Raw genomic sequence first — 220,192 nt, 5'->3', positions numbered from 1 at the left:
CGTCATTCCGTCGAATCGAAATCCTCCTCGGTCGCGCTCAGCATTCCCGCCAGGGTCCGCAGGCCGAGGTCGAGTTGCTCCATCGGCGGCGCGGCAAGCGCGAGCCGCACCGCATTGGGCGCGTGTCCCGGCGTGGCGGCGAAGGTGGTCGACGGCGTCAGTGCGATGTCGCGGCGGGCCGCGGCCGCGACCAGGGTCTGCGAGCGCCAGTGCGGCGGCAAGGTCAGCCACAGATGATAGGATTTCGGGTTGGTCTGGATCTCGAAATCGGCCAGATGCTTGGCCGCGATCTGCTGGCGGCGGCCGGCGTCGATCCGCTTCAGCCGTGACAGTTCGGCGGCGGTGCCGTCGGCCATCAGCCGCTGTCCGGCGGCGAAGGCGTAACCCGATGCCGTCCAGCCGCCCGAGCGCACCGCGGCCATGATGCTTTCGCGCAGCCGCGGCGGCGGGACGATGAAGCCGAGCGCAAGGCCGGGCGCGACCTTCTTCGACAGGCTGTCGAGCACGATGCAGCTGTCCGGCGCGAGCGCGGCCAGCGGCACCTCATCGTCGAGGAATCCGTAGACGCCATCCTCGATGACGACGAGGCCGAGCTTCTCCACCACGCGCAACAGCTCGGCGCGGCGCTCGGCCGGCATCGTGATGCTGAGCGGGTTCTGGATCGTAGGCTGGATATAGATCGCGGACAGATGCGCCTCGCGGTGCGCCTTCTGCACCGCGTCGGGGCGTACGCCGTGCTCGTCCATCGCAAGCGGCACCAGCGCGATGCCGAGCCGCGCGGCAATGCCCTTCACGAACGGATAGGTCAGCGCCTCGACGCCGCAGCGGCCGCCGGGCGGTACGACTGCGGCAAGCGCGGAGGCGATGCATTGCCGGCCATTGGCGGTGAACACGATCTGGTCGGGATTCGGCGCCCAGCTCTTGCGCGCCAGGAATTCCGCGGAGATCGTGCGCGCCGCCCGCGTGCCGAAACTGGTCGCCGGCCGCAGCGCACCCTCGAGCACCTCGGGCCGCTCCAGCCCTTCGAGGCTCTTGGCGATCATCGTCGCCTGATGCGGCAGCAGCGGATAGTTGAATTCGAGATCGATGCGGGCGCCGCGCGGCTCGGTCGGAGCGGCGATGCCGCGGCGCGCCTCGCCGGACACGAAGGTGCCGCGGCCGACTTCACCGACCACCAGCCCGCGCCGCAACAGCTCGGTGTAGACCCGGCTCGCCGTCGAGACCGCGATGTTGCGGTCATAGGCGAAATGGCGCTGCGGCGGCAGACGGTCGCCCGCCTTCAGCGCGCCGCTGGCGATCTCGGCGGCCACCGCATCCGCCAGCTTCAGATACTCGAACCTCGACATTATTGCACCGAGAGCAATGTTTTACTTGCTCCGAGCAATGTACCGGATCATTTAAGAGGGAACAAGCCCATGATTGCACCGAGGAGCGCGCAAGCGATCCGAGGTTACGACGGCGCAGGTGTCGAAACGGCATTCGCGTCAACGGCATAGCTTTGCCGTTCGGGCATCGAAGGAGATGACAATGACGACGATATACTCAGCTGCGGCATCGCCCGTGCGGTCCAGCATGATGGGCGGATTGCTCCGATTGCTCCGAGTGTGGGGCGATGCACTCGCGACCTATTGGGTGCGCCGCGAGGCGATCAAGACGCTGCGGCAGCTCGATGACCGGACGCTGCGCGACATCGGAATCTCGCGCTGCCAGATCGAACCCGCCGTCGCCGGCGATTTCGATATCGAGCTGGTGCAAATCCGTTGAGCAGCGGCGTGGTGTGACGGCTTCCCGTGATCGGAGCGGTCGCATCGCAAGCGTCGCGATGGTTCGCTGCGCGGCTCTAGGCAACCAGTGTTTGAGCCTGGCGAAGAACTGTTTGGATTAGATCGCGTCCGGACACCTCGCTCCGGTTGCAGAATTCACGGAAACTACACCAAAGAAGCGGAAGAACCCCGGTTTGTCACCGCCGTCGCTCCAAGGTTGTGACGCTCCATGCTAGCGTATTGGTTGCATGCGCTAGCGTTGTAGTTGGGGACCGATGGCCGCTCGCAAATTGTCGCAAGGGCAGGCCCCGACCCGGGAAGCGCGCCGCCGCTGGCATGAGGAGCGGTCGCTGCGGTGCGCCATCAGATTGGCCCGCATGGGCTACTGGGAGTCGCAGAGCGCCGCCGCGACCGATCTCTGGATATCGCCCGAGCTCGCAGCGTTCTACGAATTCGAGACGGTCGACGGCTACATCCCGATCGCGACGGTGCGTGAGCGCTATCTGCCTGAAAGCCGGAAGGTTCTGGAGGCGCATTACGCGGCCTGCTGGGCGGAGGGGCGGCCCTATGCGGTGCGGACGCGGCTCCGCAGTCCCGACGGCAGCCTGCTCGACTGCGTGGTGCATGGCGAGCCGGAATTCGACGCGCGCGGTCAGGTCCGACGCGTGTCCGGCATTGTCCGCGACGTCACGGAGGAGACCTCCGCGCTGCGGCGCCTGACGGAGAGCGAGCAACGGCTGGCCGATTTTGTCTCGACAGCCTCGGACTGGTGCTGGGAGAGCGACGCTGCCCACCGGCTGCTGCCCTATCCCAAGTCGCTGGCCGGCAATGCGGCCTTCCAGACCGTTGCGTCTGGCGGCAAGGCGCGCTGGGAGCTGGCTTATGCCCCCGAGGACGGCGAGGCCATGGCGCGGCACCGGGCCGACATGGAGGCCCATCGCCCTTTTCGCGACTTCATCTATACGCTGATCGGCCAGGACGGGTCGCGCGTCAGTATCTGCACCAGCGGCAAGCCCATCTACGCCGATGATGGCAGCTTTCTCGGCTATCGCGGCACATCCAGCGACATCACCCAGCTCAGGGCGGCCAAGGCCTTGCTCGACCAGCGCACGCGGGCGCTGGAGGAAGCTCACCGGCTCGGCAAGATCGGCACCTGGAGCTACCGCCTGGACACCGGCCGCACGACCTGGGCGCCCGAACTCTACCAGCTTCTCGGCTTCGACCCCGACACGTTCGAGCCGACCGACGAGAGCATGCGGCCCTATTTCCTGGACGGCGACGCCGACCGCTTCAAGGATCTGCAGAGGAGGGTCGTCCGCACCCGAAGGACCGAGGCCACCGACCTGCGCATCCTGCACGCGGACGGCACGGCCCACGATCTGGCGGTCATCTGCAAGGCGGAGGTCGCCCACGACAAGGTCGTCGGCATCATCGGCACCGTGCAGGACGTCACCGAGCGCAAGGAGGCTGAGCGCCAACTCGAGCAGCTCGCCTATACCGACCCTTTGACCGGCCTCGCCAATCGTGCGCTGTTCACGCGCCAGCTCGCCGCCCTGATCGAGGGCTGCACGCGGCAAGACCGACGCGCCGCGCTGCTGCTCATCGATCTCGATCGCTTCAAGGAGGTCAATGATTCCCTCGGCCATGCCGCCGGCGACAAATTGCTGATCCAGGTGGCGGCTGCGCTGCGGCAGGAGCTGGGGCCGCGCGCTTTCATCGCCCGGCTCGGCGGCGACGAATTCGCCGTGCTGGCGGAGGGATGCGGCATGTCCGACGCCGCGCTGACCAGGCTTGCCGATCGGCTCATCGGCAAGCTGTCGGTCCCCGTCGATCTTGCCGAGGGCGAGGCCTTCGTCGGCGCCACCATCGGCATCGCCCGCCTGCCGGAGCACGGGGCGACGGCGGAGACCGCCGTGCGCAATGCGGACCTCGCGCTCTATATGGCCAAGGAGGCCGGGCGCGGCCGCGCGCAACTGTTCGAGCCGGTCTATGCCCAGGCCGTCGATCAACGGCTCGATCTCGGCCGGCATCTGCGCCACGCGGTGGAGGCCGGCACCCTCGAGGCCCATTACCAGCCGCAAGTGGACCTGAGGACCGGCCGCGTCACCAGCTTCGAGGCGCTGCTGCGCTGGACCCATCCCGAGCGCGGGCCGATCTCGCCGGCAGAGTTCATTCCGATCGCCGAAAGCTCCGGGCTCATCGTCGATCTAGGCCTGTGGGTGCTGCGCGAGGCCTGCCGGCAGGGCCGCGCCTGGCTCGATGCCGGGTTGCTGCCGCGCTCCGTCTCGGTCAACGTCTCGCCGGCGCAGATCTGGAACGTGGATTTCGATGCGGCCGTCGCGGCCGTGCTGGCGGAGACCGGCTTTCCGGCGAAGCTGCTCTGCCTGGAGCTGACCGAAAGCCTGTTCGTGGATCATACCGAGCAGCGCATCAGTCGCACGCTGACGGCGCTCTCCGGTCTCGGAGTCCGACTGGCGCTCGACGATTTCGGTTCGGGCTATTCCTCGCTCGGCTATCTGACGCGCCTGCCGTTCCACTGGCTGAAGGTCGACCGCGCCTTCGTGGATGGCATTTCCACCGCGCCGGAGAAGCGCAAGCTGCTCGGCGGCATCATCGCCCTGTCGCATGGGCTCGGCATGACGGTCGTGGCGGAGGGAGCCGAATTGGCGGCCGAGGTGGACGTGCTCGGCGGGCTCGATTGCGACCTCGTGCAAGGCTTCGTGTTTTCTCCGCCCGTCACCGCCGACAAGGCGCCGCTGGTGGCGGCCAGCATCGAGCGCGAGGCGTGCCGGATCCAGCCAAAACGGAATCGCCTCTAGGCGAACGCCTGCGAAGCCAAGGGCAAGATCACGGAAGACAACTGAGGCGGCCTATCTATTGTCGTTCAGGTTGAAGCCTCTGCGCTGACGAAAACATCGAACACCTCGTAAGCCTGCTGCGGCGTCTTTCCTTCCTTGAATGCGCTTGCGAAACTGAAGATCGCGTCCGCCAAAAGGAATTCTTCCGGGACAGGAAACAGGGTGCGAAGTTCGGCGAGCCAGCTCGCGTAGGAGGGTGGGTTGAACTTACCCAAGGTGTAGTTATCGCTGAATGAGGTGCGCATTTAGGTCGGAGCCTTCAGGCCGGGCGAGGCAAGCCACTCGGTCATGTGCGAGGCGGTCTCAATCTGCCGTGCTCTCCGGATCAACCTCTCACGCTCAATACCTGGCGGAGTGCCCCTCGCTAGCTTGCGAAGTCGCTCTGCCTCATCGGCAAGGCGGTTGTATAGAGGTTCGCCTTGTGGCTGGTAACGGCGTCGCTGCATGTCGCTGCTCCTCTGTTGGAGAAGGCGGGAGCGCGTGATGGCGTTCTCATCACCGTGGGGCCAATAAGGCGGTGCGGTGATCGGGGTAATCTGGCATGTCCGGTAGCCGACATACTGGTCAATATTGACCACATCGACAGAAGTTAACGGCGCACATGAAATAGGACGCCATAACGATAGCCGGTTGCGTCTCGATCGCACTTACCTTGCTGATCCTAATCCTCGTCTTCGCCAGTATGGATGAACAAAAATAGGGCCGTTCGTGACCGGGACGGACCGAACGGCCCCAGCCAGCCCACAGTACTAAAATGGGAAGAATGGGCTGACACCCAAGTTACGGGGCAACCAGGTAATCGGTTGCGCGAGCCAATGGCGGAACTAACTCAAATTGAGTTGGTTTTTCATTATTGGTGTCAGTTCGGAAGTCCGGTTATGTGTAACAAGTGCTCGGAGTTGGACGAGAAGATCGCGCACTACCGTTCGCTCAGGATCCGGATCACGGATCAACTGACCCTAAGCGGCCTCTCGCTCTTGATCGAGCAGTACGAAGCCGAGAAGCGCGAGCTCCATCCCGAACCGAAAAAGTAAGGCCGAGCGGCGAATGCGAAGAGGTTTCATCTGCGGCGCTTTCTCGACCGCTCGACCAACAGCTGCCAGCTGGCAAGCGGTACAACGGTGCGGCTTACGGTTCCGCGCTCGCACGCCTCAAGGCCGCCGGTTCAATTCGGCGGGTTTTTCTGTCGGTTTTGGGGGAAACGGCGAGGGGCTGATCCGGCTTTTTAGATTGATGCCTTTCGGGCCGGCCCGCTTCCACTGGCCGCGCAAATCTGGCGGCCCACCGCCGTTCGAACTTTCTTTGAATATCGCGAGGAACGTCGCTCATAACCCACCTTCAGGTCCACCCCTCGATAGAGCCTCAACGCGCAAGGCGCTCTAAAGGATCCTCATTCGCGTGACGCGGTCCTTTTTCTTTTCAGGCGAACAGGTCGTTTCTGGCCGGGAGAATCTTCACGTACGTCCTCCCGCTCTTACAATTCGCGCTTGATCTCGGGCTTGTCGTACAAGACCGCGTTCAGCAATGAACTGTTGACCTCGATTTTTCCGTTGTAGCTGATGAAGCCGAGCTTGCGGAATCTGTTCATGAAGAAGCTGACGCGGGATCGCGTCGTTCCAATCATTTCGGCCAATGTCTCCTGGCTGATATTTGGACTGATCGGTTGAGGGCTGCCCTCCTTGCCGAAATTCGCCAGCAGGAGCAGCAGGCGCGCCAACCGTTTTTCACTGGAGTTGAAGAGCTGGTCGATCAGGTCCTCTTCAATCCGGCTGTTGCGTGTCAGCAGATAGGCCATGAACAGCTCGGAAAATTTGGGTTCATCGTGCAATGCCGCGACCATGGCGGTCTTCGTTATCGCGGTCACCAGGCATTCCTCCATCGCTGTCGTCGTCGCGATACGCAGCGAATGGCCGTTCATGCAGCCTTCGCCAAAGAACTGGCCGGGCTCCAAAATGCCGACCACGGCTTCCTTGCCTTGCTCGGATATGACAACAACCTTGACCCGGCCTTTCTGGATATAGAAAACCGTATCTGCCACGTCGCCCTGCGCAAAGACGATCTCATCCTTGCGAAACGCGAGAATGCTCTTCCCTTCGCCTACCTTGGCGAGAAACTCCTTGGGATCAAATATGGCGTGGTTGGCATTTTCTGGCATGTCCCGTTTCGTCCCCGCGCGGTGGGACGCCTAGCTTATCATTCAGCCGCCGGCTTTTCGAAGTAAAAGTGCCGCACAGTGGAAGCGCAGCCGGAATGGGAGCACCGGGCTGCCGACAAGCTGATGGAGCGGTCAGCAGGCGAAGTCCGAGCCGGACCCCAGATCGCAAACACCGACTAGAGTGGCGGCTAGATCGCAGCTGCAAAACTTCCAGTCGTCTTGCATTCCGGGCACTGGAAGGTGCGGACTTCATGACCCGGTTGAGCAGGTTCAATGCAAGCCAACCGCATAGGCTTGCCACACCTGGAGCACGGAAGAATTCCGATCTCCGCGCGACTGTATAGCGGATTTGGGTGGACAGATGACATCATGCTTTCCCCTGTATTGGGCGGGAGCATTATCTCCGTCGCCGGTAACTGCCTATTCGGACGGCGATGAAGCCGGTCTAGCCCAATGCGCCAATGCGGGGCTGGTCAATATTGCTCACATCGGAAAAGTTAAACGAAGGCGCACGAAATCAACTCCAACCCGCACATGAAATAAATCCATTGTCGCAGGAACCTCTTATCGACTGACTCTATTTGCGCCCTGCGAGGCAGCCGGGTGGCGCAGGACACCGCGCCCGGCACACGGATGCCGCCGCGCTGCATGCCGATGCCCCGGCCGAGGAACGTGACCCCGCCGAAGCCGACTAGAGCACAAGTCGATCTCGATCACCGAGCCTAGCGCGCTTCCGGGGAAATGCGATAGGCCTGATGGCAGGCAACGCAATTCCTCATCGTATCGGCAAGGGTCTTGTTGATCTTCGCCGCCGGCGCGCGCGCAGCCGCCTGCTCGGCGATCTGGTCAAAGCCGCTACGGACCGAGCCGATCATCGCCTTCCAGGCGTCGCTTTCCTTGGCCGCCAGGGTGGGAGGCCGGACCAGCGCGGCATTGGCCTTGCGGCCGCGTGCCGCTGCTTCGCGTGCGACCAGATCCAGATCGCCCGAGCCAAGCCCTTCCTCGACTTCCACGACGGTGGCCAGGAACAGTCGCATCTGCTCCAGCACGAAGGCTTTCTCCGCGTCCGTTCGTTGCACCGGCTCTCGTGTATCGGTCGGTTGCTCAGCCCCTGCCGGACACGCAATTGCGCCAAGCAATGCAAGAACGGCGATGACGATCGGAGCGATCCGGTAACGCATGCTGCTAGTCCTTCGATTAACGCCGCGCATGATAGAGCCGATAAGAGGCGATGGACCGTTCGCCGCGGTGAACATCGTCTGGTGCCGGATCATTTCCGCTCCACCAGAAGGGCTCGACAGTCCGATTCGCCAGCATTTTCAGCCGTATGCGAGGAAGTCACAGGGCCCGCGCTGGCCACTCCGGCCTTGTTCTTCAGTTCGCGCGTCGTGCCGTCCGGATTGTGGACCCGCACGGTGCAGTCATCGAGCGCGTAGACCACGAAAGGAAGAGGGTGCGAGTGCGCCTTGTCCGTCGCACCTTTCTTCCAGGTGGCCGCGATCACACGAAAGTTCTGATCTTCGAAGATGACCTTATAGACCGTCGGGTCGGCCTGGTAGGAGGGAGGAGCGTTCTGCGCCGCGGCCGAACCGATCCAGATAGCCGCAACACTTAGTCCGAACATCGAACGTCTGATCATAGCCAAATCCTTTTCGGGAGAAATATCGAGAAGCGCTAGAGCAGACCTTGGGCGGCGGCATTGTCGCGATCGACCTGCCGTTGCCCGACGGTCGACAGCTCTCTGCTGCACGCAGCGAACGTGTCCGTGCCCAGTCCGAACATTTTACAGAACCGGCGATCCTCCTCGGCAACCATCCGCACAACGTCATCATGTGCGGCGGCGCGCATGGCGGGACCTGAGATAAAGGCGGCGTAGAGGCCAAAAGCGGCCAATATCGCAATGAACGCGCCGCATACCAGCGGACGGAGCGGCACGGCAGTTGAGCCGCGCGCGCCGCTATCAATCCCGGTCATCAAAATCGTCCTCAAAAAGAATGGAAACTGAAAATATGGCCATTGGGCAAGGTTGGCCGCGGATTGAGTCTAGCCGTTCCAAGCAAAGTGCAGTCGGAAAACTTTGCGCCTATCGAATGCGCAAAGAAAAGTCGCCGGCAGGATCAGTCCGCGATCAAAAGCTGGTCGGCGGAGCTGCGCCGAGCCTCCGTCCAGTTGCGCATCGCCACGAGATTGACCGCATCATGCAGGTACATTCCAACTGCAAGGCCATGATCGTAGCTCACCCAGTGGCGCGGCGTGATTTCGATGCTCCTCCCACCGCGTCCCATGATCCTGACAAGACCGGCCGCCTGCGCGGCGTTCATCAGGTTGCGGATATGAGTTCGTGAAACGCCGAAGCGATCCGCCACATCCATGTAGGGGATCGCCGCGGTCGGGTCGCCTGCATCCATGGCGGCCCTCAGGACCGCATTCTGAATCAGCGGCCCCGCGGCATGGGAAAAAAACAGCATCGTGTCGGGCAGCGTCATCATGAGGCGAACTGAGACCGGAAAGAATGCGAGGCCCACGCGGCAATGGGTCACGTTGAAGGCCTGATCTCGCGACAGCACCGGGCCGTAATCATGATCGGGATACAGCTTTGCAAGCGGCACGAAATGCGTCGCAAGCCATTCGGCGTGATGCGAGCGCAGCTTGTCGGTGGTCGCCAGGAGCCGCACGCGTCGGTCGGACGGCGCGCGGCTCTGCTCGATAAAGCCGACCTCGCACAGCCGTGCCAGGAGATGATCGACCTGGCGGTCGCTCACCTGTCCGTGCATATTGAGTTGCCGCTTCAGGGCCGAGACCGTGAACCATGTTTCGCGTCGCGCCGGATCCTGCGCGGCTTCGAGCACCGCTGCGCTCAGGAAGACGAGGAATCGGCCGGCCTGTAGCAGCAGGCGAACCAAGAACGGATCACCCTCGTACAAATCACAGAAAGCCGCGACATAGGCGCGTCGCGCTTCCGGGAGGCCGGGATGGCTCACAATCTCCTCGAAGCTCAGCCGCAACTTGCGGCCCGCCAGGCGCTCGAGTTCGTCCTTTTCCAAGGCTGCCCCCAGTCTTGAAGTTGCGAGAGTACAAGGCCACCCCGAGGCTAGCAATGTCTCTCCTGCAATTTTGGCCTCCAAGCTCGTAACGGTCAGAAGCTGAACTCGACGTGAGCACAAGGGGCCGCTGTGGAGTGCGTGGCGACCGGTCACCGTCGGTGACCGCCTTGTTGAGGCTGAGCGCCGGTGAGGCTCTGGCGCTTGACGTCCTTTGCCTGATAGTGACGAGAAAGGCAGCCTCCCGCCGCAGGTCAAGAAGGTCTGCCGGGGAGGCGACGGCGGTAAGGGCCGTGCCGTCCGAGGGCATCGGCCGTCGCATCAGAACAGTCTCGTCCGCATCGGATCGCACGGCCGCGAAACCGGTTCGATGCTTGAAATCGACTGCGGCGCTGCGGCTGGCGGCTCGATGTGCCGATCGGAACTGGCGGGTTCGGGCCGGTCACCCAGCAACAGTAGCCCCGCCACCAGCATCAGGGCTGCGCAGAGAATGGTGAAACCGGCGGCAACCAAGTCTCGGTAATCGTCCATCCTGTTTCTTGCTGTCTCAGTTCACGCTCAGGATTCGTGCATCTCGGATTCCGGTCAGCCGCCGAACACCGGCGCAGTGTCGACCGGCCCGCTGGCCACAAAAGAGCGTGGCGAAGGTCGTTACGGCAAAACCGGCGATTGGCACCGGCTGAATCTGACTGGGCGGCCTGAAGCCTCAACCGTTCAGAGCGACGATCGTTCAAAGTGAACCGACGCACCGGCTGGAAGGTCGCAAAAAATTTTGCCCGAGCCCTTGAACGGCGTTTTTTCGATTCCCAAGTCGGTTGCCGCCGGGAGGCCGTGGAGGTCAAAACCCGACACAGCGGCGCCGGCGATGGACTTCCGATGAGGCCATCACGACGATGGCCGGCTCACGCTCGAAGGAGAAAGGAGAGACATACCAGGAGACCCAAGATGAGCAGACGCATGCAAACTCGATCGCGCAAAAGCGGGACGGCTGTACTGCATTGGCTCATGTTCGTCCTCAGCTTTCTGACGATCGGATGGATCAGCTTCGTACCGACAGGAGGATGAGATGGCCAGGAATCAAAAACCCGTCTCCGCCACGCTCGAGACTTTCAGCCGTAGCCGGAGATTTATCGCCGGCACCTTCGCATTGGCGATGTTGTCGCCGACCGGCGCCATTGCCATGGACAGCACGCCCAAAGCTATGTCCGATCGAGCCGGCCATGTATTGCCGCTCCCACCCGTCCGCTATCTCGATTCGATGCGCTGGATGGATTGGAAGCCCGGCGCGCCGCTGTTCAAGGTCGACACCCTGCTGCTGCCGGACAGCAGCCACCCCGGCATGTTCCGCCTTCCCTGGGATGACGAGCGGGACCTGCCCCGTGTCAGCTGAAGCCGACGAGGCCGAAGATGTCCAAGCCTGCATCCTGGCCGCCCGTATCGCAGGGCGGGCGGCCGCTTCCGCAGAACGTGCGCGCTTTTCTCGTCGACAGCGAACGTCGCGTCGTGTCGCACTGCCAAAAGCTGCTGGCGCAGCATGACCTGCCGGGTGAACTCCGGCAGAGGTTGCTCCGCCTGGCCGCGGCAGCCGAGGACCAGATGCAACGCCTTGCAGGCGCGCACGAGATCAAAGCAGCTTAAAAATCAAAGGAGGCGCTTGAAAGAACCGCAGATCTTGACCGCAGCCACAGTATCGGGACGCCGGGTGTGGGCACGTGCGCCCGCACCGCCCCGTATCAACAGGAGAACAAACCCGTATCAGCAGGAGAAGAAACATGGCTATTCGTGATCTCATTCCCTGGACAAAGAACCAGGAGCTTGCGCCCGTGCGCGATACCTACGATCCCTTCATGACGTTGCATCGGGAGATGAATCGTCTGTTTGACGATGTGTTTCGCGGCTTCGGCGGCACCGGTCCGCTCATGGAGGGCCGCTTCGGCTGGCCAAGGCTCGAGCTGAACGATGGCGACAAGAACCTGACCATCTCGGCGGAGCTGCCCGGCATGACGGAGAAGGACGTCCAGGTCGAAATTGCCAATGGCGTCCTGACCATCCGCGGTGAGAAGAAAGCCGAGCGCAACGGCGAGGGCAAATACTTCACCGAGCGCTATTACGGCTCTTTCGAGCGCCAGATCCCGCTCGAGGGCGTGCACGAGGACAGGGCGGAGGCATCGTTCAAGAACGGCGTCCTGACGATCTCCTTGCCGAAATCCGACAAACCGCGAGAAGGCGTCAAGCGCATTGCTATCAACACCCATTAGCGGGCGACGAGATCGTGCTGGATCGCCATCGCGCTTTGGCTTCTTGTCTGAACATGGACATCTTCGGAAAACCGCATCCCGCTTTTCCGGATCGTACTCCAGGCCAAATCATGCGGGCAGCGCTGAAGGCGCCGCCCGCATTGCTGCGCCCTTGGTGAACGGGCGTTTCCCTGGCCAATGCACCGGGCCGCAGTCTTCATCGGCGCAACCGGGGCCGACGGAGCTCCCTCGGTGTCTGTTAACGAAAGCCGGAGGCGCCGGGCCGCCGCTGACGGTCTCCAGAAAATTTTCTGCCCCCCTCTTGAAACCAAAAGCGACCTTGCTAATTTTTTTGTCGCCACCAAGCGGTGGCGTCTGGGCGCCGCAAGGGCCCGGGCACTGAGGCGGGCACCGGTAGTGTCCGGTGTCGCTCGTATCCATCTTGCTCTTAGGAGGATTTGGCTATGCGCACTTACGACTTCTCTCCCTTGTGGCGCTCGACCGTTGGCTTCGACCGCCTGTTCGACCTCGCGGAAATGGCCCAGCGGGCCGGCGAGGACAACTATCCCCCCTACAATATCGAACGGCTGGCGGAGGACCGCTATCAGATTTCGCTGGCGGTTGCCGGTTTTGCGCCCGGCGATATCACGATCACGGCCGAGCAGAACGTGGTCACGATCGAAGGCAGCAAGTCCGACAAGGCCGAGCGGGACTTCCTCTATCGCGGAATCTCGACCCGCAACTTCAAGCGCCAGTTCAATCTGGCGGACTATGTCCAGGTCAAGAGCGCCGCGTTCGACAATGGCCTGCTCAAGATCGAGTTGGTCCGGGAAATCCCGGAAGCCATGAAGCCGCGCCGGATCGCGATCAACGGCGCACCGGCCGACAACGTCCAGAAGCTTGAAGCCAAAGCAGCCTAGTCAAGGCTCCGGTTGGCAGCCGCGCGACGCGTTGCGCGGCCGCCGCTCATCGTCAATGAAAAGGAGGACACCATGCGGCCGACGACCGCCGACGACAATGTTTTCGACTTCAACGCGCTGCTTCATCCCGGCACCGTCTTCGAGCACCCGAAGGATGTGGTGAATCACCCGGTCCTCACAGTCGCCGAGAAGCGAGCAATTCTGGCATCCTGGGCGTCGGATGCCTCTGCAATCGCATCCTGCCCTTCGATGCGTTCGCCTGCCGGACTGAAGAAGCCGGTTTCGATCGACGAGATACTGGAAGCGCTGTGCGAGCTCGATGGCGGTCCCCGGAATTCTCCCGGAGGCAAGCCCTGCCGATTGCGCTCTACCGAACGTGCCATCGCTGCCTGAGGCCGGGGGTGGATCATGCTCGAAGCGAACCTGCAACGGCTGCGCGCGCACCGAAGGAATATCGACCGCTATCGCAGGCTGCTCGCAACGCGTCTTTCGGACCTTGAACGCCGCTATATCGAGCGCCGATTGAGCGAAGAGCAGGCCTCTGCGACAGGACTTCTGCGAGACGCGTTCCCCGACCGCCTCTGCGCGCTGCTGCCGAGGATCGAGGGACGCACGACAACGCTTGAAATGGCCGCGCTGCTGGACCCGGCCGGTGCATTCGCTCATCCGATGGACGTCGTCGACGACTGCGATCTGACGCCGTACGAGAAGCGGGCAATCCTGTCATCCTGGGCCGCAAACGGTTGCGCGGTTGCGGGACCAAGCCAGCCCTCTCAGGATAATGCCGTCAGCTTCGACGACATCGTTGATGCCCTGCACCTTGTAGAGCCGGAGCCGGAGGCCGCCACCGATCACGGTAACGGATCTGGACGTCAGCAGGGGCGCGATGGTCCGGACACTGTTTCCATTGACGTCTAGGAAGCTCTTGCGAGGGGCAAATGCATCAAACCGTCTCTCAACTGCAGCCATCCATCGGCAGCGGGCTAACGCACTATCTCGGCCAAATTCGCAAGTTTCCGATCCTGACTCAGGAGGAGGAGACCCGCTTCGCACGGCGCTGGCGTCAGCACGGCGACCGCGATGCAGCCTATCGCCTCGTCACCAGCCATCTGCGTCTCGTCGCGAAGATCGCGATGCGCTACCGGGGCTACGGCTTGCCAATCGCGGACATCGTTTCCGAGGGAAATGTTGGCTTGATGCAGGCGGTGCGGCGCTTTGATCCAGAGCGCGGGATTCGGCTTTCGACCTATGCGATGTGGTGGATAAAGGCGACAATCCAGGAATATGTCCTTCGGTCGTGGTCGCTGGTGAAGATTTCGGCGAGTTCTGCACAGAAGAAGCTGTTCTTCAAACTGAGGCGAACCAGGAGCGCGATTTCGGCTCTCGATGACGGGGATCTGCGACCGGATCAAGCCAAGACAATCTCTGAACGCCTCAAAGTATCTGAACGTGACGTCGTGGATATGGATCGTCGCTTGCGCGGCGACGTCTCCTTGAATTCCCGGCTCAACGACGCGCCGCAGGCGGGTGATGCACTCGAACGACTGGTCGATCCTTCACCTTGCCATGACATCAAGTTCGCTGAAGACGAAGAACTGGCGCAACGTCGCGCAGCCTTGAAAGCTGCCATTCAAACTCTCAGTCCGCGCGAAAGACATATCTTCACGGTGCGCCAACTCACCGAGGCTCCTCCCAAACTCGACGCGCTCGCGATCGAGTATGGCATCTCGCGCGAGCGCGTCCGCCAAATAGAGTCGCGGGCATTCCAGAAAGTCAAATCCGCGATGCAGCAAGGAGAAACCTGCCGGACGCAGCGCTCAGCCAAATCAACCGACACGCAGTTCGCTCGCCAGTCTGACTCGCTAGGTCTGAGACGCACATGTTAACGCCTGTCGTTCTCTCCCTGCTGATTGCAAATGCCATGGCCGCAACTGGAGTTGCCTTTGCGGCAGGGCTAATCTGCGCCCTTGAGGACCCGTGCAGGCCAATTCCACCATGACCGCAGGCGCAATTCCACCACGGCCGTAGGCGAGTGAGTCCGCGTCCTGGTCGGATCAAGGCAGGATGAGATCAGGTCGCGGCCGCAAATAGTGCGCGTTTCCTCTCCCGCCTGCGACGCGCGGGGTGTTCGAGCGCAATTTCGGATTATTAGAAGAATATCCTTGAGTTGCCCGACGTGTCAAGCCGCGTTGTCGCCTCGCCGCGCCGGCCGGCTACTGTGCATGGGGTTGTTTTCGATATTTTGGCAGCGCCGCCTGCGACGGCCCCATAACTTATCCCGCTAGTGCCGCACCACGAGCACCGAGCATTTGGCGTAGCGCACGACGTGCCCGGCATTGGAGCCGAGGAAGTAGGTGCGCATCGCCGGGCGGTGCGAGGTCATCACGATCAGGTCGGCCTTCATGGTCGCGGCCTCCTCGAGGATCTCGTGATAGATGCCGCCCTGGCGGACCACGCCGGAGATGCGCCCGGGAGCGATGCCGGATTCGCGCGCGACGATCGCAAGCGCTTCCTCCGATGTTTCACGCTGCTGGCTGTCGAAATCCGCCGGGACATATTCGGCGAGCATCACCGGCGTCATCGGCAATACGTTGAGCAGACGCACCGCCCCGTTCCAGGTTTGCGACAGCGTCGCAGCGGTTGCGATCGCCGGCTTCGCCAGATCGGTATCGGCGAGGTCGATCGGCACGAGAATTGACTTGTACATCTGCGCCTCCTGTCCGCGATTGGTCTGGAGCCGTTTGGTCCCTGTGCCGGGACGCGCGCCTTCTTTTTCTTCGGTAGCTCGTCGTGTCGCCGCGAACCGGTCCCCCTGTCGCGCCGGCATCAACATAGCATGGCAGAGCTGCGTTGTCCGCTTGCGTCAGCCGCGCGAGGCCTGCTTCAACAGTTTAGGGCTAACGAACAGCACGAGCTTGCCGCGCCGGAAGGAGACCTCGTTCCAGTCGTCGGTCGCGAAGTCGAAGACGGCGAGCCCTGAGGTCGGCAAATTGTCGCCGAGCGCGCGCTTGGCGGCCTCGTCGCCGCTGCCGGTCAGCGTCAGCGCGAGCTCGTGCATGCCGGGATTATGGCCGATCAGCATCAGCCGCTTCGGGTCGGTGACGGAGGCCATCCGGATCGCGGTCAGCAACTGCGCCGGATCGGCGCCGTAGAGTTCCGGCACGAATTCGACTTTCGGCGCAGGTCCGGCGCCCTTCAGCGCTTCGCGCACGATCTCCCAGGTCTGCGTGGTGCGGACCGCCGGCGACACCAGCGCCAGATTGGGCAGGGGCGGATGGCGGGCGATCCAGCCGCCGATTTCCGCCGCATCGCGGTGGCCGCGGTCGTCGAGACGACGGTCCTGGTCCTGCCCCGAAGGCGCGTCGGTTTCGGTCTTGGCGTGACGCAGCAGCAGCAAACGGCGCATGGACTTCCATCTCGATTCGGTCTGGTCGAATTAATTCTACAGGCGGATGCCCTGGACAAGGTGACAAGCGCCGCAGCGGTTCGTAAGAAACGACATGAGCGAGACTTCCACAAGTGCGGCGGACGGCCCCGACGAGGCGGCCTCGCCGTCCCGCGACCGCCTGGCGTTCGACCTCGACGTCGACATTTGCGTGGTCGGGGCGGGGCTGGCCGGCCTGACCGTGGCCCGCGAGGCGGCGCGGCTTGGCGCCAGCGTCGCCGTGCTCGAGGGTCGCCAGGTCGGCTGGAACGCCTCCGGCCACCATCTCGGCACCGTGATGCCGGGTTTCGGCCTGCCGATATCGGATGTGATCGAGCGCGTCGGCCTCGACGATGCCCGCGAGTTATGGGCGCTGTCGAAGGAGGGCGCCGATTACGTTCGCGCCACCGCCACCGAGGATCTTATCCCGGGCATCAGGGCGAGCGACGGCGCGCTGGAAGTCTCCAATGTCGATGTCGGCGAAGCGCTGATCAGCCGCCTGCAGACGCTGGGCGAGGAATTCGCCACCGAAGTCGAAGGCTGGCAGGTCGATCGGGTGCGCAGCGTGCTCAGGACCGGGCGCTATTTCCACGGCATCTATTATCCGAAGGCGTTCCAGATCGACGGCCGCAAATATGTGCACGGTCTCGCCGCGCTGGCGATGCGGGCGGGTGTGCGGATCTTCGAGGAGACGCCGGTCGTCAGCATCGATTTTTCCGGCATTCGCAAGCGCATCGTGACGCCGACGGCGCGGTTGCGTGCCAACCATATCGTCCTCGCCGGCAATATCCATCTCGGTGCGCCGCTCAAGCGTTTGTCGGATACACTGCTGCCGGTGTGGCGCTATGCGGCGTTGACCGAACCGCTCGGGGAACGACTGGCGGAGGCGATCGCCTTTTCCGGCTCGGTCGTCGACAGCGACGGCATCGACCACTTCCGTGTCGTCGATGGCGATCGCCTGTTGTGGGCCAGTCCCGAAACCACCTGGGACGCGCGACCGAAGCGGCTCGGTGCGGCGGTACAGCGTCGCATCGCCACGGTGTTTCCTCAGCTCGGCAAGGTTCCGATCGCCGACACGTTCGGTGGCGCAGTCGGCGTCACCGTGCATGGCATGCCGCAGATCGGCCAGTTGCGCAGGGGCCTGTGGGTGGCGAGCGGCTTCGGCCGGCAGGGGCTCAACACCTCGGCGCTCGCCGGGCAGTTGATCGCGCGCAGCATCCTGTGGGGCGACGACCGCTGGCGGCTGTTTTCTCCGTTCGAGCTGGTCTGGGCCGGCGGCACCACCGGCCGGGTCGCCGGTCATTTCATCAGCCTGTGGGCGAGGGGCGCCGCGTCCGCGGCGGGCGTGCTGGCGCGTTACCGCGAGGGTGCACGTGCGAAGGAGCGCCGCCGCGAGGCGCGGCTGGCCGAGGCCAATCTCAAGGCGGGAACCCGGGGACCGGCGCCCCGCCGTCCGCCGCCGTCCGCGGTGCGGCCGGTGCGACCCGCGCCCCGCCAGGTTGAGGACGGCGAGCAGCCGTCTGCTCATCCCTCGCAAGAAAGTGAGCGGATCTCCGACGGGCGGATGTAACGTCTGGCGGCGGGGTTCGTATTTGGTGGCAAGCCAGTCTTGTTCGCCAGCTTTGGCCGCCCGCATCGGAGATGATTGATGATCGATCGCCGCATCCTGCTTGCTTCCGTCGCCAGCCTGTTCGGCCTTGCCGCCTTCCGCTGGCTGCGCGCCTCGCCGGCGCAGGCCGCCGAGAAATTCGAGATCGAGAAGACCGACGCCGAATGGCGCGCGCAACTCACGCCGCAGCAATACGAGATCCTGCGCAAGGAGGGCACCGAGCGGCCGGGATCGAGCCCGCTGCTGAAGGAGCACCGCAAGGGCACCTTCGCCTGCGCCGGCTGCGACCTGCCGTTGTTCTCGTCCGAGACCAAGTATGAGAGCGGCACCGGCTGGCCAAGCTTCTGGAAGCCGCTGGACAATGCGATCGGCACCACGTCGGACCGCACCTTCGGCATGCTGCGCACCGAGGTGCATTGCCGCCGCTGCGGCGGCCATCTCGGCCATGTCTTTGACGACGGCCCGAAGCCGACCGGGCTGCGCTACTGCATGGACGGCTTTGCGCTGGTGTTCCACCCGGCCGCACCCTCGGCGACCTGACGCCCACAGCGTTTGCGAGTGAAGTGGGTACCGGCTCGCGTCAAGAAAGCGCGTCCGACCAAGACGAATGAGCGCGGCCAGGCCTGCGCTCTGTCCCGGCAATTGTTGCCTGCCCGGCAATTGTGCCCCGGTTAAACGGCCGGGGCTTTTTTTTCAAGCGCATGATTTTGTTACGTTTCGTTTCGTGGCACGACCTTTGCGACATGCTCCGCCGATGCGGCCATTCCTGTGATTGCCAGCCGCCGGGAATCGAATTGGAGAACATGTCATGGGTATCTTCGGCGCTCTTACGACGGCGGTCGGTGGCTTGCGCGCAGGGTCGTACGCGCTCGAAAACATCTCCGGCAACATCGCCAACTCCCAGACTACGGCCTTCAAGCGCATCGATACCTCGTTTCTCGACCTCGTTCCGCAGACCGCGCTGACCGCGCAGCTCGCCGGCGGCGTCACGGCGCAGTCGCGTTCAACCAACTCGGTGCAGGGCGACGTGCAGTCGGCGTCGGTCGCGACCTTCATGGCGATCAACGGCAACGGCTTTTTCGCGGTGCAAAAGCCGGGCGGCTTCACCGACGGCTCGCCGGTGTTCGACGGCGTCGACCGCTACACCCGCCGCGGCGATTTCCAGCTCAACAAGGACGGCTACCTCGTCAACGGCGCCGGCTATTATCTCGAGGGCGTCCCGATCGATCCGACCACCGGCAACCCCTCGGGCTCTTCGCCGCAAACGCTGCGGTTCAAAAACGACTTCCTGCCGGCGCAGCAGACCACCAAGATCGACTATCGCGCCAACCTCGCGTCCTATCCCTTGACCACCGCGCACGACACCTCGGTTCCGGGCTCCGAGCTGATCCGGCCGGGCGCATTCAGCGCCGGACATAACCCGCTGGTGCTGGGCACGCCGGCCGCGCCGTACACCGATTCCTCCGTCACCGGTACCGCGCAAAACAACAAGGCGACGCCGTCGGTCGCCAATACCGCCGCGACCCTGCTTTCGGGCGCTGCGGGCAGCGATTCGATCAATGCCAGCTTCAGCGCCGGCTCCGCCGGCCCGCCGGTGGTGCCCGCCGATACGATCACGGTCAACGGCACCGTCATCACCTTCGTGGCCTCGGGCGCGACCGGCAACCAGCTCAACGTCACCGACAGCATCGGAACGATGCTCGCCAAGATCGACGCGATTACCGGCACCGCGACGCCATCGACCATCAGCGGCGGCAAGATCACCCTGCACTCGGGTACGTCGGCCGACCTCAATGTGACCAGCTCGAACACGACCGCGCTCGCGGCGCTCGGCTTCACCGGCTCGGCGGTTGCGACCCGCGGCGGCGGCGGCACGGTCGGCACCGGTCAGGTGGTCGGCAACGACAACTCGACCTTCCTGAACCAATCCGTCTCGGGCGGCGCCGTCACGGCTTACGACGTGTCGGGTGCGCCGGTGAACCTGCAATTCCGCTGGGCCAAGACCGACAGCTCCTCGTTGGGCTCCGGACATACCGATAGCTGGAACCTGTTCTATCAGGTCAATCCCAATGCAACCGGAACGCAGGTCTCCTGGCAGAACGCCAACATCAACTTCACTTTCGGGGCGAACGGCCAGATGTCGCCGGCGATCTCCTCGGTCGCGCTCAACAATGCCGTCGTCAACGGCGTGTCGCTCGGCAGCCCCGTGATCAATTTCGGCTCCGGCGGCGTGACCCAGTTCGCGGACGCCAACGGCAACGTCCAGGTCAACCAGATCCAGCAGGACGGCTTCCCAGCCGGCCAGCTGCAGTCGGTCAGCGTTTCCACCAACGGCCGCATCGTCGGCAACTACACCAACGGCCGCAACATCGACCTCGCCGAGATCTCGGTGGCGACCTTCAACGGCACCAACTTCCTCAAGCGCATCGACGGTGGTGCGTTCGAGGCGACCGACGAATCCGGCGGCGCGCTGTTCGGCAAGGGCGGTAGCACCATCGTCGGTTCATCGCTCGAGAGCTCGAACACCGATATCGCCGACGAGTTCACCAAGCTGATCGTGACCCAGCAAGCCTATTCGGCCAACACCAAGGTGATCACGACAACCAATTCGATGGTGCAGGACCTCCTGAACGTCGTGCGCTGATCGCATCAGACATGCGCGTGTGAAGCAGTAAAGGCGAGTACACATCATGGGTTTGAGCCAAGCCCTTTCCACCGCGATGTCGGGCCTGCGCGCCACGCAGGCCTCGCTCTCGCTCGTGTCGTCGAACGTCGCCAACGCGGAGACGCCGGGCTACGTCAGGAAGACGCTGAACCAGGATACCGGCACCACCGGCCAGTTCGGGTCGAGCGTTCTCATCACCGGCGTCAACCGCCAGCTCGACGAATTCCTGCAGACCCAGCTTCGCACCGAGACGTCGGGCGCGTCCTACGCCGACGTCCGCTCGAGCTTCCTTGCCAATCTGCAGGGCGTCTACGGCAATCCCGACTCCACCGGCACGATCGAGGACGCCTACAACAAGTTCCTGACCGCGGTGCAGGGCTTGTCGACCAGCCCGGACTCGCAGTCAGCCCGGATCGGCGTCGTCAACGCCGCGCAGTCCATGGCGCAGCAGCTCAACGCGACCTCGCAGGGCATCCAGACGCTGCGCGCCAACGCCGAGGCCGGCATCAGCGATTCCGTCAATACCGCCAACAATGCGATGCAGCAGATCGCGCGCCTCAATGTGCAGCTGCAGGCCAACGGCGGCACAGCCGATGCGTCGACCGCGGCATTGCTCGATCAGCGCGATCGTTACGTCACTCAGCTTTCGCAGCTGATGGACATCCGCACCGTCACCAACAGCCAGAACCAGGTGACCGTGTTCACCAACTCCGGCGTGCAGCTGGTCGGCACCGAAGCGGCGACGCTCAGCTTCAATGCCCAGGGCACGATGACGCCCAACACGCAGTACAACACCGACCCGACCAAGAGCACTGTCGGTACCATCACCATCAATTTCCCGCATGGCGGCACCTATGACATGGTGTCGACCAACTCGATCCGGTCAGGCAAGATCGCCGCCTATCTCGAGCTGCGCGACAACACGCTGGCGCAGGCCCAGACGCAGATCGACCAGTTCGCCGCCGCGATGTCGAGCGCGCTGTCGGACAAGACGACCGCGGGCACCGCGGCGACGGCGGGGGCGCAGACCGGCTTCGACCTCGATCTCTCGGGGCTGCAGAGCGGCAACACCATCCACGTCTCCTACAAGGACAACACCACTGGCGTCACGCACAATCTGTCGCTCGTCCGCGTCGACGATCCGAGCGTGCTGCCGCTTAGCAACACCGCAACCGTCAATCCGAACGACGAGGTGCTGGGCGTGGATTTCTCCGGCGGCATGAGCTCGGTGCTGTCGCAGCTCAACGGTGCGCTCGGCGGAACCGGCCTGCAATTCTCCAATCCGTCCGGGTCGACCCTGCGCGTGCTCGACGACGGCGCCGCCAACAAGGCCGATGTGACCGCGGCCTCGGTCACGTCGACCGTTTCGTCGCTGACGTCGGGCGATCCGCAGCTTCCGCTGTTCACCGACAATGGCGGGCTCTACACCGGCGCGATCACCGCGAACGGCTCGCAGTCGACCGGCCTTGCCGCGCGCATCAGTGTCAACACCGCCCTGGTCGGCGATCCCTCGCGCATGGTCGTGTACTCGACCAATCCGCAGACACCGGCCGGCGACACCACGCGCGCGAACCTCATTCTGAACCAGCTGTCGAACGCGTCGTACAGTTATTCGCCGAAGACCGGCCTTGGCACATCAGGCGCGCCGTTCACCGGTACGCTGTTGAACTTTGCCAAGCAGTTCATCAGCCAGCAGGGTGAATCGGCGACGGCGGCCAAGCAATTGGCCGACGGTCAGGACGTCGTGCTGAATACGTTGCAGACCAAGATGGACTCGACCTCCGGCGTCAACATGGACGAGGAGATGGCGCATCTGCTGTCGCTGCAGAATGCCTATTCCGCCAACGCGCGCGTGATGTCGTCGATCAAGCAGATGTACGACGCGCTGCTGCAGCTCACGTGAGGGTAACATGTCGATCGACGGCGTAAGCGGCAGAACTTCCTATATCGGCACCACGATCCTCAACCTGCGCAGTCAGCTCAATGACCTGACGACGCAGCTTGCGACCGGCAAGGTATCGACGACCTATGCGGGGCAGGGGCTCGATCGCGGCTTCGCGCTCAGCCTGCGCGCCCAGATCAGCGGCATCAACGCGTTCTCGGATACTGCGACCAACCTCAACACGCGGCTGGGTGTCGCCAACCTCACACTGCAGGGGCTGTCCGACGTCGGGAGCCAGGTGAAGAACGCCGCGACGACCGCGACGCTGACGCTCAACAACAGCGGGCAGACGTCGGGCCAGATCACGGCGCAGGCCGCGTTCTCCAATGCGGTTGCGATGCTGAACAGCCAGTCGGGCGACCGCTATCTGTTCTCCGGCCGCGCCATGGATACGCCGGCCACGGTGTCCGCCGACACCATGTTGAAGGGCACCGCAACCCAGGCCGGCCTCACCCAGCTCATCAACGAGCGCAAGCAGGCCGATCAGGGCACCAGCCTGATGGGACGCCTGAGCGTCTCGTCGCCGCCGGCGACCACGACAGTGACCAGCGTCGCCGAGGACGGCTCGCCGTTCGGCCTCAAGCTGCTGTCGGTGCAATCGTCACTGACGGGCGCCACCGTGACCCAGCCGGCCGGTACGCCGAAGTCCACCTCGGTCGATCTCGGCGCCGTCAATCCGAAGGATGGCGACAAGATCAAGTTCAACTTCACGCTGCCCGACGGCACCACCGATGCGATCGAGCTCACGGCGACGACCACGAACCCGCCGCCGGCCGGCTCGTTCCTGATCGGTGCCGACACCACGGCGACGACGGCCAACCTTCAATCGACGCTGACGTCGTCCATCAAGACGCTGAGCGACACGTCGCTGGTCGCGGCGTCCGCGGTCGCGGCGTCCAACAACTTCTTCAATCCGGTCGCGACCGTCGCGGGCGCCGCCGTCAACAACCAGAACGCGCCGCCGGCGCCGATCAGCGGTGCCACGGCCCTTTCGGGCGCGGCGGGCACCAACTCGCTGTCGACGAGCTTCGCGGCCGGCGACACCATCACGGTCAACGGCGCCCCGATCACCTTCGTTGCCTCGGGCGCCACCGGCAACCAGCTCAACATCACCGACAGCGTGCAGACGCTGATGGCGAAGATCGACCAGGTCAGCGGCACCAAGAACCCGTCGACCATCAGCAATGGTGCGATCACCTTGCATGGCGCCGACGGCGCGAGCCTCTCGATCTCGAGCTCGAATGCGGCCGCACTCGGCGCGCTCGGCATCGCCAACAACACGACCGCAACCCCGGCGCCGCTCAGGGTAGGGGGACCGCCGTTCGATACCGCGACCAACCTGGTCGCTGGCACGCCTGACAACACCGTGTACTGGTACACCGGCGAGAACGGCCCGGGATCGGCGCGCGGCACCGCCGTCGCGCAGGTCGATCAGTCGATCACCGTGCAGTATGGCGCGCGCGCCAACGAGCAGGCCTTCCGCTACCTGCTGCAGAACGTCGCGGTGTATGCGGCGGTGACCACCAACGCCAGCAACCCGAATGCAAGCGCGCAGGTGACGGCGCTCGCGCAGCGCGTCAGCGGGAATCTTGCGCCGCAGAACGGCCAGCAGCAGATCCAGGACGTGCAGGCCGAGTTCGCCGGCGCGCAGACGGCGACCAAGGCGGCCACCGATCGTCAGACCCAGCTCAAGGCCATGGCGGAAACGATGCTCGACTCGGTCGAGGGCGTCAATCAGGACGAGGTCGCGACCAAGATCCTGGCGCTGCAGACCAGCCTGCAGGCGTCGTACCAGACCACGTCGATGCTGTATCAGACCACGCTGTTGAAATATCTGCCGATCGCCTGATCGCTTGCCCCTCATCTCCAGCTAGCAAAAAGGCCTCCCTCGGGGAGGCCTTTTTCGTTCAGGCGAGGGCTAGAGCGTTTTCAAGCGAAGTGGATGCCGGTTCGCGTGAGGAAGACGCGTCAAGACAGGAAGCGCTACGCGCTCTTGCGGGTATCGTCCTGATTGCCGTTTCGCTGACCGCGCGCGGTTTCCAGCAGCTTCTCCTCGTGCGCGATCAGCTTCTTGGATTCCTTCAGCGCGTGATAGAGATCGCCGTTGAGGATGAGGTTGTTGACGCTCTCGATGAACGGCCAGGCGCTGGGCATCGCGGTGATGATGTCGCGCACCAGGCTGAAATAGGTCGGGTGGTGCGCCATCGGGTCTGGCGACAGATACATCAGCTGCACCGCGAGATAGATCAGCTTCGCCGGCGTGTCCGCGGTCTCCGGCGTCAGGATATCCTTCTCGCGCAGGATCGGGATGCGGTCGCCGTCGATCAACAGGCGGGCGCGCTGATCGGTGTTGGTGATCACGCAATTGCCGACGATGATGCGCTCGTTCGGTTTGAGTTCAACCTTCAGGGCCATGACCGTTCTCCTTTGCCGGCAGTCGTGCGATGTCGCCGCTAGCGGAACATGTTCGGCGCTGCTTAGCAGCCGCCGTTGCGGCCCGGGGCCGATGCGACAGCGATCCTTTCCCATGATGGTTAACGCTTGGTGAACGGCGGGGCCGCGCGAGTAATAGCCCTCGGCCGAAATCGGCAATCGTCTCAGTAGTTTTCGCGGCGAACTTCGCCCAATGGCGACAATTTTATTCTTCGGCATTTGCCTTAAATGCCGCGTTGGAGATTTCTTTTTCCTTCGAGGCTTGACCGGCAGGATCGGCCATCCGCCCGATCAGAAAGGATTGGCGCGGTTTTTTCCTCAGTTTCACACCAGAAAGGTATGAAAATGTCCGGTATCATTCTCTCCTCCTCCGTTCGTCAGAACCTCCTCTCCCTCCAGTCCACCGCCGATCTGCTCTCCACCACGCAGAACCGCCTTGCCACCGGCAAGAAGGTCAACACGGCGCTCGACAACCCGACCAACTTCTTCACCGCACAGTCGCTCGACAACCGCGCCAGCGACATCAACAACCTGCTCGATGGCATCGGCAATGGTGTGCAGGTGCTGCAGGCTGCCAACACCGGCATCACCTCGCTGCAGAAGCTGGTCGATACCGCAAAGTCGATCGCCAACCAGGTGCTGCAGAGCCCGACCGGCTACACCACGAGGTCGCAGGTCACCTCCACCGCGGCGCTCGGCGGCACGTCCGCCAACCTCGTCGACGGCACCACGATCAAGAGCGGCGACGTGCTGGCGATCGCGGCCTCGGCCGGTCAGCCCGCCTTCAGCTTCACCTTCGGGGCCAGCAGCTCGCTGACGCAGCTGAATGCGTCGCTCGCGGCCAGCAACCTGACTGCGAGCCTCGACAGCTCCAACAAGCTCGTGATCACCACGACCAACGACGCGGCGTCCTCGACGATCGGTGCGGTGACCTTCACCAACACCGGCGGCGGCACTGCGACGTTCAGCGCAGCCGGGACGGCTCCGGTTGCCGATCCGGCCTCGCAGTCGGCGCGCGCCGCCTTGGTGACGCAGTACAACAACACCATCGCGCAGATCACGACCACGGCGCAGGACGCCTCGTTCAACGGTATCAACCTGTTGAACGGCGACAACCTGAAGCTGACCTTCAACGAGACCGGCAAGTCGACGCTCGCGATCAGCGGCGTCACCTTCAATGCCACCGGCCTCGGCCTGAAATCGCTGGCCGCCGGCACCGACTTCCTCGACAACAACTCGGCGAACAGCGTCATTGCGTCGCTGAGCTCGGCGAGTTCCTCGTTGCGCAGCGAAGCCTCGACGCTGGGTTCGAACCTGTCGATCGTGCAGATCCGCCAGGACTTCTCGAAGAACCTGATCAACGTGCTGCAGACCGGTTCGTCGAACCTGACGCTGGCCGACACCAACGAGGAAGCGGCCAACAGCCAGGCGCTGTCGACCCGCCAGTCGATCGCGGTGTCCGCGCTTGCTCTGGCCAACCAGTCGCAGCAGAGCGTGCTGCAGCTGCTCCGCTAAACGCGCCGACAAGCACTTCGACAACGGCGGGGGAAACCCCGCCGTTTTTCTTTGTCTCCGGGATATTACGGTATCTTTCCCTGCCGTCAGAACGGCGCATTTCGTAACGCCTGCTAACCATATTTAAAGGCGCCGGATGCATAAATATGGAGCGCTAGAATTGCGTCTCCGCGGCCCGAGAAATCCGCATCCCATCGAGGTCATTAATGTCGAATGCAGCCCAGGCCTACGCCCGTACGTCAACGACGACGGCCTCCCCCCGTGAAATCGAAGCGCAGGCGCTGTTGAAGGCCGCGCGGCAGCTGCAGGAAGTCCAGGCAAACTGGAATGGCCTCGACAAGGCGCTCGATCATGCATTGCTGTTCAATCGCCGCCTGTGGTCGATCTTCCTCAGCGCCGCAGAGGGCGCCGACAATCCGCAACCGCTCGAGGTGCGTCAGAAGATCGCGAACATCAGCGTGTTCGTGATGAAGCAGACCATCGACATCCAGATGAATCCGGACCCGGCGAAGCTGAAGTCGCTGATCGACATCAACTGCAATATCGCCGCTGGCCTCTCGGGCCGCGCCTGATCGACCGGTTCACGACGGAGCCCCCGGCATGGCGGACGTATTGAGCATCTTGTCGGCCAACTACAAGGCCGCCGGCCTGACGGTTCCGTCGAAGACGCCCTATGTGGCCGTCGATCCGAAGCTCTATGAGGGCAGCTGGAGCGGCAAATACGCCAACAACAAGTCGTTCAACATCTCGGTGTCGAACGTCGATGGCTTCCGCGCCAAGGTCCACTATCAGAGCGACGGCACCAGCAAATATCAGGACGTGCTGATCAAGGACAGCTCGTTCCGGGTCGGCGATACCAAGTTTTCGCTGGTGCAGCAGGGGACGGCATTGATCGCCAATGTCGTGACCGATCCGGCCACCGGATCGACCTATCTCGACAAGGCCTACGCCACACAGAAGTGAGGGTCCGATCGCTTGCGTTACGCGCGGCGGTCGGTTGCGCGCGCCCGCGTCGGCGCGTCCTTGCTGAGATCGAGCGCGTGGAAATAGGCGCGGCGGCGCAATACGGCTTCTTCCGGAAACTGTCTCACCACCAAATTCGTGCGATTGTCGACCACCTGGTAGACCACGGCGCGCGCGTCGCGGTCGATGATGACCTGGTCGGTGACCGATGGCGCCTGATTTGAGAGCGACGCATTGACGGAGTTGGGGTCGATCGTGACGCGCACGCTCGGCTCCGGAGCGGTGACGCTCTGGCTCGCGGGCAATTCGGTCTTCACCGCCTTCTGCGCCGTATCGCTCACGGGAGTGATCATCGGCGCTGCAACCGGTGCCCCCACCGGCTTGATGTTGAAATCTGTACTCATGGCAGCCTCGTAGTGCACAGGCACTAGTTTGCTTGAGTCAAATCCCAACCCCTCACGATCCGCAACTCTACGGGGAACCTCTCAACAGCCTGTTAGGGAACACGCTGAATGCCGCGCTGCCGGGAGCGCGCCGAATTGAGCTAAATTGTCGGCGTGCGTGCGTCAGAGCGTGCGGCTGACGGCGATCGGCGTCATGTTGCGCGGGCCCGGCGTGGCGCGCTGTCCGTTCGCGGTATAGGTGTTCGGGATGTTGCGGCGCTGCACCTCGGCATTGACGCCGCGCACGATGCCTTCGGAAACCGCGTGTGCGGTCGCAAGCACCGTCAGGTTGACCTGCAGCATCGCGCGGAACGTCTCGTGATGACGCCGCAGCGTGGCGAGCAGTTCGGGTTCGGTCTGCGACAGCATCTTCTGCATCGATTTGAGGTGCTCCACCGCGAGCATGTAGCGTCGCGACAGGTCCGACTTCTGCGCCTCGAGCCGCATGGCCTCGCGGATCTTGCCGGCGCGGACGAACTCGGTCTCCTGCTCGACGACGGTGAGCAGCGCGCTCATCACTTCGGTCAGCTCGTTGGCGAGACGTGCGACATCGGGGGGCGTCGTCGTCGCGGGCCGCACCACGGGGGCGGCTGGCCGATGCTGCTGTGGACGCTGATTCATCGCGCTGCTCCTTGAGAACCGAATTAGCTCTTGTTCGCCTGCTGCAGGATCAGCGAGCGGAACACTTCGTTGGAAATGCCGACGCCGCCGGCCTTGGCGAAGTTCTTCGAATATTCGTCGGTCAGCATCGACCGCCACGCGCCAGTGCCGACCGTGTCGCCGTAGGGGCCTTCACCCTTCAGGCCGGTGGTCATCTGCGAGAACATCGTATTGAGGAACATCGATTCGAAGTCGGTCGCGGTCGCCTTCGCCTTGGTGAGTTGCTGCGGCGAGACCTTCTTCATCGCGTCCTGCAGCACGGGATCGGGGCGGCCGTTGAACATCGGCATCAGCGCCTTGTTCGGCATGCTGCCGGTGGTGCTGTTGATCAGGCTTCCCATCACATCACCTCGATGTCGGCTTCGATCGCGCCGGCGGCCTTGATCGCCTGCAGGATGCTGATCAGATCGCGCGGTCCGATGCCGAGGCCGTTGAGGCCGTCGACGAGCTGTTGCAGCGAGACGCCGTCCTTGACGACCGCGAACTTCTTGCCGTCCTCGGTGACCTGCACATTGCTGCGCGGCGTCACCACGGTGCGGCCGCGCGACAGCGGATTGGGCTGGCTGACCTGCGGGCTCTCGGAGATCGTGACGGTGAGGTTGCCTTGCGCCACCGCGACGGTGGCGACGCGAACGTCGCGGCCCATCACGATGATGCCGGAGCGCTCGTCGATCACGATCCTCGCGGCGAGGTCGGGATCGACCTGCAACTGCTCGATCTCGGTCAGGAAGGCGACGACGTTGCCCTTGAACTCCGGCGGGATCGAGAGCTGCACGGTGGAGGGATCGAGCGGTTCGGCGGTCTTGACGCCGAGATAGTCGTTGACCGCGGCGGCGATGCGCTTGGCGGTGGTGAAGTCGGCGTTGCGCAGCGCGAGGCGGACATTGGGCAGGCGATTGAGCGCGAACTCGATCTCGCGTTCGATGATGGCGCCGTTGGCGATGCGGCCGACCGTCGGCACGCCGCGCACCACCTTGGCGGCCTCGCCCTCGGCGTTGAAGCCGGAGATCGCCAGCGTGCCCTGCGCGACCGCGTAGACGTTGCCGTCGGCGCCGAGCAGGGGAGTGACGAGCAGGGTGCCGCCGCGCAGATCCTTGGCGTCGCCGAGCGCGGAGACGGTGACGTCCATCCGGGTGCCCTGGGTGCCGAATGCCGGCAGATTGCCGGTGACCATCACGGCGGCGACATTGCCGGTGCGGATGGTGGCGCCGCGGATGTTGACGCCCATGCGCTCGAGCATCGCCTGCAGCGATTGCTTGGTGAAGGGGATGTTGTTCAGCGTGTCGCCGGTGCCGTTGAGGCCGACCACCAGGCCGTAGCCGATCAACTGGTTCTGGCGCACGCCCTCGATGTTGGCGAGATCCTTGATCCGCGACGTCGCGGCAGCGGGCATGACGGAGGCCGCCAGCATCAGCAGCGCGGCGCAGGCCAACCCGAATATGCTTACGATGCGGATGCCGGGCATCCAGTGCTCCCCTCGAACTTCAACTCGCGGATCACGCGACACTCCCATGACGGCGATCCGCCGTTAACCATGCGAGCCGCGTGCCACTTCGTTTCAATGGGGTAATGTATTGATATATTTATCGAAATTATCGGGCCGCCGTTCGGTTCCGGTTCGCCAGGGAGCGCGAAACTGCCGTGCGGCGGCAGAAATTGCCGGGTCGTTTACGCACCGTTAACCATAAAACGGCGATGCTCGCGGCATTCAGGCCTGCGGGATCATGACGATGCGCATCTACGGACCGAACGGCACCACGCTTGGCACGTCGACCAGCTCGACGCGGCGCACCTCGTCGAGCGGCTTCTCGCTGCCGGATGCGACCAGCGCGCAGGAGGAGGTTCGCTCCACCGCCGCGCCGAAGGCCGCCACGAGCCTCGATGCGCTGCTCGCGCTGCAGGGCGTCGAAGACCCGACCGAACGCCGCAAGCGCTCGGTGGCCCGCGGCAAGGGCGCACTCGACGTGCTCGACGCGCTCAAGCTCGGACTGCTGTCCGGCAATTTCGATTCCTCCACCGTGAACCGGCTGCGCGATGCTGCGGCGAGCCTGAAGGAATCCTCCGGTGACCCCGGCCTCGATGCCGTGCTGGGCGAGATCGAGCTGCGCGTCGAAGTCGAGCTCGCCAAGGCCGGGCAATACTAGGCTCCTCTCGATCACCTGACCTATCTCACGCGGGCAGGCAGTGACTCAGGCCGCTAATGCTTTGCGCTGCGTGTCGTAGCGGCGTTGTGCGGCCAGCACTTCCTTCAGATTCTGCTCGGCCCAGTCGCGCAGCGGATCGACCGCTTCGGCGAGCGTCGATCCGAGCGGCGTGATCGAATACTCCACGGTGACCGGAACGGTTGCGATCGCACGGCGGCGCAGCAGCCCGTCGCGCTCCAGGCTCTTCAACACCTGCGACAGCATCTTCTGCGAGATGCCTTCGATGGCGCGGCGAAGCTGGTTGAAGCGCATCGGCTCGCTGCGCAGCAGCAGCAGGATCAGCACCGCCCATTTGTCGCCGACCCGGTCGAGGATCTGGCGCGTCGGGCAATTGGCGGCATAGGCGTCCGGCTTCAGGCTGGCGGCTTTCATCGGGTTACTCCGGCGTAATCAGGTGAGACAAGAGTGCCTTCTTCACACTTACATCCATTTCGCTATCTAGTCACCATTGGAAACTACCAATCGGAGACTTTGATGAAGATCGCCATCGCCGGCGCGTCCGGCCAGGCCGGCTCGCGCCTCACCGCGGAACTCGCTCGCCGCGGCCATGCCGTCACCGCCATCGCCCGCAACCCGGAGAAGATCGCAACCCTGCCTGGTGTCACCGCCGTGAAGGGGGATGTGAACGACCAAGCCGCCCTGACTGCGCTGTGGGCCGGGCACGATGCCGCGATCAGTTCCGTCCATTTCACCGTCAGCGACCCGGTCAAGCTGATCGGGGCGGCCAGGGCGTCCGGCGTCGGGCGCTATCTCGTGGTCGGCGGTGCCGGCAGCCTCGAGGTGGCCCCGGGCGTCCGCCTGGTGACCACGCCGAACTTCCCGGCCCAGTACAAGGCCGAGGCCTCGAAGGGGGCCGAGTTCCTCGACCTGCTGCGCCAGGAAAAGGACCTGAACTGGACCTTTTTGTCGCCCTCGGCGCTGTTCGTGGCAGGCGAGCGGACCGGCAAGTTCCGGCTCGGGACCGACCAGCTTTTGACCGCGGCCGACGGGAAAAGCTCGATCTCGTTCGAGGACTTCGCAGTTGCACTCGCCGACGAAATCGAGCGCCCGGCCCATATCCGCCAGCGCTTCACGGTCGGCTACTGACGGGCCAGGAGAGGGGAAAAGCCGGCCCCGGGGCAGCACGGATAAGTTTGCCTGTGCAAGGCCTTGGGGGCAGGCCGCCTTTCGCGGTGGCAGATATTGTCTGTCACATGACGTGGCTATATAAGGCGCCGCGCGGAGGGCTCTTGTTCCCTCCGCCTGACAGGGACATGGCTGCCTTTGGAAAAGCTGAAGAACTACCGGCCGACTGAAAAAGAGCCTTTCATGAATGAGCGGCAGCGCGACTATTTCCGCGCCAAGCTGCTGGCCTGGAAGGATGAGATCCTCCGCGAATCGAAGGTCACGCTGCAGACGTTGCAGGAAGAGAACGTCAATCACCCCGACCTCGCGGACCGAGCTTCCTCGGAAACCGACCGCGCGATCGAACTTCGAGCCCGCGATCGTCAGCGCAAGCTGATTTCCAAGATCGACGCGGCGCTCCAGCGCATCGAAGACAACACCTACGGCTATTGCGAAGAGACCGGTGACCCGATCTCGCTGAAGCGGCTCGAAGCCCGCCCGATCGCGACGCTGTCGGTGGAGGCGCAGGAACGCCACGAGAAGCGCGAGAAGGTCTATCGCGACGAATAGTGGCGGTGGACCGCTACAGATTGATTCCGGCGCGCACCGGTCATACGTTCGCGCCGCCATGATGACACGTACTCTCAACGTCGCATCGGTTTTCTTCCTGGGCTGATCTCGTTTCCGCCAGGAAACACGCTTCCACGCGGAAGCGCTGATCGTCCCCGCGCGCCTGGGCTCGCGGGATTCCAGTGAGCCGAATGAGCCGGCCAAACTCCGCGCCTCGCGGAGCATCGACGGCTGGCGACGATTTGAGAGACAATCATGACCGATCGAGACGACACGCGTGCGCTCAGCGACGCGCAAATCGAGCAATTCATCGAACAGGGCTTTGTCCGGATCGACAACGCCTTTCCCCGCGAACTCGCCGATGCGGGACGTGCCATCATGTGGCGCAACCTGCCGTGCAGCGAGCATGATCCCTCGACATGGACGCGCCCGGTGGTGCGGCTGCCCGGCTATGGCGAGGAACCGTTCCGGCAGGCGATCAACTCGGAGCTGCTGTATCGGGCGTTCGATCAGATCGCAGGCCCCGGCCGCTGGTCTCCACGCCACAACATCGGGACCTTCCCGGTGCGGTTCCCGCATCCGGACGATCCCGGCGATGCCGGCTGGCATGTCGATGCCGGCTTTCCCGGCGACGATTGCGATCCGAACGAACGGAGCGACTTCTCGGCATGGCGAGTGAACGTCAACTCGCGCGGCCGGGCGCTGCTGATGCTGTTCCTGTTCTCCGATGTCGGCGAGGACGATGCGCCGACCCGGTTCGCACTTTCCGATGGCGCGTTATCTGGCGCCGGCGGGCGAGGCCGGACGCGTGCGGATGAACCTCGCGCAAATGGGCGCCGAGTGCGAGCTTGCGCTGGCGACGGGTGAAGCAGGCACGGTCTATCTGTGCTATCCGTTCCTGGTGCATGCCGCGCAGAAGCATCGGGGCACCAGGCCGCGCTTCATGGCGCAACCGTCGCTCAGTCCTGCCGAGCCGTACCGGCTCGAGCGCGACGAGGGCGTTTACTCGCCGGTCGAGATCGCGATCCGGCGCGCGCTCGGCATGGGTTGATCGCGTGCCGACCTGAAGGCGAGACGACATTCAGGCCAGTCCGGCCCCGAGTGTCGTCTCGCTTGCCTCCTCGTGACGGCGCGGTCCGTGGATTTTCGACCACGCCAGCAATTCGCGGAAGGCCGGCATGAGGCCCCAGGCCGAATCCGTCAGCTCGTATTCGACCTGCAGCGGCCTTTCGGCGAGCACCTTGCGTGCCACCAGCCCATCGTGCTCGAGCTCGCGCAGTTGCGCGGTCAGCATATGCTGGGTGACCGGCGCCAGCGCGCGGCGCAGCGCGCCGAACCGCACGCCGCCGTTCATCAGCGTGAACAGGATCTCGAGCTTCCATTTGCCGCCGAGTGCGTGGATCGCGTGCTTGAACTCGATCAGCAGATTGGGGTCGGTCGGGCAGCTCTCGCATTCACCGCCGTCACATAGCTCGCTGGTATTGTTTTCCATACCGGTCTCGAATTTCATTCTACTTGTCTGACATCAGATAGTGACCAGATGCGGCCTGTGCAGGGTGGGCGGTGCAATGTGTGCCCCATCTGCCGAACCATGAAGAGGCTAGGAACATGAGCACGGTTTTGGTCACGGGCGGATCGGGTTTCATCGGCGTGCATACCATCCTGCAGCTGCTCGCCGACGGGCATACGGTGCGAACCACGCTGCGCAATCCGGATCGCAGCAAGGACGTGATCGCGATGCTGCGCGAGGGGGGTGCGCTCGCGGCCGACCAGGTCGGCTTTGCCACCGCCGACCTGCTGCGCGATGCCGGCTGGCGCGAGGCGGTCACGGGATGCGACTACGTGCTGCATGTCGCATCGCCGCTCGGCGCGCATGTGCCGGAGGACGAGAACGAGCTGATCGTTCCGGCGCGCGAAGGCACGCTGCGGGTGTTGCGCGCGGCGCGCGACGCCGGCGTCAAGCGCGTCGTCGTGACGTCGTCGTTTGCGGCGATCGGCTATGGCCATCCGCCGCAAGCCAAGCCGTTCGATGAGACCACCTGGTCGAACCTCGATGGCCCCGATGTGCAAGCCTATCCGAAATCCAAGACACTGGCCGAGCGCGCCGCCTGGGATTTCGTCGCGCGCGAAGGCAATGGCCTCGAGCTTGCCGTGGTCAATCCGACCGCGGTGTTCGGCCCGGCGCTCGGCGCCGACTTCTCCGAGTCGATCGGCATCATCAAGGCGCTGCTCGACGGCGCGATGCCGGTGGTACCCCGGATCCATTTCGGCCTCGTCGACGTGCGCGATGTCGCCGACCTGCATCTGCGCGCCATGACCTCGCCCAAGGCCGGGGGCGAGCGGTTCCTCGCGGTCGCCGGCGAGACCATATCGATCCTGCAGGTGTCCCGGCTGCTGCGCAGGAAACTCGGCAGCAAGGCGCGGCGCGTGCCCCGGTTCCAGGCGCCGGACTGGATGATCCGGCTCGCCGCGCGGCGAAACCCGTTGGCCCGCGCCACCCTGCCGCTGCTCGGCAAGGTGCGCCGCTCGACCAGCGTCAAGGCGCAGAACCTGCTCGGCTGGCGTCCGCGCGGCAATGAGGAGATGATCGTCGCGACCGCCGAGAGCCTGATCAGGCTCGGCCTGGTCAAGGCCTGACGGCCTCTCCCGTCCGGCGTGCTTGCCAGACGGGTCGGCGAGTGCTGAATTGCTGTGAGCAGACGGAGGCGCCACCGCGCCGCCGGAGAATTTCAGGGAGGCTGCGCAGATGGAACGGATCCTCGCGGCCGCAAAGGCGATTGCCAGCGCGCGCCGCAGCCGCGCGCCGCTCAAGGCGCTCGCCAAAGACATCGTGCCGCGCGACGAGGCCGAAGGCTATCAGGTGCAATACGCGCTGCACGATCTGCTGCAGCCACACATCGGCAGCCTCGTCGGCTACAAGATCGGCTGCACCAGCGCGGTGATGCAGGAATACATCAACATCCCGCACCCCTGCGGCGGCGGCGTGTTCGAGAAGGTCGTGCATGACAGCGGCGTGCGGCTGCCGGCGGCCGATTTCGTCCATGTCGGCGTCGAATGCGAGATCGCGGTGCGGCTGGCGCGCAGCCTCGCGCCCGGCGAAGCGCCGTTCACCGCCGAATGGGTCGCGGAGGCGATCGAGGCCTACCATCCGGCGATCGAGATCGTCGACGACCGCTACGTCAAATGGGAGACACTCGGCGCGCCGACGCTGATCGCCGACGACTTCTTCGCCGCCGGCTGCGTGCTCGGCGAAGCCGTGTCGCGCATCACCGTGCCCGATCTGCGCAAGGTCACCGGACGCGCGCTCGTCAACGGCAAGGAGGAGGGGCGCGGCACCGGCGCCGACGTGCTCGGCCATCCGCACAACGCGCTCGCCTGGCTCGCCAATCATCTCGCCGCCGAAGGCCGTGGCCTGCATGCCGGCCAGATCGTGCTGACCGGCAGCCTGGTCAAGACGGTGTGGCTGAAGGCGGGCGACATGGTCGTGATGGAGCTCGATGGGCTCGGCAACGTGGAAGCGACGTTCACGTGACTTTGCGTGCTTTCTGCGCCGCGACGTCACTGTTTCCTACGGTTGATTGCTCGTGCACATCAGAACCTTGCCGTCCCACAGGCTCCTGATCGCGTCGAACGGCACGGCGAGCCTTGCATATTTCCGCTTGAACCAGACGCCGACCTCGAAGCCGTCATCCCTCATCACGAGGCGATCGAATTCGTGCTGCAGGATGATCGTGATCTCCTCGGGATATTGCTCGATCACGGCGGCGGGCAGCTTCACGCCATCGGCCCGGGTTGCGAAGGTGATGTTGACCGGGCGGTCCTCCGCGGCATGGCGGAGCAACGCGGTCATTTCGATCCGCTTCTGCGCCGTGTTGCAGGGCTCGACGCCGGCGCGCGCCGGCAACGAGGCAACGGCCAGAAGCAGCACTCCAGCAATCCACCCGCGCCGGCGCCCCATCCGCCTTCTCCATGTCGCTCACGCGATGTCGTTCTTGGCTTCAGTGGTCGCAGGCCGCGCCGAGGTTCAAGTCGCCGGTCGCCGGGCGTCCGTGACGAGCTCGACCTTGCCGTCGGTCAGCCGATAGACCGCGCCGACGATCCTGAGCTTGCCCTGATCGACCGCGGCGCTGAGGATCGGCGTCGCCGTCTTGAGCTTCGCGACGTTGTCGATGACGTTTTGCCTGATGGCGTTGGCGAGCCGGTCGCCCGGCTTGCCCTCGGTCGCCTTCACCGCAGGCGCGATCGCGGTGACCAGCGAGGGCAGATGGCCGGGCAGGGTGGTGTTGTCCTTCAGCGAGTTGATCGCAGCGTCGACCGCCCCGCAACTGTCATGACCGAGCACCATGAACAGCGGCACGCCGAGCACGGACTGCGCATATTCGAGGCTTGCGATCATCTCGTCGCTGGCGAAATTGCCGGCGACGCGGCAGACGAACAGATCGCCGCGGCCGGTATCGAACGCGTATTCCGGTGCGATGCGGGAGTCCGCGCAACTCAGGATGCCGGCGAACGGGTTCTGTCCGCCGGACAGCGCCTCGCGCTCGTGCTTGAAATCATGCCGCCGCGAAACGCCTTCGACATAACGGAGGTTGCCCTTCACCAGCCGGTCGAGCGCGGCGTCCGGCGGCAGCACGTTCTGCGGCTTCGGCGGCGGTTTTGTCTCTTTGGCCGTCACAGCCGGCGCAAGGGCGAGGCTGGCCGCGGTGCACGCCACGCCAGCGAGGAAGACACGCCGGGAGGTTCGGCTGGGAGGCGTGATTTCGCAGAGCTGGCACATCAAGGTTCTCCGTGAACAGGGACCGCATCCGCGCGATATGTGTAGGTCATGCGCAGCGCCGTCGCAACGAGGCGCATGCGTAGGCTGGTGGGCGCCACATTCGTCACTGTCGTCCTGGCGAAAGCCAGGACCCATAACCACCGAATTCAGTGATGAACGGGATCGCGGCCCCAGCGTCGCGCAACAATTGAAATTTCGGGTAATGGGTCCTGGCTTTCGCCAGGACGACACCGAGTGTGTTGCGCGGGCTATGAGTCATGCTTCCGCATTCTCGCGACCTAATCCGTTTGAGCTTTGCATCTCGTTTCGTCCCGACGGGCAAATCAACGGCAAACATATAACCAGTTGGATATGGGTTTATCGAGATGGCCGACCTTGCATCAAGCCGTCTAAAGCGGCGAGCCAGAGCGTCAGTGTGCTTTCCTCAACTTTCACTTGACCAATCCATAGCTGCTCAGTTATACGTTGATCCATAGCCAACGGGTTATTGATCGCAAAATGCCGGACGCTCACGACGTGCTGTTTCGAACCCTCGCAGACCCGACCCGCCGGGCGATATTCGAGCGCCTGTGCCGCGAGGGCGAGCAGACCGTCGGTGCGCTGACCGCGCGGGCAAAGATCTCGCAGCCGGCGGTGTCAAAGCATCTCGGCGTGCTGAAGCAGGCCGGGCTGGTGCGCGACCGCCATGAAGGAAGGCAGACGCATTACAGCGCGCAACTCGGCGCACTGGCGCCGTTGATCGACTGGACCAGCCAGATGGCGGGCTTCTGGCAGAACCGGTTCGACCACCTCGAAGATCTTCTCAAAAGGATGGACCAATGAACAAGACCACCGCTGAAACGCGCTCCGCAATCGTGGAGCGCGAGTTTCCCCATCCGCCGGAAAAGCTCTGGCGCGCGCTGACGCAACCGCATCTGATGGAGGAGTGGCTGATGAAGAACGACTTCAAGCCCGAAGTCGGGCACAGCTTCAATCTGCGCGGCGAGTGGGGCGGCGTGCTGGACTGCAAGGTGCTCACTGTGGAGCCGCACAAGACGCTGTCCTACACCTGGAATTTCGCGCATGCGGATGCCGCCTATAATCTCGAGAGCGTGGTGGTCTTCACGCTGACGCCGACAGCGAAGGGCACCCATCTGCGCGTCGAGCAGTCCGGCTTCCGGCCGCATCAGAAGCAGGCCTATGGCGGCGCCCATGCCGGGTGGAAGCAGTTCCTGGAGAATCTCGATCAGCTGCTGGTGCGGCCGGAGTGAGAATTGCTACCGCTCCATCCCCGTCATTGCGAGCCAACGGGTCGGCGCGTAGCGCCGTCCGATGACAGGCTCCCGCGAAGCAATCCAGCGTGCAGCGCGCGCGGATGAATGGATTGCTTCGTCGCTTCGCTCCTCGCAATGACGGTCTAACGACACCATCACACCCAACAGGAGGTCACATGAACTGGAACAACTGGATCAGGCAATTTCACCGCTGGCTTTCGATCGCCTTTACGGTTGCCGTCATCATCAACATCGTCGCGATGGTTCTGCAGCAGCAAGCCGTCTGGATCGGCCTGCTGGCGCTGTTCCCGCTGATCTTGATGCTGTTGAGCGGCCTGTATCTGTTCGCGTTGCCCTATCTGGCGCCGCGGATGCAGGGAGGATCGACCTCCGCATCACAAATGTGATTGCATGGGACAGGCTGGGACCACGAGGCAGCAATGACGGCATCGGAACGTATCGACCAGATGATCGAGGATCTCACCGACTGGCGCGGCAAGACGCTCGCCGGCCTGCGCAAGAGCATCCTCGCCGCCGACTCGGAAATCATCGAGGAATGGAAGTGGATGGGCAGCCCGGTGTGGTCGCGCGACGGCATCATCGCGGTCGGCAACGCCCACAAGGGCAAGGTGAAGCTGACCTTCATGTATGGCGCCCAGCTTCCGGATCCCGACAAGCTGTTCAACACCGGCTTCGAGGGCAATGTGCGGCGCGCGATCGATCTGTTCGAGGGCGACAAGATCAACGACCGCGCGCTGAAGGCCCTGATCCGTGCTGCGATCGAGCTCAACCAGGCCAAATCCAGCAAAACTGCGAAGAAGCCGGCGAAGAAGGCCGCCGCGGGCGCTCGCGCAACCGCGAAGAAGGCATGAGCTGCGCCGGCATGCGGCCTGCCGATCCGGTCCGTCCGAGATGATCGAGACCAGGCTCGCCACATCGTCGGATGCGGAAGCGATCTCAGCGCTGCTGACGGCCAACGCCGGCGACCGCGGCGGCATGCTGCTCGGGCAATGGCCGCGCGAGGTGATTGAGACGCGCATTGCACGCGGGCAATCGATCGTCATCGCGATCGGCGATGAGGGCAGGCTGCTCGGTGCGCTCCTGACGTCGGAGAAAGGATTCGGCGAGGCCCCGCCGGTGCAGGCCATGCTGAAGGCCTGGCCAGGCGGCCCCGGTGCGTATGTGTATGGCCCCGTGTGCGTCGCCCCGGACGCGCGCGGCCGCGGCATCCTCGACGCGCTCTACGCCAGGCTTCAGGCAACGTTTCCCGGCCGCGAAGCGATCCTGTTCATCAGGGAAGACAATCCGCGCTCGCTCAAGGCGCATCTGCGGCTCGGCATGCGCGCGGTCGCGCGATACGACTTCGGCGGCAAGGTTTTCGTGGTCCTGAGCGACAGGCCCGACTCCGAATAGCCTGGATCGCGCCGGGAACCTGAGTTCTGCGCACGGGAACTCCAGTCCCGTTGTCAGCAATATCGGGAAATAAATCGTTCACCATCGGATGCGAATGACCGGCGACCTGCCACAGGTTGTATTGGCTTACCAACGCAATTGGAGGCGTGGCGGCTAAACCTGTGGCTGTGGAATGAGCGGGTCTCGTGTCGAGGCGCCCGCTGGAATGGCAGTCGCAATGTTCAGTCAGTTGGTTGGTCCGTCACGGGCCGCGTCGTCGGCCGACACCGATGTCGCACAGCAGGCCTCCCCGAGAACAGCAGCCACGAGCGAGGAAACTCGCATCCCGCAACCCCATCAGCGGGTCGAGCGTGGCGCATGGTTGATTGGCATCACCGCGAGCGGTTTCGCCGGCTTCCTGCTCTGGAGATTCGAGATCGCAGTCGAGCCCGAAAGCCTGGCGCTGTTTTCGGGCCTGATGGGGTTTCTCCTTGCCGTCCATATCGTCTATGGCAGATGGCGGTCCGCGCCGGTTCTGTCCAACCTGGCAGGAGCGGTTGCCGTCTTCTTCTGGTCGGCCGCGGCGGCAGCAACAATCAGCCTCGTTGGCCTGAGATACAAGTTCCCCCTGATCGATGGCAGTCTCGCCGATGCCGATCGCTTCATCGGGATCGATTTGCCGTCCATCATCCTGTGGTTTGCAAACCATCCCTGGCTGATCGAGCTGCTCGCCGCCGCCTATTGCAGCTCATTCGTCCAGGTGGCCGTGCTGTTCGTGCTCTTGGCGGCGACAAAGCGCTTCGACAAGCTTTGGCAACTTGCATTCGTGTTCGCCTTGACGATCGTTGCATCGACGATGTTTTCGGTGTTCTGGCCCGCCAAGGGGGCCTTTGTCTATTTCGATCATCCCGTCGCGATCCTCGATGCGCTGCCCGAGCACGCGGGGATCTATCATCTCGCGAAGTTCGAGTACTTCCGCAACGGCGTATCTCCGGAATTGTCGTTGAGCAATTTGCAGGGCGTCGTGACCTTTCCGTCGTTCCACACCTGTCTTGCCTTGATGACGGTCTTCGCAACGATCGGCACACGGTGGCTGTTCGGCATCACGCTGATCTGGAATCTCCTCGTCCTCGTCTCGACGCTTCCGATCGGCGGCCATTACGTCATCGACCTGACCTGCGGTGCGCTGCTGTGGCTGGCGGCGATGAGGATCGAGGCGATGCTCGGCAGTTCGTTCATGACCTTGCGCGGAATGCCGATGCCGGAAGCCGTGTCCGCCTAGCGATCGAGGCGAGGCGGCAAGGCCTGCTGAGATCAAGGCCTGCCGAGATCAAAGTATCGTCCGCAGCTCCACTGTATCGGCAAGGCGTTTCGCGTCGCGGACAAGCGGGTAGATTCCGATGCACGTCAGCACGCCGAACACGATTGCGCCGAATGTCCGCGTGAAGTCTGCCGACTGCAAGATCACGGCCATCACCGCGATGCCAAAACCCGACGAGAGCATGGCGAAGAAAAGATAAGACCAGAGGAATTGAGTTGCCTGCTGATTGGCCATATCGCCGGCAGCGAGCCGGCGAACCTCGCGGCGCGTCCAGAACCAGTCGGAGATGACGGGGACCGCGAGTAGAATCGTGACGGCGAGCGAGAGGCCATCGAAGCGCTTGATCGTGCTTGCGAGGCACAAGCCGAACACAAAGGCGCCGACGGCGCCGCAGGAAGCATGCGCGACGAGCTTCATGACCGTGGTCGGCCTGGTGCCCATTGCGGTCGTGTCCGTGCTCGTTCCGCTCATGTGGCGTTCGCGGCATCCTACCGCGAACCCCGGCGATTGTCGCATGGATCGGGAGCTTTCGTCCGGACGCCTGTAACCCCAGAGCTATCGCATCTGGCATCAACCGGGCTTTTCGCACCGTCATGGCCGGGCTTGTCCCGGCCATCCACGTCCTTCTTCGCAAGGAGACGAAGACGTAGATGCCCCGGACAAGCTCGGGCATGACGAACTCATCACGCCTTGGTGTGCACGATCACCGGACCGGCAATTGCGGTGACTTGCCCGATCAGCAATGGGCCGAGATTGTCATCGATCCAGGCCAGTGCGCGGCGGTTGGCTTCCTCGGCGCCGGCATGGTTGTTGAAGACGCTGATCGCGGTGACCGTGTCGTCGCCGGCATAGACCACGTAATAGGCCATGAAGCCTTCGACATCGCTGATGATCGGAATTGCGCCTTCCTTGATCCGGCGCGCGAGTTCTTCGGCGCTACCAGTCTTCGCCTTGGCGTGACGGATGGCGGCATACATGCGTTCCTCCTTCCGGCTGTATCGATCGGGCTGCGCTTCGCGCATGCGCGATGCTACGCCTGAAGGGGCGGAGATGCCATCGGGATTGCGGACGGATCAGCTGAAACGCCGGGTCACGACGGTCGTACGGCGGTCGGGGAGCTTCGGCAGCCTCGTCACATCCGCGCGCGTTGCCGTGGTTTTTGGACCGGGGGCGGGCGCCTGCTCCTGTTGCTGCAGAAACAGCGTGGCTTCGAACAACACGCCGGGGGCCTGCTTGGCGGTGCCCGAGCACACCGCGCGATTGCCGCTGAAGGTACCGGTCAGCTGCGCCTCGACCTCGTCGCATCCGAATACGGTGGTAAACGGGCCGTCGGCATATCTGTGCGTCGTCAGGACCGCCGTGAAGCGGTCCTCATCGAGCTGATAGGAGCCGCCATAGGTGAACATGGCGTCGCCGCCTGTGATCCTGCCGTTTGCGAGCTGGACTATTCCGGTGCCTTCGCCGCGCGGTGTGCGAAACCACGCCGCATATTGACCGTCTCTTTGCATGACCGTCACGAACTGCAAACCCTGCGTTGTCGTCTAGCTACGTTGCAAGCGGAGGGACTGCTACTTAACCTTCGCCCAACGGTTAACGAACCGAGAAGCCGATCGCGCGACTTGCACGAAGCGGTATCGGACTGGTGCGCGACGATTGTGCGAGAGCCCGTTCCGATGGAATCGGAACGGGCTCTCGATTATTGTCTTGACGCGTTTTCTTCACGCGAACCGGTGTCCGCTTCGCTCGAAAACACGCTAGTGCATTCGACCGGTCACAAGAATGCCACGGCCCTCGCCAGGGGAGCTAGCGAGGGCCGTGTTGGTACACCGCGCCGCGCCTAGGTTCGCGACGAGATGTGGGAGCTCGAAAAAATCCTACTCAGGCATGATCGTTATCCGAAAATCGGTTTCCACTTTTCGGGATCATGCCGGTTAGAAGGGCAAGAGCACGTCGAGAACCTGCTGGCCGTAGCGCGGCTGTTGCACGTCGGTGATCTGGCCGCGGCCGCCATACGCGATGCGGGCCTGGGCGATCTTCGAGGAGTCGATGGTGTTGTCGCTCTGGATGTCTTCCGGGCGCACGATGCCGGCCACGATCAGCTCGCGGATTTCGTAGTTGACGCGGATCTCCTGCTTGCCTTCGACGACAAGGTTTCCGTTCGGGAGAATCTGGGTGACGACGGCGGCGACGCTGGTCTGCAGCGCTTCCTGGCGATTGACCGAGCCCTTGCCGTCGCTCGAGGCCGTGGATTCGGCGGTCAGGATCTTGCCGGGCAGAATCTTGTTGGCTTGCGTGATGGTCTGCGATCCCAGGAAGTTGGTCACCCCGGAATCTTCGGAATTGCTGCGGCTGCGCTGGGTTTCGTTGGCGATCGCGGCCTTGTCGGTGAAGTTCACCGTGACCGTCAGGATGTCGCCGACGCGCGCGGCGCGCTGGTCCTTGAAGAAGGCGCGCGAGCCGCTGCGCCACAGCGAGTTGGGGCTGTAGGAGGCGACCTCGGGCTTCGGCATCGGCATCTGCACCGGCTTGTAGCCGGGCTGCGCCGTCGGGTTCTCGATCTCCGTCAGCTTCGGCTTTTCGCCGATCTGGGAGAGACGGTCGATCGACGAGCAACCGCTGGCGATCGTTCCGAGTGCGAGCAGCGCACCGGTCAGGATGAGGCGGTTGAGGCGGTACTGGGACATGAACTTTACTCGGCGTTTGGTGCGACTGAACTCAGCTTGACGGGAGCGGAATCTGACGAGGCGGCGTCGGCGGCCGGCGCTGCGCGCGGGGTTGCGACCGAGATCGAAACCTCGCCGCGGCCGGTGACGACGCCGGAGACGGCGCGCTTGGACTGCAAATTCATCACGTTGACGACGTCGCCCTCGGCGCCGCCATCCATCGCCTTGCCGCGGATCGTGAGGTAGAGACCGGAGGTGCGGTAGACCAGCGTGACGTTCTGGTCGCGGGTCACGAGATCGGGTTTTGCCATGTCGGCCGTGCGCAGCGCCTGGCCGGCGCGGATCTGGCGGCGCATCTGCATGCCGACGGCGCCGTCGCGCACCGCCGCGTCGTTGCCGATTTCGGCTTTCGGACGGCGCTCGACCACCACGTCGGAGGCTTTCAGCACGTCGCCGCGTTCGACATTGCGCGTCAGCACGGCGGCCTCGATGGTCTCGATCGCGGTGCCGGTGAGGCGCAGCTTGTACGGAGCCGTGCCGGCTTCGTTGCTGACCTCGAAGGTGACGTCGAAGCGCGTCGAGCGCTGGTCGTAGCGCACGGCGACGGGCTGCATCGCGCCGGTGCTGGTTGCCTCGAGGCGGATATCGCCGGGATCGCGGTCGAAGGTCAGCGCGATGCTGCCGGCCCTGCCGAGCCCGTGGCGGCCCTCCAGCGCGCGCGATACCTGCTGCTCGATCTCCTTGCTGTCGATGATGCGCGCGGGCCGGGTGACGGTGATCTCCTTCAGCTCGCGGGTGTCGACGCCGATCACCTGGTGGGTGCGCAGCACGTTCAGCACCTGCGCGACCGGCAGCGTGCCTGTGGTGCCGAGGTCGGGCGCGCGGTAGATCGCGATGCTGCCGGCGCTGCCGGCGTTGTCGATGAGGTCGCCGACCCGCACGATGTCGTCCGCGACCGTGACGCTGGCGCGCAGTGTCGGCACTGCGATGCTCTCGCCGCGGCTTTGCGCGGCGGCTGGCAGCGCGGTCACCGCGAGCAGCGCGGCTGCGATCAGGAATGAGCGGGCGATCATCGACATCATCCTCAGCGGAACAGGTTGGAGGTCGACTGCATCATCTGGTCGGCCGCGGAGACCACCTTCGAGTTCATCTCATAGGCGCGCTGCGCGGCGATCAGGTCGGAGATTTCCGAGACCACTTCGACGTTGGCCTGTTCGAGGTTGCTCTGCTGCATGTCGCCATAGCCGTCGGTGTTGGCGATGCCGTCCTGCGGCTGGCCGGAGGCCGGCGTTTCCTGGAACAGGTTGTCGCCGATCGGCATCAGGCCGGCCTTGTTGATGAAGCGGGTCAGGCCGACCTGGCCGATGTTGGTCGATGCGGTCTGGCCCGGCAGCGTCACCGAGACCTGGCCCTGCGCATTGATGGTGAGGCCGGAGGCGTTCTGCGGGATCGTGATCGTCGGCTGCAGCAAATTGCCCTGCGCGTTGACGATGCGGCCCTGGTTGTCCATCTGGAACGAGCCGTCGCGGGTGTAGGTGAAGGTGCCGTCCGGCATCAGGATCTTGAAGAAGCCTTCGCCGCGGATCGCGATGTCGAGATCGTTGCCGGTCGGCGACAGCGTGCCCTGGGTCATCATCCGCGGCGTGCCGACGGTCTTGACGCCGCCGCCGAGGTCGATGCCCATCGGCATGATGGTGTTCTGGTCCGACGCCTGCGCGCCGACCCGGCGCACATGGTCGTAGATCAGGTCCTGGAACGCGGCGCGCTGCTTCTTGTAGCCGGTGGTACGCAGGTTCGCGATGTTGTTGGAGATCACCTGAACGCTGAGTTCCTGTGCCGCCATTCCGGTCGCCGCGGTATAAAGTGCGCGCATCGTTCAATCCCCCGGATCAGTTCGGCACGTCGGCGAGCTTCTCGATCGCCGATTTGTGCAGGTCGCTCTGCTGCTGGAGCAGCGAGGCGATTTGGGTGTAGGTCCGCGTGATCTCGATCATGCGGCTCATCTCGACGACGGAATTGACGTTCGACTTCTCGATGAAGCCCTGGCGGATCTGCGCCTTGGTGTCCGGCTGCGGCACCGCGCCTTCGCCCGGCACATAGAGGTTGGAGCCTTCCTTCAGCAGGCGCTGGGCCTGCGCGAATGAGACTAGGCGCAGTTTGCCGCGGATCGAGTCGAGGCGGGACGTGCCCTCGAGCACGCTGACGTTGCCGTCGGGGGCGATGTTGACGTCGTGATCGGTCTGCTGGAACGTGATCGGGCCGGCGGTGCCGAGCACTTGGTAGCCCGAGGCGGTGACGAGCTGGCCGCGATTGTTGATCTGAAGGTTGCCGTCGCGGGTGTAGCGCTCGCCGCCCGGCGTCTGCACCACCAGGAAGGCGTTGCCGTCGATCGCGACATCGAGCGGGTTCTTGGTCTCTTCGGTCGGGCCCTGCGAGAAGTCGTGGAAGGTCGCGCGGTCCTGCACGAAGGAGACGCGGCGGTCGGAGGACGCGAAATTGTCTTCATGCGCGTTCGAGGACAGATATTCCTGGAACAGCGACCGGTCGGCCTTGTAGCCGTTGGTATTCATGTTCGCGATGTTGTTGGAAACGACATCCATCTGCCGTTCCAGCACCATCTGCTTCGATAGTCCGACCAGAAGCGTATTCTGCATCGGTGGTTCTCCCCTGTGAGGTGATCCGATGCGAAAGGTTCTCCCAAACCTTCACGCCGGACCGTCGGTAACCATTGGGTTCTCCCAAACCCGCCGGTCACGTCGTCCTCTCAGCGAAACCTGTGCCAACTTGGAATAATCAGATATTTGAATGGGTTAGGTGTTTTGCAGGGCGCCGTGCCGGGCGGCAGAAAGGTCTTGTTGACCATGTTTGCCCGGCAGTTTTTTCCTAGTTGAAGGTAAATCCTAATCTTCCGTTAACCATTATGACCCCAGTGTTGCCGGCATTGGGGCGCGTATGCGCCGGCGGCCTTTGTATCGCGTCTTCAAGCCAAAGCTGGGGCAAATCGCGTTCGCATCCTTCAGGTTGAAGCGAGCGGACGATGGCGGACGAGGAAAAGACGGATAGCGGCGAGGGCGCGGCCGCTCCGAAGAAGGGCAAGCTCAAGCTGATCATCGCCGTCGTCGGCTTCCTCGTCGTGCTCGGCGCGGGGGCGGGCGGATGGTTCTTCTTCATGCGCGGTCACGGCGAGGAGCAGCACGCCGAAGCGCCGCCGCCGAAGCCGCCGAGCTTTGTCGACGTGCCCGACATGCTGGTCAATCTGGTCGGCGCGCCCGGCGAGCGGGTGCAATATCTCAAGCTGAAGCTCGTGCTCGAGATCAAGGAAGAGAAGCAGGTCGAGGCGATCAAGCCGGCGCTGCCGCGCGTCACCGACCTGTTCCAGACCTACATGCGCGAACTGCGCCCGAGCGATCTCAACGGCTCGGCCGGCCTGTTCCGTCTCAAGGAAGAGCTGACCAAGCGCGTCAACCTCGCGCTGGCGCCCAACCAGGTCAACGCGGTGCTGTTCAAGGAAGTCGTGATCCAGTGACGGGGCGGATGTAAGGCCATGGCCGGCAACGACCAGATGGACCAGGACGCCATTGCGGCCCAATGGGAAGCCTCGCTCGATTCCGAGGATCCCGCGGCGGCCGCGGCGGAAGCTGCCAAGAACGAGCTGACCGAGAACATGGCGCTGCAATGGGCCGCCATGGTCGAGGACGGCAGCCGCGACTTCGGCGGCAAGAACACCAATGGCGAGCGCGTGCTGTCGCAGGAGGAGATCGACAATCTCCTCGGCTTCACGGTCGGCGACGTCAGCCTCGACGATCATTCCGGCATCCGCGCTATCATCGATTCCGCGATGGTGTCCTACGAGCGTCTGCCGATGCTCGAAATCGTGTTCGACCGCCTGGTGCGGTTGATGACGACCAGCTTGCGCAATTTCACCTCCGACAACGTCGAGGTCTCGCTCGACCGCATCACCTCGGTGCGCTTCGGCGACTACATGAACTCGATCCCGCTGCCGGCGGTGCTCTCGGTGTTCAAGGCGGAGGAGTGGGAGAATTTCGGCCTCGCCATGGTCGACTCCAACCTGATCTATTCGATGATCGACGTGCTGCTCGGCGGCCGCCGCGGCCAGACCCAGCTCAAGATCGAGGGCCGGCCCTACACCACGATCGAGACCAACCTCGTGAAGCGGCTGGTCGAGGTGGTGCTGTCGGATGCCGAGCAGGCGTTCCGGCCGCTGTCGCCGGTGACCTTCACGATCGACCGGCTCGAGACCAATCCGCGCTTTGCCGCGATCAGCCGCCCGGCCAATGCCGCGATCCTGGTGCGCCTGCGCATCGACATGGAAGACCGCGGCGGCAATGTCGAATTGCTGCTGCCCTACGCCACCATCGAGCCGATCCGCAACGTGCTGTTGCAGATGTTCATGGGCGAAAAGTTCGGCCGCGATCCGATCTGGGAAGGCCATTTCGCCACCGAAGTGGCGCAGGCCGAGATTGCGGTCGATGCGGTGCTGTACGAGGCCGACATCCCGCTCAAGGAGCTGATGAAGCTCAAGGTCGGCGACACGCTGCCGCTGGATATCCGTTCCGACGCGCTGGTCTCGGTCCGTTGCGGCAATGTCACCCTGACGGAGGGCCGCATGGGCCGCGTCGGCGACCGCGTCGCGATCCGCGTCACCAAGAATTTGCGTAAACCCCAAACCACCTTCGCGATGTTCGAGAAGGCGGACGAGCGGACCAAGATGATGGAGGCACCATGAGTCATGTGCTTGGACTAGCAATCGAGAGTCTGGTAGCCGTGCTGCTGATGCTGACGATCGGCTATTGCTGGCTGCTCAACAAGCGGCTGCAACGGCTGAAGGCGGACGAGCATTCGCTGAAGGCGACGATCGCCGAATTGATCACCGCGACCGAGATCGCCGAGCGGGCGATTGGCGGATTGAAGCACGCGGTGCGCGACGTCAACGAGAACCTCGGCAACCAGCTCGACGCGGCGGTGCAGATGTCGGCGCAGTTGAAGAACCAGCTGGCGGAAGGCGACCACGTGGTGCGCCGCCTGTCCAAGATCGCGATGGCCGCGCGGCCGCCGGAGCCCGCGCATGCGCCGGCACCCGCCGCGCCGGTGGCGCAGGCGCCCAGGGTTTCGGCCGCGCGCGCGGTTGCCGCGGCGGCTGAAGCCTTCACCGAGCGCAGGAGGGCCGGCGGCCTCGCTGCATGAAGTTGCTTCGTGACATCAGAGTGATGCCCGTGGTGCTGGTTGCGATCTTCGGCCTGATGGTGCTGAAGGTCGCGGGCCTCGTGCTCGATGGCGGTTACGTGTTTGCCGACGACGCGCCGCCGGCCGGTCCATCTTGGGCGCAGCAGAATTTCAACTTCCCCGGCGCTCCCAAGACGGTTGCCGACGGCAAGTTCAAGGCCGATCCCGGCGACATCACGGGATCGGTCGAGGGCAAGGACGCGAAGAAGGACGAGGCACCGAAACCGGCCGCACCGGCCGCGGAGGCGCCCAAGCCCGACGGCGTGGTGGTCAATCTGGATGCGCCGCCGCCGGTGTCGGCCTCCGAACGCGCGATCCTGGAACGGCTGCAGTCGCGCCGCCAGGAGCTCGAGACGCGTGCCCGCGAGGTCGAGATTCGCGAAAGCCTCCTGAAGGCCGCGGAGAAGCGCATCGAGGCCAAGGTCGAGGAGGCCAAGGCCAATGACGCGAAGACGAATGCCGATGCGGCGGCAAAGGCAGAAGCCGACGCCGCCCGTTTCAAGGGCATCGTCACCATGTACGAGAACATGAAGCCGAAGGACGCCGCAAAAGTGTTCGATCGGCTGGAGATGACCGTGCTCTACCAGATCGCCTCGCAGATCCAGCCTCGCAAGATGTCCGACATCCTCGGCCTGATGCAGCCCGAGGCCGCCGAACGGCTCACGGTCGAACTCGCCCGCCGCGCCGGCGGCGACAAGTCGGTATCAACAGACGATCTTCCCAAGATCGAAGGCAAGATGCTCACGCCGAAGACGAATTGACGGACCGCGTGAGCTTCAGAGGCTGACTTTCGGCGGGTTTGCGCCCGCAAGCCAGGCGCCGCGCCTTCGCGACGTCGGCGATAGCCGTAGCGACGAAAGATGGATCGTCTTCATCCAGCGCCGCTGCAATACAAGCGGTTTGCTGCTCAACTGCTTTCAGATGATTCTGGATGTCGAATCTCGCCGTATTGAGCGGTAGCTTGAACCACCCATTTCCGCGAGCCGTTCCAATGTGATGGCAAGTATTCTTTAACCATACCACAAACGCGTTCGACTGACAGATTACCGCAGGGGCGAAGCCGCCTCCGAAACCCGCTTCAAAGACACCTTCCTGGTCCCCTCGTAGCGTCCTCTGAAACAATCCATTGACGTTAACAGCTCCTTAACGCCGCCCGATCCAAGATCGGGACGCGTGGGCGAGGGCGCTTCGCGCTGGTATGGCAGAGGTCCGAGAAGACGTTTCGAGATGGCGCGAACGGCTGCCGCTGAAACATGGTCGCTAGGCCGCGCCTGGGCGCGGACTGCCCGTCTGTGCCTGCTCGCCACTGGCCTTGCCCTCACAAACCTCACATATCCAGCCACAGTGCGGGCCCAAGACCTGCCGCCCGTGCCGGGCGAGGCGACATTCTCGGCCGCGAACGGCTATGCCCGGCTGGTGCTGAAGCTGAAGGAGGATGTCGAGTCGGAGGTCACGACCGCCGGCTCGATCATCGTGATCCGCTTCAAGCGTCCAGTCGATATCCCCGTCGAGAAACTCTCGGATGCGGTGCCCGATTATGTCGGCGCCGCGCGCCGCGATCCCGACGGTTCGGCGATCCGCCTGTCGCTGGCGCGGCGCGTCACCATCAACACCATGACCGCCGGCGAGCGCATCTTCGTCGACTTTCTCCCCGACGGCTGGACCGGCCCGCCGCCGTCGCTGCCGCAGGAAGTGATCCGCGAACTGGCGGAGCGCGCCCGTGCCGCCGAGCGTCTGTTGCGCATCCAGCGCGCCGCCGATGCCGCCAAGAAGAAGCCGCCGATCCGGGTTCGCGCACTGGTGCAGCCCACCTTCGTCCGTTTCGTGTTCGAGGTTCCCGACGGGGTCAGCGTCTCCTCGGTGCTGAACGAGCAGAAGCTGACGCTGTCCTTCAACTCGGTCCTGAGCTTCGACCTAGCCGATGCCAAGGTTGCCGCTCCCCCGAACGTCGCGTCGATCAGCTCGCGCGCCGACACGGATACCTCGGCGGTCGACGTGACGCTGATTGGCGATGTCGACGTGCATTCGTTCCGCGACGAAAAGAACTACATTGTCGATGTCGCCTTCCAGCAGAGCGAGCAGCAGCCGGCGGCGAAGCCCTCGCTGAGCTCGTTGTTGCCGACGCCGCGCGGCAAACCGAAGGGTGCGGCTGCAATCGCGCCGGTGACGTCGGAAAGCATCGCGCAGCAGGCCAAGATCGAGATCAAGTCCGAGCAACCCAAATCTGAGCAATCCAAGTCCGAGCAATCCAAGGCAGAGCAACCCAAGGCGGAGCCGGCCAAGTCGGAACAGGTAAAGTCCGAGCCGGTAAAGTCCGAACAGGTGCAGTCGGAGCCGGTCAAGCCCGAACAGGCCACGACCGAACAACCGGCGCCCGCGCCCGTCAAATCGGAACAGCCGAGATCCGAGCTGCCTAATTCGGAGCTGCCGAAGATCGCCGCGGCGCCGGCGGCTGACGTCGAGAAAGCCGCTGCACCGGCCGCGCCGCGCGAGGGCAGCGCTGCGACGGCACAGAGCGACGCGCCAAAGCCTGCGCTTGCTGTCGCGGCCGCGCCGGCCATGGAGGCGCCGAAGCCAGCGGCGGCGCCATCGCCGCCTGCCGAAGCCCGCGCCAACGCCAAGTCTGCTGCCAGTTCCGCGGTCGAAGCCCAGCGCGACAGCGACGGGTTGCGGGTGACGTTCTCATTCCCCGGCGTGACGCCGGCGGCGCTGTTCCGTCGCGCCGACACGGTGTGGATGGTGTTCGACACGCCTGAGGCGATCGACGTCGATCCGATCCGCGCCAAGGCCGGCTCGCTGATATCAGACGTCAGCCGGATCGCGCTGGAGAAAGGGCAGGCGGTGCGCTTCCGCCTCAACAGGCCGCAGATGCCGTCACTCGAGAGCGACGATCGCTCGCGCGGCGTGAGCTGGACGCTGACCTTCGCCGACCGGGTGCAGAAGCCGCCGCTGCCGCTCAGCGTGGTGCGCAACATCAGCGAGCCCTCGCTCGCCAATGTCAGCGTGCCGCTCGCCAATCCCGGCCAGCTCCACAGACTGATCGATCCCGACGCGGGCGATACGCTCTGGGTCGTGACCGCGCCGCCGCCGACCCGCGGCATCATCAAGCGGCAGGATTTCGTCGAGCTCTCATTGCTGGAATCGATCCACGGCGTCGTGGTTCATCCGAACGCCGACGACGTCAAGGCGGAGGTCGGCGCCGACAAGGTGACGCTGGGCCGGCCCGGCGGCCTGACGCTGTCGTCGGCCGACGTCGCCGCCGAGCGCGCGACCGCGGCGGTGAAGCCGCTGTTCGATCCGGACGAGTGGCGCAAGAACCAGTCGGAGAATTTCCTCAAGCAGCTCGACGGCCTGATCGCGGCGGCTTCGACGGCCAATGCCGAGCAGCTGCCGCAGGCGCGGCTCGATCTCGCCGATTTCTACATGGCACGCGCCATGTACCAGGAAGCCCATGGTGTCGCCAATCTGATACTGTCCGAAAGCAAGCGCGGCAGCGAGGCGGCCTCCGTGGTGATGGTGCACGCGGTTGCCAGCATCCTGATCGGGCACCCGGCGCAGGGCCTCAAGGACCTCGCCAATCCCGTGATCGGCAACGGTTACGATTCTCAATTGTGGAAGGGGCTCGCCTTCGCCCGCGAGGGCAAATGGCCCGAGGCGCGCGAAAAGTTCAAGAACGCCGAATTCGCGGTCGCGACGCTGCCGCCCGATCTGCAGCGCATCGTCACGATCGACTCGATGAAGGCCTCGCTCGAGGTCAAGGACTATGCCGGCGCCGCGCGGCGCAAGAGCGATCTCGACGTGGTCGGCATTCCCGACGCGCTCAAGCCCGCGGTTGCGGTGCTGCGCGGCCGGCTCGCCGAAGCGCTCGGCCAGGAGAAGGATGCGCTCGACGCCTATCGCTTCGCCGCCGGTTCGCCCGACCGGCAGGCCGCCGCCGAAGGCAGACTGCTGGAGACGCTGCTGCGGCAGAAGCGCGGCGAGATCGGCCGCGACGATGTGCTGAAGGAGCTCGAACTCTTGTCGATGCTGTGGCGCGGCGACAATATCGAGCTGAAGACGTTGTATGTGCTGTCGCAGATCTATGCCGAGACCGCGCGCTATGCCGATGCCTTCGCGGTGACCCGTGCGGCGACCCGGCTGCAGCCGAACGCGCCGGAATCGCGCCAGGCGCAGGATGCCGCCTCGGCGTTGTTCGTGCAGCTCTATCTCGGCCCGAAGGGCGACGAGATGGCGCCAATCGATGCGCTCGGCACCTTCTACGATTATCGCGAGCTGACGCCGATCGGCCGCCGCGGCGACGAGATGATCCGCCGTCTCGCCGACCGTCTCGTCGGCGTCGATCTGCTCGACCAGGCCGCCGACCTCCTGCAGTACCAGGTCGACAAGCGGCTCGAAGGCGCGGCGCGCGCCCAGGTCGCCGCGCGGCTTGCGATGGTCTATCTGATGAACCGCAAGCCCGACCGCGCCATCGGCGCGCTGCGCTCGACCCGGATCGCGGATCTCTCCGGCGAACTGCGCCAGCAGCGGCTGCTGCTCGAGGCGCGCGCGCAGAGCGACGTCGGCCGGCACGACCTCGCGCTCGACATCATCTCGAACATCACCGGCCGCGAGGCGATCCGGCTGCGTTCGGACATCTATTGGGCGTCGCGGCACTGGCGCGAGGCGTCCGAGCAGATCGAGCTCTATTACGGCGACCGCTGGCGCGATTTCACGCCGCTCAACCCGAGCGAGAAGGCCGACATCATCCGCGCCGTGGTCGGCTACGCGCTCGCCGAGGACGCCATCGGGCTGTCCCGGTTCCGCGAGAAATACGCGCCGCTGATGTCCGGCGATGCCGACAGACTGGCGTTCGACGCGGCCAGCAAGCCGGTAGCGACCTCGAGCGCCGAATTCGCCCAGATCGCGCGGATGGCCGCCAGCGTCGACACGCTCGACGGCTTCATCCGCGAGATGAAGACCCGCTTTCCCGACGCCACCGCCCGCGCGCCGCTGCCCGATCCGGTCACGACCGGATCGCTGGCCGACGGGCCAAGGGCCGCGCCGGTCAGCACGCTCCCGGTCATCAAGGGCGAGCGCCGCGCCGGCGCGACGCCGTAGCGGCACGGGCTGTTACGGGCCGGGTGTCACCCACGCGGTTGAAATGATGCCCTTGTCGTCGAGCGCGATGCGCCAGTGCGCGGCGCCGTTCGCCTGTCTGACGCTATAGACGTCTTCACCTTGCTCGCCGACACCAAGAAAGCGGATCGCCTGGATCGTCCCGAGGTCCGCAAGGGGCTGAAGCCACGTCATCTGCTTGCGGGTCGCCGCCGCCAGCGCCGGGCTCATCTCATTGTAGTTGGGATTCCCCGAGGCGATCCCATCGATCAGGCGGTGCAGCGCAGCCTCGGTTCCAGGACTGGCCGACTGGTTCTTGACGCGCTCCGCCGTCTGATCGGCGATCTTGCCTGCCGCCGCGGCATCGATACGCGCCATCGCAATATCGCTGCCGTTCTGATGCAGAATCAGCGAGGTGGCTCGTCCGTCCGGTCCGACGACGAAGCTGACCTGGGCGTCGACAATCCTGGCGAAGAATTCGGTCACGCTCTCCGCAAAGAACCGCACCGAGCGCTGCCCGGTCAGTTGCATCACCAGATGATGTTCGTCGGGTGTCACCGTGAACACGGCGCGGTCGCTGAGCTTGTAGAAGCCGGCATAATTGTCGAGCACGGCGGAATCCACCGCGATTTCCTGCCGCGCGGCGATCGGCGGTGATTCTGCAGTGGAGTCTGCAGCCTGTGCCGGCGTGCTTGGCGGTCCGGCGGCCTGTATCCGCGCCGCCAGCGTGTTCCAGTCGCGCTGACCGAACAATCTGGCGACCAGCTCCAGGCTGTCGCTGTGGGTGAGGGGGATCGATTTGGCGGCGAGCGCTTCGCGCAGCGTCTGCGCCATGGCCTTGGCATCACGAAAGTCGCGCATGGGATCAACCTTTGCATCGACGAACGGAAAGCGTCAGGGGCTTGCGTTGCTGACCCGTTCGTGCGGGCAAAGGAAGCCTGAAACCTGGCTTGATACGTTCACCGTCCCCGGGCGGGGTGCAAGCGGCGGGTAGTATCGACCCGATCCGATGTTCGCCGGGGACCTGCAATTTGTCAATTGCAACAGCCCGTGATCGGGTGCGTCCTCTCGACATTTCGCTGCCAAATCGGCAACCATGGCTGATGTCGCCAGCCGGGAGGACGCCGTCACATGAGCAAGCCGATCAAGACTGAAGCCGAACTCATCGCGATGGCGCGGGCCGAGTTGAAAGTTCATGCCGACTGCCCCGACGGTATCGACATCTCCGTGCTGCACGACGGCGACAGCTGGGAATTCCGCGCCAGCGCCAACGAAGCCACGGTGGCGCGGCCCGGCTACCCCGAATGCGTCGCGATGCTGGTGCAGATCGGCGATCACCTCAGCAAGCAGTATGACGTAGAGGGCTAGCGGCTGCAGCGAGCCCGGGGAGAGCGATGGACCGCATCGACGCCATGAAGGTCTTCGTCGCGGCGGTCGACGAGGGCAGCCTTGCCGGTGCGGGGCGGAAGCTGCGGCGCTCGCCGGCGGCGGTCAGCCGGGCGATCGCGTTCCTCGAACATCATGTCGGCGCCGAGCTGCTTCATCGCACCACGCGGTCGCTGAAGCTGAGCGAGGCCGGCCAGGGTTACGCGGCGGCGTGCCGCCGCATCCTCAGCGAGCTCGAGGAGGCCGACATCTCGGCCGGCGGCGAACGGTCGGCGCCGCGCGGCACGCTGACCATCACCGCACCCGTCGTCGTCGGCGAGGACGTGCTGCGGCCGCTGCTCGACGCCTTCATGACCGAATATCCGGCGGTGACGGTGCGGCTCGTGATGCTCGATCGCACCGTCAATCTGATCGACGAGGGCATCGACGTCGCGCTGCGCATCGCGCAGCTCGCCGATTCCAATTTTGTCGCGATCAAGCTCGGTGAGGTGCGCCGGGTGGTCGCGGCGTCGCCCGGCTATCTTGCGCAGCACCCTGATATCAGCGAGCCGGCTGATCTCGCAAAACACCAGATCATTGCGATGACGCATTTCGGGCTCGACTCCTGGAGCTTTCCGCCGGCCGCGAAGTCGAAGGTGGCGCGCGCGGTCCAGTTCGCGCCGCGCCTGGTCGTCAACACGGTGCGGGCGGCGGTCGCCTCGGCCAGCGAGGGGCACGGCGTCACTCGGCTGTTCTCGTATCACATTGCCGAGGAAATCCGTGACGGGCGATTGCAGATCCTGCTTGCCAAGGACGAGCATCCGGCCTTGCCGGTGCATCTGTTGGCGCCGCAGGGTCGCTTCGACGTGCCGAAGGTGCGCGCCTTCGTCGATTTCGCGGCGCCGCGGCTGAAGCGCTATTTCGAGCGGCTGTCGCGCGAGGCCAGCCAGGCCAGTCGTTCGCGCCGCGGAAGAGTGTCTGCCGAATAGCGGGCATTCGCACGAAATGCGGATGTATCTAGGTTGCTCTCCATCGAGGCGGTGCTGATGCCGCTTCAGCAACAGATGGAGAGATATCATGGGTGCAGAGCAAAAGGTTGCCATCATCACCGGTGCGTCGCAGGGGATCGGCGAGGCACTGGTCAGGGGCTACCGCGATCGCAACTACCGCGTCGTCGCCAATTCCCGCAGCATCAAGCCGTCGACCGATGCTGATGTGCTGGCGGTCCCGGGCGATATCGGCGATCCCGAGGTCGCCGATCGCATCGTCAAGCAGGCCCTCGCGCGCTTCGGTCGCGTCGACACGCTGGTGAACAATGCCGGCATCTTCGTCGCCAAGCCGTTCACCGATCACACCGACCAGGACTACGCGTCGGTGCTCGCAACCAACCTCAACGGCTTCTTCTACATCACCCGCCGCGTGGCGAAGGAGATGGTGAAGCAGGGGTCCGGGCATATCGTGCAGATCACGACGAGCCTCGTCGACCACGCCAACAGCAACGTGCCCTCGGTGCTGGCGTCCCTGACCAAGGGCGGGCTGAGCGCGGCGACCAAGTCGCTCGCGATCGAATATGCCGCCAACGGCATCCGCGTGAACGCAGTTGCGCCCGGCGTGATCAAGACGCCGATGCACGCCCCCGAGACCCACGACTTCCTCGCCAAGCTGCATCCGGTGGGCCGCATGGGCGAGATGAAGGACATCGTCGACGCCGTGCTGTTCCTGGAAGGCGCGGGCTTCGTCACCGGCGAGATCCTGCATGTCGACGGCGGCCAGAGCGCCGGTCACTGACGAGCACGATCGGGAGCGTGTGATGCCTGTTGTCACCATCCAGGTCACGCGTGAGGGGACGACGCCGGGTGTGTCGTCCACCACGCCTGAGCAGAAGGCGGCGCTGATCAAGGGCACCAGCGAATTGCTGCGCGACGTGCTCGGCAAGCCGATGGAATCGACCTTCGTCATCATCGAGGAAGTCGATACCGATAATTGGGGCTGGGGCGGGCTGCCCGCGCTGGACTATCGCAAGAAACTCGCTGCCGCTACGGCGTTGAAATCTTCCCGCTGACGGCCCCTGCCACGTCGAACTGGGCACCTCTCCCGATCGGGAGAGGTGAGCTGTGATCGCTGCGAGCGATTGCTGCGATCGCAACTAATCATTTTTCACGAACGGTCGGAGGGCCTACTGCGATGTCCATGTCAGCCAATGTCGATCATGACAGGCGCCATCACGCCGAGCCGCATCGCGATGCAGGCCGGCCGCTGTGGCTGTCCGCGGCCGCGGGACTGTGCGCCTCGCTGGTCGGGCTTGGGCTGGCGCGCTTTGCCTACACGCCGTTGATTCCGGCGCTGATCGCAGCGAAATGGCTCACGCCGGCGGAAGCGGTGTATCTCGGTGCCGCCAACCTTGCCGGCTATCTCGCCGGCGCGCTGATCGCTCGCGATCTCGGCGCGCGCATCGGCTCGGTGTGGGCGCTGCGCGGCATGATGGTGCTCGCTGCCGCCACCTGCTTTGCCTGCGCGGTGCCGATCTCCTTCGTCTGGTTCTTCGGACTTCGCTTCCTCGCCGGCGTCAGCGGCGGCGTGATCATGGTGCTGGCGGCGACCGCGATCCTGCCCCACACCGCGCCAAGCAAGCGCGGTTTGATCGGCGGCGTGATCTTCGCCGGTGTCGGACTGGGTGTCGCAGCGTCAGGGACGCTGGTGCCGCTGTTGCTGCAGCAGGGCATCAAGCAGGCCTGGTACGGCCTTGGCGTGCTGTCGGCGGTGCTGACATTGATCAGCTGGAAGGCGTGGCCCGCAGAAGTGCCTGCCGCACATGCTGCGGCCGAGCAGCCTGTTGCTGCGCATGGTGTGCGCTCGCCGCTGATGATCGCGCTATGCGTGGAGTACGGGCTCAATGCGCTGGCGCTGGTGCCGCACATGGTGTTCCTGGTCGATTATGTCGCCCGCGGCCTCGGGCAGGGGATCGCGGCAGGATCGTATTACTGGGTGCTGTACGGCATCGGCGCCGTGGTCGGCCCGCTGCTGACAGGGCATCTCGCCGATCGCGCCGGCTTCGCTGCGGCGCTGCGCGCTGCGTTCCTGATCGAGGCGGTTGCGGTCGCGCTGCCCGCCGTGACGAACTCGCCCGCCGCGCTGATCGTGTCGAGCCTCATCGTCGGCGGCTTCACGCCAGGCATCGTGCCGCTGGTGATCGGCCGCATCCACGAGCTGATTCCGCACTCCGCCGCGAGCCAGCGCTCGGCCTGGGCGCAGGCCACCACGACGTTCGCGCTGTTCCAGGCGGCAGGCGCCTACGGCCTGTCCTACCTGTTCGCGCAGAGCGGCGGCGATTATGCGCTGCTGTTCGTGATCGGTGCGGCCGGAGTGGCTGTCGCGCTGGCGATTGAATTGTTCAGCGTCGTCGCGCTGGGACGCAAGCGAAGTTAACCGCGCAGCGCTTTGGTCAAGACGGCGATGAGGCGGTCGACATCGGCCTCGTCGTTGAAGACGTGTGGAGATATCCGCATCCGGCCGAGCCGCAGCGCGACATGGATGTCCTCCGCGGCGAGCCGCGCGATCAGCTCCTTTGGAATTCCGCCGGCCATGCCGAGGCTCAGGATATGCGGCGTGCGCATGCTGCGCGCCAGCACGTTGAGTCCGAGATCGCGCACACCGTCGGCGATCCGCTCGGTGAGCATCGCGAGCCGCGCACTGACGGCGGCAGCGCCCCATTCCGCCATCATCTCCATGCCGATCGACGCCATCTCGAGGGTGATGAAATGATCGCGCTCGCCCATGTCATAGCGCCGGGCGTTGTCGACATAGGCGAGATCGCCGAAATAGACCGGCTTCTCGGAATTGACGTCACGGCGGCCGGCGGAGGTCTGCTCCAGCGGCACGCCGTTCTGGTGGCGTTTTGCAACGTAGAGAAAGGCGCGGCCGTAGGGGCCGATCAGCCATTTGTAGGTCGGGAAGATCACGGCGTCGGGGTCGAGCTTGGTCACATCCATCGCCACGACACCCGCGCTCTGCGTCGCGTCGATCACGAACATCGCGCCATGCCGCCGCAGTGCGGCTTGCACTTTGTCGACGTCGATGATGCCGCCGTCCGACCAGTGCACCGACGAGATTGAGGCGAGGGCGACGGGCGGCGCGCCCGAGCGGTCGATCGTTGCAAGCACCGCCGACGTCCAGTCGCCGTCGGCGGGCTGGCGCACGGTGTTGACGACAAAACCCTGCGCCTCGGCGCGGGCGTGCCATTCCAGCACCGGCGAGGAGTGATCGTTCTCCAGCACGATAACGCGCGTGCCGCGCGGAATGGTCAGCGCCTTCGCCACGGTCGCGATGCCGTAGCTGATCGCCGGGATCAGCGCGACGTCATCAGGATCGGCATTGATCAGGCGCGCCGCCGCGGTGCGCGCGCGTTCATGCTGGCGGCCGGCGAAACCGGCGTCGATCGTCCAGGGCTGGCCCTTGCGTCCGACCGCCGCGCGGCCGGCGTCGAGCGTTTTCAGCGGCAGTGGGCTGTAGGACGCGGAGTTCAGGTAGCAGACCTCACGTGGGATCTCGAACAGATGGCGCTGGGAGGGAAGCATGTCGTCTCGTGGCTGGGAGTGCTGATGATGTCGCGATGCGGGCGAGCGCGCTCATCCGTCATACTGGTCCGGCGCCATCGCCCATGGCGCCTGGTCGTAGCCGTTGGCGAAGGAGCGGTTGGTCTGCGCCGGATTGCGGTTGACCAGCGGCCGCAGATACATCGGATGGGTGGCGCTGCGCACCTCATGCTCGACGGTGAACAGGTGCCGGCCATTGGCGGGATCGACGATGTCGCAGAAGCGGTACTGATACTGATTGTCCTCGCGGGACACCAGGTTGCGCTCGCGCAGCCGCTTGTAGGGGCCGGAGAAGTCCGTGATGTAGATCTGGACGTGATGGCCGTCGAACTCGCCCTGCGCCTGGTCGGTCTCGCGGAATTGCAGATACTGGTCCTTGCCGACCTTGGCGCGCGCGACGACACCGTCGCCGTTCACGACGCCGGCGGGGATGCCCATGATTTCGGGATAGAACCGGCTGATCGCCTCGGCCGTGCCGTGCGGCACTTCAAATTCAACATAGGGTAGGCCGAGCGCGATGCGCCCGAACCGCGCGGCGTCCGGTTCAAAGCAGCGCAGCCGGTTGCCCCAGGGGCAGGTGGCCTCGACGTGATCGTTGCGCTCGCGATAGCCGAACGCGGTGCCTTCGAGCTTGGGCGCGACCGCGGCGAGCCGCTGTAGCAGGGCCTGCCGTCCGGCGATCACGATCGCCGTGTGGCCGCGCAGCACCTGCGGCCGTCCGCTCGGCAGATGAAACTGGCTGCGGCCGGCATTCACCCACATGTTGCTGTCGGAGACCATCAAATAGGGATCGCGGGTCAGTCCGATGCCGGCGACGTAGAACAGCGTGGCGAGGCGCTGGTCGGGCACCTGCACGTTGACATGCTCGAGATGGATGGCGTTGCCGAGGTCTTCTGCGGCGCGGTCGAATGGCTGCTGCACGGCGCGGCTCCCTGGATGCGGTGCCGCGCATGATAGTGCAACGGCGCGGCCGATCCAGCTGACAGGCCATGAATGTTTCGCAGGGCGCTACCCCCCGTAACTCTGCACCAGGCTGCCGGCGACCAGCGCCCAGCCGTCGACCAGCACGAAGAAGATTAGCTTGAACGGCAGCGAGACCACCACCGGCGGCAGCATCATCATGCCCATCGACATCAAGACCGAGGCGACCACGAGGTCGATGATCAGGAACGGCAGGAACAGGAGGAAGCCGATCTCGAATGCGCGCTTCAGCTCGGAGATCATGAAGGCCGGCACCAGGATGCGCAGCGACATCTCCTCCGGCGTCGCCGGCGGCGGCTCGCCGGAAAGGTCCATGAACAGCTTCAGATCCTTCTCGCGGACGTTCTTCTGCATGAAGCCGCGCAAGGGGACCGAAGCGCGCTGCAGCGCTTCCTCGACGCCGATCTGGTTGGCGACCAGCGGCTTGATGCCGTCGTCGTAGGATTTTTGCAGCACCGGCCCCATCACGAAGGCGGTGAGGAACATCGCAAGCGCGATCATCACCGAGTTCGGCGGCGCGGTCGCGGTGCCGAGCGCGGTGCGCAGCAGCGACAGCACGACCACGATGCGCGTGAACGACGTCATCATGACGAGGATCGACGGCGCGATCGACAGCACCGTGAGCAGCGCGATCAGCTGGATCGCGCGCTCGGTCACGCCGCCATTACCGCCGCCGAGATTGATGCTGATATCCTGCGCCATCGCCGGATCGGCGAAGGATCCGGCGGCGATCAGGACAGCGATGAAAAAAACTCTACGCGGGACTGCGCCTGATCTCACGAAGGATTCTTCGGTCGGCCGAGCAGCGATGCCATCTCGTCCTCGAGATTCTCGAAGCCGCTCTTCTGTCCGCCGGCGGGCGGGGCAGGCGGCTCACTACGCGGCGCGCGAACCGGCGGCGCTTCGGGCGCAACCGGCGGTGCGGCGGTCTCGTTGGCGCCGGTCGGGCGGCGCAGCGCAGCCTCGAGCCGCTGCGCCATCTCGGCCAAATTTGCATCGGCGTTCGATGCCGGCGGCACCGGCGGAGGCGCCTGGGTTGCGACCGGCGGCGGAGCAGGGGGAGGCGGCGGCGTGACGGCGCGCTCGGGCGCCCGCGGCGGCGCCTTCGGCGGCTCGGCAGCGCGCGGCGGACGCGGGATGACGGGTTCGGAGCGCGGCGGCAGGCGCGGCGGCATCGGATCGGGCCGCGGTTCGCTGCGCTCGGCCGTAAAGCCCGTCAGCGGATCGTTGCGACGCTCGGCGATCGGCGGCGGGGGCCGGCGCAGCTCGTCGGCGAAGGAGGGCCGCGCTTGTCGCGGCGGCAGCTCCGGCTCGGGAAGGTCGAAATTGTCGGATCGGGCGGCTTCGCTCTCGTTCCAGGCGGCATCCGGAAGCGGCGCCACGCGCGGCGGCGCGGCATCGGCTGCGACCGCGGGGCGGGTCGACATCTGATCGCGCCCCGGCATCGCCCGGACGATGTTCGGCTCGACGACGATGTCGGTGGGACCACCGATCATCAGGAGATGCTCGATGTTGTCGCGGCGGACCAGCACCAGCCGGCGGCGGCCATCGACGGCCGCGGCGTCGATCACGGCCAGTCGCGGCATCCGTCCGCGGTTGGCGTTGGCCCCGAGGCGGTTCCCGGCGAAGCGGCGGACGAGCCATGCGGTGACGCCGATCAGCGCCAGCACGACAACGAATGCCAAGACGAATGTAATGACCTGCATATTGGAGTCCCCGGCCATCGTGGCCTTCCTCAGCTTCCGCCATCAACGAGCGCGGATTGATAGGTGCGGTTTTGCGCAGCGAATCGCGCCCGAGATTCGCCTTATTTCTTAATTCCCAGCGGCTTGCAGCCGACTGTTCTATTAATAAACCAAGAATCGCTTGTCCCAAAACGACTTCTCAGCGCCCCATGCTGTCTTGGTTTGTGCTGGTTAACGCAGCATTCGTGGCGAAAATGCGCTCGCCGGCCGCAGTTGCGGCGTTCTCCACGGCTCCGTCCGACATTTTAACCACCCGTTAACCATACACCGGGCAAATTCTGCCTACCTCGGAAGGCCCAAGAGGCGCCCAAGAGGTTAACGGAGCCGCGGCGATGTCCATGAACGATCTGCCGATCCTGTCGGCGTTGCGCAGCAAGATGCAGTGGCACCAGGAGCGCCAGCGGGTGCTCGCCGAGAACATTTCCAATTCCGACACGCCGAACTTCCGGCCGCGCGACCTGGTCGAGCCGAAGTTCGACCGGGCCGGCACCACGGTCGGCGGCGGCATGGGGACGCTGCCGATGATGCAGACCAGCGCGACCCACATGGCGGCGTCCGGTGCGCCGGACACATTCGACAATGATCGCGGCAAGAGCGGGTTCCAGACCCGCCCGGCCGGCAATGCGGTCAATCTCGAGGACCAGATGCTGAAAGTGTCGGCCAACCAGATGGACTACGCGGCCGTCACCTCCCTCTACAGCAAGAGCCTGCATCTGCTGAAAACCGCGATCGGCAAGGGTTAGGGCATGATCCGGAAAAGTGTGATGCGGTTTTCCCTCGCGACAAACGCGGAACGCGTTTGCGCGGAGATCATGCCCAAACCAGCAAAAGCCTGACGGCGGCGGGAGGATCCCATGGCAGATGGAACAAGCGATTTCACCCGCTCGATGAGCATCGCGACCTCGGGCCTGCGCGCGCAGGCGGGGCGGATGCGGGTGATCTCGGAAAATATCGCCAACGCCGATTCGACGGCGCAGACCGCGGGCGGCGATCCCTACCGCCGCAAGGTGCCGACCTTCTCCTCCGCGCTCGATCGTTCGCTCGACGCCCAGGTCGTGACGCTCGGCCGGATCCGCCCCGACCAGTCGTCATTCCGCATCAAGCACGAGCCGGGCAATCCGGCGGCCGACGCCTCCGGCAACGTCAAATATCCGAACGTCAATTCGATGGTCGAAATGACCGACATGCGCGACGCCCAGCGCTCCTACGAGGCGAACCTCAACATCATCAGCGCAACGCGGCGGATGATCCAGCGCACGCTCGACATCCTCAAGTCCTGACGCAACGAGAACAGGGAACGCAAATCATGGCTACACCGACAGTCGCCGCCAACGCCTACGCCAACCTCGCGAAATTGATGGAGCGCGGCGGTGTCGAGAAGGCCGGGCAGGCCGTCGCCGGCCCGTCCTTCAGCGCGCTGCTGAAGGACTCCGTCGGCAGCGTGCTGGAAGCCGGCAAGAAGTCCGACGCGCAGACCATGGCGATGGCCTCCGGCAAGGCGAATGTGATGGATGTGGTGACGGCGGTCGCCGACACCGACGTTGCGGTGTCGACGTTGGTCTCGGTGCGCGACCGTGTGATCCAGGCCTATGAAGACATCATGAAGATGCCGATCTAGCCGTCATTCCGGGATGGTCCGAAGGACCAGGCCCGGAATCCATAACCACGATCGGGAGTATGGATTCTCAAATGTGCAATTGCACATCCTGGCTCTCGCGTCGCGATCCCCGGAATGACGAGAACAAACAACTGAAGGCGAGAACAACAATGACCGGCCCTGAAACTCTCGACGTGGCACGCGACGCGATCTGGACCATCGTGCTGGTATCGTCGCCTTTGATGGTGGTCGGCCTCGTGGTCGGCGTCGTGGTGTCGTTGTTCCAGGCGCTGACCCAGATCCAGGAGCAGACGCTGGTCTTCGTGCCGAAGATTCTCGCGATCTTCGTCACATTGCTGCTGGCGCTGCCCTTCATGGCGGACGCGCTCAGTAGCCACATGATGCGGATTTCGTCGCGAATCATCGGCGGTTGATGCACTAATGCCGCGGTCATGCGCATCGATGTCTCCCTGCTTCCGGCGCTGGCCGCAATCTTCGTGCTGGTCTTCGCGCGCGTGGGCGCGATGGTGATGCTGCTGCCCGGTTTCGGCGAGAGCAACATCCCGGCACGGGTCAAGCTGTCGATCGCGCTGCTGCTGACGCTGATCATCCTTCCCCTGCATCGCAACGCCTATCATGTCGACCTGACGTCGATCTCCTCGCTCGGCGTCCTGATGGTGCATGAGCTGATCATCGGCATCGTGCTCGGCGCGACCGCGCGGGTGACGCTGTCGGCGCTCAACGTCGCGGGCTCCGTGATTGCGCAGCAGCTCGGGCTCGGCTTCGTCACCGCGGTCGACCCGACCCAGGGGCAGCAGGGCCAGATCGTCGGCAACTTCCTCACCATCCTCGGCCTGACGCTGCTGTTCGCCACCGACAGCCATTATCTCGTCATCGCGGCGCTGAGCGAAAGCTACCGCATCTTCTCGCCGGGCGAGATCATGCCGACCGGCGACGTCGCCGCGCTTGCGACCTCCGCGTTCTCCGCCGCCTTCAAGATCGGCCTGCAGCTGTCGGCGCCGTTCCTGGTGTTCGGCCTCGTCTTCAACATCGGGCTCGGCGTGCTGGCGCGGCTGATGCCGCAGATGCAGGTCTACTTCGTCGGCGTGCCGCTCTCGATCGTGGTCGGCTTCCTGATCTTCGGCGTCGTGCTGGCGGCGATGATGAATACCTATTTCGACTACTTCAACGGCGTCATGCGCCAACTCGCTCCAATGAATTGATGAGTGAGCGTTTTCGAGCGAAGTGGGAACCGGTTCGCGTGAAGAAAACGCGTCAAAGATAGGGGCCGCAGAACATGATGCGATCAAGTCGCATCATGTTCTAGGGAGAAGAGATGGCCGACGATACCGAAGACAAAACAGAAGACCCTACGCAAAAACGTCTCGATGACGCCCTTGAGAAAGGCGACGTCGTCAAAAGCCAGGAGGTCAACACCTGGTTCATCATCGCCGGCGCCACGTTGGTGCTGTCGACCTTCTCCGGCTCGATCGGCGGCGGCATCTTGGTGCCGCTGCGCAATCTGATCGCCAATTCATGGATGATACGCACCGACGGTGCCGGCCTGCTTCAGCTGACCCAGACGCTCGGCTACGCCGTGGTCGCCGCGATCGGCGTGCCGTTCCTGATGTTGGCGCTGGCCGCGATCGCGGGCAACATGATCCAGCATCAGCTGGTCTGGTCGGGCGAGCAGCTCAAGCCGAAATTCTCCAAGATCTCGCCGGCGGCCGGCTTCAAGCGGCTGTTCGGCAAGCAGGCGGTGGCGAACTTCCTGAAAGGCCTGTTCAAGGTGATCGCGCTCGGCGTCGTGATGGTCATGGTGCTGTGGCCCGATCGGCTGCGGATGGAATCGTTCCTGCGGGTCGATCCGGCCGAGCTGCTGCCCGCCATCACCGGCATGACGGTGCACCTGCTGGCGGCGGTGGTCGCCCTCCTCGCCGTGGTTGCGATCGCCGACTACTTCTTCCAGTACCGGACCTGGTACGAGCGTCACAAGATGTCGCTGCAGGAGATGAAGGAGGAGTTCAAGCAGTCGGAAGGCGACCCGCACGTCAAGGGCAGGATCAAGCAGTTGCGGGTCCAGCGCGCCAAGAAGCGCATGATGGCCCAGGTTCCGAAGGCCTCGGTGATCATCACCAACCCGACCCACTATTCGGTGGCGCTGGCCTACGACCGCAGCATGTCGGCGCCGATCTGCGTCGCCAAGGGCGTCGACAACCTCGCCTTCAAGATCCGGGAGATCGCCAAGGAGCACGACATTCCGATCGTGGAGAACGTGCCGCTGGCCCGGGCGCTCTATGCGACCGTCGAAATCGACAAGGAAATCCCGGTCGAACACTACCATGCGGTTGCCGAAATCATCGGCTACGTGATGCGGCTGAGGCGCGGCCTGTCCGGCCTGCGCCAGTAAGGGGCGGAAAACCGCTTGAAATGCGCGTAACTTGCGAAATTGCCGCCTGATGGACTTGCGTTTTCGGGTCCGATTCAGGCACTCAGGGGCGAGGTGGCCGGCCGGTCGCCTTCGTGATGCAGACGAGCCATGTCTCTCCAGATGACCGCCGATAGCAACGATCCTCCCGCGACCGAGCCGTTCGTGGCTCACGGGCCAGCGCGGCGGAGCGGCAGTATCCTGCTGGTGCTCCTGATCGCCACCGGCATCGTCGCGGTGGCGGTCTGGCTCATGACCATCGGCCGGACCCAGGCGCAGCCCTATATCCTGTTTGTGCTGGCGCTGCTCGCCACCGTGGGGCTGTTCAACCTGTTCGCCCTTGCCGCCGGCATCATCCGCTTCTCCGACCGCACGAGCGACGACCCGGTGATGGGCCGGATCGCCGACCACGCCCATGAAGGGCTCGTCGTCACCGACTCCCGCGGCCACGTGGTCTATTCCAACGCCGCCTATCTCACGCTGACCGGCGCGGCAGGCCCGCAGGACGTCCGTCCCGTCGAACGCGTCTTTATCGGCAACCCCGACGTCTCCGAGGCGGTGTTCCGCCTGTTGAAGGCGGCGCGCGAGGGCAAGCGGCAGCAGGAGGAGGTCCGCGTCGCCGGCCACGAGGCCGGGCAAGGTGGCGGACAAGGCCGCTGGCTGCGCCTGCGGGTACGCCCGCTCGGCGAGGGCAAGCGCGACGCGAAATATGCGGTGTGGTCGATCGCCGACGTCACCCGCGACCGCGAGCGCCAGGAAGACGTGTTCCAGGAACTGCGGCACGCGATCGAATATCTCGATCATGCGCCGTGCGGCTTCTTCTCGGTCAATCCGGCCGGGGAGATCGCCTATATCAACGCCACGCTGGCCAACTGGCTGGACTACGATCTCGCCGAGATCGGCTCGGGCGGCCTGAAGCTGACCGACATCGTCTCGGGCGACGGCGCGGCGCTGCTGACCTCGATCGCGGCGGTGCCCGGCGAGGTCAAGACCGAGGTGTTCGACATCGACCTGCGGATGCGCGGCGGCAAGACCGTGCCGGTGCGGCTCTATCACAAGCTCGCCTTCGGCGCCGACGGCGCGGCGGGCGCCTCGCGCACGCTGGTGATCAGCCGCGCCCGCGACGAGCATTCCGATCCGGAGCGTGCCGCCGAGGTGCGCTTCATGCGCTTCTTCGACCATACGCCGATGGCGATCGCGACCGTCGATCGCGGCGGCAATGTGGTCGGCGCCAATGCCCGCTATGCCAAGCTGGCGCAGGGGTTGAACGGCGACGGCGGCGCGGCCAAGTCGATCTTCCGCGCGGTCAATCCGCGCGACCGGGGCCTGCTGATCGCCGCGATCAACCAGGCTGCCGAGGGCCAGGGCGACATTGCGCCGGTCGAGGTGATGCTCGACGGGCCTAAGGAGCGCTCCGCCCAGTTCTTCGTCACCACCGTCGAGAAGGACGAGCGCGACGCCGAGACCGCGATCGTCTACATGCTCGAGACCACCGAGCGGCGCGCGCTGGAAAACCAGATCAACCAGTCGCAGAAGATGGAGATGGTCGGCCAGCTCGCCGGCGGCATCGCGCACGACTTCAACAACGTGCTGTCGGCCATCATGATGGCGAACGACTTCCTGCTGAACGCGCACAAGCCGACCGATCCGTCGTTCCAGGACATCATGCAGATCAAGCAGAACGCCACCCGCGCCGCGACGCTGGTGCGGCAGCTGCTTGCGTTCTCGCGCCGCCAGACGCTGCGGCCGCAGGTGCTCGATCTCGGCGATGCGCTCTCCGACCTCACCATGCTGCTGCGCCGGCTGATCGGCGAGAAGGTCAAGCTCGACCTTGTGCATGGCCGCGACCTGTGGCCGGTCAAGGTCGACGTCTCGCAATTCGAGCAGGTGGTGGTCAATCTCGCGGTGAACGCGCGCGACGCGATGCCCGACGGCGGCAAGCTGATCATCCGCACCACCAACGTGCCGACCGAGGAAGCCGCGCAGCTCGCCAACAAGGGCATGCCGGCGGCCGATTATGTGAAGATCGAGATTTCGGACACCGGCACCGGCATTCCGCACGAGATCATCGACAAGATTTTCGAGCCGTTCTTCTCGACCAAGGAAGTCGGCAAGGGCACCGGCCTCGGCCTGTCCACGGTCTACGGCATCGTCAAGCAGACCGGCGGCTTCGTCTATGTCGATTCCGTGCCGGGCGGCGGCACCACGTTCCGGATCTATCTACCGAGGCATCACCAGGAGCAAGAGGTTGCACCGGAGGCGCATGCCGGCAACAGCGCGGCGAAGGAAACCGCCGCCGCGGATGCCACCAAGCCGAAGCCTGATCTCACCGGGCAGGGCACCATCCTGCTGGTCGAGGACGAGGACGGCCTGCGCTCGCTGAATGCGCGTGGCCTGCGTTCGCGCGGCTACAGCGTGATCGAGGCGGCGAACGGCGTCGAGGCGCTGGAGGCGTTCGAGGAGAACAACGGCAAGGTCGACCTCGTGGTGTCCGACGTCGTGATGCCGGAGATGGACGGGCCGACGCTGCTGAAGGAAATGCGCAGCCGCAATGCGGAGCTGAAGATCATCTTCGTCTCGGGCTATGCCGAGGACGCGTTCGAGAAGAGCCTGCCGGAGAACCAGCAGTTCGCGTTCCTGCCGAAGCCGTTCACGCTGACGCAGCTGGTTGCCGCGGTGAAGGAAACCATGACGGCGAACTAGGCCCGGGTGACGAGCCATGATACCCCTTCGCTTCCTGCAGGGCAGGGGCAATGTTGCAATGCGGTCTCGCGGTTGAACCTGAGCCCCATCTCGCGCTAGGACGCGCTGTCGCATCCACAAGGACCATTGTGTCACATCGCCGCGACCGAGGGCCGCAGCCGCGGTTCCCGTTTCCCGCTTCACTTTTATCGGGCCCTGCCCATGTTAGGGGTGTTTCCCCATGCCGGGGAATCCTTTGAGGAAACCAACATGAATTTCTCGCAACGCACGCGTGGAATTGTCCGGGCGATCGCCGTCGCGATGGCGCTGGCGCTGCCCGTGATGATGACCGTTTCGGCGGCCGACGCCCGCGTTGGCGGCGGCGGCTCGCGCGGCTCGCGGACATTCTCCGCGCCGCCCTCGACCAGCACCGCGCCGGGCTCGGTTGCTCCGATGAACCGTACCTTCAGCCAGCCTGGTAGCCCCAGCATGGGCTCGCCGGCGGCGGCGAATTCCGGCGGCCTGTTCGGCCGCGGCGGAATGGGTCGCGGCCTGCTCGGCGGCCTGGCCGCGGGCTTCCTTGGCGCCGGCCTGTTCGGCATGCTGTTCGGCGGCGGCCTGTTCTCGGGCCTCGGCGGGTTGTCGTCGATGTTCGGCCTGCTGCTGCAGATCGGTCTGATCGTGCTGGTGGTTCGGCTCGCGATGTCGTGGTGGCAGCGGCGCAATGCGCCGGCCGCCGCCTACGCGGGGGGCCCCGACGTCGGCCCTGGTCCGCAGGCGAACGCCCGTTCGGGCTTCGGCTTTGGCCTCGGCGGCGGATCGAATGCGCCGGTCGAGATCACACCTGGTGACTACGAGACGTTCGAGCGGTTGCTCGGCGACATCCAGGCCGCGTGGTCGAACGAGGACATTGCGAAGCTGCACACGCTCGCGACGCCGGAAATGGTGTCGTACTTCTCGAAGGATCTCGAGGAGAACAAGGCGCGCAACGTCACCAACAAGACCTCCAATGTGAAGCTCTTGCAGGGCGATCTGGCGGAAGCCTGGCGCGAAGGCGACAGCGAATATGCGACGGTCGCGATGCGCTACTCGCTCGTAGACACCATGCTGGAGCGCGGCACCGGCCGTCAGGTCAGCGGCGGGCAGCCGGAGGAGATCACCGAGGTCTGGACCTTCGTGCGCCAGCGCGGCGGCAACTGGGAGCTTTCGGCGATCCAGCAGACCAACTGATCGACAGCCGGTCACGACAAGTACAAGGCGCCGCGGCATCAACCGCGGCGCTTTTGTTTTGTGGGCTTCATTCGCGTGTCGTGGCGCCGGAATATCCGGACTACCTGCGGGTTGATGTCAGCGGGCTAAAGCAACCATCGGGAGAACGAGATGAAGTTCACTGCGCATATCGCGGTTCCTGCCTGTCTTGCGTTCGTCGTCATGGCCGCGCCGCCGGCAACGGCGCAGACCGCCGACACCAGCTTCTTCGTCACCAGCAACGGCATCGGCAATGGCGGCAATCTCGGCGGGCTCGCCGGCGCCGACAATCATTGCCAGACCCTGGCGCAGGCTGCGGGCTTCGGTGCGCCGAAGACATGGCGCGCCTATCTCTCGACCCAGGCGGCCGACGGGAAGCCCGCGGTGAACGCGCGCGATCGCATCGGCAAGGGCCCGTGGAAGAATGTGAAGGGCGTCGTGGTCGCCAAGGACGTCGCCGACCTGCACAGCGCCGGCAACAATCTCACCAAGCAGACCGCGCTCTCCGAGAAGGGCGAAGTCATCAACGGTGCCGGCGACACGCCGAACCGCCACGACGTGCTGACGGGATCGCAGGCCGACGGTACGGCGTTTGCGGCCGGTGAGGACCGCACCTGCAAGAACTGGACAAGCAGCACGCAAGGCGCCGCCATGGTCGGGCATTTCGACCGCAAGGGTCTGCGCGATGACGAGCCGTCAAAATCCTGGAATACGTCGCATCCTTCGCGCGGTCCTGACGGCGGCTGCTCGCAAGCCGATCTGAAGAGCACTGGCGGCGACGGCCTGCTGTACTGCTTCGCCGCGAATTAACGGGAGAGGTGGGCGGCGTGTGACAAACGGTCGTCATTGCGAGGCGCGATAGCGACGAAGCAATCCATCTTTCCGCGCATGCGGCGCGATGGATTGCTTCGCTTCGCTCGCAATGACGAGGAGAGAGCGGCGTGCCCTCGACCGCTCAGCTCTCCTTGCGCTTGCCGGCCTTCTTGGCGGTCTTCTTCGCAGTCTTCTTTTTCTTTGCGGTTTTCTTCTTGTTCGCGAAATGGGCCTCGACCTTCTTTGAGGAATGTCCGACCTCGGCCACCGCGGCCTTGAGGCGGGCAGGGGTCACCTTGAACTTCTTCGACCAGTAGCGGACCTCGTAGGGCTCGCTGATCGCGATCCGCGCGCGGTCGGCGGCCATGTGCCGTTGCTCCTTGAAGTGGGCTTCCACCTTCTTGGCGGAATGCCCGACCTTCTTGACGGCCGCCTTGAGCTTTGCCGGTGTGACCTTGAACTTCTTGGACCAGTACGCAACTTCGTAGGACTCGCTCAACGCGATCAGAGCGCGATCTTGTGCGCCCCGCTTCTTCTTGTTGTCCGCCATAAGTTGATCCTTCATCGAAGATTCGACGCTGGAACCTTAGCAGTCTCCGCGCAATTCGGACAGACGCGCGGTGGACGGTGGACGATCTGACCGCACCACGGCTACGATCACCGTGAAGCAAAGCGATGCGGCGAAGTTTGTGGAGGTAAGTGCATGCACTATCAGCTTTACTACTGGCCGATGATCCAGGGCCGCGGCGAATATGTCCGCCTCGCGCTCGAGGATGCGGGCGCTGAATATACCGACGTCGCGCGCGGCAAGGGCGGCACCGGCGCCATGATGAAGATGATGGGCGCGCGCAAGGGCACGCCGCCCTTTGCACCACCGTTCCTCAAGGCCGGCCAACTCGTGATCGGGCAGACCGCCAACATCCTGCTCTATCTTGGCGCGCGCCATGGCCTCGCGCCGAAGGCGGAGGCGGGAAAGCTCTGGGTGCACGAGTTGCAGCTGACGATTGCGGACTTCGTGCTGGAGATCCACGATACCCATCACCCGCTCGGCCCGTCGCTGTATTACGAGGATCAGAAGGCGCCGGCGAAGAAGCGCACGGAAGAGTTCTGGAAATCGCGGGTGCCGAAATATCTCGGCTATTTCGAGGATCTTGTGCAGGCCAATGGCGGCGCCTTCGTCACCGGACGCCGGCTGACTTACGCCGACCTGTCGCTGTTCCAGATCGTGGAAGGCCTGCGCTACGCCTTTCCGAAGCGGATGGCCGCGTTCGAGAAGAAGGTCCCGCGCCTGATTGCGGTGCGCGACCGCGTCGCCGAGCGGCCGAACATCAAGACGTATCTGGCAAGCGAGCGGCGGATTCCGTTCAACGAGGAGGGGATCTTCCGGCGCTACAAGGCGCTGGATTTGTGATCGCCTGTGCGCAGTCCTGCTGTTCTCGTCATGGCCGGGCAGAAGCGAAGCGCGTCTTCGCGCTAGATGATCCGGCCATCCACGTCTTTGTCTCCAGATGATGGATGCCCGGGTCAAGCCCGGGCATGACGGATGTGGCGGTGAATTCTATCGATTCCTTCCGTCCACCGGCGTCATCGCGATCTTCGACAGGTCGATGCCGTCGATGCAGTTGACATTGAGCGCGATGATGTCGGCGCCATCGGGCTTCTTGCCGCGCGCGAACACGTCGACGCCGCAATCGACGCAGAGCTGGTGGCGGATCGCATGGCGGTTGAACAGATATTCCTTCAGGTTCTCGGCGCCCGCGCGAAGCTGGAAGCTCGATGGCGGCATGAATACGAAGTGCAGGCCCTTCTTGGTGCAGATCGAGCAGTTGCAGGCGGTCACCATGGCCATGTCAGTGGTGCATTCGAAGCGCACCTGGCCGCAATGGCAGCCGCCGGTGTAGGTCTTGCTCTCTGCCATGATGGTCCCTCACCACAGTCCGGGCACGAGGCGATAGCGCACTCGTGCCACGTAATCGGCATAGCCTGACAACCCCGCCATCAGCGTGCGCTCCTCGATCCCGGTGCGGAACGCGAACATCGCGAAGAACACCGGCGCGAAGGCAAGGCCCCACCAGGAGCCGAGCGTCAGCGGCACGCCGATGAAGAACAGCATCACGCTCGCATACATTGGATGGCGGACCAGCGCGTAGGGCCCGGTCGAGATCACGTGATGGTGGCGCTCGGTCTGCACCTTCACGACCGGCGCGGCGAACGAATTGGTGCGGAAAACCCACAGGATCAGCGCGGTCGAGGCCAGATACAGCACCAGGCCGAGCACGATCAGCAGCACGCCGGCATTGGCGCCGCCAAACCGGCGATCGAGCCCCATCGCGACGAACCACAGCACGGCAATGACCAGGAACACCAGCATGAAGCGCTTGTCCTCGGCGGGCTGGCCTTCGCGCGCGGTGAGCCGCATGCGCTCGGCCAGCAGGCCGGGATCGACCTTGGCAAGCCATAGTCCGCAGGCCGGGCCGATCAGCGCCGAGGCGATCAGGTAAGCCCACGCGCCGGGCCAGTGCAGCGTGCCGGCGAAGCCAAACAGCAGCGCGGCCATGGCGAGGACGAACAAGGTGTTCTGCAGGAGGAGCTTTGCGATCATGGGCGGGCTCCGTGATTCCAGCCGCGATTATCGCACCCTTTTTCCGGCAAACATGCGACCGCATTCATCAACTTTCGGAGCACGCCAGTGTTCCTGCGCCGCGACTGCATCGTCTCTGCATTGACATTCGTATAAGCAATCGCTTATATATTTTTATGACCGCCGCCATGCAGCTGACCAATGTGCTCAAGACCCTCGCGGACCCGACGCGGCGGGCGGTGTTCGAGCGGATCATCCGGGAAGGGGAGATCGCCGCGACCGGGCTGGTGCAGGGCTCCAAGGTGTCGCAACCGGCGGTGTCGCAGCATCTGCGCGCGCTGCGCGATGCCGGCCTCGTCGCCGAGCGGCGCGAGGGCAGGCACATCCATTATCGCGTCGCGCCGAAGGGGCTCAGCCCGCTGATCGACTGGCTCGGCCATTACGAGACGTTCTGGGCCGAGCGCTTCGCAAATCTGGAACGCCTGTTGAAGGAGAGTGAGTGATGGGTGAGACACACGCGATCACGGTCGAGAAGGTGCTGCCTTATGCCGCCGACAGGATCTGGCGCACGCTGACCACGAGCGAATTGCTGATGAAATGGCTGATGCCGAACGATTTTCACCCGAGCGTCGGGCACAAGTTCACTTTCCGCACCAAGCCGATCGGCGATTGGGACGGCGTCGTGCATTGCGAGGTGCTGGATTGCGATCCGCCGCGCCTGCTGCGCTACTCCTGGAAAGGCGGCGCCGACACCAATCCGGAATTCGGCTCGAAGCTCGACTCGGTCGTCACCTGGACGCTGACGCCGGTCGAGGGCGGCACGCAGGTCCGCATGGTGCATGACGGCTTCGTCTTCCCCGGCAACCGCTATGCCTTCGACATGATGAGCCCGGGCTGGGGCAAGATCGTCGATGCGATCGGACGGGTCACCGCGGAAGCCTGACGGATCACTCGTTCTTGCCGCGACGGACCGTGATCGAGGCGTCGGTCCGGTTGCGCGTACACTCGAGGTTGAGACGGCGGTAGCGCATCGTGATGGTGTTGCCGCGCAGGATGCCCATGCGCTTCAGGCAGCGCGAGGTGCCGGTGGCGGCGTCGTCCTTCGGCACGGTGAAGACCAGCGCGGTGGCGGAGCCGACCAGGTTGAAGAACTCGGGCTTCATCTTGCGATCGGTCTTGGCAAAGAGCTCGATCGAATAGTCCTTGCCGCGGCAGCCAAGCGACAATTCCTTCGCCGCCGGATGTGTGAGGTATGTGATGTTGGCGGCGCTGAAATTGACCTTCAGCCCGTCGATCTGGCCGGCGAGCTGCTTGGCGATGTCCTCGCAGGGATCGGCATGTGCCGGCGCGGCAGTGAAGGCTGTCGCTAGCGCGATCAGCGCGGCCGGCATGAAAGAGCGGATGCTCAAGGGAAAGCGTCGGCGCAACGGTGCTGTCACGAAATACCCCCGCGGTATGAAAATACGCGAAGCTACATGCAGGCTCCCGCGCAGCGCGTCAATATGGCCGGTCCGTCAGGATGCGCACTTGCCGTCCTGCGCCTTGGAGGCTCCGGCGGCGCGGCGTTCGCAATCGTTGCCGTAGGTCTTGCCGTCGCAGCCGCACACCGGCTTGAAGATCTTGTTGCAGATCGTCGGCCGGAACGCGCAGGTGCCGGTCTGGTCGGCCCGGCCGCATTGTCCCGGCTTGAACTGGCAGAACTGGCCGCTACGGCTGCATTGAATGCCGGCAAGGCCGCCGCACGACTTGCCGAGGCGGGCAGCATCGGCGCCGGTCGGGACCGCGATCAACAAGGCCAGCGCCGCGAACCAGATCAAAAGCGCTGTCTTCATGATGGTCTCCTGATGGCTTCCTGGCCGTTTCGCGGATTGCTGAAGCGTTGTGGCAACCAGAGATTACGGAGGGATGAAACATAGCACGCGGATTGCCGGTCCTGCGCATGGCTGGAAGGCGGCCGGCTTCCCTTTCCTTTGGCCGAAAAAGGCTTAGAACGGCTCTACATTCCGGCGGCCGCACGGCCGGACCGGCCTCACGAACCCGACCTGCAAGCCCAAAGAGCAGCTCATGAACGCCCCCTCAGCCTTCCCCGACCAGAAGCCCGTTCCGCCCTACAAGCACACCCCGCTGTTCCCGCTGGGTGCCGACACCACGCCCTACAAGAAGGTGACGAGCGAGGGCGTCCGGGTCGAGAAGGTGTTGGGCAAGGACATGCTGGTGGTGTCGCGCGAGGCGCTGCGGGCGCTGTCCGAGGCCGCCTTCGGCGACATCAACCACTATCTGCGGCCGGGCCATCTGAAGCAGCTGCGCTCGATCCTCGAGGACAAGGAAGCCAGCGACAACGACAAGTTCGTCGCCTTCGACTTCCTGAAGAACGCCAACATCGCCGCCGGCGGCGTGCTGCCGATGTGCCAGGACACCGGTACCGCGATCATCATGGGCAAGAAGGGCTGCAACGTCATCACCGACGGCGACGACGAGGCCGCGCTCTCCGAAGGCGCGCGCGACGCCTATCTGCGCCGCAACCTGCGCTATTCGCAGGTCGCGCCGCTGTCGATGTACGAGGAGAAGAACACCGCCAACAACATGCCGGCGCAGTGCGAGATCTATGCCGAGGGCGACGACGCCTACAAGTTCATGTTCATGGCCAAGGGCGGCGGCTCGGCCAACAAGAGTTTTCTGTTCCAGGCGACGCCCTCGGTCCTGACCAAAGATCGGCTGCTCGCCTTCCTGAAGGAGAAGGTGCTGACGCTCGGCACCGCGGCCTGTCCGCCGTACCACCTCGCGATCGTGATCGGCGGCACTTCGGCCGAGCTCTGCATGAAGACCGTGAAGCTTGCTTCCGCGCGCTATCTCGATGCGCTGCCGACCCACGGCTCGGCTGACGGCAACGCGTTCCGCGATCTCGAGATGGAGCAGGAAATCCTCAAGATGACGCAAAGCCTGGGGGTAGGCGCGCAGTTCGGCGGCAAGTATTTCTGCCACGACGTGCGCGTGATCCGCATGCCGCGCCACGGCGCCTCGCTGCCGATCGGGCTCGGCGTCTCGTGCTCGGCGGACCGCCAGGTGCTCGGCAAGATCACCAAAGACGGCGTCTATCTCGAGGAGCTCGAGCATAACCCGGCGCAGTATCTGCCCGCGGTCGAGCAGTCGCTCGGCGGCGATGTCGTCAAGATCGCCCTCAACCAGCCGATGAAGGATATCCTCGCGACGCTGTCGCAATATCCGATCAAGACCCGCGTCTCGATGACCGGCACCATGATTGTGGCGCGCGACTCCGCCCACGCCAAGCTGCGCGAGCGGCTGGAGAAGGGCGAGCCGCTGCCGGATTATTTCAAGAACCATCCGGTCTACTATGCCGGCCCGGCCAAGACGCCCGACGGCTACGCCTCCGGCGCGTTCGGCCCGACCACCGCCGGCCGCATGGATTCCTTCGTCGACCAGTTCCAGGCCGCGGGCGGCTCGATGGTGATGGTCGCCAAGGGCAACCGCGCGGTCGCGGTGCGCGAGGCCTGCAAGAAGCACGGCGGCTTCTATCTCGGCTCGATCGGCGGCGCGGCGGCGAACCTTGCCGAGCACTGCATCAAGAAGGTCGAGGTGGTCGAGTATCCCGAGCTCGGCATGGAAGCGATCTGGCGCATCGAAGTGGTCGACTTCCCGGCCTTCATCATCATCGATGACAAGGGCAACGACTTCTTCAAGGAATTGAATCTGGGTTGAGGAGCCGGGTTGAGGGCGGTCGGCCTCGACGGATTCTCCAAAGGCTGGGTCGCCGTCACCATCGACGGCGACCAGCGCACGATTTCCTTTCACGGCGACATTGCTGACGCGCTGACGGGTCCGTTTGATCGTGCCGGGATCGATATCCCGATCGGCATGACCGATGACGGCAAGCGCGATTGCGACCTGCTTGCCCGCGCGCGGCTGCGTCCGCACACCTCACGCGTCTTCACCGGCGCACGGCGCTGGCTGTGGCAGGAGTTTGGCGATCCTGACGCGGCGAACCGTGAAGCGCTGCGCCGCGGTCAGACCCGCGTCTCGCGCCAGCTCTGGCATCTCGGCAACAAGATCATGGAGGTCGACGCGTTCGTTCGCGCGACCCCCGCACGCGACATCTGCGAGGTGCATCCCGAACTGGTGTTCCTGCGGCTGAACGGCGGCACGCCATTGCCGCGCAAGAAGTCGGAGGAGGGCGACGCCCTTCGCCGCAAGCTCTTGACGCGCGCCGGCTTCAGCGAGATCGATCGCTGGCTGACCGAAGCGCGGATCGGCACCGGCGCGAAGCGTGACGATGTGCTGGATGCCTGCGCGGTGGCTTTGGCTGCTCATCAACCAAGCGGCTGCGTTCCTGGGGGACCGCAGCCGCTGGATGCGTATGATCTGCCGATGCAGATCTGGTTCTAGACGGGGACGGTTACGCCCGCGTGCCGGTGAAGGGGAAGCTGCCCATCGGGCCGATGCCCATCTCGCCGGAGATGCCATCGCCTGCGACCGTGCCGGAGAATTCGAGCGTCAGCGGCATCGGATTGGTGATGGAGACCTTCCAGGCGACGCTGTCGCCGTTCACGGTGCCGTCGAAGATTTCGGTGGAGTTGCCCTCGGCACCCTGCGTACCGGTGAGCGTGCCGCCCGAGCTCGCCAGCGACAAGGTCGCCTTGCGCTCGCCCATCGGCGTCGTCATCGTGAGATTCCAGTTTCCGTCCACCGCCATTGATGTCTCCCCTCCGGTAAAAAAGCGTGCGCGGGTATAGCCTATCTTGGCGCGCGCGCCTAGTTCGCGGCTGCGGCGATCAGGCGCGGGCGGCGGCGCGCAGCCGGTTGCCGACCAGGAAGCGGAAAGCGACGTACTGGATCGCGAACGCGGCGATCTTGGCGCCGACCAGCACCACCGACACGTAGAACGCCCACAGCTTGATGTCGCCGGTCGCCGCGATCGCGATGGTGCCGGCGGCGAGGATGAACATCAGCCCGGCCCAGGCGTAGCCGGCGAGGGTGGCGTATTCCGGAATGGTCTCGGTCACGATCGGCGGCAGATAGCGCAGCATCCAGCCGCGCTTGAGCATGATCGCGCCGATCGCGATGTGGCCGATCGCGGGCTTCGCCAGCACGAAGCGCGGATCGTTGGTGAGCAGCGTCGCGCCGCCCAGTACGATCACCAGTCCAAGGCTCGCCCAGGTCATGTAGCCGAGCGCCTGTCCCTTGACGCGCGCATAGACCACTTGCGCAATCGCACCCACGATCGCAACAGCGGTGGCGATCAGGACATTATCGGTGGCGAGATAGACCACCAGGAAAACGATGGTGGAGAGGAAGTCGCTCGCGAGCCTGGCAAATACGCTCTTCATCGTCGTGGTTTCCGTTTCCTCGGGCAGGATGATCGTTGTGATCGTTGATGTTCAGCGTGACGGCAGCGCGCCGGCCGGCGGCGACCCGTACTTGGCCGCGCGATATTGTGGATACCAGCGCGTGAAGCACACCGCGGCGTTGCGCGCGGCGAAGGCGATCAAGAGGCCGGTCCACAGCGGCAGCGCCGGCACATAGAGCACCGCAATGTTGCCGATCAACATCAACAGCGTCGCAGCGGTCCAGGCTCCGGTGATCAGGTAGTTGGCAGTTAGGAAGCCCGGCTGCTTCGCGATCTCGGCATCGACCTGCTCGAGCGCATATTGCCGCGTGAAGGGATGGCCGATCAGGATCGAGGCGAACGACACCAGCAGGATGCCGGCGTCGACGGCGATCTTCACCGCGATGGTGCTTGGCGTCGCATCGACGAAGGTGAGGTAGCTGCCGACCGCGGTGAACACGATCACCGAACCGACGCCGAGGATCTTGATGCTGCGGCCGCGCGCAATATCGAACGCGATGACGCCAAGGCAGATCAGCGCGGCAGCGAGCAAGCTCACCGTGGCCGAGGTCACCAGCATGAGCGTGGCGTAGGCGCCGTAAGGGGCGAGGATCAAGAAGATCGTCATGGGGAGCCTCGAAGGCTAATCTTTACACCGTAAAGATACCCTAAAGGCGAGTAGAGCGAGCGTCAAGCGAAATCTTTACAGTGTCAAAATCGTGATGTGGTCTCGAGAAAGTGAGTGAATTCAGATTGATACTTAAGCGACCGTGGGTCGCTTCTTATACCGCCAGCCGTCATGCCCGGGACAAGCCCGGGCATGACGAGTGGAAGGACCGGGTATTCTCACGCCTGGAGTGACGTGCGGCTACTCCGCCCCCACCCAATTGCCGTGGAATCCATCCGGCACGCGGTGGCCGAGATGAACCAGCGCGGTCGGGCCAGCCTCGACGTCGGTGGCGTTGAAGACGGCGAGGTCGCTGCGGTTTTCGCGGGCACGCCAGACCACCGCGAGCAGCCATCCGTCGCCTTCGGCCGCGTCAGCGCTACGCTCGACGAACACCGGCTCGGAGATGGTGTCGCCGGCGGGCAGGAGGTAGTGGCCGAGCCGCTTGCCACGGCCGTCGACATGCACGATGCCCGACAGCGCGCCGAACATCGGCAGGTCGGGGTTGGCGCAGGCGTACCAGCCGTGATTGCTCGCAAATCCCGCGCGGCGATCGTCGACGCGAGGGAATTCGCCGGTGAGATCGTCGAGATAGGTCTGCGTGAAGCGGTCGGTATTGCCGGAAAGGTCGAAAGTCCAGCGGCAATAGCGCGCGCGGTTCTTTTTCGGGTCGGTCTGCGAGCCGTCGGGATGGTTGAACAGCGGCGCTTCCTCGAATTGCATCACATCGGCGATGATGCGGTTGCCGTCCTCCCACGCGTTCATGACATGGAAGACGTAGCAGGTCTCGGCGCGGAACCAGACGATGTCCTTCGAGGCGCCGCTGCGCTTCATCACGCCGACATAGGCGCCTTTCTCGGGCTCCCAGGCGTAGGGCGCCTGTCCGCGCATCGCGCGCTGCATGCTGCCGGTGATCGGCAGGATCGGAAACAGCACATGGTTCTCGGTGACGATGAAGTCGTGCACCATGCTGGCGTAGGGCGCCTCGAAGCGCTCGAAGCGCGTAACCACGCCGGATGAGCTTACAGATCCGTACGACAGCGCCGGCGTCAGCGGACCCGTGGCGTTATAGCCGAAGAACACCATCTCGCCGGTGACCGGATCGATCTTGGGATGCGCGGTGAAGGGGCCTGAGATCGCGCCCTTGTAGTCGCAATAGCCGAGGCGATTGAGCGTGCCGGGCTCGATCTCGGTCGGCAGATGGCTCTCGACGAGCGCGAGCAGCTTGCCGCCGTGGAAGATGATGTTGGTGTTGGCGACGCAGCCGTCCGTCGTGATGTCGGCGGGGGCGTCCGGCAGCTTGCGGCCGAAGCCGCCGAACAGCGCGCGGCCGGCGTCATGCTCGGCCTGCCATTTCGCGGTGCGGACCCAGCGGTTGCGATAGCTGGCACGGCCGTTCTCGAGATGGAAGGCGTGCAGCATGCCGTCGCCGACGAACCAGTGCGCGCCCGGCGCCTCGAACTGCGGATTGGGACCGTTGCGGTACAGCGTGCCGTTCAGCTCGCGCGGCAATTCGCCTGTGATCTTGAGGAACGGCGCATCGGCTTCAAACGGGATCGGCGCCAGATTAGTCCGCGCCGTGTTGGATGTGACCTGGTCGAGCATTCCGCATCTCCCTGCATTATTATCTTTACACCGTAAAGATATCAGTAGGGATGACGCCATCGATCGTCAAGCAAAATCTTTACAGTGTAAAAATTGCGACCTATAAGGGCCGCATGGCAAGATTATCCAAAGAAAACAAGGCGACTCGTCCAACACGTGCTCCGACCCGCCGGGTTGCGCGGGTGGCCGATCGCTCGGCCCCGCGGCGCCGGACCAATGACGCGCCGTATCATCATGGCGATCTGCATGAAGCGCTATTGAAGGCCGCGGAGCGCGTGCTCGAGCGTGAGGGACTGGCCGGACTGACACTGCGCGCGGTGGCGCGCGACGCCGGCGTGTCGCATGCCGCTCCCACGCATCATTTCGGCGATCTCACCGGATTGCTCAGTGAGCTCGCGGCGATCGGCTTCCGGCAATTCGGCCAGGCGATGGCAGCGGCGGACGCTTCAGCGGCGACACCGCCCGAAAAGGGAGCGGCGAGCGCCAAGGCTTATGTCGCCTATGCGCAGGCGCATCCCGGCATGTATGGGCTGATGTTCCGCAGCGAGCGGCTCGATCATGCGCGGCCGTCGCTGCACGAGGCGTCCGAGGCGTCGTTCGCCGGGCTGACCCGCGGTGTCGCCGCCAGCCGACATGAGCAGATTTCTAAGGAGCAGCTCACGTTGGACCAGGCGGCTGCGATCGCGTCCGCCTGGTCGCTGGTGCATGGCTTTACCATGCTGCTGCTCGACGGCCGCCTCAAGACGATTCTGGATCGGTCGCCCGAGGGCACATCAGTGGAAGCGTTGTTGACCGCGATGCTGCGTTTGTCTGCGGGCCGCTCAGCGCGGCCGTAACCGATATTGCGCCTGCGGCGGCGCTCTAGCGTTTCGTCAGCAACGTCGAGCGGCCGCTCTGCCCGATCGTCTTCACCTGATCCGCGCCGCATGTGAAATCGCGGGCGAAATCGTCGGCGGCCTGCCGCGCCAGCTCATTGGCGTTGGGGTTGGCGGCGACGTCGACATAGGCGACATGGCAGACTTCGCCCGGCGGCAGCCGCGTCACGGCGAGCATCGCCCGTGAGACCGGGCTGCCTTTCTTGTCCTGCTCGCTGCTGTCGGCGATCTGCCAGCGCTGGATGATCGCGAAGGGCTTGCTGCCGGCGGCACGCCATTCGACCGTATCGCCGGTCGAGCTGAACGGGCCGAACCAGGCCTGGGCCGCCGGTTCCCTGGCTGCTGCCGCGCGGTTTCGGCCGACCGAGACCACTTCGCGCAGATCGCCCTCGTTGATCAGCACCACAAGGCCGGATTTTCCCGGGCAGACCCGCGTGGCGCTGCCGTCCTCCTCGTTGGGCTTGCCAATCACCCGGCAGGCCTTCGGCGCGGTCGACGTATAGAAGCTGCTGATCGTCTCGGAGGCAGCCTGACCAGGATTTGCGCAGGCAAGCGCCATCACGGCTGTTGCAAAGGCAAGGTATTTCATCGGGGGAAACCTGCGATCCGGACGTTACTTTGTGTCTGACATATGCAATCTGGGGAAGGTTCAACGGACACGCGGGAAACACCTGACAGGCGCGCGGAATCGTCCTAGAAGGGCGGCTTCGCAACTTCTGTCGCGTGCACCTTGCGTGCCTTAGCCTCGATCGTCATGCCCGCATCATCATCGCAAAAGCCCTATCGTGTCGGCCGTTCCCGTACTGGCCTTGGCCTTTTCGCCACCAAGCCGATCAAGAAAGGGACCAAGATCATCCGTTATTTCGGGCCGTTGCTCGACTCGAAGAAGAAGGATGAGGACGCGATCGAGAACAAATATCTGTTCGAGCTTACGAACCGATGGACCATCGACGGCTCGATCCGCGAGAACGTCGCCCGCTACATCAACCATGCCTGCCGGCCGAACGCGGAATCCGACGTCAAGCCGCGCAAGCGCAAGGTCTTCATCCGCGCCATCAAGGACATCGAGCCGGGCGACGAGATCAACTACGATTACGGAACCGACTATTTCAAAGCCTATCTGAAGCCGATCGGCTGCAAGTGCGATGCTTGCGAGAAGAAGCGCAAGAAGAAGCGCGCGGAGGCGAGGGCGGAGCGGCTGCGGCTGAAGGAAAAGGCCGAGCGGAAAGCCAAGCGTGAGGCCGAGAAGCTCGCTGAAATGCGGGCGAGGCAGAGGAAGGCCAGCGCGAAGAAAGCTGCCAAAGCCAACGGCAAGCTCGGCAACGGCAAGATGCTGAATGGCGCGGCTCTGAATGGCAACGCCCTGAACGGCAAGGCTCTGAATAGCAAGGCCTTGAACGGCAAGCACCTCAACGGCCACAGCCTGACGGCCGCGGCCGGCAAGCGGGCGGTCCCTTCAAAGCGCGGCGCCGCGCGCGTGCTGCAGGCCTGAATTCCGAAACCCATCCGGTTCGACGATCGTCATGACGCGCGCGCCGGATGGCGCGTGGGACGCGGCAGATAGGCGCATTCGGCGAGCGTGGTTCCGTCGAGTTCGCGCATGAAGGCCTCGCGGGCCGCCGCGAGCCTCGCCTTCAAGCGGCAGCGTGGCAGCAGCACGCAATCGCCGCCATCATCCCTGAAACATTCGACCAGCGCGCTGCCGCCTTCGAGCGCGCGCACCACTTCGCCGAGCGTGATCGCCTGCGGTGCGCGCGCCAGCGAAAACCCGCCGCCGGCACCGCGCTGGGTCGCGATGAAGCCGGCCTCGCCGAGGTCGCGCACCACCTTGGCGAGGTGATTGCGGGAAATGCCGAACTCGGCCGCGATCTCGCTGGTCGCGAATGAGCGGTCCGGCTCACCGGCCAGCCGCATCAGCGCGCGCAGCGCAAAATCCGTGAATGATGTCAGGCGCATGGAAGCCCTTCGAAATCAGCACTTGGCGGATCCGCTATAGCAATCTAAATAGGCATTTGAAATACCTATTTAGGATGTGAGGCATGACAGGAGCAGAGCGCCGCGAGCAGATCACCGCCGAGATCGTCGCGCGGACCGGGATCACCGAGGCCATGATCGAGCAGCTGGTGCACGGCTTCTACGCCAAGGTCCGCAAGGACCCGATGATCGGGCCGGTGTTCGAGGCCAGGATCACCAATTGGGAGCCGCATCTGGCCCAGATGTGCGCGTTCTGGTCGTCGGTCGCGCTGATGACCGGCCGCTATCACGGCACGCCGATGGTCAAGCACATGAAGCTGCCGGTCGATGCCGCGCATTTCGACCGCTGGCTCGAACTGTTCGAGGCGACGGCGCATGAACTGTGCCCGCCGGTCGCAGCGCTTCATTTCATCGAGCGCGCGCGGCGCATCGCGGCGAGCCTCGAGTTGGGCGTCGCCAGCGGGCAGGGCGTGATGCTTGGGGTTGGGGAACGTTACAGGCGAAGCGAAGCAGGAGCGGTGCAATGAGGAACAGGGCGAAAGCGATCGCGCGTGCAATCGACAGTGCGTGGTTTCAACAGGATCAAGCCGATCCGTTTTCCGGTAGCAGCCTCGTGCCGATGCTGATCATCGGCCTCGCGCTGACCTTCGCGGGCATGATTGTCGCGATGGCTCTGAGCTGACCGAAGGGAACGGCCGCCACGCTTGCCGCGACGGCCGCTCATCGCGTGCTGTACTCGCCTTACGCTGCGACCGTTTCGCCGCTGCGGCGCAAGCCCATATATTGCAGCTCGGCGAACACGCCGGTGGCGATCGCCTGAGCGAGGATCACGATGGTGCCGAAGAGGTTCGGCGACACCGCGCCCGAGAGCAGCAGCGCGATGCTGGCAAGCGTCCAGGCCGCATTGCCGGCGACCACGAGGATCACGGGTCCTTTCGGCAGCGAGGTTCGCGCGGCGAGCCAACCGACCAGCGCGGTGTAGGCGATCAGGAACAGCCCGGTCTCGCACAGCAGCGCTTCCGGCAGGCCGAGCAGCGAGGCCAGGGCTCCGGCGTCGAGCACCATCGCGATGGCGGATACGCCGCTGAAGACCGCATCGGCAAGCAAGGCGCGTCGCAGCAGCTGGGACGAATGGATCATGGCAGTGTCTCCTCGGGTTGGGATGGGTTTTCAGCGCATCAGGGATTGCAGCTGGCGCCACAGCCGGAGCGGACACAGCGCCTTGCCGACCCTCATCTCCACCGCATAGACCTGCGCGAACACGAACATGCTGGTCGCGTGCACGATCGGCTGGGGCATGTTGAGCGATCGCGCGACCAGCCAGGTGGCCAGATGGACCAGCCACGGAATCAGGACGGCGAGGGCGCGGATAATGGACAGCATCAGCATGGTCATCTCCTGTGCCGTGGAAGATGAGCCGGCCCGCGCGCCAATTCGATTACCTCAGGCGTAATGGAACGGGCGAATTTCGCATGGTAGGTTTTGCACCATGAACGCACATGCATCCCTGGCGCGGGCCGAGCCCGCAAAACCCGTCCTGATCGGCGAGCACCTGCGCGAATGGCGGCAGCGCCGCCACCTCAGCCAGCTCGACCTCGCCGTCGATGCCGAGATCTCGGCGCGGCATTTGAGCTTCGTCGAGACCGGCCGCTCGGCGCCGTCGCGCGACATGGTCCTCAAACTGGCGGAGCGCCTCGACGTGCCCCTACGCGAACGCAACGTGCTGCTGGTCGCCGCGGGTTTCGCACCCGCATTCCCGCAACGCTCGCTGGAGGATCCCGCGCTGAAATCGGCGCGCGAGGCGATCAATTTGGTGCTGAAGGCGCATGAGCCCAATCCGGCGCTGGCCTATGACCGGCACTGGAATCTGGTCTCGGCCAATCGCATGGTGGCGCCGCTGCTCGAGGGCGTGCCGCAGCGGCTGCTCGGCCAGCCCTTCAACATCCTGCGGCTGGCTTTCCACCCGGAGGGCCTCGCGCCGCGCACCGTGAACCTGGCGGAATGGGCCGCGCATCTCCTGGAGCGGCTGCATCGGCAGTGCGAGGCAACGGCTGATCCGGAGCTGCTCAAGCTCTATCAGGACCTGAAGTCCTATCCGATCCCGGCGCGGTCGGCCCCGATCACCCCCGACAACAACGTCGCGCTTCCCTTCAAGCTCCGCCTCAATGGCGAGATCCTGAGCTTCATCTCGACCACCATGGTGTTCGGCACCCCGGTCGACATCACGTTGCAGGAACTGGCGCTGGAGACGTTCTTCCCGGCCGACGAGCTGACCGCCGAGCGGATGCGGCAGATGGCAGCCAGTATGAAATAGCGGCTTGTCTCGGGGCGCTTTCGGCCTACTTTTGGGGTTCCAATTCCGCCGGGAACCCTGCCATGAGCGATCTGAAGCCGCTTCGCCTCGATATCGTCTCCGACGTCGTTTGCCCCTGGTGCTACATCGGCAAGCATCGCATCGAGGATGCGCTCAAGCTGGTGCCCGACGTGCCCGTCGAGGTGCACTGGCGGCCGTTCTTCCTCAACAATTGGGTGCCGCGCGAGGGCATCAGCCGCGACGAATATCTCACGGCAAAATTCGGCTCGGTCGACGCCTACAAGGGCATCGCCGGCCGTGTGGTCGCGGCCGCCAATGAGGAGGGGCTGACCTACCATCCCGAGCTCGTCAAGCGGCAGCCCAACACGATTGACTGCCACCGCCTGATCCACTGGGCCGAGGCCAAGGGCAAGGCGGCCGAGATGAAGCAGCGGCTGATGGAGCTGTATTTCCGCGACGGCGGCGATCTCACCGACACCAACGTGCTGGTGCAGGCGGCCGCCGATGTCGGGCTCGACGCCGACGACGTGCGCAAGCGTCTTGCCACCGACCAGGACGTGGCGCTGGTCTCCGCGCAGGCCCAGGAAGCCTCCGAGAAGGGCATCTCCGGCGTGCCGACCTTCGTGTTCGCGCAGAAATATGCGGTGTCCGGCGCCCAGCCGGCCGAGCAGCTCGCCCGCGCCATCCGCGAGGTCTCGGCCGAGATCAACGCGCAGGCGGCCGAGTAGTCCGAAGTCCTTCACGAAAGCCCGGCACATGCCGGGCTTTTTCGTTTGCCCACACGATCCATCGGAAACAACCAGGGAGACAACCATGATCTATGAGCTGCGCACCTACACGGTACGTCCAGGGACCGTCGGCGAGATGGTCAAGGCGGCGAGCACGATCTCGCGCGACATCCGTGCCGACAATTTCGGCAAGCTGGAAGGTTACTGGATCACCGAGATCGGGCCGCTCAATCAGGTCATGCACATGTGGAGCTACGCCGATCTCAACGAGCGGGCCCGGCTGCGCGCCGAGCTTGCCAAGAATCCGCGCTGGACCGGCGAGTACATTCCGGCGATCCGTCCGCTCCTGGTGCGCCAGGAGGTGCGGCTGCTGAATGCGATCATTCCGCCGGTGGCGCCTGCCACCAAGGGCAACATCTACGAATTCCGCAACTATCGCGCCAAGCCGCTCGGCGGCGTCAAGCAATGGCTCGACCTGATCACAGGCGTGCTGCCGGAGCGCGAGAAATATTCCAAGATCGTCGGCCTCTGGCACACCGATTCCGGGCAGCCCAACGAGGTCTGCCACATCTGGGCCTATCCCGATCTCAACGCCCGCGCCGCGGCGCGCGGTGGTGCGATGAAGGATCCGGCCTGGCTGGAATTCCTCGGCAAGGGCACGCAGCTGCTCGAGGAGATGCACTCGACCATCATGCTGCCGGCCCCGCACTCGCCGCTGCAGTAAGGCAAGCCGCGCCTAGAACGACGGCAGAAAGCCTCACCCGATGTTTCCATCGGATGAGGCTTTCCAGGCAAGGGCATGCACTGCCTGAGAAACAGCGCGCCGCAACGCTAGGGGGGCTGGCTGACACCAATCTGACGGGGGGAACTTGTTGTTTCCCGATATGTCTGCATGGCTACGAAAAGGTAAACCATTGGTCACGGTGAAGGAGCTTGGTGTGCCGTTGTGCCGGGCCGCCCGCCGCACTTACCGAGACCAGGGCGGCACCAAGTTGCGTGATGCCGCTTCGTCCAGCGCGGCGATCCGGTCCGAGCCAGCCTCGAACGCCGTGACGACGTCCGCGAGCCGGTCGAGTTCGGCAAGGGCGTCGACCTTCAAGACCTTGCTCGCCGGCGCAGCGTCGCGCCAGCTATCCCAGGCCGACATTTGCCGATTCGTGAGCGACAGCAGGTCGCGGTAGACGTTGACGTGAAGAAACCACAGACCTCTGGCCGCGCCGTGTCCGAACGCTCCGGCAGCCACCGCGTTGCTTCTCGCCATCCGCCACGCCTGCGATGCCGTCAGAAACGCATCGCGCGGCAGGTTCGCGCCGTCGAACGTGATCTGCAGTTGTTCAATCTGAAGCGCATCGAGCTGCGCGTCGGCCTGCAGCCAGCGCCGGTCGCCCGGTGACCAATATTCGCAGATCCAATGATCATGATAGATGTCGTCGCCGATGTAGGTTGCAAAGCCGCAGCGGACCCGCGCCGGGATCGATCGGCTCCGGAGCATGCTGCACAGCAGGAGCGCGTAGTCGCGACAGGTGCCGAACGTACGGCTGCGTGGCGGGCGTTCCGCGGTGAGCGGACCGGCGAACGACGCCTGGATCAGCTTCAACCGATCTGCAACCGGCTGGGTTTGCCGGACCATCGTGAAATCAGGCGGAATGCCGTACCGCTCGGCCCAGGCGACGTGAACGATCAGCCCCGAGACGACCTCGCACAGTCCGGAGACCGTTGCGGGCAAATCGTCATACACGCCGGCCAACTCGCCGGGGTCGGTCGATGCGTCCTGCCGGACGTAGCATTCTTGGATCGTCACGTTCCCGCCCGATCACGACGTCATCGGCTCGAGGCCGTCATGCGCAGCCTATCGATCCGCGCGGGCTCGCGTAAGGGGGACCGTGTTATCCGGGCTTGCCGCGCCGGCTGCGGATGAAGTGGACGGTGCCGCGCGCGGCCTCGTAGGCGAAATTGTTCAGGGTCAATGCGGCGTGAACCGCGGCGACCAGCGGATCGCGCCGCCTCAACGGCAGCAGCACGTCGCCGATCGCGAAGCGGCCGCGCCAGATCGGGTCGATCATGGGATGGCCGGGCGCCGCGGTGGAATCGGCCGAATTGATCGCTGGATCGGCGCAGAGATGGCGCGTCAGCTCCAGCGTCAATTGTGCGCCCGGCGAATGCTTCGCAAAGCGCTCGTCAATGCCGATCTTGAAGAAGAAGGCGCGGTCCTGATGGCGCACCACGATGCCGCCCGCAACCGCCGTGCCGCCCGCATGCAGCATGACGATCTCGCAGCGGCCGGTCTCGGCCAGCGCCGACGTCGCGCGGCGGATGAAGGCTGCGTCGCCGGCATGCTGGCTGAGCGCGGTGCCGCGCTGGCCCTTCCAGCCACCGGCTTCGAGCGCAAGGAAAGTCTCGAGCGCCGCCGCAACGTCGCGCGGCGAGCGCGCGACGTCGAAGCGCACCGCGCCGTGGTCGGACAGGCGATGGCGCTGCCGGCGCAGCTCCTTCAGCTTCTTGGGCCCGAGCGCGTCGCGCAGCAATTCATCGGCATCGCGCGTCGCATCGAGCTGGGCGCGCTGATAGATGCTCAGCAGGCGCGGCTGCAAGTCGTCGCGCGCGAGCACCGCGCGGATCGCCGCCATGGCCGGGCCCTCGAGCGACATGGTGCGCAGGATCAACGCGTGCGCGCCCGCATTGCGTGCCTGCTGCAGCATCTTGCCGGCGGCCTGCTCGGCGGCATTGCCGTCGAGCAACGGCGTGCACAGCGTGCCGTAGGGTTCGGCGCCGACCAGCGCGGGCAGGGGGATCCGGTAGATTCGCCGCAACGGCACGACCGGCAACAGCCCGATCAATTGCCCGGCATCGCCGGTGGCGCTGAGCAGCGATGCGCCGGTGCGGCCGCGCGCGGAGGCATCGACCGCCAATTCCCAGTCGGGCTGGTAGTAGCCATTGGCCTCGATCGCGCGCTCGGCAAGCGCCCGCCATGCGCCGACCGGCGCGGCCGACAGCGGCGGCAACGCGCGATCGTCCGTGGCATCCTTGCGCGATGCACGGCGGATCATTGCCTGGTCAGCAATATCGGCCACGTCCCATGTTTCCCCGGTCTGCGAGGCTGATCGGCCTTGCGTTCATCGCGGGCAACGCTAGCGGAGAGAGATGGAAAATGCCGTTGAGGCCATCCGGCAATTTGAGCGATCAGGTTAATGGGGCATTCAGCATACCGCGGTTGTGCGCTTGGTGTTGCGACAACGTGGCACCGGAGATCGCGAGAGCTCACAACGATGCACTGACAGCGGTGAGCATCAGGACGCTACGGCTTGGGACTTCGTTGTGCTTCCAGCTGAACGGAGCTTTCGACCGGCTCATAAGTCTCGGTCACGCAATTGTCGTCAGCCTCGACCTGCCGGCGATCGAAGATCGCGCCGTCATTGATGAAGACGCGATAGGTCTGCGTCCCGAGCGGCTTGCCGATCACCGAAGTCAGTTCGGCGCGCACGCAGGCGGTCCAGCCGGTGCCGCGCGGGTCGTGCAGCGGAGCGGAGACCCGCACATGGGCCGGCTGCGAGCCGGCGGTGAACACCGAATCCAGCTTGCCGGCCACCAGCCGCTTGAGATCCGGAGGCGTTTCGAGCGGCGCCGGCTCGGTGGCCTTGACCTTCAGCATGTCAGGCCATACCGCGTGGCTGTCCGCCAGCCCGCAGCCGCTCAACATCAAGGCGGCGCCGGCCAGCAGCGCCACCACTTGTACCTGTCCCTGTCCCATTCAACCAATTTAATGTGCCGCCGCCCACATTGCGCCCCCCTGGTGGGGGTGAATCCGCATCGCGCGGCGCTTTGTCGATCAACAAATGTCGAGCGACAAGCTATGTTCGCGGTAGAGGTGTTGCCGGATGTTTCTACGGCTGCGGGGGAGAGAGACTGACATGAAAAGCTTCACGGTTGCTGCCGTCATTCTGGCGTTGATTGCGACACCGACCCTGGCCCAGGGCCGGCGAGGCGGCGGGGGCGACGACAGGAAGGCGGAGAAGAAACCCCAGGTCGACGAGAAGGCCTACAAGGCCGCACTCGATCGTATCCCCGAGCCAAAGGAGAAATACGATCCCTGGGGCGTCACCAAGCCGGCCGCCGATCCAGCCAAGAAGCCGAAATAGCCGGGCCGATCTGATCCCTGCGACAATTCAGGCCCGACAACCGGCGCCGGCGGCAGCAGATTGCCGCACGGCGTGAACCTTCACCTGACGGCTTTCGACCCATCTCCGATGCCATTGTCGGAGGCCGCTATGTTTCGCTGTTCCCTCCTCAGCCTGATCGTTCCGGCTGCGATCCTGTTCGGTGCCGTGCCGGCACTGGCGGAAAGCCGTCTGGCGCTGGTGATCGGGCAGTCCGCCTACAAGTCGGTGCCGGCGCTGCCCAATCCGGCCAACGACGCCAGGGCCATGTCACAGATGCTGACCGATGCCGGATTTGCCGTGACCACGGCATCGGATCTGTCCCAGGACGAGATGCGCGCAAGGATCAGCGACTTCGCCGGCCAGGTGGCGGCGAAGGGCGCCGACACCGTGGCGCTGGTGTTCTATGCCGGGCATGGTCTGCAGATCGATGGCGAGAATTACCTGGTGCCGGTCGATGTCGATCCGAAGCGCGAGGCCGACATCCCGATCCAGGCGGTTCGCCTCAACGACATCCTGAACACGCTGACTTCGGTGCCGAGCCGGATGCGCATCGTGCTGCTCGATGCCTGCCGCAACAATCCCTTCCCGGAACTCAGCAAGACCGCCGGGCATGGGCTTGCCATCATCGATGCCAAGATCGGCGCGCCTGGCACCTTTGTCTCGTTCTCGACGTCACCGGGTGCCGAGGCCGAGGACGGCAGCGGCGCCAACAGCCCTTATACGACCGCGTTGCTGGCTTCGGCGAAGGAGCCGGGGATTCCGATCGAAGACACCTTCAAGCGCGTCCGTCTTGCGGTAAACAAGGCGACCGACGGCCGCCAGACGCCGTGGGACTCCTCATCGCTCACCGACGACTTCCGCTTCATGGCAGGTACGTCAGCGTCGCCCGCGGCCACGCCGGCGCCGGCCGCGGCCAAGCGCACCGTCGACGAATGGAAGCGCGAATTGCAGGGCAAGCCGATCGAGGTTGCAAACGAGATGATGGTGGTCGACGGCACCGATGAAGCCTATGAAGCCTTCGCCGCGATCTTCGCCGGCACGCCGCGCGGCCTGCAGGCGCGCGACTGGCTCGACCGGCATCGCCGCATGGTGGCTTGGAACGATGCCATCCTCGCCAACACGGCGGCGGGCTATCGCAGCTTCCTCGTGCTGTACCCCGATAGCGATCTGACAGCGACCGCGCGCAAGATGATCGAACGGTTGCGCTACCGTCCCGATCTGACACCGGCCGCTGCGCTCAGCGTGCCCGCGACCAACGTCGCACTGGCGGCTCCGACCTGTCCCTGCAACGCCGTGCCGCAGGAGCAGCAGAAGGCCGCAGCGCCCGTGAAGAAACGGGCCGATCCCGATCCGCCGCGCCGCGCTGGCAAACGCCCGCCGCGCGTCGTGGTCGAGGACGATGTCGTGGTGGTGCGCCGGCCGCCTCCGGCCGTGGTCTACGAGCCGGTCGGGCCGCCGATCGGAATCGGGATTGGCATCGGCGGCGGTGGTTATCGCGGCCATTACGGCGGCGGCTATCGCAGGGGTGGATACTGACGCGCTAATCGCGTAAAGGGTTTTCCCGCATGAGATGCGGCGTTTGATGGTCGCATCTCGCGGGAGGACGCAATGCGGTCGCTGTTTCGTCTGCTTGCCGCGCTGGTGCTGTGTGTACAGCCGGCGCTCGCCTGGGAGTATTGGGGCGGTGACCGTGGCGGACAGCGCTTCTCGCCGCTAACGCAGATCACATCGGACAATGTCGGCACGCTGGTGCGCGGCTGGGAATTCCGCACCGGCGATCTCGACGTGCGTCCGCCCGAGGCGATGAAGCGCACCAAGTTCGAGGTGACGCCGCTGTTCGTCGAGGACAGCCTGATCTTCTGCACGCCGTTCAACGAGGTGATTGCGCTCGATCCCGGCACCGGTGCGCAGAAATGGCGTTTCGATCCGAAGATCAGCATGTCGCAGCGGCCGGCCAATCGCTTTGTCTGCCGCGGCGTCGCGCACTGGACCGATGATCGTGCCGCTGAAGGTGCGGCCTGCAAGTCGCGCATCTTCACCGGCACCAATGACACGCGCCTGATCGCGCTCGATGCCCGGACCGGCAAACCCTGCGCCGATTTCGGCAACAATGGCGAGATCAAGATCGATGCCGGCATGAAGCTGGAATGGCCGGGCGAGTTTCAGATCACGTCGGCGCCGGTGACGGGACGCGGCGTGGTCGTGGTCGGGTCCGCGATCGGCGACAACCGGCGGGTCGACGCGCCGGTCGGCGCGGTGCGCGCCTTCGATGCGCGGACCGGCCAGCCGCGCTGGACCTTCGATCCGCTCGTGCATGACAGCGTCGAGGCCGGCCACAGCAACGTCTGGGCGCCGATGTCGGTCGACGAGGAGCGGGGCTTGGTGTTCCTGCCGACGACATCGCCCAGTCCCGATTTCTGGGGCGGCAAGCGTCCCGGCAATGACGAGCACGCCAATTCCGTCGTCGCGCTGCGTATCGAGAGCGGTGAGCTCGCATGGGCGTTCCAGACCGTGCACCACGACGTCTGGGACTACGACCTGCCGGCACAGCCGACGCTGGCGCGGATCGACACTGGCAACGGCATGCGCGACGTCGTGATCCAGCCGACCAAACAGGGCTTCGTGTTCGTGCTCGATCGCGACACCGGCAAGCCGGTGTGGCCGGTCGAAGAGCGCGCGGTGCCGCAGAACGGCGCCGAGGGCGAGCAACTGTCGCCGACGCAGCCGTTCCCGACCCATGTGCCGCCGCTGTTGACGCAGCGGATGACGGCCGACGATGTCGGCGGCCTGCTGCCGGGCGTCGGGAGCGCGGCGTGCGAGAAGCTGCTGGCGCAATCACGCAATGAGGGGCTTTACACGCCGCCGTCGACGCAGGGCACGATCGTCTATCCGATGACCGGCGGCGGTGTGAACTGGGGCAGTGCGGGCTTTGATCCGGTCAACCAAATCTTGTTCGCCAATGTCAGCCACGCGGCGCATGTCATCACGCTGATTCCGCGCGACCAGGCCAAGGGTTTCAATCCGCCGCCTGGCCATGATTTTGGCCAGCAGCAGGGCGCGCCGTTTGCGATGTCGCGGGCACTCGCGAAATCGGCGGTCGGGTCGCCGTGCAACAAGCCGCCGTGGGGCGAGACGGTGGCGGTCGATCTCAAGGCCGGCAAGATCCTCTGGCATGCGACGGTCGGCACCAGCGAGGATCTCGCGCCGCTCGGCATCGCGCTCAATACCGGCACGCCGCTGCTCAGCGGCGTCGCGATCACTGCGGGCGGACTGGTGTTCACCGGCGCGATGGATGCCTATCTGCGCGCGTTCGACGTCAAGTCGGGCCGCCAGTTATGGCTCGGCCGGCTTCCGGTGCCGGGCGTCGCCAATCCGATGACCTACCTCTGGAAGGGCGAGCAGTATGTCGTGATCGGCGCCGGCGGTCATTCCGAGGCCGGCACATCGATCGGCGACAGCGTGGTGGCATTTCGCCTGCCGCGCCAGAGCGAGGGTGTGTCGCTTCTCACGCGCCTGATCGATCGTCCCGGCGGACGGTTCGCTGCGAAGGCACTCGCTGCTGGCGTGGTGCTGATCGTGCTCGTCGGATTGCTCTGGCGTTGGCGCAGGAGGCGTCGCGACAAGGCGGCGTAGTTCGGCGGCGCGCGCGTCGCGCCGCCGCATGACAAATCGGCGACATCGATTCTCAATCCGCGCACCGAAACGACGTGCAGGCAAACTTGCGCGATGTCTCGCTTGCGTTTGCCGCGACGCTTCGCGTACGAGGTCGCGAGCGGACGCGCCGGGCTTCCGGCGCCTGTTCATTTTCAGATCATTGCTCATGGAGATTGCGATGAAGATCACTGCCTCGATCATGCTTGCCACAGCGCTCGCGCTGCCGTCCGCGCCGGCCAACGCCACCGTGCTCGATCTCTCGACCATGACCTGCAAGCAGTTCGTCGAAGGCGGCGACGACACCATCAAGATGGTGCTGGTCTGGATGGACGGCTGGTACAAGGGCGATTCCGACGAGGCGATCATCGACACCGACGTGTTCGTCGAGAACGCCAAGAAGTTCGGCACCTATTGCGGGAAGAATCCGACCATCAGCATCGTCAACGCCGCCGAGGCGGTGCTCGGCAAGTAGTTATCCCGGCAGCATCGCGAACGCGCTCGACACCATCGCCACCGGCTTGTTGTCGGTGGCGGAGAGCAGCGTGACGCGGCCGAAGCTCATGGTGCGGCCGAGCCGGACCACACGCGCGTCGGCCAGCACGTCGGAGACGGTCGCCGCGCGCATGAAGTGCGTGGTCTGGTCGACCGTCGTCATCGGACGATAGCCCTTGTTGGCCGCGAGATTGGCGAGCACCATCGCGGTGTCGGCGAACGCCATCAGTGCCTGGCCGCAGACGATGCCGCCATTGCGGCACAGCCGCTCCGAGAACGGCATGCGCAGGATGGCGCCGGGCTGCCAGTCGGCATCGCCGCCCGCCGGTGGTGCGATGTCGAACTGCTCGATCGACAGATTGAGGTCCTGCACCCATGGCGCAAAGACGTCGCCGAGCACGCGTTTCGCGTCGTCGATCCCGAATTCACCGGCCTGCTGCATGACGTTCCGTTCCCTCCGCTGAGTCTTGTTTGCCGTTTATTGCCTAGTTCCGCGTGACATGCACGGCCGGCCGCTTGCCGTCATTCCACTTGCCGTCGATCGCCCGTTCGATCTGGGCGGCGAGTTGCAGTAGGAGGCCGTCATCGGCCTGCTTGCCGATCGCCTGGATGCCGAGCGGCAGGCCGTGCTCGTTGGTCGCGAGCGGCAGCGAGATCGCCGGGATGCCGCAGAGATTGGCGAGCGGCGTGAAGGCGAAGTTGCGCCAGAGATTGCCGAACCAGTCCAGCACCGACGGATTGTCGCTGATGGTGAGATATTCGGTGGTGCCGATCTTCGGCGTCGGCAGCGCGGTGACCGGCGTCAGGATGATGTCCCAATCCTCGAAGAAGGCGCCGAAGCCGCGCGCCGTCGTGTTGAACACGGCCTGCATGCGGGCGCGGTCGGCGAAGCTAAAGTCGCGGCCATGCTCCCAGATCCGGATGTTGATCGGCTCGATCAGGTCCGCCGGTGGCCGCGTCAGTCCGCGCGCGGCGAGCATGTTGCCGATCACGACGGCGAAATTGCTGATGTAGCAGGTGGTCTGCGCCGCGAAGGCTTCCGCGTAGTCGATCGACGGCAGTGCGTAATCGACCTGATGGCCGAGGCCTTCGAGGAAACGTCCGACCCGCTCGAGCTCGGCTGCGATGTGCGGTGTCGCGCGATAGTCGCCCCAGGTGTGCGACAGCGCGATCTTGAGCCGGCCCGGGTCGCGCGCGATCATCGCTGTATAGGGCTCAGGCGGTGTCCAGAACGGCATGAACTCGCCGGGCGCCGGGCCACGGCAGCTATCGACGAAGGCTGCGGTGTCGCGCACCGAGCGCGACTGGCAGCCCTGGATCGAGACGAGGCCGGTGAGATCGGACAGATGCGGTGCGAGCGAGAACACGCCGCGCGACACTTTCAGCCCGATATTGCCGTTGACGCCGGCGGGAATCCGGATCGAGCCGCCGCCGTCGGTCGCATGCGCGATCGGCACCGCGCCGGCGGCGACCATCGCCGCGCTGCCGGCCGACGAGCCGCAGGTGGTGTAGTCGGTGTTCCAGGGATTGCGCGTGACATAGACCGCGGGGTTTTCGGCCGAGCTGCAGACCCCGAACTCCGGCGTGGTGGTGCGGCCGATCAGATTGAGACCGGCCTTGCGCAGCTTCGTGGTCAGGAAGGTGTCGGCCGCGGCGCGGTTGCCGCGCATCATCAGCGAGCCCATTTCCTGCAGCCGGCCTTTCAGCGTGGGCCCGAGATCCTTCATCAGGAAGGGCAGGCCGGCGAACGGCCCGTTGAGATCGGCGCCGTCGCGCGCGGGATCGGCGATCACGTCGTCGAACAGCTCGACCACGCCGGAGAGCGCGGGATCGACCTTGGCTGTGGCGGCGGCAGCCTGCGCCGCCAGCTCCCTTGGCGTCAGCTCGCCGTTCCGGACGCGCTCGGCGAGCGCCGTCCCGTCGTGCCGCGTCCACTCGTCCCAGCTCATCGCCAAAGTCATGTCGTCGATCCCTTTTCTGCTTTGTTGCGCAGTGTAGTTTGGGGGGCCGTCCGGTCAAACCATCGCGCGGGCGCTGCGCCGGCGCTGTGCTCGGGCGCGCGGGCGCTGCTGTCCGACGCGCTTGCGCGGCGTTGCAAGCGCCGTGCCCGGCTTGAAAATGCCCCAGTTTCGGCTCCAATTGCCCCTCGTCAGTGGTGGGGGCGTCCATGTTCCGCAGGTTGGTATTGCTGGGCGGCGTGATCGCGATCGGGCTTGCGCTTGCCGGCTGCACGCGGTGCGGGCCGATCTGGGACGACTGGATGCAGTCGCCGAAATCCTGCAAGTCAGACCACCTCTAGGGCAGGGACGGGCGCGCTTGGCGGCGGCTTTCCTGGGGTGATATACCGCTGACGAAAATGCAAGGAGCGTTCTTATGAGAGTTTTGAGCGCAGTTGCGGTTGCGGTGCTGCTGTCGGCGCCGGCCTATGCGCAAATGCCGAACGTCAATCTGATGCCTGAGGTCAAGACCAAGACCCAGGACGAGAAGGATCGGGACGCGATCAACGACAAGGCCTACAAGGACTCGCTGAGCAAGATTCCGGATGCCAAGGGATCGGCCGATCCCTGGGGCGCGGTGCGCAGCGATGCGCCGAAGGCGGCAGCCCATCCTCCCGCCAAGCCGAAGACCAAGACCGGGAGCTCCGCCCAGCCCGGAGGCTCCGCGCAGCGTAGCCAGTAAGCCCCGTTCGGGCCGGCCTCGCCGGTTTCCCGCAGACTCGGATTCTTGTGGCGCCGCCCCTATATTGGGGGTGTCGTCAGTTGGAGCGTTTTCGAGCGAAGTGGATACCGGTTCGCGTGAAGAAAACGCGTCAAAACTAGAATCTAGAGCCCGGTTCCGATTCAATCGGAACGGGGCTCTATTCCGGAGTTGCGGCAATGGTGTTTCGTCCGCGCGATCTCGCCAGCCGGATGGCCGCACGGCACAAGCCGGATGACGGCTATCTGCGCGAGACCTTCAGCCTGCCGCGCGATCAGGCCCGCCTGCGGGCGCGCGACTTTCTCAAGCGCTACCCGAAGGCCGCCTATATGAGCTCCGTCGAGAGCTGGCGCGAACTGCCCGGTGGCGACATCGAGTTCACGATGCGGCGGCTGGCAAGCGCGGACTGAGACTTGCCGACTTGCCGGACAGACTGCGCCTCAATCCTGATCGCGGTGCCCGCGGGTCCGTCCGAGCCCGAGATTGTTCAGCTCGCGGTCGATCCGCAGCTGCACGCGGCGGATCGCCAACAGGTCGAGCTTTGCTTCGGTCTTGCCCGTGAAGACCCGATCGCCGATCTGGAAACGCCATTTCCAGACGCCGGGCATGAGCTGCGTGACGCTGAATTCGACGCCCTTGTGAATCATCTGGAACGGTTCCGCGAATGAATGGCGGTCGTCGATATTTAAATCAAAAGTTGTAGTAATAATTAACACCCGTCAAAGGATGAGTGAACCTGCGCGCCCGTTCGGGCGTCGTTGTGGATCCCGAAGTGGATCCGTTCGCGGGAGGCGTCGCCTTGCCTCGCGACGCGCAATCACGCGCAACCAGTGTGTCGGCCGGACAAGCCAATGTTACGAACACTGCCGGAACCCGAGTCTTCCCTTGAACGCTACGTAGTTTTTTTGGGCGTCAGGAGGGGTACTAAGGTAGTATGCAGATTGTGCCAATCGTGATCCGGCGTCGCCAAATCCTTCGGTAACTCGTTGATCATCTGATGGAGTCGAGACGAAGGCCGAGCAGCCTGCTCGCGGAACTTTGTTCTGCCCCGGAGAACTACGGATCGCGCTGGGCCGCCGCCCAAACGCTTCGACAATGGCTTCCGTCGCCGTGCTCGGATCCGCCCGGTCTCATTCGGGCTGATGCCTGACAGCACAACGCCGCCCGCTTGAAATGCTTGCGGACGGCGCTGGCCCTAGCCCCAGGAAGGTGTGCAAAATCCTGATAGCCGGGAGCCTATACAATTTGTGCCACAGCACATGTCCCAAATTGGCTATCACGGCGATCGGTCGGGACGGCTCGGCCTCAGCGCTTCGCCATGTTGACGCCACCGATGGCGCTGGCGTCACGCGCCAGAATACAACGGAGAGGGCCACCAACTGAGGCGGCCTAAACAAAGCTACGCCGCCCGCTTGAAATAAATGCGGACGGCGCTTCTCTAGCCCCGAGAGGGTACGAACAAAATCCCGGATATTGGCACTTTTTGGAGGGCGATAACCTCTTTAGTGGCGGAGCCTATCCTTCTCCTTCTGGATGGCGGCAGCACTTCTGTCGGTCTGCCGGCGCCAGAAGTGATTCAGGACCGCCTTGATTGCCGTATCGCTCTTGTCGGCCCATCGCCTCCGGAAATTGACCACTCTTTTCACGCCGATATGCGCCTGGGCCTGGTATCGGCCCATCATGTCGGCGCTCGCAAACCGGGCGTCCGCAGCCACTCGCTCAACTGTGAGGTGGTTTCGGCCAGACGAGCTCTGCGGATAAGGCTGGAGCGATCGACACCGGGGGGAGTTCCCGAGGCCTCCTTCCGGAGCCGCTGTGCCTCGATGTTGAGACGCTCTTCAAGTGATCCTGCCTGCATGAGACGCGGTCGCTTCATGACCATGGCGCGCTCCATTCCGTTAGAGGAAGGCGGGAGCGCTGCCGGGCGATCTCATCACCGATGAAAGCCACGGGCGGGGCGGTGATGGACTTACCGTGTACCTGTCTGGGGGGAATAGCGAGCTATCTATTTCAGGCCTTTTGTCGCAACTCGTGGAACGAATGGCGCTTCAAGGCGGCGGAAATTGTTCCGGCTGTAAAGCGGGGAAGAACAGATAGCGTCCTATGGTCGCCGCTCGCTTGAAACAAATCAGGCCACTCCAAAAATTCGGTCTAGGCCACCAAGGGGTAACACGGGCCAGCACCTGCGTCCTGGTGTCTCCCAATCAGGACGTGAGCGATGGCAAATGAGGACAGTCGTGGTTCCGGCATCGGAACACCGTGTTCTTCCGGAGTCCACATAGATTGTGGAAAACTCTAGTCTCATCGTTGCCGGGGCTGGACCTTTCATCCCGATCTTATTTTGGAGAATTTTCCCGGTAAGGGGTCGCGGCGTGAGCGGCCCCTTTCGATTCGGCGGAGCGGCGAAGCGGCCCCAGCATCGATCTCCAAGGGCGCTGGGGCCGTTTCTTTGGATTGAAGTCAAGACGCCTTCCAACCCTCAGAACTACCTCAAGCTGATCGCGTGGCGAGATCGTTGAGACCATGCCGGAGGCACTTGAGGATTAGGTGAAACGCCAGAAGAAGCGGCTGGAACGGGACGCGAAAGAGGCCGCCAACTGAAGCGGCCTAGCTATTGTCGTTCAAGCCTCCGCGCCGACGAAAATATCGAACGCCTCGTAAGCCTGCTGCGGCGTCTTTCCTTCCTTGAATGCGTTTTCGAAACTGAAGATCGCATCCGCTAGAAGGAATTCATCCGGCACAGGAAACAGGGCGCGAAGTTCGGCGAGCCAGCTCGCGTAAGAGGGCGGGTTGAACTTGCCCAACGTGTAGTTATCGCTGAATGAGCTGCGCATTTAGGTCGGAGCCCTAAGGCCGGGCGAGGAAAGCCACTCGCTGATGTGCGATGTGGTCTCAATCTGGCGTGCTCTCCGGATCAACCTCTCACGCTCGATACCTGGCGGAGTGCCCCTCGCTTGCTTGCGAAGTCGCTCTGCCTCATCAGCAAGGCGGTTGTAGAGAGGTTCGGCTTCGGGCTGGTAACGGCGGCGTTGCTGCATGGCGCTGCTCCTCTGTTTGCAGAAGGCGGGAGCGCGTGATGGCGTTCTCATCACCGATAGGGGCCAACAAGGCGGTGCGGCGATCGGGTAACTTTCGCATGTCAGGTAGCCGACATGCTGGTCAATACAGACCACATCGGCAAGAGTTAATGACTTTCAAAGAGGCGACATTTCCCAATCCGTGCCGGTGGCGAGTGACATGCGCTAACGCGGAAGAACGGATGAAGGCCACGTCAAACGGATCTTCGGTCAACAACTCGAAATGGAATTTTGAGGAAGAGGCCGCCAACTGAGGCGGCCTCCGCGATAATGTTTGAGTCAGGGTCTTGGCCGATATCGCGGATATGGCGGCGGTTCCGTGATGCATGTGCCCACCGACGACACTCGGCAAGGCACGTCATAGTGCAGTCTGCCGCCTGGGGCGTTCGCCCGTACCTTTGGCATCGTGGAATCAACCACGTCATTCGCCCTGGGAGCCGTAGTAGCGGAAGGCTGATTTTGCGCGATAGCCAGAGACGACAAGGCAACCAGCGCGGTCACCGTGAACAACGCAGTCCTCATGACTTGTGTCCTCCTCCGTAGTGCTGCACCCAGACCCGGATTAGGTCACTAGTTACCACAAACCAGGACCAGGCTGGGAACTCGGTTCACCCACAGAGAGAAACCCCGGTAACGCTTCAATTAATGCGCGATGAAGGCACCCAATAGCATCACCGCGATAAGCAGTGAGCCGCCGAAAATAGCAATGCCAAGACTGACGCGGGCTGGAATTGAATATGAATCGAAATGGGGCTGTTCGATCATGCCCCGCTCCCTTGTTTCTGGGCGGGGAGCGCGAACGGCTCTCAGTCACCGGCAGACGCCGTTACAGGGCGGTGATGGCCGAAGCTTGGAACAGCCGACGTTCCAAGGCTGGTCAACTTTGATCACTCTCGAAAAGAAAACTAACGATTTGGGCGCGACTGCCGAGACCCGGAAGGCAGGCGTGCGGCTCCAGAGCGGATTCACGCAAGGAACTCCGTTCACCCACGGAGAACCCCGGTAACACTTCTACTCTGTGGATTGAGAACAGTTGTCGGACCATAACGATTGCTATGGGTAGAACGTTGGATTGCCGACTCAGTAGTCCTACCGAGAACAACGGCCAAGCCTTGGTTTCGGCTCGCTTAATCGGAATTAGGACAGTCCCAAAATCAACTTAGGACACGGGGGCTTAAATACGGACAGCACCCAACAAGCCAAAAAGAACATATTGCGAACACGGAACAAACGTGGTACGAGGTTCCTATCAACAACGCGTTCCGCCTGATCGCATCGCCCGTTTTTCCCGCTAGCGAATCCCCGCCATAAGGAGCACATCCCAAATGTCCGCTACTGCACTGCGTATCGTCGAAGGATCCTCCATGGACAAGTCCAAGGCCCTCTCAGCCGCGCTCTCCCAGATCGAGCGTCAGTTCGGCAAGGGCTCGGTGATGAAGCTCGGCAAGAACGACCGTTCGATGGATGTCGAGACGGTGTCCTCGGGATCGCTGGGGCTCGACATAGCGCTCGGCGTCGGCGGTCTGCCGAAGGGACGTGTCGTCGAGATCTACGGGCCGGAATCGTCGGGCAAGACCACGCTGGCGCTGCACACCGTGGCGGAAGGCCAGAAGAAGGGCGGCATCTGCGCCTTCATCGACGCCGAACACGCGCTCGACCCGGTCTATGCGCGCAAGCTCGGCGTCAACATCGACGAGCTCCTGATCTCGCAGCCCGACACCGGCGAGCAGGCGCTGGAGATCTGCGACACGCTGGTGCGCTCCGGTGCGGTCGACGTGCTGGTGATCGATTCGGTTGCGGCCCTGGTGCCGAAGGCCGAGCTCGAGGGCGAGATGGGCGATGCGCTGCCGGGCCTGCAGGCGCGCTTGATGAGCCAGGCGCTGCGCAAGCTCACCGCCTCGATCAACAAGTCCCACACCATGGTGATCTTCATCAACCAGATCCGCATGAAGATCGGCGTGATGTACGGCTCGCCGGAGACCACGACCGGCGGCAATGCGCTGAAATTCTATGCTTCGGTCCGCCTCGACATCCGCCGCATCGGCGCGATCAAGGAGCGCGACGAGGTGGTCGGCAACACCACCCGCGTCAAGGTGGTGAAGAACAAGCTGGCACCGCCGTTCAAGCAGGTCGAGTTCGACATCATGTACGGCGAGGGCGTCTCCAAGATGGGCGAGATCCTCGACCTCGGCGTCAAGGCCGGCATCGTCGAGAAGTCCGGCGCCTGGTTCTCCTATGACAGCCAGCGGCTCGGCCAGGGCCGCGAGAACTCCAAGGCGTTCCTGAAGGCGAATCCCGACATCACCGCCAAGATCGAAGCTGCGATCCGCCAGAACTCCGGCCTGATCGCCGAGCAGATCCTTGCCGGTACGCCCGAGCGCGACGCCGAGGGCGAAGAGCCCGCCGAGGAGTAAGCCTCAAGGCTCAATCATTTCGCTGCAAGCGGGCGCTGAGGACGTTGAGTTGCCGACGTCTTCGGCGTCCGTTTGGTTTTGTGCCGTCCGTGATGCTGTTGGGCCACCTGTTGCGGAATGAACGACCCGTTATGACCCGGCTTATCCTCACATTCACTGATAGCGGCGCTGGCGCCCTGAAGGCCGCACGGCTCGCCGATTGCGTTGTTGGCGTCGAGCTGCGATTCGTGTGCGGAAAATTGCCGCCATCAAGCGAACTGGATGCCTTGTTCTCGCCGCGCGCGGCTTCGCACCGCGCCGGGGCACACTGGCTGGACAATCTTACCGGCAGATTGCTTGAGGACGCGCATCGTCAGGGTCTTGGATTGGTCGAATTTTGCGAGCGCTTCGACGCCGTCGATCTTTGGGTCGATCCCGATCCGAACTCACAACTGCAATTGATCTGGCTGCTGGATTACCTGCGCCCGCATGCGAGCGTCACGTCCAGGCTTGCGATGCTGCAGACCGATCACATCATCGGCGAGCGACAGCCGGCCGAATTGGCCGCTTGGCAGCTGCGCCTCGCTCCCGTCCGCGGGCATCATCTCGAAGTCGCCGGCGCTGCGTGGGCGGCTTGGGGCGCGTCAACACCGGAAGCGTGGTTCAATCTGTTGACTCAGGATCCAGGAGCACTTCCGCAATTGCGCAGCTCAGTCGTCGCGCTGCTGGAAGAACTTCTCGGGCGTAGCTCCGCGCTCGGCGCAACGGAAATGCGAATGCTGGAGCTGCTGTCAGCGGGACAGGTCCATCCGTACGATCTGTTTCCCGGGCACGAGAAACCCAATCGTCGGCGGACGTTCGGTTATTGGGAAACGGGGGTCTTGCTGGACGGGCTGGCTCACTGTCCAATGCCTGCCATCTCCGGCCCCGATGACGGGCCGTTCGATCTCGACATGCACGAGGACCCGGAACGTCACCAACGCTACAAGCGGAGCCGGCTCGCGCTGACCGGCCTCGGCAGGGCAATCGTCGCGGGCTCCGGCGATTTCAGCCAGCACAACCCGATCCATCGCTGGTGGGGCGGCACCGAGCTGACCAACGAGCGGCTGTGGCGCTGGGACTCCGAGAGCCGCACCTTGGTCGCGCCGTAAGGCTTGATCGCGTGACGCCGGTAGGCGCCGCGTTACGCCAGCGCCTTTTCCCGGCTCGCAATCAGCGCGCGCAAGTCTTCCGTCACGGCGACCGATTGATGGGTCTTCTGGTCGGTGGCGACCCAGATGATCTCGCCGGTGGCGCGCAGGTCGTCGGAGCCCTTGGCGAAGATCTCGAGGGTAAGCACGATCGAGGAACGGCCGATCTTGGCGACCCGCACGCAGACCTCGATGTCCTCGTCGAACCGGATCGGCGCCTTGTACTCGACGACTGATTTCACGGTGTGAAAGTCGATGCCGGTCCGCGCGACCTCGCCGAGATAGTCGTAACCGAGCGCGCGGAAATACTCTGTTATCGCGGTGTCGAAGTAGGTCAGGTAGTGCGCGTTGAACACCACGGCCTGCGCGTCGACCTCGGAATAGCGGACGCGGAACGGGAAATGAAACCAGAATTGCTCGCGCATGTTTCCTCCTGCCGCGGCGCTGCTTCTTATCGTTCGTCCGCCTCCAGCGGGGACGTTATGGTGGCCGGATCGTAGGATGGGTAGAGCGAAGCGAAACCCATCACTTCACAGTCCGGATGCAATCGATGGGTTTCGCTGCGCTCTACCCATCCTACAATAGTGGCCAGAGCAACGGCCGCCTTACTCCGCCGCCTGCGCGTAATCCTCGATCGGCGGGCACGAGCACACCAGATTGCGGTCGCCGTAGACATTGTCGACGCGGCCGACCGGGCTCCAGTATTTGTCGGAGCGCGACACGCCGGCCGGGAAGCAGCCCTCGGCGCGGCTGTAGGCCCGGTTCCAGGCATCGTCGGCGATGTCGTGGACGGTGTGCGGCGCGTGGCGCAGCGGCGACGCCTCGACCTTCCAGCGGCCCTTCTCGATCTCCGCGATCTCGCCCCGGATCGCGATCATGGCGTCGCAGAAGCGGTCGATCTCGAACTTCGATTCCGATTCCGTCGGTTCGATCATCAGCGTGCCCGCTACCGGGAAGCTCATGGTCGGCGCGTGGAAGCCGTAGTCGATCAGCCGCTTGGCGATGTCGTCCACGGTGACGCCGCTGGTCGTCTTCAGCGCCCGCGGGTCGACGATGCACTCATGCGCGACGCGGCCGCGCTCGTTGCGATACAGCACCGGGAAGTGCGGCTGCAGCCGTGCGGCGATGTAGTTGGCATTGAGGATCGCAACCTCGGTGGCGCGCGTGAGCCCTTCGCCGCCCATCATCAGGATGTAGATGTAGGAGATGGTCAGGATCGACGCCGAGCCGAACGGCGCGGCCGACACCGGGCCGATGGCGTGTGCGGTCGCGCCGTCGGTTGCGGGATGACCCGGGAGATAGGGCGCAAGATGCGCCTTCACACCGATCGGGCCCATGCCGGGGCCGCCGCCGCCATGTGGGATGCAGAAGGTCTTGTGCAGATTGAGATGGCTGACATCGGCGCCGTAATCGCCGGGCCGCGACAGCCCGACCTGCGCGTTCATGTTGGCGCCGTCGAGATAGACCTGGCCGCCATGCGCATGCACGATGTCGCAGATCTCGCTGATATGCTCCTCGAACACGCCGTGGGTCGACGGATAGGTGATCATGACAGCGGCGAGATTGGCCGAATGCTTCTCCGCCTTGGCGCGAAGATCATTGACGTCGACATCGCCGCGCGCGTCGCAGGCCACCACCACGACGTCCATGCCGACCATCGCGGCCGAGGCCGGATTGGTGCCGTGCGCGGAGGAGGGGATCAGGCAGACCTTGCGGTGCGGCTCGCCGCGGGCGAGATGATAACCCCGGATCGCCAGCAGCCCGGCATATTCGCCCTGTGCGCCGGAATTCGGCTGCAGCGAGATCGCGTCATAGCCGGTGATGTCGCACAGCCACTGCTCCAGCCGCTTGAACAGCGCGTGATAGCCCTTGGCCTGATCCGCCGGCGCGAACGGATGCAGATTGCCGAACGCCGGCCAGGTGAGCGGGATCATCTCGGTGGTGGCGTTGAGCTTCATCGTGCAGGAGCCGAGCGGGATCATCGCGCGGTCGAGCGCGAGATCGCGATCACTGAGTTTGCGCATGTAGCGCAGCAGCTCGGTCTCCGAACGGTGGGTGTTGAACACCGGGTGGGTGAGGAATGCGCTGGTGCGGCGCAGCTCCTTCGGCAGCGCCTCGCGCGCGGCCGCCTCGATCTCGGCAAAGCTGAGCTTGCCGCCGAACACGCGCCACACCGCCTCGACGGTCTCCGGCGTCGTGGTCTCGTCGAGCGCGATGCCGAGCGTGGTCGCACCGATGCGCAGATTGATCCGCTCCGCCAGCGCGCGGGAGACGATCTCGATCTGCTTCGCTCCGACCTCGACGGTTACTGTGTCGAAGAACGCCTCGCTGGTCGGCGCAAAGCCGAGCTTGCGCAGGCCCGCGGCGAGCACGGTGGCGCGGCGATGCACGCCGCGTGCGATATGGGTCAGGCCTTCGGGGCCGTGATACACCGCATACATCGAGGCGATCACGGCGAGCAGCACCTGCGCGGTGCAGATGTTGGAGGTCGCCTTTTCGCGGCGGATATGCTGCTCGCGGGTCTGCAGCGCGAGGCGATAGGCCGGTGCACCGCGCGAATCCACCGAAAGGCCGACGATGCGGCCGGGCAGCGAGCGCTTCAGCGTGTCGCGCACCGCCATGTAGGCGGCGTGCGGTCCGCCATAGCCCATCGGCACGCCGAACCGCTGCGCCGAGCCGATTGCGATGTCGGCGCCGAGCTCACCGGGCGAGGTCAGCAAAGCCAGCGACAGCAGGTCCGCGGCGACGATCGCAAGCGCACCCTTGGCGCGCAGCGATGCGATCGCCGGCCGGAGGTCGCGCACTGCGCCTGTCGTGCCGGGATATTGCAGCAGCGCGCCGAGCACGTCGGCCTTGTCGAGCTCGGTCAGGGGATCGCCGACCACCAGCGCCCAGCCCAGCGGCGCGGCGCGCGTGCGCATCACCGCCAGCGTCTGCGGATGCACCTCCTTGTCGACGAAGAACACCTTTGCCTTCACCTGCGAGTGGCGCTCGGCGAGCGCCATTGCTTCGGCGGCCGCGGTCGCCTCGTCGAGCAGCGAGGCGTTGGCGACGTCGAGCCCGGTGAGATCGCAGATCATGGTCTGGAAATTGAAGAGGGCCTCGAGCCGGCCCTGGCTGATCTCCGGCTGATACGGCGTATAGGCGGTGTACCAGGCCGGGTTCTCCAGGATGTTGCGCTGGATCACCGCGGGCAGGATGGTGCCGGAATAGCCCTGGCCGATCAGCGAGGTGAACACCTGGTTCTGCGCGGCGAGCTCGCTCATATGCGCGAGCGCTTCGGTTTCGCTCAGCGCCCGGCCGAGATCGAGCGGCGCCTTCTGAAGGATCGACGCCGGCAGCGTCTCATTCATCAGCGCCTGCAGGCTCGCGGCGCCGACCGTCTCCAACATCGCGTTGATGTCGCGCGGGGATGGTCCGATGTGTCGGCGGACGAAATCGGTGGCGGCTTCGTTGATCGGCTTGAAGGGCGCGTTCATGGGCTAATCCTTGGGGTGATCCTCAGGCGGTGTGCGCGGCGTAGGCGGCCTCATCCATCAGGCCGCCGAGTTCGCCCTTGTCGGCAATCTTCAGCTTGAAGAACCAGGCCTTGCCGCCGGCATCCGAATTGACCAGCGCGGGCTCGGCCGCGAGCGCCTCGTTGACCTCGATCACTTCGCCGGTGATCGGCGCGTAGACGTCGGAGGCTGCCTTGACGGATTCGACAACCGCGGCGGCCTCGGCCTTCTTCAGACTGCGGCCGACCTTAGGCAGCTCGACGAACACGACGTCGCCGAGCTGTGACTGCGCGTAATCGGTGATGCCGATCGTGGCGACGTCGCCCTCGATGCGGAGCCATTCGTGGTCGGACGTGTACAGCGTCGTCATGGGGATAGATCCTTTGGCGTTTAGCGTTTGTAGGTATTGGGAACGAAGGGCGTGGCGGCGACCTTGAGCGGCAGCCGCTGGCCGCGCACTTCGGCGAAAACCGTGGTGCCGACGGCGGAGAGGGTGGTGGGCAGATAGCCCATCGCAACCGGCGCATTGAGGCTCGGGCCAAAGCCGCCCGAGGTCACCTTGCCGATTGGCTCGGTCGAGGTCGGATCGGCGAACAGGGCAGCGCCTTCGCGCACCGGCGCGCGGCCGTCGGGCTTCAGGCCGACACGGCGGCGAGCGGCGCCGTCGGCGAATTGCGCGAGAATCTTGTCGGCGCCCGGAAAACCGCCGGCGCGGGCGCCGCCGCTGCGGCGAATCTTCTGCACCGACCATTCCAGCGCGCCTTCGACCGGCGTCGTCGTGGTGTCGATATCGTGGCCATAGAGGCAAAGCCCGGCCTCGAGCCGCAGGCTGTCGCGGGCGCCGAGCCCGATCGGCAGCACGTCGGGATTGTCCAATAGCGCACTGACCAGGGCTTCCGCCTTGTCTGCAGGCACGGAAATCTCAAAGCCGTCCTCGCCGGTATAGCCGGAGCGCGAGACGAAGCAGTCGATGTCACTGAGGCGGCGCGGACCTGCGTCCATGAATTTCATCGAACTGACATCTGGACAGAGTTTCGCCAGCGCCGATTCGGCTTTCGGCCCCTGCAGCGCGATCAGCGCGCGGTCGGCCAGCGACACGATCTCGCAGGCATCGGAGAGATGCGCCCGCAGATGCGCCTCGTCCTCGGCCTTGCAGGCGGCGTTGACCACCAGGAACAGGTGATCGCCGAAATTCGCCACCATCAGATCGTCGAGCAGGCCGCCGTCGTCGTTGGTGAATTGCGCGTAGCGCTGCCGTCCCGGCGCGATGCTGACGATGTCCTGCGGCACCAGTTTTTCCAGCGCGAGCGCCGCGTCGCCGACCTTGCCGGATTTGGCCTTCAGCACGAGCTGTCCCATGTGGGACACGTCGAACAGGCCGGCTTCCTTGCGGGTGTGGAGATGCTCCTTCAGCACGCCGGCCGTGTATTGCACCGGCATGTCGTAGCCGGCGAACGGCACCATCTTGGCCCCACGTGCCAGATGCAGCGCGTGCAGCGGGGTCTGTTTCAGCGGGGAGGTTTCGCGCGCAGACATCACAGGGCCCTCGCGGTTCCCGCAGGGGACCTATTTCCCCTTGAGAAACCTGCAGAAAGCCCCATCTGTCGCTGTGCCTGAGAGTATTATCCCGTCGGCGGACGCATCGGGGAGAACCAACCCCAGCGCCTCTTTCCAGATGTTAGACGTCACGCGGTCCTTTTGCCTGAGAGTTTCCGGGGCGGTTGCTCCTTCGGCGCCGGCGGTAAGGCCGGTCTCTCCCGACGTGACTAGTAACAGGTAGGTAGAAAACACGGCGCCACCAAGACTGTCAACGCAGCTGCAGCAACTATCCAATGGGGCTTTGTGCTGCCGCGGCAAGCCCATGATCCGCCTGCACAGTTTCTGGACACCGCAGCTGGCAATGTCTAAAAGCGTTCGGCCGGAAAATGACGCCTTTTTGCGGCTGGCCGGCCCCTTTTTCCGATTGGATGAACATGAGCAGCGTCAACGACATCAGGTCGACATTTCTGAACTTCTTCAAGGAGAACGGCCACGAGATCGTGGCGTCGTCGCCGCTGGTTCCGCGCAACGACCCGACCCTGATGTTCACCAATGCCGGCATGGTGCAGTTCAAGAACGTCTTCACCGGTGTCGAGAAGCGCAGCTATCAGCGCGCCACGACGTCGCAGAAGTGCGTGCGCGCCGGCGGCAAGCATAACGACCTCGACAATGTCGGCTACACCGCGCGCCATCTCACTTTCTTCGAGATGCTCGGCAACTTCTCGTTCGGCGACTACTTCAAAGAGCGCGCGATCGAGCTCGCTTGGAATCTGATCACCAAGGATTTCGGGCTGAAGAAGGACAAGCTTCTCGTCACCGTCTACCACACCGACGACGAGGCGGCCGGCTACTGGAAGAAGATCGCAGGGTTCTCGGATGACCGCATCATCCGCATCCCGACTTCAGACAATTTCTGGGCGATGGGCGATACCGGCCCGTGCGGTCCGTGCTCCGAGATCTTCATCGATCGCGGCGAGCACATCTGGGGCGGACCTCCGGGCAGCCCGGAGGAGGACGGTGATCGCTTCCTCGAATTCTGGAACCTGGTGTTCATGCAGTACGAGCAGGTGACGAAGGAAGAGCGCGTGGCGCTGCCGCGTCCCTCGATCGACACCGGCATGGGGCTGGAGCGCATGGCCTGCATCCTGCAGGGCGTCGAGAGCGTGTTCGAGACCGATCTGTTCCGCCATCTGATCGATGCGGCCGCATCGGCCCTCGGCCATGGGCCGAACGAGCAGAACGTGGCGTCGTACCGGGTGATGGCCGACCATCTGCGCTCCTCGGCGTTCCTGATCGCCGACGGCGTGCTGCCGTCGAACGAGGGCCGCGGCTATGTGCTGCGCCGGATCATGCGCCGCGCGATGCGTCACGCACAGCTCTTGGGCGCGAGCGAGCCGCTGATGCATCGCCTGGTCTGGGCGCTGGTCCGCGAGATGGGCCAGGCCTATCCGGACCTGGTGCGCGCGGAGAAGCTGATCGAGGAGACGCTGCAGCTGGAAGAGACCCGCTTCCGCAAGACGCTGGTGCGCGGCCTGTCGATCCTCGATGAGAAGAGCGCCGGCCTCAAGAAGGGCGACATGTTCGACGGCGACACCGCGTTCACGCTGTACGACACTTATGGCTTCCCGTTGGACCTGACACAGGACGCGCTGAAGTCGCGCGGCATCAGCGTGGACCAGGCATCGTTTACCGATGCGATGAACCGCCAGCGCGAGAAGGCGCGCGCTTCCTGGGCAGGCTCTGGCGAGGCGGCGACCGAGACCATCTGGTTCCCGCTGCGCGAGAAGCTCGGCGCAACCGAATTCCTTGGCTATGAGACCGAGAGCGCGGAAGGCGTGGTGACGGCGCTGGTCAAGGACGGCGCCGAGGTCGACGGCCTCGAGGCCGGCGAGAGCGGCGCGATCGTGCTGAACCAGACGCCGTTCTATGCCGAGTCCGGTGGTCAGGTCGGCGACGTCGGCATCCTCACGGGCGAGGGCGTCAAATTCCGCGTCACCGACATGCAGAAGAAGGCCGGCGACCTGTTCGTGCATGTCGGCACGGTGGAGCAGGGCACGCTGAACGTCGGCACCGCCCTGCAGCTCGAGGTCGACCACGCCAGGCGTTCGTCGATCCGCGCCAACCACTCGGCGACGCATCTGCTGCATGAGGCGCTGCGCCAGGTGCTCGGCGACCACATCGCGCAGCGCGGCTCGCTGGTCGCGCCCGATCGCCTGCGCTTCGATTTCGTGCATCCGAAGCCGATCACGCCGGAAGAGCTCGCCCGGGTCGAGGACATCGCCAACAACGTCGTGCTCGAGAATGACGAGGTGACGACCCGCGTCATGGGTGTTGACGACGCCCGCGAGGCCGGTGCGCGCGCACTGTTCGGCGAGAAGTATGGCGACGAGGTTCGCGTCGTCTCGATGGGCAAGAGCGCCCGCGAGCACGGCCAGAACGCGCTCGGCTGGTCGGTCGAGCTCTGCGGCGGCACCCATGTCCGCCGCACCGGCGACATCGGCCTGATTTCGGTGACCAGCGAGAGCGCGGTCGCCTCCGGCGTCCGCCGCATCGAGGCGCTGACCGGACATCATGCGCGCAAGCACGCCAATGACACCATGACGCTGGCGAAGACCGCGGCGGCCGAGCTGCGCACTACGATCGAGGATGTGCCGGCGCGCATCGCGGCTCTGATGGAGGAGCGCAAGAAGCTCGAGCGCGACCTGTCGGATGCCCGCAAGAAGCTCGCGATGGGCGGCGGAGCGTCGTCGAACGGCGCGGCCTCCGGCGTTCGCGAGGTCGGCAACGTCAAGCTGCTCGCGCGCGCGGTCGAAGGCGTCGAGACCAAGGACCTGAAGAGCCTGGTCGACGATGGCAAGAAGCAGATTGGCTCCGGCGTGGTCGCGATCGTCGGCGTCACCGAGGACGGCAAGGCCGGCATCGTGGTCGGCGTCACCGCTGACTTGACCTCGCGCTTCAACGCGGTCGAGCTGGTTCGCAAGGGCTCCGAAGTGCTCGGCGGCAAGGGCGGCGGCGGCCGGCCCGACATGGCGCAGGCTGGTGGGCCCGACGGCGCCAAGGCCGATGCCGCGCTATCGGCGATCGAGCAGGCCATGACTCAACAGGCATCGGCCGGCGCCTGACGGAGAGGCTGATCGTGGCGACGGCTCCGGGTAGGCCCACGATCAGCGATCCCGGACTGCGGGAGCGTCTCTACGAGCTGCTCGAGCAGGACCACCTGCCATATTCGGTCGGCGCGCGATTTGTCCGGCTTGTCGTCGCGATCATCACCGTCGACGTGCTGGCGGCGATCCTGGCGTCGGTGCCCGAGATCGATGCCCAGTTCTGGTGGCTGTTCACGGCGATCGAGATCACCGCGGTGACCGCCTTCGCGCTGGAATATGCCGCGCGGCTCTGGAGCGTGGTCGGCCGCTCGCTGCGCGACATGACGCCGTTGCAGGCGCGGTTGGAATACGCCTGCTCGGCGCTCGGCGTGATCGACCTGCTCGCCTTCCTGCCGTCGGCCATCGCGCTTGCGATCGGTGACAAGACCGCGCTGGTGCTGTTCGGCATGCTGCCGTTCCTCAAGCTGGTGCGCTATTCGACCGCGATGCGCTCGCTGCTGGCGGCGCTGCATGCCGAGCGGCGCACGCTGTTCGGCTGCGTCGTGATCCTGACCGGTGCGGTGCTGCTGTTCGCCTCGCTGCTCTATGCGATCGAGCACAAGGTGCAGCCGGACAAGTTCGGCACCATGCCGCAGGCGATGTGGTGGGCGATCGTGACGCTCGGCACCGTCGGTTACGGCGATGTCGTCCCGGTGACGCCACTCGGCCGGATGGTCACGGTGGTTGCGATCGTGGTCGGCTTTGCGATGATCGCACTGCCTGTAGCGATCGTCTCGACGGCGTTCGCCGATGAGGTGCGGCGCCGCGACTTCGTCGTGACCTGGGGCATGTTGGCGCGGGTGCCGCTGTTCTCGCATCTCAACGCCGCCGAGATCGCCGACATCATGCGGCTCTTGCGGTCGCAGACCATCGAGGCCGGCGAGGTGCTGGTGCGGCGTGGCGATCCGGCGTCGTCGATGTATTTCATCACCGCCGGCGAGGTCGAGATCGACCTGCCGAGCCAGCGGGTGCGGCTTGCCGACGGCTCGTTCTTCGGTGAGATCGCCCTGCTCAGGCGGACCAACCGTTCCGGCACGGTGACGGCGACGCGGAAGGCCAAGCTGCTGCTGCTCGATGCGCAGGACTTCCATGCCCTGATCGAGCGGATGCCGGCGCTCGCCGCGCATGTCAGGGAGACGGCGGAGGCGCGACTCGCCGATCCGCTCGCGGCCGGTGGCGACCTTGCCGCCAGCGAGATCGCCCAGGCGCCGAACGAGACCGACGGCGGCATCCGCGACTAGAGCATTTCGGTTCTGATTGAATCAGAACCTTCGCTCGAAAACGCTCTAGTCTCTCCGCAGGAACACGTAATCCGCCGAATACGCCGCGCTCTTCAGTGCGCCTGATTTGTCGCAGGCGCCGCTGAGCTCGCCGCCCGAGGTGTTGATCCGCTGCACGGTCGCAACGCTCGTGAGCAGGCCGTTGCCGCGGTGGGAGATCACCTCGAGCTTCAGCCAGGGAATGTCCGCTGGCGTTGCGCCGGGCGCGCTGCCGGCGGTGCGAGCGGTCACGGCGCTGCCGTCGACATGCTCCCAGTTCGGACCGGCATAGTGCCGGCCGACGGTGCGGCCACCGGCGATCAGGGTGGCAACCGGTTCGCGGAACGACCAGGCGAGCTTGCCGTCGGTGACCGGCTTGCACTCATAGACCTGCACGCCCTCGGCATGGGCGGTGAGGACCGCGGTCTCGTCGGGCGCCGCAACGGGGGTGGGGAGCGGATCGGCAGCGAGTGCCGCCGATCCGGTCAGCAACAAGGATGCGAGCGTCACCCGGCCGGGAAAGGTCATGGTCACGCTCGCTATTGTGTTCGGCAACAGGCGGCCGTTAGGCCGCCATCGCCTTTCCGAGATTCTCGGCGACCTTGTCGAGGAAGCCGGTGGTGGAGAGCCAGCGCTGGTCGGCGCCGACCAGGAGCGCGAGGTCCTTGGTCATGTAGCCCTCTTCGACGGTCGCGACGCAGACCTTCTCCAGGGTGGTGGCGAACTTCGCCAGTTCCGGGTTGTTGTCGAGCTTGGCGCGGTGCGCGAGGCCACGGGTCCAGGCGAAGATCGACGCGATCGAGTTGGTCGAGGTCTCCTTGCCCTTCTGGTGCTCGCGGTAGTGGCGGGTCACGGTGCCGTGGGCGGCTTCGGCTTCCACCGTCTTGCCGTCCGGGGTGAGCAGCACCGAGGTCATCAGGCCGAGCGAGCCGTAGCCCTGGGCCACGGTGTCGGACTGCACGTCGCCGTCATAGTTCTTGCAGGCCCAGACATAGCCGCCGGACCATTTCAACGCCGAGGCGACCATGTCGTCGATCAGGCGGTGCTCATAGGTTAGGCCCTTGGCCTCGAATTCCTTCTTGAACTCGCGGTCGTAGATGTCCTGGAAGATGTCCTTGAAGCGGCCGTCATAGACCTTGAGGATGGTGTTCTTGGTCGAGAGGTAGACCGGGTAGTTGCGCAGTAGGCCGTAGTTGAGCGAGGCGCGGGCGAAATCGATGATGGAGTCGTCGAGATTGTACATCTCCATCGCGACGCCGGCGCCGGGTGCCTTGAACACTTCCCGCTCGATCACGGTGCCGTCCTCGCCGACGAACTTCAGCGACAGCGTGCCCTTGCCGGGGAACTTGATGTCGGTGGCGCGGTACTGGTCGCCATAGGCGTGGCGGCCGATGATGATCGGCTTGGTCCAGCCGGGAACCAGGCGCGGCACGTTCTTGCAGATGATCGGCTCGCGGAAGATCACGCCGCCGAGGATGTTGCGGATGGTGCCGTTCGGCGACTTCCACATCTGCTTCAGGCCGAACTCCTTCACCCGGGCCTCGTCGGGGGTGATGGTGGCGCATTTGACGCCGACGCCGACCTTCTTGATGGCTTCGGCAGCGTCGATGGTCACCTGGTCATTGGTCTCATCGCGGTATTCCATGCCCAGATCGAAATAGAGCAGTTCGACATCCAGGAACGGGTTGATCAGCTTGTCCTTGATGTACTGCCAGATGATCCGGGTCATCTCGTCGCCATCGAGCTCGACGACGGGGTTGGATACCTTGATTTTTGCCATGACGGGGAGGCCTTCTTGGGAACGGCGCGCTTTTGACGGCGGGGGGTGGAATACGCCTGCGCTATAGCACCGCCCGGGGACGGGCGGAAGCGCACCGGTTATGCACTTTCAGCCCATCTTTTCACCTAAAATGGGACCTGCGTGGCGGTCCCGGCCACGATGTACCAGGTCACGAACAGGCCCGCGATCAGGGCTCCCGGCAGGCTCGATCCGGTCCGCCGCCAGGTGAAGGTCGCGATCACGGCGACGATTGCCAGGAGCGGCACGAACTGGATCGCGACGATGGTCGAGAGCGGCACAAAACCCGGGTCCGGGATCGGGTTGAACAGCTTTCCGGTCAGCCACAGCGTGCCGTATTGCAGCACCAGCAACACGATGAAACCGAGCGTCAGCGCCAGGATGTTGGTCAGATAGAGTGCCGCGCGCGGGGCGCCCATGGTCGAGAAATTCCGGTGCAGCATGTGGAGCGCCACCACGAAAAACGCCGTGAACGGAATCAGATAGATCAGGAAGATGAGGAATTGCTTCGCGCTCATCAATTTGAGTGCGACGATCCAGAATCTGAAGTCGATCTTGAAGGCGAGGTCGGCGAGCCAGAGCGCGGCGTAGCCCACCGCAACCGAGGCCACCGCGATCACGACGGATTGACCGACGAGGCCGGACCGGCTGGCGCGCTTTGGGACGAACCACATCAAGGCCAGCGTGATCAGGCCGTTGATGATGGCCCAGACCAGGATCTGGTTGGTGATGCCCTGCGGCAGGAACGCGCTCGGGGTCACGATTGTGCCGCCCAGCGCAAAGGCCGGGTAATAAGTCAGCGCCGGGATGAAGGCGGACAGGATGAACGCCGTGGTCCAGCGCCGGCCGCTCGCAGCCGCGTGCGCCGGCATGGTGCCGTCGGCAACCGCGGGCAGCCGCAGGCGGGAGAACATCGGCGCCTCCAGCAGCCCGTCGAACGTCCCGATCATGAGCGCCACGAAGCCGATCAGAGCGATCAGGGTGCCGATCTCCTTGCGGAACCAGATCTGGTCGTCGACCGGACGAGGGGTGCCGCCCTTCAACGTCTTGGCGAACCAGTCGAGGCTGTAGCCGATCGCCTCATGCGAGATGTGCTCGGCCGGATGGGTCATCGCGGGGGTGTACAGCACCCGGGCGGTGCCGTTGGCCGGATCGCCATAGACCTTGCCCGGCTCGACCGCGCCTTGCGTGCCGAACAGCGCCCAGAGTTTTGGGCTCTTCGTGACGTCGCGGGCGAGGTCGACGCCCCACATCAGGGTGGAGAACTCCTCGTACTGGGCGAACACCAGCGCGGTGTTGCGCGGCCAGCTCGCGGTGCCCTCGGCGGCGAACGGCTTGCCGGTGGACGAGCCCTCCAGCACCATCGACTTGTAGTCGTTGGGCTGAGCTGCGGCCGCCGCCAGCACGGTCCAGCCACCCATCGAATGGCCCTCGAGCCCGATGTTCTCCTTGTCGACGAATGGCAGGCTGCGGAGATAGGCAAGGCCGTCAGGTCCGCCAAAACCGTTGGCGAAAGAGGGCGGGTCGCTGTAGCCGTGGCCGGTCTGGTCGAGCGCCAGCACGACATAGCCGCGGCGGGCGAGCTCGATGGCGAAGCCGTCCTGGGTCTCGCGCGAATTGATGTAGCCGTGCACGGCGAGGATGCCGGGCGCCGGGATCTGCGGCGTCGCATTCGGTGGGACGTAGAGCAGGGCACTCATCGTGTTGCCCTTGGCGCCCTTGAACCTGACATCCTCGATCCGGATGCCGCCTGCGGTCTGTGTGAGGTGGGCGAGCAGGCCCCCCGCCACGATCAAGACCACGCCCACAATCGCCAGCGTCCATCTGCCCCGCATCATCGTCCCCCCCCCAAGTGCTTCGACCCAAGTGCGTCGCCGTTCAAGCGGCGTCTCAAGCGTGCCTTTACAGCTTCGCTTTGGTTGTGGTTGATAGCCTATCCGAAGGCTAAGCGCGCGCAAGCGGCAGTCTTCGCTCCGTGCGATTGGGATTCCGATTGAGGATTCGCAAACGCCGCTAACCCTGTTATCTCCTTGGAGAAAATGGTCCCGCGCAAAACCGGTGCAAAGCTGGTTGCGCCGCCCTGCATGAGAGTTTGAATCAGCCGCTTCGGAAGCTGATTCAAAATCTTCAGATGTTGAATCAGAAAGTGAAGTGAGATGTCCGGCACCGACAAGACCAAGGCAGGGCACGACCTTGCCGGTCCCGTCGTCATCCTGGTAGAGCCGCAGCTTGGCGAGAACATCGGCATGGCCGCGCGCGCGATGGGCAACTTCGCGCTGACCCGGATGCGCATCGTCAATCCGCGTGACGGCTGGCCGAATGTCGCCGCGCAACGCGCCGCCGCCGGCGCCGACCACATCATCGGTTCCGTCGAGCTGTTCGACACGGTCGAGCAGGCGATCGCCGATCTCACGCTGGTGTTCGCGACCACCGCGCGCGCCCACGACCAGGCCAAGCCGGTGGTCGGGCCGGAAGGCGCGGCAAACGAGATCGTCGGCCATGTCGCCTCCGGCGGCGGGGCCGGCATCCTGTTCGGGCGGGAGCGCTCCGGCCTGACCAATGAGGAAGTCGCGCTCGCCAACCGCATCATCACCTTTCCGGTCAATCCGGGCTTCGCCTCGCTCAACCTGGCGCAGGCGGTGCTGCTGATGGGGTATGAATGGTTCAAGCTTTCGACCGCGGGCGCGCTGCCGTTCGCGATGCCGGAGCGGTCCGAGCCGGCCTCCCAGCACCAGATGCAGGCGTTCTTCGACAACCTCGTCGCCGAGCTCGACAAGGTCGAGTTCCTGCGGCCGGCCGAGAAGCGCGACACCATGCTGGTGAACCTGCGCAACATCTTCACCCGGATGGATCCGACCAAGCAGGACATGCACACGCTCCATGGAGTCGTGATGGCGATCGCCGAGGGCCGCAAGGGCCCGGCCAAGGGCGGCGTGCTCGACGGCGCGCAGGCGACCCGGCTGCGGGCGCTGCTCGCCGAGCAGGGGCAGGGCGGTGCCGCCGCCGACAACTCCAGCACGGTGCGTGGGCTCGCCCGGCTGCTCCGCCGCAACCCGACCGACGCCGAGCGGATCGTGTGGCAGGCGCTGACGCGGGACCGCCGCTTCGCCGGCCAGTTCAAGCGCCAGACCCCGGTCGGCCGCCACATCCCCGACTTCGTCTCCTTCGTGCACCGGCTCGCGATCGAGCTGGTCAACGCTGGCGAGAGCGACGCCATCGCCGCCGACCGCGCCAATCGCCGCGCCTGGCTCGAGGCGCGCGACTATCGGGTGGTGGATATGCAGGTGGCCGATGTCGAGCGCGACCTCGACGGCGAGCTGGCGCGGCTGGAGGGGAGCTTGCAGCAGGAGCGGTGAGCTTTCGCCGGCTGAGAGTCTGATGGCGTCGAGATCGATCGCGGGCCTCTCCACACGTCGTCCTGGCGAAAGCCAGGACCCATAACCACCGCATTCGGTGATGATCGGGATCGCGGCCCCAGCGTCGCGCAACAATTGAGATTTGGGGTAATGGGTCCCGGCCCGCGCCGGGACGAGACTGAATTTGTTGCGCCACTTGTGAGTCACGCATCCGGGGCGCGGCCCTTCTGTTTGCCTGCTGACCCGCACCAGTTCTCGAGCAGTAGCGATTGGTCGGCGAGGTGTTGATCCCGATAACCAGCGCCTCGTATGTCGGAATGGTCATGCTGCCTTCTCAAGCGCGTGAAATCTGTTAGATTTGGCCTGGCCAGCCCTCCGGCAATCGGATCTGTAGAAGAGAGGGCTGCGATCGTACCATCGATCCGCGCGCGGCATTTCTTGCGCGCCAGCTACGTAATTTTGCACATGGCCTTCGCACCGTTGAACACCGGTGCGCACGTTTCGCTGACGTCCATTTTTGAAGCCAGAAATTGATCTGAGTTCTATCGCATACTTGATTGATTGGAGGCGTCGTCATGATCCGCATCGGATCGTTAGCGCTCGTTATCGGCGTGCTATTGACCGGCCCGGTCAGCGCAGAATCGGAATTGGTGGCGCGCGGTGATTACCTCGTCAATGGCATCCTGACCTGCGGCAATTGCCACACTCCGAAGGGACCGTCAGGGGAGATCAGCGACAAGGCTTTTTCCGGCGGCGCGTCATGGGATGAGCCACCGTTCAAGGTGACGGCCCCGAACATCACCCAAGACACGGAAACCGGCATCGGCAATTACACCGACGCCGAACTCAGACAATTGCTGCGCAAGGGCATCAAGCGCAACGGCGCGCGGGTCGCCATGATCATGCCGAGCGGCTTCTACGAGATCATGACTGATCGCGATCTCGATGCGGTGATCGCTTATCTGCGCACGATCAAGCCGATCAGGAATGCGGTGCCGGAGCCGGTCTACAAGATGGCACAAGGACATCCTGTTCCCCCGGGCGGTGAAGGCCCGTACACCGAAGCGATGTTGGGCGACAAGGTGCAGCAGGGATTCTACCTTGCCACGATTGCCCACTGTATGGAGTGCCACACCCCGATGGGCCCGCAAGGGCGAGAATTTGCAACCAGCATGGGCACCGGCGGCGGCAAGTTTCATGGACCTTGGGGCGTCTCGGTTTCTCGGAACATCAGCTCCAGCAAGACGAAAGGCATTGGCAGCTGGACTGATGACGAGATCAAACGTGCCATCACGCAGGGCGTCAGCAAGGACGGCAGCAAGCTCAATCCGCCGATGGGCTTCCATTACTACGCCACTGTGTCAGCTGCCGATCTCGACGCCATTGTCGCCTATCTGCGCACGGTGCCGCCAAAGGAATAGCCTGAAAGCCGCGCCGCGCCCCGCTGAAGCGCACCTCAGGCGGCGCTGTAGCCGCCGTCGACCACCTGCGATGCGCCTGTCATGAAGGACGCCTTGTCCGAGCACATCCAGACCACGGCCTCCGCGATTTCCTCTGGTACCCCCAGGCGACGTGCGGGCACCTTGGCGATGATCTCGTCGTAACGTTCGTCCATCGTCTCCTTGGTCATCGGCGTCTTGATGTATCCCGGATTGACGCAGTTTACGCGGATGCCGTCCTGGGCGTATTCGATCGCAGCAGACTTGGTCAGCCCAACGACGCCGTGCTTGGTCGCGACATAGTGGGCCGACGTGGCAAGGCCGACCAGCCCGGCGATCGAGGCGGTGTTGACGATCGCGCCGCCGCCGCCCTGCCTCAGCATCTGCGCGACCTCGTATTTCAGGCACAGGAACACGCCCATCAGATTCACCGAAAACATCTTCGCCACCGAGGGCTGCGTGAGCTCATGGATGCGCTGGCCGGGCGGGCCGACGGAGCGCCCGGCCACGCCGGCATTGTTGAACGCGCAATCGATGCGCCCGAACGCCGACACCGTGCGTGCCACCATGTTGGCGACATCGGCCTCGTCGGTGACGTCGCCCTGGATCGCGATCGACTGGCCGCCTGCGGCGTTGATGAGCGCGACCGTCTGTTCGATTCCATCCTTCGAGAGATCCGACACCGCGACGCGCGCGCCTTCGCGCGCCATGGCAATCGCTGTTGCCCGGCCAATGCCGGAGCCGCCGCCCGTCACCAACGCAGCCTTCCCGTCCAGAATGCCTGCCATCAGAAGCTCCTCTAGCGCTTGCCTTCGATTGCGATCTCGACGAGGTACGGGCGCTGCGCCGCGACAGCCTTTGCGACTGCGCCGGCGATGTCGTCCGCCTTCTCGACCCTGACCGCCTCGACGCCCATGCCGGCCGCGAGATGCACGAAGTCGAGCGCGGGACCGGTGATATCCATGTTCTGATAGGGATGCTGGGTGCCGGCTTCGAAGTTCTGTCGCCAGACGTCCACATTGTGCTTGAGAATGCGGTACTCGCGGTTCGCCAGCACCACGAACACGATCGCGAGCTTGTGGTGCGCGGCGGTCCATAGCGCCTGGATCGCATACATCGCCGAGCCGTCGCCGGAGATCGCGACAACGGGACGATCCGGCATCGCGACCTTGACGCCGATCGCGCCGGCAAGACCCTGGCCGATGCCGCCGCCACGTCCGCCGAAATAATCGCCGAAGCCGCGATAGTCGAAGGCGCGCGCGAGATCGAGGCTCGCCGTGATGCTCTCATCGACGATGACCACATCGTCAGGCAGCCCGCGACGCAGTTCCGCGGTGACGCGCGGCATCGAGCTCGGCTCGCGGTTCCAGCTCTTCTCAACGCGCGCGCGATAGGCTTCCTTCTCTTTCGCTTGCAGTTCGGCCAGCGCTGCGTTGCGGGTTTGCGCAGCCTGCCTGAAGTCCGCGCTCGCCTTGGCACGCAGCGCTTCCGTCAATGCACTGATGCTGACGGCGATGTCACCGACGATGCCGGCATCGAGCCGGTTGTTGAGCGCGAGACGCTCGGTTGAGGCTTCGATCTGGAGCACGGACGCGCCGTGGGGAGTGTGGTTATCAGGCGCAAACCAGATGTCCTCGAAGAACGGGCCGCCGATCAGCAGCACGAGATCGGTATCGCCGAGCACCTTGCGCACCTGCCGGGCGTCGCCAGGGAGCGACTGACGATAGCTCGGATGGCTGGTCGGGAAGGGCGCGTGATGCCGCAACCCTTCGAACCAAACGGTCGCACCGATCGTTTCCGCAAGTGCGACCAACGCCTGCTCGCCGCCGGATCTCGCGACGTCATCGCCGGCGATGATGGCTGGATTACCTGACTTCAGAAGCAGCGCGACCAGCGCTTCGATGCCTGCCGGATCGGGGCGTGTCGACCGCCACAGATTGTCCGGCGTCGATGCATCGACCGCGGTCTCCTGATCCATGACGTCGATCGGGAGCGATACGAACACCGGGCCTTGCGGCGCATCGGTCGCCACCTTGAACGCGCGGCGCATGATCGGAGCGATCTCGTCGGCGCGCTCGATCTGAACGCTCCACTTTGTCACGGGCGCTGCCATCGCAACGAGGTCGTGGCCGAGCAGCGGATTGTTGAGCCGCATACGCGTGTCCTGCTGACCCGCCGTCACGACCACGGGCGAATTCGCTTTCAGCGCGCCATAGAGCGAACCGATACCGTTGCCAAGGCCGGGCGCGACGTGCAGGTTGGCAACGGTGACGCGTCCCGATGCCTGCGCATAGAAGCTGGCGGCGCTGACGGCGACGCCTTCATGCAGCGCCATGATGTATTCGAGTTGGGGGAATGCCGGCAGGCTGTCGAGCAGCGGCGTTTCGGTCGTGCCGGGATTGCCGAAGATGTGACGCACGCCGTGCGCCACGAAGGATTCCATCAGCACACGGCGTCCACGCATTCACTTCCTCCCGGTTGGCTCGGATCTGTTTCGCGCATCATCGGCCGATGAAAGGCCGATGGCAACTGCGAGACGGTTCGCGCATGCGGCGCTGGTTTTCGCGGAACGCCGTGGACGATCAAGCCTTCGAGATGCCGCCGTCGATCACGGGGCCCAGCGGCTCGTAACGTTCGCCGCTGAAGCGCGTCAGTTGCAGTTGCTCGAGCGGATAATAGTCGGTCGGCGAGGTGTTGATCTTGATGCCCGGCAGCAGCATGTCGGATTCGACATCCCTGAGATTTGCCGCCTGCTTGATGATGTTTTCCGACGAGACGTCGTCGCCGCACTGCTTGAGCACCTGAACCAGAATCTGGCTGGTGAGATAGCCGGTGACCGCATAGATGTCGTTCCTGGCCGCGGCCGGATCGTATTTGTCGAGGAAGGCACGCCATTTCTGGATGGCGGGATCGCTGTCCCAGGCGGCGTCGACGGGATCCTTCAGATAGGCGCTGGAAATGATCCCCTTGGACACGTCGAAGCCTGCGGCCTTCAGTGTCGAGCCGGCGGAGGAAGCGTTGTTGCCGATGTAATGCGCCGGCTGCCAGCCGAGTTCGGCGATCTTCTTGATGCCTTGCGCGGCGAATTTCGGCGTGGTCATGCTCATGAACACGTTGGCGCCGGCGGATTTGCAGCGGACCACCTGGCTGTCGATGGTCGGGTCGGCGGTCTCATAGGACAGCTCGGCGACGATTGCGGAGGTCTTGCCGCCGAGTCCGTCCTTGAAACCCTTCAGCACGTCGCGTCCGAAATCGTCGTTCTGGTAGACGATGCCGATCTTGGGGTTGTTCTGTGTCGACAGGACATGCTGTGCGAGGGCCCGGCCCTCGATCTGGTAGCAGGGCTGGAAACCCATGGTGTAGGGGAAGTTCTTGTAGTCGCTGAACTTGGTGGCGCCCGAGGCGATGAAGAGGTGCGGGACCTTCTTCTGGTTCATGTACTTCATGATCGCCGCGTTGGTCGGTGCACCGAGCGGCGCAAACAGCACATCGATCTCGTCGCCTTCGACCAGCTTGCGCGCCTGCTCGACGGTTTTGGCCGGGCTGTAGGCGTCGTCATAGGTGATGTACTTGATCATGCGGCCGTTGATGCCGCCTTGCTCGTTGATCATCTTGAAATAGCCGCCGGGCGTGCGGCCGATCGACGAATAGACCGCAGCCGGTCCCGAATAGGCGTCGATGTTGCCGATCACGATCTCAGTCTTGCCTTTGGCGATGGCGGGCTTGCCGAGCAGCAGCGTGGCTGACGTGGCAGCCGTGCCCTTGATAAGATCACGGCGAGTGAGCTGGGGTGAACGGTTCCTTGGCATTGTCGTCCTCCGTTTCTTGTTGTTGGCCGTTTGGCATTATTGGCCGGTTGGCAGCCTCTGACCGGCATGTCGGCTCAAAGCATTTCACAGCCTCCGAGCCGGATCAAACCAGTCTATGAGTGATGTGCGGCGGAACTTGTGTGCAGTCGCTATTGCCGGAAATATTCGCGCGGTGTCAGGGTCCGGCGCGGCAGATCGAATGATCCACCGCGCCGGACACCAAGACCGATCAGGCCGGCAGGGCCCCGCTTGCCGTGCGACCGTGCGCGCTGAGCTCGCGCACCGGAAACACGCGGTCGTAAGCGATGTTGAAGACGAACGCGTAGACCAGATAGAACGCGACGATCGAGATATCCATCATCAGCGCGGCCCACAGCGAGACGCCGAGATACCAGGCGACGAACGGGATCAGCAGCACGATCAGGCCGGCCTCGAACAGCATCGCGTGCGCGACACGGATCGGCATCGTCTTGATGACACGGCCGGTGACGCGGACCAGCGCGTGGTCGAAGCCGAGATTGAACAGCAAGTTCCAGATCGTCGCCACCGTCGCCGAGACGACGCCGATGACGCCCATATGGGCGACCGGCTGATTGAACAGCCAGGCGGCTGCCGGCGTGAAGATGGCGATACCGATCAGTTCGAACAGGACTGCGTGCCTGATCCGGTCGGAGAAGGAACGCATAGACATTTTGAAACCCTTTCTTGATTCTTATTTTGACGCGTTTTCTTCACGCGAACCGGTATCCCCACTTCGCTTGAAAACGCTCTCGTTGTTGCGACGGTTTCTATCTGATATTGTGGGATTACAAAGTTAGATAATATCTGGAAAAGAGATAGATGGCCGTCTCCATGGACCAGCTCGAATCCTTCGTGGCGGCGGCCGAGCAGGGCTCGTTCTCCGGTGCGGCACGGCTGCTGAAGAAAGCCCAATCGGCCGTCAGCACCCACGTCGCCAATCTGGAGACCGACCTCGGGATTGCGCTGTTCGATCGGACCGGGCGCAACCCGGTGCTGACCGAAGCCGGGGCGCGGCTGTTGCCGGAAGCAAGACTGATCCTCGATCGTCGCGAGCATCTGATCGGAGTCGCGAGCAGTTTCGAGGCGCATGTCGAGAAGCGGTTGGTGGTGGCGATCGACGAGCTCTATCCGGAGAGCGCGGTCGGCGAGCTGTTTGCGGAATTCGCCAAGCGCTTCCCCCATGTCGAAGTGGAGCTGCTGTTTCCGATCATGGAGGACGTCAGCCGTCTCGTGCTCGACGGCAAGGCCGATGTCGGCGTGATGTGGCGGCAGGAGCATCTGCCACCCGAACTCGGCTTCAAGACCATCGGCTGGGTGCCGCTGCAGCTCGTCTGCGGCAAGAACCATCCGCTGGCGCACGGGCGGGTGGATTGGGAGGAGCTGAAGCGGCATCGCCAGATCATGGTCACGGTGCGCAACGAAGGTACCGAGCGGCACCGGCTCCGTGTCGCAGCGGAGGTGTGGTGGGTCGAGAGTCACTGGGTGATCCTGCAGATCCTCAAGCAGGGCGTCGGCTGGGCGCTGATCCCGGCCCACATCATGGCGAGCTCGCAAATTGCCGACGAACTGGCCGTTCCCGAACTGGAATTCGACGAGGGCGCGCATCCCGTCGCGCTCGAGGTGGTGTGGCACAAGCAGCGGCCGGCCGGACCGGCGGCAAAATGGCTGCGTGGCCGCTTCGCTACGCGACCGCCAATGCTCCGCATGTGACAGACATGCGCGCCGCCGTTCATCGCATGGGAGCTGACATCGCGGCCGCGATGTGTTGCCATGCGTGCCGCACTGACCGGACAGGGTGGAGACGATGGCGAAGCAATTGGAAGGCAAGGTCGCGGCCGTGACCGGGGCGGCGTCAGGCATTGGACTTGCGAGCAGCGAGGCGATGCTGGCTGCGGGCGCGCGCGTGGTGATGGTCGACCGCGACGCGGCCGCGCTGCAAGCGCTCGCCGGCAAGCACGGCGATGCGGTGATCCCGCTGGTCATCGACCTGCTCGACCCGAAAGCCTGCGCGACGCTGCTGCCAAAAATCCTCGAGAAGGCCGGCCAGCTCGACATCCTGCACGCCAATGCGGGGATCTATGTCGGCGGCGATCTCGTCGATGCCGACACCAGCGCGATCGACCGGATGTTGAACCTCAACGTCAACGTCGTGATGAAGAACGTGCACGACGTGCTGCCGCACATGATCGCGCGCGGCACCGGCGACATCATCGTGACGAGCTCGCTCGCCGCGCATTTCCCGACGCCGTGGGAGCCGGTCTATGCGTCGTCGAAATGGGCGATCAACTGCTTCGTGCAGACGGTGCGGCGCCAGGTGTTCAAGCACGGCATCCGCGTCGGCTCGATCTCGCCAGGACCCGTGATCAGCGCGCTGCTCGCGGACTGGCCGGCGGAGAAGCTTGAGGAGGCCAAGGCGGCGGGCAGCCTGCTGGAGGCCAGCGAAGTCGCCGAGGTCGTGATGTTCATGCTGACCCGGCCGCGCGGCATGACCATCCGCGACGTCGTGATGCTGCCGACGAACTTCGATCTGTAGCGCGGCATTCCTGCCGGACGTCGCCTCAGGCGGCGCCGCGATCGAGAGCCGGCGTGGGGTCCATTTTCGTCAGCCGGCGCAGCGCCGCGACATTGGTGGCGACGGACGCCAGGCGGCACTGTGCCTTGCCGTCGGATTTCGCTTCATAGAGCGCGGTATCGGCAACGGCCAGGAGCTCCTCGGCCTCGGTGCCGTGCTCGGGCGACACGGCGACGCCGACACTGACGCCGACCTTGGCGAAGATGCCGTCGGCGAGCCGGTACGGCATCGTGACGGCCTGGATGATGCGCTGGCCGATCCCGAGCGCCTGCTCCGCGGTGACGCCGTTCGCCAGCACCACGAATTCATCGCCGCCAAGCCGCGCGATCACCGCGGTCTCCGGCAGAGCGCGCCGCAGCCGCTCGGCGGCCAGCATCAGCACCTGGTCGCCGGCCGCATGGCCGTAGGTGTCGTTGACCGGCTTGAAACTGTCGAGGTCGAGGAACAGCAGCGCGAACGGCCTGCCATTTCCGGCCGGAGCCGCCAGCTTCGTGTTCAGCGCGGCGACGAAACCGGCGCGATTGCGCAGGCCGGTCAGGGTGTCGTGATGGGCAAGATGCCCGTTCTCGCGCTCGGCGCGCATGGTTGCGATCAGCATCTTGTTGAGGCGGAAGGCCGCGACCGTCATCGCCGCGAGATACATCGGCACCTGCAGGAACACGATGAACAGCAGCGGCTCGCCGGCCAGCGCCGCGCCGGGCACGATCGGGCCGAGGCTAAGCAGGATCATGGTGCCGGCCAGGCGGGGGGCGCTGAAGTTGCGGAAGCAGATGCCGCCGACCATCGCCGCCGCCGACAGCGAGGCCAGCATCGCAACCACCCAGTCGCCGCTTGCAAGGCTGATCAGGATGCCGAAGCCGACGCTGGCGCTCCAGGCGACCGCAAGGACGAGGTGCAGGTCGGTCGGCGTCGGCCGCCCTTCGCGTGCCGCGCGATGCGCAGCCACGAGCACCGTCAGTCGCGAGAGGCAGATGACGAGTTCGAGGATGACCCAGGCGATGAACGGCGCGGTCGGCTCGCGGATCGCAATCACGGCTGCGACGGCGACCGTATTGACCGCGCCGGCCGCGAACACCGGCAGCGAGCCATAGAGATCCCCGATCAGCGCCGAGCGGATGTCATCGGGCACGCCCGGACCCGCATCGGCGAGCCAGCGCGTCACGCCCCAGCGCGGCTGGCTGTATCGTCCTTTTTCGGACTGCATTGTTCTTGCCCCGTACTTTCACGTGGCAACTGACCCGGCCGGAGCTAACAGGCGTTTAAGGCCGCGGCGGATCGCCCGGTGTGATTGACGACAGGTAAATCCGGCGGGCGATCGCGCCGCCGAATACCGATGCCGGAGGCTGCGATGCGGCCGTTGGTCGCGACGGTCCGTTCGGCCGGCGGTTGAGTTTCGGGCGGGCGTGCCGATCAAGGCGGGCAACGAGGTGATCGGGGGCGTCGCTCCATCGCGGCGCCTAGACTGCCATAAGTTCGTCCGCGCGGCCCGTGCGCTTCGCCTTCTTCAGCTTGGCCGGCGCGAACAGATTGCTGGCGGCGAGGCCCGCGGTGTCGGCGACACCGGGATCGCACGACACCATGGCGGCGACGATGGCGCCGTCGATCAACAGCGCGAGCTGGTGCGCGAGCACGGCCGGTTCGGTCGCGCCCATCTCGCCGGCGAGCTTCTCGATATGCGCCAGCACCACCTTCTTGTGCTTCAGCGCGATGTTGCGGAACTGCTTGGCGTCCTTGTCGTGCTCGGCGACCGCGTTGATGAAGGGGCAGCCGTAGAAGCGCTCCTCGGCGAACCAGCTCTTCAGGGCGGGGAAGATCCGTGCCAGCTTGGTCTGCGGATCGCCGCCGCCGGCCTCGATCGCGCCGATGAACCACTCGCGCCACTGCTTGCCTTCGCTTTCCAGCACGGCGTGGACCAGGTTGGTCTTCGAGCCGAACAGCTTGTAGAGCGTGGTCTTGGCGGTTCCGGCCTCGTCGATGATCGCATCGATGCCAGTGGCGTTGATGCCGTTCTTGCAGAACAGATGTGTCGCCGCGTTGAGCAGGCGGCCGCGCGCGGATTCGTCGTCGCCAACGGCGAACGCGGCGGCAGATTTTTTCTTCGCAATCGATTTGACCATGCGCGGCAGTAAATCGGAGCGCGGCGAAATCATCAAGCCGCATCTTCACGGGGGCGGGCATGTGCGCCGTCCTGCGCTCAAAATAATCGCTGCGGCGCGGCAGATGCACCGCGTTTGAGCAGCCGCGCCCTGATCAATCCGCAGGCAGGCACAGCTAAGCGTCTGCGGGATTTCGCCTTTTGATTTGGGGCGGGACTGGCACGCTTCGTGCAGGAAACAGACCGTTCGGTATCCTGACCCAATCCATCGCTCCCAGGGAGAAAACTGATGACCGCTGTCGCTCAAAAAACCGCACTGACCGGCTGCCTCGCGCCGATCGATAGAGGCGGGCTCGAGCAGCTGATTGCCAACGGCAAGGCCAACCCGAAGGTCATCAAGACCTTGAAGTGCAGAACGGTGGCCGAGGGCAAGTTCCGTCATGCCAACTACATCCGCAACCTCGCGCCCTACATCGTCGATGAGCCGCCGGGCTTGCTCGGTGACGACACCGCGCCCAATCCGTCGGAGGCCTCGCTCGCCGCGCTCGGCTCCTGCCTTGCGGTCGGCCTGCACGCCAACGCGGTGCATCGCGGCTGGATCGTCAACAAGCTCGAACTCGAACTCGAGGGCGATCTCAACATCACCGCGGTGTGGGGCACCGGCGACGTCAGCGAGAAGCCGGTCGGCTTCACCGATGTCCGCGTCAAGGTCGACATGGAATGCGAGGGTGTCGCGCAGACCGAGATCGACGCGCTGGTGGCGCATGTGAAGAAGTGGTCGCCGGTCGCCAACACCTTCACCCGCCCCGTCAATCTCGAGGTCAGCGCGTAAGGCTCGACCGGCAATTCAAGGTGCGGAGACCAACCATGGGTTCACTGGCTTTATCGCGGGTCGCAGCTCAAGATCCCGCACCGACGATCACGGACGAGGTCGCGCGCCTCGCCCGTCAGGAGCTGGCACCGCTCGCATCCGCGATCGATGCCGGCTCGGTCTATCCCGGCGAATTCCTACGCCGGCTCGGCAAGGTCGGCGCGTGGAGCAGCCACGTGCCGCAGGAGGGGCCTGCCGACCTGCGCTGGGCGATCCAGTCGATGGCCGCGCTTGGCGAGGTCTGCGGCGCCACCGCCTTCATGGCGTGGTGCCAGAACACGCTGGTCTGGTACGTCGCCAACTCCACCAACATGAAGCTCGCCGCGCGCTTCGGCAATTGCTTCTCCAGCGGGCGTGCGCTCGGCGGCACCGGGCTCTCCAACCCGATGAAGAGCTTCTTCGGCATCGAGCGGCTGAAGCTGAAAGGCCGCAAGGTCGATGGCGGCTACATTGTCCGCGGCGCGCTGCCCTGGGTGTCCAATCTCGGGCCCGACCATTACTTCGGCACGATCTTCGAGCGCGAGGACGAGGGCACCAACGGCGAGTCGGGCAGCACAGTGATGTTTCTTGCCGATTGCTCCGATCCCGCGATCACGCTGACGCCGTGCAAGCCGTTCCTGGCGATGGATGGCACCGGCACCTACGGCGTCCAGTTCCGCGACGTGTTCGTGCCGGACGAACTGATCCTGGCCGAGCCGGCTGCGCCGTTCGTCAAGAAGATCCGCGCCGGCTTCATCCTGCTGCAGGCCGGCATGGGCCTCGGGCTGATGAAGGATTGCATCAACATCATGGACGAGGTCCATGCACCGCTCGGTCACGTCAACCGCTATCTGCCGCAGCAGCCGCTGCAATTCCGCGAGCTCTATGCCGAGTTCGAGAAGGAGGCGATGACGCTGGCAAGCGATCCCTACAACACCGATGACAGCTATTGGCGCCGTGTCGTCGCGCTGCGCCTGCGGATCGGCGATGCCAGCGTCGCGTTCGCGCATGCGGCGATGCTCCATTGCGGCGCGCGCGGCTACCTGATGAGCCATCGCGCACAGCGCAGGCTGCGCGAAGCCTATTTCGTCGCGATCGTCACGCCCGCCACCAAGCAGCTGCGCAAGATGCTGGCGGACGGCTGAAGCATGATCCGGAAAAGTGGGAACCGGTTTTCCCTCGCGACAAACGCGGAACGCGTTTGCGCGGAGATCATGCTCAACAGGTTCGGGACCACCACAACTGCAACCACAAACAGGAGAGAGCCATGACGGACGTTCTGATCACCGCCGGCGAACTTGCCGAGCTCGTCAAGAAAGAACCATGTGTCATCATCGACACGCGGAATCCGGATGCCTATGCGGCCGGCCATTTGCCCGGTGCCGTCAACGTGCATGACATCTTCACATTCCTAGCGACTTCGACGCCGGAAGGCATCCACGAGCTGAAGACCAAGTTCGCCGACGCGTTTGGCGCCGCCGGTCTCTCCGGCAAGGAGACCGCCGTGATCTACGAGCAGTCGATGAATTCCGGCTTCGGCCAGTCCTGCCGCGGCTATTACCTGCTGACGATGCTCGGCTATCCCAAGGTGAAGGTGCTGCATGGCGGCTTCGATGCCTGGAAAGCCGCCGATCTGCCGGTCACCACCGACGTGACGGTGCCGCCGAAGGCCTCCTTTGCGATCGTGCCGGAGGCCGGTGACATCATGATCGACGCCAAGGCAATGCTGGCCGCGGTCGGCAAGCCCGGCGTCGCAATCCTCGATGTGCGCGATGTCGACGAGTGGATCGGCGAGAGCTCCTCGCCCTACGGCAAGGATTTCTGCCCGCGCAAGGGCCGCATCCCCGGCGCCGTCTGGCTGGAATGGTACCGGATGATGAAGCCGACCGGCGAAGGCCCGCGCTTCAAGTCGAAGGACGAGATCCTGGCGGAGTGCGCCACCGTCGGCATCTCGCAGACCACGCCGGTCTATCTCTACTGCTTCAAGGGCGCGCGCGCCTCGAACACCTTCCTGGCGCTGAAGAACGCCGGCGTGAAGGACGTGCGGATGTACTTCGGCTCATGGAACGAATGGTCGCGCGACCCGTCGCTGCCGATCGATGAAGGCCTGCCGACCGCGGCTGTCGTCACGGACAAGGCGGCATAGAACCTGCATGTTTGTCGGCGTCCGGCGGCGCAAAACGCGGCCGGACGCCGATCAATGCACGGGATCGCGGAGCTCTTCGTGGTTCGGTGCGACAATGGGGCGCAGCATGTCTACCTTTGATGATCCCTTCGACGCCGACCGCGCGCTCCTGCGATCCGGCTGCGCCTGTGGCCGGCATCGCTCAGCCGCCGAGCATGTGCGTGCCGCGCGCACGCCGCGCTGCGAGCCGGTCGCCGATCTCACCGAGCAGAAGCGCTACGAAGGCATCGTCGCGTCGGCGGTGATGCGGGCCGTGTTTCCGCAGGATGTCGCGCGCCGCGCCTTCCTGAAATCGGTTGGAGCTGCGACCGCGCTTGCCGCACTGTCGCAGTTCGTCCCGCTGAAGACGGCGACGGAGGCGTTCGCCGACGCCGGACCACCGGAGAAGAAGGATTTGAAGGTCGGCTTCATCCCGATCACCTGCGCCACTCCGATCATCATGGCGGCGCCGCTCGGCTTCTATGCCAGGCAGGGCCTCGACGTCGAGGTGGTGAAGACCGCCGGCTGGGCTGTCATTCGCGACAAGACCATCAACAAGGAATACGACGCTGCCCACATGCTGGCGCCGATGCCGATCGCGATCTCGCTCGGGCTTGGCGCCAACGCTATACCCTTCACCGTGCCCGCGATCGAGAACATCAACGGGCAGGGCATCACGCTTGCCATCAAGCACAAGGACAAGCGCGATCCGAAGGATTGGAAAGGCATGAAGTTCGCCATTCCGTTCGACTACTCCATGCACAATTATTTGCTGCGCTATTATCTCGCGGAGCACGGGCTCGATCCGGATACCGACGTGCAGCTCCGCTCGGTGCCGCCGCCGGAAATGGTCGCCAATCTGCGCGCCGACAACATCGACGGCTTCCTCGCGCCCGACAACATCTGCCAGCGCGCGATCTATGACGGTGTCGGCTTCCTGCACATCCTGTCCAAGGAGATCTGGGACGGCCATCCCTGCTGCAGCTTTGCCGCGAGCCGCGAATTCATCACGACGGCGCCGAACTCCTTCGCGGCGCTGACCCGCGCGATCGTGGACGCCACCGGCTTTGCTGCGAAGGCCGAGAACCGCAAGCAGATCGCGGAGGCGATCGCGCCGGCCAACTACATCAACGCGCCGGTGACGGTGCTGGAGCAGGTCCTGACCGGCACCTATGCCGACGGCCTCGGCGGCGTGAAGACCGATCCGAAACGCGTCGACTTCGATCCGTTCCCCTGGCAGTCCTTTGCGGTGTGGATGCTGACGCAGATGAAGCGCTGGGGCCAGATCAAGGGCGACGTCGACTACAAGGCGGTCGCCGAGCAGGTCTATCTCGCCACCGACACCAAAAAGGTGATGGCCGAGATGGGGCTCACGCCGCCGACGAGCTCGTACAAGTCGTTCTCGGTGATGGGCAAGACTTTCGATCCGGCCAAGCCCGACGATTATCTCGCGAGCTTCAAGATCAGGAAGTCGTCGTGAGGGGGCGCGCCTACCTATCCACGTCGTCCCGGCGAAGGCCGGGACCCATAACCACTACCGCCAATGATTGGGCACGGCGTCTCCCCGCGTGCCTCACGGTGAGAGCACGGCGTATGGGTCCCGGCCTTCGCCGGGACGACGGGTTGAAAGAGTGCGCGCGATGACGCTCTCCCTCCGTCTCCGCGCCGCCATCGTCTCGATCGCACTGCTCGCCGTCTTCCTCGGCGCATGGCACCTCGCGACCCGCAGCAGCGGCACAACGGCGGCCATGAGCCCCGAATACGCCAGGCTGATGGGGCTGACCGCGACGCAGGGCAAGTCGGCGATGCCCGGGCCGCTCGATGTCGGTGCCAAGCTGTGGGAGCATCTGAAGCGGCCGTTCTACGACAACGGGCCGAACGACAAGGGGCTCGGCATCCAGCTCGCCTATTCGATCGGGCGCGTCGGGCTCGGCTATCTCATCGCGGTCGTCGTCGCGATCCCGCTCGGCTTCATGATCGGGATGTCGCCTTTGATCAGCAAGGCGCTCGATCCCTTCATCCAGCTGCTGAAGCCGATCTCGCCGCTGGCCTGGATGCCGCTCGCGCTCTACACCATCAAGGATTCCTCGATCTCGGCGATCTTCGTGATCTTCATCTGCTCGGTATGGCCGATGCTGCTCAACACCGCGTTTGGGGTCGCCGGCGTGCGCAAGGAGTGGATCAACGTTGCGCGGACGCTCGAGGTCGGCACCATCAGGCGCGCCTTCACCGTGATCCTGCCGGCGGCGGCGCCGACGATCCTCACGGGCATGCGGATCTCGATCGGGATCGCCTGGCTCGTGATCGTCGCCGCCGAGATGCTCGTCGGCGGCACCGGCATCGGCTATTTCGTCTGGAACGAGTGGAATAATCTGTCGATCACCAATGTGATCATCGCGATCCTTTTGATCGGCCTCGTCGGCATGCTGCTCGACCAGGTGCTGGCGCGCTTCACGCGCATGGTGACGTTTCCGGAGTAGCGATGACCGACAAGTTCATCTCCATCGAGGGAATCGCCCGGCGTTATCCCGGCGCCGGCGGCGGCACCACCATGGTGTTCGAGGACTTCTGGCTGTCGATGACGCGCGGCGAGTTCGGCTGCGTGATCGGCCATTCCGGCTGCGGCAAGACCACGGTGCTGAACATCCTCGCCGGCCTCGACGAGCCGAGCGAGGGGACTGTCATCGTCGACGGGCAGGGCATCGAGGGCACCAGCCTCGACCGCGCCGTGATCTTCCAGAGCCATGCGCTGCTGCCGTGGCGCACGGTGCTCGGCAATGTCGGCTATGCCGTGAGCTCGAAATGGCGCAAATGGGACCGCGCCCGGGTCAGGGCCCACGCGCAGAAATTCATCGATCTCGTCGGGCTGACCGGCTCCGAGCACAAGCACCCGTCGGAGCTGTCGGGCGGCATGAAGCAGCGCGTCGGCATTGCGCGGGCGCTGTCGATCACGCCGAAGATCATGCTGATGGACGAGCCGTTCTCGGCGCTGGACGCGCTGACCCGCGGCACGCTGCAGGACGAGGTGCGGCGCATCTGCCTGGAGACCGGGCAGACCACCTTCATGATCACCCACGACGTGGATGAGGCGATCTTCCTCGCCGACAAGATCTTCCTGATGACCAACGGGCCCGGCGCGGTGCTGGCCGAGATCGTCGAGAACCCGCTGCCGAAGGAGCGCGGCCGCATCGACCTGCACCGCCATCCCTATTACTATGCGCTGCGCAACCATATCGTCGATTTCCTGGTCAGCCGCAGCAAGAGCTTTGCCGCTGAGGTGACCGAACACGATCCGCGCCACGTGCCGACGGTGCGGCCCGGCGTCGGCGAGCCGGTGATCGTCTCGCCGCCGCGCGTCGTCGAACCCAATCCCGCGCAGAGCGTTGCGCGCTGAAGCCTGAGGAGGAAACCCCATGAAACGCGAAGACCTCACCGAAAAGCTGCTCGACATCAAGCGCGAGAAGGGCTGGAGCTGGAAGCACATCTGCGAGAAGATCGGCGGCTATTCCGAAGTGCTGATCGTGGGCGCGATCCTCGGCCAGATGAAGCTGACAAAACCACAGGCGGCGAATGCCGGCGAACTGTTCGGGCTGTCGAAGGCCGAGACCGCCATGCTCAACGAGGTGCCGATGCGCGGCGCCGGCACGCCGATGCCGCCGACCGATCCGCTGATCTACCGCTTCTACGAGATGGTCATGGTGAACGGCCCGGCGTGGAAGGCGTTGATCGAGGAAGAATTCGGCGACGGCATCATGTCGGCGATCGACTTCGACATGGCGATGGAGCGTGTCGCCAATCCGAAGGGCGATCGCGTCAAGATCACGATGTCGGGCAAGTTCCTGCCCTACAAATATTACGGCGCCAGCGGCAACGTGCCGGAATACGGCTTCAAGGAGGAGTGAAGGACACGAAGGGCGGATCGCGAGTAGCGAATGGATTCTTGTCCATTCGCTACTCGCTACTCACCATTCGCTACAGGATCGTACCCGGCTTGTAGCTCGCGGCTTCCGGCTTGGCGCGGGCCAGCGCTTCGACTTGCTGGGCGAAGTAGTCGACCTGGGCGCCGGCGTCGCCGGAATTGGCGCGACCCTGCTCGAGCACGAGCTGCAATTCGGCTTCGCTCAAGCCAAGCCGTTGGTCGGCCGCGAGACGCTGCAGCAGGTCGTTCTGCACGATCTTGCCGGTGCGCAGGTCGCCAATGGCGGCGACGGCGTGCTCCTTGATCGCCTCATGGGCGCCTTCACGACCGGCGCCCTTCTTCACCGCTTCCATCATGACCGTGGTGGTCAGCAGGAAGGGCAAATAGCGGTTGAGCTCGGTCGCGACGACGGATTCGAACACCTCCATCTGATCGAGCACGGTGAGCAAGGTCTCGAGCAGGCCGTCGGTGGCGAGGAAGGCATCGGGCAGCATGACGCGGCGGACGACGGAGCAGGAGACGTCACCCTCGTTCCACTGATCGCCGGCGAGCCCTGCGGCCATGGCGAGATAGCCCTTCAGGATCACATGCAGGCCATTGATGCGCTCGCAGGAGCGGCTGTTCATCTTGTGCGGCATGGCCGAGGAACCGACCTGGCCCTTGGCAAAGCCTTCGCTGGCGAGTTCATGGCCCGCCATCAGGCGGATGGTCTTGGCGAAGTTGCCGGGACCGCTGGCAAGTTCGGTGAGGACACTGACCGCACGGAAGTCGAGGCTGCGCGGATACACCTGGCCGACGGCGTCGAGCGCCTTCGGCAGACCGAGGTGAACGAGGATGCGCTCCTCGAGCGCGCGCGCCTTGCCGGCATCGCCATTGAACAGGGTGATCTGGTCGAGACGCGTGCCCACTGCGCCCTTCAGGCCGCGAGCGGGGTAGGTTTGCAGTACATTGACCAGGCTCTGATGCGCCAGCAGCATCTCTTCGCCTGACATGGCGATGCGCTTGCCGAGCGTCGTGACTTGCGCGGCCACGTTGTGGGTGCGCGCGGTGAACGGGATGTCGCGCAATTGCTGGGCGCGCTTCGCAAACCGAATCAGCGCGGCGATGCTCTTGGTCTCGACCAGCTGCAACGCGCGGTAGACCTGCAATTGCTCCACGTTTTCCGTGAGGTCGCGGCTGGTCATGCCCTTGTGCAGGTGCTCATGGCCGGCCAGATCGCAGAACTCCTCGATGCGCGCCTTGACGTCGTGGCGGGTGACGCGCTCGCGCTGCATGATGGAGGCCAGGTTGATCTGGTCCTTGACCCGCTCGTAGCTTTCGATGACGCCGTCCGGAACCGGAATCCCGAGATCGCGCTGGCCCTTCAGCACGGCGATCCAGTAGTCGCGTTCGAGGCGAACCTTGCCCTCGCCACTCCAGATGGCGCGCATGGCGGGTGAGGCATAACGTTCAGCGAGAACGTTGGAAATGTGATCCTGGGACATGATCCCGCTCTCTTGGCACTGCCTGAGGCTGCCTGCAAGTCGCGACCTGTCATGAATCGTCAGGTCTGATAGCGCCTTGGCCGTACTTGCGGTGTTGGCGCTACCATACCAGATCCTTGCAGCCGCCGCCTCTGGCGATCCGGGGCGACGCCGGCCTGCTTCGCGCTGGCCAACGGCTCGTCGCCAGCGCCCCTGCGATGGCCGCCGGCTGTTAGGTCATGCCTGACCAGCTGCAAACATATCCCTTATCGCCTTCACCGGCGCCATGTCGCGCACGAAACTGAACGCGCCCTGGTCCTTCATCTCGCGGGCGCAGCGCAGGAAGGCATTGAGCGCGTGCCGCTCCATCGCGCCGCCGACGCTGATGCGCTTGACGCCGGCGGCGGACAGCTGCTCGACCGTCAGGGTCGGATCGGCAAAGCCCATCACGAGATTGAACGGCCGCGTCACGGCCGAGACCACGGTCTTGATGGTGCCGATGTCATACAGACCAGGCGAATACAGCACGTCGGCGCCGGCGGCCTCGAACGCCTGCAGCCGCTTGATCGTGTCGTCGAGATCCTTGCGGCCGTGCAGGAAGTTCTCCGCGCGGGCGGTCAGCGTGAATGGGAACGGCAGCGCCCGCGCGGCCTCGACGGCGGCCTGAACCCGCTCGACCGCGAGCGAGAAGTCGTAGATCGGATGCTGCGGGTTACCGGTCGAGTCCTCGATCGAGCCGCCGACGGCTCCGGCTTCGGCGGCGCGGGTGATCGCCTTTGCCGCGGTCCTCGGATCATCCGCGCCGCAATTTTCCAGATCGGCGTTGACGGGCAGGTCGGTAGCCGCGGCGATCACCCGGCAGTTCTCGATGATGGCATCGAGGCTGACGGTTGCGCGGCCGAGCGTGTTGGCGAGACCGAGGCTGGTGGTCGCGAGCGCCTCGAAACCCATCGCCGCGAGCAGCTTCGCCGTGCCGGCATCCCAGGGGTTCGGGATGATGAAGGCGCCGCGGCGCTGATGCAGCTCGCGAAACCGTGCTGCCTTGTCTGCCTGGGTGCGCATGTGAACTCCTGATGATGGGAAAAAGCGACTGGCTCAAGCGATAGGGCGGTTTCGGCCATCAAACAAATTTGTTATTTCTCTCGATATCATCAGCTTTTTGCATGGGATGGGGGATGGACAGCGACGCGCTCAACACGTTCCTGGTGGTGCATCGGCGCGGCGGAATCTCCAATGCCGCGAAGGCGCTGCATCGCTCGCAGCCGGCGATCTCGAGGCGCATTGCGCTGCTCGAGCAGGAGCTCGGCGTGCCGCTGTTCGAGCGGATCGCGGGCAAGACGAGATTGAGCGATGCGGGGCGGGTGATGGTGCCCTATGCCGAACGCGCAGTGGCGGCGGCGCAGGATGCCGAGAATGCGGTGCGCGCGCTGCTGCGCGACAATTCCGGTCCGGTGGCGCTGGCGGTGACCGGCACGCTTGCGGGCGAACGGCTCTCGAAAGTGTTGAAGCGCTTTGCCCGCCGGCATCCGGATGTCGCGCTGACGCTGCGCACCGCGACCAGTGCCGAGGTCAGCGATCTGATCCGGCGTGGCGAGGCGACGATCGGGCTGCGCTACGACCGCGACCGCTCGGGTGACCTCGATTGCGAGGTGCTGTTCGCCGAGCCGCTCGGGGTGGTCTGCGCGCCGGACCATCCGCTGGCGGGACGCCGGGTCGGCCGTCTTGCCGATCTCAGGGACGAGCGCTGGATCGCCTTTCCCGAGGTACCCGGACGGCGCGAGATCACCGCTTCGCACGTGTTCGCTTTGTTCCTGACGCACGGGCTCGGCGAGGTCGCCTGGACGCCGGTCGACAGCCTGACGGCGCAGAAGCGGCTGGTCGAGGCCGGGCTCGGGATCGCCCTGCTGTCACGAAGCAACGCGGCGGAGGAGCTGCGCGCCTCCTCGATCGCGACGATCCGCGTCGGCAATCTCACCGCAAGTCACGAGGTCGTCGCCGTCACGCGGCATGGCGGCTTCCTCAGCGCCGCGTCGCGCCGCCTGCTCGAGATCATCCGGGCCGACTTCACCAAAGCGAGGGGCACAAACACGTCGCGCCGGAACGGTGTCCGGCGCGCGTAAAAAGTCGAATTGGAGCTCAGGCGGCATGAGAACTTAGGTTCCCGCCTTCACGTTCCGGCTTTGACCTGGGCCGCAGCCACGGCCAGCAGTTCGTCCATCTTGGCGCGGACGTCGCGCTCGGTGACGGCCTGGCCCTTGGCGGTGAGGTCCTTCAGAACCTTGTGCAGGACGTCATTGTCGCCGGCTTCCTCGAAGTCGGCGGCCACCACCTCCTTGGCATAGGCGCCGGCGGCATCGCCCGTGATCCCGAGCTTCTCGGCGGCCCACAGGCCGAGCAGCTTGTTCCGGCGGGCTTCGGCCTTGAACTTCTGCTCCTCGTCGAGGGCGAACTTCTTCTCGAAACCTTCCTCGCGCTTGTTGAATTCGTTCATGGCCGAAGTTCCAATCCCCTGATGAATGGCGGGCTGCTGCTCGTTGCGGCAGCCCTGATGAGTGCCTAGATAGGTGGGAAGAATCGGCAAGACAACGAGCCGTTAAGCCGCAGGCAAAACAGGCGGAATCGGGCCCTTTTGATAGCGCGGTATAAGTGCCCCGGAGGGGGCACTATCGATTGTGCTGGATGGGCCAATCGGATAGGTTGCCAACAGGCATGGTTCTTGTTCTGTTTCCAATTGGATTGCCCAGGTTCCAGGCCTCCGCGGCAGCTCCGTCGTGGGTCGTAACCCCAAGTCATCCGGAGCACCCAAATCCATGGATTTCAACAAAACACGGTACATCCCAATGAGCCGTCGACGCCGTATTTATGAAGGCAAGGCCAAGGTGCTTTACGAAGGCCCCGAGCCGGGAACCCTGATCCAGCACTTCAAGGACGACGCGACCGCGTTCAATGCCAAGAAACACCAGGTGATCGAGGGCAAGGGCGTCCTCAACAACCGGATTTCGGAGTATCTGTTTCAGCACCTCAACGACATCGGGGTGCCGACCCACTTCATCCGCCGCCTCAACATGCGCGAGCAGCTGATTCGCGAGGTCGAGATCGTGCCGCTCGAGGTGGTGGTGCGGAATGTCGCCGCCGGCTCGCTGTCGCAGCGGCTCGGGATCGAGGAGGGCACCCAGCTGCCGCGCTCGATCATCGAGTTCTATTACAAGAACGACCAGCTCAACGACCCCATGGTGTCGGAAGAGCACATCACCGCCTTCGGCTGGGCCACGCCGCAGGAGATCGACGACATCATGGCGCTCGCCATCCGCGTCAACGACTTCCTGACCGGTCTCTTCCTCGGCATCGGCATCCGCCTCGTCGACTTCAAGATGGAGTGCGGGCGGCTGTTCGAGAACGAAATGATGCGGATCATCGTCGCCGACGAGATCTCGCCGGACTCCTGCCGGCTGTGGGACATCAAGTCGAACGAGAAACTCGACAAGGACCGTTTCCGCCGGGATCTGGGTGGCCTGCTTGAAGCCTACACCGAGGTCGCGAAGCGGCTCGGCATTCTCATCGAGAACGAGCGGCCGGCCGGCAGCGGCCCGGTGCTGGTGAAGAGCTAAGCTTAAGGGGCGACCGTGAAGGCACGTGTAACTGTGACATTGAAGTCGGGCATCCTCGATCCGCAGGGCAAGGCGATCGAGGGCGCGCTGAAATCGCTCGGCGTTGACGGCGTCGCCAGCGTTCGCCAGGGCAAGGTGTTCGACATCGAGCTTGCTGCGACCGACAAGGCCAAGGCGGAGGCGGCGCTGAAGGCCGCCGCCGACAAGCTGCTGGCCAACACCGTGATCGAGAACTACCGGGTCGAGGTTCTGAGCTAGCGAGCGAGCCAAATGACATCTGCCGCTCCCGCCGCTGCTCGCCGTGACCGAATCTTCGTCGGAGCGCTCCTGGTTGGCCTGCTGACCGCAGCCGGTATCGGCGGGGCCTCGGCTCAACCGGCTGCGCCTGCCGCGACGACGCAGCCGCCGCCGTTCACGGTCAGCGGATGGAGCTACGAGCGCCGCGGCTCCGATGTGCATATGTTCCGCTGCGCGCAATCGTCCTGCGGTGCGGGCTCCAAGGTGAGCTACCGGTATTATACCGGCGGAAAACAGATGACGCTCGACCAGTTCCGCGAGGGGCAGGAGCAGATCATCAAGGCGCTGGAGCAGCGGACGCCGGGGCAGCGCATTACGCTGCTCGGCGTTGATGGCGACAAGGGCACCGCGGGGCCGCGCATGTTCAAGGCACGGCGCCTGACCGTGACAGCCAACGGCGCAAGCGAGTATCAGGTCAGCGGCTTGCTGCTTGCCGGACAGGGCTCCGCCAGCCTGATCAGCTCGGCGCGTGACGAAAAGGCCAGCAACGACAATTACGCGAAGTTTGCCGCCGCAGTTAAGCTCGTGCTGGCGCCCAAAACCAGGTGATGCAATGAAATCAGCCGTCCTCGTCTTCCCCGGCATCAATCGCGAGCGCGACATGGCGCGCGCGCTCAAGCTTGCATCCGGCAATGAGACCGCGATGGTCTGGCACGCCGAGACTGCGCTGCCCAAGGGCACCGACCTCGTGGTGGTGCCCGGCGGCTTCTCCTATGGCGACTATCTGCGCTGCGGCGCGATCGCGGCCCGCGCGCCCGTGATGGACGCGGTGCGCGACTTCGCAGCTTCGGGCGGGCTGGTGCTCGGCGTCTGCAACGGTTTTCAGATCCTCTGCGAATCCGGGCTGTTGCCGGGTGTGCTGATGCGTAATGCCGGGCTGAAATTCGTCTGCCGTGACGTGCATATGCGAATCGAGCGCTCCGACACGCCGTTCACCCGCGGCTACAATGCCGGCCAGGTGATCCGCGTGCCGGTCGCGCATGGCGAGGGCAATTACGAGGCGGACGAGGAGACGCTGAAGCGGCTCGAGGGCGACGGGCGGGTGCTGTATCGCTACTGCTCCGCCGAGGGCGTGGTCGACGAAACCTCCAACTTCAACGGCGCCGCGCATTCGATCGCCGGCATCGTCAACGAGCGCGGCAACGTGCTCGGCATGATGCCGCATCCGGAAAACCACGTCGAAGAGATCATGGGCTGCACCGACGGCCGCGGCCTGTTCGCAGGGCTGGTCCAGCAGTTCGACAAGGCGGCGTAACCACCATGTTTGGAAGGTGCCTTGCCGTGGCGACAGCCGCGGTCCTGCTGCTTGCGACGGCGGCCAACGCCCAAGATACATCGAAGCTGGACTTCCCGAAGCGTCCGATCACGATGATCGTGCCGTTCACGGCCGGCGGCACCTCGGATGTGATCGCGCGCGCAGTGGCCGACCAGATGAGCGCGGCGCTCGGCCAGACCATCATCATCGAGAATGTCGGCGGCGCCGGCGGCTCGACCGCGCTGACCCGCGCCGCGCGCGCCGAGCCGGACGGCTACACGATCGCGATCGGCAACGCCGGCACCAATGCCGCGACCTACACGATCTATCCAAAGCTGTCGTTCACGCCTGATTCCTTCGCGCCGATCGCCGTGGTCGCCAAGACCTTCGGCATCGTCGCGTTGCGCAAGGATTTTCCGGCCAAGGACCTCAAGGAGTTCATCGACTACGCCAAGAAGAATCCGGGCAAGGTCAATCTCGGCCATGCCGGCGTCGGCTCGTCGAACTACCTGATCTGCAAGAGCTTCGTGCATGCCGCCGGGATCGACGTGCAGCTGGTCGGCTATCGCGGCGCGGCGCTCGCGCTGACGGACGCGATCGGCAGCCAGATCGACGGCGTCTGCGATGCCGCCGCCTCGGTGTCGCAGGCGATCGACGACAAGCTGGTGAAGGCGGTCGTGGTCGGCTCGACCGTGCGGCTCGCCTCGCTGCCGGACTTGCCGACCTCGGCCGAGGCAGGCCTGCCCGAGTTCGAGGCGCAGGGCTGGAACGGCCTGTTCGCGCCAAAGGGCACGCCGGGCGAGATCATCGCCAAGCTCAACGCCGCCGCGCGCACCGCGGTCGCGAGCGAGGCGGTGAAGAAGCGCTTTGTCGAGCTGTCGACCGTTGCGCCCGACGCCGACGAGCTCGCACCCGAAGTGCTGCAGCAACTCGTGACCCGCGACGTCGCGAAATACCGCGCGTTGCTCGCGGACGACAAGAAGTAGCGGCTTCGCGATGCGCGCGGATCATGAACCTGATCCGCTCCGGCAGACACCAACGCAGGGATAGCCGCTTCCATTTCATAATCTCGTCACGCTAGCGCCGCTTGAGTGGCAACCTGGGATTGTCGCAGCGTGCCGGGTACGCTATGACGGAAGCGATTTGGATGATTGGTCTGGTTCGCTGGAATTCGCATGCCCGTTGCATTGGTCGTACTGCTGCTCGACATCACGCTGATCTATCACGCCTCGCGCACCGGGCGCCTGCAGCCATGGGCCTTCATCATCCTGATGGTGCCGCTGGTCGGCGCACTCGCCTACATCGTCGTCGAGCTCGTTCCGGAATGGTGGGGCGGACCGGCTGCCGCGCAGGCGCGCAAGCGCGTCGCCAACCGTATCGATCCGGAGAAGCGGTATCGCGAACTGTCCGACCGGCTCGCGACATCCGACACGATCGCCAACCGTGCAGCGCTGGCCGCGGAGTGCCAGACCGTCGGGCGCTTCGAGGAGGCGGAGAGCCACTACGATCACGTCTTGCGACTGCCGCAGGGTGACGATCCGGCCTACGCACTGGCCAAGGCGCAGGCCCAGTTCGCCCGCAAGCTACCGGCCGAGGCGCTGGCGACGCTCGATGCGTTGCGCGAGCGCTGGCCCGATTTCGAGTCCGCCGAAGGGCATCTGCTCTACGCCCGCTCGCTCGCCGAGCTGGGCCGGCTCGACGAGGCGCTGGAGGAATATCAGGCGGTGTCGCAGTATTTTCCGGGCGCCGAGGCGCGGGTCCGCTATGGCTTGTTGTTGCAGCTGGTCGGCCGCACCGCCGAAGCGCGCATCGTGTTCAACGAACTGTTGATCCAGATGCGGCGCGCACCGAAGTACCTGCGCGATGCGCAGGCCGAATGGCTGTCGATCGCCGAGAAGCAATTGTCAGCCTGAGCCGCGACACAGGCTAGCGGTTTTGCAATCGGCTCAGCGCGCGCTTATACGCCTCGCCCGGCACCGTCATCGCGGCGACGCCGGCCATGACCAGCAGCAGGCCGAGCGCGAGGTTCGACGGCACGGATTCCCCGAGCAGGATCACCGACAGCGCGACGCCGATCGGAATCCGCAAGTAACCCTGCGCGTTCGTCGTGAGCGTGCCGAGCCGCGTCAGGCACATATAGAACAGCATCAGGCCGAACGCGCTCGAGAAGATGCCCATCACGACGGTGGCGACCAGCGCCTGCGGTGTCGGGTGCAGCGTCCAGGGATGGTCGACGATCAGGGCGACCGGCAGCAGCACGGTGCCGCCGAACAAGAGCGAGCCGGCGGCCACCACCATGGGGTCATAGTCGGAGAGACGAAGCCCGAAGATCGTGGCGCAGGCGAACGAGACGGTGGCGAGCAGGATCGCGATCTCGGCGACAATCTCCTTGCCGAAGCCCGAGAGCGCGTCGAGGCCGATGATCGCGACCGTGCCGGCGAGACCGAGGATCGCGCCGACGAATTTGAGCGGCGAGGCCGGCTCGTGTCGCGTGATCGCCCAGGTGATCAGGAAGGCAAAGATCGGCGTCGTCGAGGCCAGCACCACGGTGTTGGACGCCGGCACGTAGAGCTGCGCCCAGGTGATCACCAGGAACGGGATCGTCGAGTTGATGGTCTGCTGGAAGGCGAACAGCTTCCAGGCCTTGATGTCGGTCGGGATGCGGATGCCGCGGACCCTCAGCACCACGAGCAGGAAGAGCGCGGCGACCAGCGAGCGCGCCGAGATGAAGGTGACCGGCGGGATCGAGCCGAGCCCGATCTTGGTCAGCGGATAGGTCGAGCTCCAGCAGCAGGCCAGCGCCAGGAGCAGCGCATAGTCGCGCCAGCCGCGCGCGCCCGGCGCGGTGGACAGGATCGGCGTTATCGCTGGAGCCGTCATGCCGCCCGTCTTGGCTCTTTGTTTGAGCATGATCCTTTCGGAAAACCGCTTCACACTTTTCCGGATCATGCTCTGGCTGTGCTCTTCGGCACCTTGATTGGCTCCCCCGCGCATTGGCGCGCGACGGGTACAATGTAGCGCGGCGCCGCGCCGCAAGGCTAGGGCGTTTGGAAACGATCACAACACCGTTCAAGGGCTTAAATCACACGCGTCCGCAGCGAATTCGAACTAGCATGGTGCTGGCGCAGCCGCTCCTTGCAAAGCGCAGGGAGCAGTCCGGACGGCACTGCATTCTGCGAACGATTGACAAGGAGCACAGCATGAAGAACGCTCTCGTTTGCGGCTTCGCCGCAGTGGTCATCTGCTTGATGGCGGCGGGCGTCGCTCGCGCCCAATCCGGAGTCCCGCCGGTACCGACCACGCATATCCTTGCCATCGGGACCCTGAACCCGGGCGTTGACCCGGCGGCCGCGCGCGCGATCCTGCCGAGCGAGGTCCGCGAGACCGTCAAGCTCCATCTGGATGGCAAGATCGACCAGTGGTTCTCGCTGCAGGGACGTCCCGGCGTGGTCTTCATCCTGAACATGACCGACACCGCGGCGGCCCACGAGATGCTGGAGAAATTGCCGCTTGGGCAGGCGCATCTGATGAGCTTCGAATTGATCCCTGTCGGCCCGCTCAATCCGCTCCGGCAGTTGCTGGGGACGGCGACGGGGTCGCCGTAGGCTGGACATGGAGGAAACAACGATGGACGCCGGCTTGGCGTCCATCGCGTGACATTTGCCGAAGGATCCTAGCGCAGGACCTCGCTCAGTACCTCGCCATCGACCTGGTGCGGTGTGGTGCCGAGGAGCCGCATGACGGTCGGCGCCACGTCGATATTGCGCATGTGCCGCACCACGGTGTCCTTTCGGATCTGCGGCCCCGCGGCGATGAACGTCGCGCTCATTACCGGAAGCTCGGGATCGTGACCGTGGGCGCCGTAGAAATTCGGCATCGACAGCGCGGTGGTTGCCGCATTGAACGGCGCGTCGCCCTGGCGCGCGACGCCGGGATTCTGCACGCCGTCGAAATTGTAGCCGGGCGCCATCAGCGCGAACACGTCGCCATAGTCCTGGCCGACGGTCTTGCTGGTGCACTGTCCGGTACCGGCGTCGCACTGCAGCGGCCGGGTCTCGACGACGGTGAAGATGCGCTGCTCCTTGAGTGAGTAGTTGAAGCGTGCATTGGGGTCGACCGCGTTCTTCACCGCATCGGTGATCTGCGCCACCAGGCTACGGTAGGTCGCCAGATCGACGGTGCCGCCGAGCTCGCGGTTCTGCAGGTTGACGTAGATGTCGGCGGCCGGGCCGGAGGTGCGGATTCCGACCTTGCTGGTGTCGATGCCGGCGTTGCGGAGGATGTTGGTGAGATTGACCGAGGTGTGGAACGGCGCGAAGCCGTGGTCCGACACCACGACGACGTTGCTGTCACGGCCCGCCGCATCGGCAATCTGCTTCACCGCCCTGTCGGCGGTCTGGTAGGCGAAGCGGATGTAGGAGGCGTATCGCTTGACCTTGGCGGGATCCTGGTTGGCGCCGATCGAATTCGGGTCGGTCGGGTTGGTGCCCTGGCGCGGATCGGTGAGCAGGAACTGATGCTCGGAGCCGTCGGGCTGCTCGATATAGACCATGACGAGGTCGGCGTCCGGATGGGTCTTGATCGCGCGCTCGCCGATATTGGCCTGGTAGCGCACGAAGGTCTTCACCATGTCCTCGTACATCGTCTCGATCTCGACGTCGGGGAAATTGGTGAAGCCGGGGCTCAGGCGCTCCGGAATGCGGAAGTCGGCCTGCGGACGCCAGAACCCGATATTGTTGTTGATGTCGTCGACATCGGCGAGCACGGGCGTGTTGCGCGGGATGAAGTTGGCGCCGTAGCGGGCGAAGCGCACCACCGAGAGGTCCGGCGAGAGCGCCGAGACGAAGTAGGCGGCGCCGACCTTCGCGCCGCTGCCTTCGAAGAAGAACGGTGCGTTCTCGCCGCCGAACTTGACGTAGGCCGGTCCGGTCGACGGTGCGTGGAACGGTCCTGCGGTGATGCCGCTGTTCGCATCGAAGAACACCAGCGTGTCGTAGTTCACCTTGCGGTCATTGGTGGTGTCGATGGCGGCGACGCGGATCGAATATTTGACGTCGAGCGTCGCGGCATTGGTGCAGGTCGCGGTTGCCGCCGCGGAACATGAGAACGTCTCGATCGGCGCCGAGGTCACCAGCACCGGGCTGAACGAGAAACGGCCGGCAGCCTGCAGCGCCGCCACGATGCCCGGATCGGTCGTGAAGTCGCTGCGCGACAGCGAGAAGCCTTGCGCACCGATGCCGCCGAACGCGCCGAACGGCACCGTGAAGTCGGTCACGCGGGTGGGCTGGGCCGGCTGCACCACGGTCTTGTTGATGGAGATGTCGGCGCCGTCGCCGCCGGGCCACGTCGCGGTGACGACCTTCTTGCCCTGCTGGCGCAGCTGCACCCACAGCGGTTGTGCCGTCGGGTGCGCCGACGGCCCGAGCGGGCTTTCGTTGTAGCCGCCGATCGGCGCCGCGAAGCCGCTGATGCTGCTGGAGATAGGGCCGACGATCGGCTCGAACGTGTTGGAAGGGATGTCGTTATGGACCGCCGTCGAACCGGTCGCGATCGCAATATGCGAGACCGCGGTGAGCGACGGTGACGCCGTCACGTTCTGCAGCGCCACTGCGCCGCGCCGGCTGAGCCGGGCGAGGCCGCCGTCGCGCGGCAGCACGCCTTCCTCGATGAATTTCTGAATGAAATCGGGCTTGGCACCATCGAGCGAGATCATCACCACGCGCGGCTTGCGGCCATGATGGTCGCCATCATGGTCCTGGTCCTGGTCCTGATCCTGATCGTGACCGCGCGACTCGCCGACGCCGCGATCGCCATTGTCGCCGTCCTGGCCGGCGCGCGCCGGAGTTGCAACGCACGCCAGCGATGCGACAAGCGACATCACCGACGTGACGGAAACAAACGTCTTCAATTTCATGAGAATGCCCCAACCTCGCTGCGCGAATGCACAAACAGAAACCGTTCAGCAATCTTCGAGGGCTTGGCTGACGTGCATGTGACGCGCGCGCGACGACGCAACGACAGCAGGTCGTCGCGTCACAACCTGCGTTTGAATGCTTCACGCGAAGAACGCGCGTGAACACAACGCGCTAGCGCGGTGCTGTCGATTCAACCCGCGGCGATGTAACGGTTGGATGACGGCGGGTGTCCACAGACACGAAGCGTTTCGCGCGAAGTGGGTAGCGGTTCGCGTAAAGAAAACGCGTCGACGAAAAATCTGGAGCCCGTTCCGATTCAATCGGAACGGCCTGCTAGCGCGCTTTAGGCTGTCGTCGCCGCCGGCGCCTTGCGCTTCGTCCGCTTGATGGTGCCGGAGAAGCTGAACAGCGGCCGCTCGGCCGATGTCAGCATGCCGCGCACGAAGATCAGCGATCCGCCGGCGCGCGTGACCTCGCCGGTGCATTCGATCAAGGCACCCTCGCGGGCGGCGTCGAGGAATTCCGAAGCGAACGAGACCGTGACCCCGGGGCCCTGGAGCACCGGGGAGGCGAGCGCGAACAGGCAGTAATCCGCGAAGGTCATGAGGCAACCGCCGTGGACGTTGCCGGAGCCGTTGAGGTGCTTCGGGCCGACGCGGAACGCGCAGGCGATGCGGCCGTTCTCGTCCATGCGGTGGTAGAATGGGCCGGTATGGGTCTCGTAACTGTCCCGGGTCCAGGTTCGCCAGCCGGCGAATTCGCCTTCGGTCTCGACGTGCAGGTCGGGGCGGCGGTTGAATGCCGTGGTGAGTGCGGTCTTGGCGAGCTCGTTCACGAAATCTGGCCTTCAATTATCGGGTTCGGGACCTTAAATCCGATCCATCCCCATTGTGCAAATCCCAGGTGCAATTCCGGGCTGCAAATCCCGGGCCGCGTCCAACCGCCGCAAAGCTCTGGACAGGCCGGAAATGGGCCGTAAAAGGCCTTTTCGCCCCCGTTCGATCTACCTATTAAGGGTCCCATGACCGCGCCCAAGAACGAGCCCAAGAACGAACCCAAGATCACCCCCGAACTGGTCGCCGCCCACGGGCTGAAGCCGGACGAGTATGAGCGCATTCTGAAGCTGATCGGGCGGGTTCCGACCTTCACCGAGCTCGGCATCTTCTCGGCGATGTGGAACGAGCATTGCTCGTACAAGTCGTCGCGCATCCATCTGCGCGGGCTGCCCACCAAGGCCCCCTGGGTGATTCAGGGCCCCGGCGAGAATGCCGGCGTGATCGATATCGGCGGCGGCCAGGCCGTGGTCTTCAAGATGGAGAGCCACAACCACCCGAGCTACATCGAGCCCTACCAGGGCGCGACCACCGGCGTCGGCGGCATCCTGCGCGACGTCTTCACCATGGGCGCCCGCCCGATCGCCTGCCTGAATGCGCTGAGCTTCGGCGCGCCCGAGCACCCCAAGACCCGCCATCTGGTGTCCGGCGTGGTCGCGGGCGTCGGCGGCTACGGCAATTCGTTCGGCGTGCCGACGGTCGGCGGCCAGGTGCGCTTCCACACCCGCTATGACGGCAACATCCTGGTCAACGCGATGGCAGTCGGCCTCGCCGACGCCGACAAGATCTTCTACGCGGCGGCCTCCGGCGTGAACATGCCGATCGTCTATCTCGGCTCCAAGACCGGTCGCGACGGCATCCATGGCGCCTCGATGGCGTCGGCCGAATTCGACGACGCCTCCGAGGAGAAGCGCCCGACCGTGCAGGTCGGCGATCCCTTCGCGGAGAAGCTGCTGCTGGAAGCCTGCCTCGAGATCATGGCGGCCGATTGCGTGGTCGCGATCCAGGACATGGGCGCGGCCGGCCTGACCTGCTCGGCGGTCGAGATGGGCGCCAAGGGCGATCTCGGCGTCGACCTCGATCTCGATGCGGTGCCGACCCGCGAGACCGGCATGAGCGCCTACGAGATGATGCTCTCGGAGAGCCAGGAGCGGATGCTCATGGTGCTCAAGCCCGAGAAGGAGAAAGAGGCCGAAGCGATCTTCCGCAAATGGGGGCTCGATTTCGCCATCGTCGGCTACACCACGCCGAGCAAGCGTTTCGTCGTCAAGCATGGCGGCGACGTGATGGCCGATCTGCCGATCAAGGAGCTCGGTGACGAGGCGCCGGTCTATGACCGTCCGCACGTCGCATCAACTGCGCTGCCGGTGATCCGCGGCCAGGACGTCAAGCCGCCGCTCGGGATCGCAGAGGCGCTGACCAAGCTGATCGGCACGCCCGAATTGTGCTCGAAGCGCTGGGTGTGGGAACAGTACGACCACGTCATCCTGGGCAATACCATGCAGCGTCCCGGCGGCGATGCCGCGGTGGTCCGCGTCGAGGACGGGCCGAAGGGGCTTGCGCTCACCGTCGACGTCACGCCGCGCTATTGCGAGGCCGATCCGTTCGAGGGCGGCAAGCAGGCGGTGGCGGAAGCCTGGCGCAACATCACCGCGGTCGGTGGCCGGCCGCTCGCCATCACCGATAATCTCAACTTCGGCAATCCGGAGCGGCCCGAGATCATGGGCCAGTTCGTCGGCTGCCTGAAGGGTATTTCGGAAGCCTGCCGCGCGCTGGATTTCCCGGTCGTGTCCGGCAACGTCTCGCTCTACAACGAGACCAACGGCCGCGGCATCCTGCCGACGCCTTCGATCGGCGGCGTCGGCCTGCTCGACGACTTCACCAAGTCCGCGACCCTGGCCTTCAAGGCGGCCGGCGAGGCGATCCTGCTGGTCGGCGACACCCAAGGCTGGCTCGGCCAGTCGGTCTACCTGCGCGACGTCTGCGGCCGCGAGGAGGGCGCCCCGCCGCCGGTCGATCTCGCCACCGAGAAGCGCAACGGCGACGTGGTGCGCGGCATGATCCACGCCGGCACCGCGACCGCGGTGCATGACGTCTCCGACGGCGGGTTGCTGATCGCGCTCGCCGAGATGGCGATCGCAAGCGGCATCGGCGCGCAGCTCTTGGCGGCGCCGTCCTCGATCGTGCCGCATGCCTATTGGTTCGGTGAGGACCAGGCCCGTTACATCGTCACCGTGCCCGCGGCCGACGCCGGTCTCGTGCTGGCCAAGATGAAGGGCGCCGGCGTGCCCTGCGCGCGCATCGGCACCACCGGCGGCGACGCGATTGCGGTCGCCGGCGAGCCGCCTGTGACGATCGAAAGCCTGTCCCGCGCCTTCGAGCACTGGCTGCCGAACTATATGCACAACACCGCCGCCTGATCCGGCAGGATCAGGCGCTGCGGCGCGAAGCAACCCTTTCAATAGCGCGATGAATCCATCATCGCGCTATTTTCTTCTGTTCGACCGCGATCCCTGCGGATCAAGCCTACGTCGCGCCGCGGATCGCGCGCCACGCAAAGATGATGATGCAGGCGCCGATGAAGCCGGCGACGAGAAAGCCGATCCATCCGCCGCCGAGCGACACGCCGAGCAGACCCAATAGCCAGTTCGCCAGCGTGGCGCCGACGATGCCGAGGATGATATTCATGAAGATGCCGGTTCCGGTCTTCATGAACATCTCGGCGAGCCAGCCGGCCAATCCGCCGACGATGATTGCGGCGATCCATCCAACTTGAGGGTCGTTCATCCGAGGACTCCTTGATGTCAGCAGTTCGACCAGCATAACCGAGAATCACGTCGCGGCATGTGACCAATGGCAGGTTGTGCGCAACTTGTCGGCCGCGAGGTCATGATGGGACGACGCATCATAACCGAAGCTAAAGCACGAATTTGGCGCCCGGCAGCTTGCGCAGCACGGCGGTGGCGGCCCAGCTCAGCGCCACGGTGGCGAAGAACGCGATCGCGGCCTTGGCGATTGCCGGCAATTCCATATCGAACAGCCAGTATTGCAGCCACAGCACGATCGGATAGTGCACCAGGAACATGCCGTAGGCGTCGCCCTGCATGCGGTCGAGCAGCGTCGGTCCCTGCGCCTTCGATTGCAGGAAGTAGGCAAGGATCGCAAACAGGATCGAGGCGCTGAACAGCACGTAGAAGGTGCCGTAGGACGCGAGATACCAGCCCGGCAGCGGGTCGGGGTTACCGATGACCCCGCGCTTGATGTAGATCATCACCCACATCAAGCAGTAGGGGATCAGCGTGATGCCGGTCCAGAACCAGCGCCGCTCGGTCAGCCGTCCGTTTGCGCTGAGCAGGCCGCCCTCGAGGTTCGCCGCCCCGATCCCCGCACCGATGAAGAAGTAGGACGCATAGAGCAGCACCCGGCTCGCCTGCACCGAGAACGGTCCGAGCTCGAACCAGTAGTTCTGGCCGTAATGGACCAGCATCGGCAGATAGGCGGCGGCACTGACGACGACGAGGAACAGCCAGAACTTCGAGGGACGTTCAAATCCCTTGATCGACAGACGGTTGATCGGCTCGAGCAGGTGCGACGACACCCGGTACAGCACGCTCGCCGTCACGTCGAAGGTCATCAAGACCCAGACGAACCAGATCGGGCCGCTCGGCCAGGGCCCGAAAATCATGGTCTTCCACCAGAATTCGGAGAAGGTCAGCTCCGGCGTCGCACGCAGCGCGATCGCGTAATAGGCGATCGGAATCACGGTGAACGCGCAGATCACGAAGGGCAGGCCGAGCCGCAGCAGCCGGTCGCGCAGGAAGATCAGCCACGGCTTGTGGCCGAGCCCGGGCCAGACGAACAGCCCCGACAGGAAGAAGAACATCGCCATGAAGAAGCTGTCGGTGGCGAGCACCACGCAGTCGAAGCCGATCCAGGACGTCGGGTCGGTGTGCCCGAAATGGGTGTAGGGGATCACCGCGTGATGCAGCAGCACGACCAGCGTCAGGAAGGTGCGTGCACGGTCCAGGGCGACGTTGCGCTTGTGGAGCTTCGGTGCTGCCTGCACGTCGACGGCCGGAGCCGCGTGAGCAATCGATTTCATGGTGCCCCCAGCCGGGTCTGCAGCCGGATGTTGCAATCGGGAACCCGATTCAGCAAGGCCCAATCGTCCCGATTCCGTGGTGTCGAGGTCGGTCATTTCAGTGGATCTGTTTCGTTCTGGAACCGGGGTCGGTGGCGGGCGTTGTCGGGCGGACGCGCAAGGCGCGCGCGGTTTGTGGAGCGAGCAATGACACTGCTGAAATGGGCGTTGGTCTTCCTTGTCGTCTCGATCATCGCGGGCCTGCTCGGCTTCACCGGCATTTCCGCCGCCTCCGCCGACATCGCGCGTTTCCTGTTCTACGTGTTCGTCGTGATCTTCCTGGTGCTGCTGATCCTTGGGCTCACGATATTCAGGGTCTAGCGGCGATCCGGCCGAACGCTTCCGTCGCCATGCGCGGGCCTCGCCCGGGCATTTCCGTTTTCAGCTTGGATGGCACGAACCAAAACCGCCGGTCGAGGCCCGGCGGTTTGCGGCAGGCGTGACGGTCTATGCGACTTCCTCGATCTTCACCTTGTCCGGATAGAAGGCGAGGTGGCCGGCGATCTCGGTCATGGCCGGAAAGGGCTCCTCATAGGTCCAGATCGCATTGTCCAGCGTCTTGCCGTTGGCCTTGATGCTGAAATAGTTCGCATCCCCCTTATAGGGGCAATGCGTGGTCCGCTCGGTGCGGGTCAACAGCTCCATGTTGGCGTCCTGCCGGGGGACGTATTGCACGGCCGGATAGCTCGCTTCCTTCAAGGTCAGCGCATGGGTGGTCTCGGCGATGACGACGCCGTCGGCGGTGATGCGGACGCGCCTGGCATTGGGCGTGATCGTGATCGGATGGTCGGGGCCGGGGAGCTTCATGATTCTGCGCCTCTTCTGGTCATTTCGGCGTGATGGCTTGTGACCGATTGATGCAGGTTTAAATCGCTGGGAATGGGAATATAGTGTGCCCCAGGATGACCTAGAAGACCTCAAGCGCCGGGTTTTATCTGAGGTTTTATCTTGGGTTTTGTCTTGGTTTTCCTGGCCGAATCGGCCCTGATTCGAATGACCTGACGGAGGTGGACTGGGATGCCGATGGACGCCCGTGATATCGAATCGATGATCAAGGCAGCGATCCCTGATGCCGAGGTGACGATCCGTGATCTGGCCGGCGACGGCGACCACTACGCGGCCACTGTCGTTTCCGAGTCATTCCGCGGCAAGTCCCGCGTTCAGCAGCACCAGATCGTCTACCAGTCGCTGAAGGGCCAGATGGGCGGCGTGTTGCACGCGCTGGCCCTGCAGACCGGCGTGCCGGAAGGCTAGCCCCGGCAACCGCGCGGGGGCCCAAGCGATGGCAGATAATCCGCGCGGCGCGATGTTTCGCGTTATCGTGCCGAACCAGCACAGCCGCGTCACCAATGCCGAGCTGTTCTTCGACCTCGTCTTCGTCTTCGCCGTCACGCAGCTGTCGCACACGCTGCTGCACCACTTCACCCCGCTGGGCGCGGTGCAGGTCACGGTGCTGTTCCTCGCGGTGTGGTGGGTGTGGGTCTACACCACCTGGGTCACCAACTGGCTCAATCCTGACCTGACGCCGGTCCGCCTGCTGCTGTTCGTGCTGATGCTGGGCGGGCTGCTGCTGTCGACCTCGATCCCGTCGGCCTTCGAGGGCCGCGGGCTGTGGTTTGCCGGGACCTATGCAGCGATGCAGGTCGGCCGCACCGCGTTCTGGCTGCTGGCGACGCCGCGGCACCGGACCGCGGTGCGCCACAACGCAATCCGTATCCTGACCTGGCTGTCCTGCTCGGCCGTGCTCTGGGTTCTCGGTGGCTTTGCCGAGCACGAGACGCGGATGTGGCTCTGGATCGCGGCGCTGGCCATCGAGTACGTCGCGCCGGCTCTGCGGTTCTGGACCCCTGGGCTCGGCTTCTCCTCGATGGAGGCCTGGTCGGTCGAGGGCGGCCATATGGCCGAGCGCTGCGCCGGCTTCATCATCATTGCGCTCGGCGAGGCGATCGTGGTCGACGGCGCGACCTTTGCCGATCTGACCTGGACGCCGGAGAATGTCGCGGCGTTCATCTCGGCGCTGGTCGGCAGCATCGCGATGTGGTGGATCTATTTCCACAAGGGCGCCGAGGCCGGCGCGGACATGATCTCCAGGTCGGAGGAATCCGGCCGCGTGGCGCGGATCGCCTACACCTATCTGCACATGCCGATCGTCGGCGGCATCATCCTCACCGCAGTCGCCGACGAGCTGGTGCTGAAGCACCCGTCCGGCCATTCCGACCTGAAGACGATCGTGAGCTCGGTCGGCGGCCCCGCGCTGTTCCTGGTCGGGACCATCCTGTTCAAATACGTGATCCGCAACTTCCTGCAGCTCTCGCACGGCATAGGCATCGCGGCACTGGCGATCACGGCCTATTTCGCCCGCGAGATGTCGCCGCTGGTGCTCTCGATCGTCACCACCGCGATCATGATCGTGGTCGCGGCGTGGGAATCGATCTCGCTGCGGTCGAGCGGGGAGGAAGAATAGCGCGGGTCGCTACCTGCGATCGGCCGTGGCCACGCGGTGCTGCCAGTAGACGAACAGCGGGGCGCCGATCACTTCGAGCGCGGTGAAGCCCACGAAGGGCAGCGGCGGGAGGCCAACCATCACCATCGACAGCAGCCGGCCGATGCCGCCGAGGAAGATGCCGCCCCAGACCACGCGGAACAGCACGCTCTCGCTTTCGATGCGCGGCACCAGCCAGAGCAGAGCAAGGCCGAGACCGAGCCAGACCCCGCCGAAGAAGCGCAGATTGCTGTCGAGCACCTGCAGCGCCGGAACGCCTGACGAGGCGTAGAGCGGGTCGCTCACGCCGAGCATGGTGATGATGCCGGTCAGGACAGGGACGAGGGCGAGCAGCACTGTTGCGATCTGCAGCGCACGCCGGCCCATGACTATGCCCCATCCCCCGGTTTTGGTTTTAGTCCGCGACCAAAGCGTGCACCGAGAACATGGTGTTGGCGTCGGTCCAGCTGTCGCGCACCGTCCAGCCCGCGCTGCGGGCGAGCGCGGTGAAACGCTCGAGCGAGTATTTGTAGCTGTTCTCGGTGTGAATGCTCTCGCCCGGACGGAACGCGAAGGTGTTGCCGAGGATGCGCACGGTCTGCGCCTTGCGGCTGATCAGGTGCATCTCGATGCGATGGCGGTCGCGGTTGTAGATCGAGCGGTGGGTGAAGCCCGACAGGTCGAAATTGCCGCCGAGCTCGCGGTTGATCCGAACCAGCACATTGAGGTTGAAGCGCGCGGTGACGCCGGCCGCGTCGTTATAGGCGTCGTACAGCACGCGCTCGTCCTTCTCGAGATCGACGCCGATGATCATCTGCGCGCCGTGGCCGAGGATCTTGCGCGCGCTGCGCAGGAAGGCCAAGGCCTCGCTTGGCTCGAAATTGCCGAGCGTCGAGCCCGGGAAGAAGCCGACCTTCGGCATGTCCGCGACCGCCTCGGGCAGCGCGAACGGCGTGGTGAAATCGGCCGCGACCGGATAGATGCCGAGACCCGGAAAATCCCGGCGCAACCCATCGGCCTGGGCCTTGAGGAAATCGCCGGAAATATCGACCGGCACGTAGGCTGCGAATTCGCAGTGCTCGAGCAAGAGGCGCACCTTGGTGGTCGCGCCGGCGCCGAACTCGACCAGCGCCGCGCCGTTCGGAATGATCGCGGCGATCTCGCTGCCGCGGTCGCGCAGGATGCCGAGCTCGGTGCGCGTCGGATAATATTCCGGCAGCACCGTGATCTGCTCGAACAGCTCCGAGCCGGTGGCGTCGTAGAAATATTTCGGCGACAGCCGTTTCGGGTGACGGGCGAGATCGCCGATCACATCGCCGGCAAACGCCGAGGTCGCTTCGTCGAACGGATACGCTTTGGCCAAAGCGGCGGCATGCACATTCATGATACTCTCCCGAACGCGCTTACCGACGCGTCATCGATGTCGACAGGACTCAATCAGGCATAGTCGGCGAGGCGTAACCCCGTGAATTGCCAGCGATGGTGCGGATAGAAGAAGTTGCGGTAGGTGACACGACTGTGACCGGCCGGCGTCGCCAGCGACGAGCCGCGCAGCACGAGCTGGTTGACCATGAACTTGCCGTTGTACTCGCCGAGCGCGCCTTCGATCGCGCGGTAGCCCGGGTAGGGCGAATAGGCGCTGCGGGTCCATTGCCAGACGATGCCGTAGGCGTCGTTGAGCAGGCCGGCGCGCGCCGCGACCTCCCATTCCATCTCGGTCGGCAGATGCTTGCCGGCCCAGCGGGCGAAGGCGTCGGCTTCGTAGTAGCTGACGTGGCAAACCGGAGCCTGCGGATCGATCGGCTGCAGACCGCCGAGCGTCATGATCTTCCACTCGCCGTCGATCTCGCGCCAGTGACCAGGCGCCTGCCAGCCCTCGTTGGTCACCGTGCCGAAGCCATCCATCAGCCACAGCGTGGCGGTGGAATAGCCGCCGTCCTTCATGAAGGCGAGCCAGTCGGCATTGGTGACGAGGTTTTTCGCGAGCTTGACCGGACCGACCAGCGCGCGATGCGCGGGCTTCTCATTGTCGAAATGGAAGCTGTCGTCGGCGTGGCCGACGGTGTGGATGCCCTCGTTGAGCGTCACCCATTCCTCGGGCCCGCGCTGCGATGCCGGGAAGTGCCACGCCGGATCGTAGGCCGGCGGGATCGGGTTCTGCGCGAAGGCATGCAGGATGTCGGTGTACATCAGCTCCTGATGTTGCTGCTCGTGATTGAGGCCGACCTCGACCAGCGGCACCAGCGCCGCGAGCTTGTCCGTCGGGGCAGCCTGGAAGAATTTCACCACCTCGTCGTCGACATGGCGGCGGTAGGCGGTGACTTCGTCTGATGTCGGGCGGGTCAGATGGCCGCGCTGGTGGCGGGCATGCCTGGGGCCGGCGCTGACGTAATAGGAATTGAACAGATAGGCGTAGTCCGGGTGGAACGGCGTGTAGCCCTTGTCGTGCTCGCCGAGCAGAAACTGCTCGAAGAACCAGGTCGTGTGGGCGCGGTGCCACTTGGCGGGGCTCGCATCCGGCATCGATTGGATCAGCTGGTCTTCCGCCGACAGCGGTGCGGCCCGGCGCTCGGTCTCGTCGCGGACCGCGCGATAGGCGTCCACGAGCCGCTGCGCGAGCGATCCGGATTCGGAAGACAATGACGGGGAGGTGCCGGGAATGGCGGCCGCGGCAGAGGCTGGTTTCGTCAACGATGGTCTCCGATTCAAGGGGAGAACGTTGCTTCGGTAATCTGGTTCCAGACGGACAGTTCGTCCTAGATAGGGGCTCCGTTACGGGAAAAAAGCCTCCCCCATGATGATATTGGGCCCGTCAGATAATCCCGGCCCTTTTTGCGGTGCCGTCCGGCCCCCGCCGCATGCCAGATTTCCGCCATTTTGCTTTGGATGCACAATGGTTTGAGCTACATATATAGCCAGTCACGGGTTAGAAGGGTGGGCCGGCCCACAAGGCTTGAGAGCGCCGCCCCCGAAGGAAGCGAAAATGAGCATCGAGCAATTCATCGACAACGAAGTGAAGTCGAACGACGTCGTGCTGTTCATGAAGGGCACGCCGCAATTCCCGCAGTGCGGGTTTTCCGGTCAGGTCGTGCAAATCCTCGACCACATCGGTGTCGGCTACAAGGGCCTCAACGTTCTCGAATCGGCCGAGCTGCGCGACGGCATCAAGGTCTATTCGAACTGGCCGACGATTCCGCAGCTCTATGTGAAGGGCGAGTTCGTCGGCGGTTGCGACATCATCCGCGAGATGTTCCAGGCCGGTGAATTGCAGCAGCTGTTTGCCGACAAGGGCATCCCGGTCGACGTGGTTGCCTGACCTTGACGGCGCGCCAGATCGGCAAGGCGCGGCTCGAAGTCATCGTTACCGACATCACGACCCTGCGCGTTGACGCCATCGTCAACGCGGCCAATTCGTCGCTGCTTGGGGGCGGCGGCGTCGACGGCGCGATCCACCGCGCCGCGGGGCCGGACCTGGTCGCCGAATGCCGTATGCTTCACGGTTGCAAGTCTGGCCAGGCCAAGATCACCAAAGGGTATCGGCTGCCTGCCAGGCACGTCATCCATACGGTCGGCCCGGTGTGGAATGGCGGCAAGCTCGACGAGGACAGTCTGCTTGCATCCTGCTATCGCCGCTCGATAGAGCTGTGCGAAGAGCACGGGCTTGAGTCCGTCGCTTTCCCTGCGATCTCCACCGGCATCTACCGCTTCCCCGCGGATCGCGCCGCCGGCATTGCGGTCAAAACTGTCGTCGACGCCCTGGCAACCGCACCCGGCGTCACGCTGGTGATCTTCTGCTGCTTCTCGGCCCAGAGCGGCGAGCTGCATCAGGAGGCCCTGGACGCCTTCGGGAGCCCTTGTGCCTGATGATACCGCCGCTACACTTCCCCGTGATTTCCGGGGAGGGATAGTTCAAATGCATTCATTTCGTTTGACGTGCGCCGCCGCAGCAGCCGCGGTGTTGCTGGCGGCATCGTTGGCGTACGCACACACCGAGGGCACCTACGAGATTCCGGCGGGCGCGCATTTCAACCCCGACAAGCTCGCCAAGATCAGCGAGTTCTTCAAGAACGAGGTCGCGACCGGAAAAATTCCCGGCGCCATCGTCCTGATCCAGCAGCACGGCAAGCCGATCTATCACGAGGCCTTCGGCGTGCAGGACGTGGTCAGCAAGGCGCCGATCACCGACCAGACCATCTTCCGCCTGGCCTCGATGTCCAAGTCGATCACCGCCGTGGTCTCGATGCAGCTTCTGGAGGAGGGCAAGTACAAGCTCGACGATCCCGTCTCGAAATACATCCCGTCCTTTGCCAATGTGAAGGTCGGCGTCGAGAAGAAGGCGGAGGACGGCACCAAGACGCTCGAACTGGTGCCGCCAGAGCGGCCGATGACGATCCTCGATCTGATGACGCATACGTCCGGCATCACCTACGGGTTCTATGGTGATAGCCTGGTCCGCAAGGCCTACAAGGACGCCGATATCTACGGCGGAGATTTCGATCTCGCCGAATTCGCCGAGCGGATCGCCAAGCTGCCGCTGCACAACCAGCCCGGCGCGCTCTGGCAATACGGCCATTCCACCGACATTCTGGCGCGCGTGATGGAGGTGACTACCGGCGAGAAGCTCTCGACGATCGAGCACGAAAGGCTGCTCGACCCGCTCGGCATGAAGGACACCGGCTTCTTCGTCACCGATCCCGAGAAGCAGAAGCTAATGGCCCAGCCGATGCCGAACGACAGCGACTTCCGGGTCGGCCGGGTCAACGATCCGACCAAGGTCAAGAAATGGGAATCCGCCAGCGGCGGCATGGTCTCGACCATGGCGGATTATTCGCGCTTCGCGCAAATGCTGCTCAATGGCGGCACCCTCGACGGCAAGACCATCCTGAAGCCCGAGACGTTCAAGGAATTGACGACCGATCGTGTCGGCCCGGGCTCCGGCGTTGCGCGCGACGTGTTCTATTTCCCCGGCGACGGCTTCGGCTTCGGGCTCGGGATCGCGGTGCGCACCGATCCGGGCAATGCCAAGCCGCCGCCTCCAGGCGATCTCGGCGAACTGAAATGGGACGGCGCCAGCGGCTGCTATTACATCATCGACCGCAAGCAGGACTTCTTCTTCGTCCTCCTGGAGCAGACGCCGACCGAGCGTCAGCGCATCCAGCGGACGCTGAAGCAGCTCGTCTATGAAGCCATGGAGAATTGATATGCATGGGTGCCGCGCGCTCATCGCGGCACTCGCGGTCGCCCTCGTCGCAACGGTTGCGCAGGCCGGCTCCGCGGGCCCGGCCGCGCACAGCTTTTCTCCGGAAGGCCTCGCCAAGGTCTCCGACTATGTCAGGAACGAGATCGCGAGCGGGAAGATCCCCGGCGCGATCCTGCTGCTGCAGCAGCACGGCAAGCCGGTCTACTACGAGAATTTCGGGGTTCGCGACGTCGCAACCGAATTGTCGATGAGCGCGGAAACCATCTTCCGTCTCTATTCGATGTCGAAGCCGATCACGTCAGTCATCGCGATGATGCTGGTGGAGGAGGGCAGGCTCGCTCTCAGCGATCCGGTGTCGAAATACATCCCGGCCTTTGCCGACATGAAGGTCGGCGTCGAAAAGCGCGGCGATGAGGGCAAGGCGACGATGACGCTCGAGCCGCTCAAGCGTCCGGTGACGATCGAAGACCTGATGCGCCACACGGCAGGACTGCCCTACGGCTATTATGGCGGCGGTCTCGTGAACAGGACCTACGCCGATGCCGGCCTGCTCGACAACGATCCCGACAATGCCGAATTCGCGGCGCGGCTCACCGCGCTGCCGCTCGCCGAGCAACCCGGCACGCAATGGGATTACGGCCATTCCACCGACGTGCTCGGCCGCATCATCGAGGTGATCACAGGTAAATCCCTGTTTCAGGTCGAGAAGGAGCGGCTGCTCGGCCCGCTCGGCATGAACGAGACCGCATTCTATGTTGCCGACCGGGCGAAGTGGCCGCTGATCGCCGAGCCGACGCCGAAGGATCGCATCATCAGTCCGGTCGCCGACGTCAGCGACCCGCGCCAGCCGCTGCGACGGGAATCCGGCGGCGGCGGCATGGTCGGCACCGTCGGCGACTATGCGCGCTTCTCGCAGATGCTGTTGAACGGCGGCAGCTATGGCGGGAAGCGCTACCTGAAACCGGAAACCATCGCGCTGATGGCGTCCGATCACATCGGTCCCGAAACCGGTGTCGTGCGCGACAAGAACTATTATCCGGGGCCGAACTCCGGCTTCGGCCTCGGTTTCGCGGTCCGTACCTCGGTGCCGCCGAACACGTCCTGGCCGATCGGCGAATATCGCTGGGACGGCGTCGGCGGGACGTTCTTCTTCATCGACCCCGCCGACGATCTGTTCGGGATCTTCATGGTGCAGACGCCGTCACAGCGCGGCCGGATCCAGCAGGAGCTGAAGACGCTGATCTATCAGGCGATGGGGCGCTAGCTGCTCACCGGGCTACGGATCTACGCCCCGCGGACGATATCTCTGACGTGACCGACCGCTTCCTCGATCATCGCGGCCGTGACGTCGAGATGCGTGCAGGCCCTGATCCGGCCGTCCATCATTGCGAGCGTCACCCCGCGCTTGCGCAGCTCCGCGACCATCTTGTCGCCGGAGACGCCGGCGCCGTCGGGCTTGAAGAAGACGAGGTTGGTCTCGGGCGCCTGCACCGCGATGCCGTTGATCTGCGCCAGTCCTCGCGCCAGCGCCCGCGCATTGGCATGGTCGTCGGCGAGGCGGTCGACATGGTGATCGAGCGCGTAGATGCAGGCGGCGGCACAGACGCCGGACTGCCGCATCGAGCCGCCGAGCCGCTGCTTCCAGCGCCAGACGTCGTCGATGAAGGCGCGGGTGCCGGCGATCACGCCGCCGATCGGTGCGCCGAGTCCCTTGGAGAAATCGATCCAGGCGGAATCCCAACCCGCCGTCATGTCGCGCGGCGCGATGCCTGAGGCGACGGTCGCGTTCAGGAGGCGCGCACCGTCCATGTGGGTCACAAGCCCGTGGTCCTTGGCGATGCGCACGACCTCATCCAGCGCGGTCTTCTTCCAGATCGTGCCGCCGCCGATATTGGCGGTCTGCTCGACGCTGACGAGCACCTGCGGCGGCTGGTAGCGGGTGCGCGGATGCAGTGCGGCGCGGAAGGTCTCCGGCGTGAACTGGCCGTCGTCGCCCGGCAGTTGCGTGATCTGGAAACCGCCGAGCGCGGCATGCGCGCCGCCCTCGCGGGCGATGATATGCGCGGTCGCGTGCGCCAGGATCTCGTCGCCGGGGCGGCAATAGGCCAGTGTCGCCGCGACGTTGCACATCGTGCCCGACGGCATGAAGACGGCGGCCTCCTTGCCGAGCAGATCGGCGACGCGGGCGTTGAGCTCATTGGTGGTCGGATCGTCACCGACTTGCTCGTCGCCGACCTCGGCCTTTGCCATCGCCTCGCGCATTGCCGGCGTCGGCTTGGTTTGCGTGTCCGACAACAGGTTGATGCGGACGGCGGGCGCCTTGGGATCGGGCCGGGCAGGGGTGTAGTGCATGCTTTCCTCATCGCTCCGCGCTGGGTGGGCGGATTCGCTGCTAGCGTATTGGTCTCCGTGCAGCGTGACGAAACCGCATAACGATAATCTCGGTCGGCGTCACGCGATAGTCGATCAGGTACGGATATGGCGTGGCCGGCAGCCGGCGGACGCCTGGACGGCTTGTCGCGCGCCCCGCACGGGGTTGTTCCTGCAGCAGCGTGACAAGGTCCAGGATGCGGTCGCGAATGTGGATTGCCCCTTGAGGCGATCGTGCCTCGACATAGGACAGCGCTCGATCAATCTGAACAAGTGCGCGTTGCGTATAGCGGACGTTCACAGCCCGTGCTTGGTCCACATCGCACGAACTTCCTCGGCCGTTGCCAATTCGCCGCGCGCAATCTCGGCGTCGGCCTCGGCCAGATCGGCGTCCTCTTCCGGCGTCAGCTGGAGCGGCGGTTGGTCGACACCGGCAAGCTGCAGCATGATACGCGCGAGCTCGTCCTGCTCCGTGTCAGGCAAATTTGAGACTGTGTCGAACGCCTGTTCGAGTAACCGGGTCATCGGCAAGAATCTCCGTGGGCAGCGATCTGCCAAGTCGTGCGCATGCAAGTCCTCGGTATAATAGTCGTCTCACGCTCAAACAAAAAGGCCCCGGCAAAACCGGGGCCTTTCGGATCTCGCAACGCTGCTGTGATCAGCGCGAATAGAATTCGACGATCAGATGCGGCTCCATCTGCACCGGGAACGGCACGTCGCCGAGCGCCGGGATGCGGACGAATTTCGCGGTCATCTTGCCATGATCGACTTCGAGGAAGTCGGGCAGGTCGCGCTCGGGCAGCTGGGCGGCTTCCAGCACCGGGGTCAGCTGCTTGGAGGCTTCCTTGACCTCGATGGTGTCGCCGACCTTCAGCTTGTAGCTGCCGATGTTGACCTTGCGGCCATTCACCTTGACGTGGCCGTGGTTGATGAACTGGCGCGCAGCGAACATCGTGGCGACGAACTTGGCGCGATAGACCACGGTGTCGAGACGGCGCTCGAGCAGGCCGATCAGGTTCTCGCCGGTGTCGCCCTTCAGGCGGCTGGCCTCGACATAAATGCCGTGGAACTGGCGCTCGGAAATGTTGGCGTAGTAGCCCTTCAGCTTCTGTTTGGCGCGGAGCTGCACGCCGAAGTCGGAGAGCTTGCCCTTGCGGCGCTGGCCGTGCTGGCCGGGGCCGTATTCGCGGCGGTTCACAGGGCTCTTCGGGCGGCCCCAGATGTTCTGGCCCATGCGGCGATCGATCTTGTACTTCGCCTCACTGCGCTTTGTCATCGCGTCCTCTTTGATAGCCGTCGCACGAAGCGCCCGGCGTTTTGTCAGTTTCAGGTTTGAGGAGACGCGCCCTCCTGTGTACCGGCCAAAAGGCCCGTACCGACAGGTCCGCCTCGAAAGCTCGGGGAGAACCACGGGTCGCGAAACGCATCGCGGGCCGAAACCGGCCCGCGAGCAAGGGTGGTCTTAAGGAGAAAGTCCGGCTCTGTCAAACAAAACGCAGGCCGATTTGGGCCGAATCGGCGTCAAAATTAGCCGGTTTCACAGCTCAAAGCCGGGTTCCGACGGCCCGGACCGGTCGGGCGTCGGCTTGCGGCCGGATCGCGCCCAATTCCGCGGCGATTTCGCCGCCGAGCACCTGCTCGAGCCGGGTCAGGGTTTTGGCGATCAGGGCGGCGTCGCAGACCAGATGGTCCCAGCGCAGCACCACATCGACGGTCAGGTCCGGCTTGATCACGCCATAGCTCAGCAGGAATGGCCCGGGGCTCAGCGCGTGCAATTCGCCCGGGCCGTAGGCCGCGACCGATGTCACGCCGAAGTTGCCGCAGAAATTGGCGCGCTGCCGGCCGAAATTCAACCCGATCGCCCAAGCCAGGCGTCGCAGCGGAAACGGAAGGCGCGTCACGCAGAGTATTTTGCGGAAGGAGGGGATTTCGTGGAGCGGCGCGGTCTTGGCGCGCCGGATCAGCGCATCGACATCACCAAGCGCCATCTCATCGGCACCCCGGACGCGTTCGAACAGCACGCATTCCTCGCCCTTCTCAACGCGCGCAATCGCCACCATGCCGACGCTGCACGGCAGCTCGTAGAGACAGGGCCAGGGCCATTTGACGTGCAGCGTGCGCAGGGTCGGTTCGGTCTTGGCGACCAGCGCGAATGCCTTGACGAAGATCGAGGCCCAGCCTGGCGCCTGCGCCACGCGTGCGCGGGCCTCCACCAGCGTACGAACGTTCAGCGAGCGTGTCAGGGAGACGAACGGCACGCCGGCCGACGCGTACATCAGATCGGCGACGAGACGGCGCGGCAATGAAATCCGACGAAATTTACCGCGCATCTGTTCGGTTCATATCCCTGCAATCAGGCAAAAATCAAAAGCCCGGCGAGCGCGGATGGTTGCTCGCCGCACCTGAAGCCAACATGAACCAACTGGTCGGAGGCCAACAGGTTCGGCTCACGGCGCCGGTTTGGCCAAGGGCTCGCCGGCCTTGATCACGTAGACCCCTAGCACCTTGAGCGGCTTGTCGCCGGAAGTTTTGGCATCGTGCACCGCACCTTCCGGGATCTGGTAGGAATCGCCTGCCTTCAGCTTCAACGGCGGCTTGCCGTCGATCACAAGTTCCAGCTCGCCCTCGAGCACATAGCCGGTTTCAGCGCCGGGATGGCTGTGACGACCCGACGCACCCCCGCTGGAACCTCGGCAATCGCCGTGACCGTGTTGTAGCCCGCCGATAAATCGACCTTCTGCAGCGGTGTCCGCTTGATGCCGCTCTGCTGCGCAAAGGCAGCGCCGGCACCGGCAAAGGCAATCACGGTAAGACCAAGCAGCAAGTTCCTGAACATGCATTTTCCTCCCAAGGCGCGAAAGCCTAGCAGCGCGGAATCGCGGCGGAAGGCAAGCGTTGTGTGATCTGCGGTTTCGACATTGGGATTAGTTAGTCCGTTCATCCAATAGCGCAGGCTATCGTGGAATCATGCGCGGCCTTGATTACGCGGGGCTTACAAGCTGCTTCGGCAATTGCCGTGCTCACCCACAGGCACGATGCTGAAGGCACGCCGCTGAGCGTCGCTGTGGCTCCTCGATGACGTGATTGGAACCCGCTCGTCGGCAGGTGAGCGCGCGAAGCGCGTGGTCAGCCACGCGTCACGCCTACCGCTTGATCCCGGCGAACGCGGCGGCGATGCCGCGCTGGAACAACGACCAGTCGAAGCCGAGCGCGAGCGCGAGGTAACCCCGCTCGATCATCGCATTGGCCTGCTCGGCGGTGCGAGCGACGCCGCCGATCGGCACGCCGCTCTTCAGGATGCCTTGTTCGGCGCGCTGCATCAGCGCGACCACTTCGGGATCGTCTGCTAGCCCGCGCTTGTTGATCGAGGTGGCGAGATCGCCGGGCCCGATCACCGCGAGGTCGATGCCTGGTGTCGCCATGATCTCGTCGATCCGGTTGACGGCATCGACATGCTCGATCGTGATCATGCAGATCATGTCGTCGTCCGCGGTCGCCATGTAGTCGTTCATCGAGACGCCCCAACGGAACGGCGCATGGAACGGGCCCCAGAGCCGGTCGCCCTTCGGCGGATAGCGCACGCTGCGCGCAGCCTTCTCGGCGTCGCCGCGGTTGCAGATCATCGGGAAGTTGATGCCGAGCGCGCCGATGTCCATCGGCGCCTTGGCGAGGTGCGGCTCGTTGGCGGCGATCCGCACCATCGGCACGCATGGCGTGCCTGACGTGGCCACGATCATCCCATGCGCGGTGCCGAGATCGATCGGGCCATGCTCGAGATCGACGATGATCCAGTCCAGCGACTGCGCCATGATCTGCACGGTCTGGATGCTCGGAATGGTCGCGATCGCGCCGAAGGTCGGGCGCTTGTCGCGCCACGCCTTGCGCAGGCGGTTGAGCGGCGTCAGCGGTGCTGAGGTCAATGCAGTGCTCCCTCGATGAGGCGAGGGGAAGCTAGCAGCACATGGCGACGGCGAAAAGGATCAGGCCGGGACACGGCCGCCGAAGAAGGGCGTCAGCGCTTCGGTCAGTCTGTGCGGGCGCTTCGAGGTGAAGATCATCTCGGCGCCGGCCTCATCGCTCTCCATGCCGGCCGGGCCGAGCAAATCGGCGACGCGGCGGGCGATCGCGGGCGCCGGATCGATCCAGTCGACCGGCCAGGGCGCGAGCCTGGTCAGGCGTTCCAGCAGCAGCGGATAATGCGTGCAGGCGAGCACGACGGTGTCGGTGCGGGCGGGGTCATTGGCGCCGTCGCCGACGAAGCAGGGCGCGAGCTCGGCCACGATGTCCTCGTCGCGCACCTTCTCGCCGCTGAGCGCGGCTTCGGCGAGCGAAGCGAGCTCACCGGAGCCGACCAGCGTCACCTCGCAGCCCTGCGCGAAATCCGAGATCAGCTTGCGGGTATATTCCCGTTTCACGGTGCCTCTTGTGCCGAGTACCGAGACGCGCCTGGTCTTCGACGAGGCGCAGGCCGGCTTGATCGCTGGCACCGTGCCGACGAAGGGCAGGCGATAGGCATCGCGCAGGTGCGACATGACCAGGGTCGATGCCGTGTTGCAGGCGATTACGACGAGATCGGGCGCGTGGGCCTCGATCAGCTCGCCGACCAGCGGTACCACCCGGGCGATGATCTCGTCCTCGGTATGGTGGCCATAGGGGAAGAAGGCGTCGTCGGCGACATACACATAGTGCGCGTCGGGCCGGGCCCGAACGATCTCGCGCAGTACGGTGAGGCCGCCGAGGCCGGAATCGAAGATGAGGATGGTCGGGGGACTGGACACGGTGAAAAGTCTATCCGAAGCAGGGTTACCATTCAGTTGTTTTGGCTACCCGGCCTCTGCGGCCGACAAAAGGCGGTGAAGCCGGGAATTTCATATGGCCTTGACCAATCCCTGCAAGTATCACGGCAAACTATTGCTGCGACGTGCGAAATCCAAACGGGGCAACTCGACCATGATCCGCAATACGACCGCGAGCTGGGGCTCGCTCGCCCGCGCGTTCCACTGGGTGCTGGGCATCACCATCATCGGCATGCTGGCCTATGGCTGGTGGATGAACCACTTCCCGGCACGGGCGGACAAGTTTTTCTACCGGTCGATCCATGCCGATATCGGCTATCTGGTGCTGCTGCTGACCGTGCTGCGGCTGCTCTGGCGCGGCGTCAATCCGACGCCGGCGCTGCCGGCCGACATGCCCTCCTGGCAGCGGATCGCCGCCCACGTCAGCCATGGCGCGCTCTATGCCGTCACCATCCTGGTCGCGATGCTGGGCTGGGCGCATTCCGGATCACGCGCGCAGGATTATTCGAGCTTCTTCGGCCTGTTCCACGTTCCCCAGATCACCTCGCCTGACAAGGCGGCGGCGGATGCCTATGAAGGTCGCCACATCTTCTTCGCCTATGTGCTGCTCGCGCTGATCGTGCTGCACCTCGCCGCGGTCGCCTTCCATCATTTCGTCAAGCGCGACCGGGTCGCGGCGCGGATGCTGGGGGCGGGCGAGGCCGATCGAGCTCAAGAGGCCCGCTAGCGCGGCACCGCGCCAAGGCTGCGGAATTGCGCCAATCTTGCGATGAATATGGAACGGCTATCTCGGCGGGAGGGCCTATGAATGATACTGTAAGAGATCAAACACGATGGCGCATGCCAGACGAAGGCGCCCCGCATGCTGCCACCTGGATGGCCTTTGGCGCCGAGGTGGAGCTCTGGGGCACCAAGCTCCTTCCCATCGTCAGAAATAATGTCGCCAGCGTTGCCAAGGCGATCGCGGTCTATGAGCCGGTGAAGATGCTCGTGCGCGAGGAGGATTACCACATCGCCGCGCGACTGTGCGGTCCCTCGGTCGGCCTCGTCGTTCAACCGCTCGATGATGTGTGGCTGCGCGACACGGGACCGGTCTTTGTGAGCAATCCTGCCGGGCAACTCGGCGCCGTCGGTTTCAATTTCAACGGCTGGGGCAACAAGCCGCAACCTTATGCACGTGATGCTAGGGTAGCAGAGCATCTGGCTGGAGCCGCGCAGGCAACCTTCTTGAAAGCCGATCTGGTGCTGGAAGGCGGCGGGATCGAAGTCGACGGTGAAGGAACAGCTATCATCACCGAGAGCTGCGTCCTCAACCCAAATCGCAATCCCGGTGTGTCGAAGGACAAATGCGAAGCCGAGCTGTCTCGCCTGCTTGGGCTGGACAAGATCATCTGGCTGCCCGGCATCGCCGGCAAGGAGATCACCGACGGCCATACCGACTTCTATGCACGCTTCACCAGCCCAGGCGTTGTTGTCGCAGGCCTTGAGATGGACCCGTCGTTTGACGACGACTACGGGGTCACGAGAGAGCACCTGAAAATGCTGCGCGCGTCGACGGATGCAAGAGGTCGACGCCTGAAGGTTGTGGAGCTGCCAGGTCCAACGACGGTCCGTCCAAAATACGGCAATGAGGACGATTTCGCCGCCGGATATATTAATTTCTATGTCTGCAATGGTGCGGTGATCGCCCCGGAGTTCGGCGACCCGGCAGCCGACCGCAACGCGTGCGAGAGGTTACGCGAGCTGTATCCGGGCCGGGAGATCATCCAGCTCAACATCGACGGCATCGCTGCCGGCGGTGGCGGCATTCACTGCACCACGCAACAGCAGCCGCGTTCGTGATGCGAGCGGCCCGGCCGCGACAGATCGCGGCCGGGCCGTTCGCCATTCGTCAATGACGCAAGCGGAGCTAGCCCGCCGGCATCTGCTTCTCGACCAGCCGCACCCAGTAGGACGCGCCGTGGCCGAGGATGTTGTCGTTGAACTTGTAGGCCGGGTGGTGGCACATCGGGCCGTCGCCCATGCCGAGGAACACGAACGCGCCGGGGCGCGCTTCCAGCATGAACGCGAAATCCTCGGCGCCCATCACCGGCACTAGATTGTCGTTGACGCGGTCGGCGCCGGCCACATCGCGGGCGACCTCGGCGGCGATGCCGGCCTCGCGCGCATGGTTCAGCGTCACCGGATACATGCGCCCATAGTCGGTCTCTGCCGATCCGCCATAGGCCTTGGCGATGTTGGAGGCGACCTCGCCGATCCGGCGCTCGACCAGATCGCGAACGCCGGGATCCAGCGTGCGCACGGTGCCGCCGAGCGTGACGGTCTCCGGGATCACGTTGAACGCGGCGCCGGCCTCGAACATGGTGATCGAGATGACCGCCGATTTCAGCGGATCGACATTGCGCGACACGATCGATTGCAGCGCATTGATGATCTGGGCGCCGATCAGCACGCTGTCGACCGCCTCGTGCGGGGCAGCGCCGGCATGGCCGCCCTTGCCGCGGACGACGATCTTCAAGGTGTCCGACGAGGCCAGCATCGGGCCCGGCGTGGTCGCGAAAAAGCCCTCGGGCAGGCCGGGCATGTTGTGCAGGCCATAGACCTCCTGGATGCCCCAGCGGGTCATCAAGCCGTCGTCGACCATCGCCTTGCCGCCGGCGCCGCCTTCCTCGGCGGGCTGGAAGATCACGACCGCGGTGCCGTCGAAATTGCGGGTCTCGGTGAGGTATTTCGCAGCGCCCAGCAGCATCGCGGTGTGGCCGTCATGGCCGCAGGCGTGCATCTTGCCGGGGATCTTCGAGGCGTAGGCGACGCCCGAGGCCTCGGCGATCGGCAGCGCGTCCATGTCGGCGCGCAGCCCGATGGTCTTGCCTGATCCGGACTTGCGGCCGCGGATCACGCCGACCACACCGGTGCGCCCGATCCCCGTCACCACCTCGTCGCAGCCGAACTCGCGCAACTTGTCGGCGACGATGCCGGCGGTGCGGTGGACCTCGTAGAGCAGTTCGGGGTTCTCGTGGAAGTCATGGCGCCAGGCGGCCATTTCATCCGAGAGGGCGGCAACGCGATTGACGATGGGCATAGGGAGCGTCCGTTTCTTGTGAGCTTTGTAGGGCGGGCAGCGTAGCCTAACCCGCCGACTTGTCACGCGGGAATGGCACCGAATCCGCAGCCCGTAGCCCGGATGGAGCGCAGCGCAATCCGGGGTCTGCATCCGCGGCAAGACTCCCGGATTTCGCTTGCGCTCCATCCGGGCTACAGAATGTTCACGCTTCCCCGAACACCCGCTGGAAGATCGCGTCGACATGCTTGAGGTGATAGCCGAGGTCGAACTTTTCCTCGATCTCGGCATCCGTCAGGTATTTCTTCACGTCCGCGTCCTGCTTCAGCAGCGTCTGGAAGTCGCCTTCGCCGCGCCAGACCGGCATCGCGTTGCGCTGCACGAACTTGTAGGCGTCCTCACGGCTGGCGCCCTTCTGGGTCAGCGCGATCAGCACGCGCTGCGAATGCACCAGGCCACCGAGCCGGTCGAGGTTCTTCTGCATGTTCTGCGGATAGACCAGCAGCTTCTCGATCAGGCCGGCGAGCCGGACCAGCGCGAAGTCGAGCGTGACGGTGGCGTCGGGGGCCATCATGCGCTCGGCCGAGGAGTGCGAGATGTCGCGCTCGTGCCACAGCACGACGTTTTCCAGCGCCGGCGTCACATAGGCGCGCACCATGCGCGCCAGGCCGGAGAGGTTCTCCGACAGCACCGGATTGCGCTTGTGCGGCATCGACGACGAGCCCTTCTGGCCCTCGGAGAAGAACTCCTCGGCTTCCAGCACCTCGGTGCGCTGCAAATGGCGCACCTCGACCGCGAGCCGCTCGACCGAGGCGGCGATCACGCCGAGGGTGGCAAAATACATCGCGTGGCGGTCGCGCGGGATCACCTGCGTCGAGACCGGCTCCGGCCGCAGGCCCATCGCCTTCGCGACGTGCTCTTCGACCCGCGGGTCGATCTGGGCGAAGGTGCCGACCGCGCCCGAGATCGCGCAGGTCGAGATCTCGTCGCGCGCCGCGACCAGGCGGGCGCGGGCGCGTGCGAACTCGGCATGGGCATAGGCGAGCTTGAGGCCGAACGTGACCGGCTCGGCATGGATGCCGTGGGAGCGGCCGATGGTCGGCGTCATCTTGTGCTCGAAGGCACGCGTCTTCAGCGCCGCCAGCACCCGGTCGAGATCGGCGATCAAGAGGTCGGCGGCACGCTTGAGCTGGACGTTGAGGCAGGTGTCGAGCACGTCGGAGGAGGTCATGCCCTGGTGCACGAAGCGCGCCTCGGGGCCGACGATCTCGGCGAGATGGGTCAGGAAGGCGATGACGTCGTGCTTGGTCTCACGCTCGATCTCGTCGATCCGCGCGACGTCGAAGGTGGCATCCTTGCCCTTGGCCCAGATCGTCTTGGCGGCTTCCTTGGGGATCACGCCGAGCTCGGCGAGCGCGTCGGCGGCATGCGCCTCGATCTCGAACCAGATCTTGAAACGCGTCTGAGGCTCCCAGATGGAAGCCATTTCCGGGCGGGTGTAACGGGGGATCATCGAGGGCTCCGAATCGAGCGGGGCGTGGCCGCTCACAAGGAATATAGTGCGGAAATCCGGCCAAAATAGCCGGCGTGGTGGCCGTAGCCCGGATGAGCGCAGCGATATCCGGGGCCTCGCGGCCGCTCCCGGGTGTCGTTGCGCTCACCCGGGCTACAAAGCGGCTACAAATTCGCCAGCCCGCATTCGACGGCCAGGCGGACCAGCTGGGCGTCGGTCCGCATGCCGGTCTTGGCCTTGATCAGATAGTGGTAGTTCTGCACGGTCTTGGTGCTGAGGTTGAGGTTTTCAGCGATCTGCTCCTTGGTGTGGCCTGCCGCGAACTGCCGGAGGATCTCGATCTCCCGCTCGCCGAGCTGGTCGAGGGCCGATTTGGACGGCACCAGGCTCTCCAGCGCGAGCACCCGGGCGACGTCGTCGCTCATCGCATGCTCGCCGCGCGCCACCTGGCGGATCGCCGCGATCAGCTCGGCCGGCTCGCTGCCCTTGGTGACGAAGCCGCTGGCGCCGGCGCCGAACGCCGCCTTCACCTGCGCGGCCTCGCTGTGCATGCTGAAGACCAGGATGCGGGCGTCGGCATCGCGCGCGCGGATGTTGCGGATCGCTTCCAGTCCGCTCGCGCCGGGCATCGAGATGTCCATCACCACTACATCGGGCTGGTGCGACTTGAAGGCGCGGTAGGCATTGGCGGCGTTGTCTGCCTCGGCAACCACGCGGAAATCGTCCTGATGCTCGAGCACGCGCCGATAACCCTGGCGGACGACGGGATGATCGTCGACCAGCAGGATCGAGATGCCCCGAGTCTTTACAGTTGTCGTCGACACGGTCGTCATCTCAGGCAGCAAGAGGAATCGTGGCGGCGACCGAGAGGCCGCGGCGGGCAGTCGCGATCGACAGCGAGCCACCGAGCGCGGCCACGCGCTCGCTCACGCCGGTGAGGCCGAAGCCCGCCGACTGCGCCACCTTGGCGGCATCGCCGCCGCCGTCGTCCTCGACCCGCACCAAGAGCGCGTTCTCGGCTCCGGTGCGCCGCTCGATCCGCAGCACGATCTCGCGCGCAGCGCTGTGGCGCAGCGCATTGGTCAGGCACTCCTGCGCGATGCGATAGGCAGTCGCGGCGACCGTGCCGCTGATGTCGGCCAGATCGCCCTGCAAATCGAGCTGGATCATCGGCTGCGTCGAGCGCGATCGCCAGCTGTCGACGAGATCGACCAGGCTTGCCTCGAGCCCGAGCTCCTCGGCCGGCGGATGGCGCAGGCGGTTCAGCGTATCGCGCAGGCAGGCGATGATGCGGCGCGTCGCCTGCGAGATCATCCGTGCATCCTGCGCAATTTCGGTACCGGCGGCGTATTTGTCCCCGGCGCTTGCCTCGATCGTGGTGGCGAAGGCCAGGATCGCGGTGAGATTCTGGCCGAACTCGTCGTGCAGCTCGCGCGCCAGCGCGCGGCGTTCGTCGCTGCGGATTTCGAGCAGCCGCCGCGTCAGCATCGTGCGTTCCTCCTCGGCCTGCGCGAGGCGGTCGCCGAGATCGCCGACGGCGCGTCCGATCATCGCGAGATCCATCGAGCGGACGCGCGGCAGCGGCGTGCGGTACTCGCCCTCGGCCATGCGCCGCAGCGCCGACACGATGGAGTGGGCGGGCGCCAGCGTGTGCGCGATCGCGAGCGAGGCGAGCAGCGCGATGGCGAGCGCCATCAGCAGCGCGACGTGGATGTTGTCCAGGATGTGCTGCCAGGCGAGCGCGATCGCTGCGTCCGGATCGGAGACGGCGCGGACGGTTCCGGCGGTGGCAGTGCGGGCGCTGATCGGCCGCTCGACGGTCGCGTGACCGCCGAGCACGGTCTGCACGGTTGCCGCGAACCAGCGCGGCGGCGCCTTGCCGATCCCCTTGCTCTGGCCGCACAGCGGCTTCTCGAAGGCGCCGGCCGGTTCGAACTGCACGCAGATCCCCGGCGCGATCAGCCCCATGGTTTCGATGGTGCGCCAGTCCGGCGCCGGCAGCAATTGCTCGCGCATCCGGCTGCTGCGCAGCAGCAATTCGCGCCAGTACAATGCTTCAAGCGCCTGCGAGACCCGCTCGGCGGACGCCGACGTGGCGCGATCGACGCTGCGATAGGCATCGATGGTGGCCCAGAAGGTGGCCGCGGCCAGGCACAGCGCGACGATGACGAGCAGGCGGGCGACCAGTTGAAGCACGAGGCGCATGCGACACTCCACGGCCGGAGCACGATCCAGAAACAGGGGCGAAGCGTAACAGCAACCCCGTTCCCGGCAAGTGTAAGCATGCGCAACGATGCAGGTCGGGAAATTTGCCCGACGAAGCTTGGGCAGATGTCTTTGGACGGCGCCCACAGGCTCTGCTCTAACGGGAGGTGAGGCCGTCGCGGAGCCTCATGGAACAATCGTCACAGGGAGCTCATGCAGCATGAATGCCAAGGTCGGCGCCGCCGCCGCATCGGCCGGCACGGATGCGGCGGAGCGCAGCGTCCTGCTGCTCTGGATGATCTTCACCGGCCTTTCGGTGTTCGCCGCCTTCCTGCTGTGGCGCTACGGGCTGATCCGTCTCATGGTCAGTTCCGACCGCACCTACATTTCCAGCGTCATCGCCGTGCTCTACATCGTCACCTGCATCCATTGCTTCTGGCGGACACGGGCGATTGCGCGGGAAGGCGAGGTCGCGCGCGGCTGCCGCGCCATCCTCGCCGCGCCCGATGGCGCCAAGGTGCTGGCGTCGGACGCACGCGGCCTGCCCGGCGGCCTCGTCACCGATCACATCAAGAGCCTGGTGCAGAAGGCCGATGCGCAAGCCAAGGGCCGCATCGACCAGACCCTGCTACTGCGGACGCTGGCCGATCGCCTGCGAGGGTCGAACGGCTTTGGAGCCTTCGTGTCCGACACGCTGATGAAGCTCGGCCTGCTCGGCACCATCATCGGCTTCATCATCATGCTGGCGCCGATCGCCTCCCTCGATGCCGCCGACAAGGTCGCGATGAAATCGTCGATGGGCCTGATGAGCGACGGCATGGCGGTCGCGATGTACACGACGCTGGCCGGGCTGATCGGCTCGATCCTGGTCCGGATCCAGTATTACATGCTGGATTCCGCGACCCAGCGGGTGTTCTCCGATGCGGTCGTGCTGACCGAGACGCACGTCACCCCGGCGCTGGAACGTCGCCTCGGATCGCCGCCATGATGGACGAGTTCGGGCTCTATCCGCGCGAGGAAACATTCGATCCCCTTGGTGTCATGCTGTTCAAGGCGCTGCAGGTGATCGCTTTCCTGTTTTTCCTGGCGCTGCTTTCGGTGTCGCCGGACTCTAAGGAAGGCAAGATCGACTCCAAGGCGGAGTTCATCATCACGATGGACTGGCCGGACAACCACCCTGATGATCTCGACCTGTTCGTGCAGGACCCGGCCGGCAACATCGCCTGGTACCGCCATCGCGAGGCAGGCTTCCTGACGCTCGATCGCGACGATCGCGGTGGCGCCAACGACTTCATCGTGGTCAACGGCAAGAAGATCGCGTCCCCGATCCGCGAGGAGATCGTCACCTTGCGCGGCGTCGTCGCCGGCGAATACACCGTCAACGTCTCGCATTTCCAGGCGACGACCGGCGAGCCGGTGCAGGCCAATGTGAAGGTGCAGAAGCTCAATCCAACCGCACAGGTGATCTTCGACGACAAGCTGACCGTCGATCATACCGGCGACGAGAAGACTGCGGTCAGGTTTCGTCTCGATGCCGAGGGCAAGGTGATCAACGTCGACCGGCGGCCGAAATCGCTGCTGGAAACCTTCCGCAGCAGTTGGCGCAATGGCGCCGACCTCGATCCGAACACCGGCGTCCCGAAATCCGGCGTGAGGGTGCTCCGCAATGATTAGCCTGCAGTCAGTGATCCTCACGCTCGCGGTGGCCTACGCGATGGTCGGTGCGCTGCTGCTGATCGTGCTGGTCTATGCGCGGCTGCACTGGTCGCTGAAGGCTGTCGTCATCGTCGTCACCAGCGCGTTCTATTTCGTCAGCTTCGGTGGGATGCGCGGCCTGCTTGGCTGGGCCACCGCGGAGAAGCTGCCGTCGAATTTCAAGCTGCTCTCGACGCGGATCGTGGAGCCGCATTCGCTGGAGGGCGATCCGGGCTCGATCTATCTCTGGGTTGAGGAGCTTGATGAAGACAACCGGCCGAGCGCCGTGCCGCGCGCCTTCCGGATTCCCTACAGCGATGCGCTGGCCGAGCAGACCCACACCGCTGACAACGAGATCAAGGCCGGGCATCCGCAGGGCGGACGGGCAGCCGATTTCGGCGGCGGCGACGGCACCATCATGGATTTCGTCCGGGAGTACATCACGCCGAAGACGGTCCTGGAGACATCAGGCGGCGATTCCACGACCGGGTCCTTCGTGCCGCCGCCGGCGGGCGCGCAAGGGTCGGTCTTCACGCCGCTGCCACCGCCCCGGATGCCGCCCAAGGACGAGCAGCGATAGGGGGCGCCCACCCGGCGAATGGCATAAAAATAGGGATCGCCAATAATCGGTCAGCGGGGTGGACAGTAGTCAACCGGAATTCCTCAATTCCCTGAACCGTGTAGTCTGTGGATAACCGGGGCTAGATTTCATCCCCAAGCCATTTTCCCGGCAAAGGGGCCGCTGCGTGAGGCGGCCCCTTTCGATTCCGGCACCCGGTTCCGGTGCCGTGAGGCGGCCTCAGAGCACCGTCAGGAATGCGATCGCGAGAACCATCAGCCACCCGACGATGACGAGCGAGACCACCGCGCCCGCGGTGATCTTGGCGATCTTCCTTGAAGGTCATCGGCCGGTCCATGGCAGCCTCTCCCAGCGTAACCGTAGGAGACATAGGCACGGACCGTCGGATCCGCCCGGCTGCTCACGGAACGTTGTTGCGCGCCATCCAGGGCCCGGGCCGGCGGCCCCCGATGGGCCCGTCTGGACCGCATAGCTGTCATCTCGCAAAGTTTGTCTGACAGATATTGAAATCTGTCAGCGGGATGGTGTATGTACTCAAGAGCCCAAGGGAGGAGGGCGCCCAGTGGCTGTTCCGGCGTTTCGCCGGGGGAGCCGTACTTAATTTGACTACCTCGAAGGACTACCTCCATGACGATAGAAATCTTTCAATTGACCGCCCAGATTCAACAGTGGCTCAATCTTCGCGTCGCCCGCCATCTGGCAGCCCAGGCTGCCAAGTTCAGCCGCGGGCAGGACAGCGATAACCAGACGGTAAACGCATGAACGAGGCGGTGGTTTTGACACCCGAGCGGATCCTCGAAGCAACCGAGGATGTTTTGAGGCGCTTCGGGCTCGCCAAGGCCACCGTTGTCGACGTTGCCCGTGCGCTGGATGTCAGCCACGGCAGCGTCTACCGCCATTTCCCCAGCAAAGCCTCGCTCCGCGATGCGGTCGCCAAACGCTGGCTCGACCGCGCCAACGAGCCGCTGTGCAAGCTCGCGGCAAGCGATGGCCCTGCGCCGGAGCGGCTGGAGAAATGGCTGCGCACCGCCTTCACGATCAAGCAGAAGAAGGTCTGCGACGATCCCGAGATGTTCGCGACTTACCTCGCGCTCGCGCAAGACGCGCGTGAGGTGGTGGAAGCCTACAAGGACAAGCAGGTCGATCTGATCGCGAAAATCCTGGCCGACGGTGTCGCGCAGGGCGTGTTCGAGGTCGACAATGTGAAGGCGACCGCGCGGGCCGTGTTCGACGCAACCGTCCGCTACCACCACCCGGCGCATGCCGAGGAGTGGGCCAAGCCGGAATGCCCGTCGCGGATCGACGCCCTGATCGCCCTGCTGCTGCGGGGCGTGCGGGCGTGCAAGCCCTAGCCGACCTTTCTTCCAACAGCCTCTGACCACCTGATGCCTTTGGCCCGATTGCGAGCCCGGGGCCGCCTGTGCTTGATATCGGGCAGGGATCAGCAGCGCGGACCTCGATGCGGCTTGCACTCTTTGCCGATATTCATGCCAACCGGCAGGCCTTCGCCGCCTGCCTCGACGCTGCGCGTGCGCGCGGCGCCGAGCGACTGATCTGCCTCGGTGATATCGTCGGTTACGGCGCCGATCCCGAATGGGCCGTCGATACGGTGATGGACCTCGTCGCGAAGGGCGCGATCGCGGTGCGCGGCAATCATGACAATGCGATTGGCGTACCGAACGACAGCATGAATGCCGACGCGCAGGCCGCCATCGACTGGACCCGCGGCCGGCTCAGCGCCGGGCAGAAGCAGTTCCTCGCCGAGCTTCCGATGTCGCGGGAGGAGGACAACCGGCTCTACGTGCATTCCGAGGCGTCAGACCCCGCGAAGTGGCGCTACGTCCGCGACACCGCCGACGCCGCGCGCAGCATGATGGCAACCGAATTGCAGATCACCTTCTGCGGGCACATCCATCGTCCCGGCCTCTACTCGATGTCCTCGACTGCGAAGATGACGAGCTTCGTTCCGACCGCGGGCGTCGCGGTGCAATTGCTGACGGGGCGGCGCTGGCTCGCCGTGCTCGGCTCGGTCGGCCAGCCGCGCGACGGCGATCCCGCGGCATCGTTTGCGATGTTCGACACCATCAGCCGCGAGATCGCCTATCACCGCGTCCCCTACGACGTCGCGACCGCCGCCGCGCGGATCAAGGCCAATGGCCTGCCGCTCTGGCTCGCCGATCGTCTTTCGAGCGGCAGGTAATGCCGATGGCGGCGCTGACGATGCAGCCGGGCGCCGAGATCGATGGCTTCACCATCGGCGAGCGCGTGCATCGCGGCGGCATGGCGACGCTGTGGAGCGTCACCCATCCCGGCATCACCGTGCCGCTGTTGATGAAGGTGCCGCTCACCTCGGAGGGCGAGGATCCGGCCGCGATCGTCAGCTTCGAGATGGAGCAGATGATCCTGCCGCGGCTGTCGGGGCCGCACGTGCCGGCCTGTTTCGGCACCGGCGACTTCGAGCGCCAGGCCTATGTGGTGATGGAGCGCATCCCCGGCCAGACGCTCTACAAGCGGCTCGACGCGCTGCCGTTGCCGTATGAGGAGGTAAGGGTGATCGGCGGCAAGGTCGCGACCGCGCTTGCCAGCCTGCACCGGCAGAACGTCATCCATCACGACATCAAGCCAAGCAGCATCATGTTCCGCGAGCGCGGCGAGGTGGTGCTGATCGATTTCGGTCTCTCGCATCACCAGCATCTGCCCGACCTGTTGCAGGAGGAGTTTCGGCTGCCTTACGGCACCGCGCCCTATATGGCGCCGGAGCGCATGCTCGGCGTGCGCGACGATCCGCGCAGCGATCTCTTCTCGCTTGGCGTGCTGCTGTATTTCTTCACCACCGGGGTCCGTCCGTTCGGCGAGACCGAGACCCTGCGCGGCATGCGCCGGCGGCTGTGGCGCGATCCCACGCCGCCGCGCAAGCTCATGCCCGACTATCCGCCGTGGCTGCAGGAGATCGTCCTGCGCTGTCTGGAGATCGACCCGGCTGCGCGCTATCCGACCGCGGCGCAGCTTGCGTTCGATCTCGGCCATCCCGAGCAGGTGAAGCTGACGGCGCGGGCGCAGCGGCAGAACCGCGATCCGCTCGGCACGGTGTGGCGCCGCCGCTTCAATCTCGGCGCGGCGCCGCCGCAGCCGAAGTCCGATGTCGCAGCGCAGCTCGCATCGAGCCCGATCGTTGCCGTTGCGCTCGATCTCGGCGAGGGGACCGCGATGCTGAACGAGACCATCCGCGTCACCGCCGAGCAGGTGCTGTCGACGTCGCCCTCGGCGCGGCTCGCCTGCGTCAACGTGCTGAAGCTCAATCGCCTGGCGATCGACCGCACCCATGACGAGCAGGGCCAGAACAAGCATGTCGACCGCCTCGTGGCGCTCCAGCATTGGGCGCGGCCGTTCAGGCTCGCGGAGGGGCGGCTGACCGTGCATGTGCTGGAGGCGATCGATCCCGCCGCCGCGATCCTGGAATTCGCCGCGGTCAATCTGGTCGACCACATCATCATCGGCGCGCGGCAGAACTCGGTGCGGCGTGCGCTGCTCGGCAGCGTCTCCGCCAAGGTCGCCGGGGAAGCGCCGTGCACCGTGACCGTGGTGCGGCCGTCGCGGCTGACGCCAGCGACGAATGACGATGAGGCGGCGGTCCCGTCGGCGAATGCCGCGGTCACGCCGCCCACGCTGTTTTGATCAGATCGCTTCGCCGCGCGCTTCGGCGGCCGCATGGCGGATCGCGGCGATGTTGGTCTTGTAGGCCTCGACGGTGCCGCCCTTGAAGACGGCGGATCCCGCGACGAAGGCATTGGCGCCGGCGGCGGCGAGCTGGCCCGCGACATCGGGCGCGACGCCGCCGTCGACCTCGATGTCGATCGGGCGGCCCGCTGTCATCGCCCTGACGTCAGAAATCTTGCCGATCGCCGAGCGGATGAAGGCCTGGCCGCCGAAGCCGGGATTGACCGACATCACGAGCACCAGGTCGATCAGGTCGAGCACATATTCGATCGCGCTCACAGGCGTTGCCGGATTGAGCGAGACGCCGGCCTTCTTGCCGAGCGCGCGGATCGCCTGCAGCGAGCGATGCAAATGCGGGCCGGCTTCGGCATGCACCGTGATGTGGTCGCAGCCCGCCTTGGCGAACGCCTCGAGATAGGGATCGCAGGGCGAGATCATCAGATGGGCGTCGAAGATCTTCTTGGTGTGCGGCCGCATCGCCTTGATGACATCGGGGCCATACGAGATGTTGGGAACAAAGTGTCCGTCCATCACGTCGAGATGGATCCAGTCGGCGCCGGCTTGGTCGACGGCGCGGACCTCCTCGCCGAGCTTTGAGAAATCCGACGCCAGGATCGACGGGGCGATGACGAGGGGACGCGGGGTGAATGACTGAGTCATAGCGCAGTTCCGAAAGGCTTCAGGGGGCGACGGGTGATCCCGCCTAACACGCGGACGCGTGGCGGGCAATGCGAGCGGACCGCTCCTCGGAGCCGGAAAATTCTGCCGCCGGCGGCAGCTCTTGCCGGGTGCGCGGAACCTGCATCGATGCGCCAGGGCCTGGTTTTATTGGGTTTTTGCCATGGCACGCCGCTTGCTGCGCCTTTGCCAAGCGTTTGAGCCGCCATGCGCGGCCTTGTTGGAGTATTGCCATGTTATTTGCCATTGGCGCTGCGTCATCCGCCATCGATCTTTTGAGTTCGCTGATGTCGTCGAAGTCGACGACACAGACCGGCAGCTCCACGCAGGGAAATCAGTCGACCGGGCTGTTCTCGGCCTCGACCGGTACCTCGACATCGACCAGCAGCAGCTCGGCTACCGGTTCGGGCAGCAGCAGCTCCACGCAGATTTCGCCGCTGACCATGAGCGCGCTGCTCGACGCGCAGAGCCAGTCGCAGACCACGGCCTCGACCAGTGCGACCCCGACCAGCCGGTCGGACGCGCTGAAGGACCTGTTCTCGCAGATCGACGCCGACGGCAACGGCCAGATCACCAAAGCGGAATTCGAGAAGGCGCTCGGTGCCGGCGGCACCAACATCGCGCAGGCCGACGACGTGTTCTCCAAGCTCGATGCCAATGGCGACGGCAGCGTCAGCCTCGACGAGATGTCGCAGGCGTTGCAGGGCCACAAGGGCGGCGGCCATCACCATCACCACGCGGCTGGCGGCTCGACTGACGGATCCGGCGCCAGCAGTGGTTCGGGCGGATCGAGCTCCGATCCGCTGATGCAGGCGCTGAACGGCGCGACCTCGACGTCGGTGACCAACAGCGACGGCTCGACCACCACCACCACGACCTATGCCGACGGCTCCAAGGTGTCGATGACGTCGGCGGCGGCGGCTTCCACCACCAGCAGCGCGACCTCGTCCTCTGCGGGCAGCAACGCGACCTCGTCCTACAATTTCATCGAGCAGCTGATCCAGCGCCAGTCGCAGGCGATCTCGGCTCAGGCCTCGTCGTCGCTTTCGGTCAGCGCCTAATCGAATCTGTCGTGCCAGCTCGGCAGCGCGCCGGGGAAGGGCAGGGCGGTGGCTAAATGGACGCCGCGTGCGATCGCGCGCGCCACCGTGTTGGCGGCGACCCCGCCGAGCTTGGTCAGGCCGAACAGTGGATCGACCGGCTTTGCGCCGGTCGCCGCGGCAAACACCACGTCGCCATCGAGCGGGGCGTGCACCGGGTAGATCGCGCGCGCCATGCCGGTCTGCGCGATCATCGCAAGGCGCTTCGCCTGCGGCTTGGTCAGCTGCGCATCGGTCACCACAACGACGAGCGTGGTGTTCTCGGCGGCGGTGGCGTCCGCGCCGCCCTTCAGCCGCAGCTTCAGCATGTCCGGCGTGAACGCGGGCGGCAGGCCGCGACCGCCGAATTCGCCGTCGACCTCGAACGGTGCCGCCCAGAACCACGGGCCGCTGCCGACCGTGACGCTGCCGACCGCGTTGACCACCGCGAGCGCCGCCACCTTGACGCCGTCGTCGGTCACAGCCGACGCCGAGCCGAGGCCGCCCTTGAGGGTGGCGGTGGTCGCGCCCATGCCGGCGCCGACGCTGCCGAGCTCGAAATTGTCGGAGGCGGCGTTCGCCGCCGCATAGCCGAGATCGCGATAGGGCGGAAAGCGTCCCCATGCCTTGTTGCCGCCGTTGAGCAGATCAAAGCAGATCGCGCCCGGCACGATCGGGATCACCGCATCGCGGATGCGAAAGCCGCGGCCGCGCTCGGCGAGCCAGGCCTGCACGCCGCCGGCCGCGTCAAGCCCGAGCGCGGAGCCGCCGGACAGCGTGATGGCGTCGATCGCCTCGACGACATTGTGCGGGGACAGCAGCGCGTCCTCGCGGGTGCCCGGACCGCCGCCGCGGACATCGATCGAGGCCACCGCCGGCCGCTCGAACAGGATCGCGGTGACGCCCGAAGCGATCACGGCGTCGTCAGCGTGGCCGACGCTGACGCCGGCAATATCGGTGAGAAGGTTTTTCACGATCGAGTCCGTCCGCGCCTTGTCCGAGCTTTGGCTGCTCGAACCGGTATATCAGCCGCGGCGGATGCAGCAACCTTTGACCGCGCGTGAGCAGGGACCTGCGGCAGGACGTTGGTAAGACTTGCGGGTATCCGGTCAAAAAAACGCCCCGGCGGACCTGGGCGTTTCGTCTCTCTAACTTGATCAGGCGAGAGGCTCAGGAGCCCTTCGGATTGATCTCGGTGTAGTTGCCCTTGGCGTCCCACTTGTAGACGACGTAGTCGATCGCCTTGATGTCGCCCTTGGCGTCGAAGCCCATCTTGCCGAGCACGGTGTCCCAGTCGCCGGCCTTGATGGTGTCCATCACCTTCTTGGCGTCGGTGCTGCCGGCCTTGGCGACCGCCTGCGTCCAGACCTGCATCGCGGCGTAGGTGTAGAGCGTGTAGCCTTCGGGATCGATGTTCTTGGCCTTGAACTTCTCGACGATCGCCTTCGCGGTCGGCTTGTTGCGCGGATCGGGGCCGAAGGTGAACAGCGTGCCTTCGGCGGCGGGGCCGGTGATCGAGGCGAACTCCTTGTCGTTCATGGCGTCACCCGCCATCAGCACGGTCTGCAGGCCCTGGTCGCGCATCTGGCGCAGGATCAGGCCGGCCTCCTGATGGTAGCCGCCGACATAGACCAGATCGATATTGTCGCGCTTCAGGCGCGAGACGATCGAGTTGAAGTCCTTGTCGCCCTTGTTGTAGGACTCGAACATCTTCTCCTGGAAGCCGGCCTTGTTCAGCGCCTTCTTGGTCTCGTCGGCGAGGCCTTTGCCGTAGGTGGTCTTGTCGTTCAGGATCGCGACGTTCTTGCCCTTGAAGTTCTTCATGATGTAGTCGGCGGCGACCAGGCCCTGCTGGTCGTCACGGCCGCAGACGCGCGCCACGTTCCACAGCTTGCGCTCAGTGAACAGCGGGTTGGTCGAGGCCGGGGTGATCTGCAGCACGTTGGCGTCGGCATAGGCCTCGGAGGCCGGGATCGAGGACGACGAGCAGAAATGGCCGGCCACGAACGGGATCTTCGCGGAGCCGATCTTTTCCGCGATCGAGCGCGCCTGCTTCGGATCGCAGGCATCGTCGTCGGCTTCCAGCGCGAGCTTCTTGCCGAGCACGCCGCCGGCGGCGTTGATGTCGGCGACTGCCTGCTCGGCGCCGTTCTTCATCTGCCGGCCAAAAGCGGATTCGGAGCCCGTCATCGGGCCCGCGACTGCGATGGTGATGTCTTGCGCGAACGCGCTCGCCGATAATGCGAACGACGCGCCCAGTGCCAGGCCGATCAGCTTCAGTGATTTCATGAGACGTCCCTCGTGGTCGTTGCCTCTTGCGGAAGGGCCCGGCACGCCGGGCCCCAAAACCGCCGGCATTCTCGGCTGATTTCGCGGCGAAGTCACCGGCAATTTTCAGGCAAATCGACGCTGCATCAGCCACATCCTGCTGCAAGGGCGGCGCTCAGGGCTGAGCTAGCCGCGGCGGCCGCCTTCCAGATAGGCGGCGCGGATTTCCGGGCGCTGCAGCAATTCGGCGCCGGTTCCGGCCAGCGTGATCAGGCCGTTGACCATGACGTAGCCGCGATGTGCGAGCTTCAGCGCATGGTTGGCGTTCTGCTCGACGATCAGCACGGTGAGGCCATCCTGCCGGTTCAGCGTGCGGATGGCGTCGAAGATCTGGCGCGCGATCAGCGGCGCGAGGCCGAGCGAGGGCTCGTCCAGCATCAACAGGCGCGGCCGGCTCATCAGGGCGCGGCCGATCGCGAGCATCTGCTGCTCGCCGCCCGACAGCGTGCCGCCGCGCTGTGTGACGCGCTCCTTCAGCCGCGGAAACAGCGCGAACACGCGCTCCAGCCCGGCCTCGCGTTCGGCCTCGCTGCATTCGGTGGCGTCGGCGCCCATCTGCAGGTTTTCCGCGACGCTCATGCGCGGAAAGATCCGCCGGCCCTCGGGCGATTGCGCGATGCGCAGCCGCGCGATCTCGTGGGTCGACACGCCGGTGATGTCGTGGCCGTCGAATTCGATGGTGCCGGCGCGGGCGCGCGGCCGGCCGAAGATCGTCATCATCAGCGTCGACTTGCCGGCGCCATTGGCGCCGATCAGGGCGACGATCTCCCCTCGATTGATCGCGATGTCGACGCCCTTCAGCGCCTCGATCTTGCCATACGCCGCACGCACGCCGCGCACCGCGAGCAGGGGTGTGGTTGCCGCTGCCGCGCTCACGTGCCGCTCTCCATCACGGCGATCGCCTCTTCCTCGTCGGCGCCGAGATAGGCGGCGATCACCTTGGGGTCGTCGCGCACCGCCTGCGGCGTGCCTTCGGCGATCTTGACGCCGTAGTCCATGACCACGATGTGATCGGAGATCTCCATCACCACAGACATGTCATGCTCGATCAAGAGGATCGAGGTGCCCTGTTCGTTGCGGATCGACAGCAAGAGCTCGTTGAGGCCGCCGCTCTCGCGCGCGTTCAGCCCCGCCGCGGGCTCGTCGAGACAGAGCAGCGCAGGCTCGGTGCACATCGCGCGCGCGATCTCGAGCCTGCGCTGGTCGCCATAGGGCAAATTGCCGGCGGCATCGTCGGCGCGGTCGAGCAGGCCGACGCGGTTGAGCCAGGTCCGTGCCAGCTCGATGGCGCGCGCTTCGGCCTCGCGCCAGGACGGCAGGCCGAGCAGGCCGAGCAGGGTCAGGCCCGAGGCGCGCATCAGCGCGTTGTGCTGGGCGACCATCAGGTTTTCCAGCGCGGTCATGCCGGGAAACAGCCGGATGTTCTGGAAGGTGCGCGCCACCTTGGCCTGCTTGGAGATGCGGAAATCGTTCAGCCGCTCAAGCTGGATGGTGCGGCCGTCATCATGGGCGAGGCGGATCGCGCCGCCGCTCGGCCGGTAGAAGCCGGTGATGCAGTTGAAGACGGTGGTCTTGCCGGCGCCGTTCGGCCCGATCAGCGCGGTGATCTTGCGCCGCTCGGCCGCAAAGGAGAGCTCGTTGACCGCGACGATGCCTCCGAAGCGCATCATCAGGCGGTCGACGGTGAGGATGTGGTCGCCGCTCATCCGTGGCCCTCCTTGACGAGGTCGGAGGAGATCGCCTGGTTGCGCTCCAGGAACACGGTGGGTGCGCGATGGCCGATCAGTCCGCGCGGCCGCCAGATCATCAACAGCACCATGGCGATGCCGAACACCAGCATGCGGTATTGATCGAGGCCGCGGAACAGTTCGAAGCCGCCGATCATGGCGAGCGCGGCCAGCGCCACGCCAAGCTGCGAGCCCATGCCGCCGAGCACGACGATCGCCAGCACCAGCGCCGATTCCTGGAAGGTGAAGGATTCCGGGCTGATGAAGCCCTGCCGCGTGGCGAAGAACGCGCCGGCCAAGCCACCGAACATCGCACCGGTCGCGAACGCCGTCAGCTTGGTGGTCGTGGTGTTGATGCCGAGCGCGCGGCAGGCGACCTCGTCCTCGCGCAGCGCCTCCCAGGCGCGGCCGATCGGCAGCCGCCGCAGCCGGATCGTCACCCAGTTGGTGAGCAGCGCCATCGCCAGGATCAGATAGAACAGGAAGACGAGGCGGTGGGTCGGCGAGAACTCGATGCCGAGCTTGGCGGCGAGCCCGTCGTCGCCCGGCGTCAGCGGAATGCCGAACATGGTCGGGCGCGGAATCCCCGAGACGCCGTTGGGGCCGCCGGTCAGGCTTTGCCAGTTGATGATGACGAGGCGGATGATCTCGCCGAAGGCGAGCGTCACGATCGCCAGATAATCGCCGCGCAGCCGCAGCACCGGGAAGCCGAGCAGCACGCCCCAGAACGCCGCCAGGATGCCGGCGAGCGGCAGGCAGACCCAGAACGACAATCCGAAATTGGTCGCAAGCAGCGCGTAGGAATAGGCGCCGACCGCATAGAACGCGACATAGCCGAGGTCGAGCAGGCCGGCGAGGCCGACCACGACGTTCAAGCCCCACCCAAGCATCACATAGGTCAGGACCAGGATCGACAGGTCGAGAATGTAGCGCTGGTTGTAGAAGATGACAGGCACGAGGAACGCGAACACCAGGAGCGCAGGCGCCAGCCATCGTCCGGCGAACGATATCGCCGATTGCACCGGCTTCGGCACGATGCTGTCCTTGTCGACCGGTCCCCACCATTGCCGCAGCAGCTCGACAATGATGCTGCCGCCGAACACCGTGCCGACGAGGGCGGCGAGGTCGCCGAACCGCGTCCAGTAGATCAGGCCGCCTTGCGGTCCGGCCTCGGTGCGCACGCCGATCATCAGCGAGAACAGCACCAGCGCGACCAATGCGCTGATCAGGGCTTTCTTGAGGATGAAGGCGCTGCCCGAGGGCTGCGCGGCGGGCGATGGGCGGGCTGAGGTCGCGCTCACGAAGTGCCTGTCAGACTTTTTCGACTTCGGGACGGCCAAGCAGGCCGGTCGGCATGAAGATCAGCACCACGATCAGGATCGAGAACGCGGCGACGTCCTTGTATTCCACCGAGAAATAGGCCGACCAGAACGTCTCGATCAGGCCGATCGCAAGCCCGCCGAGCATCGCGCCCGGCAGCGAGCCGATGCCGCCGAGCACGGCGGCGGTGAACGCCTTGATGCCGGCGACGAAGCCCATGAAGAAATCGACCAGACCGTAATACAACAGGTACATCATGCCGGCGACGGCGGCGAGTGCGGCACCGATCACGAAGGTCATCGAGATGGTGCGGTCGACGTCGACGCCGAGCAGTGCGGCCATGGTCTGGTCCTGCTCGCACGCGCGCATGTCGCGCCCGAGCCGGGTGCGCGACACCAGCCAGGTGAACAGCGCCAGCACCACGATGGTGGCGAGCACGACCATGATCTGGACGTTGGAGAGCTGCACGGCGAAGCCTTGCGCGCCCTCATGCAGCGTGTAGCCGCCGGTGATGATCGGCGGCACCGGCTTGACGCGCGCGCCCTGCGACACCTGCGAGAAGTTGGTCAGCACGAACGACATGCCGATCGCCGACAACATCGGCGCCAGGCGGAACGAATGCCGCAAGGGCCGGTAGGCGATGCGCTCGATGGTCCAGCCATAGAGCGCGGTGATCGCCATCGAGACCAGCAGCACGATCAGAAGGATCAGGGGGATCGCGGTGAGGCCGAGCGACACCAGCACCAAAAACGAGATCAGCGCGATGAAGCCGCCGATCATGAAGATGTCGCCATGGGCGAAGTTGATCATGCCGACGATGCCGTAGACCATCGTGTAGCCGATGGCGATCAGGCCGTAGATCGAACCGAGCACGAGGCCGTTGATCAGTTGCTGGGCGAAATAATCCATGCGCTGCCGTAACTCGAGGGGTGACGCGCCGAGGGCCCCCGGCAGCCTGATCCGTCGCGTCGTGGTATTTTCTAACAGTGGAACCCCGGCGGCGGCAACAGCGTGGCAGCAGCAGAGAGGGCTTGTACATAACTACTTCGGCGGGTGCGGTTCCGATGTCACAGGGTCGACACCTCGTTGCCTCGCAATGATCGCGCCGGAACCCGTGTTGGCCGAGCCACGGCGGCAATCTGAAGCCCGGGGAGCAGCAGGATCCGCGCCGGCAGGGCCAGAAGCCCAATCCGGAGCGCTCATTCCGGGCAATTGAGCAGATGCAACAAGAGGGTCTCGCCGAATGGCGAAGCCCTTTTGTCAGCTCATTTGTTTCTGCTTTCCGCTCAGGCCAATTGATCGGCGAAGCGGCCGCGGAAGGCATATGAACCGAAATGCGTGAGCTCGCTTCGAAGGTCCAGCCAGATTTCGCCGCCGAGATCGATCCAGCGCCGGCAGAAGGCGTAATCTTCGGACAAATACTCGCCGGTCGTCTTGTCGATCATGCATTCGAACAGCGAAACGCGGTCGAGGTCGGCGCGAACCAGGTCGCCGGTGTTCAAGTCGTTACTCTTGTGGTTCGCCCGATATTTGAGTTCAGGATGGGCGTCGCACAGCCTGACGAGGGCGGATCGTTTCATCATCAGGAAGCCGGTTCCGGCATATCGGACCTTGGCGAAGCCGTCGCCGCGAGCCGTGAGCTGGTCGCCCTCCCATGTGACGACATAGTCCAGCGAGGAAGACGCGAGGTTCTTGCGCTTGGCTTCCGCAGCCCGCTGCACCTTTGCCCAATCGATGTGCTTGAGCGGGTAGGCCGCGGCCGCAACATCGGTGCCGCAATCCAGCAGCCGGAACACGGCCTCGGGTTCGAACCCGATATCGGCATCGATGAACAGCAGATGGCTGGCGCCGGATACAAGGAACTGGTGGGCCAGTTCGTTCCGGGCGCGCACGATCAGCGATTCGTTTCCGATCAGGTGGAACTGGATGTCGATGCCCCGGGCAGTGGCCGCAGCCTGAAGCTTCAGGGCGGACAGCACATAGGCCATCTTCAGGTCGCCGCCGAAGCAGGGCGTCGCGACGAAAACGCGGGTTCTTTCGGTCATTTTACCCCCTTTATCTCGGCCGGCGCAGGTCCTCCTGGCCGGGGCCGATCGCATCGATCCGGAACCATCGCACCGCGCTTAACCTTAACAAAGGGTTTAAATTGCTGCCGACAATCGATCGGCGTTACCTCGCAGGCTGAACCGTCGCCGATCCCAAAGGCGCCGGAGAGAAGCGGGAAGCGGCAATGTCGAGCAACTGGCGGATCAGCTCCTTCAACGGCGCGCTGCTTGCGGCCTATTTCATTCCGGTCTGGACCATCATCGCCTTCAGCATCATGGTGTCGCCGATCCACGGCCTCTATGAGAGGCCGAGCGTGTCGATCGCGTTCTATGCCAACGACTATCTGCACCTCGGCAAGATGGCGACGGTGCGGCTGGCATGGCTGCTGGCGCTGGCGCGGATCACCGTGGTGGCGTTCTTCGCGGTCTTCCTCGCGATGGCCGCGTTCTCGCCGCTCCGCAAGACCAGCAGCGGCGCGGACGAGGCGCTGGCGGTGGCGCTCTGCCTCGGCAGCGTGCTGAGTTTTGCCAGCATGATGATGGCATCCAAGGTCGGCGAGATCGAAGCGTTGCGGATGCATGCGGCCGAGCTTCTGATGCTGCTCGGCACCGCGATCGTGATGCTGCTCGAGACCTCGCCGAAGCCCGCTACCGAGGCGCCGGCCGCCGAGGCCAGCACACCGGCGAGCGAACTATCCCTTCAGCAGCCCTAGTTCGGCAATGATCGCGCCGGCTTCCTTGACGGCGTGATTGGCGGCGGGCACGCCGCAATAGATCGCCTGCTGCAGCAGGATCTCCTTGATGTCCTCAGGCGTGAAGCCGCCTTCGCTGAGCGCTGCGCGCACATGCAGGCGGAACTCGTCCCACTGGCCGAGCGCGACCATGGTGCCGATCACCAGCACGCGGCGCGTGCGGTGATCGAAATGCGGCCGGGTCCAGATATCGCCCCACGCATAGCGCGTGATCAGGTCCTGGAAGTCGGTGTTGAACGCGTTGCGGTTCTTGATCGACTTGTCGACCCATTCATTGCCAAGCACCTTGCGGCGCTGCGTCATGCCGTCATCGCGGCGCTGATTGTCGTCCATTGATGTCTCCTCCCGTCATTGCGAGCAGCGAAGCAATCCATGGGGCCGCCTATGCGGAAGGATGGATTGCTTCGTCGCTTCGTTTCTCGCAATGATGCTGTTGTGCATTTGGAATCGTAGCCCGGATGGAGCGAAGCGTAATCCGGGGTTCGGCGTTCGTCTCGATACTTGTCCCGGATTTCGCTTCGCTCCATCCGGGCTACGGCGTCGTGGTCAGCGTTGCGTCAGGAAGCCGACCACGGCTTCGGTGAAGGCGTGCGACTGCTCGACATTGGAGATGTGCGCGGCATCGAGCAGCGTCATGCTGGCGCCGGGAATGCCGCTGCGGATCATCTCACCCGCCGACACCGGCGTCGCCATGTCCTGCTTTCCCGCGATCACCAGGGTCGGGCTCTTGATCCGGGGCAACAGCGCGCGCTGGTCGAGCGTCGACAGCGCCTCGCAGCAGGCGAGATAGCCTTCGACGGGAGAGGCCAGCAGCATCGCCTTCATGCGTGCCGCGGTCTCGGGCTCGCGCTCGCGGAAGTCGGCGGTCAGCCAGCCCGCGATGACGGTGTCGGCGACGGCCGCGATGCCGCCTTGCTTCACCGCCTTGATGCGGTTCAGCCAGTTGGTCGGATCGGGATAGTAGCAGGCGGTGTTGGCGAGGATGATCTTGCCGAATCTTTCAGGCGCGTTGGCCCCTAACCACTGTCCGACCATGCCGCCCATCGACAGGCCGCACCAGTGCACCTTCTCGATATTGAGGTCGTCGAGGATCGCAAGCACGTCGCGGCCGAACCGCTCCATCGAGTAAGGGCCCGCCGGCACGCCGGATTTGCCGTGGCCGCGCCGGTCGTAACGGATGACGCGGAACATCTGCGTCAGCGCCCGCATCTGCGGCTCCCACATCTGCAGGGTGCAGCCGAGCGAATTCGACAGCATCAAGGTCGGCCCGCCATCGCGGCCATCCACCTGGACGTTGAGCAGGCATCCGTCGGCGTTGATCATCGGCATCGTCTTTACCCTTCTGTCATGCGCGGACTTGATCCGCGCATCCATCGAGAATGAGTCTCTTTGCGATGATGGATTGCCGGGTCAAGCCCGGCAATGACACCTTCGCTATTTCTCGTCCAGTGAAGCCAGCAAACGGTCGATCAGCGCCTGCGAGGCGCCCTGATAGGCCATCGGCTCGAACAGCCCCGCGATTTTCTTGGCGTCGAGATGCGCGGTGACCGTCGCATCCGCCGACAGCACGTCGCGCAAATGCTTCTTCTCGGCGACCGCCTTCTTGCTCGCGGCTTCGATCAGATGATGGGCGTCGCCCTTGCCGATCTTTTCGGCGAGCGCAAAGGTGACGGCTTCCGCCATGATCAGCCCGTGGGTCGCATCGAGATTGGCGCGCATCCGCGCCGCATCGACCTCGAGGCCTTCGGCGAGATCGACGATGGCGGCAAGCGCGCCCGAGGTCACCAGCATCAGGCCCGGCAATGTCGGCCATTCCGCATGCCACGGGCCGGCGCTGCGCTCATGGTCCTGCACCTGCGCTGCGAAGATCGTGGCAGCGAGGTTCGGCGCCATGGTCGCAGCCCCCAGCGCGCTCGCGGCGGCGACGGGGTTGCGCTTGTGCGGCATGGTCGAGGAGCCGCCGCGGCCGGCGCCGGCGGGCTCGAAGGCTTCGCCGACATCGGTCTGCATCATCAGTGAAATGTCGCGCGCGATCTTGCCGCAGCTGCCGGCGAGGATGGCGAACACCGACGCGGCCTCGGCGATGCGGTCGCGGTGGGTGTGCCAGGGCGCATCCGGCAAGGGCAGGTCCAATTCCTGCGCAAGCGCTGCTGCGACCGAAAGTCCGTTGTTGCCGAGCGCGGCGAGCGTGCCGGCGGCGCCGCCGAATTGCACCGCCAGCGTCTCGCGGCGCAGGCGCAGCAAGCGCTTGCGGGATCGATGCAGGGCCGCGGCATATTCGGCGAGCTTCAGGCCGAACGGCATCGGCAGCGCATGCTGCAGCCAGGTCCGCGCCACCACCGCGGTGTCACGATGGGCGCGGGCAAGCCCGGCAAAACCCGCAACGGCGCGGTCGAGGTCGGCGAGCAGCGCATCGATGCCGGCGCGCAGCGACAGCATGGTCGCGGTGTCGATGACGTCCTGGCTGGTCGCCCCCCAATGCACATAGCGCGCTGCCTCGGCATCCGCCTTGGCGACGTTGGCGGTCAGGGCCTTCACCAGCGGGATCGCCAGATTGCCGGATCGCGTCGCGGCATCGGCCAGCGCGGCAAGGTCGAATGATTCGGCCCTGCAGGCGCTAGCGATCGGTCCCGCGCTAGCCGCGGGAATCACGCCGCAGGCCACTTCGGCGCCGGCCAGCGCGGCCTCGAAATCCAGCATGTTTTGCAGGGTGGCAGCGTCGTCGCACACCGCGCGCATCGCGGCGCTCGACAGCATCGGCGCAAGCAGGGGGGAGAGGGCTGTGCTCATGGCGCGCGACCTAACCACTGTCGCGCGCTCCTGCCAATGGCCCGCCGCTGCCGCCAATTTCGGCAGCGTCGATTGCGCGATTTCGTGAACGGCGGACGCGTCTTGCTGCGGTGCGAATATGCATCGCTCATCCTCCGAAGGTGCCCTTTCCTTTGCGCCCGGGCTGCTTTACTTGGGGGCAAAGGTTCTAGCGATCGAGGAGGTCCCCCCATGGCCATGACAATGACCGGCGAAGTCCAGCTTGCAGCGCCGCGCCAGGCTGTGTGGGACAAGCTCAACGATCCCGAGGTGCTGAAGGCCTGCATTCCCGGCTGCGAAGAGCTGGAGAAGACCGACGAGGGCGGCTTCCGCGCCACCGCCAAGATGAAGGTCGGCCCGGTCTCGGCCCGCTTCAAGGGCAAGGTCACCTTGAGCGATCTCGATCCGCCGAACGGCTACAAGATCTCAGGCGAAGGCGAGGGCGGCGTGGCCGGCTTCGCCAAGGGCGGCGCCACCGTCGGCCTCGCCGACAAGGATGGCGGCACGCTGCTGAGCTACAACGTGGAGGCGCAGATCGGCGGCAAGCTCGCCCAGCTCGGCCAGCGCCTGATCAACGGCGCCGCCAAGAAGCTGGCGGACGAATTCTTTGCAAATTTTGCCAAGGCGGTACAAGGTTAGCCCCGCAGGCGGGCCGGATCATTCAGGCCCCGCCGTGCCTTGCCGTTATGTCCTGGATGGGTGGCTCGAAAGGTTGCCCATCGCAGGGCGCGCCCATATTATGCCGTCTGGAATGATTTTAAACCGCCTGCTTCGCCGATATGCGGTGGGGCAGATAAGAGAGTGCTGATGGCCAAGATTTCAATGATCGTGAACGGCAACCCCGTGAACGCGAACGTCGACCCCCGTACCCTTCTGGTCCAGTTTCTGCGCGAAAACCTGCGGCTGACAGGTACCCATGTCGGCTGCGACACCTCGCAGTGCGGCGCCTGCGTCGTGCATCTGGACGGCAAGGCGGTGAAGTCCTGCACGACGCTTGCGGTGATGGCCGACGGTCATGAGGTCAAGACCATCGAGGGGCTGGCGGCCGATGGCGCGCCGCTGCATCCGATGCAGGAGGCCTTCCGCGAGCATCACGGCCTGCAGTGCGGCTTCTGCACGCCGGGCATGATCATGACCGCCGTCGACCTGGTCCATCGCAAGGGCCACGACCTCTCCGACGAGGTGATCCGGGAGGAGCTGGAAGGCAATCTGTGCCGCTGCACCGGCTACCAGAACATCGTTGCTTCGATCGCCGCCGGCGCCAAGGCGATGGCCAAATCGGACCTCGCCTAATCAGCAATTCGTCGCGACAAGCGATCAGGACATTCCAATGTACGAATTCAAATATCATCGCCCCGGCACCGTGCGGCAGGCCGCCAACCTCCTGGTGAAGAACGAGGACGCCAAGCTGATCGCCGGCGGTCACACGCTGGTGCCGGTCATGAAGCAGCGGCTCGCGAGCCCGCCGCATCTGGTCGACCTCTCCCATATCGAAGGTCTCGACACGATCGAGATGAAGGGCCGCTCGCTGGTGATCGGCGCCACCGCCAAGCACGCCGAGGTCGCGAACTCCGCGATCGTGGGCGAGGCGATCCCGGCGCTGGCCGAGCTTGCCGGCATGATCGGCGATCCTGCCGTGCGCCATCGCGGCACTATCGGCGGCTCGCTCGCCAACAACGACCCGACCGCCGACTATCCGGCCGCGGTGCTGGCGCTGGGCGCGACCATCGTCACCAACAAGCGCCGCCTGAAGGCTGAGGAGTATTTCCAGGGCCTGTTCTCGACTGCGCTGGAGGCGGACGAGATCATCACCAAGGTGATGTTCCCGCTGCCGAAGAAGGCGGCCTATGTCAAGTTCCGCAACCAGGCCTCGCGTTATGCGTTGGTTGGTGTGTTCGTGGCCAAGCGTCCGTCCGACGTGCGCGTCGCGGTCACCGGTGCGGGCTCTGACGGCGTGTTCCGCGTCACCGCGTTCGAGGAGGCCCTGAAGAAGCGCTTCTCGCACAAGGTGCTCGACGGCATCGCGGTTCCGGCCGACGGGCTGAACAGCGACCTGCACGGCAGCGCGGAATACCGCGCGCACCTGATCGGCGTTCTGACGCGCAGGGCGGTGGAAGCCGCCAACGCCAAGGACTAGATCAAAGGGACTAGACAAGGGACTAGATCCCAAGAGCTAGATCGCAAGGTCTAGTTCCAAGAACCAAATCCACGGCGTGATTTTGCTAACCCCTGTTCGAAGACTGGCTGTTCCATGAGTGCACCGGCGTTACCCACTTCCGTCGATGCGCTCGAGGAGCTGCTGACGTCGCGCGGCTATCTCGCCGAACGGTCGCTCGCGACCGTGACCTATCTGGCGCTGCGCATGGGCCGGCCGCTGTTCCTCGAAGGCGAGGCCGGCGTCGGCAAGACCGAGATCGCAAAGGTCCTGTCGGCGGCGCTCGGGCGCAAGCTGATCCGCCTGCAATGCTATGAAGGCCTCGACGTTGCTTCCGCCGTCTACGAGTGGAGCAGCGCGGCGCAGATGATCGCGATCCGGCTTGCGGAAGCCTCCGGCGATACCGATCGCGACCAGCTCGCCAGCGATATTTTCGCCGAGCGCTTCCTGATCAAGCGGCCGCTGCTGCAGGCACTCGAGCCCGATGTCGCCGGGCCACCGGTGCTGCTGATCGACGAGCTCGACCGCGCCGACGAGGCGTTCGAGGCGTATCTGCTCGAAATCCTCAGCGACTTCCAGGTCACGATCCCCGAGCTCGGCACCGTGAAGGCCCCGGCGCCGCCGATCGTCATCATCACCTCGAACCGCACGCGCGAGATCCACGACGCGCTGAAGCGCCGCTGCCTCTATCACTGGGTGGATTATCCCACAGCGGACCGCGAGCTCGCGATCGTCAAGTCGCGGGTGCCGAACATCTCCGCGAAGCTGTCGCAGCAGGTGGTTCGCTTCGTGCAGGCGCTGCGCAACCAGGATTTCTACAAGTCGCCGGGCGTCGCCGAGACCATCGACTGGGCCACCGCGCTGTCCGAGCTCGACGCGCGCTCGCTGACGCCGCAGGTGGTCGGCGACACGCTGGGCGCACTCTTGAAGTACCAGGACGACATCGCGCGCATGCAGGGCGATGCGTTGCAGAAGACATTGAAGGAAGCGACGAGCGAGACGTAAGTCGCGCGCGCCGCAACAACGTTCAGTCGGGCGCCGCAACAAAGGTTCGTCATTCCGGGGCGCGCCACTTGGCGCGAGCCCGGAATCCATTGGGCCGCATCGGCGTTGAAAAATGGACTCCGGGCCCGCGCTGCGCGCGTCCCGGAATGACGGGTTGGAGAGAGTGCGCATCTAATGGCCATCAACCACCTCAATCCCCCAACCGGCCACATGGCCGACAACGTGATCGGCTTTGCCCGCGCGTTGCGGGCGGCCGGGCTTCCCGTGGGGCCGGGCTCGGTGATCGATGCGCTCGATGCGCTGCAGCTGATCGAGGTCGGCCATCGCTTAGACTTCTACGCCACGCTGGAGGCGATCTTCGTCAAGCGCCATGAGCATGCGCTGATCTTCCGCCAGGCCTTCGAGCTGTTCTTCCGCGCCGCCGAGGAGTGGAAGAGCATGCTGGATTCGGTCCCGCTGCCCGATCACGCCAGGAAGAAGCCGCCGCCGGCCTCGCGCCGCGTCCAGGAGGCGATGGCGCAGCCGGCGAAGAGCGAGGAGCGGCCGCAGGCCCAGGAGCAGGAGCTCAAGCTCTCGGTCTCCGACAAGGAGGTGCTGCAGAAGAAGGATTTTGCGCAGATGACCGCGGCGGAGATCGCCGAGGTGACGCGCGAGATCGCCAGGATGCGGCTGCCGCAGGCCGAACTGGTCACCCGCCGCTACCAGCCGGATGCGCGGGGATTGCGGCTCGACATGCGGCGCACCGTGCGCAACTCGCTGCGCACCGGCGGTGAGATCATCGATATCCGAAAGCTCGGCCGGATCGAGAAGCCGGCGCCGATCGTGGCGCTGCTCGATATCTCCGGCTCGATGAGCGAGTACACCCGCCTGTTCCTGCACTTCCTCCACGCCATCACCGACTACCGCAAGCGGGTCTCCGTGTTCCTGTTCGGCACCCGCCTGACCAATGTGACGCGCGCGTTACGGGCGCGTGACCCCGACGAGGCGTTGGCGAGCTGCACGTCCTCGGTCGAGGACTGGGCCGGCGGGACGCGGATCGCGACCTCGCTGCACACCTTCAACCAGCTCTGGGCCCGCCGGGTGCTCGGGCAGGGCGCGATCGTCCTCCTTATATCCGATGGACTAGAACGCGAGGCCGATGCCAAACTGGCCTTCGAGATGGACCGATTGCACCGCTCCTGCCGCCGCCTGATCTGGCTCAACCCGCTGCTGCGCTATTCCGGCTTCGAGGCCAAGGCCCAGGGCATCAAAATGATGCTGCCCCACGTTGACGAATTTCGTCCGGTGCATAACTTGACGTCCATCAAGGGCTTGATCGGGGCGCTGTCATCCCCGCCACCGGCGCACCACCGCAGCCTGATCCGCTCTGTAGCCTAAGAAGCCTGACCCGATAGCAGGAGGCCACCATGCTGAACCGCGACGAAGACATCCTTCAGGCCGCCGAGACCTGGCAGAAGCAGGGCCATGGCGTGGCGCTCGCCACCGTGGTCGAGACCTGGGGCTCGGCGCCGCGCCCGGCCGGTTCGAGCCTCGTCATCAATGACGACGGCACGTTCTTGGGCAGCGTCTCCGGCGGCTGCGTCGAGGGCGCGGTCGTCACCGAGGCGCTCGACGTGATCGCGAGCGGCCAGCCAAAAATGCTCGAATTCGGCGTCGCCGACGAGACGGCCTGGAATGTTGGCCTTTCCTGCGGCGGCACCATCCGCGTGTTCGTCGAGAAGGTCGGGTAGTGCCGCCGATTTGAAGTTCCTGTAGTGTATGCCGCGCATGCGGTTCAGGAACTTCAAATCGATAAGCGGCACTACAATCGTTAAGTTGCAAGTGCCCCTCTTGTTTCCGAAGTTCGTACGAGAGGGCGCCGCGAGAGAGGTACGAACTTCGGAAACGGGGCACTTGCCGTGAAACTCGAGATCCTCAAAGAGCTCAATGCCGAACGCGCCGCGCGCCGCCCGGTCATCATCGTCACCGACACCGCCAATGGCGAGCAGCGCTTGGTCAAGGCCAAGGACATCGCCGCCGATCCGCTACGCGCCGAGCTCGCCAAGCAGCTGCGGATGGGCAAGAGCGGCAATGTCGAGGTCGCGGGCAAGAAGCTGTTCCTCAACGTCTACGCGCCGACCGCAAAGCTCGTGATCATCGGAGCTGTCCATATCAGCCAGGCGCTGGCGCCGCTGGCGCGCTCGCTCGATTACGACGTGACCGTGGTCGATCCGCGCACGGCGTTTGCAAGCCCCGAGCGTTTCCCCGACGTGCCGCTGGTCGCCGAATGGCCCGACGTCGCGCTGCCGCCGCTCAACGTCGATCACTACACGGCGTTCGTCGCGGTGACGCACGATCCCAAAATCGACGATCCGGCGCTGCTGCACGCCTTCGACCGCGACTGCTTCTATATCGGCGCGCTCGGCTCGCGGAAGACGCACGCCAAGCGCGCCGAGCGGCTGCGTGCGCAGGGCGCCAAGGACAGCGACATCGCGCGCATCCACGCGCCGATCGGGCTCGATATCGGCGCGGTGTCGCCGTCGGAGATCGCGGTTGCGATCATGGCCGAGATCACCGCGCAGCTGCGCTTGCCTCCCAAAGAAAAAGAAGAAGCGGCATGAAGTTCGGTCCCGCCAGTCCGGCCGACGCGATTGGCGGCGTCACCGTGCACACGCTCCGCCAGGGTACGCTGGTGCTGAAGAAGGGCACCACGATCGGCCCTGACGAGGTCGAGGCGCTGACCAAAGCCGGCGTCAAGGACATCGTCGTGGTACGGCTGGAGGAGGGCGACGTCTCCGAGGACGTCGCGGCCGCCAGCATCGCGCAGGCGGTGGCGGGCGAGGGCGTCAATGTCGAGCGCGCCTTCACCGGCCGCGCCAATCTGTTCGCGGCGCGCCCCGGCGTGCTGGTGGTCGACCGCGCCGCGGTCGATCGCATCAACGGCGTCGACGAGGCCATCACCTTTGCAACGCTCTCAGCGTTCAAGCCGGTGGTCGAAGGCGAGATGATCGCGACCGTCAAGCTGATCCCGTTCGGCGTCGAGGGCCGGCTGCGCGATGCCGCAGTTGCAGTCGCGGGCAAGGATACGCTGCGGATCGCGCCTTACACGATCAAGAAGGTCGGCGTGGTCTCGACGCTGCTGCCGGGCCTTGCGCCGAAGGTGATCGACAAGACGCTGCGCGTCACCGCCGAGCGGCTGGCGCCGGCCGGCGCCACCATCATCGCCGAGCGCCGGGTGCCGCATGACGAGACCGTACTCGCGGCTTCGATCAAGGAATTGCTCGGCTTGGGGGCCGAGCTCGTCATCGTGTTCGGCGCATCGGCGATCGCCGACCGCCGCGACGTGATCCCGGCCGCCATCACCGAGATCGGCGGCGCGATCGAGCATTTCGGCATGCCGGTCGATCCCGGCAATCTGCTGCTGATCGGCAGCGCCGGCGGCGTGCCGGTGCTGGGCGCGCCGGGCTGCGCCCGCTCGCCGGTCGAGAACGGCTTTGACTGGGTGCTGATGCGGCTGCTCGCCGGCATCAAGGTGACACGGTCGGATCTCACCGGCATGGGCGTCGGCGGCCTCTTGATGGAGATCGTGACGCGGCCGCAGCCGCGCACCGTCCCGGACACCGAAGGCAACCGCAACGTCGCGGCCATCGTGCTCGCCGCCGGACGTTCGACCCGGATGGGCGGCCCGAACAAGCTGCTCGCCGAGCTCGACGGCAAGAAGCTCGCGCGAATCGTCGCCGAGCAGGCGCTGGCCTCGAAAGCCTCGGAGGTGATCGTCGTCACCGGGCACCAGGCCGATCTGGTCGAGCAGGCGCTTGATGGACTCAAGGTCAGGTTCGTCCGCAACCCGGATTTCGCCGGCGGTCTCGCCGGCTCAGTGAAAGCCGGCATCTCGGCGGTCTCCGACAGCGCCGATGGCGCGGTGGTCTGCCTCGGCGACATGCCGCTGATCGATGCGAAGCTGATCGATCGCCTGATCGAAAACTTTGCGCCCGATCGCGGCCATCTGATCGCAGTGCCCGTCTGCGAGGGCCGCCGCGGTAATCCGGTGTTGTGGTCGCGGCGCTTCTTCAGGGAATTGATGACGCTCGACGGCGACATCGGCGCCCGTCATCTGATCGCCAAGCATACCGAGGTGGTCGCCGAGGTCCCGGTCGAAGGCAACAGCGCCTTCCTCGACATCGACACGCCGCAGGCGCTGGAAGCCGCGCGCCGCGGCTAGCTCCATCTGCCGTCGTCCCGGCCAAGCGAAGCGCGAGCCGGGACCCATAACCACAGGATGCACTTGTTGTGCGACGCTGGGGCCCCAGCGAATTCGATCACACTAGGCGGTGGTTATGGTCCCGGCTTTCGCCGGGACGACCAGCGGATAGAACTCGTCGCAACCCGTCATTCACCATCTGGAAACGACCCCTTTGTACAGTCCGCGCCGGACTTTGGGGGATTTCCGCTTGATCATTTCGACCGCCGCCGCGCAGCGCCGCGCGCTGACGATTCTCGTCCTGACATTGCTACTCGGTGCCACGCGCTTCTCCGTGGAATCCTTCATCCCCAAGGCTCGCGCGGCCGGCGCGTTCGCGGTCGGCAAATGCGGGGCGTATGGCCAGGCTTACGACTACCCGGCGGAAGGCGCGGCGCGCGCCGCGGCGCTGAAGCAGTGCAAGGGCGATTGCACCACCGTGACCATGAAGCGCGCCTGTGCCGCGCTCGCGATCGACATGAGGAATCCTTGCGGCGCGCATGGCTATGCGGTGGCGCCGAAGATCTCGAGCTCGCTCAATGCCGCGACCAAGAAATGCTACGACTATGGCGGCAAGGAATGCGTGATCCGCGCCTGGGCATGCGACGCCAAGGGGTAAGCGGTCCGTTCGCGAGGCCGCGTGAGGGCCTGCGACATTCGGAAACAACAACTCGGCTCTCGTAGCCCGGATGAGCGAAGCGATATCCGGGGCGGTCGAACCCGCATATCGCTTCGCTCATGCGGGCTACGCGCTGTCACCAATATGCTAGCGTGCCTTGCGCCGTCAGGGCTGGTCTCCGCCGCCGCTGCCGCTAAACTCGCGCCATGCAGTTCGATACCAAGATCGCGGTCGTGATCCGCACCGACTTGGAAGTCTGGCAGAAGCTCAACGTGGCGTCGTTTCTCGCCGGTGGCATCGCCGCTTCCTTTCCCGAATGCATCGGCGAGAACTACGAGGACGGCTCGGGGACGAAGTATCTGTCCCTGATCGGCCAGCCGATCCTGATCTACGGCGCCGACCGCGCGCAGTTGTCGCGCGCGCTGGAACGTGCGCTGGCGCGCGAGGTGAAACCTGCGCTCTATACCGAGGACATGTTCAAGACCACGCATGATGCTGCCAACCGCGAGGTCGTGAAGGCGGTCGCGCGCACGGAACTCAACCTCGTCGGCCTTGCCTTTCGCGCCGAGCGCAAGGTGGTCGACAAGATCCTCGATGGGCTGAAGTTTCACACGTAGCGCGCCAACTCTTTCCGTCGTCATTCCCCGGTGCGCAATTGCGCACCTGGGGGCTCGCGAAGCGAGAGCCCGGAATCCATTTGTCCGGGAGTTACGCGGCGCGATGGATTCTGGGCTCGTGCTTCGCACGCCCCGGAATGACGGAGAGGGCGGTGTGGAATGCAGTACACGCTTGAGCGTGCACGGGACCCGTAGGGGCGATCGGGACCCGGCTTTCCTCGAGTGTTGCGCCGCGAGACCGCGGTCGCACGGCCTCTGACCGTCAGCCCGGAAATGGGAACGGTTTTTGATCCCGCTCAAGCACGCGAACAGGAACATTTCGTATCGAACCGGGCTTTCCTGAATCGCATTGACAATGACTGACCAGTCAGTCATATTCTGGCCATGACAAAGCGCAGCAATAAGACGACCCGCACCCAGCCCGCCAACCGCCGGATCACGATCCGGGCCGCCGCGGCGAGGATCCCGAAGGTGGCCTCGGCAACAGTGCCTGAGACGAAGCCGGCTGCGAGCCGCGCCGGGAAATCCGCGGAGCGGCGCGCGGCGATCATCGAGGCGGCGATGGACGAGTTCATCGCACGCGGCTTTGCCGCGACGCGGCTCGACGACGTCGCCAAGCGGGCCGGCGTCGCCAAGGGCACGCTCTATCTCTACTTCAAGGACAAGGAATCGATGTTCGAGGAGCTGATCCGCACCGCACTGGTGCCGCTGATCGGCCGCTTGACCGCGCTGCCGACGATCACCGGTCCCGTGCGCGACGCGGTGGAGCGATTTGCCGAGACCTTCATGCGCGAGGTCGTGGCGACCCGGCGCGGCGACATCATCCGCCTGATCGTGTCCGAAGGGCCGCGCTTTCCGGCGATCGCCGATTTCTATTTCCGCGAGGTGGTGTCGAAGGGCCTGACCGGCATGAAGGCGCTGGTCCAGCTCGCGATCACGCGCGGCGAGATCACGCACCGCGAGCTCGGGGATTTCCCGCAGCTGGTCGTCGCGCCCGCGATCGTCGCGGTGATCTGGCAGAGCCTGTTTGACCGGCACGCGCCGCTCGATGGGCTCGCGATGTTCAAGGTTCATCTCGATCTGATCTTCGGCGAACGGAGGAAGACATGACCGCGTCGCGCACGATGAAGCTGGTGACAGCAGTCGCGCTGGTCGTGGCGCTGGCCGGCTGCAAGGAGAAGCGCGACCCCGGCTTCCAGGGCTGGGTCGAGGCCGACATGATCTTCGTCAGCCCCGATGAATCCGGCCGCGTCATCAAGCTCAACGTGCGCGAGGGCGACGAGGTTAAGCCCGGCGATATGCTCTATTCGGTCGACGACGATCTGCAGCGCGCCGATCTCAACCAGAACAACGCGACCTTGGCCAACGCGCAGCAGAGCTATGACCGCGCCGCCTCGCTGCGCGGCACCGGCGCCGGCACCCAGGCCAATCTGGATTCCGCCGTCTCGGCGCTGCGCGTCGCGGAAGCGCGTGTCGTCACCTCGCAGACCCGGCTCGACCGCCGCAAGGGCATTGCGCCGATCGCGGGCTCGATCCAGCAGATCTATTTCCGCGAGGGCGAGATGGTGCAGGCGCAGCGGCCGGTGCTGTCGATCATGCCGCCCGGCAACATGAAGCTGCGCTTCTTCGTGCCGGAAACCGAGCTGCCGAAGCTCGCGCTCGGCGACGAGGTGAGGGTGACCTGCGACAATTGCGCCGCCGATCTCACCGCCAAGATCTATTTCATCGCCACCACGGCGGAGTACACGCCGCCCGTCATCTACAGCCTGGATGAGCGCAACAAGCTGGTCTATCTGATCCAGGCGCGGCCGAGCCGGCCCGATGTCCTCCGCGTCGGCCAGCCGATCAGTATCTACCTCAATCCCAAGACTAACTCGAAGACGCCGATGGCGGAGCGCAGATGAACGGCGGTCCGACCAACGCCCGCTCCAACGCATCGTCCATCGCGATCGATGTGAAGGGCCTGACCAAATCGTTCAATGGGCGCGAGGTGGTCCATGACCTGTCGATGCAGGTCAAGCGCGGCTCGATCTATGGCTTCCTCGGCCCCAACGGCAGCGGCAAGACCACCACCATCCGCATCCTGTGCGGCCTGCTGACACCAGACAGCGGCGAGGGCACCTGCCTCGGCTACGACATCCGGCGCGATGCCGACAAGATCAAGCGCAAGGTCGGCTACATGACGCAGCGCTTCAGCCTCTACCAGGATCTGTCGGTGCGCGAGAATCTGGAGTTCGTCGCGCGGCTCTACGGCATGCTGGACGCGCGCGGCGCCGCGCGCGACATGATCGCGCGCATCGGCCTCAAGGGGCGCGAGGAGCAGCTCGCCGGCGAGCTGTCGGGCGGCTGGAAGCAGCGACTGGCGCTCGGCGCCTGCACGCTGCCCAATCCGCAATTGCTGCTGCTCGACGAACCCACCGCCGGCGTCGATCCCAAGGCGCGGCGCGATTTCTGGAACGAGATTCACGCACTCGCCGCCGAAGGCCTCACCGTGCTGGTCTCGACCCATTACATGGACGAAGCCGAGCGCTGTCATGAGATCGCCTACATCGCTTACGGCCATCTGCTGGCGCATGGCACGGTGGATGAGGTGATCGCAAAGTCTGAGCTGTCGACCTACACCGTCACCGGCGAGGATTTCAACGGCCTGATGGCCGAGCTCACGGGCAAGCCGGGCGTCGACATGGTGGCGCCGTTCGGCACCAGCCTGCACGTCTCCGGCCGCGACAAGGCGGCGCTCGAGGGCGCCATTGCGCCGTATCGCCGCAACGCGAAGTGGCGTTGGCAGGCGAGCGAGCCGTCGCTCGAAGACGTATTCATCGACCTGATGGGGCGCTCCAGAGACAACTTCCAGGGATGACTTCCGATGAGCGCGACGGATACGATCCGGAATGGTGAAGAGAGGGAGCCGGTATTCGGCTTCTGGCGGCGCAGCTACGCGATGCTGGTCAAGGAATTCATCCAGCTTCGCCGCGACCGCGTATCGTTCGCCATGATTATCATCATCCCGGTGATGCAGCTGCTGTTGTTCGGTTTCGCGATCAACACCACGCCGCGTCATCTGCCGACCGCGGTGCTGTTGCAGGAGGATTCCGATCTCGGACGCTCGATCCTGAAGGCGATGGAGAATACCGCCTATTTCCGCTTCACGCGCGAGGTGCACACCGTCGAGCAGTTCGATGAGCTGCTGCAATCCGGCAAGGTGCTGTTCGGCGTCGAGATCCCGCGCGGCTTCGAGCGCGCGGTGCGACGCGGCGACAAGCCGGCGCTGCTGGTCGCGGCCGACGCCACCGACCCGGTCGCGGCGGGCTCGGCGCTCGGCGCGCTCGGGCCGCTGGTGCAGTCGGCGCTGGCGCACGACCTGCATATCGGCGATCCGCCCGAAATGCCGTTCGAGATCCGCGCCCATGCCCGCTACAACCCGGCGGCTGAATCCCGCCTGAACATCGTGCCCGGCCTGGTCGGGACCATTCTCACCATGACCATGCTGATCTTCACCGCGCTGTCGGTGACGCGCGAGATCGAGCGCGGCACGATGGAAAGCCTGCTGTCGATGCCGATCAAGCCGGTCGAGGTGATGTTCGGCAAGATCATTCCGTATGTGATGGTGGGTTTCATCCAGGCCGGGCTGATCATCGGCATCGGCGTGTTGCTGTTCGGCGTACCGGTGCTCGGCAGCCTTACATTGCTGGGGCTGCTGACCACGCTGTTCATCACCACCAATCTGTCGATCGGCTATACCTTCTCGACCATCGTGCAGAACCAGCTGCAGGCCATGCAGCTCTCGATGATGTTCTTCCTGCCGAGCATCCTGCTGTCCGGCTTCATGTTTCCGTTCGCGGGCATGCCGGTCTGGGCGCAATATATCGGCGAGGTCCTGCCGCTGACCCATTTTATCCGCATCGTCCGTGCCATCATGCTGAAGGGCGCGGCGATGCCGAACCTGCGATATGACACGATTGCGCTCGCCGCCCTGATGCTGTTCGCCATGACAGTCGCCGTGACGCGCTTCCGCCGTACGCTCGATTGAGGCAGAATGGGAGTGATTGTTCATTGTCATTCCGGGGCGGTGCGAAGCACCGAACCCGGAATCTCGAGATTCCGGGTCTGGTCCTTCGGACCATCCCGGAATGACCGGGTGAGAGGCATGGCCGGGTTCTGGGTTAAAGACAAAGCGGTGCAGGACACGACCGTATCCGCCGATTTCCAACACGCTTTGATGCGCGAGGTGATGACCACCGAGCTGCTGCGCATCAAGGTGCTGATTGGCACGACCATCGTGCTGGGGGCGATCAGCCTGCTGGTGTATGTGTTCGCGCCCGAGGCGGTCAGCCGGGTCTGGCACGGCAATCTCAGCCCCGACTACATTTTCTATGTCACCGTTCCGCTGATCCTGTTCGAAATCTGGGTGCATGGTGCGATCAGCTGGTACAGGCGCAAGGGCCGCGACCTGCCGGTGATCCGGCGCTACATCGGCGCGCTGGTCGAGACCTCACTGCCGACCGTCGTGCTGGCGCTGCATATCGACAGCATGGGCCGCCAGGAGGCGCTCGGCTTCGTCGCCCCTCTGGTCTATTTCGTCTTCATCATTCTCTCGACGCTACGGCTCGATTTCTGGCTCTCGACCTTCACCGGATTCGTCGCGGCGACCGAGCTGTTCTACATGGCGGTGTTCTTCCATGCGGCTGACGGCGTCGCGGCCGATCAAGGCATTTATTATCACGCCGCGCGCAGCACGATCATCCTGATCTGCGGCGTGCTGGCCGGTGGGGTGGGCTTGCAGCTGCGGCGCCAATTCGCGGCCAGCATTGCGGCTGCCACCGCACGCGACCGCATCACCAATCTGTTCGGCCAGCACGTCTCGCCGCAGGTGGTCGAACGCCTGATGGCGGAGGGCGCCACGACCGCGAGCGACATCCGCCGCGTCGCCGTGATGTTCGTCGATTTCCGCAGCTTCACCGCAGGCGCGCGCTCACGCTCGCCGCAGGAGGTGGTGGATCGGCTCGACGGCGCCTTTGCCGTGCTGGTTGATATCCTCGATCGCCATGGCGGCATCGTGAACAAGTTTCTCGGCGACGGCTTTCTCGCGCTGTTCGGCGCGCCGTTCGAGGCCGGCGACGCCGCGCATCAGGCGGTCGCCGCCGCGCGCGAGATGCTGGCCGCCAACGAGCGCACCAATGCGTCGTCGAGCTGGCCGCTGCGCATCGGGATCGGCATCCATATCGGCGAGGTCGTGGCCGGCAGTATCGGCTCGCCGCGGCGCAAGGAATACACCGTGATCGGCGACACCGTGAATTTCGCTGCGCGGCTCGAGGCGCTCAACAAGGATCTCGGCTCGCAATTCCTGATCTCGTCTGCGGTACGCGAGGCGCTCGGCGACGAATGCAAGGACGCCGTCTCGCGCGGCGAGATCCCGGTGCGGGGTTACGAGCACCCGGTGCCGGTCTGGCAGTTGGGGTAGGGCGCAGCATCCAGATCGGAGGTATTATGGTGGCGATTGACGCGGCGTCCTATACTCATATAGATGACTATATGAATTCAGCCAGCGACGACCGCCTGCCGCGCTACCAGCGTCTTCGCGACGACCTCGCGGCGCGCATCAATCGCAACGAATGGCGCCCGGGGGACCTGATCCCCTCCGAGGCCGAGCTCGGCGCGCGTTACGGCGTCGCGATCGGCACCGTGCGCAAGGCGATCGATCAGCTCGTCAGCGACGGGGTGCTGGAGCGCCAGCAGGGCCGCGGCACCTTCGTGCGCCGCGCGCGGTTCAATTCCTCGTTGTTCCGCTTCTTCCGCTTCCAGTCCGAGAGCGGCGAGCGCCGCGTGCCGCAAAGCCGCATCCTGCGGCGCAAGGCGATGCCGGCGACTTCGGCTGTCGCCTCGGCGCTGCGCATCGGCGTCGGCGAGCCCGTCATCAGCCTGTCGCGCCTGCGGCTGATCGACGACGTGCCGCTGCTGGCCGAGGAGATCTGGCTCGAGAGGTCGCGCTTCGATGCGCTGCTCGCGCTCGGGACCTCCGAGTTCGGCGACCTGCTGTATCCGCTCTACGAGGACCGCTGCGGCCAGGTCGTGGTCTCCGCCGATGAAATCCTCACCGTCGAGATCGCGACCGAGATGCAATCGCGCCTGCTGCGATTGGAGGCCAACGCGCCGCTGATCGTGATCGAGCGTCTGGCCTTCGATCTGGAGCGGCGGCCGATCGAATGGCGCCGCTCGCGCGGGCCGGCGGATCGCTTCCGCTACCACGCCGAGATCCGGTAGCGCGGCCGTCGAACACAACAACATAAGAATTCACAGGGAGAAGAAATGGCAAACTGGTACAGCGAATGCTCGCCGCTCGAGCGGCGCACCTTCTGGGCAAGCTTTGGCGGCTGGGGGTTAGATGCGCTCGACGTCCAGATGTTCAGCCTCGCCATTCCGGCGCTGATCACGGCCTTCGGGATCAGCAAGGCCGATGCAGGGTTGCTCGGCTCGGTCACGCTGTTCTTCGGCGCGTTCGGCGGCTGGCTTGGCGGCGCGCTCGGCGACCGTTTCGGTCGGGTGCAGGCGTTGCAGATCACGGTCGCGACCTTCGCGCTCGCGACCTTCGCCTCGGCCTTCGCGATGAACTACACCCAGCTCGTGATCCTGAAGGCCATTCAAGGCATCGGCTTCGGCGCCGAATGGGCCTGCGGTGCGGTGCTGATGGCCGAGATCATTCGCGCCGAGCATCGCGGCAAGGCGCTCGGCGCCGTGCAGAGCGCCTGGGCGGTCGGCTGGGGCGCCGCGGTGCTGCTGTCGGCCCTGGTCTTCACCTATGCGCCCGCCGAGATCGCCTGGCGCATCCTGTTCGCGGTCGGCCTGATCCCCGCGCTGCTGATCCTGTATATCCGCCGCGGGCTGAAGGAGCCGCCGCGCGCCGCAACGCGCGAGGCCGAGCCGCCGTTCTTTGCGACGCTTGCCGGAATCTTTCACCGCGACGTGCTGCGCTCGACCTTGATCGGCGGCCTGTTCGGCATCGGCGCCCATGGCGGCTATGCGGCGCTGACGACATTCCTGCCGACCTTCCTGCGCGAGGTGCGGCATCTCTCGGTGCTCGGCTCCAGCGCCTATCTCGCCGTGATCATCGTCGCCTTCTTCTGCGGCTGCGTGGTCTCGGGGATCATCAGCGACCGGATCGGGCGGCGCGCCAACGTGACGCTGTTCGCCGCCGCCTGCGTCGTGACGGTGCTGGTCTACATCTTCGCGCCGCTCTCGAATTCGCAGATGCTGGTACTCGGATTCCCGCTGGGCTTCTTCTCGGCGGGCATTCCCGCCAGCATGGCGGCGCTGTTCAGCGAACTCTATCCGGCAGGCGTGCGCGGGACCGGCGTCGGGTTTTGCTACAATTTCGGCCGCATCGTCTCCGCGGCGTTTCCCTTCCTGGTCGGCTATCTCAGCGATCGCATCGGCCTCGGTGCGGCGATCGGGATCGACGCGGCGTTCGCCTATTCGCTGGTGCTGGTCGCGGTGCTGATGCTGCCGGAGACCCGCGGCAAGGTTTTCGAGCAGGCGGTCGCCACGCGCGCGTGATGATGAGGAATGATCATGACATCGTACGAACATGGGTTGACGCGGCGCCGGTTTGCCGCGGGAGTGGTTGCCGCACTGTCGGCAGGCGGATTGAGGGCTGAGGTGCCGAAACAACTCGCGATCGATACCCACGCCCACGTCTTCCATCGCGGACTGAAGCTCGCGCCCGGCCGGCGCTATGCGCCTGACTACGACGCGCCGCTCGCGCTCTATCTGCAGCAGCTCGACCAGAACGGCATCACCAACGGCGTGTTGGTGCAGCCGAGCTTTCTCGGCACCGACAATTCTTATCTCGCCGAATGCCTGAAGGCGACCAACGGCCGCCTGCGCGGCATCGCCGTCGTCGACGTTGCCGTTGCCGCCGACGAGCTACGCGCGCTCGATCGCGCCGGCGTCGCCGGCATCCGTCTCAATCTGGTCGGCCAGAAGCTGCCTGATCTTTCGTCGCCGGAGTGGACGGCAATGCTGGCACAGATCAGGACATTCGACTGGCAGGTCGAGATCCAGCGCAGCGCCGCCGATCTCGCGACGCTCGCGCCAAACCTGCTCGACCAGGGCGTGAAAGTCGTGCTCGATCACTTCGCCTTGCCCGATCCAAAACTCGGCATCGACGATCCCGGATTCCAGTCGGTGCTCGAGCTTGGCGCGACGCGAAACGTCTGGGTGAAGATTTCGGCGCCCTATCGTAACGGCGCGGCCGGTGAGGCGTTCGCCAAGCAGGCCTATCCGCTGCTGCGTCAGGCTTTCGGCGTCGACCGGCTGCTGTGGGGCAGCGACTGGCCGCACACCCAATTCGAGGCGACGCAGAGCTACGCGACGAACCGCAAATTCCTCGATGAGCTCGTCACCGACGCCGACGAGCGCGCGCGCGTGCTCGCGTCACCGCGCGAGTTGTTTCGCTTCTAGCTCGCGGGTGATTGTACCGAATGCTCTGAAGGGCGTCGTTGCTGCTGTGCTACGATGGCGCCATCGGAATGACCGGCACAAGGACACGCAAGATGCAGCGCCGCTATATCACCGTCGACGTTTTCACCGATCGCGCCTTCGGCGGCAACCCGCTCGCCGTGGTGCTCGACGCCGAAGGGCTGTCGAGCGAAGAGATGCAGGCGATCGCGACCGAGTTCAACTATTCCGAGACGACCTTCGTGCTGCCGCCGCAGGACAAGGCCAACGACGCCCAGGTTCGCATCTTCACGCCGGTCAGAGAACTGCCGTTTGCCGGGCATCCCAATGTCGGCACCGCCTTCGTGCTGGCACAGCTTGCGAAGGAGCTGAAGCCGCGTCTGATCTTCGAGGAGAAAGCGGGGTTGGTCCCGGTCGATATCGCGCGCGAGGGCGGCAGGGTCGTCGCCGCTGAGCTGACCGCGCCACAGCCGCTGTCGCGCCTGGCGCAGTTCTCTTCCGGCGAGGTCGCGAGCCTGATCTCGCTCACGGCAGACGACGTCAGGACGGATCGCCAGGCACCGCAGGTGGTCGGCGTCGGAACGCCGTTCCTGGTCTTTGAGGTCGCATCGCGCGATGCGGTGCGGCGGGCAAAACCGGATGCGGCGGCGTTCGCCCGTTTCTTCCCCCGTGACGGAGCATTCTCCGCGTACTTCTACACCCGCGACGTCCCCGTCGCGGAGGCGCCGTGCGATCTGCAGGCACGGATGTTCTTTCCGGGATCGAGCGGCCTGATCGAGGATCCGGCGACCGGCAGCGCCACGGTCGCCGCGGCCGCGCTGCTTGCCACGCTCGATCCGTTGCGCGACGCCGACCTGAAGCTGACGGTCGGCCAGGGTTTTGACATGGGCCGGCCGAGCCTGCTGCTGACCCGCGTGCGCAAGCAGAATGGCGCAGTCCTATCCGCGCATGTCGGCGGGGCCTGTGTGCAGATGATGCAGGGGACGTTGCGCCTGGAGGGAAAAGGCTAGACCTGCGGCGCCACGAGATTGTCGATCTTGACGCCGTCGCGCTCCTCGATGATCTCGGCGATCCAGCGGCGGTGACAATGTTCGTGGTCGCGCTCGTAGCAGAGGATGCAGACCGGACCGGACTTCTTCACCAGCGCCGACAGCTCGTCGAGCTCTTCCTTGGCCTGCACCGTCTTCAGGTGCGCCGAATAGATCTTGTGCAGCAGGCCATATTGCCCGCTGCGCGCCGCCTCCCGGCCGCTCTTCGGCGTGCCGAGGCCGCGGAGATGGACGTAGCCGATGCCGCGCTCGTCGAGGCCTGCGGCGAGCTGGCTCTTGGAGAAGCCGGGGCGGCGCGAGGAGGCCACCGCGCGAACGTCGACCAGCAGCTTGACGCCGGCGTGCTGGAGCTCGTCGAGCACGGCCTTGGACGGCGTCTGCTCGTAGCCGATGGTGAACAGCTTTTTCGCCTTCGCCATCAGCTATCCCTCACTTCACCCGTTCGATCAATTCCATCGCGCCCGCGGGCGCGCGGATCTTGCCCTCGTGGATCACATAGGCGAACACGTCGCGCGGCGTCTTCTTCGGCGCTGATTTGTCGACCCGCGGCAGATCGTCCGGCTCGCTGCCGCCGGCCCAGTCCTGAAACCGCCTGGCCCAGGCGTCGAGCTGCTTCGGCGGATAGCAGGTCTTCAGTTCGTCATTGCCCTTCTGCAACCGGGCATAGACGAAGTCGCTGGCGACGTCGGCAATCGCCGGATACTTGCCGTGCTCGGCGAACACCACCGGCACCTGGTGCTCGCGAATGAGCGCGATGAATTCGGGTACGCAAAAGCTGTCGTGACGCACCTCGACGACGTGGCGCAGCGCGCGCCCGTCGAGCTTGCGCGGCAACAGCTCGAGGAATTTGCCGAAATCGGCGCCGTCGAATTTCTTGGTCGGCGCAAACTGCCAGAGCACCGGCCCGAGCCGGTCCTTCAGCTCCAGCACGCCCGAATCATAGAACCGCTTCACCGAATCGCCGGCCTCGGCGAGCACGCGGCGGTTGGTGGCAAAGCGCGGCCCCTTCAGCGAGAAGATGAATCCATCAGGGACTTCGCTGGCCCATTTGCGAAAGCTCTCCGGCTTCTGCGATCCGTAATAGGTGCCGTTGATCTCGATCGAGGTCAGCTTCGAGGCGGCGTAGGACAGCTCCTTCGCCTGCGTCAGCTTCTCGGGATAGAACACCCCGCGCCACGGCTCGAAAGTCCAGCCGCCGATGCCGATATAGATGTTGCCTGCGTCTGTCTTGGTCTCTGTCTTGGTCGCCTTGGTGGGAGCTTTGGCCACGACTGCACTCATCGCGAGGAGGGGAACAGGGATCGAGAGTAGTCAAAATAATCGTGATTGGCCAGTTTGCCAGATTGCCGCGCGGGTGCTTATCGTCGCTGTCGCTCTTCGCTACGATGCGCCAAAATGGAGAACAACACATGCGCATGCTGGTTGCGGCCGCCCTCCTGATCACGTCCTCCGCTGCCGTATCGTCCGCTGCAATGGCCGACGAGGTCGACGATGCGCACAAGCTCGCGATCACCGGTCGCGACGCCTACTGGAATTGTCTCGCCCGCGAATATCCCCGCGACAGCAACAAGGCGATGTCGGACCAGGAGTTCAGCTCGCTGATCGCCAATGTCTGTCCCTCGGAGCGGCAGAATTTTCGGGTGTCGCTGATCGACTTCCTGTCGCTGCAGTTTCCCAAGCAGGATGCAGACGCCAATCTGACCACCGCCAATCGCGCGATCGAGCTGGCGCAGAAGGACATCGTGACCGCCTTTACCCGCCGCAGGGCCGCGGCGAAATAGGTTCCCGAATCCTGTTGCGGCCGGCCGATTTTTGATATCAATCCGCGGAGGCGAGGGGATTGATCGGCATGAGGTCACAATCGACGGCAGGCTTCCTGGGCGCAGTGGTCGCGGCCGTGGCGCTCGCGGCGGCGTTCATCTATGGGCCGTCGCCAAGCCAGCTCCGTAACCCGACCAAGCCCGCAGCCGTGCAGCCGCAGGCGGCGCCCGCCGCCGAGGCCGCACCGGCGGCCCCGGTGCCACGCGGCCCGGTGATCCGGGAAGTCCCCAACAACTAGCGCCAAGACCCATTTGCAGACCGCCCCTTGCGGATCGCATGGGGGTTACTTATCTAGCTCATAACGGCGACGTTGCAGCTTAAGGGCTCCGGCGCCGGGACGACCACGACATTGTTTGGCTGCGCCGGATGTACGCGCGCCCCTTGTTCGTGGTCGTTGGCATTTTTAGGGCTATTTTGCCCCGTTTTCCCGCTTCCCGAGACCGCGTTTGGGCCGGCCCGCCTTGGCAGCGGGGGAGGCTGCGGCTATACGCTGGCGCTCATGAATGACGCCATCAAGCTAGCCCCCGAAACCGCCTCGCAAGCAGCAAGTTTGCCGCAGCTTTCGGTGGTCGTCCCGACCTTCAACGAACGCGACAATGTCACGGTGCTGTACCGCCGGCTCGACGCGACCCTGAAGGACGTCTCCTGGGAGGTCATCTTCGTCGATGACAATTCGCCCGACGGGACCTGGGACGTGGTGCGCGCGCTGGCGCGGAAGGATTCCCGGGTGCGCTGTATCCGCCGGATCGGCCGGCGCGGCCTGTCTGGCGCCTGCATCGAGGGCATCCTGGCGTCGAGCGCGCCCTATGCCGCGGTCATGGACGCCGATCTCCAGCATGACGAAACCCAGCTCCCGAAGATGGTCGCACTGCTGCAGAGCGGCGAGGCCGAACTCGTGGTCGGCAGCCGCTATATCGAGGGCTACAAGACCGAAGGCTTCAACAAGCAGCGCGCCGGCGCCAGCGCCTTTGCCACCGAGATCGCGCGGCGCTCGTTGAAGGTCGAGATCGCCGATCCCATGAGCGGCTTCTTCATGATCCGCCGCGACCGTTTCGAGCAGCTCGCGCCGCAGCTGTCGACCCAGGGCTTCAAGATCCTGCTCGATGTCGTGGCGACGGCGGAGGGCAAGCTGCGCGCGGTCGAGATTCCCTACACATTCGGTGCCCGTCAGCATGGCGAGAGCAAGCTTGACTCGATGGTCGCGCTCGACTTCCTTGGCCTGGTGCTGGCGAAGCTGACCAACGACGTGATCTCGCTGCGCTTCATTTTGTTCGCAGCGGTCGGCGGGCTCGGCCTGCTGGTGCATCTCAGCGTGTTGTTCATCGCGCTGGAACTGTTCAAGGCGCCGTTCCCGGAGGCGCAGGCCGCCGGCGCGATCGTCGCCATGACCAGCAACTTCATCCTCAACAATTTCCTGACCTATCGCGACCAGCGGCTGAAGGGCTTCGGCATCCTGCGCGGCCTGCTGCTGTTCTATCTGGTCTGCAGCGTCGGTCTGCTTGCCAATGTCGGCGTCGCGTTCTCGGTCTACGACCAGGAGCCGATCTGGTGGCTTGCGGGCGCGGCCGGCGCGCTGATGGGCGTGGTGTGGAACTACGCGATGTCCGGGCTGTTCGTCTGGCGCAAGCGATGACGGTGGCATGAACGCGAACGAGGCGCGGCTGGCCCGGAACACCGCTCTTGCGGTGTGCGCGCTGGTCGTGTTGCGGCTGGCCGCCGCCGCATGGACGCCGCTGACCTTCGACGAAGCCTATTACTGGATGTGGTCGAAGGCGCTCGCCGGCGGCTATTACGACCATCCGCCGATGGTCGCGATCGTGATCCGGCTCGGCACCATGATCGCGGGCGATACGCCGTTCGGCGTGCGGCTGGTGTCGATCCTGCTCGCCTTGCCGATGAGCTGGGCGATCTATCGGGCGGCCGAGATCCTGTTCGGCGGCCGGCGCATCGCCGCCAGCGCAACGATCCTGCTCAATGTCACGCTGATGGCCGCCGTCGGTACGCTGATCGTGACGCCGGATGCGCCGCTGCTGGTTGCGGCGAGCTTCCTGCTGTATTCGCTCGCAAAGGTGCTGGAGAGCGGCCGCGGCGCCTGGTGGCTCGCGGTCGGCGTCAGCGCAGGCCTGGCGCTGCTGTCGAAATACACGGCGCTGTTCTTCGGACCCGCGATCCTGATCTGGCTTGCTGTCGTGCCGAAGCTGCGGCGCTGGTATCTCTCGCCTTGGCTCTATCTCGGCGGCCTGGTTGCGGCCGGACTGTTTGCGCCGGTCGTGCTCTGGAATGCCGATCACCACTGGGTGTCGTTCATCAAGCAGATGGGCCGCGCCCGGATCGAGGACTTCCGGCCGAACTACATTGCCGAGCTGATCCCGACGCAGTTTGCGTTCGCGACGCCATTGGTCTTCATCCTCGGTGTGATGGGCCTTTACGCGCTCTACCGGCGCCGCGCCGGCGCGATGCCCGCGCGCGTGCTGGTCAACACGATGTTCTGGACCATCGTGGTCTACTTCACCTGGCACGCGCTGCATGCGCGGGTCGAGGCCAACTGGTTCGCGCCGGTCTATCCGGCCTTTGCGGTGGCGGCCGCGGTCGCGGCGATCCAGGTGCAGTGGGCGCCGCGCGAGCAGCGCACGATCGATTTCTGCCGCCGCTGGGCTGCGCCGACAGGCGTCGTGCTGTTTGCGCTGCTGATCGTGCAGGCCAACACCGGTTGGCTCTCGGGTTACCGCCGCGACGCCACCGTGCGTAGCGTCGGTGTCGGCTGGCAGGAGCTCGCGGGCGAGATCGAGGCGGTGCGCGCGCGCTCCGGCGCGAGCTGTGTGCTGTCGCCGGACTACGGCACCACCGGCTGGCTTGCCTTCTATCTCCCCAAGGGCACCTGCGTCGCACAACAAGGCCAGCGCATTCGCTGGGTCAACATGCCCGAGCCGAGCCCGGCGCAGCTGTCCGGCAAGCTGCTGTATGTGCATGAGGTCGAGCAGGCGATGCCGGCCTCGGTGCGCGACAATTTCGCCCATGTCGAAACCGTCGCCGAGGCCAAGCGCATGCGCGGGCCGCTGGTGATCGAGACTTACGCGCTCGATCTGCTGGACGGCGCAAAGGGCGAGGTCTTCGACCGCTCGCCGCCGCCGGAACTGCAGTAAATCGTCGTCGTTGATGTCGGATCGACCGGTTCCGGTTCGTCTTCCAGGGAGCCCGTCAACCACGCGAGGTTCCAACCATGATCAGTTCCGTCCTCAAGCCCGCCGGCGAACTCGCCAACACCAACGCCAGGCGCTTTCCCAATGAGAGCGCCGAATATCGTCGGGCGCGCCAGGCGCTGCTCGTCGAGGAGATCGAGCTGCGCCGGTACATCGCGCGCGTCGCCGAGCTGCGCCGCGCCTTGCCGCCGGGCGGCGAGGTGACCAGGGCCTATGAGTTCACGGGTGAGTCCGGCGCGGCCTCGCTCGCCGATCTCTTCGGCAACAAGCAGACGCTCATCATCTACAGCTACATGTTCGGTCCGCAGCGCGAGAAGCCGTGTCCGATGTGCACATCGTTCATGGGCACGTGGGAGGAGAAGCTGCCTGACATCGAGCAGCGCGTGTCGTTCGTGTTCGTGGCACGCTCGCCGATCGCGCGGCTGATCGAGGCGAAGAAGGCGCGCGGCTGGACGCGTCACAAGGTCTATTCGGATGCGTCGGGCGATTACACGCGTGACTATGTCAGCAAGGATGACAGCGACGTGCCGGGCTACAATGTCTTCACCCGCCAGAGCGGCGTGATCCGGCATTTCTGGGCCGGCGAAATGGGAGCCGGCACGGTCGACCCCGGCCAGGACCCGCGCGGCGCGCGGGACATGGATCCGCTCTGGACCTTGCTCGACACCACGCGCGAAGGGCGCGGCGCGGACTGGTATCCGAAGCTCAGCTATTGAGAGATGGTTTTTGCTCGATCCCCGCTCGATTACGGGGCCGTCGGCAAGGAAATTCTCCCTAGGATTTATCTCGGCATGCGGTAGCGGAACCGCGTGCCGGAATGTCCCATCATGGGACAAAAAAGCCGTTTTGGCGGTCCAATGCCATCTTAAAAAAGCCCTACGCCACAGGCACTTCCCGCGCTGCAGGGGATCGCATCCGGTTAAGTCGCATTTAACTAAAAGTCGCCTTAATGGCCGTCTGTGCCCCCGCGCGACGTTGAGCCGAACACCGTTCGACGATGCGTCGAGTGAGGGACAAAGGTGGACCTGTTTTGAGCGCCGGGCGTATGGGTACGAGTGCGAGTGCGTATGTTCTTGGGGCGCCAAGCCGCAAGAAATCCTCCCGAAAAATCCTCCCGCAGCATTTCCTCGGCAGCGCCGCGGTGGCGGGGCTGGTGCTTGGCTGCGCCTGGACCGTCTATGCCAACATCTTTGCGGCGAGCGTCTATCCGTCGGTCGGCAATGCGTCGTTTGACGCGCCGGTGGTGAAGCGGCCCGTCGCGGTCGCCGCGCGGCCCGCACCCGCGTTCAACGAGGTGTTCGCGTCCCTGACGCCCGCGCCGGCGGCGCCCGCCAAGACCGAGGTCGCGAAGTCGGAAGCCCCGACACCGTCACTTATGTTTAACGATCGGTTTGCGGCCGCCGCGCCCGAGGGCGTCGCGTCCAGCGTCGTGGCCGACGCCGCACCGCAGATCGACCCGATCAAGCAGGCCGCTGAACCCAAGGTCGCCGTCGCGGCGAGGGCGGTGGCGACGGCAGAGCTCGCTGAGACATCGAAGCCGTTGCCGGCGCCGAAATCGGTCGAGACCGCCAAGAAGCAAGCCGCCGCCAATCTGAAGGTGGCGCTCAACGATCCCTCCGCGACGGTTGAGTCGAAGGCGGCCGAGAAGGCGCCCGAGGCCAAGCAGGCGACGAAATCCGGTGGCGTCCGTGACATGGCCGCGCGCGCCAAGGCCGCGGTGCTGTCGATCGCATCGAGCGAGCGGCAGACCATGGTCGAGAAGCTGTGGGGCAAGCGCGAGTCGAGCGGCGGGCTGCTCTCCTTCGCCTCCGCCGACGCCAATGTCACCGGCAGCATTCCCTCGACGCTGGACCAGAACCCGATGCTCGGCGGCTCGCCGCCCTATGACCGCCAGACCGCGGTCTACGACATCTCGGCCAAGACCGTGTATTTGCCCGACGGCACGCGGCTCGAGGCGCATTCCGGCCTCGGCTCCCGGCTCGACGATCCCAGGTCCTCGCATATGAAGATGGTCGGCGTGACGCCGCCGCACATCTACGAGCTCAAGCCGCGCGAGGCGTTGTTCCACGGCGTGCCTGCGCTGCGGCTCAATCCGATCGGCGGCGAGGGCAAGATCTTCAACCGCGACGGCCTGCTCGCGCACACCTTCATGCTCGGCCCGAACGGCGACTCCAACGGTTGCGTCTCGTTCAAGGACTATTACGCGTTCCTCGACGCCTACCGCAACAAGGGCATCCGCCGCCTCGCGGTGCTCGCGCGGATCCAGTAGCGCGGTCCT

236 protein-coding genes, 2 pseudogenes and 1 riboswitch are annotated in these 220,192 nt (G+C 64.8%); of the genes and pseudogenes, 135 read left to right on the top strand and 103 right to left on the bottom strand.

Annotation, left to right across the window (positions count from 1 at the left end):
* Window positions 1–2: 2 nt before the first annotated feature.
* Window positions 3–1,346: a PLP-dependent aminotransferase family protein gene (locus tag JQ573_RS12015; protein ID WP_212310091.1), complete on the bottom strand. Its 1,344-nt coding sequence runs from the start codon at window positions 1,344–1,346 to the stop codon at window positions 3–5.
* Between the two features lie 181 nt (window positions 1,347–1,527).
* Here JQ573_RS12015 and JQ573_RS12010 point away from each other — a divergent pair, with 181 nt between their 5' ends.
* Entirely contained in the window at window positions 1,528–1,764 is a 237-nt protein-coding gene (locus JQ573_RS12010; protein ID WP_212310090.1) for a DUF1127 domain-containing protein, read from the top strand.
* 274 nt (window positions 1,765–2,038) lie between these two features.
* Window positions 2,039–4,582, top strand: a complete 2,544-nt coding sequence (locus tag JQ573_RS12005; protein WP_212310089.1) for a bifunctional diguanylate cyclase/phosphodiesterase — start codon at window positions 2,039–2,041, stop codon at window positions 4,580–4,582.
* Window positions 4,583–4,647: 65 nt separating this feature from the next.
* Here the strand turns inward: JQ573_RS12005 and JQ573_RS12000 are convergent, their stop codons facing one another.
* Entirely contained in the window at window positions 4,648–4,866 is a 219-nt protein-coding gene (locus JQ573_RS12000) for a hypothetical protein (protein WP_212310088.1), read from the bottom strand.
* A 654-nt stretch (window positions 4,867–5,520) separates the two neighbouring features.
* Here JQ573_RS12000 and JQ573_RS40615 point away from each other — a divergent pair.
* Window positions 5,521–5,655, top strand: a complete 135-nt coding sequence (locus JQ573_RS40615; RefSeq protein WP_283815068.1) for a hypothetical protein — start codon at window positions 5,521–5,523, stop codon at window positions 5,653–5,655.
* A 440-nt stretch (window positions 5,656–6,095) separates the two neighbouring features.
* Here the strand turns inward: JQ573_RS40615 and JQ573_RS11995 are convergent, their stop codons facing one another.
* From JQ573_RS11995 to JQ573_RS11970, 6 genes are all read right to left on the bottom strand, one after another.
* Window positions 6,096–6,776, bottom strand: coding sequence for a Crp/Fnr family transcriptional regulator (locus tag JQ573_RS11995; RefSeq protein ID WP_212310087.1), 681 nt, complete (start codon window positions 6,774–6,776; stop codon window positions 6,096–6,098).
* Window positions 6,777–7,498: 722 nt separating this feature from the next.
* Entirely contained in the window at window positions 7,499–8,050 is a 552-nt protein-coding gene (locus tag JQ573_RS11990) for a hypothetical protein (protein WP_249131629.1), read from the bottom strand.
* Entirely contained in the window at window positions 8,047–8,415 is a 369-nt protein-coding gene (locus JQ573_RS11985) for a hypothetical protein (RefSeq protein ID WP_212310086.1), read from the bottom strand. The genes JQ573_RS11990 and JQ573_RS11985 overlap by 4 nt, the downstream gene beginning before the upstream one ends.
* 35 nt (window positions 8,416–8,450) lie before the next feature.
* Window positions 8,451–8,750: a hypothetical protein gene (locus JQ573_RS11980; protein ID WP_212310085.1), complete on the bottom strand. Its 300-nt coding sequence runs from the start codon at window positions 8,748–8,750 to the stop codon at window positions 8,451–8,453.
* 143 nt (window positions 8,751–8,893) lie between these two features.
* Window positions 8,894–9,901 carry a MarR family transcriptional regulator gene (locus tag JQ573_RS11975; protein WP_249131627.1) on the bottom strand — a complete coding sequence of 336 codons (1,008 nt, stop codon included), beginning with the start codon at window positions 9,899–9,901 and terminating at the stop codon, window positions 8,894–8,896.
* A 237-nt stretch (window positions 9,902–10,138) separates the two neighbouring features.
* Entirely contained in the window at window positions 10,139–10,348 is a 210-nt protein-coding gene (locus tag JQ573_RS11970) for a hypothetical protein (RefSeq protein WP_212310809.1), read from the bottom strand.
* A 535-nt stretch (window positions 10,349–10,883) separates the two neighbouring features.
* Between JQ573_RS11970 and JQ573_RS11965 the strand changes: the two genes are divergently transcribed.
* The 7 genes from JQ573_RS11965 (at window position 10,884) to rpoH (ending at window position 14,860) form a co-directional block, all read left to right on the top strand.
* On the top strand, window positions 10,884–11,207 hold the full coding sequence (locus JQ573_RS11965) for a hypothetical protein (protein WP_212310084.1): 324 nt from the start codon (window positions 10,884–10,886) through the stop codon (window positions 11,205–11,207).
* 17 nt (window positions 11,208–11,224) lie between these two features.
* Window positions 11,225–11,455, top strand: coding sequence for a hypothetical protein (locus tag JQ573_RS11960; protein WP_212310083.1), 231 nt, complete (start codon window positions 11,225–11,227; stop codon window positions 11,453–11,455).
* A 134-nt stretch (window positions 11,456–11,589) separates the two neighbouring features.
* Complete coding sequence (locus JQ573_RS11955; protein ID WP_212310082.1) at window positions 11,590–12,075, top strand: Hsp20/alpha crystallin family protein; 486 nt, start codon at window positions 11,590–11,592, stop codon at window positions 12,073–12,075.
* Between the two features lie 443 nt (window positions 12,076–12,518).
* Window positions 12,519–12,974, top strand: coding sequence for a small heat shock protein HspD (hspD, locus tag JQ573_RS11950; RefSeq protein ID WP_212310081.1), 456 nt, complete (start codon window positions 12,519–12,521; stop codon window positions 12,972–12,974).
* A gap of 72 nt (window positions 12,975–13,046) precedes the next feature.
* Window positions 13,047–13,367, top strand: a complete 321-nt coding sequence (locus tag JQ573_RS11945; protein WP_050403658.1) for a hypothetical protein — start codon at window positions 13,047–13,049, stop codon at window positions 13,365–13,367.
* Window positions 13,368–13,382: 15 nt separating this feature from the next.
* The gene (locus tag JQ573_RS11940; protein WP_212310080.1) at window positions 13,383–13,892 is read left to right on the top strand and encodes a hypothetical protein; all 510 of its coding nucleotides are present in this window, start codon (window positions 13,383–13,385) and stop codon (window positions 13,890–13,892) included.
* Window positions 13,893–13,912: 20 nt separating this feature from the next.
* A complete protein-coding gene (gene rpoH, locus JQ573_RS11935; protein WP_212310079.1) occupies window positions 13,913–14,860 on the top strand; it encodes an RNA polymerase sigma factor RpoH in 948 nt (315 codons plus the stop codon).
* Window positions 14,861–15,255: 395 nt separating this feature from the next.
* Here the strand turns inward: rpoH and JQ573_RS11930 are convergent, their stop codons facing one another.
* Window positions 15,256–15,681: a universal stress protein gene (locus tag JQ573_RS11930; RefSeq protein WP_021077991.1), complete on the bottom strand. Its 426-nt coding sequence runs from the start codon at window positions 15,679–15,681 to the stop codon at window positions 15,256–15,258.
* Between the two features lie 156 nt (window positions 15,682–15,837).
* On the bottom strand, window positions 15,838–16,380 hold the full coding sequence (locus JQ573_RS11925) for a histidine phosphatase family protein (RefSeq protein WP_212310078.1): 543 nt from the start codon (window positions 16,378–16,380) through the stop codon (window positions 15,838–15,840).
* Between the two features lie 94 nt (window positions 16,381–16,474).
* Between JQ573_RS11925 and JQ573_RS11920 the strand changes: the two genes are divergently transcribed.
* The 5 genes from JQ573_RS11920 (at window position 16,475) to JQ573_RS11900 (ending at window position 24,463) form a co-directional block, all read left to right on the top strand.
* Window positions 16,475–17,968 (top strand): FAD-binding oxidoreductase, encoded by a 1,494-nt coding sequence (locus tag JQ573_RS11920; protein ID WP_212310077.1) that lies wholly within the window; start codon window positions 16,475–16,477, stop codon window positions 17,966–17,968.
* A gap of 78 nt (window positions 17,969–18,046) precedes the next feature.
* Window positions 18,047–18,547: a peptide-methionine (R)-S-oxide reductase MsrB gene (gene msrB / locus JQ573_RS11915; RefSeq protein ID WP_212310076.1), complete on the top strand. Its 501-nt coding sequence runs from the start codon at window positions 18,047–18,049 to the stop codon at window positions 18,545–18,547.
* Between the two features lie 268 nt (window positions 18,548–18,815).
* Entirely contained in the window at window positions 18,816–20,651 is a 1,836-nt protein-coding gene (locus JQ573_RS11910; RefSeq protein WP_212310075.1) for a flagellar hook-basal body complex protein, read from the top strand.
* A 46-nt stretch (window positions 20,652–20,697) separates the two neighbouring features.
* The gene (gene flgK, locus JQ573_RS11905) at window positions 20,698–22,575 is read left to right on the top strand and encodes a flagellar hook-associated protein FlgK (protein ID WP_212310074.1); all 1,878 of its coding nucleotides are present in this window, start codon (window positions 20,698–20,700) and stop codon (window positions 22,573–22,575) included.
* Window positions 22,576–22,582: 7 nt separating this feature from the next.
* A complete protein-coding gene (locus JQ573_RS11900; RefSeq protein ID WP_212310073.1) occupies window positions 22,583–24,463 on the top strand; it encodes a flagellar protein in 1,881 nt (626 codons plus the stop codon).
* 134 nt (window positions 24,464–24,597) lie between these two features.
* Here the strand turns inward: JQ573_RS11900 and flbT are convergent, their stop codons facing one another.
* The gene (gene flbT, locus JQ573_RS11895; protein WP_212310072.1) at window positions 24,598–25,029 is read right to left on the bottom strand and encodes a flagellar biosynthesis repressor FlbT; all 432 of its coding nucleotides are present in this window, start codon (window positions 25,027–25,029) and stop codon (window positions 24,598–24,600) included.
* Between the two features lie 363 nt (window positions 25,030–25,392).
* Here flbT and JQ573_RS11890 point away from each other — a divergent pair, with 363 nt between their 5' ends.
* The 3 genes from JQ573_RS11890 (at window position 25,393) to JQ573_RS11880 (ending at window position 27,525) form a co-directional block, all read left to right on the top strand.
* Window positions 25,393–26,562 (top strand): flagellin, encoded by a 1,170-nt coding sequence (locus tag JQ573_RS11890; protein ID WP_212310071.1) that lies wholly within the window; start codon window positions 25,393–25,395, stop codon window positions 26,560–26,562.
* A 206-nt stretch (window positions 26,563–26,768) separates the two neighbouring features.
* Window positions 26,769–27,134, top strand: a complete 366-nt coding sequence (gene flaF / locus JQ573_RS11885) for a flagellar biosynthesis regulator FlaF (protein ID WP_212310070.1) — start codon at window positions 26,769–26,771, stop codon at window positions 27,132–27,134.
* Window positions 27,135–27,162: 28 nt separating this feature from the next.
* Window positions 27,163–27,525 carry a hypothetical protein gene (locus JQ573_RS11880; protein ID WP_212310069.1) on the top strand — a complete coding sequence of 121 codons (363 nt, stop codon included), beginning with the start codon at window positions 27,163–27,165 and terminating at the stop codon, window positions 27,523–27,525.
* Window positions 27,526–27,542: 17 nt separating this feature from the next.
* Here JQ573_RS11880 and JQ573_RS11875 read toward each other — a convergent pair whose 3' ends face one another.
* From JQ573_RS11875 to JQ573_RS11860, 4 genes are all read right to left on the bottom strand, one after another.
* Window positions 27,543–27,929 carry a hypothetical protein gene (locus JQ573_RS11875; protein WP_212310068.1) on the bottom strand — a complete coding sequence of 129 codons (387 nt, stop codon included), beginning with the start codon at window positions 27,927–27,929 and terminating at the stop codon, window positions 27,543–27,545.
* 162 nt (window positions 27,930–28,091) lie between these two features.
* Window positions 28,092–28,589, bottom strand: coding sequence for a hypothetical protein (locus tag JQ573_RS11870; protein ID WP_212310067.1), 498 nt, complete (start codon window positions 28,587–28,589; stop codon window positions 28,092–28,094).
* 23 nt (window positions 28,590–28,612) lie between these two features.
* On the bottom strand, window positions 28,613–28,969 hold the full coding sequence (flgJ, locus tag JQ573_RS11865; protein ID WP_212310066.1) for a flagellar assembly peptidoglycan hydrolase FlgJ: 357 nt from the start codon (window positions 28,967–28,969) through the stop codon (window positions 28,613–28,615).
* Window positions 28,969–30,093 carry a flagellar basal body P-ring protein FlgI gene (locus JQ573_RS11860; RefSeq protein WP_212310065.1) on the bottom strand — a complete coding sequence of 375 codons (1,125 nt, stop codon included), beginning with the start codon at window positions 30,091–30,093 and terminating at the stop codon, window positions 28,969–28,971. The genes flgJ and JQ573_RS11860 overlap by 1 nt, the downstream gene beginning before the upstream one ends.
* A 265-nt stretch (window positions 30,094–30,358) precedes the next feature.
* On the opposite strand from JQ573_RS11860, the gene JQ573_RS11855 reads away from it, so the two are divergent.
* Entirely contained in the window at window positions 30,359–30,772 is a 414-nt protein-coding gene (locus JQ573_RS11855; RefSeq protein WP_212310064.1) for a flagellar assembly protein FliX, read from the top strand.
* Between the two features lie 45 nt (window positions 30,773–30,817).
* Here JQ573_RS11855 and JQ573_RS11850 read toward each other — a convergent pair whose 3' ends face one another.
* A complete protein-coding gene (locus JQ573_RS11850) occupies window positions 30,818–31,204 on the bottom strand; it encodes a helix-turn-helix domain-containing protein (protein ID WP_029085377.1) in 387 nt (128 codons plus the stop codon).
* Window positions 31,205–31,306: 102 nt separating this feature from the next.
* On the opposite strand from JQ573_RS11850, the gene JQ573_RS11845 reads away from it, so the two are divergent.
* The 3 genes and pseudogenes from JQ573_RS11845 (at window position 31,307) to JQ573_RS11835 (ending at window position 33,557) form a co-directional block, all read left to right on the top strand.
* Complete coding sequence (locus JQ573_RS11845; protein WP_212310063.1) at window positions 31,307–31,918, top strand: NAD(P)-dependent oxidoreductase; 612 nt, start codon at window positions 31,307–31,309, stop codon at window positions 31,916–31,918.
* A gap of 222 nt (window positions 31,919–32,140) precedes the next feature.
* Window positions 32,141–32,506: an RNA polymerase-binding protein DksA gene (gene dksA, locus JQ573_RS11840; protein ID WP_021077973.1), complete on the top strand. Its 366-nt coding sequence runs from the start codon at window positions 32,141–32,143 to the stop codon at window positions 32,504–32,506.
* Window positions 32,507–32,761: 255 nt separating this feature from the next.
* Window positions 32,762–33,557 (top strand): annotated as a pseudogene (locus JQ573_RS11835) (phytanoyl-CoA dioxygenase).
* A gap of 30 nt (window positions 33,558–33,587) precedes the next feature.
* On the opposite strand, the gene JQ573_RS11830 reads toward JQ573_RS11835, so the two are convergent.
* Window positions 33,588–33,998 (bottom strand): helix-turn-helix domain-containing protein, encoded by a 411-nt coding sequence (locus JQ573_RS11830; RefSeq protein WP_249131623.1) that lies wholly within the window; start codon window positions 33,996–33,998, stop codon window positions 33,588–33,590.
* A gap of 116 nt (window positions 33,999–34,114) precedes the next feature.
* Here JQ573_RS11830 and JQ573_RS11825 point away from each other — a divergent pair, with 116 nt between their 5' ends.
* Both JQ573_RS11825 and JQ573_RS11820 read left to right on the top strand, forming a co-directional pair.
* Entirely contained in the window at window positions 34,115–35,143 is a 1,029-nt protein-coding gene (locus JQ573_RS11825; RefSeq protein ID WP_212310061.1) for an aldehyde reductase, read from the top strand.
* Between the two features lie 109 nt (window positions 35,144–35,252).
* The gene (locus JQ573_RS11820) at window positions 35,253–36,038 is read left to right on the top strand and encodes a 2-keto-4-pentenoate hydratase (RefSeq protein WP_212310060.1); all 786 of its coding nucleotides are present in this window, start codon (window positions 35,253–35,255) and stop codon (window positions 36,036–36,038) included.
* 36 nt (window positions 36,039–36,074) lie between these two features.
* Here the strand turns inward: JQ573_RS11820 and JQ573_RS11815 are convergent, their stop codons facing one another.
* On the bottom strand, window positions 36,075–36,434 hold the full coding sequence (locus JQ573_RS11815) for a ClpXP protease specificity-enhancing factor SspB (protein WP_212310059.1): 360 nt from the start codon (window positions 36,432–36,434) through the stop codon (window positions 36,075–36,077).
* A gap of 96 nt (window positions 36,435–36,530) precedes the next feature.
* On the bottom strand, window positions 36,531–37,283 hold the full coding sequence (locus tag JQ573_RS11810) for a carbonic anhydrase (RefSeq protein WP_212310058.1): 753 nt from the start codon (window positions 37,281–37,283) through the stop codon (window positions 36,531–36,533).
* A 498-nt stretch (window positions 37,284–37,781) separates the two neighbouring features.
* On the opposite strand from JQ573_RS11810, the gene JQ573_RS11805 reads away from it, so the two are divergent.
* The 6 genes from JQ573_RS11805 (at window position 37,782) to JQ573_RS11780 (ending at window position 41,210) form a co-directional block, all read left to right on the top strand.
* Complete coding sequence (locus JQ573_RS11805) at window positions 37,782–38,105, top strand: helix-turn-helix transcriptional regulator (protein ID WP_050403489.1); 324 nt, start codon at window positions 37,782–37,784, stop codon at window positions 38,103–38,105.
* Window positions 38,102–38,533 (top strand): SRPBCC domain-containing protein, encoded by a 432-nt coding sequence (locus tag JQ573_RS11800; protein WP_212310057.1) that lies wholly within the window; start codon window positions 38,102–38,104, stop codon window positions 38,531–38,533. Before JQ573_RS11805 ends, JQ573_RS11800 begins: the two co-directional genes overlap by 4 nt.
* A gap of 179 nt (window positions 38,534–38,712) precedes the next feature.
* The gene (locus tag JQ573_RS11795) at window positions 38,713–38,943 is read left to right on the top strand and encodes a hypothetical protein (protein WP_212310056.1); all 231 of its coding nucleotides are present in this window, start codon (window positions 38,713–38,715) and stop codon (window positions 38,941–38,943) included.
* Window positions 38,944–38,976: 33 nt separating this feature from the next.
* Window positions 38,977–39,408 carry a DUF1801 domain-containing protein gene (locus JQ573_RS11790; protein ID WP_212310055.1) on the top strand — a complete coding sequence of 144 codons (432 nt, stop codon included), beginning with the start codon at window positions 38,977–38,979 and terminating at the stop codon, window positions 39,406–39,408.
* A 40-nt stretch (window positions 39,409–39,448) separates the two neighbouring features.
* Entirely contained in the window at window positions 39,449–39,949 is a 501-nt protein-coding gene (locus JQ573_RS11785) for a GNAT family N-acetyltransferase (protein ID WP_212310054.1), read from the top strand.
* Window positions 39,950–40,310: 361 nt separating this feature from the next.
* Window positions 40,311–41,210 (top strand): phosphatase PAP2 family protein, encoded by a 900-nt coding sequence (locus JQ573_RS11780; RefSeq protein ID WP_212310053.1) that lies wholly within the window; start codon window positions 40,311–40,313, stop codon window positions 41,208–41,210.
* Between the two features lie 48 nt (window positions 41,211–41,258).
* Here the strand turns inward: JQ573_RS11780 and JQ573_RS11775 are convergent, their stop codons facing one another.
* The 7 genes from JQ573_RS11775 to flgF all read right to left on the bottom strand — a co-directional run bounded on the left by JQ573_RS11775 (window position 41,259) and on the right by flgF (window position 46,566).
* A complete protein-coding gene (locus JQ573_RS11775; RefSeq protein WP_212310052.1) occupies window positions 41,259–41,666 on the bottom strand; it encodes a hypothetical protein in 408 nt (135 codons plus the stop codon).
* 266 nt (window positions 41,667–41,932) lie between these two features.
* Complete coding sequence (locus JQ573_RS11770; RefSeq protein WP_092125805.1) at window positions 41,933–42,226, bottom strand: antibiotic biosynthesis monooxygenase; 294 nt, start codon at window positions 42,224–42,226, stop codon at window positions 41,933–41,935.
* Between the two features lie 96 nt (window positions 42,227–42,322).
* Window positions 42,323–42,757, bottom strand: a complete 435-nt coding sequence (locus JQ573_RS11765; RefSeq protein WP_229169080.1) for a hypothetical protein — start codon at window positions 42,755–42,757, stop codon at window positions 42,323–42,325.
* Between the two features lie 423 nt (window positions 42,758–43,180).
* Window positions 43,181–43,933, bottom strand: coding sequence for a flagellar basal body L-ring protein FlgH (gene flgH / locus JQ573_RS11760; protein WP_212310051.1), 753 nt, complete (start codon window positions 43,931–43,933; stop codon window positions 43,181–43,183).
* A gap of 5 nt (window positions 43,934–43,938) precedes the next feature.
* A complete protein-coding gene (gene flgA, locus JQ573_RS11755; RefSeq protein ID WP_212310050.1) occupies window positions 43,939–44,994 on the bottom strand; it encodes a flagellar basal body P-ring formation chaperone FlgA in 1,056 nt (351 codons plus the stop codon).
* Between the two features lie 2 nt (window positions 44,995–44,996).
* A complete protein-coding gene (flgG, locus tag JQ573_RS11750) occupies window positions 44,997–45,785 on the bottom strand; it encodes a flagellar basal-body rod protein FlgG (protein WP_092115411.1) in 789 nt (262 codons plus the stop codon).
* Window positions 45,786–45,801: 16 nt separating this feature from the next.
* Window positions 45,802–46,566, bottom strand: coding sequence for a flagellar basal-body rod protein FlgF (gene flgF / locus JQ573_RS11745; protein WP_092115410.1), 765 nt, complete (start codon window positions 46,564–46,566; stop codon window positions 45,802–45,804).
* A gap of 383 nt (window positions 46,567–46,949) precedes the next feature.
* Between flgF and fliL the strand changes: the two genes are divergently transcribed.
* The 5 genes from fliL to JQ573_RS11720 all read left to right on the top strand — a co-directional run bounded on the left by fliL (window position 46,950) and on the right by JQ573_RS11720 (window position 54,253).
* Window positions 46,950–47,438: a flagellar basal body-associated protein FliL gene (fliL, locus tag JQ573_RS11740; RefSeq protein WP_050403480.1), complete on the top strand. Its 489-nt coding sequence runs from the start codon at window positions 46,950–46,952 to the stop codon at window positions 47,436–47,438.
* Between the two features lie 18 nt (window positions 47,439–47,456).
* The gene (gene fliM / locus JQ573_RS11735) at window positions 47,457–48,659 is read left to right on the top strand and encodes a flagellar motor switch protein FliM (RefSeq protein WP_092115408.1); all 1,203 of its coding nucleotides are present in this window, start codon (window positions 47,457–47,459) and stop codon (window positions 48,657–48,659) included.
* Window positions 48,656–49,117: a DUF6468 domain-containing protein gene (locus JQ573_RS11730; protein ID WP_212310049.1), complete on the top strand. Its 462-nt coding sequence runs from the start codon at window positions 48,656–48,658 to the stop codon at window positions 49,115–49,117. Before fliM ends, JQ573_RS11730 begins: the two co-directional genes overlap by 4 nt.
* A complete protein-coding gene (locus JQ573_RS11725) occupies window positions 49,114–49,917 on the top strand; it encodes a MotE family protein (protein WP_212310048.1) in 804 nt (267 codons plus the stop codon). Before JQ573_RS11730 ends, JQ573_RS11725 begins: the two co-directional genes overlap by 4 nt.
* A 466-nt stretch (window positions 49,918–50,383) precedes the next feature.
* Entirely contained in the window at window positions 50,384–54,253 is a 3,870-nt protein-coding gene (locus JQ573_RS11720) for a tetratricopeptide repeat protein (protein ID WP_212310047.1), read from the top strand.
* 12 nt (window positions 54,254–54,265) lie between these two features.
* Here JQ573_RS11720 and JQ573_RS11715 read toward each other — a convergent pair whose 3' ends face one another.
* A complete protein-coding gene (locus tag JQ573_RS11715) occupies window positions 54,266–55,111 on the bottom strand; it encodes a glyoxalase superfamily protein (RefSeq protein WP_212310046.1) in 846 nt (281 codons plus the stop codon).
* 270 nt (window positions 55,112–55,381) lie between these two features.
* On the opposite strand from JQ573_RS11715, the gene JQ573_RS11710 reads away from it, so the two are divergent.
* The 5 genes from JQ573_RS11710 to JQ573_RS11690 all read left to right on the top strand — a co-directional run bounded on the left by JQ573_RS11710 (window position 55,382) and on the right by JQ573_RS11690 (window position 59,041).
* The gene (locus JQ573_RS11710; protein ID WP_212310045.1) at window positions 55,382–55,618 is read left to right on the top strand and encodes a hypothetical protein; all 237 of its coding nucleotides are present in this window, start codon (window positions 55,382–55,384) and stop codon (window positions 55,616–55,618) included.
* Between the two features lie 26 nt (window positions 55,619–55,644).
* Window positions 55,645–56,604 (top strand): LysR family transcriptional regulator, encoded by a 960-nt coding sequence (locus JQ573_RS11705; protein ID WP_212310044.1) that lies wholly within the window; start codon window positions 55,645–55,647, stop codon window positions 56,602–56,604.
* An 88-nt stretch (window positions 56,605–56,692) separates the two neighbouring features.
* Window positions 56,693–57,403 carry an SDR family NAD(P)-dependent oxidoreductase gene (locus tag JQ573_RS11700; protein WP_212310043.1) on the top strand — a complete coding sequence of 237 codons (711 nt, stop codon included), beginning with the start codon at window positions 56,693–56,695 and terminating at the stop codon, window positions 57,401–57,403.
* Window positions 57,404–57,425: 22 nt separating this feature from the next.
* Entirely contained in the window at window positions 57,426–57,677 is a 252-nt protein-coding gene (locus tag JQ573_RS11695; RefSeq protein WP_212310042.1) for a 4-oxalocrotonate tautomerase family protein, read from the top strand.
* 122 nt (window positions 57,678–57,799) lie between these two features.
* Window positions 57,800–59,041 (top strand): YbfB/YjiJ family MFS transporter, encoded by a 1,242-nt coding sequence (locus JQ573_RS11690; protein ID WP_249131621.1) that lies wholly within the window; start codon window positions 57,800–57,802, stop codon window positions 59,039–59,041.
* On the opposite strand, the gene JQ573_RS11685 is transcribed toward JQ573_RS11690, so the two are convergent.
* The 4 genes from JQ573_RS11685 to JQ573_RS11670 form a co-directional block, all read right to left on the bottom strand.
* Entirely contained in the window at window positions 59,038–60,189 is a 1,152-nt protein-coding gene (locus JQ573_RS11685) for an aminotransferase class V-fold PLP-dependent enzyme (protein ID WP_212310041.1), read from the bottom strand. The genes JQ573_RS11690 and JQ573_RS11685 overlap by 4 nt on opposite strands.
* A 51-nt stretch (window positions 60,190–60,240) precedes the next feature.
* Complete coding sequence (locus JQ573_RS11680) at window positions 60,241–61,128, bottom strand: hypothetical protein (RefSeq protein WP_212310040.1); 888 nt, start codon at window positions 61,126–61,128, stop codon at window positions 60,241–60,243.
* A gap of 87 nt (window positions 61,129–61,215) precedes the next feature.
* Window positions 61,216–61,968: a flagellar type III secretion system pore protein FliP gene (fliP, locus tag JQ573_RS11675; protein WP_212310039.1), complete on the bottom strand. Its 753-nt coding sequence runs from the start codon at window positions 61,966–61,968 to the stop codon at window positions 61,216–61,218.
* Window positions 61,965–62,894, bottom strand: coding sequence for a flagellar biosynthetic protein FliO (locus JQ573_RS11670; protein ID WP_212310038.1), 930 nt, complete (start codon window positions 62,892–62,894; stop codon window positions 61,965–61,967). Before JQ573_RS11670 ends, fliP begins: the two co-directional genes overlap by 4 nt.
* A 371-nt stretch (window positions 62,895–63,265) precedes the next feature.
* Here JQ573_RS11670 and flgB point away from each other — a divergent pair, with 371 nt between their 5' ends.
* The 9 genes from flgB to JQ573_RS11625 all read left to right on the top strand — a co-directional run bounded on the left by flgB (window position 63,266) and on the right by JQ573_RS11625 (window position 71,698).
* Window positions 63,266–63,676 carry a flagellar basal body rod protein FlgB gene (flgB, locus tag JQ573_RS11665; protein WP_207831093.1) on the top strand — a complete coding sequence of 137 codons (411 nt, stop codon included), beginning with the start codon at window positions 63,266–63,268 and terminating at the stop codon, window positions 63,674–63,676.
* Window positions 63,677–63,787: 111 nt separating this feature from the next.
* The gene (gene flgC / locus JQ573_RS11660) at window positions 63,788–64,213 is read left to right on the top strand and encodes a flagellar basal body rod protein FlgC (RefSeq protein WP_097675999.1); all 426 of its coding nucleotides are present in this window, start codon (window positions 63,788–63,790) and stop codon (window positions 64,211–64,213) included.
* Between the two features lie 26 nt (window positions 64,214–64,239).
* Window positions 64,240–64,551 (top strand): flagellar hook-basal body complex protein FliE, encoded by a 312-nt coding sequence (fliE, locus tag JQ573_RS11655; RefSeq protein WP_092115393.1) that lies wholly within the window; start codon window positions 64,240–64,242, stop codon window positions 64,549–64,551.
* Window positions 64,552–64,700: 149 nt separating this feature from the next.
* Entirely contained in the window at window positions 64,701–64,964 is a 264-nt protein-coding gene (fliQ, locus tag JQ573_RS11650) for a flagellar biosynthesis protein FliQ (RefSeq protein WP_050401183.1), read from the top strand.
* Window positions 64,965–64,982: 18 nt separating this feature from the next.
* Window positions 64,983–65,753, top strand: a complete 771-nt coding sequence (fliR, locus tag JQ573_RS11645; RefSeq protein ID WP_092115392.1) for a flagellar biosynthetic protein FliR — start codon at window positions 64,983–64,985, stop codon at window positions 65,751–65,753.
* Between the two features lie 113 nt (window positions 65,754–65,866).
* Window positions 65,867–66,940: a flagellar biosynthesis protein FlhB gene (gene flhB / locus JQ573_RS11640; protein ID WP_212310037.1), complete on the top strand. Its 1,074-nt coding sequence runs from the start codon at window positions 65,867–65,869 to the stop codon at window positions 66,938–66,940.
* A 141-nt stretch (window positions 66,941–67,081) separates the two neighbouring features.
* On the top strand, window positions 67,082–69,661 hold the full coding sequence (gene cckA / locus JQ573_RS11635) for a cell cycle histidine kinase CckA (protein WP_212310751.1): 2,580 nt from the start codon (window positions 67,082–67,084) through the stop codon (window positions 69,659–69,661).
* 249 nt (window positions 69,662–69,910) lie between these two features.
* Window positions 69,911–70,870 (top strand): TIM44-like domain-containing protein, encoded by a 960-nt coding sequence (locus JQ573_RS11630; protein WP_212310036.1) that lies wholly within the window; start codon window positions 69,911–69,913, stop codon window positions 70,868–70,870.
* 201 nt (window positions 70,871–71,071) lie between these two features.
* Window positions 71,072–71,698 carry a lectin gene (locus JQ573_RS11625; RefSeq protein WP_249131783.1) on the top strand — a complete coding sequence of 209 codons (627 nt, stop codon included), beginning with the start codon at window positions 71,072–71,074 and terminating at the stop codon, window positions 71,696–71,698.
* A gap of 145 nt (window positions 71,699–71,843) precedes the next feature.
* Here the strand turns inward: JQ573_RS11625 and JQ573_RS11620 are convergent, their stop codons facing one another.
* On the bottom strand, window positions 71,844–72,251 hold the full coding sequence (locus JQ573_RS11620) for a DUF3606 domain-containing protein (RefSeq protein WP_212310750.1): 408 nt from the start codon (window positions 72,249–72,251) through the stop codon (window positions 71,844–71,846).
* A gap of 153 nt (window positions 72,252–72,404) precedes the next feature.
* On the opposite strand from JQ573_RS11620, the gene JQ573_RS11615 reads away from it, so the two are divergent.
* The gene (locus tag JQ573_RS11615) at window positions 72,405–73,112 is read left to right on the top strand and encodes a glutathione S-transferase (RefSeq protein ID WP_212310034.1); all 708 of its coding nucleotides are present in this window, start codon (window positions 72,405–72,407) and stop codon (window positions 73,110–73,112) included.
* A gap of 147 nt (window positions 73,113–73,259) precedes the next feature.
* On the opposite strand, the gene JQ573_RS11610 is transcribed toward JQ573_RS11615, so the two are convergent.
* A complete protein-coding gene (locus JQ573_RS11610; protein WP_212310033.1) occupies window positions 73,260–73,619 on the bottom strand; it encodes a GFA family protein in 360 nt (119 codons plus the stop codon).
* 9 nt (window positions 73,620–73,628) lie between these two features.
* The gene (locus tag JQ573_RS11605) at window positions 73,629–74,303 is read right to left on the bottom strand and encodes an isoprenylcysteine carboxylmethyltransferase family protein (protein ID WP_212310032.1); all 675 of its coding nucleotides are present in this window, start codon (window positions 74,301–74,303) and stop codon (window positions 73,629–73,631) included.
* 155 nt (window positions 74,304–74,458) lie between these two features.
* Between JQ573_RS11605 and JQ573_RS11600 the strand changes: the two genes are divergently transcribed.
* Together JQ573_RS11600 and JQ573_RS11595 are read left to right on the top strand one after the other, a co-directional pair.
* Window positions 74,459–74,785: a helix-turn-helix transcriptional regulator gene (locus tag JQ573_RS11600; protein WP_050421144.1), complete on the top strand. Its 327-nt coding sequence runs from the start codon at window positions 74,459–74,461 to the stop codon at window positions 74,783–74,785.
* On the top strand, window positions 74,785–75,225 hold the full coding sequence (locus JQ573_RS11595; protein ID WP_212310031.1) for an SRPBCC domain-containing protein: 441 nt from the start codon (window positions 74,785–74,787) through the stop codon (window positions 75,223–75,225). The genes JQ573_RS11600 and JQ573_RS11595 overlap by 1 nt, the downstream gene beginning before the upstream one ends.
* 4 nt (window positions 75,226–75,229) lie before the next feature.
* Here the strand turns inward: JQ573_RS11595 and JQ573_RS11590 are convergent, their stop codons facing one another.
* Together JQ573_RS11590 and JQ573_RS11585 are read right to left on the bottom strand one after the other, a co-directional pair.
* Window positions 75,230–75,673 (bottom strand): hypothetical protein, encoded by a 444-nt coding sequence (locus JQ573_RS11590; protein ID WP_223970351.1) that lies wholly within the window; start codon window positions 75,671–75,673, stop codon window positions 75,230–75,232.
* Window positions 75,674–75,796: 123 nt separating this feature from the next.
* Window positions 75,797–76,114, bottom strand: coding sequence for a Kazal-type serine protease inhibitor family protein (locus tag JQ573_RS11585; protein WP_212310029.1), 318 nt, complete (start codon window positions 76,112–76,114; stop codon window positions 75,797–75,799).
* A gap of 232 nt (window positions 76,115–76,346) precedes the next feature.
* Here JQ573_RS11585 and JQ573_RS11580 point away from each other — a divergent pair, with 232 nt between their 5' ends.
* Entirely contained in the window at window positions 76,347–77,999 is a 1,653-nt protein-coding gene (locus JQ573_RS11580) for a fumarate hydratase (RefSeq protein WP_212310028.1), read from the top strand.
* A gap of 9 nt (window positions 78,000–78,008) precedes the next feature.
* The gene (locus tag JQ573_RS11575) at window positions 78,009–78,683 is read left to right on the top strand and encodes a DUF429 domain-containing protein (protein WP_212310027.1); all 675 of its coding nucleotides are present in this window, start codon (window positions 78,009–78,011) and stop codon (window positions 78,681–78,683) included.
* Between the two features lie 10 nt (window positions 78,684–78,693).
* Here the strand turns inward: JQ573_RS11575 and JQ573_RS11570 are convergent, their stop codons facing one another.
* The 4 genes from JQ573_RS11570 to JQ573_RS11555 form a co-directional block, all read right to left on the bottom strand.
* Entirely contained in the window at window positions 78,694–78,990 is a 297-nt protein-coding gene (locus JQ573_RS11570; protein WP_092115378.1) for a hypothetical protein, read from the bottom strand.
* A gap of 79 nt (window positions 78,991–79,069) precedes the next feature.
* Complete coding sequence (locus tag JQ573_RS11565; RefSeq protein ID WP_212310026.1) at window positions 79,070–79,624, bottom strand: inner membrane-spanning protein YciB; 555 nt, start codon at window positions 79,622–79,624, stop codon at window positions 79,070–79,072.
* A gap of 51 nt (window positions 79,625–79,675) precedes the next feature.
* The gene (locus JQ573_RS11560; protein ID WP_212310025.1) at window positions 79,676–80,251 is read right to left on the bottom strand and encodes a hypothetical protein; all 576 of its coding nucleotides are present in this window, start codon (window positions 80,249–80,251) and stop codon (window positions 79,676–79,678) included.
* Window positions 80,252–80,491: 240 nt separating this feature from the next.
* Window positions 80,492–81,895 carry a carotenoid oxygenase family protein gene (locus JQ573_RS11555; protein ID WP_212310024.1) on the bottom strand — a complete coding sequence of 468 codons (1,404 nt, stop codon included), beginning with the start codon at window positions 81,893–81,895 and terminating at the stop codon, window positions 80,492–80,494.
* Between the two features lie 113 nt (window positions 81,896–82,008).
* On the opposite strand from JQ573_RS11555, the gene JQ573_RS11550 reads away from it, so the two are divergent.
* Window positions 82,009–82,731, top strand: a complete 723-nt coding sequence (locus JQ573_RS11550; RefSeq protein WP_212310023.1) for a TetR/AcrR family transcriptional regulator — start codon at window positions 82,009–82,011, stop codon at window positions 82,729–82,731.
* A gap of 25 nt (window positions 82,732–82,756) precedes the next feature.
* On the opposite strand, the gene JQ573_RS11545 is transcribed toward JQ573_RS11550, so the two are convergent.
* Entirely contained in the window at window positions 82,757–83,359 is a 603-nt protein-coding gene (locus tag JQ573_RS11545) for a hypothetical protein (RefSeq protein WP_249131618.1), read from the bottom strand.
* 165 nt (window positions 83,360–83,524) lie between these two features.
* Here JQ573_RS11545 and JQ573_RS11540 point away from each other — a divergent pair, with 165 nt between their 5' ends.
* Complete coding sequence (locus tag JQ573_RS11540; protein WP_212310022.1) at window positions 83,525–84,262, top strand: SET domain-containing protein; 738 nt, start codon at window positions 83,525–83,527, stop codon at window positions 84,260–84,262.
* Between the two features lie 29 nt (window positions 84,263–84,291).
* On the opposite strand, the gene JQ573_RS11535 is transcribed toward JQ573_RS11540, so the two are convergent.
* Window positions 84,292–84,726 carry an Rrf2 family transcriptional regulator gene (locus tag JQ573_RS11535; protein ID WP_212310021.1) on the bottom strand — a complete coding sequence of 145 codons (435 nt, stop codon included), beginning with the start codon at window positions 84,724–84,726 and terminating at the stop codon, window positions 84,292–84,294.
* Between the two features lie 83 nt (window positions 84,727–84,809).
* Between JQ573_RS11535 and JQ573_RS11530 the strand changes: the two genes are divergently transcribed.
* Together JQ573_RS11530 and JQ573_RS11525 are read left to right on the top strand one after the other, a co-directional pair.
* Window positions 84,810–85,271: a group III truncated hemoglobin gene (locus JQ573_RS11530; protein WP_212310020.1), complete on the top strand. Its 462-nt coding sequence runs from the start codon at window positions 84,810–84,812 to the stop codon at window positions 85,269–85,271.
* Window positions 85,268–85,426 carry a hypothetical protein gene (locus JQ573_RS11525; RefSeq protein ID WP_212310019.1) on the top strand — a complete coding sequence of 53 codons (159 nt, stop codon included), beginning with the start codon at window positions 85,268–85,270 and terminating at the stop codon, window positions 85,424–85,426. The genes JQ573_RS11530 and JQ573_RS11525 overlap by 4 nt, the downstream gene beginning before the upstream one ends.
* Window positions 85,427–85,485: 59 nt before the next feature.
* Here JQ573_RS11525 and JQ573_RS11520 read toward each other — a convergent pair whose 3' ends face one another.
* Together JQ573_RS11520 and JQ573_RS11515 are read right to left on the bottom strand one after the other, a co-directional pair.
* Entirely contained in the window at window positions 85,486–85,884 is a 399-nt protein-coding gene (locus tag JQ573_RS11520) for a hypothetical protein (RefSeq protein ID WP_212310018.1), read from the bottom strand.
* Between the two features lie 30 nt (window positions 85,885–85,914).
* Window positions 85,915–86,133, bottom strand: a complete 219-nt coding sequence (locus JQ573_RS11515) for a hypothetical protein (protein WP_409334660.1) — start codon at window positions 86,131–86,133, stop codon at window positions 85,915–85,917.
* Window positions 86,134–86,233: 100 nt separating this feature from the next.
* Between JQ573_RS11515 and JQ573_RS11510 the strand changes: the two genes are divergently transcribed.
* From JQ573_RS11510 to JQ573_RS11500, 3 genes are all read left to right on the top strand, one after another.
* Window positions 86,234–87,058 (top strand): helix-turn-helix domain-containing protein, encoded by an 825-nt coding sequence (locus JQ573_RS11510; protein ID WP_097676035.1) that lies wholly within the window; start codon window positions 86,234–86,236, stop codon window positions 87,056–87,058.
* A gap of 62 nt (window positions 87,059–87,120) precedes the next feature.
* Window positions 87,121–87,786, top strand: coding sequence for a DsbA family oxidoreductase (locus JQ573_RS11505; RefSeq protein ID WP_212310016.1), 666 nt, complete (start codon window positions 87,121–87,123; stop codon window positions 87,784–87,786).
* Window positions 87,787–87,871: 85 nt separating this feature from the next.
* Entirely contained in the window at window positions 87,872–88,510 is a 639-nt protein-coding gene (locus JQ573_RS11500; RefSeq protein ID WP_229169821.1) for an NIPSNAP family protein, read from the top strand.
* Window positions 88,511–88,753: 243 nt separating this feature from the next.
* On the opposite strand, the gene JQ573_RS11495 is transcribed toward JQ573_RS11500, so the two are convergent.
* The 3 genes from JQ573_RS11495 to JQ573_RS11485 all read right to left on the bottom strand — a co-directional run bounded on the left by JQ573_RS11495 (window position 88,754) and on the right by JQ573_RS11485 (window position 91,513).
* Window positions 88,754–89,524 (bottom strand): transglutaminase domain-containing protein, encoded by a 771-nt coding sequence (locus JQ573_RS11495; RefSeq protein WP_212424039.1) that lies wholly within the window; start codon window positions 89,522–89,524, stop codon window positions 88,754–88,756.
* Between the two features lie 148 nt (window positions 89,525–89,672).
* Window positions 89,673–90,857 (bottom strand): GNAT family N-acetyltransferase, encoded by a 1,185-nt coding sequence (locus JQ573_RS11490; protein WP_212310013.1) that lies wholly within the window; start codon window positions 90,855–90,857, stop codon window positions 89,673–89,675.
* A gap of 224 nt (window positions 90,858–91,081) precedes the next feature.
* The gene (locus tag JQ573_RS11485; RefSeq protein ID WP_312011459.1) at window positions 91,082–91,513 is read right to left on the bottom strand and encodes a hypothetical protein; all 432 of its coding nucleotides are present in this window, start codon (window positions 91,511–91,513) and stop codon (window positions 91,082–91,084) included.
* A gap of 181 nt (window positions 91,514–91,694) precedes the next feature.
* On the opposite strand from JQ573_RS11485, the gene JQ573_RS11480 reads away from it, so the two are divergent.
* From JQ573_RS11480 to JQ573_RS11465, 4 genes are all read left to right on the top strand, one after another.
* Window positions 91,695–91,922 (top strand): hypothetical protein, encoded by a 228-nt coding sequence (locus JQ573_RS11480; protein ID WP_212310011.1) that lies wholly within the window; start codon window positions 91,695–91,697, stop codon window positions 91,920–91,922.
* Window positions 91,923–92,051: 129 nt separating this feature from the next.
* Entirely contained in the window at window positions 92,052–93,479 is a 1,428-nt protein-coding gene (locus JQ573_RS11475; protein ID WP_212310010.1) for a caspase family protein, read from the top strand.
* Window positions 93,480–93,551: 72 nt separating this feature from the next.
* A complete protein-coding gene (locus JQ573_RS11470; protein ID WP_212310009.1) occupies window positions 93,552–95,576 on the top strand; it encodes a pyrroloquinoline quinone-dependent dehydrogenase in 2,025 nt (674 codons plus the stop codon).
* Between the two features lie 199 nt (window positions 95,577–95,775).
* On the top strand, window positions 95,776–96,069 hold the full coding sequence (locus tag JQ573_RS11465) for an HdeA/HdeB family chaperone (protein WP_212310008.1): 294 nt from the start codon (window positions 95,776–95,778) through the stop codon (window positions 96,067–96,069).
* Here JQ573_RS11465 and JQ573_RS11460 read toward each other — a convergent pair whose 3' ends face one another.
* Window positions 96,070–96,531, bottom strand: coding sequence for a PaaI family thioesterase (locus JQ573_RS11460; protein ID WP_212310007.1), 462 nt, complete (start codon window positions 96,529–96,531; stop codon window positions 96,070–96,072). It lies immediately after the preceding gene.
* Between the two features lie 43 nt (window positions 96,532–96,574).
* Window positions 96,575–98,050 (bottom strand): amidase, encoded by a 1,476-nt coding sequence (locus tag JQ573_RS11455; RefSeq protein ID WP_212310006.1) that lies wholly within the window; start codon window positions 98,048–98,050, stop codon window positions 96,575–96,577.
* Window positions 98,051–98,256: 206 nt separating this feature from the next.
* Between JQ573_RS11455 and JQ573_RS11450 the strand changes: the two genes are divergently transcribed.
* The 3 genes from JQ573_RS11450 to JQ573_RS11440 all read left to right on the top strand — a co-directional run bounded on the left by JQ573_RS11450 (window position 98,257) and on the right by JQ573_RS11440 (window position 99,196).
* On the top strand, window positions 98,257–98,388 hold the full coding sequence (locus tag JQ573_RS11450; RefSeq protein WP_171947645.1) for a peptidylprolyl isomerase: 132 nt from the start codon (window positions 98,257–98,259) through the stop codon (window positions 98,386–98,388).
* A 74-nt stretch (window positions 98,389–98,462) separates the two neighbouring features.
* Window positions 98,463–98,768 carry a hypothetical protein gene (locus JQ573_RS11445; RefSeq protein ID WP_212310005.1) on the top strand — a complete coding sequence of 102 codons (306 nt, stop codon included), beginning with the start codon at window positions 98,463–98,465 and terminating at the stop codon, window positions 98,766–98,768.
* Between the two features lie 197 nt (window positions 98,769–98,965).
* Window positions 98,966–99,196, top strand: a complete 231-nt coding sequence (locus JQ573_RS11440) for a hypothetical protein (protein WP_212310004.1) — start codon at window positions 98,966–98,968, stop codon at window positions 99,194–99,196.
* Window positions 99,197–99,226: 30 nt separating this feature from the next.
* On the opposite strand, the gene JQ573_RS11435 is transcribed toward JQ573_RS11440, so the two are convergent.
* The 3 genes from JQ573_RS11435 to JQ573_RS40610 all read right to left on the bottom strand — a co-directional run bounded on the left by JQ573_RS11435 (window position 99,227) and on the right by JQ573_RS40610 (window position 102,628).
* Complete coding sequence (locus JQ573_RS11435) at window positions 99,227–99,433, bottom strand: hypothetical protein (RefSeq protein WP_092115349.1); 207 nt, start codon at window positions 99,431–99,433, stop codon at window positions 99,227–99,229.
* Between the two features lie 1,974 nt (window positions 99,434–101,407).
* Window positions 101,408–101,620 carry a hypothetical protein gene (locus tag JQ573_RS11430; protein ID WP_212310003.1) on the bottom strand — a complete coding sequence of 71 codons (213 nt, stop codon included), beginning with the start codon at window positions 101,618–101,620 and terminating at the stop codon, window positions 101,408–101,410.
* A gap of 885 nt (window positions 101,621–102,505) precedes the next feature.
* The gene (locus JQ573_RS40610; RefSeq protein ID WP_283815065.1) at window positions 102,506–102,628 is read right to left on the bottom strand and encodes a hypothetical protein; all 123 of its coding nucleotides are present in this window, start codon (window positions 102,626–102,628) and stop codon (window positions 102,506–102,508) included.
* Window positions 102,629–103,188: 560 nt separating this feature from the next.
* Between JQ573_RS40610 and recA the strand changes: the two genes are divergently transcribed.
* Entirely contained in the window at window positions 103,189–104,277 is a 1,089-nt protein-coding gene (gene recA, locus JQ573_RS11425; RefSeq protein ID WP_212310002.1) for a recombinase RecA, read from the top strand.
* 131 nt (window positions 104,278–104,408) lie between these two features.
* Window positions 104,409–105,407 carry a hypothetical protein gene (locus JQ573_RS11420; protein WP_212310001.1) on the top strand — a complete coding sequence of 333 codons (999 nt, stop codon included), beginning with the start codon at window positions 104,409–104,411 and terminating at the stop codon, window positions 105,405–105,407.
* 32 nt (window positions 105,408–105,439) lie between these two features.
* Here JQ573_RS11420 and JQ573_RS11415 read toward each other — a convergent pair whose 3' ends face one another.
* The 4 genes from JQ573_RS11415 to gcvT form a co-directional block, all read right to left on the bottom strand.
* Window positions 105,440–105,871, bottom strand: coding sequence for a thioesterase family protein (locus JQ573_RS11415; RefSeq protein WP_212310000.1), 432 nt, complete (start codon window positions 105,869–105,871; stop codon window positions 105,440–105,442).
* A 180-nt stretch (window positions 105,872–106,051) separates the two neighbouring features.
* Window positions 106,052–108,925 carry an aminomethyl-transferring glycine dehydrogenase gene (gcvP, locus tag JQ573_RS11410; RefSeq protein ID WP_212309999.1) on the bottom strand — a complete coding sequence of 958 codons (2,874 nt, stop codon included), beginning with the start codon at window positions 108,923–108,925 and terminating at the stop codon, window positions 106,052–106,054.
* 22 nt (window positions 108,926–108,947) lie between these two features.
* Window positions 108,948–109,313: a glycine cleavage system protein GcvH gene (gcvH, locus tag JQ573_RS11405; protein ID WP_021077888.1), complete on the bottom strand. Its 366-nt coding sequence runs from the start codon at window positions 109,311–109,313 to the stop codon at window positions 108,948–108,950.
* Window positions 109,314–109,333: 20 nt separating this feature from the next.
* On the bottom strand, window positions 109,334–110,479 hold the full coding sequence (gcvT, locus tag JQ573_RS11400; RefSeq protein WP_212309998.1) for a glycine cleavage system aminomethyltransferase GcvT: 1,146 nt from the start codon (window positions 110,477–110,479) through the stop codon (window positions 109,334–109,336).
* A gap of 145 nt (window positions 110,480–110,624) precedes the next feature.
* Window positions 110,625–110,713: riboswitch (glycine riboswitch) on the bottom strand.
* A 203-nt stretch (window positions 110,714–110,916) separates the two neighbouring features.
* On the opposite strand from gcvT, the gene alaS reads away from it, so the two are divergent.
* A complete protein-coding gene (gene alaS / locus JQ573_RS11395; protein WP_212309997.1) occupies window positions 110,917–113,604 on the top strand; it encodes an alanine--tRNA ligase in 2,688 nt (895 codons plus the stop codon).
* 11 nt (window positions 113,605–113,615) lie between these two features.
* Window positions 113,616–114,866 (top strand): cyclic nucleotide-gated ion channel, encoded by a 1,251-nt coding sequence (locus JQ573_RS11390; protein WP_212310748.1) that lies wholly within the window; start codon window positions 113,616–113,618, stop codon window positions 114,864–114,866.
* A gap of 45 nt (window positions 114,867–114,911) precedes the next feature.
* Here the strand turns inward: JQ573_RS11390 and JQ573_RS11385 are convergent, their stop codons facing one another.
* From JQ573_RS11385 to JQ573_RS11375, 3 genes are all read right to left on the bottom strand, one after another.
* Complete coding sequence (locus JQ573_RS11385) at window positions 114,912–115,412, bottom strand: DUF3455 domain-containing protein (protein ID WP_212309996.1); 501 nt, start codon at window positions 115,410–115,412, stop codon at window positions 114,912–114,914.
* A 37-nt stretch (window positions 115,413–115,449) separates the two neighbouring features.
* Window positions 115,450–116,664, bottom strand: coding sequence for an NADP-dependent isocitrate dehydrogenase (locus tag JQ573_RS11380; protein ID WP_092115336.1), 1,215 nt, complete (start codon window positions 116,662–116,664; stop codon window positions 115,450–115,452).
* 125 nt (window positions 116,665–116,789) lie between these two features.
* Entirely contained in the window at window positions 116,790–118,520 is a 1,731-nt protein-coding gene (locus tag JQ573_RS11375; RefSeq protein WP_249131614.1) for a S9 family peptidase, read from the bottom strand.
* A gap of 318 nt (window positions 118,521–118,838) precedes the next feature.
* On the opposite strand from JQ573_RS11375, the gene JQ573_RS11370 reads away from it, so the two are divergent.
* The gene (locus JQ573_RS11370; protein ID WP_212309995.1) at window positions 118,839–120,038 is read left to right on the top strand and encodes a TrmJ/YjtD family RNA methyltransferase; all 1,200 of its coding nucleotides are present in this window, start codon (window positions 118,839–118,841) and stop codon (window positions 120,036–120,038) included.
* A 575-nt stretch (window positions 120,039–120,613) separates the two neighbouring features.
* Window positions 120,614–121,459, top strand: a complete 846-nt coding sequence (locus JQ573_RS11365) for a cytochrome c (protein ID WP_249131612.1) — start codon at window positions 120,614–120,616, stop codon at window positions 121,457–121,459.
* Window positions 121,460–121,494: 35 nt separating this feature from the next.
* On the opposite strand, the gene JQ573_RS11360 is transcribed toward JQ573_RS11365, so the two are convergent.
* The 4 genes from JQ573_RS11360 to JQ573_RS11345 all read right to left on the bottom strand — a co-directional run bounded on the left by JQ573_RS11360 (window position 121,495) and on the right by JQ573_RS11345 (window position 125,977).
* Window positions 121,495–122,265, bottom strand: a complete 771-nt coding sequence (locus tag JQ573_RS11360) for an SDR family NAD(P)-dependent oxidoreductase (RefSeq protein ID WP_212309994.1) — start codon at window positions 122,263–122,265, stop codon at window positions 121,495–121,497.
* An 11-nt stretch (window positions 122,266–122,276) separates the two neighbouring features.
* Window positions 122,277–123,941, bottom strand: a complete 1,665-nt coding sequence (locus tag JQ573_RS11355; protein ID WP_212309993.1) for a thiamine pyrophosphate-binding protein — start codon at window positions 123,939–123,941, stop codon at window positions 122,277–122,279.
* Window positions 123,942–124,059: 118 nt separating this feature from the next.
* Entirely contained in the window at window positions 124,060–125,286 is a 1,227-nt protein-coding gene (locus tag JQ573_RS11350) for an ABC transporter substrate-binding protein (RefSeq protein ID WP_212309992.1), read from the bottom strand.
* A gap of 229 nt (window positions 125,287–125,515) precedes the next feature.
* Window positions 125,516–125,977 carry a PACE efflux transporter gene (locus tag JQ573_RS11345; RefSeq protein WP_212309991.1) on the bottom strand — a complete coding sequence of 154 codons (462 nt, stop codon included), beginning with the start codon at window positions 125,975–125,977 and terminating at the stop codon, window positions 125,516–125,518.
* 149 nt (window positions 125,978–126,126) lie between these two features.
* Here JQ573_RS11345 and JQ573_RS11340 point away from each other — a divergent pair, with 149 nt between their 5' ends.
* Complete coding sequence (locus JQ573_RS11340) at window positions 126,127–127,017, top strand: LysR family transcriptional regulator (RefSeq protein ID WP_212309990.1); 891 nt, start codon at window positions 126,127–126,129, stop codon at window positions 127,015–127,017.
* A 94-nt stretch (window positions 127,018–127,111) separates the two neighbouring features.
* The gene (locus JQ573_RS11335; RefSeq protein ID WP_212309989.1) at window positions 127,112–127,840 is read left to right on the top strand and encodes an SDR family oxidoreductase; all 729 of its coding nucleotides are present in this window, start codon (window positions 127,112–127,114) and stop codon (window positions 127,838–127,840) included.
* A gap of 25 nt (window positions 127,841–127,865) precedes the next feature.
* Here the strand turns inward: JQ573_RS11335 and JQ573_RS11330 are convergent, their stop codons facing one another.
* Window positions 127,866–129,083, bottom strand: a complete 1,218-nt coding sequence (locus tag JQ573_RS11330; protein WP_212309988.1) for a GGDEF domain-containing protein — start codon at window positions 129,081–129,083, stop codon at window positions 127,866–127,868.
* A gap of 253 nt (window positions 129,084–129,336) precedes the next feature.
* Window positions 129,337–129,996 carry a TetR/AcrR family transcriptional regulator gene (locus tag JQ573_RS11325; protein ID WP_212310745.1) on the bottom strand — a complete coding sequence of 220 codons (660 nt, stop codon included), beginning with the start codon at window positions 129,994–129,996 and terminating at the stop codon, window positions 129,337–129,339.
* 267 nt (window positions 129,997–130,263) lie between these two features.
* Here JQ573_RS11325 and JQ573_RS11320 point away from each other — a divergent pair, with 267 nt between their 5' ends.
* From JQ573_RS11320 to cynS, 7 genes are all read left to right on the top strand, one after another.
* Window positions 130,264–130,806 carry an OsmC family protein gene (locus tag JQ573_RS11320; RefSeq protein WP_097675679.1) on the top strand — a complete coding sequence of 181 codons (543 nt, stop codon included), beginning with the start codon at window positions 130,264–130,266 and terminating at the stop codon, window positions 130,804–130,806.
* Between the two features lie 35 nt (window positions 130,807–130,841).
* Entirely contained in the window at window positions 130,842–131,969 is a 1,128-nt protein-coding gene (locus JQ573_RS11315) for an acyl-CoA dehydrogenase family protein (RefSeq protein ID WP_212309987.1), read from the top strand.
* Between the two features lie 122 nt (window positions 131,970–132,091).
* Window positions 132,092–132,970: a sulfurtransferase gene (locus JQ573_RS11310; RefSeq protein ID WP_212309986.1), complete on the top strand. Its 879-nt coding sequence runs from the start codon at window positions 132,092–132,094 to the stop codon at window positions 132,968–132,970.
* A 106-nt stretch (window positions 132,971–133,076) separates the two neighbouring features.
* Window positions 133,077–134,468, top strand: a complete 1,392-nt coding sequence (locus JQ573_RS11305) for a CmpA/NrtA family ABC transporter substrate-binding protein (RefSeq protein ID WP_212309985.1) — start codon at window positions 133,077–133,079, stop codon at window positions 134,466–134,468.
* Between the two features lie 160 nt (window positions 134,469–134,628).
* Window positions 134,629–135,468 carry a nitrate ABC transporter permease gene (ntrB, locus tag JQ573_RS11300; RefSeq protein WP_212309984.1) on the top strand — a complete coding sequence of 280 codons (840 nt, stop codon included), beginning with the start codon at window positions 134,629–134,631 and terminating at the stop codon, window positions 135,466–135,468.
* Between the two features lie 2 nt (window positions 135,469–135,470).
* Window positions 135,471–136,382: an ABC transporter ATP-binding protein gene (locus JQ573_RS11295; protein WP_212309983.1), complete on the top strand. Its 912-nt coding sequence runs from the start codon at window positions 135,471–135,473 to the stop codon at window positions 136,380–136,382.
* Window positions 136,383–136,401: 19 nt separating this feature from the next.
* A complete protein-coding gene (gene cynS, locus JQ573_RS11290) occupies window positions 136,402–136,890 on the top strand; it encodes a cyanase (protein ID WP_092115321.1) in 489 nt (162 codons plus the stop codon).
* Window positions 136,891–136,960: 70 nt separating this feature from the next.
* Here the strand turns inward: cynS and purB (JQ573_RS11285) are convergent, their stop codons facing one another.
* Entirely contained in the window at window positions 136,961–138,394 is a 1,434-nt protein-coding gene (gene purB, locus JQ573_RS11285; protein ID WP_212310744.1) for an adenylosuccinate lyase, read from the bottom strand.
* A 213-nt stretch (window positions 138,395–138,607) separates the two neighbouring features.
* Window positions 138,608–139,432: an oxaloacetate decarboxylase gene (locus tag JQ573_RS11280; RefSeq protein WP_212309982.1), complete on the bottom strand. Its 825-nt coding sequence runs from the start codon at window positions 139,430–139,432 to the stop codon at window positions 138,608–138,610.
* A gap of 113 nt (window positions 139,433–139,545) precedes the next feature.
* Between JQ573_RS11280 and JQ573_RS11275 the strand changes: the two genes are divergently transcribed.
* The gene (locus JQ573_RS11275) at window positions 139,546–140,490 is read left to right on the top strand and encodes a LysR family transcriptional regulator (protein ID WP_212309981.1); all 945 of its coding nucleotides are present in this window, start codon (window positions 139,546–139,548) and stop codon (window positions 140,488–140,490) included.
* Window positions 140,491–140,537: 47 nt separating this feature from the next.
* On the opposite strand, the gene JQ573_RS11270 is transcribed toward JQ573_RS11275, so the two are convergent.
* Window positions 140,538–140,861, bottom strand: coding sequence for a DUF1476 domain-containing protein (locus tag JQ573_RS11270; RefSeq protein ID WP_097675685.1), 324 nt, complete (start codon window positions 140,859–140,861; stop codon window positions 140,538–140,540).
* Between the two features lie 349 nt (window positions 140,862–141,210).
* Here JQ573_RS11270 and purC point away from each other — a divergent pair, with 349 nt between their 5' ends.
* The 6 genes from purC to JQ573_RS11240 all read left to right on the top strand — a co-directional run bounded on the left by purC (window position 141,211) and on the right by JQ573_RS11240 (window position 145,443).
* A complete protein-coding gene (purC, locus tag JQ573_RS11265; RefSeq protein WP_016843454.1) occupies window positions 141,211–141,978 on the top strand; it encodes a phosphoribosylaminoimidazolesuccinocarboxamide synthase in 768 nt (255 codons plus the stop codon).
* Window positions 141,979–141,993: 15 nt separating this feature from the next.
* Complete coding sequence (purS, locus tag JQ573_RS11260) at window positions 141,994–142,236, top strand: phosphoribosylformylglycinamidine synthase subunit PurS (RefSeq protein ID WP_029083848.1); 243 nt, start codon at window positions 141,994–141,996, stop codon at window positions 142,234–142,236.
* Window positions 142,237–142,248: 12 nt separating this feature from the next.
* Entirely contained in the window at window positions 142,249–142,824 is a 576-nt protein-coding gene (locus JQ573_RS11255) for a hypothetical protein (protein ID WP_249131607.1), read from the top strand.
* A 4-nt stretch (window positions 142,825–142,828) separates the two neighbouring features.
* Window positions 142,829–143,530, top strand: coding sequence for a phosphoribosylformylglycinamidine synthase subunit PurQ (gene purQ / locus JQ573_RS11250; RefSeq protein ID WP_092115316.1), 702 nt, complete (start codon window positions 142,829–142,831; stop codon window positions 143,528–143,530).
* Between the two features lie 5 nt (window positions 143,531–143,535).
* Window positions 143,536–144,516 carry a tripartite tricarboxylate transporter substrate-binding protein gene (locus JQ573_RS11245; protein WP_212309980.1) on the top strand — a complete coding sequence of 327 codons (981 nt, stop codon included), beginning with the start codon at window positions 143,536–143,538 and terminating at the stop codon, window positions 144,514–144,516.
* Window positions 144,517–144,705: 189 nt separating this feature from the next.
* A complete protein-coding gene (locus JQ573_RS11240) occupies window positions 144,706–145,443 on the top strand; it encodes a tetratricopeptide repeat protein (RefSeq protein ID WP_212309979.1) in 738 nt (245 codons plus the stop codon).
* Between the two features lie 13 nt (window positions 145,444–145,456).
* Here the strand turns inward: JQ573_RS11240 and JQ573_RS11235 are convergent, their stop codons facing one another.
* Window positions 145,457–146,410: a DMT family transporter gene (locus JQ573_RS11235; RefSeq protein WP_212310743.1), complete on the bottom strand. Its 954-nt coding sequence runs from the start codon at window positions 146,408–146,410 to the stop codon at window positions 145,457–145,459.
* 233 nt (window positions 146,411–146,643) lie between these two features.
* On the opposite strand from JQ573_RS11235, the gene JQ573_RS11230 reads away from it, so the two are divergent.
* Window positions 146,644–147,135 carry a hypothetical protein gene (locus tag JQ573_RS11230; RefSeq protein ID WP_249131604.1) on the top strand — a complete coding sequence of 164 codons (492 nt, stop codon included), beginning with the start codon at window positions 146,644–146,646 and terminating at the stop codon, window positions 147,133–147,135.
* Between the two features lie 68 nt (window positions 147,136–147,203).
* Here JQ573_RS11230 and JQ573_RS11225 read toward each other — a convergent pair whose 3' ends face one another.
* Window positions 147,204–149,444, bottom strand: a complete 2,241-nt coding sequence (locus JQ573_RS11225; RefSeq protein WP_212309978.1) for an alkaline phosphatase family protein — start codon at window positions 149,442–149,444, stop codon at window positions 147,204–147,206.
* Between the two features lie 344 nt (window positions 149,445–149,788).
* A complete protein-coding gene (locus tag JQ573_RS11220) occupies window positions 149,789–150,280 on the bottom strand; it encodes a PaaI family thioesterase (protein ID WP_212309977.1) in 492 nt (163 codons plus the stop codon).
* Window positions 150,281–150,466: 186 nt separating this feature from the next.
* Here JQ573_RS11220 and purL point away from each other — a divergent pair, with 186 nt between their 5' ends.
* The gene (gene purL, locus JQ573_RS11215) at window positions 150,467–152,698 is read left to right on the top strand and encodes a phosphoribosylformylglycinamidine synthase subunit PurL (protein WP_212309976.1); all 2,232 of its coding nucleotides are present in this window, start codon (window positions 150,467–150,469) and stop codon (window positions 152,696–152,698) included.
* 106 nt (window positions 152,699–152,804) lie between these two features.
* Here purL and JQ573_RS11210 read toward each other — a convergent pair whose 3' ends face one another.
* Both JQ573_RS11210 and JQ573_RS11205 read right to left on the bottom strand, forming a co-directional pair.
* Window positions 152,805–153,065 (bottom strand): GlsB/YeaQ/YmgE family stress response membrane protein, encoded by a 261-nt coding sequence (locus JQ573_RS11210; protein ID WP_092115308.1) that lies wholly within the window; start codon window positions 153,063–153,065, stop codon window positions 152,805–152,807.
* A gap of 130 nt (window positions 153,066–153,195) precedes the next feature.
* A complete protein-coding gene (locus JQ573_RS11205) occupies window positions 153,196–154,380 on the bottom strand; it encodes an acyltransferase (protein WP_212309975.1) in 1,185 nt (394 codons plus the stop codon).
* 186 nt (window positions 154,381–154,566) lie between these two features.
* Between JQ573_RS11205 and JQ573_RS11200 the strand changes: the two genes are divergently transcribed.
* Window positions 154,567–154,740, top strand: a complete 174-nt coding sequence (locus JQ573_RS11200; protein WP_021077845.1) for a DUF1328 domain-containing protein — start codon at window positions 154,567–154,569, stop codon at window positions 154,738–154,740.
* Between the two features lie 126 nt (window positions 154,741–154,866).
* On the opposite strand, the gene JQ573_RS11195 is transcribed toward JQ573_RS11200, so the two are convergent.
* Window positions 154,867–155,226: a DUF427 domain-containing protein gene (locus JQ573_RS11195; RefSeq protein WP_212309974.1), complete on the bottom strand. Its 360-nt coding sequence runs from the start codon at window positions 155,224–155,226 to the stop codon at window positions 154,867–154,869.
* Between the two features lie 210 nt (window positions 155,227–155,436).
* On the opposite strand from JQ573_RS11195, the gene JQ573_RS11190 reads away from it, so the two are divergent.
* The gene (locus JQ573_RS11190) at window positions 155,437–155,673 is read left to right on the top strand and encodes a BolA family protein (RefSeq protein WP_021077843.1); all 237 of its coding nucleotides are present in this window, start codon (window positions 155,437–155,439) and stop codon (window positions 155,671–155,673) included.
* Between the two features lie 28 nt (window positions 155,674–155,701).
* Window positions 155,702–156,883 carry a low temperature requirement protein A gene (locus tag JQ573_RS11185; RefSeq protein ID WP_212309973.1) on the top strand — a complete coding sequence of 394 codons (1,182 nt, stop codon included), beginning with the start codon at window positions 155,702–155,704 and terminating at the stop codon, window positions 156,881–156,883.
* A gap of 9 nt (window positions 156,884–156,892) precedes the next feature.
* On the opposite strand, the gene JQ573_RS11180 is transcribed toward JQ573_RS11185, so the two are convergent.
* Genes JQ573_RS11180 through egtB form a run of 3 tightly spaced genes read right to left on the bottom strand, consistent with a single transcriptional unit; the run spans window position 156,893 to window position 159,592 of the window.
* Complete coding sequence (locus JQ573_RS11180; protein WP_212309972.1) at window positions 156,893–157,288, bottom strand: DUF4345 domain-containing protein; 396 nt, start codon at window positions 157,286–157,288, stop codon at window positions 156,893–156,895.
* A gap of 28 nt (window positions 157,289–157,316) precedes the next feature.
* Window positions 157,317–158,285, bottom strand: a complete 969-nt coding sequence (gene egtD, locus JQ573_RS11175; RefSeq protein WP_212309971.1) for an L-histidine N(alpha)-methyltransferase — start codon at window positions 158,283–158,285, stop codon at window positions 157,317–157,319.
* A 53-nt stretch (window positions 158,286–158,338) separates the two neighbouring features.
* Window positions 158,339–159,592 carry an ergothioneine biosynthesis protein EgtB gene (egtB, locus tag JQ573_RS11170; protein ID WP_212309970.1) on the bottom strand — a complete coding sequence of 418 codons (1,254 nt, stop codon included), beginning with the start codon at window positions 159,590–159,592 and terminating at the stop codon, window positions 158,339–158,341.
* A 292-nt stretch (window positions 159,593–159,884) separates the two neighbouring features.
* Here egtB and grxD point away from each other — a divergent pair, with 292 nt between their 5' ends.
* From grxD to JQ573_RS11150, 4 genes are read left to right on the top strand one after another with little or no spacing between them, the layout of a single operon-like run.
* A complete protein-coding gene (gene grxD / locus JQ573_RS11165) occupies window positions 159,885–160,217 on the top strand; it encodes a Grx4 family monothiol glutaredoxin (RefSeq protein ID WP_212309969.1) in 333 nt (110 codons plus the stop codon).
* Window positions 160,214–160,765, top strand: a complete 552-nt coding sequence (locus JQ573_RS11160) for an O-acetyl-ADP-ribose deacetylase (protein WP_212310741.1) — start codon at window positions 160,214–160,216, stop codon at window positions 160,763–160,765. Before grxD ends, JQ573_RS11160 begins: the two co-directional genes overlap by 4 nt.
* Window positions 160,766–160,814: 49 nt before the next feature.
* The gene (locus tag JQ573_RS11155; RefSeq protein ID WP_212309968.1) at window positions 160,815–162,101 is read left to right on the top strand and encodes a serine hydrolase; all 1,287 of its coding nucleotides are present in this window, start codon (window positions 160,815–160,817) and stop codon (window positions 162,099–162,101) included.
* A 1-nt stretch (window position 162,102) separates the two neighbouring features.
* Window positions 162,103–163,365: a serine hydrolase gene (locus JQ573_RS11150; RefSeq protein WP_212309967.1), complete on the top strand. Its 1,263-nt coding sequence runs from the start codon at window positions 162,103–162,105 to the stop codon at window positions 163,363–163,365.
* A 20-nt stretch (window positions 163,366–163,385) separates the two neighbouring features.
* Here JQ573_RS11150 and JQ573_RS11145 read toward each other — a convergent pair whose 3' ends face one another.
* The 8 genes and pseudogenes from JQ573_RS11145 to murI form a co-directional block, all read right to left on the bottom strand.
* Window positions 163,386–164,453, bottom strand: coding sequence for a low specificity L-threonine aldolase (locus JQ573_RS11145; protein ID WP_212309966.1), 1,068 nt, complete (start codon window positions 164,451–164,453; stop codon window positions 163,386–163,388).
* Between the two features lie 40 nt (window positions 164,454–164,493).
* Window positions 164,494–164,772: a type II toxin-antitoxin system RelE/ParE family toxin gene (locus tag JQ573_RS11140; protein WP_312011458.1), complete on the bottom strand. Its 279-nt coding sequence runs from the start codon at window positions 164,770–164,772 to the stop codon at window positions 164,494–164,496.
* A complete protein-coding gene (locus tag JQ573_RS11135; protein ID WP_212309964.1) occupies window positions 164,769–164,996 on the bottom strand; it encodes a hypothetical protein in 228 nt (75 codons plus the stop codon). The genes JQ573_RS11140 and JQ573_RS11135 overlap by 4 nt, the downstream gene beginning before the upstream one ends.
* A 133-nt stretch (window positions 164,997–165,129) precedes the next feature.
* Entirely contained in the window at window positions 165,130–165,747 is a 618-nt protein-coding gene (gene rpsD, locus JQ573_RS11130; RefSeq protein ID WP_092115295.1) for a 30S ribosomal protein S4, read from the bottom strand.
* Between the two features lie 268 nt (window positions 165,748–166,015).
* Window positions 166,016–166,801 (bottom strand): acyltransferase, encoded by a 786-nt coding sequence (locus JQ573_RS11125; RefSeq protein WP_212309963.1) that lies wholly within the window; start codon window positions 166,799–166,801, stop codon window positions 166,016–166,018.
* A gap of 117 nt (window positions 166,802–166,918) precedes the next feature.
* Window positions 166,919–167,307, bottom strand: a pseudogene (locus tag JQ573_RS11120) (cupin domain-containing protein).
* 307 nt (window positions 167,308–167,614) lie between these two features.
* Window positions 167,615–168,391, bottom strand: a complete 777-nt coding sequence (locus JQ573_RS11115) for an HpcH/HpaI aldolase/citrate lyase family protein (RefSeq protein ID WP_212309962.1) — start codon at window positions 168,389–168,391, stop codon at window positions 167,615–167,617.
* 60 nt (window positions 168,392–168,451) lie between these two features.
* Entirely contained in the window at window positions 168,452–169,249 is a 798-nt protein-coding gene (gene murI / locus JQ573_RS11110; RefSeq protein WP_212309961.1) for a glutamate racemase, read from the bottom strand.
* A gap of 172 nt (window positions 169,250–169,421) precedes the next feature.
* On the opposite strand from murI, the gene JQ573_RS11105 reads away from it, so the two are divergent.
* Window positions 169,422–169,994 (top strand): cytochrome b, encoded by a 573-nt coding sequence (locus tag JQ573_RS11105; protein WP_212310740.1) that lies wholly within the window; start codon window positions 169,422–169,424, stop codon window positions 169,992–169,994.
* 113 nt (window positions 169,995–170,107) lie between these two features.
* Entirely contained in the window at window positions 170,108–171,109 is a 1,002-nt protein-coding gene (locus tag JQ573_RS11100; protein WP_212309960.1) for an agmatine/peptidylarginine deiminase, read from the top strand.
* A gap of 67 nt (window positions 171,110–171,176) precedes the next feature.
* Here JQ573_RS11100 and JQ573_RS11095 read toward each other — a convergent pair whose 3' ends face one another.
* From JQ573_RS11095 to JQ573_RS11080, 4 genes are all read right to left on the bottom strand, one after another.
* Entirely contained in the window at window positions 171,177–172,349 is a 1,173-nt protein-coding gene (locus JQ573_RS11095; protein ID WP_212309959.1) for a M20 aminoacylase family protein, read from the bottom strand.
* Between the two features lie 184 nt (window positions 172,350–172,533).
* The gene (gene purB, locus JQ573_RS11090) at window positions 172,534–173,841 is read right to left on the bottom strand and encodes an adenylosuccinate lyase (protein ID WP_212309958.1); all 1,308 of its coding nucleotides are present in this window, start codon (window positions 173,839–173,841) and stop codon (window positions 172,534–172,536) included.
* Between the two features lie 164 nt (window positions 173,842–174,005).
* Window positions 174,006–174,674, bottom strand: a complete 669-nt coding sequence (locus tag JQ573_RS11085; RefSeq protein ID WP_212309957.1) for a response regulator transcription factor — start codon at window positions 174,672–174,674, stop codon at window positions 174,006–174,008.
* 1 nt (window position 174,675) lies between these two features.
* Window positions 174,676–176,046 (bottom strand): sensor histidine kinase, encoded by a 1,371-nt coding sequence (locus tag JQ573_RS11080; protein WP_212309956.1) that lies wholly within the window; start codon window positions 176,044–176,046, stop codon window positions 174,676–174,678.
* 220 nt (window positions 176,047–176,266) lie between these two features.
* Between JQ573_RS11080 and JQ573_RS11075 the strand changes: the two genes are divergently transcribed.
* From JQ573_RS11075 to JQ573_RS11050, 7 genes are all read left to right on the top strand, one after another.
* Window positions 176,267–177,034 (top strand): MotA/TolQ/ExbB proton channel family protein, encoded by a 768-nt coding sequence (locus JQ573_RS11075; RefSeq protein WP_212309955.1) that lies wholly within the window; start codon window positions 176,267–176,269, stop codon window positions 177,032–177,034.
* Entirely contained in the window at window positions 177,031–177,720 is a 690-nt protein-coding gene (locus JQ573_RS11070; protein ID WP_212309954.1) for a hypothetical protein, read from the top strand. Before JQ573_RS11075 ends, JQ573_RS11070 begins: the two co-directional genes overlap by 4 nt.
* Window positions 177,713–178,321 carry a hypothetical protein gene (locus JQ573_RS11065; protein ID WP_212309953.1) on the top strand — a complete coding sequence of 203 codons (609 nt, stop codon included), beginning with the start codon at window positions 177,713–177,715 and terminating at the stop codon, window positions 178,319–178,321. The genes JQ573_RS11070 and JQ573_RS11065 overlap by 8 nt, the downstream gene beginning before the upstream one ends.
* A 627-nt stretch (window positions 178,322–178,948) precedes the next feature.
* Window positions 178,949–179,083 (top strand): hypothetical protein, encoded by a 135-nt coding sequence (locus tag JQ573_RS40605; protein ID WP_256375171.1) that lies wholly within the window; start codon window positions 178,949–178,951, stop codon window positions 179,081–179,083.
* Entirely contained in the window at window positions 179,080–179,673 is a 594-nt protein-coding gene (locus JQ573_RS11060; RefSeq protein WP_212309952.1) for a TetR family transcriptional regulator, read from the top strand. The genes JQ573_RS40605 and JQ573_RS11060 overlap by 4 nt, the downstream gene beginning before the upstream one ends.
* A gap of 107 nt (window positions 179,674–179,780) precedes the next feature.
* Window positions 179,781–180,521: a metallophosphoesterase gene (locus tag JQ573_RS11055; protein WP_212309951.1), complete on the top strand. Its 741-nt coding sequence runs from the start codon at window positions 179,781–179,783 to the stop codon at window positions 180,519–180,521.
* A gap of 5 nt (window positions 180,522–180,526) precedes the next feature.
* Window positions 180,527–181,996 (top strand): bifunctional serine/threonine-protein kinase/universal stress protein, encoded by a 1,470-nt coding sequence (locus tag JQ573_RS11050; protein WP_212309950.1) that lies wholly within the window; start codon window positions 180,527–180,529, stop codon window positions 181,994–181,996.
* On the opposite strand, the gene rpe is transcribed toward JQ573_RS11050, so the two are convergent.
* Complete coding sequence (gene rpe, locus JQ573_RS11045; protein ID WP_212309949.1) at window positions 181,997–182,698, bottom strand: ribulose-phosphate 3-epimerase; 702 nt, start codon at window positions 182,696–182,698, stop codon at window positions 181,997–181,999. It lies immediately after the preceding gene.
* 251 nt (window positions 182,699–182,949) lie between these two features.
* On the opposite strand from rpe, the gene JQ573_RS11040 reads away from it, so the two are divergent.
* Window positions 182,950–183,777 (top strand): EF-hand domain-containing protein, encoded by an 828-nt coding sequence (locus tag JQ573_RS11040; RefSeq protein WP_212309948.1) that lies wholly within the window; start codon window positions 182,950–182,952, stop codon window positions 183,775–183,777.
* Here the strand turns inward: JQ573_RS11040 and JQ573_RS11035 are convergent.
* The 7 genes from JQ573_RS11035 to JQ573_RS11005 form a co-directional block, all read right to left on the bottom strand.
* Window positions 183,774–184,769 carry a P1 family peptidase gene (locus tag JQ573_RS11035; RefSeq protein WP_212309947.1) on the bottom strand — a complete coding sequence of 332 codons (996 nt, stop codon included), beginning with the start codon at window positions 184,767–184,769 and terminating at the stop codon, window positions 183,774–183,776. The two genes, JQ573_RS11040 and JQ573_RS11035, sit on opposite strands and share 4 nt — an antisense overlap.
* Before the next feature lie 196 nt (window positions 184,770–184,965).
* On the bottom strand, window positions 184,966–186,084 hold the full coding sequence (locus JQ573_RS11030; RefSeq protein ID WP_212309946.1) for a branched-chain amino acid ABC transporter substrate-binding protein: 1,119 nt from the start codon (window positions 186,082–186,084) through the stop codon (window positions 184,966–184,968).
* Between the two features lie 165 nt (window positions 186,085–186,249).
* Window positions 186,250–186,999, bottom strand: a complete 750-nt coding sequence (locus tag JQ573_RS11025; RefSeq protein ID WP_212309945.1) for an ABC transporter ATP-binding protein — start codon at window positions 186,997–186,999, stop codon at window positions 186,250–186,252.
* Window positions 186,996–187,829 carry an ABC transporter ATP-binding protein gene (locus JQ573_RS11020; RefSeq protein ID WP_176530346.1) on the bottom strand — a complete coding sequence of 278 codons (834 nt, stop codon included), beginning with the start codon at window positions 187,827–187,829 and terminating at the stop codon, window positions 186,996–186,998. Before JQ573_RS11020 ends, JQ573_RS11025 begins: the two co-directional genes overlap by 4 nt.
* Window positions 187,826–189,151 (bottom strand): high-affinity branched-chain amino acid ABC transporter permease LivM, encoded by a 1,326-nt coding sequence (gene livM, locus JQ573_RS11015; RefSeq protein ID WP_312011457.1) that lies wholly within the window; start codon window positions 189,149–189,151, stop codon window positions 187,826–187,828. The genes JQ573_RS11020 and livM overlap by 4 nt, the downstream gene beginning before the upstream one ends.
* A gap of 10 nt (window positions 189,152–189,161) precedes the next feature.
* The gene (locus tag JQ573_RS11010) at window positions 189,162–190,079 is read right to left on the bottom strand and encodes an ABC transporter permease subunit (RefSeq protein ID WP_176530347.1); all 918 of its coding nucleotides are present in this window, start codon (window positions 190,077–190,079) and stop codon (window positions 189,162–189,164) included.
* A gap of 377 nt (window positions 190,080–190,456) precedes the next feature.
* Window positions 190,457–191,215, bottom strand: coding sequence for a hypothetical protein (locus JQ573_RS11005; protein WP_212309944.1), 759 nt, complete (start codon window positions 191,213–191,215; stop codon window positions 190,457–190,459).
* Window positions 191,216–191,400: 185 nt separating this feature from the next.
* On the opposite strand from JQ573_RS11005, the gene JQ573_RS11000 reads away from it, so the two are divergent.
* Window positions 191,401–191,928, top strand: a complete 528-nt coding sequence (locus JQ573_RS11000; RefSeq protein ID WP_212309943.1) for a hypothetical protein — start codon at window positions 191,401–191,403, stop codon at window positions 191,926–191,928.
* Here JQ573_RS11000 and JQ573_RS10995 read toward each other — a convergent pair.
* The 3 genes from JQ573_RS10995 to JQ573_RS10985 form a co-directional block, all read right to left on the bottom strand.
* Window positions 191,908–192,300, bottom strand: coding sequence for a carboxymuconolactone decarboxylase family protein (locus JQ573_RS10995; RefSeq protein WP_173637433.1), 393 nt, complete (start codon window positions 192,298–192,300; stop codon window positions 191,908–191,910). The genes JQ573_RS11000 and JQ573_RS10995 overlap by 21 nt on opposite strands.
* Before the next feature lie 213 nt (window positions 192,301–192,513).
* A complete protein-coding gene (pcaD, locus tag JQ573_RS10990) occupies window positions 192,514–193,296 on the bottom strand; it encodes a 3-oxoadipate enol-lactonase (RefSeq protein WP_212309942.1) in 783 nt (260 codons plus the stop codon).
* Window positions 193,297–193,401: 105 nt separating this feature from the next.
* The gene (locus JQ573_RS10985; RefSeq protein WP_212309941.1) at window positions 193,402–194,757 is read right to left on the bottom strand and encodes a 3-carboxy-cis,cis-muconate cycloisomerase; all 1,356 of its coding nucleotides are present in this window, start codon (window positions 194,755–194,757) and stop codon (window positions 193,402–193,404) included.
* A gap of 210 nt (window positions 194,758–194,967) precedes the next feature.
* On the opposite strand from JQ573_RS10985, the gene JQ573_RS10980 reads away from it, so the two are divergent.
* From JQ573_RS10980 to JQ573_RS10935, 10 genes are all read left to right on the top strand, one after another.
* A complete protein-coding gene (locus tag JQ573_RS10980; protein WP_016840413.1) occupies window positions 194,968–195,414 on the top strand; it encodes a carbon monoxide dehydrogenase subunit G in 447 nt (148 codons plus the stop codon).
* Window positions 195,415–195,582: 168 nt separating this feature from the next.
* Entirely contained in the window at window positions 195,583–196,068 is a 486-nt protein-coding gene (locus JQ573_RS10975) for a (2Fe-2S)-binding protein (protein ID WP_021077804.1), read from the top strand.
* A gap of 37 nt (window positions 196,069–196,105) precedes the next feature.
* On the top strand, window positions 196,106–196,912 hold the full coding sequence (locus JQ573_RS10970) for a xanthine dehydrogenase family protein subunit M (protein WP_212309940.1): 807 nt from the start codon (window positions 196,106–196,108) through the stop codon (window positions 196,910–196,912).
* Between the two features lie 114 nt (window positions 196,913–197,026).
* The gene (locus JQ573_RS10965; protein ID WP_092115264.1) at window positions 197,027–197,935 is read left to right on the top strand and encodes a MoxR family ATPase; all 909 of its coding nucleotides are present in this window, start codon (window positions 197,027–197,029) and stop codon (window positions 197,933–197,935) included.
* A 174-nt stretch (window positions 197,936–198,109) separates the two neighbouring features.
* Window positions 198,110–199,312, top strand: coding sequence for a VWA domain-containing protein (locus tag JQ573_RS10960; protein ID WP_212309939.1), 1,203 nt, complete (start codon window positions 198,110–198,112; stop codon window positions 199,310–199,312).
* Window positions 199,313–199,341: 29 nt separating this feature from the next.
* Window positions 199,342–199,665 (top strand): XdhC family protein, encoded by a 324-nt coding sequence (locus JQ573_RS10955; RefSeq protein WP_021077800.1) that lies wholly within the window; start codon window positions 199,342–199,344, stop codon window positions 199,663–199,665.
* 168 nt (window positions 199,666–199,833) lie between these two features.
* Window positions 199,834–200,535, top strand: a complete 702-nt coding sequence (locus tag JQ573_RS10950) for an XdhC family protein (RefSeq protein ID WP_212309938.1) — start codon at window positions 199,834–199,836, stop codon at window positions 200,533–200,535.
* Window positions 200,532–202,136, top strand: coding sequence for an NTP transferase domain-containing protein (locus tag JQ573_RS10945; protein WP_212309937.1), 1,605 nt, complete (start codon window positions 200,532–200,534; stop codon window positions 202,134–202,136). The genes JQ573_RS10950 and JQ573_RS10945 overlap by 4 nt, the downstream gene beginning before the upstream one ends.
* 286 nt (window positions 202,137–202,422) lie before the next feature.
* On the top strand, window positions 202,423–202,773 hold the full coding sequence (locus JQ573_RS10940; protein ID WP_409334673.1) for a DUF4189 domain-containing protein: 351 nt from the start codon (window positions 202,423–202,425) through the stop codon (window positions 202,771–202,773).
* A 206-nt stretch (window positions 202,774–202,979) separates the two neighbouring features.
* Entirely contained in the window at window positions 202,980–203,390 is a 411-nt protein-coding gene (locus tag JQ573_RS10935) for a DUF2000 family protein (RefSeq protein ID WP_212309935.1), read from the top strand.
* Window positions 203,391–203,761: 371 nt separating this feature from the next.
* Here JQ573_RS10935 and JQ573_RS40770 read toward each other — a convergent pair whose 3' ends face one another.
* Window positions 203,762–203,965 (bottom strand): hypothetical protein, encoded by a 204-nt coding sequence (locus JQ573_RS40770; protein ID WP_312011475.1) that lies wholly within the window; start codon window positions 203,963–203,965, stop codon window positions 203,762–203,764.
* Here JQ573_RS40770 and JQ573_RS10930 point away from each other — a divergent pair.
* The 9 genes from JQ573_RS10930 to JQ573_RS10890 all read left to right on the top strand — a co-directional run bounded on the left by JQ573_RS10930 (window position 203,877) and on the right by JQ573_RS10890 (window position 212,854).
* Window positions 203,877–204,500 (top strand): TetR/AcrR family transcriptional regulator, encoded by a 624-nt coding sequence (locus tag JQ573_RS10930; protein WP_312011473.1) that lies wholly within the window; start codon window positions 203,877–203,879, stop codon window positions 204,498–204,500. The two genes, JQ573_RS40770 and JQ573_RS10930, sit on opposite strands and share 89 nt — an antisense overlap.
* On the top strand, window positions 204,497–205,294 hold the full coding sequence (locus JQ573_RS10925) for an HlyD family secretion protein (protein ID WP_409334661.1): 798 nt from the start codon (window positions 204,497–204,499) through the stop codon (window positions 205,292–205,294). The genes JQ573_RS10930 and JQ573_RS10925 overlap by 4 nt, the downstream gene beginning before the upstream one ends.
* The gene (locus JQ573_RS10920; protein WP_212309933.1) at window positions 205,291–206,250 is read left to right on the top strand and encodes an ABC transporter ATP-binding protein; all 960 of its coding nucleotides are present in this window, start codon (window positions 205,291–205,293) and stop codon (window positions 206,248–206,250) included. Before JQ573_RS10925 ends, JQ573_RS10920 begins: the two co-directional genes overlap by 4 nt.
* Window positions 206,251–206,256: 6 nt before the next feature.
* The gene (locus JQ573_RS10915; RefSeq protein WP_212309932.1) at window positions 206,257–207,420 is read left to right on the top strand and encodes an ABC transporter permease; all 1,164 of its coding nucleotides are present in this window, start codon (window positions 206,257–206,259) and stop codon (window positions 207,418–207,420) included.
* Window positions 207,421–207,537: 117 nt separating this feature from the next.
* Window positions 207,538–208,851, top strand: coding sequence for an adenylate/guanylate cyclase domain-containing protein (locus JQ573_RS10910; RefSeq protein WP_212309931.1), 1,314 nt, complete (start codon window positions 207,538–207,540; stop codon window positions 208,849–208,851).
* Between the two features lie 71 nt (window positions 208,852–208,922).
* On the top strand, window positions 208,923–209,651 hold the full coding sequence (locus tag JQ573_RS10905) for a GntR family transcriptional regulator (protein ID WP_212309930.1): 729 nt from the start codon (window positions 208,923–208,925) through the stop codon (window positions 209,649–209,651).
* A 45-nt stretch (window positions 209,652–209,696) separates the two neighbouring features.
* A complete protein-coding gene (locus JQ573_RS10900) occupies window positions 209,697–210,941 on the top strand; it encodes an MFS transporter (protein WP_212309929.1) in 1,245 nt (414 codons plus the stop codon).
* A gap of 15 nt (window positions 210,942–210,956) precedes the next feature.
* Complete coding sequence (locus tag JQ573_RS10895; RefSeq protein ID WP_212309928.1) at window positions 210,957–211,847, top strand: amidohydrolase; 891 nt, start codon at window positions 210,957–210,959, stop codon at window positions 211,845–211,847.
* Window positions 211,848–211,939: 92 nt separating this feature from the next.
* On the top strand, window positions 211,940–212,854 hold the full coding sequence (locus JQ573_RS10890) for a PhzF family phenazine biosynthesis protein (RefSeq protein ID WP_212309927.1): 915 nt from the start codon (window positions 211,940–211,942) through the stop codon (window positions 212,852–212,854).
* Here the strand turns inward: JQ573_RS10890 and JQ573_RS10885 are convergent.
* Together JQ573_RS10885 and JQ573_RS10880 are read right to left on the bottom strand one after the other, a co-directional pair.
* Complete coding sequence (locus JQ573_RS10885) at window positions 212,851–213,312, bottom strand: DUF488 family protein (protein ID WP_097675748.1); 462 nt, start codon at window positions 213,310–213,312, stop codon at window positions 212,851–212,853. The two genes, JQ573_RS10890 and JQ573_RS10885, sit on opposite strands and share 4 nt — an antisense overlap.
* Before the next feature lie 10 nt (window positions 213,313–213,322).
* Window positions 213,323–214,162, bottom strand: a complete 840-nt coding sequence (locus JQ573_RS10880; protein ID WP_409334662.1) for a DUF72 domain-containing protein — start codon at window positions 214,160–214,162, stop codon at window positions 213,323–213,325.
* Window positions 214,163–214,302: 140 nt separating this feature from the next.
* Here JQ573_RS10880 and JQ573_RS10875 point away from each other — a divergent pair, with 140 nt between their 5' ends.
* The 6 genes from JQ573_RS10875 to JQ573_RS10850 all read left to right on the top strand — a co-directional run bounded on the left by JQ573_RS10875 (window position 214,303) and on the right by JQ573_RS10850 (window position 220,183).
* Window positions 214,303–214,674, top strand: coding sequence for a hypothetical protein (locus tag JQ573_RS10875; RefSeq protein ID WP_212309925.1), 372 nt, complete (start codon window positions 214,303–214,305; stop codon window positions 214,672–214,674).
* Between the two features lie 68 nt (window positions 214,675–214,742).
* A complete protein-coding gene (locus tag JQ573_RS10870) occupies window positions 214,743–214,952 on the top strand; it encodes a hypothetical protein (RefSeq protein ID WP_212309924.1) in 210 nt (69 codons plus the stop codon).
* Between the two features lie 261 nt (window positions 214,953–215,213).
* On the top strand, window positions 215,214–216,347 hold the full coding sequence (locus JQ573_RS10865; RefSeq protein WP_212309923.1) for a glycosyltransferase family 2 protein: 1,134 nt from the start codon (window positions 215,214–215,216) through the stop codon (window positions 216,345–216,347).
* Window positions 216,348–216,354: 7 nt separating this feature from the next.
* Window positions 216,355–217,857, top strand: coding sequence for a glycosyltransferase family 39 protein (locus JQ573_RS10860; protein WP_212309922.1), 1,503 nt, complete (start codon window positions 216,355–216,357; stop codon window positions 217,855–217,857).
* Between the two features lie 77 nt (window positions 217,858–217,934).
* The gene (locus tag JQ573_RS10855; RefSeq protein ID WP_212309921.1) at window positions 217,935–218,630 is read left to right on the top strand and encodes a DUF899 family protein; all 696 of its coding nucleotides are present in this window, start codon (window positions 217,935–217,937) and stop codon (window positions 218,628–218,630) included.
* Between the two features lie 329 nt (window positions 218,631–218,959).
* Window positions 218,960–220,183 carry a tlde1 domain-containing protein gene (locus JQ573_RS10850; protein ID WP_249131602.1) on the top strand — a complete coding sequence of 408 codons (1,224 nt, stop codon included), beginning with the start codon at window positions 218,960–218,962 and terminating at the stop codon, window positions 220,181–220,183.
* Window positions 220,184–220,192: the final 9 nt, after the last annotated feature.

Source organism: Bradyrhizobium sp. AUGA SZCCT0105 (genome assembly GCF_018129565.1).
Lineage (GTDB): Bacteria > Pseudomonadota > Alphaproteobacteria > Rhizobiales > Xanthobacteraceae > Bradyrhizobium.
This window is presented reverse-complemented; position numbering and strand designations above follow the sequence as displayed.

Bases quoted from the DNA above. Each gene is read 5' to 3' on its own strand.
- gcvT (WP_212309998.1), bottom strand. From the start codon at position 110,479: ATGTCTGCGCGCGAAACCTCCCCGCTGAAACAGACCCCGCTGCACGCG.
- JQ573_RS11900 (WP_212310073.1), top strand. From the start codon at position 22,583: ATGTCGATCGACGGCGTAAGCGGCAGAACTTCCTATATCGGCACCACG.
- JQ573_RS11670 (WP_212310038.1), bottom strand. From the start codon at position 62,894: ATGCAGGTCATTACATTCGTCTTGGCATTCGTTGTCGTGCTGGCGCTG.
- JQ573_RS10865 (WP_212309923.1), top strand. From the start codon at position 215,214: ATGAATGACGCCATCAAGCTAGCCCCCGAAACCGCCTCGCAAGCAGCA.
- JQ573_RS11580 (WP_212310028.1), top strand. From the start codon at position 76,347: ATGAACGCCCCCTCAGCCTTCCCCGACCAGAAGCCCGTTCCGCCCTAC.
- JQ573_RS11030 (WP_212309946.1), bottom strand. From the start codon at position 186,084: ATGAAATCACTGAAGCTGATCGGCCTGGCACTGGGCGCGTCGTTCGCA.
- JQ573_RS11150 (WP_212309967.1), top strand. From the start codon at position 162,103: ATGCATGGGTGCCGCGCGCTCATCGCGGCACTCGCGGTCGCCCTCGTC.
- JQ573_RS10945 (WP_212309937.1), top strand. From the start codon at position 200,532: ATGAAGTTCGGTCCCGCCAGTCCGGCCGACGCGATTGGCGGCGTCACC.
- JQ573_RS11810 (WP_212310058.1), bottom strand. From the start codon at position 37,283: ATGTGCCAGCTCTGCGAAATCACGCCTCCCAGCCGAACCTCCCGGCGT.
- flgH (WP_212310051.1), bottom strand. From the start codon at position 43,933: ATGTCCCAGTACCGCCTCAACCGCCTCATCCTGACCGGTGCGCTGCTC.
- JQ573_RS11920 (WP_212310077.1), top strand. From the start codon at position 16,475: ATGAGCGAGACTTCCACAAGTGCGGCGGACGGCCCCGACGAGGCGGCC.
- JQ573_RS12005 (WP_212310089.1), top strand. From the start codon at position 2,039: ATGGCCGCTCGCAAATTGTCGCAAGGGCAGGCCCCGACCCGGGAAGCG.
- JQ573_RS11450 (WP_171947645.1), top strand. From the start codon at position 98,257: ATGTTCCGCAGGTTGGTATTGCTGGGCGGCGTGATCGCGATCGGGCTT.
- purL (WP_212309976.1), top strand. From the start codon at position 150,467: ATGACCGCGCCCAAGAACGAGCCCAAGAACGAACCCAAGATCACCCCC.
- JQ573_RS11615 (WP_212310034.1), top strand. From the start codon at position 72,405: ATGCACTATCAGCTTTACTACTGGCCGATGATCCAGGGCCGCGGCGAA.
- JQ573_RS10855 (WP_212309921.1), top strand. From the start codon at position 217,935: ATGATCAGTTCCGTCCTCAAGCCCGCCGGCGAACTCGCCAACACCAAC.
- JQ573_RS11335 (WP_212309989.1), top strand. From the start codon at position 127,112: ATGGCGAAGCAATTGGAAGGCAAGGTCGCGGCCGTGACCGGGGCGGCG.
- JQ573_RS11070 (WP_212309954.1), top strand. From the start codon at position 177,031: ATGATGGACGAGTTCGGGCTCTATCCGCGCGAGGAAACATTCGATCCC.
- JQ573_RS11540 (WP_212310022.1), top strand. From the start codon at position 83,525: ATGCCCGCATCATCATCGCAAAAGCCCTATCGTGTCGGCCGTTCCCGT.
- hspD (WP_212310081.1), top strand. From the start codon at position 12,519: ATGCGCACTTACGACTTCTCTCCCTTGTGGCGCTCGACCGTTGGCTTC.
- JQ573_RS10960 (WP_212309939.1), top strand. From the start codon at position 198,110: ATGGCCATCAACCACCTCAATCCCCCAACCGGCCACATGGCCGACAAC.
- JQ573_RS11255 (WP_249131607.1), top strand. From the start codon at position 142,249: ATGACATCTGCCGCTCCCGCCGCTGCTCGCCGTGACCGAATCTTCGTC.
- JQ573_RS10925 (WP_409334661.1), top strand. From the start codon at position 204,497: ATGACCGCGTCGCGCACGATGAAGCTGGTGACAGCAGTCGCGCTGGTC.
- JQ573_RS11525 (WP_212310019.1), top strand. From the start codon at position 85,268: ATGAGGAACAGGGCGAAAGCGATCGCGCGTGCAATCGACAGTGCGTGG.
- JQ573_RS11595 (WP_212310031.1), top strand. From the start codon at position 74,785: ATGGGTGAGACACACGCGATCACGGTCGAGAAGGTGCTGCCTTATGCC.
- JQ573_RS11700 (WP_212310043.1), top strand. From the start codon at position 56,693: ATGGGTGCAGAGCAAAAGGTTGCCATCATCACCGGTGCGTCGCAGGGG.
- JQ573_RS11980 (WP_212310085.1), bottom strand. From the start codon at position 8,750: ATGACCGGGATTGATAGCGGCGCGCGCGGCTCAACTGCCGTGCCGCTC.
- JQ573_RS11585 (WP_212310029.1), bottom strand. From the start codon at position 76,114: ATGAAGACAGCGCTTTTGATCTGGTTCGCGGCGCTGGCCTTGTTGATC.
- JQ573_RS10905 (WP_212309930.1), top strand. From the start codon at position 208,923: ATGAATTCAGCCAGCGACGACCGCCTGCCGCGCTACCAGCGTCTTCGC.
- JQ573_RS10860 (WP_212309922.1), top strand. From the start codon at position 216,355: ATGAACGCGAACGAGGCGCGGCTGGCCCGGAACACCGCTCTTGCGGTG.
- rpe (WP_212309949.1), bottom strand. From the start codon at position 182,698: ATGACTCAGTCATTCACCCCGCGTCCCCTCGTCATCGCCCCGTCGATC.
- JQ573_RS11190 (WP_021077843.1), top strand. From the start codon at position 155,437: ATGCCGATGGACGCCCGTGATATCGAATCGATGATCAAGGCAGCGATC.
- JQ573_RS11500 (WP_229169821.1), top strand. From the start codon at position 87,872: ATGATCTATGAGCTGCGCACCTACACGGTACGTCCAGGGACCGTCGGC.
- gcvH (WP_021077888.1), bottom strand. From the start codon at position 109,313: ATGACGACGCTGTACACGTCCGACCACGAATGGCTCCGCATCGAGGGC.
- flgJ (WP_212310066.1), bottom strand. From the start codon at position 28,969: ATGGGAAGCCTGATCAACAGCACCACCGGCAGCATGCCGAACAAGGCG.
- JQ573_RS11790 (WP_212310055.1), top strand. From the start codon at position 38,977: ATGACGGCATCGGAACGTATCGACCAGATGATCGAGGATCTCACCGAC.
- JQ573_RS10900 (WP_212309929.1), top strand. From the start codon at position 209,697: ATGGCAAACTGGTACAGCGAATGCTCGCCGCTCGAGCGGCGCACCTTC.
- JQ573_RS11360 (WP_212309994.1), bottom strand. From the start codon at position 122,265: ATGGCAGGCATTCTGGACGGGAAGGCTGCGTTGGTGACGGGCGGCGGC.
- JQ573_RS10970 (WP_212309940.1), top strand. From the start codon at position 196,106: ATGTACGAATTCAAATATCATCGCCCCGGCACCGTGCGGCAGGCCGCC.
- JQ573_RS11800 (WP_212310057.1), top strand. From the start codon at position 38,102: ATGAACAAGACCACCGCTGAAACGCGCTCCGCAATCGTGGAGCGCGAG.
- JQ573_RS11060 (WP_212309952.1), top strand. From the start codon at position 179,080: ATGAACGAGGCGGTGGTTTTGACACCCGAGCGGATCCTCGAAGCAACC.
- JQ573_RS11685 (WP_212310041.1), bottom strand. From the start codon at position 60,189: ATGCTTCCCTCCCAGCGCCATCTGTTCGAGATCCCACGTGAGGTCTGC.
- flgB (WP_207831093.1), top strand. From the start codon at position 63,266: ATGTCCATGAACGATCTGCCGATCCTGTCGGCGTTGCGCAGCAAGATG.
- alaS (WP_212309997.1), top strand. From the start codon at position 110,917: ATGAGCAGCGTCAACGACATCAGGTCGACATTTCTGAACTTCTTCAAG.
- JQ573_RS11210 (WP_092115308.1), bottom strand. From the start codon at position 153,065: ATGAACGACCCTCAAGTTGGATGGATCGCCGCAATCATCGTCGGCGGA.
- JQ573_RS11860 (WP_212310065.1), bottom strand. From the start codon at position 30,093: ATGCCCGGCATCCGCATCGTAAGCATATTCGGGTTGGCCTGCGCCGCG.
- JQ573_RS10850 (WP_249131602.1), top strand. From the start codon at position 218,960: ATGGGTACGAGTGCGAGTGCGTATGTTCTTGGGGCGCCAAGCCGCAAG.
- JQ573_RS10915 (WP_212309932.1), top strand. From the start codon at position 206,257: ATGAGCGCGACGGATACGATCCGGAATGGTGAAGAGAGGGAGCCGGTA.
- JQ573_RS11305 (WP_212309985.1), top strand. From the start codon at position 133,077: ATGTCTACCTTTGATGATCCCTTCGACGCCGACCGCGCGCTCCTGCGA.
- JQ573_RS11510 (WP_097676035.1), top strand. From the start codon at position 86,234: ATGAACGCACATGCATCCCTGGCGCGGGCCGAGCCCGCAAAACCCGTC.
- JQ573_RS11050 (WP_212309950.1), top strand. From the start codon at position 180,527: ATGGCGGCGCTGACGATGCAGCCGGGCGCCGAGATCGATGGCTTCACC.
- JQ573_RS11625 (WP_249131783.1), top strand. From the start codon at position 71,072: ATGGCCGCGCCGCCGGCAACGGCGCAGACCGCCGACACCAGCTTCTTC.
- JQ573_RS11930 (WP_021077991.1), bottom strand. From the start codon at position 15,681: ATGTACAAGTCAATTCTCGTGCCGATCGACCTCGCCGATACCGATCTG.
- JQ573_RS11985 (WP_212310086.1), bottom strand. From the start codon at position 8,415: ATGATCAGACGTTCGATGTTCGGACTAAGTGTTGCGGCTATCTGGATC.
- JQ573_RS11850 (WP_029085377.1), bottom strand. From the start codon at position 31,204: ATGAAAGCCGCCAGCCTGAAGCCGGACGCCTATGCCGCCAATTGCCCG.
- JQ573_RS11325 (WP_212310745.1), bottom strand. From the start codon at position 129,996: ATGGTCAAATCGATTGCGAAGAAAAAATCTGCCGCCGCGTTCGCCGTT.
- msrB (WP_212310076.1), top strand. From the start codon at position 18,047: ATGATCGATCGCCGCATCCTGCTTGCTTCCGTCGCCAGCCTGTTCGGC.
- fliE (WP_092115393.1), top strand. From the start codon at position 64,240: ATGGCTACACCGACAGTCGCCGCCAACGCCTACGCCAACCTCGCGAAA.
- JQ573_RS10875 (WP_212309925.1), top strand. From the start codon at position 214,303: ATGCGCATGCTGGTTGCGGCCGCCCTCCTGATCACGTCCTCCGCTGCC.
- fliR (WP_092115392.1), top strand. From the start codon at position 64,983: ATGCGCATCGATGTCTCCCTGCTTCCGGCGCTGGCCGCAATCTTCGTG.
- JQ573_RS11805 (WP_050403489.1), top strand. From the start codon at position 37,782: ATGCCGGACGCTCACGACGTGCTGTTTCGAACCCTCGCAGACCCGACC.
- JQ573_RS11765 (WP_229169080.1), bottom strand. From the start codon at position 42,757: ATGCAAAGAGACGGTCAATATGCGGCGTGGTTTCGCACACCGCGCGGC.
- JQ573_RS11075 (WP_212309955.1), top strand. From the start codon at position 176,267: ATGAATGCCAAGGTCGGCGCCGCCGCCGCATCGGCCGGCACGGATGCG.
- JQ573_RS11875 (WP_212310068.1), bottom strand. From the start codon at position 27,929: ATGAGTACAGATTTCAACATCAAGCCGGTGGGGGCACCGGTTGCAGCG.
- rpsD (WP_092115295.1), bottom strand. From the start codon at position 165,747: ATGACAAAGCGCAGTGAGGCGAAGTACAAGATCGATCGCCGCATGGGC.
- flaF (WP_212310070.1), top strand. From the start codon at position 26,769: ATGTCGAATGCAGCCCAGGCCTACGCCCGTACGTCAACGACGACGGCC.
- JQ573_RS12015 (WP_212310091.1), bottom strand. From the start codon at position 1,346: ATGTCGAGGTTCGAGTATCTGAAGCTGGCGGATGCGGTGGCCGCCGAG.
- flgC (WP_097675999.1), top strand. From the start codon at position 63,788: ATGGCAGATGGAACAAGCGATTTCACCCGCTCGATGAGCATCGCGACC.
- JQ573_RS11475 (WP_212310010.1), top strand. From the start codon at position 92,052: ATGTTTCGCTGTTCCCTCCTCAGCCTGATCGTTCCGGCTGCGATCCTG.
- JQ573_RS11690 (WP_249131621.1), top strand. From the start codon at position 57,800: ATGTCCATGTCAGCCAATGTCGATCATGACAGGCGCCATCACGCCGAG.
- JQ573_RS11785 (WP_212310054.1), top strand. From the start codon at position 39,449: ATGATCGAGACCAGGCTCGCCACATCGTCGGATGCGGAAGCGATCTCA.
- JQ573_RS10935 (WP_212309935.1), top strand. From the start codon at position 202,980: ATGCAGTTCGATACCAAGATCGCGGTCGTGATCCGCACCGACTTGGAA.
- JQ573_RS12000 (WP_212310088.1), bottom strand. From the start codon at position 4,866: ATGCGCACCTCATTCAGCGATAACTACACCTTGGGTAAGTTCAACCCA.
- JQ573_RS11095 (WP_212309959.1), bottom strand. From the start codon at position 172,349: ATGCCCATCGTCAATCGCGTTGCCGCCCTCTCGGATGAAATGGCCGCC.
- JQ573_RS11080 (WP_212309956.1), bottom strand. From the start codon at position 176,046: ATGCGCCTCGTGCTTCAACTGGTCGCCCGCCTGCTCGTCATCGTCGCG.
- JQ573_RS11370 (WP_212309995.1), top strand. From the start codon at position 118,839: ATGTCCGGCACCGACAAGACCAAGGCAGGGCACGACCTTGCCGGTCCC.
- JQ573_RS11000 (WP_212309943.1), top strand. From the start codon at position 191,401: ATGTCGAGCAACTGGCGGATCAGCTCCTTCAACGGCGCGCTGCTTGCG.
- JQ573_RS11960 (WP_212310083.1), top strand. From the start codon at position 11,225: ATGTCCAAGCCTGCATCCTGGCCGCCCGTATCGCAGGGCGGGCGGCCG.
- JQ573_RS11795 (WP_212310056.1), top strand. From the start codon at position 38,713: ATGAACTGGAACAACTGGATCAGGCAATTTCACCGCTGGCTTTCGATC.
- JQ573_RS11620 (WP_212310750.1), bottom strand. From the start codon at position 72,251: ATGGCGGACAACAAGAAGAAGCGGGGCGCACAAGATCGCGCTCTGATC.
- flbT (WP_212310072.1), bottom strand. From the start codon at position 25,029: ATGGCCCTGAAGGTTGAACTCAAACCGAACGAGCGCATCATCGTCGGC.
- JQ573_RS10995 (WP_173637433.1), bottom strand. From the start codon at position 192,300: ATGGACGACAATCAGCGCCGCGATGACGGCATGACGCAGCGCCGCAAG.
- JQ573_RS11545 (WP_249131618.1), bottom strand. From the start codon at position 83,359: ATGAAATACCTTGCCTTTGCAACAGCCGTGATGGCGCTTGCCTGCGCA.
- JQ573_RS11005 (WP_212309944.1), bottom strand. From the start codon at position 191,215: ATGACCGAAAGAACCCGCGTTTTCGTCGCGACGCCCTGCTTCGGCGGC.
- JQ573_RS11870 (WP_212310067.1), bottom strand. From the start codon at position 28,589: ATGAATCAGCGTCCACAGCAGCATCGGCCAGCCGCCCCCGTGGTGCGG.
- JQ573_RS11295 (WP_212309983.1), top strand. From the start codon at position 135,471: ATGACCGACAAGTTCATCTCCATCGAGGGAATCGCCCGGCGTTATCCC.
- purQ (WP_092115316.1), top strand. From the start codon at position 142,829: ATGAAATCAGCCGTCCTCGTCTTCCCCGGCATCAATCGCGAGCGCGAC.
- JQ573_RS11235 (WP_212310743.1), bottom strand. From the start codon at position 146,410: ATGACGGCTCCAGCGATAACGCCGATCCTGTCCACCGCGCCGGGCGCG.
- JQ573_RS11515 (WP_409334660.1), bottom strand. From the start codon at position 86,133: ATGCTGATGCTGTCCATTATCCGCGCCCTCGCCGTCCTGATTCCGTGG.
- JQ573_RS10910 (WP_212309931.1), top strand. From the start codon at position 207,538: ATGGCCGGGTTCTGGGTTAAAGACAAAGCGGTGCAGGACACGACCGTA.
- JQ573_RS11600 (WP_050421144.1), top strand. From the start codon at position 74,459: ATGACCGCCGCCATGCAGCTGACCAATGTGCTCAAGACCCTCGCGGAC.
- JQ573_RS11245 (WP_212309980.1), top strand. From the start codon at position 143,536: ATGTTTGGAAGGTGCCTTGCCGTGGCGACAGCCGCGGTCCTGCTGCTT.
- fliM (WP_092115408.1), top strand. From the start codon at position 47,457: ATGGCCGGCAACGACCAGATGGACCAGGACGCCATTGCGGCCCAATGG.
- JQ573_RS11020 (WP_176530346.1), bottom strand. From the start codon at position 187,829: ATGAGCGGCGACCACATCCTCACCGTCGACCGCCTGATGATGCGCTTC.
- JQ573_RS11520 (WP_212310018.1), bottom strand. From the start codon at position 85,884: ATGATCCATTCGTCCCAGCTGCTGCGACGCGCCTTGCTTGCCGATGCG.
- JQ573_RS11350 (WP_212309992.1), bottom strand. From the start codon at position 125,286: ATGCCAAGGAACCGTTCACCCCAGCTCACTCGCCGTGATCTTATCAAG.
- JQ573_RS11200 (WP_021077845.1), top strand. From the start codon at position 154,567: ATGACACTGCTGAAATGGGCGTTGGTCTTCCTTGTCGTCTCGATCATC.
- JQ573_RS10975 (WP_021077804.1), top strand. From the start codon at position 195,583: ATGGCCAAGATTTCAATGATCGTGAACGGCAACCCCGTGAACGCGAAC.
- JQ573_RS11445 (WP_212310005.1), top strand. From the start codon at position 98,463: ATGAGAGTTTTGAGCGCAGTTGCGGTTGCGGTGCTGCTGTCGGCGCCG.
- JQ573_RS11205 (WP_212309975.1), bottom strand. From the start codon at position 154,380: ATGAAATCGATTGCTCACGCGGCTCCGGCCGTCGACGTGCAGGCAGCA.
- JQ573_RS11530 (WP_212310020.1), top strand. From the start codon at position 84,810: ATGACAGGAGCAGAGCGCCGCGAGCAGATCACCGCCGAGATCGTCGCG.
- JQ573_RS11065 (WP_212309953.1), top strand. From the start codon at position 177,713: ATGATTAGCCTGCAGTCAGTGATCCTCACGCTCGCGGTGGCCTACGCG.
- JQ573_RS11605 (WP_212310032.1), bottom strand. From the start codon at position 74,303: ATGATCGCAAAGCTCCTCCTGCAGAACACCTTGTTCGTCCTCGCCATG.
- JQ573_RS11355 (WP_212309993.1), bottom strand. From the start codon at position 123,941: ATGCGTGGACGCCGTGTGCTGATGGAATCCTTCGTGGCGCACGGCGTG.
- JQ573_RS11240 (WP_212309979.1), top strand. From the start codon at position 144,706: ATGCCCGTTGCATTGGTCGTACTGCTGCTCGACATCACGCTGATCTAT.
- JQ573_RS12010 (WP_212310090.1), top strand. From the start codon at position 1,528: ATGACGACGATATACTCAGCTGCGGCATCGCCCGTGCGGTCCAGCATG.
- JQ573_RS11590 (WP_223970351.1), bottom strand. From the start codon at position 75,673: ATGCCGGCCGCGCTGATCGCGCTAGCGACAGCCTTCACTGCCGCGCCG.
- JQ573_RS11125 (WP_212309963.1), bottom strand. From the start codon at position 166,801: ATGCGCGGTAAATTTCGTCGGATTTCATTGCCGCGCCGTCTCGTCGCC.
- JQ573_RS11375 (WP_249131614.1), bottom strand. From the start codon at position 118,520: ATGATGCGGGGCAGATGGACGCTGGCGATTGTGGGCGTGGTCTTGATC.
- JQ573_RS11385 (WP_212309996.1), bottom strand. From the start codon at position 115,412: ATGACCTTTCCCGGCCGGGTGACGCTCGCATCCTTGTTGCTGACCGGA.
- JQ573_RS11945 (WP_050403658.1), top strand. From the start codon at position 13,047: ATGCGGCCGACGACCGCCGACGACAATGTTTTCGACTTCAACGCGCTG.
- JQ573_RS11280 (WP_212309982.1), bottom strand. From the start codon at position 139,432: ATGCGCACCCAGGCAGACAAGGCAGCACGGTTTCGCGAGCTGCATCAG.
- purC (WP_016843454.1), top strand. From the start codon at position 141,211: ATGAGCCGTCGACGCCGTATTTATGAAGGCAAGGCCAAGGTGCTTTAC.
- JQ573_RS11925 (WP_212310078.1), bottom strand. From the start codon at position 16,380: ATGCGCCGTTTGCTGCTGCTGCGTCACGCCAAGACCGAAACCGACGCG.
- JQ573_RS40610 (WP_283815065.1), bottom strand. From the start codon at position 102,628: ATGATCGAACAGCCCCATTTCGATTCATATTCAATTCCAGCCCGCGTC.
- JQ573_RS11365 (WP_249131612.1), top strand. From the start codon at position 120,614: ATGATCCGCATCGGATCGTTAGCGCTCGTTATCGGCGTGCTATTGACC.
- egtD (WP_212309971.1), bottom strand. From the start codon at position 158,285: ATGAATGTGCATGCCGCCGCTTTGGCCAAAGCGTATCCGTTCGACGAA.
- flhB (WP_212310037.1), top strand. From the start codon at position 65,867: ATGGCCGACGATACCGAAGACAAAACAGAAGACCCTACGCAAAAACGT.
- JQ573_RS11565 (WP_212310026.1), bottom strand. From the start codon at position 79,624: ATGAAGAGCGTATTTGCCAGGCTCGCGAGCGACTTCCTCTCCACCATC.
- fliQ (WP_050401183.1), top strand. From the start codon at position 64,701: ATGACCGGCCCTGAAACTCTCGACGTGGCACGCGACGCGATCTGGACC.
- JQ573_RS11880 (WP_212310069.1), top strand. From the start codon at position 27,163: ATGGCGGACGTATTGAGCATCTTGTCGGCCAACTACAAGGCCGCCGGC.
- JQ573_RS10895 (WP_212309928.1), top strand. From the start codon at position 210,957: ATGACATCGTACGAACATGGGTTGACGCGGCGCCGGTTTGCCGCGGGA.
- JQ573_RS10985 (WP_212309941.1), bottom strand. From the start codon at position 194,757: ATGAGCACAGCCCTCTCCCCCCTGCTTGCGCCGATGCTGTCGAGCGCC.
- fliL (WP_050403480.1), top strand. From the start codon at position 46,950: ATGGCGGACGAGGAAAAGACGGATAGCGGCGAGGGCGCGGCCGCTCCG.
- rpoH (WP_212310079.1), top strand. From the start codon at position 13,913: ATGCATCAAACCGTCTCTCAACTGCAGCCATCCATCGGCAGCGGGCTA.
- JQ573_RS10870 (WP_212309924.1), top strand. From the start codon at position 214,743: ATGAGGTCACAATCGACGGCAGGCTTCCTGGGCGCAGTGGTCGCGGCC.
- JQ573_RS11955 (WP_212310082.1), top strand. From the start codon at position 11,590: ATGGCTATTCGTGATCTCATTCCCTGGACAAAGAACCAGGAGCTTGCG.
- JQ573_RS11415 (WP_212310000.1), bottom strand. From the start codon at position 105,871: ATGCGCGAGCAATTCTGGTTTCATTTCCCGTTCCGCGTCCGCTATTCC.
- JQ573_RS11555 (WP_212310024.1), bottom strand. From the start codon at position 81,895: ATGCTCGACCAGGTCACATCCAACACGGCGCGGACTAATCTGGCGCCG.
- JQ573_RS11830 (WP_249131623.1), bottom strand. From the start codon at position 33,998: ATGGAAAACAATACCAGCGAGCTATGTGACGGCGGTGAATGCGAGAGC.
- JQ573_RS10965 (WP_092115264.1), top strand. From the start codon at position 197,027: ATGAGTGCACCGGCGTTACCCACTTCCGTCGATGCGCTCGAGGAGCTG.
- grxD (WP_212309969.1), top strand. From the start codon at position 159,885: ATGAGCATCGAGCAATTCATCGACAACGAAGTGAAGTCGAACGACGTC.
- JQ573_RS10890 (WP_212309927.1), top strand. From the start codon at position 211,940: ATGCAGCGCCGCTATATCACCGTCGACGTTTTCACCGATCGCGCCTTC.
- JQ573_RS40770 (WP_312011475.1), bottom strand. From the start codon at position 203,965: ATGAACTCGTCCATCGCCGCCTCGATGATCGCCGCGCGCCGCTCCGCG.
- JQ573_RS11970 (WP_212310809.1), bottom strand. From the start codon at position 10,348: ATGGACGATTACCGAGACTTGGTTGCCGCCGGTTTCACCATTCTCTGC.
- JQ573_RS11715 (WP_212310046.1), bottom strand. From the start codon at position 55,111: ATGCGCGACTTTCGTGATGCCAAGGCCATGGCGCAGACGCTGCGCGAA.
- JQ573_RS11380 (WP_092115336.1), bottom strand. From the start codon at position 116,664: ATGGCAAAAATCAAGGTATCCAACCCCGTCGTCGAGCTCGATGGCGAC.
- JQ573_RS11820 (WP_212310060.1), top strand. From the start codon at position 35,253: ATGGAACGGATCCTCGCGGCCGCAAAGGCGATTGCCAGCGCGCGCCGC.
- JQ573_RS11330 (WP_212309988.1), bottom strand. From the start codon at position 129,083: ATGCAGTCCGAAAAAGGACGATACAGCCAGCCGCGCTGGGGCGTGACG.
- JQ573_RS11505 (WP_212310016.1), top strand. From the start codon at position 87,121: ATGAGCGATCTGAAGCCGCTTCGCCTCGATATCGTCTCCGACGTCGTT.
- flgA (WP_212310050.1), bottom strand. From the start codon at position 44,994: ATGATGTCGATGATCGCCCGCTCATTCCTGATCGCAGCCGCGCTGCTC.
- recA (WP_212310002.1), top strand. From the start codon at position 103,189: ATGTCCGCTACTGCACTGCGTATCGTCGAAGGATCCTCCATGGACAAG.
- purB (WP_212309958.1), bottom strand. From the start codon at position 173,841: ATGATCCCCCGTTACACCCGCCCGGAAATGGCTTCCATCTGGGAGCCT.
- JQ573_RS11100 (WP_212309960.1), top strand. From the start codon at position 170,108: ATGCCAGACGAAGGCGCCCCGCATGCTGCCACCTGGATGGCCTTTGGC.
- JQ573_RS11145 (WP_212309966.1), bottom strand. From the start codon at position 164,453: ATGCACTACACCCCTGCCCGGCCCGATCCCAAGGCGCCCGCCGTCCGC.
- JQ573_RS11185 (WP_212309973.1), top strand. From the start codon at position 155,702: ATGGCAGATAATCCGCGCGGCGCGATGTTTCGCGTTATCGTGCCGAAC.
- JQ573_RS11085 (WP_212309957.1), bottom strand. From the start codon at position 174,674: ATGACGACCGTGTCGACGACAACTGTAAAGACTCGGGGCATCTCGATC.
- JQ573_RS11560 (WP_212310025.1), bottom strand. From the start codon at position 80,251: ATGACGATCTTCTTGATCCTCGCCCCTTACGGCGCCTACGCCACGCTC.
- JQ573_RS11455 (WP_212310006.1), bottom strand. From the start codon at position 98,050: ATGACTTTGGCGATGAGCTGGGACGAGTGGACGCGGCACGACGGGACG.
- JQ573_RS11430 (WP_212310003.1), bottom strand. From the start codon at position 101,620: ATGCGCAGCTCATTCAGCGATAACTACACGTTGGGCAAGTTCAACCCG.
- gcvP (WP_212309999.1), bottom strand. From the start codon at position 108,925: ATGAACGCGCCCTTCAAGCCGATCAACGAAGCCGCCACCGATTTCGTC.
- JQ573_RS10885 (WP_097675748.1), bottom strand. From the start codon at position 213,312: ATGGCGAAGGCGAAAAAGCTGTTCACCATCGGCTACGAGCAGACGCCG.
- JQ573_RS40605 (WP_256375171.1), top strand. From the start codon at position 178,949: ATGACGATAGAAATCTTTCAATTGACCGCCCAGATTCAACAGTGGCTC.
- dksA (WP_021077973.1), top strand. From the start codon at position 32,141: ATGAATGAGCGGCAGCGCGACTATTTCCGCGCCAAGCTGCTGGCCTGG.
- JQ573_RS11695 (WP_212310042.1), top strand. From the start codon at position 57,426: ATGCCTGTTGTCACCATCCAGGTCACGCGTGAGGGGACGACGCCGGGT.
- JQ573_RS11460 (WP_212310007.1), bottom strand. From the start codon at position 96,531: ATGCAGCAGGCCGGTGAATTCGGGATCGACGACGCGAAACGCGTGCTC.
- JQ573_RS11310 (WP_212309986.1), top strand. From the start codon at position 132,092: ATGACGGACGTTCTGATCACCGCCGGCGAACTTGCCGAGCTCGTCAAG.
- JQ573_RS11725 (WP_212310048.1), top strand. From the start codon at position 49,114: ATGAAGTTGCTTCGTGACATCAGAGTGATGCCCGTGGTGCTGGTTGCG.
- JQ573_RS11320 (WP_097675679.1), top strand. From the start codon at position 130,264: ATGACCGCTGTCGCTCAAAAAACCGCACTGACCGGCTGCCTCGCGCCG.
- flgF (WP_092115410.1), bottom strand. From the start codon at position 46,566: ATGCAGAATACGCTTCTGGTCGGACTATCGAAGCAGATGGTGCTGGAA.
- JQ573_RS11995 (WP_212310087.1), bottom strand. From the start codon at position 6,776: ATGCCAGAAAATGCCAACCACGCCATATTTGATCCCAAGGAGTTTCTC.
- JQ573_RS11420 (WP_212310001.1), top strand. From the start codon at position 104,409: ATGACCCGGCTTATCCTCACATTCACTGATAGCGGCGCTGGCGCCCTG.
- JQ573_RS11705 (WP_212310044.1), top strand. From the start codon at position 55,645: ATGGACCGCATCGACGCCATGAAGGTCTTCGTCGCGGCGGTCGACGAG.
- JQ573_RS11720 (WP_212310047.1), top strand. From the start codon at position 50,384: ATGGCGCGAACGGCTGCCGCTGAAACATGGTCGCTAGGCCGCGCCTGG.
- JQ573_RS11825 (WP_212310061.1), top strand. From the start codon at position 34,115: ATGAGCACGGTTTTGGTCACGGGCGGATCGGGTTTCATCGGCGTGCAT.
- JQ573_RS11055 (WP_212309951.1), top strand. From the start codon at position 179,781: ATGCGGCTTGCACTCTTTGCCGATATTCATGCCAACCGGCAGGCCTTC.
- JQ573_RS11480 (WP_212310011.1), top strand. From the start codon at position 91,695: ATGAAAAGCTTCACGGTTGCTGCCGTCATTCTGGCGTTGATTGCGACA.
- JQ573_RS11890 (WP_212310071.1), top strand. From the start codon at position 25,393: ATGTCCGGTATCATTCTCTCCTCCTCCGTTCGTCAGAACCTCCTCTCC.
- JQ573_RS11730 (WP_212310049.1), top strand. From the start codon at position 48,656: ATGAGTCATGTGCTTGGACTAGCAATCGAGAGTCTGGTAGCCGTGCTG.
- JQ573_RS11550 (WP_212310023.1), top strand. From the start codon at position 82,009: ATGGCAAGATTATCCAAAGAAAACAAGGCGACTCGTCCAACACGTGCT.
- JQ573_RS11010 (WP_176530347.1), bottom strand. From the start codon at position 190,079: ATGGATTATTTCGCCCAGCAACTGATCAACGGCCTCGTGCTCGGTTCG.
- JQ573_RS11910 (WP_212310075.1), top strand. From the start codon at position 18,816: ATGGGTATCTTCGGCGCTCTTACGACGGCGGTCGGTGGCTTGCGCGCA.
- JQ573_RS11340 (WP_212309990.1), top strand. From the start codon at position 126,127: ATGGCCGTCTCCATGGACCAGCTCGAATCCTTCGTGGCGGCGGCCGAG.
- JQ573_RS11610 (WP_212310033.1), bottom strand. From the start codon at position 73,619: ATGGCAGAGAGCAAGACCTACACCGGCGGCTGCCATTGCGGCCAGGTG.
- JQ573_RS11470 (WP_212310009.1), top strand. From the start codon at position 93,552: ATGCGGTCGCTGTTTCGTCTGCTTGCCGCGCTGGTGCTGTGTGTACAG.
- JQ573_RS11940 (WP_212310080.1), top strand. From the start codon at position 13,383: ATGCTCGAAGCGAACCTGCAACGGCTGCGCGCGCACCGAAGGAATATC.
- JQ573_RS11990 (WP_249131629.1), bottom strand. From the start codon at position 8,050: ATGATCCGGCACCAGACGATGTTCACCGCGGCGAACGGTCCATCGCCT.
- JQ573_RS11855 (WP_212310064.1), top strand. From the start codon at position 30,359: ATGCGCATCTACGGACCGAACGGCACCACGCTTGGCACGTCGACCAGC.
- pcaD (WP_212309942.1), bottom strand. From the start codon at position 193,296: ATGCCGATGATCAACGCCGACGGATGCCTGCTCAACGTCCAGGTGGAT.
- JQ573_RS11040 (WP_212309948.1), top strand. From the start codon at position 182,950: ATGTTATTTGCCATTGGCGCTGCGTCATCCGCCATCGATCTTTTGAGT.
- JQ573_RS11275 (WP_212309981.1), top strand. From the start codon at position 139,546: ATGGACAGCGACGCGCTCAACACGTTCCTGGTGGTGCATCGGCGCGGC.
- JQ573_RS11435 (WP_092115349.1), bottom strand. From the start codon at position 99,433: ATGATTCACAAGGGCGTCGAATTCAGCGTCACGCAGCTCATGCCCGGC.
- JQ573_RS11105 (WP_212310740.1), top strand. From the start codon at position 169,422: ATGATCCGCAATACGACCGCGAGCTGGGGCTCGCTCGCCCGCGCGTTC.
- JQ573_RS11770 (WP_092125805.1), bottom strand. From the start codon at position 42,226: ATGTATGCCGCCATCCGTCACGCCAAGGCGAAGACTGGTAGCGCCGAA.
- JQ573_RS10920 (WP_212309933.1), top strand. From the start codon at position 205,291: ATGAACGGCGGTCCGACCAACGCCCGCTCCAACGCATCGTCCATCGCG.
- flgK (WP_212310074.1), top strand. From the start codon at position 20,698: ATGGGTTTGAGCCAAGCCCTTTCCACCGCGATGTCGGGCCTGCGCGCC.
- JQ573_RS11710 (WP_212310045.1), top strand. From the start codon at position 55,382: ATGAGCAAGCCGATCAAGACTGAAGCCGAACTCATCGCGATGGCGCGG.
- JQ573_RS11155 (WP_212309968.1), top strand. From the start codon at position 160,815: ATGCATTCATTTCGTTTGACGTGCGCCGCCGCAGCAGCCGCGGTGTTG.
- JQ573_RS11195 (WP_212309974.1), bottom strand. From the start codon at position 155,226: ATGAAGCTCCCCGGCCCCGACCATCCGATCACGATCACGCCCAATGCC.
- JQ573_RS11230 (WP_249131604.1), top strand. From the start codon at position 146,644: ATGGTGCTGGCGCAGCCGCTCCTTGCAAAGCGCAGGGAGCAGTCCGGA.
- JQ573_RS11845 (WP_212310063.1), top strand. From the start codon at position 31,307: ATGAAGATCGCCATCGCCGGCGCGTCCGGCCAGGCCGGCTCGCGCCTC.
- JQ573_RS11535 (WP_212310021.1), bottom strand. From the start codon at position 84,726: ATGCGCCTGACATCATTCACGGATTTTGCGCTGCGCGCGCTGATGCGG.
- JQ573_RS11465 (WP_212310008.1), top strand. From the start codon at position 95,776: ATGAAGATCACTGCCTCGATCATGCTTGCCACAGCGCTCGCGCTGCCG.
- JQ573_RS11775 (WP_212310052.1), bottom strand. From the start codon at position 41,666: ATGAAGCTCGTCGCGCATGCTTCCTGCGGCGCCGTCGGCGCCTTTGTG.
- JQ573_RS11345 (WP_212309991.1), bottom strand. From the start codon at position 125,977: ATGTCTATGCGTTCCTTCTCCGACCGGATCAGGCACGCAGTCCTGTTC.
- JQ573_RS11270 (WP_097675685.1), bottom strand. From the start codon at position 140,861: ATGAACGAATTCAACAAGCGCGAGGAAGGTTTCGAGAAGAAGTTCGCC.
- JQ573_RS11965 (WP_212310084.1), top strand. From the start codon at position 10,884: ATGGCCAGGAATCAAAAACCCGTCTCCGCCACGCTCGAGACTTTCAGC.
- JQ573_RS11180 (WP_212309972.1), bottom strand. From the start codon at position 157,288: ATGGGCCGGCGTGCGCTGCAGATCGCAACAGTGCTGCTCGCCCTCGTC.
- flgG (WP_092115411.1), bottom strand. From the start codon at position 45,785: ATGCGCGCACTTTATACCGCGGCGACCGGAATGGCGGCACAGGAACTC.
- JQ573_RS11570 (WP_092115378.1), bottom strand. From the start codon at position 78,990: ATGGCGGTGGACGGAAACTGGAATCTCACGATGACGACGCCGATGGGC.
- ntrB (WP_212309984.1), top strand. From the start codon at position 134,629: ATGACGCTCTCCCTCCGTCTCCGCGCCGCCATCGTCTCGATCGCACTG.
- JQ573_RS10980 (WP_016840413.1), top strand. From the start codon at position 194,968: ATGGCCATGACAATGACCGGCGAAGTCCAGCTTGCAGCGCCGCGCCAG.
- JQ573_RS11135 (WP_212309964.1), bottom strand. From the start codon at position 164,996: ATGACCCGGTTACTCGAACAGGCGTTCGACACAGTCTCAAATTTGCCT.
- cynS (WP_092115321.1), top strand. From the start codon at position 136,402: ATGAAACGCGAAGACCTCACCGAAAAGCTGCTCGACATCAAGCGCGAG.
- JQ573_RS11440 (WP_212310004.1), top strand. From the start codon at position 98,966: ATGGTGTTTCGTCCGCGCGATCTCGCCAGCCGGATGGCCGCACGGCAC.
- JQ573_RS11630 (WP_212310036.1), top strand. From the start codon at position 69,911: ATGAATTTCTCGCAACGCACGCGTGGAATTGTCCGGGCGATCGCCGTC.
- JQ573_RS10955 (WP_021077800.1), top strand. From the start codon at position 199,342: ATGCTGAACCGCGACGAAGACATCCTTCAGGCCGCCGAGACCTGGCAG.
- JQ573_RS11225 (WP_212309978.1), bottom strand. From the start codon at position 149,444: ATGAAATTGAAGACGTTTGTTTCCGTCACGTCGGTGATGTCGCTTGTC.
- cckA (WP_212310751.1), top strand. From the start codon at position 67,082: ATGACCGCCGATAGCAACGATCCTCCCGCGACCGAGCCGTTCGTGGCT.
- JQ573_RS11315 (WP_212309987.1), top strand. From the start codon at position 130,842: ATGGGTTCACTGGCTTTATCGCGGGTCGCAGCTCAAGATCCCGCACCG.